Source organism: Streptomyces sp. NPDC020747, assembly GCF_044334695.1.
Taxonomy (GTDB): Bacteria; Actinomycetota; Actinomycetes; order Streptomycetales; family Streptomycetaceae; genus Streptomyces.
In genome coordinates, this window is record NZ_JBIRTJ010000007.1 from 1 (window position 1) to 230,686 (window position 230,686).

Annotated in this window: 192 protein-coding genes, 4 tRNA genes, 5 pseudogenes and 1 riboswitch (1 of these 202 cut by a window edge); of the genes and pseudogenes, 114 read left to right on the top strand and 87 right to left on the bottom strand. The window is 70.2% G+C overall.

The window, feature by feature from the left end:
* Positions 1–736: 736 nt before the first annotated feature.
* The 3 genes from iscB to ACH4YP_RS19510 all read left to right on the top strand — a co-directional run bounded on the left by iscB (position 737) and on the right by ACH4YP_RS19510 (position 4,324).
* Entirely contained in the window at positions 737–2,302 is a 1,566-nt protein-coding gene (iscB, locus tag ACH4YP_RS19500) for an RNA-guided endonuclease IscB (RefSeq protein ID WP_398491413.1), read from the top strand.
* A 36-nt stretch (positions 2,303–2,338) separates the two neighbouring features.
* Positions 2,339–3,181 carry a hypothetical protein gene (locus ACH4YP_RS19505; protein ID WP_361055980.1) on the top strand — a complete coding sequence of 281 codons (843 nt, stop codon included), beginning with the start codon at positions 2,339–2,341 and terminating at the stop codon, positions 3,179–3,181.
* A 132-nt stretch (positions 3,182–3,313) separates the two neighbouring features.
* Positions 3,314–4,324: an LLM class F420-dependent oxidoreductase gene (locus ACH4YP_RS19510; protein WP_361055983.1), complete on the top strand. Its 1,011-nt coding sequence runs from the start codon at positions 3,314–3,316 to the stop codon at positions 4,322–4,324.
* Positions 4,325–4,375: 51 nt separating this feature from the next.
* On the opposite strand, the gene ACH4YP_RS19515 is transcribed toward ACH4YP_RS19510, so the two are convergent.
* From ACH4YP_RS19515 to ACH4YP_RS19525, 3 genes are read right to left on the bottom strand one after another with little or no spacing between them, the layout of a single operon-like run.
* The gene (locus ACH4YP_RS19515) at positions 4,376–5,134 is read right to left on the bottom strand and encodes a hypothetical protein (protein ID WP_361055986.1); all 759 of its coding nucleotides are present in this window, start codon (positions 5,132–5,134) and stop codon (positions 4,376–4,378) included.
* On the bottom strand, positions 5,121–6,707 hold the full coding sequence (locus ACH4YP_RS19520) for a substrate-binding domain-containing protein (RefSeq protein WP_398491414.1): 1,587 nt from the start codon (positions 6,705–6,707) through the stop codon (positions 5,121–5,123). The genes ACH4YP_RS19515 and ACH4YP_RS19520 overlap by 14 nt, the downstream gene beginning before the upstream one ends.
* Entirely contained in the window at positions 6,704–7,888 is a 1,185-nt protein-coding gene (locus ACH4YP_RS19525; RefSeq protein ID WP_398491416.1) for a hypothetical protein, read from the bottom strand. Before ACH4YP_RS19525 ends, ACH4YP_RS19520 begins: the two co-directional genes overlap by 4 nt.
* A 251-nt stretch (positions 7,889–8,139) precedes the next feature.
* On the opposite strand from ACH4YP_RS19525, the gene ACH4YP_RS19530 reads away from it, so the two are divergent.
* Positions 8,140–8,436 carry a hypothetical protein gene (locus ACH4YP_RS19530; RefSeq protein ID WP_398491418.1) on the top strand — a complete coding sequence of 99 codons (297 nt, stop codon included), beginning with the start codon at positions 8,140–8,142 and terminating at the stop codon, positions 8,434–8,436.
* Between the two features lie 66 nt (positions 8,437–8,502).
* On the opposite strand, the gene ACH4YP_RS19535 is transcribed toward ACH4YP_RS19530, so the two are convergent.
* From ACH4YP_RS19535 to ACH4YP_RS19545, 3 genes are read right to left on the bottom strand one after another with little or no spacing between them, the layout of a single operon-like run.
* Positions 8,503–9,576: a prenyltransferase gene (locus tag ACH4YP_RS19535; protein WP_398491420.1), complete on the bottom strand. Its 1,074-nt coding sequence runs from the start codon at positions 9,574–9,576 to the stop codon at positions 8,503–8,505.
* A complete protein-coding gene (locus tag ACH4YP_RS19540) occupies positions 9,573–10,343 on the bottom strand; it encodes a methyltransferase domain-containing protein (protein WP_361056000.1) in 771 nt (256 codons plus the stop codon). The genes ACH4YP_RS19535 and ACH4YP_RS19540 overlap by 4 nt, the downstream gene beginning before the upstream one ends.
* Positions 10,337–11,977 carry a glycosyltransferase family 4 protein gene (locus ACH4YP_RS19545; protein WP_398491422.1) on the bottom strand — a complete coding sequence of 547 codons (1,641 nt, stop codon included), beginning with the start codon at positions 11,975–11,977 and terminating at the stop codon, positions 10,337–10,339. Before ACH4YP_RS19545 ends, ACH4YP_RS19540 begins: the two co-directional genes overlap by 7 nt.
* Before the next feature lie 234 nt (positions 11,978–12,211).
* Between ACH4YP_RS19545 and ACH4YP_RS19550 the strand changes: the two genes are divergently transcribed.
* Genes ACH4YP_RS19550 through ACH4YP_RS19560 form a run of 3 tightly spaced genes read left to right on the top strand, consistent with a single transcriptional unit; the run spans position 12,212 to position 13,481 of the window.
* Entirely contained in the window at positions 12,212–12,859 is a 648-nt protein-coding gene (locus ACH4YP_RS19550) for a TetR family transcriptional regulator (RefSeq protein WP_361056003.1), read from the top strand.
* Between the two features lie 44 nt (positions 12,860–12,903).
* Positions 12,904–13,107: a hypothetical protein gene (locus ACH4YP_RS19555; protein WP_269653440.1), complete on the top strand. Its 204-nt coding sequence runs from the start codon at positions 12,904–12,906 to the stop codon at positions 13,105–13,107.
* Positions 13,104–13,481, top strand: coding sequence for a hypothetical protein (locus ACH4YP_RS19560; RefSeq protein WP_361056007.1), 378 nt, complete (start codon positions 13,104–13,106; stop codon positions 13,479–13,481). Before ACH4YP_RS19555 ends, ACH4YP_RS19560 begins: the two co-directional genes overlap by 4 nt.
* Before the next feature lie 28 nt (positions 13,482–13,509).
* Here ACH4YP_RS19560 and ACH4YP_RS19565 read toward each other — a convergent pair whose 3' ends face one another.
* A complete protein-coding gene (locus tag ACH4YP_RS19565) occupies positions 13,510–13,743 on the bottom strand; it encodes a ferredoxin (RefSeq protein ID WP_361056010.1) in 234 nt (77 codons plus the stop codon).
* A gap of 3 nt (positions 13,744–13,746) precedes the next feature.
* On the bottom strand, positions 13,747–15,204 hold the full coding sequence (locus tag ACH4YP_RS19570) for an aldehyde dehydrogenase (RefSeq protein ID WP_361056013.1): 1,458 nt from the start codon (positions 15,202–15,204) through the stop codon (positions 13,747–13,749).
* 220 nt (positions 15,205–15,424) lie between these two features.
* Here ACH4YP_RS19570 and ACH4YP_RS19575 point away from each other — a divergent pair, with 220 nt between their 5' ends.
* The 8 genes from ACH4YP_RS19575 to ACH4YP_RS19610 all read left to right on the top strand — a co-directional run bounded on the left by ACH4YP_RS19575 (position 15,425) and on the right by ACH4YP_RS19610 (position 24,516).
* Positions 15,425–16,450, top strand: a complete 1,026-nt coding sequence (locus tag ACH4YP_RS19575) for an MBL fold metallo-hydrolase (protein ID WP_398491425.1) — start codon at positions 15,425–15,427, stop codon at positions 16,448–16,450.
* A 137-nt stretch (positions 16,451–16,587) separates the two neighbouring features.
* Positions 16,588–16,751: riboswitch (cobalamin riboswitch) on the top strand.
* Positions 16,752–16,858: 107 nt separating this feature from the next.
* Positions 16,859–18,109: a prenyltransferase/squalene oxidase repeat-containing protein gene (locus tag ACH4YP_RS19580; RefSeq protein ID WP_398491427.1), complete on the top strand. Its 1,251-nt coding sequence runs from the start codon at positions 16,859–16,861 to the stop codon at positions 18,107–18,109.
* Complete coding sequence (locus ACH4YP_RS19585) at positions 18,106–18,798, top strand: SCO2322 family protein (protein WP_398491429.1); 693 nt, start codon at positions 18,106–18,108, stop codon at positions 18,796–18,798. Before ACH4YP_RS19580 ends, ACH4YP_RS19585 begins: the two co-directional genes overlap by 4 nt.
* A gap of 12 nt (positions 18,799–18,810) precedes the next feature.
* Positions 18,811–20,004: an energy-coupling factor transporter transmembrane component T gene (locus ACH4YP_RS19590; protein ID WP_398491431.1), complete on the top strand. Its 1,194-nt coding sequence runs from the start codon at positions 18,811–18,813 to the stop codon at positions 20,002–20,004.
* Entirely contained in the window at positions 20,001–21,797 is a 1,797-nt protein-coding gene (locus tag ACH4YP_RS19595; RefSeq protein ID WP_398491432.1) for an ABC transporter ATP-binding protein, read from the top strand. The genes ACH4YP_RS19590 and ACH4YP_RS19595 overlap by 4 nt, the downstream gene beginning before the upstream one ends.
* A complete protein-coding gene (locus ACH4YP_RS19600) occupies positions 21,794–22,735 on the top strand; it encodes an ECF transporter S component (RefSeq protein WP_398491434.1) in 942 nt (313 codons plus the stop codon). Before ACH4YP_RS19595 ends, ACH4YP_RS19600 begins: the two co-directional genes overlap by 4 nt.
* A gap of 333 nt (positions 22,736–23,068) precedes the next feature.
* Positions 23,069–23,494, top strand: coding sequence for a transglycosylase SLT domain-containing protein (locus ACH4YP_RS19605; RefSeq protein WP_361056037.1), 426 nt, complete (start codon positions 23,069–23,071; stop codon positions 23,492–23,494).
* Between the two features lie 299 nt (positions 23,495–23,793).
* Positions 23,794–24,516, top strand: coding sequence for a YoaK family protein (locus ACH4YP_RS19610; RefSeq protein WP_361056040.1), 723 nt, complete (start codon positions 23,794–23,796; stop codon positions 24,514–24,516).
* A 138-nt stretch (positions 24,517–24,654) separates the two neighbouring features.
* Here ACH4YP_RS19610 and ACH4YP_RS19615 read toward each other — a convergent pair.
* Positions 24,655–24,747 (bottom strand): annotated as a pseudogene (locus ACH4YP_RS19615) (hypothetical protein); the annotation flags it as partial.
* 595 nt (positions 24,748–25,342) lie between these two features.
* On the opposite strand from ACH4YP_RS19615, the gene ACH4YP_RS19620 reads away from it, so the two are divergent.
* Positions 25,343–26,968: a right-handed parallel beta-helix repeat-containing protein gene (locus ACH4YP_RS19620; RefSeq protein ID WP_398491437.1), complete on the top strand. Its 1,626-nt coding sequence runs from the start codon at positions 25,343–25,345 to the stop codon at positions 26,966–26,968.
* 220 nt (positions 26,969–27,188) lie between these two features.
* Here ACH4YP_RS19620 and ACH4YP_RS19625 read toward each other — a convergent pair whose 3' ends face one another.
* The 5 genes from ACH4YP_RS19625 to ACH4YP_RS19645 all read right to left on the bottom strand — a co-directional run bounded on the left by ACH4YP_RS19625 (position 27,189) and on the right by ACH4YP_RS19645 (position 34,459).
* On the bottom strand, positions 27,189–28,610 hold the full coding sequence (locus ACH4YP_RS19625) for a UDP-glucose/GDP-mannose dehydrogenase family protein (RefSeq protein ID WP_361056046.1): 1,422 nt from the start codon (positions 28,608–28,610) through the stop codon (positions 27,189–27,191).
* Positions 28,601–29,686, bottom strand: a complete 1,086-nt coding sequence (galE, locus tag ACH4YP_RS19630; protein WP_361056049.1) for a UDP-glucose 4-epimerase GalE — start codon at positions 29,684–29,686, stop codon at positions 28,601–28,603. Before galE ends, ACH4YP_RS19625 begins: the two co-directional genes overlap by 10 nt.
* 34 nt (positions 29,687–29,720) lie before the next feature.
* Positions 29,721–31,610: a glycosyltransferase family 2 protein gene (locus tag ACH4YP_RS19635; RefSeq protein ID WP_361056052.1), complete on the bottom strand. Its 1,890-nt coding sequence runs from the start codon at positions 31,608–31,610 to the stop codon at positions 29,721–29,723.
* 94 nt (positions 31,611–31,704) lie between these two features.
* Positions 31,705–32,802: a UDP-glucuronic acid decarboxylase family protein gene (locus tag ACH4YP_RS19640; RefSeq protein WP_361056055.1), complete on the bottom strand. Its 1,098-nt coding sequence runs from the start codon at positions 32,800–32,802 to the stop codon at positions 31,705–31,707.
* A gap of 1,258 nt (positions 32,803–34,060) precedes the next feature.
* Positions 34,061–34,459 (bottom strand): ATP-binding protein, encoded by a 399-nt coding sequence (locus ACH4YP_RS19645; RefSeq protein ID WP_398491439.1) that lies wholly within the window; start codon positions 34,457–34,459, stop codon positions 34,061–34,063.
* Positions 34,460–34,611: 152 nt separating this feature from the next.
* Between ACH4YP_RS19645 and ACH4YP_RS19650 the strand changes: the two genes are divergently transcribed.
* Together ACH4YP_RS19650 and ACH4YP_RS19655 are read left to right on the top strand one after the other, a co-directional pair.
* The gene (locus ACH4YP_RS19650; protein WP_398491441.1) at positions 34,612–35,460 is read left to right on the top strand and encodes a helix-turn-helix transcriptional regulator; all 849 of its coding nucleotides are present in this window, start codon (positions 34,612–34,614) and stop codon (positions 35,458–35,460) included.
* Positions 35,420–35,704 carry a DUF397 domain-containing protein gene (locus ACH4YP_RS19655; protein ID WP_398491443.1) on the top strand — a complete coding sequence of 95 codons (285 nt, stop codon included), beginning with the start codon at positions 35,420–35,422 and terminating at the stop codon, positions 35,702–35,704. Before ACH4YP_RS19650 ends, ACH4YP_RS19655 begins: the two co-directional genes overlap by 41 nt.
* On the opposite strand, the gene ACH4YP_RS19660 is transcribed toward ACH4YP_RS19655, so the two are convergent.
* On the bottom strand, positions 35,692–36,861 hold the full coding sequence (locus ACH4YP_RS19660) for a steroid 3-ketoacyl-CoA thiolase (RefSeq protein ID WP_398491445.1): 1,170 nt from the start codon (positions 36,859–36,861) through the stop codon (positions 35,692–35,694). The two genes, ACH4YP_RS19655 and ACH4YP_RS19660, sit on opposite strands and share 13 nt — an antisense overlap.
* A gap of 301 nt (positions 36,862–37,162) precedes the next feature.
* Here ACH4YP_RS19660 and ACH4YP_RS19665 point away from each other — a divergent pair, with 301 nt between their 5' ends.
* The gene (locus tag ACH4YP_RS19665) at positions 37,163–38,407 is read left to right on the top strand and encodes a cytochrome P450 (RefSeq protein ID WP_361056069.1); all 1,245 of its coding nucleotides are present in this window, start codon (positions 37,163–37,165) and stop codon (positions 38,405–38,407) included.
* A 175-nt stretch (positions 38,408–38,582) separates the two neighbouring features.
* The gene (locus tag ACH4YP_RS19670; RefSeq protein WP_398491447.1) at positions 38,583–40,238 is read left to right on the top strand and encodes a hypothetical protein; all 1,656 of its coding nucleotides are present in this window, start codon (positions 38,583–38,585) and stop codon (positions 40,236–40,238) included.
* On the opposite strand, the gene ACH4YP_RS19675 is transcribed toward ACH4YP_RS19670, so the two are convergent.
* Complete coding sequence (locus tag ACH4YP_RS19675) at positions 40,192–42,261, bottom strand: bifunctional glycosyltransferase 87/phosphatase PAP2 family protein (protein WP_398491449.1); 2,070 nt, start codon at positions 42,259–42,261, stop codon at positions 40,192–40,194. The two genes, ACH4YP_RS19670 and ACH4YP_RS19675, sit on opposite strands and share 47 nt — an antisense overlap.
* 333 nt (positions 42,262–42,594) lie before the next feature.
* Here ACH4YP_RS19675 and ACH4YP_RS19680 point away from each other — a divergent pair, with 333 nt between their 5' ends.
* Positions 42,595–43,284 carry an O-methyltransferase gene (locus ACH4YP_RS19680; RefSeq protein ID WP_398491451.1) on the top strand — a complete coding sequence of 230 codons (690 nt, stop codon included), beginning with the start codon at positions 42,595–42,597 and terminating at the stop codon, positions 43,282–43,284.
* A gap of 34 nt (positions 43,285–43,318) precedes the next feature.
* Here the strand turns inward: ACH4YP_RS19680 and ACH4YP_RS19685 are convergent, their stop codons facing one another.
* The gene (locus tag ACH4YP_RS19685) at positions 43,319–43,717 is read right to left on the bottom strand and encodes a hypothetical protein (RefSeq protein ID WP_361056081.1); all 399 of its coding nucleotides are present in this window, start codon (positions 43,715–43,717) and stop codon (positions 43,319–43,321) included.
* A 213-nt stretch (positions 43,718–43,930) separates the two neighbouring features.
* Here ACH4YP_RS19685 and ACH4YP_RS19690 point away from each other — a divergent pair, with 213 nt between their 5' ends.
* Positions 43,931–44,335, top strand: coding sequence for a DUF1992 domain-containing protein (locus ACH4YP_RS19690; RefSeq protein ID WP_398491453.1), 405 nt, complete (start codon positions 43,931–43,933; stop codon positions 44,333–44,335).
* Positions 44,336–44,498: 163 nt separating this feature from the next.
* On the opposite strand, the gene ACH4YP_RS19695 is transcribed toward ACH4YP_RS19690, so the two are convergent.
* Both ACH4YP_RS19695 and ACH4YP_RS19700 read right to left on the bottom strand, forming a co-directional pair.
* Positions 44,499–44,762, bottom strand: coding sequence for a hypothetical protein (locus ACH4YP_RS19695; protein ID WP_398491454.1), 264 nt, complete (start codon positions 44,760–44,762; stop codon positions 44,499–44,501).
* A 674-nt stretch (positions 44,763–45,436) separates the two neighbouring features.
* A complete protein-coding gene (locus ACH4YP_RS19700) occupies positions 45,437–46,159 on the bottom strand; it encodes a hypothetical protein (protein ID WP_398491456.1) in 723 nt (240 codons plus the stop codon).
* 199 nt (positions 46,160–46,358) lie between these two features.
* Here ACH4YP_RS19700 and ACH4YP_RS19705 point away from each other — a divergent pair, with 199 nt between their 5' ends.
* Together ACH4YP_RS19705 and ACH4YP_RS19710 are read left to right on the top strand one after the other, a co-directional pair.
* Entirely contained in the window at positions 46,359–46,988 is a 630-nt protein-coding gene (locus ACH4YP_RS19705; RefSeq protein WP_361056089.1) for a dihydrofolate reductase family protein, read from the top strand.
* A gap of 54 nt (positions 46,989–47,042) precedes the next feature.
* Positions 47,043–47,564 carry a GNAT family N-acetyltransferase gene (locus ACH4YP_RS19710; RefSeq protein WP_398491458.1) on the top strand — a complete coding sequence of 174 codons (522 nt, stop codon included), beginning with the start codon at positions 47,043–47,045 and terminating at the stop codon, positions 47,562–47,564.
* A gap of 64 nt (positions 47,565–47,628) precedes the next feature.
* On the opposite strand, the gene ACH4YP_RS19715 is transcribed toward ACH4YP_RS19710, so the two are convergent.
* Entirely contained in the window at positions 47,629–49,746 is a 2,118-nt protein-coding gene (locus ACH4YP_RS19715; protein WP_398491460.1) for a DHA2 family efflux MFS transporter permease subunit, read from the bottom strand.
* A gap of 167 nt (positions 49,747–49,913) precedes the next feature.
* On the opposite strand from ACH4YP_RS19715, the gene ACH4YP_RS19720 reads away from it, so the two are divergent.
* Positions 49,914–51,137 (top strand): peptidoglycan-binding protein, encoded by a 1,224-nt coding sequence (locus ACH4YP_RS19720; protein WP_398491462.1) that lies wholly within the window; start codon positions 49,914–49,916, stop codon positions 51,135–51,137.
* 361 nt (positions 51,138–51,498) lie between these two features.
* On the opposite strand, the gene ACH4YP_RS19725 is transcribed toward ACH4YP_RS19720, so the two are convergent.
* Entirely contained in the window at positions 51,499–52,161 is a 663-nt protein-coding gene (locus tag ACH4YP_RS19725) for an HAD family hydrolase (protein ID WP_398491464.1), read from the bottom strand.
* Between the two features lie 357 nt (positions 52,162–52,518).
* Here ACH4YP_RS19725 and ACH4YP_RS19730 point away from each other — a divergent pair, with 357 nt between their 5' ends.
* From ACH4YP_RS19730 to ACH4YP_RS19745, 4 genes are all read left to right on the top strand, one after another.
* Positions 52,519–53,163: an HNH endonuclease family protein gene (locus tag ACH4YP_RS19730; protein ID WP_361056103.1), complete on the top strand. Its 645-nt coding sequence runs from the start codon at positions 52,519–52,521 to the stop codon at positions 53,161–53,163.
* A 189-nt stretch (positions 53,164–53,352) separates the two neighbouring features.
* Positions 53,353–54,996, top strand: coding sequence for an alkaline phosphatase D family protein (locus tag ACH4YP_RS19735; protein ID WP_398491466.1), 1,644 nt, complete (start codon positions 53,353–53,355; stop codon positions 54,994–54,996).
* 310 nt (positions 54,997–55,306) lie between these two features.
* Positions 55,307–57,325 (top strand): FAD/NAD(P)-binding protein, encoded by a 2,019-nt coding sequence (locus ACH4YP_RS19740; protein WP_398491468.1) that lies wholly within the window; start codon positions 55,307–55,309, stop codon positions 57,323–57,325.
* A gap of 88 nt (positions 57,326–57,413) precedes the next feature.
* The gene (locus ACH4YP_RS19745) at positions 57,414–57,866 is read left to right on the top strand and encodes a DoxX family protein (RefSeq protein WP_398491470.1); all 453 of its coding nucleotides are present in this window, start codon (positions 57,414–57,416) and stop codon (positions 57,864–57,866) included.
* Between the two features lie 90 nt (positions 57,867–57,956).
* Here ACH4YP_RS19745 and ACH4YP_RS19750 read toward each other — a convergent pair whose 3' ends face one another.
* Positions 57,957–58,622, bottom strand: a complete 666-nt coding sequence (locus tag ACH4YP_RS19750) for a superoxide dismutase family protein (protein WP_398491472.1) — start codon at positions 58,620–58,622, stop codon at positions 57,957–57,959.
* 248 nt (positions 58,623–58,870) lie between these two features.
* On the opposite strand from ACH4YP_RS19750, the gene ACH4YP_RS19755 reads away from it, so the two are divergent.
* Positions 58,871–59,611, top strand: a complete 741-nt coding sequence (locus ACH4YP_RS19755) for a DedA family protein (RefSeq protein WP_398491473.1) — start codon at positions 58,871–58,873, stop codon at positions 59,609–59,611.
* Between the two features lie 79 nt (positions 59,612–59,690).
* Here the strand turns inward: ACH4YP_RS19755 and ACH4YP_RS19760 are convergent, their stop codons facing one another.
* The 3 genes and pseudogenes from ACH4YP_RS19760 to ACH4YP_RS19770 all read right to left on the bottom strand — a co-directional run.
* A complete protein-coding gene (locus ACH4YP_RS19760; protein WP_398491475.1) occupies positions 59,691–59,942 on the bottom strand; it encodes a DUF2277 domain-containing protein in 252 nt (83 codons plus the stop codon).
* A 281-nt stretch (positions 59,943–60,223) separates the two neighbouring features.
* Complete coding sequence (locus ACH4YP_RS19765; RefSeq protein WP_398491477.1) at positions 60,224–60,736, bottom strand: GNAT family N-acetyltransferase; 513 nt, start codon at positions 60,734–60,736, stop codon at positions 60,224–60,226.
* Between the two features lie 142 nt (positions 60,737–60,878).
* A pseudogene (locus tag ACH4YP_RS19770) lies at positions 60,879–61,085 on the bottom strand (SAM-dependent methyltransferase); the annotation flags it as partial.
* Between the two features lie 133 nt (positions 61,086–61,218).
* Between ACH4YP_RS19770 and ACH4YP_RS19775 the strand changes: the two are divergent.
* Entirely contained in the window at positions 61,219–62,793 is a 1,575-nt protein-coding gene (locus ACH4YP_RS19775) for a TIGR03086 family metal-binding protein (protein ID WP_398491479.1), read from the top strand.
* A 63-nt stretch (positions 62,794–62,856) separates the two neighbouring features.
* Here ACH4YP_RS19775 and ACH4YP_RS19780 read toward each other — a convergent pair.
* From ACH4YP_RS19780 to ACH4YP_RS19800, 5 genes and pseudogenes are all read right to left on the bottom strand, one after another.
* A pseudogene (locus tag ACH4YP_RS19780) lies at positions 62,857–63,378 on the bottom strand (class I SAM-dependent methyltransferase); the annotation flags it as partial.
* A gap of 34 nt (positions 63,379–63,412) precedes the next feature.
* Positions 63,413–64,057, bottom strand: a complete 645-nt coding sequence (locus ACH4YP_RS19785) for a TniQ family protein (RefSeq protein ID WP_398491481.1) — start codon at positions 64,055–64,057, stop codon at positions 63,413–63,415.
* Positions 64,054–65,109, bottom strand: a complete 1,056-nt coding sequence (locus tag ACH4YP_RS19790) for an ATP-binding protein (RefSeq protein ID WP_361056132.1) — start codon at positions 65,107–65,109, stop codon at positions 64,054–64,056. Before ACH4YP_RS19790 ends, ACH4YP_RS19785 begins: the two co-directional genes overlap by 4 nt.
* Positions 65,094–67,154 carry a Mu transposase C-terminal domain-containing protein gene (locus tag ACH4YP_RS19795; protein ID WP_398491483.1) on the bottom strand — a complete coding sequence of 687 codons (2,061 nt, stop codon included), beginning with the start codon at positions 67,152–67,154 and terminating at the stop codon, positions 65,094–65,096. Before ACH4YP_RS19795 ends, ACH4YP_RS19790 begins: the two co-directional genes overlap by 16 nt.
* A complete protein-coding gene (locus tag ACH4YP_RS19800; RefSeq protein WP_398491484.1) occupies positions 67,142–67,795 on the bottom strand; it encodes a TnsA-like heteromeric transposase endonuclease subunit in 654 nt (217 codons plus the stop codon). Before ACH4YP_RS19800 ends, ACH4YP_RS19795 begins: the two co-directional genes overlap by 13 nt.
* 285 nt (positions 67,796–68,080) lie before the next feature.
* On the opposite strand from ACH4YP_RS19800, the gene ACH4YP_RS19805 reads away from it, so the two are divergent.
* Positions 68,081–68,452, top strand: a complete 372-nt coding sequence (locus tag ACH4YP_RS19805; RefSeq protein ID WP_398491486.1) for a hypothetical protein — start codon at positions 68,081–68,083, stop codon at positions 68,450–68,452.
* Positions 68,453–68,511: 59 nt separating this feature from the next.
* Here ACH4YP_RS19805 and ACH4YP_RS19810 read toward each other — a convergent pair whose 3' ends face one another.
* Entirely contained in the window at positions 68,512–69,936 is a 1,425-nt protein-coding gene (locus ACH4YP_RS19810; protein WP_398491488.1) for a Tat pathway signal sequence domain protein, read from the bottom strand.
* Positions 69,937–70,242: 306 nt separating this feature from the next.
* Between ACH4YP_RS19810 and ACH4YP_RS19815 the strand changes: the two genes are divergently transcribed.
* Positions 70,243–70,740, top strand: coding sequence for a hypothetical protein (locus ACH4YP_RS19815; protein ID WP_398491490.1), 498 nt, complete (start codon positions 70,243–70,245; stop codon positions 70,738–70,740).
* Positions 70,741–70,825: 85 nt separating this feature from the next.
* On the opposite strand, the gene ACH4YP_RS19820 is transcribed toward ACH4YP_RS19815, so the two are convergent.
* Entirely contained in the window at positions 70,826–71,371 is a 546-nt protein-coding gene (locus ACH4YP_RS19820) for a pyridoxamine 5'-phosphate oxidase family protein (protein WP_398491492.1), read from the bottom strand.
* A gap of 359 nt (positions 71,372–71,730) precedes the next feature.
* Between ACH4YP_RS19820 and ACH4YP_RS19825 the strand changes: the two genes are divergently transcribed.
* The gene (locus ACH4YP_RS19825) at positions 71,731–72,603 is read left to right on the top strand and encodes an alpha/beta fold hydrolase (protein ID WP_398491493.1); all 873 of its coding nucleotides are present in this window, start codon (positions 71,731–71,733) and stop codon (positions 72,601–72,603) included.
* A gap of 299 nt (positions 72,604–72,902) precedes the next feature.
* Here ACH4YP_RS19825 and ACH4YP_RS19830 read toward each other — a convergent pair whose 3' ends face one another.
* Positions 72,903–73,616, bottom strand: a complete 714-nt coding sequence (locus ACH4YP_RS19830; RefSeq protein ID WP_398491495.1) for an SDR family NAD(P)-dependent oxidoreductase — start codon at positions 73,614–73,616, stop codon at positions 72,903–72,905.
* 161 nt (positions 73,617–73,777) lie between these two features.
* Here ACH4YP_RS19830 and ACH4YP_RS19835 point away from each other — a divergent pair, with 161 nt between their 5' ends.
* Entirely contained in the window at positions 73,778–74,386 is a 609-nt protein-coding gene (locus ACH4YP_RS19835) for a TetR/AcrR family transcriptional regulator (protein ID WP_398491497.1), read from the top strand.
* Positions 74,387–74,656: 270 nt separating this feature from the next.
* Here ACH4YP_RS19835 and ACH4YP_RS19840 read toward each other — a convergent pair.
* A tRNA-Val gene (locus tag ACH4YP_RS19840) sits at positions 74,657–74,731 on the bottom strand.
* A gap of 358 nt (positions 74,732–75,089) precedes the next feature.
* On the opposite strand from ACH4YP_RS19840, the gene ACH4YP_RS19845 reads away from it, so the two are divergent.
* The 5 genes from ACH4YP_RS19845 (at position 75,090) to ACH4YP_RS19865 (ending at position 79,330) form a co-directional block, all read left to right on the top strand.
* Entirely contained in the window at positions 75,090–75,926 is an 837-nt protein-coding gene (locus ACH4YP_RS19845; protein ID WP_398491499.1) for a DUF4097 family beta strand repeat-containing protein, read from the top strand.
* Positions 75,927–76,000: 74 nt separating this feature from the next.
* On the top strand, positions 76,001–77,419 hold the full coding sequence (locus tag ACH4YP_RS19850; protein ID WP_361056155.1) for a hypothetical protein: 1,419 nt from the start codon (positions 76,001–76,003) through the stop codon (positions 77,417–77,419).
* Positions 77,420–77,596: 177 nt separating this feature from the next.
* Positions 77,597–78,232: a DUF4383 domain-containing protein gene (locus ACH4YP_RS19855; protein WP_361056158.1), complete on the top strand. Its 636-nt coding sequence runs from the start codon at positions 77,597–77,599 to the stop codon at positions 78,230–78,232.
* A 60-nt stretch (positions 78,233–78,292) separates the two neighbouring features.
* A complete protein-coding gene (locus ACH4YP_RS19860; protein ID WP_055616513.1) occupies positions 78,293–78,517 on the top strand; it encodes a zinc ribbon domain-containing protein in 225 nt (74 codons plus the stop codon).
* A 126-nt stretch (positions 78,518–78,643) separates the two neighbouring features.
* Entirely contained in the window at positions 78,644–79,330 is a 687-nt protein-coding gene (locus ACH4YP_RS19865) for a DedA family protein (RefSeq protein WP_398491502.1), read from the top strand.
* A gap of 99 nt (positions 79,331–79,429) precedes the next feature.
* On the opposite strand, the gene ACH4YP_RS19870 is transcribed toward ACH4YP_RS19865, so the two are convergent.
* The 3 genes from ACH4YP_RS19870 to ACH4YP_RS19880 all read right to left on the bottom strand — a co-directional run bounded on the left by ACH4YP_RS19870 (position 79,430) and on the right by ACH4YP_RS19880 (position 84,189).
* The gene (locus ACH4YP_RS19870; protein ID WP_398491504.1) at positions 79,430–80,314 is read right to left on the bottom strand and encodes an HAD family hydrolase; all 885 of its coding nucleotides are present in this window, start codon (positions 80,312–80,314) and stop codon (positions 79,430–79,432) included.
* A complete protein-coding gene (locus ACH4YP_RS19875; protein WP_398491506.1) occupies positions 80,314–82,956 on the bottom strand; it encodes a phosphoribosyltransferase in 2,643 nt (880 codons plus the stop codon). Before ACH4YP_RS19875 ends, ACH4YP_RS19870 begins: the two co-directional genes overlap by 1 nt.
* A gap of 66 nt (positions 82,957–83,022) precedes the next feature.
* Positions 83,023–84,189: an HpcH/HpaI aldolase/citrate lyase family protein gene (locus ACH4YP_RS19880; protein WP_361056167.1), complete on the bottom strand. Its 1,167-nt coding sequence runs from the start codon at positions 84,187–84,189 to the stop codon at positions 83,023–83,025.
* A gap of 199 nt (positions 84,190–84,388) precedes the next feature.
* Here ACH4YP_RS19880 and ACH4YP_RS19885 point away from each other — a divergent pair, with 199 nt between their 5' ends.
* Positions 84,389–85,294: a TerD family protein gene (locus ACH4YP_RS19885; RefSeq protein ID WP_361056170.1), complete on the top strand. Its 906-nt coding sequence runs from the start codon at positions 84,389–84,391 to the stop codon at positions 85,292–85,294.
* A 59-nt stretch (positions 85,295–85,353) separates the two neighbouring features.
* Here ACH4YP_RS19885 and ACH4YP_RS19890 read toward each other — a convergent pair whose 3' ends face one another.
* The 6 genes from ACH4YP_RS19890 to ACH4YP_RS19915 form a co-directional block, all read right to left on the bottom strand.
* Positions 85,354–86,091: a Tellurium resistance gene (locus ACH4YP_RS19890; protein ID WP_361056172.1), complete on the bottom strand. Its 738-nt coding sequence runs from the start codon at positions 86,089–86,091 to the stop codon at positions 85,354–85,356.
* Between the two features lie 105 nt (positions 86,092–86,196).
* A complete protein-coding gene (locus tag ACH4YP_RS19895) occupies positions 86,197–87,342 on the bottom strand; it encodes a DUF475 domain-containing protein (protein ID WP_361056175.1) in 1,146 nt (381 codons plus the stop codon).
* A gap of 278 nt (positions 87,343–87,620) precedes the next feature.
* Entirely contained in the window at positions 87,621–88,196 is a 576-nt protein-coding gene (locus tag ACH4YP_RS19900) for a TerD family protein (RefSeq protein ID WP_361056178.1), read from the bottom strand.
* 134 nt (positions 88,197–88,330) lie between these two features.
* The gene (locus tag ACH4YP_RS19905) at positions 88,331–88,906 is read right to left on the bottom strand and encodes a TerD family protein (RefSeq protein ID WP_217452480.1); all 576 of its coding nucleotides are present in this window, start codon (positions 88,904–88,906) and stop codon (positions 88,331–88,333) included.
* A gap of 129 nt (positions 88,907–89,035) precedes the next feature.
* The gene (locus ACH4YP_RS19910) at positions 89,036–89,494 is read right to left on the bottom strand and encodes a peroxiredoxin (RefSeq protein ID WP_055617905.1); all 459 of its coding nucleotides are present in this window, start codon (positions 89,492–89,494) and stop codon (positions 89,036–89,038) included.
* 291 nt (positions 89,495–89,785) lie between these two features.
* Positions 89,786–90,223: a DUF3052 domain-containing protein gene (locus ACH4YP_RS19915; protein WP_055611766.1), complete on the bottom strand. Its 438-nt coding sequence runs from the start codon at positions 90,221–90,223 to the stop codon at positions 89,786–89,788.
* 508 nt (positions 90,224–90,731) lie between these two features.
* On the opposite strand from ACH4YP_RS19915, the gene aceE reads away from it, so the two are divergent.
* Both aceE and ACH4YP_RS19925 read left to right on the top strand, forming a co-directional pair.
* On the top strand, positions 90,732–93,479 hold the full coding sequence (gene aceE, locus ACH4YP_RS19920; protein ID WP_398491510.1) for a pyruvate dehydrogenase (acetyl-transferring), homodimeric type: 2,748 nt from the start codon (positions 90,732–90,734) through the stop codon (positions 93,477–93,479).
* Positions 93,480–93,627: 148 nt separating this feature from the next.
* Entirely contained in the window at positions 93,628–94,422 is a 795-nt protein-coding gene (locus tag ACH4YP_RS19925) for an ion channel (RefSeq protein WP_361073081.1), read from the top strand.
* Between the two features lie 135 nt (positions 94,423–94,557).
* On the opposite strand, the gene ACH4YP_RS19930 is transcribed toward ACH4YP_RS19925, so the two are convergent.
* Positions 94,558–94,866, bottom strand: coding sequence for a small hydrophobic protein (locus tag ACH4YP_RS19930; protein ID WP_361073083.1), 309 nt, complete (start codon positions 94,864–94,866; stop codon positions 94,558–94,560).
* 316 nt (positions 94,867–95,182) lie between these two features.
* Positions 95,183–96,802, bottom strand: coding sequence for an MFS transporter (locus ACH4YP_RS19935; RefSeq protein WP_398491512.1), 1,620 nt, complete (start codon positions 96,800–96,802; stop codon positions 95,183–95,185).
* A 163-nt stretch (positions 96,803–96,965) separates the two neighbouring features.
* On the opposite strand from ACH4YP_RS19935, the gene ACH4YP_RS19940 reads away from it, so the two are divergent.
* The 3 genes from ACH4YP_RS19940 to ACH4YP_RS19950 all read left to right on the top strand — a co-directional run bounded on the left by ACH4YP_RS19940 (position 96,966) and on the right by ACH4YP_RS19950 (position 99,974).
* A complete protein-coding gene (locus tag ACH4YP_RS19940; RefSeq protein WP_398491514.1) occupies positions 96,966–97,634 on the top strand; it encodes a TetR/AcrR family transcriptional regulator in 669 nt (222 codons plus the stop codon).
* A gap of 173 nt (positions 97,635–97,807) precedes the next feature.
* Positions 97,808–99,031 (top strand): alpha/beta hydrolase, encoded by a 1,224-nt coding sequence (locus ACH4YP_RS19945; protein WP_398491516.1) that lies wholly within the window; start codon positions 97,808–97,810, stop codon positions 99,029–99,031.
* A 67-nt stretch (positions 99,032–99,098) separates the two neighbouring features.
* Positions 99,099–99,974, top strand: a complete 876-nt coding sequence (locus ACH4YP_RS19950) for a DUF4429 domain-containing protein (RefSeq protein ID WP_361063698.1) — start codon at positions 99,099–99,101, stop codon at positions 99,972–99,974.
* A 78-nt stretch (positions 99,975–100,052) separates the two neighbouring features.
* Here ACH4YP_RS19950 and ACH4YP_RS19955 read toward each other — a convergent pair whose 3' ends face one another.
* Positions 100,053–101,069: an aldo/keto reductase gene (locus tag ACH4YP_RS19955; RefSeq protein WP_361063701.1), complete on the bottom strand. Its 1,017-nt coding sequence runs from the start codon at positions 101,067–101,069 to the stop codon at positions 100,053–100,055.
* On the bottom strand, positions 101,066–101,536 hold the full coding sequence (locus ACH4YP_RS19960; RefSeq protein WP_361063703.1) for a MerR family transcriptional regulator: 471 nt from the start codon (positions 101,534–101,536) through the stop codon (positions 101,066–101,068). Before ACH4YP_RS19960 ends, ACH4YP_RS19955 begins: the two co-directional genes overlap by 4 nt.
* Positions 101,537–101,632: 96 nt before the next feature.
* Between ACH4YP_RS19960 and ACH4YP_RS19965 the strand changes: the two genes are divergently transcribed.
* Both ACH4YP_RS19965 and ACH4YP_RS19970 read left to right on the top strand, forming a co-directional pair.
* Positions 101,633–102,103, top strand: coding sequence for a GNAT family N-acetyltransferase (locus tag ACH4YP_RS19965; protein WP_361063706.1), 471 nt, complete (start codon positions 101,633–101,635; stop codon positions 102,101–102,103).
* A gap of 56 nt (positions 102,104–102,159) precedes the next feature.
* The gene (locus ACH4YP_RS19970; protein ID WP_361063709.1) at positions 102,160–102,987 is read left to right on the top strand and encodes a serine hydrolase domain-containing protein; all 828 of its coding nucleotides are present in this window, start codon (positions 102,160–102,162) and stop codon (positions 102,985–102,987) included.
* An 8-nt stretch (positions 102,988–102,995) separates the two neighbouring features.
* On the opposite strand, the gene ACH4YP_RS19975 is transcribed toward ACH4YP_RS19970, so the two are convergent.
* Entirely contained in the window at positions 102,996–103,649 is a 654-nt protein-coding gene (locus ACH4YP_RS19975) for a pirin family protein (RefSeq protein WP_361063712.1), read from the bottom strand.
* A gap of 81 nt (positions 103,650–103,730) precedes the next feature.
* Between ACH4YP_RS19975 and fasR the strand changes: the two genes are divergently transcribed.
* From fasR to ACH4YP_RS20000, 5 genes are all read left to right on the top strand, one after another.
* Positions 103,731–104,936: a fatty acid biosynthesis transcriptional regulator FasR gene (fasR, locus tag ACH4YP_RS19980; RefSeq protein WP_055611755.1), complete on the top strand. Its 1,206-nt coding sequence runs from the start codon at positions 103,731–103,733 to the stop codon at positions 104,934–104,936.
* Positions 104,937–105,025: 89 nt separating this feature from the next.
* The gene (locus tag ACH4YP_RS19985; protein WP_361063715.1) at positions 105,026–105,961 is read left to right on the top strand and encodes an ACP S-malonyltransferase; all 936 of its coding nucleotides are present in this window, start codon (positions 105,026–105,028) and stop codon (positions 105,959–105,961) included.
* Between the two features lie 22 nt (positions 105,962–105,983).
* Positions 105,984–107,015: a ketoacyl-ACP synthase III gene (locus ACH4YP_RS19990; protein WP_266740182.1), complete on the top strand. Its 1,032-nt coding sequence runs from the start codon at positions 105,984–105,986 to the stop codon at positions 107,013–107,015.
* Between the two features lie 71 nt (positions 107,016–107,086).
* On the top strand, positions 107,087–107,335 hold the full coding sequence (locus tag ACH4YP_RS19995; protein WP_398491522.1) for an acyl carrier protein: 249 nt from the start codon (positions 107,087–107,089) through the stop codon (positions 107,333–107,335).
* Positions 107,336–107,503: 168 nt separating this feature from the next.
* Positions 107,504–108,775 (top strand): beta-ketoacyl-[acyl-carrier-protein] synthase family protein, encoded by a 1,272-nt coding sequence (locus ACH4YP_RS20000; protein WP_398491524.1) that lies wholly within the window; start codon positions 107,504–107,506, stop codon positions 108,773–108,775.
* Positions 108,776–108,850: 75 nt separating this feature from the next.
* Here the strand turns inward: ACH4YP_RS20000 and ACH4YP_RS20005 are convergent, their stop codons facing one another.
* Positions 108,851–109,345 (bottom strand): DUF3145 domain-containing protein, encoded by a 495-nt coding sequence (locus tag ACH4YP_RS20005; protein ID WP_055611750.1) that lies wholly within the window; start codon positions 109,343–109,345, stop codon positions 108,851–108,853.
* Between the two features lie 197 nt (positions 109,346–109,542).
* Between ACH4YP_RS20005 and ACH4YP_RS20010 the strand changes: the two genes are divergently transcribed.
* Positions 109,543–110,457 (top strand): SGNH/GDSL hydrolase family protein, encoded by a 915-nt coding sequence (locus ACH4YP_RS20010; RefSeq protein WP_398491525.1) that lies wholly within the window; start codon positions 109,543–109,545, stop codon positions 110,455–110,457.
* Positions 110,458–110,472: 15 nt separating this feature from the next.
* Here the strand turns inward: ACH4YP_RS20010 and ACH4YP_RS20015 are convergent, their stop codons facing one another.
* Complete coding sequence (locus ACH4YP_RS20015) at positions 110,473–112,923, bottom strand: beta-glucosidase H (protein ID WP_398491527.1); 2,451 nt, start codon at positions 112,921–112,923, stop codon at positions 110,473–110,475.
* Positions 112,924–113,035: 112 nt separating this feature from the next.
* On the opposite strand from ACH4YP_RS20015, the gene ACH4YP_RS20020 reads away from it, so the two are divergent.
* Both ACH4YP_RS20020 and ACH4YP_RS20025 read left to right on the top strand, forming a co-directional pair.
* Positions 113,036–113,671, top strand: a complete 636-nt coding sequence (locus ACH4YP_RS20020; RefSeq protein ID WP_361063730.1) for a TetR/AcrR family transcriptional regulator — start codon at positions 113,036–113,038, stop codon at positions 113,669–113,671.
* A gap of 128 nt (positions 113,672–113,799) precedes the next feature.
* Positions 113,800–115,047, top strand: coding sequence for a pyroglutamyl peptidase (locus ACH4YP_RS20025; RefSeq protein ID WP_398491529.1), 1,248 nt, complete (start codon positions 113,800–113,802; stop codon positions 115,045–115,047).
* On the opposite strand, the gene ACH4YP_RS20030 is transcribed toward ACH4YP_RS20025, so the two are convergent.
* Together ACH4YP_RS20030 and ACH4YP_RS20035 are read right to left on the bottom strand one after the other, a co-directional pair.
* Positions 115,037–115,843, bottom strand: coding sequence for an EI24 domain-containing protein (locus ACH4YP_RS20030; protein WP_398491531.1), 807 nt, complete (start codon positions 115,841–115,843; stop codon positions 115,037–115,039). The genes ACH4YP_RS20025 and ACH4YP_RS20030 overlap by 11 nt on opposite strands.
* A 548-nt stretch (positions 115,844–116,391) precedes the next feature.
* Positions 116,392–117,255: a hypothetical protein gene (locus tag ACH4YP_RS20035; protein WP_361063738.1), complete on the bottom strand. Its 864-nt coding sequence runs from the start codon at positions 117,253–117,255 to the stop codon at positions 116,392–116,394.
* 200 nt (positions 117,256–117,455) lie between these two features.
* Between ACH4YP_RS20035 and ACH4YP_RS20040 the strand changes: the two genes are divergently transcribed.
* Both ACH4YP_RS20040 and ACH4YP_RS20045 read left to right on the top strand, forming a co-directional pair.
* Positions 117,456–120,071, top strand: a complete 2,616-nt coding sequence (locus ACH4YP_RS20040) for a M14 family zinc carboxypeptidase (protein WP_398491533.1) — start codon at positions 117,456–117,458, stop codon at positions 120,069–120,071.
* Positions 120,072–120,110: 39 nt separating this feature from the next.
* On the top strand, positions 120,111–121,259 hold the full coding sequence (locus tag ACH4YP_RS20045) for a serine hydrolase domain-containing protein (RefSeq protein WP_398491535.1): 1,149 nt from the start codon (positions 120,111–120,113) through the stop codon (positions 121,257–121,259).
* A gap of 45 nt (positions 121,260–121,304) precedes the next feature.
* On the opposite strand, the gene ACH4YP_RS20050 is transcribed toward ACH4YP_RS20045, so the two are convergent.
* Complete coding sequence (locus ACH4YP_RS20050; RefSeq protein WP_398491537.1) at positions 121,305–121,724, bottom strand: organic hydroperoxide resistance protein; 420 nt, start codon at positions 121,722–121,724, stop codon at positions 121,305–121,307.
* A 139-nt stretch (positions 121,725–121,863) separates the two neighbouring features.
* The gene (locus tag ACH4YP_RS20055) at positions 121,864–122,886 is read right to left on the bottom strand and encodes an NADP-dependent oxidoreductase (protein ID WP_361063748.1); all 1,023 of its coding nucleotides are present in this window, start codon (positions 122,884–122,886) and stop codon (positions 121,864–121,866) included.
* Positions 122,887–123,001: 115 nt separating this feature from the next.
* On the opposite strand from ACH4YP_RS20055, the gene ACH4YP_RS20060 reads away from it, so the two are divergent.
* Positions 123,002–123,466: a MarR family transcriptional regulator gene (locus ACH4YP_RS20060; protein WP_361063750.1), complete on the top strand. Its 465-nt coding sequence runs from the start codon at positions 123,002–123,004 to the stop codon at positions 123,464–123,466.
* A gap of 427 nt (positions 123,467–123,893) precedes the next feature.
* Here the strand turns inward: ACH4YP_RS20060 and ACH4YP_RS20065 are convergent, their stop codons facing one another.
* A complete protein-coding gene (locus ACH4YP_RS20065) occupies positions 123,894–124,607 on the bottom strand; it encodes a hypothetical protein (protein WP_398491539.1) in 714 nt (237 codons plus the stop codon).
* A 255-nt stretch (positions 124,608–124,862) separates the two neighbouring features.
* Between ACH4YP_RS20065 and ACH4YP_RS20070 the strand changes: the two genes are divergently transcribed.
* The 8 genes from ACH4YP_RS20070 (at position 124,863) to ACH4YP_RS20105 (ending at position 135,584) form a co-directional block, all read left to right on the top strand.
* The gene (locus ACH4YP_RS20070) at positions 124,863–126,023 is read left to right on the top strand and encodes a mandelate racemase/muconate lactonizing enzyme family protein (RefSeq protein ID WP_361063756.1); all 1,161 of its coding nucleotides are present in this window, start codon (positions 124,863–124,865) and stop codon (positions 126,021–126,023) included.
* 346 nt (positions 126,024–126,369) lie between these two features.
* Complete coding sequence (locus ACH4YP_RS20075) at positions 126,370–127,383, top strand: alcohol dehydrogenase catalytic domain-containing protein (RefSeq protein ID WP_361063759.1); 1,014 nt, start codon at positions 126,370–126,372, stop codon at positions 127,381–127,383.
* 176 nt (positions 127,384–127,559) lie between these two features.
* On the top strand, positions 127,560–128,528 hold the full coding sequence (locus tag ACH4YP_RS20080) for a hypothetical protein (protein WP_361063762.1): 969 nt from the start codon (positions 127,560–127,562) through the stop codon (positions 128,526–128,528).
* Between the two features lie 134 nt (positions 128,529–128,662).
* Positions 128,663–129,775 carry a multiple monosaccharide ABC transporter substrate-binding protein gene (gene chvE / locus ACH4YP_RS20085; RefSeq protein WP_361063764.1) on the top strand — a complete coding sequence of 371 codons (1,113 nt, stop codon included), beginning with the start codon at positions 128,663–128,665 and terminating at the stop codon, positions 129,773–129,775.
* Between the two features lie 32 nt (positions 129,776–129,807).
* The gene (gene mmsA / locus ACH4YP_RS20090) at positions 129,808–131,349 is read left to right on the top strand and encodes a multiple monosaccharide ABC transporter ATP-binding protein (RefSeq protein ID WP_398491542.1); all 1,542 of its coding nucleotides are present in this window, start codon (positions 129,808–129,810) and stop codon (positions 131,347–131,349) included.
* Between the two features lie 5 nt (positions 131,350–131,354).
* Positions 131,355–132,599 (top strand): multiple monosaccharide ABC transporter permease, encoded by a 1,245-nt coding sequence (mmsB, locus tag ACH4YP_RS20095; RefSeq protein WP_266740155.1) that lies wholly within the window; start codon positions 131,355–131,357, stop codon positions 132,597–132,599.
* A gap of 109 nt (positions 132,600–132,708) precedes the next feature.
* Positions 132,709–133,773 carry an aldose epimerase family protein gene (locus ACH4YP_RS20100; protein ID WP_398491544.1) on the top strand — a complete coding sequence of 355 codons (1,065 nt, stop codon included), beginning with the start codon at positions 132,709–132,711 and terminating at the stop codon, positions 133,771–133,773.
* A gap of 128 nt (positions 133,774–133,901) precedes the next feature.
* A complete protein-coding gene (locus ACH4YP_RS20105; protein WP_361063773.1) occupies positions 133,902–135,584 on the top strand; it encodes an aminotransferase class I/II-fold pyridoxal phosphate-dependent enzyme in 1,683 nt (560 codons plus the stop codon).
* A gap of 269 nt (positions 135,585–135,853) precedes the next feature.
* Here the strand turns inward: ACH4YP_RS20105 and ACH4YP_RS20110 are convergent, their stop codons facing one another.
* On the bottom strand, positions 135,854–136,846 hold the full coding sequence (locus ACH4YP_RS20110) for an arabinan endo-1,5-alpha-L-arabinosidase (RefSeq protein WP_361063777.1): 993 nt from the start codon (positions 136,844–136,846) through the stop codon (positions 135,854–135,856).
* A 270-nt stretch (positions 136,847–137,116) separates the two neighbouring features.
* Here ACH4YP_RS20110 and ACH4YP_RS20115 point away from each other — a divergent pair, with 270 nt between their 5' ends.
* Complete coding sequence (locus tag ACH4YP_RS20115) at positions 137,117–137,872, top strand: intradiol ring-cleavage dioxygenase (protein WP_398491547.1); 756 nt, start codon at positions 137,117–137,119, stop codon at positions 137,870–137,872.
* Between the two features lie 106 nt (positions 137,873–137,978).
* Here the strand turns inward: ACH4YP_RS20115 and ACH4YP_RS20120 are convergent, their stop codons facing one another.
* Complete coding sequence (locus ACH4YP_RS20120; RefSeq protein WP_361063782.1) at positions 137,979–138,221, bottom strand: hypothetical protein; 243 nt, start codon at positions 138,219–138,221, stop codon at positions 137,979–137,981.
* A gap of 120 nt (positions 138,222–138,341) precedes the next feature.
* On the opposite strand from ACH4YP_RS20120, the gene ACH4YP_RS20125 reads away from it, so the two are divergent.
* Together ACH4YP_RS20125 and ACH4YP_RS20130 are read left to right on the top strand one after the other, a co-directional pair.
* A complete protein-coding gene (locus ACH4YP_RS20125) occupies positions 138,342–139,247 on the top strand; it encodes a LysR family transcriptional regulator (protein WP_361063785.1) in 906 nt (301 codons plus the stop codon).
* A 77-nt stretch (positions 139,248–139,324) separates the two neighbouring features.
* Positions 139,325–140,845 (top strand): helix-turn-helix domain-containing protein, encoded by a 1,521-nt coding sequence (locus tag ACH4YP_RS20130; protein WP_398491549.1) that lies wholly within the window; start codon positions 139,325–139,327, stop codon positions 140,843–140,845.
* A 116-nt stretch (positions 140,846–140,961) separates the two neighbouring features.
* On the opposite strand, the gene ACH4YP_RS20135 is transcribed toward ACH4YP_RS20130, so the two are convergent.
* The 8 genes from ACH4YP_RS20135 to ACH4YP_RS20170 form a co-directional block, all read right to left on the bottom strand.
* Positions 140,962–142,476: an alpha-N-arabinofuranosidase gene (locus ACH4YP_RS20135; RefSeq protein ID WP_361062870.1), complete on the bottom strand. Its 1,515-nt coding sequence runs from the start codon at positions 142,474–142,476 to the stop codon at positions 140,962–140,964.
* A gap of 52 nt (positions 142,477–142,528) precedes the next feature.
* Positions 142,529–143,425 carry a carbohydrate ABC transporter permease gene (locus ACH4YP_RS20140; protein WP_398491551.1) on the bottom strand — a complete coding sequence of 299 codons (897 nt, stop codon included), beginning with the start codon at positions 143,423–143,425 and terminating at the stop codon, positions 142,529–142,531.
* Positions 143,422–144,363, bottom strand: coding sequence for a sugar ABC transporter permease (locus tag ACH4YP_RS20145; protein WP_361062876.1), 942 nt, complete (start codon positions 144,361–144,363; stop codon positions 143,422–143,424). The genes ACH4YP_RS20140 and ACH4YP_RS20145 overlap by 4 nt, the downstream gene beginning before the upstream one ends.
* Positions 144,360–145,718, bottom strand: coding sequence for an extracellular solute-binding protein (locus ACH4YP_RS20150; protein WP_398491555.1), 1,359 nt, complete (start codon positions 145,716–145,718; stop codon positions 144,360–144,362). Before ACH4YP_RS20150 ends, ACH4YP_RS20145 begins: the two co-directional genes overlap by 4 nt.
* A 182-nt stretch (positions 145,719–145,900) precedes the next feature.
* Positions 145,901–146,797: an SMP-30/gluconolactonase/LRE family protein gene (locus tag ACH4YP_RS20155; protein ID WP_398491557.1), complete on the bottom strand. Its 897-nt coding sequence runs from the start codon at positions 146,795–146,797 to the stop codon at positions 145,901–145,903.
* Positions 146,794–147,567, bottom strand: a complete 774-nt coding sequence (locus ACH4YP_RS20160) for an IclR family transcriptional regulator (RefSeq protein ID WP_361062884.1) — start codon at positions 147,565–147,567, stop codon at positions 146,794–146,796. The genes ACH4YP_RS20155 and ACH4YP_RS20160 overlap by 4 nt, the downstream gene beginning before the upstream one ends.
* Positions 147,568–147,788: 221 nt before the next feature.
* Positions 147,789–149,030 carry a helix-turn-helix domain-containing protein gene (locus ACH4YP_RS20165; RefSeq protein ID WP_361062886.1) on the bottom strand — a complete coding sequence of 414 codons (1,242 nt, stop codon included), beginning with the start codon at positions 149,028–149,030 and terminating at the stop codon, positions 147,789–147,791.
* Positions 149,031–149,032: 2 nt separating this feature from the next.
* Positions 149,033–149,185 carry a hypothetical protein gene (locus ACH4YP_RS20170; protein WP_186000974.1) on the bottom strand — a complete coding sequence of 51 codons (153 nt, stop codon included), beginning with the start codon at positions 149,183–149,185 and terminating at the stop codon, positions 149,033–149,035.
* Between the two features lie 232 nt (positions 149,186–149,417).
* On the opposite strand from ACH4YP_RS20170, the gene ACH4YP_RS20175 reads away from it, so the two are divergent.
* The 10 genes from ACH4YP_RS20175 (at position 149,418) to ACH4YP_RS20220 (ending at position 162,286) form a co-directional block, all read left to right on the top strand.
* The gene (locus ACH4YP_RS20175; protein WP_361062889.1) at positions 149,418–150,395 is read left to right on the top strand and encodes a DUF3068 domain-containing protein; all 978 of its coding nucleotides are present in this window, start codon (positions 149,418–149,420) and stop codon (positions 150,393–150,395) included.
* Between the two features lie 509 nt (positions 150,396–150,904).
* Positions 150,905–152,056 (top strand): glycosyltransferase family 4 protein, encoded by a 1,152-nt coding sequence (locus ACH4YP_RS20180; RefSeq protein ID WP_361062892.1) that lies wholly within the window; start codon positions 150,905–150,907, stop codon positions 152,054–152,056.
* Positions 152,053–152,910, top strand: coding sequence for a class I SAM-dependent methyltransferase (locus ACH4YP_RS20185; protein ID WP_398491561.1), 858 nt, complete (start codon positions 152,053–152,055; stop codon positions 152,908–152,910). The genes ACH4YP_RS20180 and ACH4YP_RS20185 overlap by 4 nt, the downstream gene beginning before the upstream one ends.
* Positions 152,907–157,550: an alpha-(1->3)-arabinofuranosyltransferase family protein gene (locus tag ACH4YP_RS20190; RefSeq protein ID WP_398491563.1), complete on the top strand. Its 4,644-nt coding sequence runs from the start codon at positions 152,907–152,909 to the stop codon at positions 157,548–157,550. Before ACH4YP_RS20185 ends, ACH4YP_RS20190 begins: the two co-directional genes overlap by 4 nt.
* The gene (locus ACH4YP_RS20195) at positions 157,547–158,869 is read left to right on the top strand and encodes a condensation protein (protein WP_361062901.1); all 1,323 of its coding nucleotides are present in this window, start codon (positions 157,547–157,549) and stop codon (positions 158,867–158,869) included. Before ACH4YP_RS20190 ends, ACH4YP_RS20195 begins: the two co-directional genes overlap by 4 nt.
* On the top strand, positions 158,866–159,621 hold the full coding sequence (locus ACH4YP_RS20200) for a class I SAM-dependent methyltransferase (protein ID WP_398491566.1): 756 nt from the start codon (positions 158,866–158,868) through the stop codon (positions 159,619–159,621). Before ACH4YP_RS20195 ends, ACH4YP_RS20200 begins: the two co-directional genes overlap by 4 nt.
* A 3-nt stretch (positions 159,622–159,624) precedes the next feature.
* Positions 159,625–160,662, top strand: coding sequence for a hypothetical protein (locus ACH4YP_RS20205; RefSeq protein WP_398491568.1), 1,038 nt, complete (start codon positions 159,625–159,627; stop codon positions 160,660–160,662).
* A complete protein-coding gene (locus ACH4YP_RS20210; RefSeq protein WP_398491570.1) occupies positions 160,562–160,870 on the top strand; it encodes a Trm112 family protein in 309 nt (102 codons plus the stop codon). Before ACH4YP_RS20205 ends, ACH4YP_RS20210 begins: the two co-directional genes overlap by 101 nt.
* A complete protein-coding gene (locus tag ACH4YP_RS20215) occupies positions 160,867–161,703 on the top strand; it encodes an FkbM family methyltransferase (RefSeq protein WP_361062910.1) in 837 nt (278 codons plus the stop codon). The genes ACH4YP_RS20210 and ACH4YP_RS20215 overlap by 4 nt, the downstream gene beginning before the upstream one ends.
* Positions 161,669–162,286, top strand: a complete 618-nt coding sequence (locus ACH4YP_RS20220) for a hypothetical protein (protein WP_361062912.1) — start codon at positions 161,669–161,671, stop codon at positions 162,284–162,286. Before ACH4YP_RS20215 ends, ACH4YP_RS20220 begins: the two co-directional genes overlap by 35 nt.
* Positions 162,287–162,443: 157 nt before the next feature.
* Here the strand turns inward: ACH4YP_RS20220 and ACH4YP_RS20225 are convergent, their stop codons facing one another.
* Positions 162,444–163,328, bottom strand: coding sequence for a RimK family alpha-L-glutamate ligase (locus ACH4YP_RS20225; RefSeq protein ID WP_398491573.1), 885 nt, complete (start codon positions 163,326–163,328; stop codon positions 162,444–162,446).
* Positions 163,329–163,506: 178 nt separating this feature from the next.
* On the opposite strand from ACH4YP_RS20225, the gene ACH4YP_RS20230 reads away from it, so the two are divergent.
* Both ACH4YP_RS20230 and ACH4YP_RS20235 read left to right on the top strand, forming a co-directional pair.
* Positions 163,507–164,613 carry a MerR family transcriptional regulator gene (locus tag ACH4YP_RS20230; RefSeq protein ID WP_398491575.1) on the top strand — a complete coding sequence of 369 codons (1,107 nt, stop codon included), beginning with the start codon at positions 163,507–163,509 and terminating at the stop codon, positions 164,611–164,613.
* 347 nt (positions 164,614–164,960) lie between these two features.
* Positions 164,961–168,413, top strand: coding sequence for a type ISP restriction/modification enzyme (locus tag ACH4YP_RS20235; RefSeq protein ID WP_361062917.1), 3,453 nt, complete (start codon positions 164,961–164,963; stop codon positions 168,411–168,413).
* A 79-nt stretch (positions 168,414–168,492) separates the two neighbouring features.
* Here ACH4YP_RS20235 and ACH4YP_RS20240 read toward each other — a convergent pair whose 3' ends face one another.
* The gene (locus ACH4YP_RS20240) at positions 168,493–169,272 is read right to left on the bottom strand and encodes a GntR family transcriptional regulator (protein ID WP_398491577.1); all 780 of its coding nucleotides are present in this window, start codon (positions 169,270–169,272) and stop codon (positions 168,493–168,495) included.
* Positions 169,269–169,814 (bottom strand): UTRA domain-containing protein, encoded by a 546-nt coding sequence (locus tag ACH4YP_RS20245; protein ID WP_361062923.1) that lies wholly within the window; start codon positions 169,812–169,814, stop codon positions 169,269–169,271. The genes ACH4YP_RS20240 and ACH4YP_RS20245 overlap by 4 nt, the downstream gene beginning before the upstream one ends.
* A gap of 156 nt (positions 169,815–169,970) precedes the next feature.
* Between ACH4YP_RS20245 and ACH4YP_RS20250 the strand changes: the two are divergent.
* Positions 169,971–170,360: pseudogene (locus ACH4YP_RS20250) on the top strand (ATP-binding protein); the annotation flags it as partial.
* Between the two features lie 109 nt (positions 170,361–170,469).
* On the opposite strand, the gene ACH4YP_RS20255 reads toward ACH4YP_RS20250, so the two are convergent.
* Positions 170,470–171,210 carry a peptidase E gene (locus tag ACH4YP_RS20255; protein ID WP_361062926.1) on the bottom strand — a complete coding sequence of 247 codons (741 nt, stop codon included), beginning with the start codon at positions 171,208–171,210 and terminating at the stop codon, positions 170,470–170,472.
* Positions 171,211–171,347: 137 nt separating this feature from the next.
* The gene (locus tag ACH4YP_RS20260; protein WP_361062928.1) at positions 171,348–172,070 is read right to left on the bottom strand and encodes a FadR/GntR family transcriptional regulator; all 723 of its coding nucleotides are present in this window, start codon (positions 172,068–172,070) and stop codon (positions 171,348–171,350) included.
* A 260-nt stretch (positions 172,071–172,330) separates the two neighbouring features.
* Here ACH4YP_RS20260 and ACH4YP_RS20265 point away from each other — a divergent pair, with 260 nt between their 5' ends.
* The 3 genes from ACH4YP_RS20265 (at position 172,331) to ACH4YP_RS20275 (ending at position 176,732) form a co-directional block, all read left to right on the top strand.
* Positions 172,331–173,644 (top strand): SLC13 family permease, encoded by a 1,314-nt coding sequence (locus ACH4YP_RS20265; protein WP_361062931.1) that lies wholly within the window; start codon positions 172,331–172,333, stop codon positions 173,642–173,644.
* A gap of 114 nt (positions 173,645–173,758) precedes the next feature.
* Positions 173,759–175,321, top strand: a complete 1,563-nt coding sequence (locus ACH4YP_RS20270) for an acyl-CoA synthetase (protein WP_398491580.1) — start codon at positions 173,759–173,761, stop codon at positions 175,319–175,321.
* Positions 175,314–176,732, top strand: a complete 1,419-nt coding sequence (locus ACH4YP_RS20275) for a carboxyl transferase domain-containing protein (RefSeq protein ID WP_398491582.1) — start codon at positions 175,314–175,316, stop codon at positions 176,730–176,732. Before ACH4YP_RS20270 ends, ACH4YP_RS20275 begins: the two co-directional genes overlap by 8 nt.
* A gap of 50 nt (positions 176,733–176,782) precedes the next feature.
* Here ACH4YP_RS20275 and ACH4YP_RS20280 read toward each other — a convergent pair.
* A pseudogene (locus ACH4YP_RS20280) lies at positions 176,783–176,979 on the bottom strand (S8 family serine peptidase); the annotation flags it as partial.
* A gap of 311 nt (positions 176,980–177,290) precedes the next feature.
* Between ACH4YP_RS20280 and ACH4YP_RS20285 the strand changes: the two are divergent.
* From ACH4YP_RS20285 to ACH4YP_RS20315, 7 genes are all read left to right on the top strand, one after another.
* Positions 177,291–177,788, top strand: a complete 498-nt coding sequence (locus ACH4YP_RS20285; RefSeq protein ID WP_398491584.1) for a CU044_2847 family protein — start codon at positions 177,291–177,293, stop codon at positions 177,786–177,788.
* Positions 177,785–179,629 carry a trypsin-like peptidase domain-containing protein gene (locus ACH4YP_RS20290; RefSeq protein ID WP_398491586.1) on the top strand — a complete coding sequence of 615 codons (1,845 nt, stop codon included), beginning with the start codon at positions 177,785–177,787 and terminating at the stop codon, positions 179,627–179,629. Before ACH4YP_RS20285 ends, ACH4YP_RS20290 begins: the two co-directional genes overlap by 4 nt.
* Positions 179,630–179,784: 155 nt before the next feature.
* Positions 179,785–180,819, top strand: a complete 1,035-nt coding sequence (locus ACH4YP_RS20295; protein WP_398491588.1) for an AAA family ATPase — start codon at positions 179,785–179,787, stop codon at positions 180,817–180,819.
* A complete protein-coding gene (locus ACH4YP_RS20300; protein WP_398491589.1) occupies positions 180,809–185,533 on the top strand; it encodes an SAV_2336 N-terminal domain-related protein in 4,725 nt (1,574 codons plus the stop codon). The genes ACH4YP_RS20295 and ACH4YP_RS20300 overlap by 11 nt, the downstream gene beginning before the upstream one ends.
* 181 nt (positions 185,534–185,714) lie before the next feature.
* On the top strand, positions 185,715–186,752 hold the full coding sequence (locus ACH4YP_RS20305) for a rod shape-determining protein (RefSeq protein WP_055618758.1): 1,038 nt from the start codon (positions 185,715–185,717) through the stop codon (positions 186,750–186,752).
* 86 nt (positions 186,753–186,838) lie between these two features.
* A complete protein-coding gene (locus ACH4YP_RS20310; RefSeq protein WP_398491592.1) occupies positions 186,839–188,371 on the top strand; it encodes a GAF domain-containing sensor histidine kinase in 1,533 nt (510 codons plus the stop codon).
* 618 nt (positions 188,372–188,989) lie between these two features.
* Positions 188,990–190,078 carry a glycoside hydrolase family 5 protein gene (locus ACH4YP_RS20315; protein ID WP_398491593.1) on the top strand — a complete coding sequence of 363 codons (1,089 nt, stop codon included), beginning with the start codon at positions 188,990–188,992 and terminating at the stop codon, positions 190,076–190,078.
* 151 nt (positions 190,079–190,229) lie between these two features.
* On the opposite strand, the gene ACH4YP_RS20320 is transcribed toward ACH4YP_RS20315, so the two are convergent.
* From ACH4YP_RS20320 to ACH4YP_RS20330, 3 genes are all read right to left on the bottom strand, one after another.
* Positions 190,230–190,306 (bottom strand) — tRNA-Ile (locus ACH4YP_RS20320).
* A 167-nt stretch (positions 190,307–190,473) separates the two neighbouring features.
* Positions 190,474–190,546 (bottom strand) — tRNA-Asn (locus tag ACH4YP_RS20325).
* Positions 190,547–190,552: 6 nt separating this feature from the next.
* Positions 190,553–190,625 (bottom strand) — tRNA-Asn (locus ACH4YP_RS20330).
* 165 nt (positions 190,626–190,790) lie between these two features.
* On the opposite strand from ACH4YP_RS20330, the gene ACH4YP_RS20335 reads away from it, so the two are divergent.
* The 4 genes from ACH4YP_RS20335 to ACH4YP_RS20350 all read left to right on the top strand — a co-directional run bounded on the left by ACH4YP_RS20335 (position 190,791) and on the right by ACH4YP_RS20350 (position 196,661).
* Positions 190,791–191,099 (top strand): YtxH domain-containing protein, encoded by a 309-nt coding sequence (locus ACH4YP_RS20335; protein ID WP_200398320.1) that lies wholly within the window; start codon positions 190,791–190,793, stop codon positions 191,097–191,099.
* A gap of 63 nt (positions 191,100–191,162) precedes the next feature.
* Positions 191,163–192,617 carry an FGGY family carbohydrate kinase gene (locus tag ACH4YP_RS20340; RefSeq protein WP_361072996.1) on the top strand — a complete coding sequence of 485 codons (1,455 nt, stop codon included), beginning with the start codon at positions 191,163–191,165 and terminating at the stop codon, positions 192,615–192,617.
* Positions 192,618–192,999: 382 nt separating this feature from the next.
* Positions 193,000–194,733 (top strand): ABC transporter ATP-binding protein, encoded by a 1,734-nt coding sequence (locus ACH4YP_RS20345; RefSeq protein ID WP_361072999.1) that lies wholly within the window; start codon positions 193,000–193,002, stop codon positions 194,731–194,733.
* Complete coding sequence (locus ACH4YP_RS20350) at positions 194,733–196,661, top strand: ABC transporter ATP-binding protein (RefSeq protein ID WP_398491596.1); 1,929 nt, start codon at positions 194,733–194,735, stop codon at positions 196,659–196,661. Before ACH4YP_RS20345 ends, ACH4YP_RS20350 begins: the two co-directional genes overlap by 1 nt.
* Before the next feature lie 241 nt (positions 196,662–196,902).
* Here ACH4YP_RS20350 and ACH4YP_RS20355 read toward each other — a convergent pair whose 3' ends face one another.
* The 5 genes from ACH4YP_RS20355 to ACH4YP_RS20375 form a co-directional block, all read right to left on the bottom strand.
* Positions 196,903–198,198, bottom strand: coding sequence for an RNA polymerase sigma factor (locus ACH4YP_RS20355; protein ID WP_361068733.1), 1,296 nt, complete (start codon positions 198,196–198,198; stop codon positions 196,903–196,905).
* 341 nt (positions 198,199–198,539) lie between these two features.
* Positions 198,540–200,447: a DNA primase gene (gene dnaG / locus ACH4YP_RS20360; RefSeq protein ID WP_361068730.1), complete on the bottom strand. Its 1,908-nt coding sequence runs from the start codon at positions 200,445–200,447 to the stop codon at positions 198,540–198,542.
* 46 nt (positions 200,448–200,493) lie between these two features.
* Positions 200,494–201,759 carry an FAD-dependent oxidoreductase gene (locus ACH4YP_RS20365; protein WP_361068728.1) on the bottom strand — a complete coding sequence of 422 codons (1,266 nt, stop codon included), beginning with the start codon at positions 201,757–201,759 and terminating at the stop codon, positions 200,494–200,496.
* 121 nt (positions 201,760–201,880) lie between these two features.
* Complete coding sequence (locus ACH4YP_RS20370; protein WP_398491598.1) at positions 201,881–203,203, bottom strand: deoxyguanosinetriphosphate triphosphohydrolase; 1,323 nt, start codon at positions 203,201–203,203, stop codon at positions 201,881–201,883.
* 78 nt (positions 203,204–203,281) lie between these two features.
* On the bottom strand, positions 203,282–204,181 hold the full coding sequence (locus tag ACH4YP_RS20375) for a sirohydrochlorin chelatase (RefSeq protein WP_361068721.1): 900 nt from the start codon (positions 204,179–204,181) through the stop codon (positions 203,282–203,284).
* Positions 204,182–204,391: 210 nt separating this feature from the next.
* Here ACH4YP_RS20375 and ACH4YP_RS20380 point away from each other — a divergent pair, with 210 nt between their 5' ends.
* The 3 genes from ACH4YP_RS20380 (at position 204,392) to ACH4YP_RS20390 (ending at position 207,889) form a co-directional block, all read left to right on the top strand.
* Positions 204,392–205,135: a vancomycin high temperature exclusion protein gene (locus ACH4YP_RS20380; RefSeq protein WP_398491600.1), complete on the top strand. Its 744-nt coding sequence runs from the start codon at positions 204,392–204,394 to the stop codon at positions 205,133–205,135.
* Between the two features lie 154 nt (positions 205,136–205,289).
* Complete coding sequence (locus ACH4YP_RS20385; RefSeq protein ID WP_398491602.1) at positions 205,290–205,589, top strand: hypothetical protein; 300 nt, start codon at positions 205,290–205,292, stop codon at positions 205,587–205,589.
* A gap of 155 nt (positions 205,590–205,744) precedes the next feature.
* A complete protein-coding gene (locus tag ACH4YP_RS20390; protein WP_398491604.1) occupies positions 205,745–207,889 on the top strand; it encodes a molybdopterin oxidoreductase family protein in 2,145 nt (714 codons plus the stop codon).
* 156 nt (positions 207,890–208,045) lie between these two features.
* On the opposite strand, the gene ACH4YP_RS20395 is transcribed toward ACH4YP_RS20390, so the two are convergent.
* Positions 208,046–208,459, bottom strand: a complete 414-nt coding sequence (locus ACH4YP_RS20395) for a gamma-glutamylcyclotransferase family protein (protein ID WP_361068710.1) — start codon at positions 208,457–208,459, stop codon at positions 208,046–208,048.
* Between the two features lie 254 nt (positions 208,460–208,713).
* On the opposite strand from ACH4YP_RS20395, the gene ACH4YP_RS20400 reads away from it, so the two are divergent.
* From ACH4YP_RS20400 to ACH4YP_RS20430, 7 genes are all read left to right on the top strand, one after another.
* Positions 208,714–210,357, top strand: coding sequence for a M4 family metallopeptidase (locus ACH4YP_RS20400; RefSeq protein WP_398491606.1), 1,644 nt, complete (start codon positions 208,714–208,716; stop codon positions 210,355–210,357).
* A gap of 332 nt (positions 210,358–210,689) precedes the next feature.
* Positions 210,690–211,124, top strand: a complete 435-nt coding sequence (locus tag ACH4YP_RS20405; protein WP_398491608.1) for a VOC family protein — start codon at positions 210,690–210,692, stop codon at positions 211,122–211,124.
* 209 nt (positions 211,125–211,333) lie between these two features.
* Entirely contained in the window at positions 211,334–212,170 is an 837-nt protein-coding gene (locus ACH4YP_RS20410; RefSeq protein WP_398491610.1) for a helix-turn-helix domain-containing protein, read from the top strand.
* 100 nt (positions 212,171–212,270) lie between these two features.
* Complete coding sequence (locus tag ACH4YP_RS20415; RefSeq protein ID WP_398491612.1) at positions 212,271–212,741, top strand: cupin domain-containing protein; 471 nt, start codon at positions 212,271–212,273, stop codon at positions 212,739–212,741.
* Complete coding sequence (locus ACH4YP_RS20420; RefSeq protein WP_361068696.1) at positions 212,738–213,457, top strand: GDSL-type esterase/lipase family protein; 720 nt, start codon at positions 212,738–212,740, stop codon at positions 213,455–213,457. The genes ACH4YP_RS20415 and ACH4YP_RS20420 overlap by 4 nt, the downstream gene beginning before the upstream one ends.
* Before the next feature lie 376 nt (positions 213,458–213,833).
* The gene (locus ACH4YP_RS20425; protein WP_361068693.1) at positions 213,834–214,985 is read left to right on the top strand and encodes a serine/threonine-protein kinase; all 1,152 of its coding nucleotides are present in this window, start codon (positions 213,834–213,836) and stop codon (positions 214,983–214,985) included.
* Positions 214,986–215,064: 79 nt separating this feature from the next.
* Positions 215,065–215,994 carry an aminoglycoside phosphotransferase family protein gene (locus ACH4YP_RS20430; RefSeq protein WP_398491614.1) on the top strand — a complete coding sequence of 310 codons (930 nt, stop codon included), beginning with the start codon at positions 215,065–215,067 and terminating at the stop codon, positions 215,992–215,994.
* A 93-nt stretch (positions 215,995–216,087) separates the two neighbouring features.
* Here ACH4YP_RS20430 and ACH4YP_RS20435 read toward each other — a convergent pair whose 3' ends face one another.
* Positions 216,088–217,422, bottom strand: coding sequence for a coproporphyrinogen-III oxidase family protein (locus tag ACH4YP_RS20435; RefSeq protein ID WP_398491616.1), 1,335 nt, complete (start codon positions 217,420–217,422; stop codon positions 216,088–216,090).
* A gap of 27 nt (positions 217,423–217,449) precedes the next feature.
* Positions 217,450–217,857 carry an NUDIX domain-containing protein gene (locus ACH4YP_RS20440; RefSeq protein WP_361068684.1) on the bottom strand — a complete coding sequence of 136 codons (408 nt, stop codon included), beginning with the start codon at positions 217,855–217,857 and terminating at the stop codon, positions 217,450–217,452.
* Between the two features lie 138 nt (positions 217,858–217,995).
* Between ACH4YP_RS20440 and ACH4YP_RS20445 the strand changes: the two genes are divergently transcribed.
* Together ACH4YP_RS20445 and ACH4YP_RS20450 are read left to right on the top strand one after the other, a co-directional pair.
* Positions 217,996–219,120 carry a hypothetical protein gene (locus tag ACH4YP_RS20445; RefSeq protein ID WP_361068682.1) on the top strand — a complete coding sequence of 375 codons (1,125 nt, stop codon included), beginning with the start codon at positions 217,996–217,998 and terminating at the stop codon, positions 219,118–219,120.
* A gap of 36 nt (positions 219,121–219,156) precedes the next feature.
* On the top strand, positions 219,157–219,807 hold the full coding sequence (locus ACH4YP_RS20450) for an AAA family ATPase (protein WP_398491619.1): 651 nt from the start codon (positions 219,157–219,159) through the stop codon (positions 219,805–219,807).
* A 21-nt stretch (positions 219,808–219,828) separates the two neighbouring features.
* Here the strand turns inward: ACH4YP_RS20450 and ACH4YP_RS20455 are convergent, their stop codons facing one another.
* Positions 219,829–220,998 (bottom strand): hypothetical protein, encoded by a 1,170-nt coding sequence (locus ACH4YP_RS20455; RefSeq protein WP_398491621.1) that lies wholly within the window; start codon positions 220,996–220,998, stop codon positions 219,829–219,831.
* Between the two features lie 491 nt (positions 220,999–221,489).
* Between ACH4YP_RS20455 and ACH4YP_RS20460 the strand changes: the two genes are divergently transcribed.
* On the top strand, positions 221,490–221,924 hold the full coding sequence (locus tag ACH4YP_RS20460; protein ID WP_398491623.1) for a hypothetical protein: 435 nt from the start codon (positions 221,490–221,492) through the stop codon (positions 221,922–221,924).
* Between the two features lie 337 nt (positions 221,925–222,261).
* On the opposite strand, the gene ACH4YP_RS20465 is transcribed toward ACH4YP_RS20460, so the two are convergent.
* Complete coding sequence (locus ACH4YP_RS20465) at positions 222,262–222,912, bottom strand: NADPH-dependent FMN reductase (RefSeq protein WP_398491625.1); 651 nt, start codon at positions 222,910–222,912, stop codon at positions 222,262–222,264.
* Positions 222,913–223,240: 328 nt separating this feature from the next.
* Here ACH4YP_RS20465 and ACH4YP_RS20470 point away from each other — a divergent pair, with 328 nt between their 5' ends.
* Together ACH4YP_RS20470 and ACH4YP_RS20475 are read left to right on the top strand one after the other, a co-directional pair.
* A complete protein-coding gene (locus tag ACH4YP_RS20470; RefSeq protein ID WP_361066115.1) occupies positions 223,241–223,765 on the top strand; it encodes a hypothetical protein in 525 nt (174 codons plus the stop codon).
* A gap of 201 nt (positions 223,766–223,966) precedes the next feature.
* Positions 223,967–224,563, top strand: a complete 597-nt coding sequence (locus tag ACH4YP_RS20475) for a class F sortase (RefSeq protein WP_398491815.1) — start codon at positions 223,967–223,969, stop codon at positions 224,561–224,563.
* 31 nt (positions 224,564–224,594) lie between these two features.
* On the opposite strand, the gene ACH4YP_RS20480 is transcribed toward ACH4YP_RS20475, so the two are convergent.
* The 3 genes from ACH4YP_RS20480 to ACH4YP_RS20490 form a co-directional block, all read right to left on the bottom strand.
* Entirely contained in the window at positions 224,595–225,380 is a 786-nt protein-coding gene (locus ACH4YP_RS20480) for a TSUP family transporter (protein ID WP_361066118.1), read from the bottom strand.
* Between the two features lie 119 nt (positions 225,381–225,499).
* Positions 225,500–226,150: a response regulator transcription factor gene (locus tag ACH4YP_RS20485; protein ID WP_361066121.1), complete on the bottom strand. Its 651-nt coding sequence runs from the start codon at positions 226,148–226,150 to the stop codon at positions 225,500–225,502.
* Between the two features lie 85 nt (positions 226,151–226,235).
* Positions 226,236–227,534, bottom strand: coding sequence for a sensor histidine kinase (locus ACH4YP_RS20490; protein ID WP_398491627.1), 1,299 nt, complete (start codon positions 227,532–227,534; stop codon positions 226,236–226,238).
* Positions 227,535–227,956: 422 nt separating this feature from the next.
* Between ACH4YP_RS20490 and ACH4YP_RS20495 the strand changes: the two genes are divergently transcribed.
* Entirely contained in the window at positions 227,957–229,225 is a 1,269-nt protein-coding gene (locus tag ACH4YP_RS20495; RefSeq protein WP_398491629.1) for an NAD(P)/FAD-dependent oxidoreductase, read from the top strand.
* Positions 229,222–230,686 carry the 5' portion of a nitrite reductase large subunit NirB gene (gene nirB / locus ACH4YP_RS20500; RefSeq protein ID WP_361066130.1) on the top strand. The gene runs 1,130 nt beyond the window's last position, so only the first 1,465 of its 2,595 coding nucleotides appear in the window; its start codon is at positions 229,222–229,224; the stop codon falls past the right edge of the window. The genes ACH4YP_RS20495 and nirB overlap by 4 nt, the downstream gene beginning before the upstream one ends.

The window sequence follows — 230,686 nt, forward strand, 5'->3', positions numbered from 1 at the left end:
CGACAAGTCGCCCGAGAGCTACCTCGCCGGCCTCCACCTCCGTGCCTCAATGATCTGGATCAACGACCTACTGAAGGCAACTGGCTGATCACAACCTCACACAGGCCCTAGGGCCCTTCTGATGGATCTCCGCGGCGTCGCGACGCCCGGCACGCACGCTCGCCGCACGGCGCGAAGGGCCAAGTGGCTCCGCCACATGACCCTCCACACCGCACGCCGATCGCACGCACCGACCGCCGCTCCTTCTCCCACGGAGATCCATCAGAAGGGCCCTAGCAGCAGCGGTTCATTACAGGAATGCTCGTGACCGCACGAAACCTTCACCATGAGCACCTCAGGTCCGCTTCAAGTCGTTTCCTGCGGCACACACCCCTCCAGCGGTACCCGAGGCGAGTGGCAAACCAACACCTGGGCTCACGCGAAGTGCCCTTGGGGATGCCCCGACGTGCACTTCGCTCTCGGAAGACAGGGTGCTGACGTCTCAGGTTGTGTGAAGGCGCGGGCAGAGGATCCTTATCCCGAGCGAACACCCCACTCATACAGGCGATAAGGTCGTCCCCGCAGTAGGACCGCTGCGTGTTCACGCTACAACGCACCGCACCAGCGACGCCCATCAATGACCGACGAAGGACCTGAAGTCAATCACTCCTCGGCCTCATGGCCGGGGCGTGTCCCTCAGTTGAGGTTACGCCCACGTTTGACCAGCCCCAGTCATCGCCGCAAGGAGGTGCATCCGATGACTACGTTCAGTTCATGTAAGAAGACCCACCACGCTGTGCTTCCTCAGCAGCGCGCTCTGGAATCCGCAGGAGCAGACACCCCCGGAAGTAGGGACGAAACGGCCTGCGGACTCCCGGCAACCGAGCCGGGTACAGGTTCTGAACATGGGCGAGGGGAGATCCTGCTGGAGGGCACCCATCCCGCAGGACGTCACCCCGACCCCGCTTCGGCGGGGGAGGGCGCGGCCCGTGAGGGCCACCCCACGGTGTTCGTCCTGGACAAACACCACCAACCACTCATGCCCTGCACACCTGTCCGCGCCCGCAAACTGTTGAGGCAGGGCCGGGCAGTCGTGCACCGGCACACCCCTTTCGTCATCCGCCTCAAGGACCGAACCGCCTCCGCCTCCGAAGTCGAGAGCGTGGAACTAGGTATCGACCCAGGCAGCAGATTTACCGGAATCGCGGTGTTTCGCACGGTCGAGGAGTCCGAAGGAACCGCCCGCCATGGTCTGTTCGCAGTCGAACTATCCCACCGAGGCGTAGCTATTCGAGACAAGCTCACGTCCCGAGCCGCGCTACGCCGGGGGCGGAGAGGGCGGAACCTGCGCTACCGGGCTCCGCGCTTCAACAACCGCACCCGGCCGGAAGGCTGGCTCGCGCCGTCCCTCCAGCACCGGGTGGACACCACTACAGCGTGGGTGGACAGACTCGCCCGCTGGGCCCCTATACGCACCGTGCACGTAGAGCGCGTCGCCTTCGACACCCATGCCATGAGTGCGGGCAAGCCTCTGTCCGGTGCGGAATATCAGCACGGGACTCTGCAGGGGATGGAGCTGCGCGAGTACCTGTTGGCGAAGTGGAACCGCACTTGCGCCTACTGCGGTGCGACAGGCGTCCCACTCAACATCGAACACGTCCATCCCAGATCTCGGGGCGGCTCCGACCGGCTCTCCAATCTCGTCCTCGCCTGCGTTCCCTGCAACGAGAGGAAGGGCAACAAGCTGGTGGAGGACTTCCTTGAAAAAAGGCCTGCCCTGCTAGCGAAGATCCTTCGGCAGATGAAGGCCCCGCTGCAGGACGCCGCGGCGATGAACGCAACTCGCTGTGCGCTCGTCCGCATGCTCGAGTCCACCCACCGAGACGTGCGGTCGGCCTCCGGTGGCCGCACCAGGTGGAACCGTCGGCGCACCACAACGCTCAAGTCCCACACCTTGGATGCTCTGTGCGTCGGGGTCCTCGAAAGCGTCGCACATCACCCGGCCAAGGTCCTCGTTGTGACCGCGACCGGACGCGGAACCTACCGCCGCACCGCCCCCGACCGGTACGGGTTCCCCCGCCTCACCATGCCCCGCACCAAACAGCACTTCGGCTACGCCACCGGCGACCTCGTGCGGGCGAGCGTCCCGACGGGCAAGAAACAGGGCATCCACACCGGCCGTGTCGCCGTCCGCGCCACCGGCGACTTCAATATCAAGACCTGCCACGGACTCGTGCAGGGCGTTCACCACCGGCATATCCGCCTGCTCCAACGAGCCGACGGCTACGCCTACACCAGCCGAATGGAGACCACACATGCTTGACCCGCACCGCACCGGGACTTCCTCGGGAGGCGTACGGTGAATATCCGCTCCCTCACTCGAGGCGACGGCGTGGTGATCGGAGCAGCGGTACTGCTGTTGATCGCGTCGTTCCTCGACATTTACTCGATCGACGGGGCCAGCGACAGCGCCGAAATTCCCAACGCCTGGGGAAGTGGCCCGCTCCTCCTGAGCGTCACCTTCGCCGGCCTCATCGGCGCCGCGCTGATCGTCGTCGCCCGTGGCCTGCCGCAGCTGCCGAAGGTCGCCGGTCTCGACCTCGGCCAGTTCGGCATCGCCTTCACGGTGTTCGCCGCCTGGAGCGCGCTCGGGAACATCTTCGACCCGGCCGGCGGCTTCGACAACAACGGCGGTCTCAGCAACTTCGGGGCGGGCACCGGTCTCATCCTCAGCCTGGTCGCCACCCTGGCCCTCGCCGGTGCCGCGGTCGCCACCCCCCTCGTCCCGGCTCTCAAGGGCCCCCTCCTCCCCGCCCCCAAGCCGGCCGCCCCGCAGCCGTACGGCGGTCAGCCGCCGGGTGGTTACGGCTACCCGGGCGCCGGTGCCCCGCAGCCCGGCCAGCCCTACGGCGGTCAGCCGCAGCCGGGTCAGCCCGGTCAGCCGTTCGGCACGCAGCCTCAGCCGCAGCAGGCGCAGGCCCCGCAGGGGCAGCCGCCCGCCGGGGAGTTCTCGCCGTTCTGGTTCGCCGTGCCGGTGGCGCGTCCGCTGTTCGCGGAGGACGGTTCGCCGACGCCGATCGCCGAACTGGCGCCGGGCACCTGGTACCTGGCCGTCGAGCAGCGCGGCCCCAGCCTGGTGGCGCAGACGCAGGACGGCCGCCGCGGTGTTCTGCAGGACACGTCCGGGATCCAGCGCGGCTGACGCACACCGCCGCCGGTCTCCGCCACGGCCCTCCACCCTCACGAGCTCTTCGGCGCTCTTCCGGGTGGGGGGCCGTTCGGCGTACAGTCGCCGGGGTATCCGGCATCTGACGACCCGTCAGGAGTGGTGTGCATGCGGCTAGGACTCGCTCTCGGCTACTGGGGACGCGGTCCCTCGGCGGACCATGTGCCTCTCGCCCAGGAGGCGGAGCGGCTCGGTTACGACTCCGTGTGGACCGCCGAGTCCTGGGGCTCCGACGTCTTCACGCCGCTCACCTGGATCGCCGCGCAGACCTCAAGGATCAAGCTGGGTACGGCGATCGCCCAGATGGCCGCCCGCTCCCCCACCACGACCGCGATGCACGCGCTCACGCTCGACCATCTCTCGGGCGGCCGCGTGATGCTCGGCCTCGGCCTGTCGGGTCCGCAGGTCGTCGAGGGCTGGTACGGGCGTCCGTTCCCCAGGTCACCGCTCACCGCGACCCGGGAGTACGTCGATGTCGTACGTCAGGTCCTCAGGCGCGAGGCGCCCGTGGAGCTGGACGGGCGGTTCCACTCGCATCCGTACCGGGGCGAGGACGGGACGGGCATCGGCAAGGCTCTCAAGCCGATCACGCATCCGCTGCGCGCCGAACTGCCCGTCCTGCTCGGCGCCGAGGGGCCGAAGAACATCGCGCAGACCACCCGGATCGCGGACGGCTGGCTGCCGCTGTACTGGTCGCCGATGCGGACGGACGTGTACGAGGCCTCCCTCGAAGCCGCTCCCGAGGGCTTCCTCGTCGCGCCCATGGCCCGGGCGAAGGTCTGTGACGACGTCGCCGAGGGGCTGCTGCCCGTGAAGGCGATGCTCGGCTTCTACATCGGGGGCATGGGGCACGCAGCACGCAACTTCCACGCCGACCTGATGGCGCGGATGGGCTTCGAGGAGGAGGCCCGCCGTATCCAGGAGCTGTTCCTGGCGGGCCGTCGCGAGGAGGCCGTACTCGCCGTGCCGGACGCCTTCGCCGACGAGATCTCGCTCGTCGGCCCGCGCGAACGGATCGCGGAGCGGCTGGAGTTGTGGCGCAAGGGCCCGGTGACGGACCTGCTGGTGCTGTCCCCGGACCGGCTCACCCTGCGCACCCTGGCCGAACTCAACTCCTAGCGCGTCCAACGCGACCGAAGGGACCGGCAACTCCCCACCCCACGGCGGCCGTCAGCGGAATATGGCGATCGCCTCCAGCGTGACCTCGCGACTGTCCGACCGCCAGCCGGTCATCTTGCCCAGGCAACGCGCCTGGAAGGAACCGTCGTTGAGACGCTCGCCGCGCAGACCGCCCGCGGCGCAGGTAACGCGGACGTACGAGGGCTGCCCTGGATCCCCGTACGGGGCGCGCAGCACGATCTCCTCGGCCGAGTCCGGCTCCACCAGGAAGCGGCCGCGGACCGAGACGAACTCCTCGATGTCGCTGAGCGCGAGGCCGCCGCGGCCGGCCTCGGGGCCGAGGGCTTCGGCGAGGGCGCGGTTCGGGGTGACGTCCCCGGAGCGCAGGTCGGCGTGGACGATGACGTCGGCGCGCTCGAAGGCGTCCATGAGCATCCCGATCACGGAGATGGGTTCGCTCTTCTGGACGTAACTGCTGAACTTCTCCTGGCTGATGTCCCGGTTGGCCTTGACCGTCCACGGCAGCAGCCTGCCCCAAAGACCCAGGCTGGTGTTGACGTTGGTCCGGTGCTCGACCGCCTGCTCCAGGGCCGCGCTGTAGTTGCCGATCCGGTAGAGGTCCATCACCGCCTTCTCGTCGAGGTAGAAGCAGATGCTGTACGCGGACCGCTGCCCGAGCGCCCGCCGTCTTCGCTCGCGGACGTGCCGTGCCAGCACGACACCGAGCACGACGAGACCGGCCGCGGTGACCAGCCACACCGTCATCCAGGGCCACCACACACCCCACCACTGCGCGTCAACGACAGCCACGGATCTCCTTGAACGCCTCGGAAAGGGATGAGCCCCGCGCCTCCACCATGCGTCCGCCCGTCTTCGTGGCCGCGCGCCGCAGTTCGCCTGCGTCGGCCTCCCCGAAGTGCACGGGGTAGGTGTGGACCGCGGCGCGGGTTCCGGCCGCCCGCGCCTGGTAGCGGCGTACGAACTCCTCGTACGGGATACCGGAGTTGTTCTCGCCGTCCGTCATCAGGACGATGGACACGGCCCGTTCGGGGTCGTCGGCGACCACGGCCGAGGCCGTGCGGTAGCCGTGGTCGAGGGCGGTCCAGACGGCGGTCGCGTCGCCGTAGCCGCCGCGCGCGACGACGTCGGCGAGTGTCCTCAGGTCCTGCTGCCCGGCGACGGTGACGGTCCTCTCCTCCAGCACCCGGCCGCCGAACCGCACGACGGTCAGCCGCTCGCCCTGGTAGAAGCGGGCGAACTTGCCCGTGGCCGAGGAGTCCGCGCCACTGAGGTCCGCGAAGGCCTCGCGCAGGGCCGCCATGCGCTCGCCGCGCATCGACCCGGAGAAGTCGAGCAGGAAGATCACCTGGTCGGGGACGCGTCGCCGGGGATCGCCGTAGTCGTCCAACAGCCGCTCCACGACACGCAGTTGGTCGGGGAAGTAGAGCGCGTTGCCGACCGGGGCGCGCAGTTGGCCGTCCCGCCGGACGGACGGGCTCACCGGGCGCCGCAGGGCCGTGCGCATGATCTTCTCCTGTACGGAGTCCCGCTGGAGCCACTCCACGACCTTGTCGTAGGCGGCCCGTCGGTCCTTGTCGTCCGGGTCGAGGAGCAGCAGGGGAAAGTCGGCGAGGACCATGCCGTCCTCGGGGCGGACGATCTCCAGCTTCTCCTTCAGCCGGCCACCGGAGTTGAGGGCGAGCAGGTCGGACTCGTAGGTGATGAGGGCGTTGGCGGTGCCGGGGTGGTCGACGAAGTCGTCGAGCAGATCGCGGGTGGAGTCGGCGGTGAGCTTCTGGCCGGAGCGGAAGCCGCGCAGCCGGTCGCAGGAGACGTCGTCCTCGCGCAGGGCGCCACCGGTGCCGGCCGCGGCGGTCGCGACGCCGACGAGCGCGGCGAGGCCGGTGCCCGTCTTACGGGGGTCCGCCATGCCGAAGCGTACGGATCCGGTGGCGGCGGCGTCGGCGATGTCGGCCCAACTGAGCGCTCCACCGGGCGACTTGGCCCGCAGCCCGCGCGCGACCTCCGGCCGCAGGCCGACGACGACCGGCGAGAGCATGGTCGGCGTACGCAGCAGCCGCTGGGCGGTGTCCTTGTGGCGCAGCCGGAAGGAGCGGTCGGTGGAGAGCCAGGCCAGGTCGTGCCCGCCGGTCTTTCCGGTGCCGGGGACCAGGGCGTCACCGGTGTCCGCGTCGGCCCGGTAGTCCATGTCGAGCTCGACTCCGGTCTCGTCCTTCAACTCGTCGAGGAGCGGCTCCAGTACGGCGAGGTCGGGGCCGGCGAGGACATGGAGAGTGGTCTTCTCGTCGTCGCTTCCGGAACAGGCGGTGGCGGTCAGGGTGAGTGTCAGACACAGCGTCAGGACCCCGAGCCCGCGTCTCACTTGGGGTCCTTGCGCAGGTCCGGGCAGTCTCCGACGATCTGGATCATCCGCTCCAGGACGGACAGGCTGGGGAGGACCGCTTTCGTGTCGTCGGCGGAGGTGACGGGCGCCTGGATCCGGCGGTCGGTCAGGAACTTCGCCAGCCGGTCGCTCATCTCGTCCGCGGTGGCGTCCCGCGGCCTGAAGCCCAACTCCACGGCCCGTGCCTGGAGTTCGGGGTTCCTCGTCACCAGTTCACCGAGCCGTTCGCCGTCCTTGGTGAGGGCGACCAGCTGGGGTTCGGTGACGAAGCGGGTGTCCGGGTAGAGGAGGACGCGGTCGGTGTCGGGCCTGCCCTTCGCCTTCTGGTAGCGGATCTGGTGGGCCAGGTACTGGTGCTCGTAGAAGACCGCGATGGGCGAGATGCTCTTGCCGTTCGGGGAGAGGTAGGTCTCGGCCATCTCGGAGGCGGGCAGGCCCTGTTCGACGAGCAGCGGCTTGATCTGCTGGGCGAGTTTCTCCGCCTCGTCCATGCCGTTCGGAGCGTCGTTGCCGTGCTTCACGAAGGCGACGAGACCGAGATACGTACCGCCGGAGTTGGCCTGGCAGATGTTCGAGGTCTGGGCGAGGATCTTGTTGCCGTTCTCCACGCCGTGGTCGTCGATGCCGATGTTCTTCCAGCGCTTGCCGTCCGCGGTCAGCTTCAGGAACTTCCACATGTTGAGCGTGTAGTAGAGCGGCTCACCGCCGCCACTCCCGTTCGGCTGGGGCTCTGCGACCTTCGCGTCCTTCAGCGTCTCGGCGTACGCCCGGTAGGTGCCCAGGACGATCGGGCTGACGAAGGGCCGGTAGGTGAGCACCGGGTTGCCGGCCGTCGCACGCTTGCTGGTGATCAGGTCCGCCGCGGGCTGTCCGGAAGGGAACACCACGTCGTAGCCCTCGACGTCCTGGTTGGCGATGTCGCGGGAGCCCATGTTCGTGATGTGGACGCGGAACCCGTGCTCCATCAGGATGCGCTGGACCTGGGGATCCTCGAAGAAGTCCCTTTTGGAGGCCATCTTGGCCTCGATCGTGACGACCCGGTCGAGCGGCATCAGCAGATGGCCGGAGGCGAGGAGCAGAACGAGGCCCACGACGGGGACCGGGAGTGTGAAAGCGAGTGTGCGGCGCAGGCGGCTGCGCTCGGGTCTGTTGACGACCAAGCGAGGTTCCTCGGAAACGGATCTGTTCGCGGACACCGGCGTCTCCCCCTAGCGTGGGGCAGGATCGTCGGTGACAGCGCTTACCGCCGAACCACCTCACGACGAACGGCAGTTGGAAGCAAGGTTAAGCGCTGACGAACCATCACCGGGAGAGCCTGGCACCGCCCTTCGGCAGCTCCTTGACCTCGACGGATTCCAAAGCGATCGACCGCAACGGGTTTCATCCAGGATTCAAGGGCAACCCGCAGAGCATGTCCTCTCGAACTCGCAGTAACGGTGCCAACCAGGCCGGCACGGTCATCGCGGTCGTCGCCGACATCATGGCCCTCATCCTTGGCCTCTGGATCCTGATGTACCTGCTGGACGCCAACCAGGGCAATGACTTCGTCCAGTTCATCCATGACGCGGCACGCTGGCTCGCCGGCTGGTCGCACGACCTGTTCACCTTCGACGAGCAGTGGGCACGGGTCGTCGCGGGGTACGGCCTCGCGGCCGTCGTGTACCTCTTCGTGGGGCACGCGATCGCCAACCGCGCCCACCGTCGCTGACGTAGGTACCGAGCAGGTGCGCGTACGTACCGAACAGGCGGCCCGGCCCCTACTGGCAGCGGTCCGCTACTGACAGCAGTCCGGGTCCAGGCCCGTCGGCAGGCGGTCGCCGCTGAAGACCGCGCACGTGGCCTCGTCGCCGCCGAGAGCGGCGACGGCGAGGAGCAGGGAACCGGCCGTCCAGGAGGTGAGTTCCTCCGGCCAGACCGCCTGGGCGTCGTCGAAGACGAAGCCCGTCCAGTACAGGCCGGTTCCCGGGTCCCGCAGATGCTGGATCGACTGGAGGATCTCCAGGGCCCGGTCGGACTCGCCCACGGCCCAGAGTGCCAGGGCGAGTTCGGCGGACTCGCCGCCCGTCACCCACGGGTTGGGGACGACGCACCGTACGCCGAGCCCCGGGACCACGAAGCGGTCCCAGTCCCCCTCTATGCGGTCCTTCGCCTCGGCGCCGGTCAGCGCGCCGCCGAGCACCGGGTAGTACCAGTCCATCGAGTAGCGGCCCTTGTCGAGGAACCGCTCCGGGTGCCGGCGTATCGCGTGGCGCAGCGCGCCCACCGCCAACTCCCAGTCGGGCTGCGGCTCCTCGCGTTCCTCGGCGATGGCCAGTGCACAGCGCAGCGCGTGGTGGACGGACGAACTCCCGGTCAGCAGCGCGTCGTTGACGGGCGTCCCGTCGTCCTCGCGCTTCCAGCCGATCTGCCCGCCGGACTGCTGCAGTTCGAGGACGAACTCGACCGCCGCGAACACGGTCGGCCACATCCGGTCAAGGAACGTGTCGTCGCCGGTGGCGAGGTAGTGGTGCCACACGCCGACGGCGACGTACGCGCAGAAGTTGGTCTCACGGCCGCGGTCGGTGACGTCGGCGGCGTCCCCGTCGGCGTAGGCCGCGTACCAGGAACCGTCCCGGTTCTGGTGCCGCGCCAGCCAGTCGTACGCCCGCCCGGCGGCCTCGTGCTCACCGGCCGCGTCCAGGGCCATGGCGGCCTCGGTGTGGTCCCAGGGGTCGAGGTGGTGTCCGCGGAACCACGGTACGGCGCCGTCCGCGCGCTGCACGGCCAGGATGCCCCGGACGGTCTGCGCGGCCTCTTCCGCGGTGAGCACTCCGGTCAGGACGAGGTGCTCCGTGCGCGGTGTCGTCACGAAGGGTCCACCGTGGCAGCGTCGGAAGCGTCCACCGTGGCGGCGACGACGGGCAGGTGGGGCTTGGTCGCGTACGCCACGAAGCTCTTGCCGATCAGCGGGTTCAGCGCCTGCTCGGCGACCCGGGTGGCGAGAGGTTTCTTCATGATGTCCCAGACGAGGAGCTTGTGGTACGCCCGCACCGGCAGCGCCTTGTCGTTGTCGACGCCGAACGCGCACTTCAGCCACCAGTAGGGGCTGTGCAGCGCGTGGGCGTGATGCGTGCCGTACGGCCGCAGGCCCGCCTCGCGGATCCTGCCGAGCAGTTCGTCCGCCCTGTAGATGCGGATGTGGCCGCCCTCGACCTCGTGGTACGCGTCCGAGAGCGTCCAGCAGACCTTCTCGGGCCCGTAGCGCGGGACGGTGATGGCTATCCGCCCGCCGGGCTTGAGCACGCGGACCATCTCGGCGAGCACGCCCTTGTCGTCCGGGATGTGCTCCATCACCTCGGAGATGATGACGACGTCGAACGACTCGTCGGGGAAGGGGAGTTGGAGCGCGTCGCCCTCCATGGCGGTGGCGGTCGCGCCCTCCGGTGCCTCGCCCGCCTCCTTCATCGCGGCGAACCACTTGGCGACCTCGCGGATCTCCTCACCGTTCTGGTCCAGCGCGACGACGTGCGCGCCGCGCCGGTAGCACTCGAACGCGTGGCGTCCCGCCCCGCACCCGAGATCCAGCACACGGTCCCCCGCGGCAAGCGGAAACCGGGAGAAGTCGACGGTCAGCACGTGGTCCTGCTTTCACGGTGAGGGGTGTCCACGGGGGCGGTGGCGGGCGCCACGTTCACGGGGGTGGCGGACGCCACGGGCGGCGGGGTGGCAGGCGCCGGGGCCGGAGCGGTGGCGGACGCCACGGGCGGCGGGGTGGCGGACGCCGGGTCCGCTGTTTGTGAGGCCGTGGGCAGGGTCCCGGTCGTGGAGGGGCTCCGGGGCCCAGCCGCAGCGTCGCTCCGGGCCGCCCCACCCGTAGCGGGGCTCCCCGACCCGGTCGCCGCGGAGCGGCCCCCGCCCGCGATCGCCTCGCGGTAGCGGGCGACCGTGCCCTCGGCGGCCTTGGCCCAGGTGAAGTGGCGGAGGACGCGCTCGCGTCCGGCGGTGCCGAGGCGGGCGCGCAGCGCGGGGTCGCCCAGCAGCTTGCTGAGCCCGGCGGCCAGCGCCCCCGCGTCGCCGGGCCTGACGGCCAGGCAGGTCTCGCCGTCGGGGCCGGTGACCTCGGGGATGGCCCCGCCGGTCGTGGCCACGAGCGGCGTACCGGTGGCCATCGCCTCGGCGGCGGGCAGCGAGAACCCCTCGTACAGAGAGGGCACACAGGCGACCTCGGCGGACCGCACGAGGTCGACGAGCTCCGCGTCCGAGATGCCCTTCACGAACTCGACGGAGCCTTCGAGGCCGTACCGCTCGATGAGCTGGGCGACCGGCCCGTCCTCGGCGCGCTTGCCGACGACGACGAGGTGGGCGGCGGGATGCTCCGCACGGACCTTGGCGAGCGCCTCGACGAGGAAGACGAGGCCCTTGAGAGGGACGTCCGCGCTGGACGTGGTGACGATCCGGCCCGGCACCTGCCGCACGGACGGATCCGGCGAGAAGAGGTCGGTGTCGGCGCCGATGTGGACGACGTGGATGCGGTCGTCGCGTACGCCGAGGTGGTCGACGATCTCCTGGCGGGACGTGCCGGAGACGGTGAGGACGGAGGGAAGGCGGCGTGCGACGCGCTTCTGCATGCGCGTGAACGCGTACCAGCGGCGCACCGACATCCGGCGGCGCGGGCCTTCCGCGGCGTCCAGCTCCAACTGCCGGTCCACGGTGATGGGATGGTGGATGGTGGTGACCAGCGGGGCGCCCACATCCCCCAACAGCCCATAGCCCAGGGTCTGGTTGTCGTGCACGACGTCGAAGTCGCCGCGGCGGGCGCGGAGATGGCGGCGGGCACGCAGGGAGAACGTCAGCGGCTCGGGAAAGCCGCCGGTCCACATCGTGCCGACTTCGAGCGCGTCGATCCAGTCGCGGTACTCGTCACGCCTCGGGGTCCGAAAGGGATCCGGGTGGCGGTACAGGTCGAGGCTGGGCAGTTCGGTGAGGGAGAGCCCACCCGGGGTCCCATCCGGGCCGCCGCCCGGGCCCCCATCCGCGCTCCCGTCCTCACCCCCGCCCACGACCTCGTCGAGCACGGGGTAGGGCTGGGAGCCGATGACCTCGACCTGGTGGCCGAGGCGGGCCAGCTCGCGCGAGAGGTGCCGTACGTAGACGCCCTGTCCGCCGCAGAACGGGTTCCCTTTATAGGTGAGGAGCGCGATGCGCAGCGGTCGGTCGGCGTCGGCGGCCGAGCCCGCGTGGAGGCCTGCCTCCATGGCCTCATGGGTCACTCTCGGCCCCCTTCTTCCAGCACGTTCCCGCGAGATTACTTCGGGACGGTAATCTAGAACAAGTTTCAGACTTGATCGTTCAGGGAGCACAGAATCTACCGGCAGGTAGCTCTCCTGTGAGCGGTGGATCAGGTGATTCACACCACGGCCGGGCTCTACTCTGCTGTCGCCCACTCGTCCCCATCGAGCCCTCTGTTGTACGAGTCTTGTACGAACGTCACGGAATCGGGATCCATGCCTGCGGAAGCCAAGACTGCGGCGAAGGCCGCGCAGCCGGCGGTACGGGCCGCGCAGCCGGTCACTCCCCCGCTCACCGAGCGCCAGGAGGCGCGGCGGCGGCGCATCCTGCACGCGAGCGCGCAGCTGGCGAGCCGGGGCGGGTTCGACGCGGTGCAGATGCGGGAGGTGGCGGAGCTGTCCCAGGTGGCCCTGGGCACGCTCTACCGCTACTTCCCGTCCAAGGTGCATCTGCTGGTCGCGACGATGCAGGATCAGCTCGCCCATATGCACGGGACGCTCCGCAAGAAGCCGCCGGCGGGCGACAAGGCGGCGGAGCGGGTGGCGGAGACGCTGATGCGGGCCTTCCGCGCCCTCCAGCGCGAGCCGCATCTCGCCGACGCGATGGTCCGCGCCCTGACGTTCGCCGACCGCAGCGTCAGCCCGGAGGTCGACCAGGTCTCCCGCCAGACCACGGTGATCATCCTCGACGCGATGGGCCTCGACGATCCCACCCCCGCCCAGCTCTCCGCCGTCCGCGTCATCGAACACACCTGGCACTCGGCCCTCATCACCTGGCTCTCGGGCCGCGCCTCCATCGCCCAGGTCAAGATCGACATCGAAACGGTGTGCAGGTTGATCGACCTGACGTCAACGGACGATTGACCGGTGCTACTGCCGTCGATTTCACCACTGCTACCATTTTCGGCATGCCGATGATCACAGTGGAATTCACCGAGGAAGAGCTCGCTTTCGCCAAGGCGCACGCGGCCTCGCTCGGCAAGTCCATGCGTTCCCACGCGCACGACATAATCCTCGCGGACGCACAGCGGACGGCGTTCCTTCAGGGCGTCGACGAGACCGTCGCGTGGGCCATGGACGTGTTCAAGGACATGCCGGAGGGTATGCGTTGAGCCCTGTCATCCGCGTCGACGCGGGGTGGATCCTGGAGGTCCAGACTCGCGTCTCGCCCGTCAACACCCCCGTCGCAGACTGGGGCGCGTTGAACGCCATGGCGGACCGACACCTCTTCGAGCAGCCGCACGGCCAGCTCTACTACGAGGAACCGGCCGCGCGTGCCGCCACGTTGTTCCACACCGCTCTGCTCCTGCGGCCCTTCGCCGACTTCAACGCCGTCATCGGCTGGGCCTGCGCCGCGCTCTACATGAACGCCTCCGAGCAGCCGGTCGACCCCAAACCCGACGACGTTCACCTGCTGGCCGGAGCCATCCGAGCCCAGGAAGCCGACCTCCGGGACGTAGCCCGCACCATCGCCTCCTGGCGGTAGGGCCCGCAGGCCCCGCCGCCCTCGGCCCTCACTCCTCCGGAGGAAACACCGCCTCGCCCGAGCCGAGGAGGGTGATCATGATCGCCTCCACCGGACACCCCTCCGCCGCCTCCAGGACCTTCTCGTTGGCGTCGGCCTCCGGGTCCGCGGGGTGGGACTGCATGGCGGAGTCGAGGTGGAAGGCGGTGGGGGCGAGGTGGGTGCACTGGGCCGAGCCGATGCAGAGGGAGCGGTCGACCTCGACGTGCCAGCGGTCGCCCATCGGTCAGGCCTCCCAGCCGGCGGGCAGGTGGATCATCTTGTGCTCCAGGTACTCACTGAAGCCCTCTGGACCGAACTCGCGCCCCAGGCCGGAGTTCTTGTAGCCGCCGAACGGGCCGAGCATGTCGAGGCTGAAGGTGTTGACGGAGTACGTGCCGGTACGGACCTGTCGGGCCACGTCGATGCCATGGCCCACGTCGGCCGTCCAGACGCTGCCGCTCAGCCCGTAGTCGGAGTCGTTGGCGATCTTCACCGCCTCGGCCTCGTCGCCGTACGGGAGCAGGCAGATCACCGGCCCGAAGATCTCCTCGCGAGCGATCCGCATGGAGTTGTCGACGTCGCCGAAGAGCGTCGGCTCGACGTACCAGCCGCGGTCGAGGCCCGGCGGACGCCCGCCGCCCGTGAGGATCTTGGCGCCCTCCTCCTGGCCGATGCGGATGTAGTCGAGGTTGCGCTGCTGCTGCCGTTGGGCGACCAGCGGACCCACCTGGGTCGCCGGGTCCAGCGGGTCGCCGACCACCAGCGCGCCCGCCGCCGCGGCGAACGCCTCCGCGAACTCGTCGTAGCGAGAACGCGGCAGCAGGATGCGGGTCTGCGCGACGCACGCCTGGCCGTTGTTCATCCAGGCCGCCGAGACGATGCCCGGCACGGAGGTCGCGATGTCCGCGTCCGGCAGGACCACCGCCGCCGACTTCCCGCCCAACTCCAGTGTCACGCGCGTGAGGTTGCGTGACGCTACCTCCATGACCCGCCGACCCGCGGCGACCGAACCCGTGAAGGAGACCTTGTCGATCCCGGGATGCCCGACCAGGTACTCGCTCACCTCGCGGTCCGCCGGCAGGATCGACAGCACGCCGTCCGGCAGCCCGGCCTCCTTCGTGATCTCGCCGAGTATGTACGCGTCGAGCGGCGACTCGGGCGACGGCTTGAGCACGACCGTGCAGCCGGTCAGCAGCGCGGGCGCGAGCTTGGCCGCCGCCACGAACTGCGGGACGTTCCAGGGGGCGACGGCCGCGACGACCCCGACCGGCTCGCGCCGCACGAGGATCTTCCCGAGCACTCCGTCGCGCGTCTCCTCGTACGTGAAGTCCCGCGCGACCGTGATCGCCGCGTCCCACACCATCATCGCGCCGAGGGCCTGCGCGAGGACGCTCCAGGAGTACGGGGAGCCGTTCTCGGAGGAGATGACGCGGGCGATCTCCTCGTGGCGTACGGCGATCGCGTCCTTGATGCGGGTGACGACCTCGATGCGCTCGTCGAGGGACATCCGCGGCCAGGGGCCCTCGTCGAACGCGGTCCGCGCGACCGCGACGGCCCGGTCGACGTCCGCCCGCGAGGCGTGCGGCACCCGGCCGATGACCTCCTCGGTGTGCGGGGAGATCACCTCGATCACGTCCTGGCCGAGGGGAGCGGCCAGCTCCCCGCCGATGAACAGCTGTCCGTGTTCCACGAGCTCGGTCATGGCCGACTGCCTCTCCGGAGGACATTTCTGACGGTGCATCAGACTGACGGTTCATCAGACATGACGACATGGAACTGATACCAGTTCTAGTTGGAGGAGTCCACGGACCTCACACCACTTCACCGCCCCGTGATCCATCACACCGACCTGATGAGTGACTTGGGCTCCCATTGGAACTGGTTCTAGTTATAGTGGCCGGGAGTCGGCGACAGGGGAACCCATGGCACAGGTGACCGATCACGGCGGGGGCGTACGGTCCCTCCAGGTTCCCATCCCGGACAATCCCCTCGGAACGACGCTCGTGTACGTCGTGGACACCGACCGCGGGCCGGTGCTGATCGACACGGGCTGGGACGATCCGGCGTCCTGGGACGCGCTCGTCGAGGGGCTCGTGGCGTGCGGGACGTCCGTCGCGGAGATCCACGGAGTGGTGATCACCCATCACCACCCGGACCACCACGGCCTGTCGGGCAAGGTGCGGGAGGCGTCCGGCGCCTGGCTCGCGATGCACGCCGCCGACATCTCGATCGTGCGGCGCACACGCGAGACGAAGCCCGGGCGCTGGTTCACGTACATGGCCGACAAGTTGACCGCCTCGGGTGCACCCGAGGAGCACGTGGCGCCGATGCGCACCGCCCGCTCCCGGATGTTCCCCGGCGCCTCCCCCGCGCTCCCCGACCGCGAGATCGTCCCCGGCGAACTCCTCGACCTCGCCGGCCGCCGCCTCCGCGCGATCTGGACGCCGGGCCACACCCCCGGCCATGTCTGCCTCCACCTGGAGGAGGCCCATCCGGCCCAACTCCCGGGCCACGGACGCCTGTTCTCGGGGGACCACCTCCTGCCGAGGATCACCCCGCACATCGGCCTGTACGAGGACCCGAACGACGAGACCGTCGCCGACCCGCTCGGCGACTACCTCGACTCCCTGGAGCGGATCGGCCGCCTCGAACCGGCCGAGGTCCTCCCGGCCCACCTGCACTCCTTCACCGACGCGCCGTCCCGCGTAAGGGAGTTGCTGGACCACCACGAGTCCCGCCTCACCGACCTCCGCTCCCTCCTCGTCACCCCGCTCACCTCGTGGCAGCTCGCCGTCCGCATGGAGTGGAACCGCCCGTGGGACGACATCCCCTACGGATCGAGGAACATCGCCGTCTCGGAGGCGGAGGCCCACCTGCGCCGCCTGGTGAAACTGGGCCACGCGGAGGCGGTACCGGGGAGCGATCCGGTGACGTACGTGGCCGTTTGAGCCCGCCCTCCCCGGACGCCGGGGCAGGTCCGGTGACTCGAAGCGGTCAGACCTGACGACTCGAAGTGGTCGGCCCGGTGAATCGAGGTGGTCGGCCCCGGCGCGGAGCCGGTCCAGCCGTCCGGCCCCACGGGCGGACCTCAGGGTCTTGCTACGGGTCGGTACAGTGAGCGGGTCGTCATCACACTCGTACAGGGGGAAGCCGGTGCAAATCCGGCGCTGACCCGCAACCGTGTGCCGCCCGGTCGATCATTCGGTCTGGGGCGGTGAGCCGGACTGCCCCGTACGGAAGTGACCGGCTCGCGTCACCGGGACCGCCGGTGACCGGCACCGTCGAGGCATACGGAGCCGAGCCGCCCGGGGTTCTGGGCTGCCCGTCTCCTTGACAGGGAAAGGCACCCGCCGATCATGTTTGTCCGCCGCAGCGCAGCGGTACTGGCCGCCACCGCCGTGATCGGTACGGCGTCCGCGCCCGCCGCCCTCGCCGACGAGTCGCCCGGCGCGACCCCGTCCCAGGCGTTCCCCTCCGCCCTGTACGGCAGCACCGACCCCACCTATGACGGCGTCTGGCGGCAGTCGCTCGCGCTGCTCGCCCAGGACAGCGTGGATGTGAAGCCCGCGAAGAAGTCCGTCGACTGGCTCGTCGGCCAGCAGTGCGAGAGCGGTGCCTTCGCGGCGTACCGCCCCGACCCGAGCGCGAAGTGCGACGCCAAGACCAAGGTCGACACGAACAGCACCGCCGCCGCGTTGCAGGCCCTGGAGGCCCTCGACGCGAGCGACGCCGTGACGGGCGCGGCCGTGAAGTGGCTGAAGTCCGTGCAGAACAAGGACGGCGGCTGGGGCTACTTCCCCGGCACACCCAGCGACAGCAACTCGACGTCCGTCGTCATCGGGGCCCTGGACGCCGGGGACACCGACCCGAAGGACGTGCCCTCCAAGGACGACCGGACGCCGTACGACGCCCTGCTCGGCCTCTCCGTCCCCTGCGACGAGACCGGCGGTGGCGCCTTCGCCTTCCAGCCGGACAAGAAGGGCGAGCTCGCGGCGAACCCGGACGCCACGGCGGCGGGCGTGCTGGGTGCCCTCGGTGAGGGGCTGTCCCCGGAGCCCGAGGACGACGGCGGTTCCTCGAAGAATGCCAAGTGCGTGGGCGGCCATCCCTTCACGGTCGAGGACGCGGCGGCCAACGGTGCCCTGTACCTCGCGGGCGCGGTCGCCAAGAACGGCTACCTGAAATCCTCCCTCCCCGGCGCCGAGGACCAGCCGGACCACGGCAACACCGCCGACGCGGTCGTCGCGCTCGCCGCCGCCGGTCGCACGGCCGACACCGAGAAGCCGCTGGCCTGGCTGGAGAAGAACTCCGGTACCTGGGCGGCGAAGAGCGGCCCGGCGGCGTACGCGCAGCTGATCTTCGCGGCGAACGCCACCGGTACGGACCCGCGCGCCTTCGGCGGCGCCGACCTCGTGAAGCAGCTCGGCGCGACCGGCCCCGCGGCGTCGTCCTCCGCCCCGGCCGAGGACAAGAGCGACAAGGACGACGCCTCGGACGAGGGGGACGACGGCGGGGTCAGCCTCTGGTGGATCATCGGGGTCGGCCTGGTCGGCGGCATCGGCATCGGTTTCCTCCTCAGCGGCCGTAACAAGAAGCAGCAGCCGTGACCTGCCGCCGCCTGGTTCTGCCGGTCCTTTGTCTCCTGCTCGCCGTCCTCGGCACGGCGGGGCAGGCCCAGGCGGTCGGCTACCGCTACTGGTCCTTCTGGGACCGGAATTCCACCGCCGATACGGCCGATACGTGGGTGTACGCGACCCAGGGACCGTCGACCGCGCACCCCTCCGACGGTGACGTCCAGGGCTTCCGTTTCTCGGTGAGCGAGGACTCGAAGGACTCGGCGAAGCCTCGCGGGACGGCCGACTTCGCGACGATCTGCGCGAAGACGCCCGCGCGGGAGGGCTCCAAGCGGGTCGGCCTCGTCCTCGACTTCGGCACGGCCACGGACGCCCCGTCCGGCTCGACACCGCCCCGCCCCCGCACGGCCTGCGCCCGCGTCGACGAGGACGCCACGACCGCGGACGCCCTCGCAGCCGTCGCCAAGCCCCTCCGCTACGGCACGAACGCCCTGCTGTGCGCCATCGCGGGCTACCCGAGCACGGGTTGCGGAGAGCCGGTATCGGGCGACCGCCCGAAGGCTTCGGCGTCGCCCGGCGAGCAGACGAAGAGCGAGTCCGACGACGGCAACGGGGACGGGAACGAGGACGGCGGCCCGTCGCTGGGCCTGCTGGCCGGGATCGCCGCGGTGGCGGCCCTGGGCGCGGCAGCCGTGTGGCAAGCACGCCGCCGCCGCGGCTGACGGGCCCTTGCAATGACCGCCACCAACGACGACAAGCCTCAGACCACCACTGTGCCCACGACACCGGGCGCCCTGGCCAGAAAAGTTCAACACCAACTCACCGCCCCCCAGGCAACCAGAACCAACGCAATCCACCCCGGCGCCTGGTGGCTCTGGGCCCTGGGCCTGGGAACAGCCGCATCCCGCACCACGAACCCCCTCCTCCTGGCCCTCCTGATCGGCGTAGCCGGCTACGTCGTGGCGGCCCGCCGAACAGAGGCCCCCTGGGCCCGCTCCTACGGCGCGTTCGTGAAGCTCGCCCTCGCCGTCCTGGTCATCCGCCTCGCCTTCGCAGTCGTCCTCGGCTCCCCCATCCCCGGCACCCACACCCTCCTCACCCTCCCCGAACTCCCCCTCCCAGACTGGGCGGAGGGCATCCGCATCGGCGGCCGAGTCACCGCGGAAGGCCTGGTCTTCGCTCTCTACGACGGCCTGAAACTCGCCACGCTCCTCATCTGCGTAGGCGCGGCGAACGCCCTCGCGAACCCGGCCCGCCTCCTCAAATCCCTCCCAGGAGCCTTGTACGAAGCGGGAGTTGCCGTAGTGGTGGCCCTCACCTTCGCGCCGAACCTGATCGCGGACGTCCAGCGCCTGCGCGCCGCCCGGCGCCTCCGCGGACGTCCGGACAAGGGTCTGCGCGGCCTGCTCCAGGTCGGACTCCCGGTCCTGGAGGGCGCGTTGGAGCGTTCCGTCTCCCTGGCGGCGGCGATGGACGCCCGCGGCTACGGCCGCACGGCGGACGTACCCCGAACCGTCCGCCGCACCACCGCCGTACTCACCCTCGGCGGCCTGGTCGGGGTCTGCGCCGGAACGTACGGCCTGCTCACGGCGGAAGGCGGCGGCTACGGCCTGCCCGTACTGCTCGCCGGACTCGCCGCGGCCCTCGCCGGCCTGTGGCTCGGCGGTCGCCGCTCGCTGCGCACCCGCTACCGGCCGGACGCGTGGGGCGTACGCGCGTGGCTGGTCGCCGCGTCCGGCGCGGCGGTCGCGACGCTGCTGATCCTCTACGCCTCCTGCACCCCCGCCAACTACGCGGCCCTGCACCCCGGTGTCGTCCCGCTGACGGCACCGGCACTCCCCCTGTGGCCCGCGGCAGCGATCCTGCTCGGCCTGCTCCCCGCCTTCGTCACCCCCGCCCCCGAGAACACCCGCAAGGAACCCTCATGATCCGCTTCGAGAATGTCTCCGTGACATACGACGGAGCGGCAGGGCCGACCGTCCAGGGCATCGAACTCACTGTCCCCGAAGGTGAGTTGATGCTGCTGGTCGGACCGTCCGGCGTCGGCAAGTCGACGCTGCTCGGCGCGGTGAACGGACTGGTCCCGCACTTCACGGGCGGCACCCTGCGCGGCCGAGTGACGGTGGCGGGCCGCGACACACGAACCCACAAACCGCGCGAACTCGCGGACGTGGTCGGCACGGTGGGCCAGGACCCGCTGTCGCACTTCGTGACGGACACGGTCGAGGACGAACTCGCCTACGGAATGGAGTCGTTGGGCCTCGCCCCCGACGTGATGCGCCGCCGCGTGGAGGAGACGCTCGACCTGCTCGGCCTCGCCGACCTGCGCGACCGTCCCATCTCCACGCTCTCCGGCGGCCAGCAGCAGCGCGTCGCGATCGGCTCGGTCCTCACCCCGCACCCCAGGGTCCTGGTCCTCGACGAACCGACCTCGGCCCTCGACCCGGCCGCCGCGGAGGAGGTACTCGCCGTCCTCCAGCGCCTCGTCCACGACCTCGGCACGACGGTCCTCATGGCCGAGCACCGCCTGGAACGCGTCATCCAGTACGCCGACCAGGTCGCCCTCCTCCCCACCCCCGGCGCCCCTCTCGTGCTGGGCACACCGTCCGAGGTCATGGCCGTCTCCCCGGTGTACCCGCCGGTGGTGGCACTGGGCAGGCTCGCCGGTTGGTCACCCCTGCCGCTGACGGTCCGGGACGCCCGCCGACGGGCGGGCGCACTCCGGGAACGGCTGGAGAACACCACGTACGAACCGGCGAACACGGCGGGCACGACGAGCACGACGAGCACGGCCACCCCGGACGCGAACACCACTGCACCCCAGCTCCCAACAGAAGCCACCCCGGCGCCCGCCCAACGCCCCCGCCCCCGCCTCTTCCGCAAGCGCACCCCCGAGCCCACGCCCTCAACCGAAGCTCCACCCTCAACCCCAACTCCCCATCCCACAACGCTGGTTGAGAACCTCTCCGTCCGCCGCGGCCGTACCGAGGTGCTCCACTCCGTCACGCTCAGCGTCGGCCCCGGCGAGACCGTCGCTCTCATGGGCCGCAACGGCGCCGGCAAGTCGACGCTGCTCTCCGCGCTCGTAGGCCTGGTCGCACCGGCGTCGGGATCTGTGCGGGTGGGCGGCGTCGAGCCGCATCGCACGGCGCCCCGTGAACTCATCCGCCACGTCGGCCTCGTACCGCAGGAGCCCCGCGACCTGCTGTACGCCGACACGGTGGCCGGGGAGTGCACGGCCGCGGACTCCGACGCGGGGGCGGAACCGGGCACCTGCCGGACCCTGGTGTCCGAGCTGCTCCCGGGCATCGCGGACGACACGCATCCGCGGGACCTCTCGGAGGGCCAGCGGCTCGCGCTCGCCCTGGCGGTCGTACTGACGGCCCGTCCGCCCCTGCTCCTGCTCGACGAGCCGACCCGCGGCCTCGACTACGCGGCGAAGTCCCGCCTGGTCACCGTCCTGCGGGGGCTGGCGGCCGAGGGCCACGCCATCGTGCTGGCCACCCACGACGTCGAGCTGGCCGCCGAGCTCTCCCACCGGGTCGTCATCCTCGCGGACGGCGAACCCGTCGCGGACGGCCCGACGGCCGAGGTCGTCGTGGCCTCCCCGTCCTTCGCTCCGCAGGTCACCAAGATCCTCGCCCCGCAGAAATGGCTGACGGTCCCGCAGGTACGGGAGGCGCTCCGCGCGACCGAAGGGGAGAGTGAGCCGGGCTCATGAACGAGAAGTCGCACCCCCGCCCCGAACCTCACCCTCGCCCCGAACCCCACCTCCGCCCCGAACCTCGCCCCCTCCCTCGCCCCCTCCCCCAACGCCAAGCCCGCCCCATCCGCCTGGGCCTCCGATCCCTCGCCGCCCTCCTCCTCGTCAGCCTCGTCGGTCTGGCCGCGCTCACCTGGCCGTTCTTCAGTGGGCCCACGTCACAGGTGAGTGCCCACTCCAAGGACGCGCCCTGGCTGTTCGCGGGGCTGCTGGTGCTGTTGGTCGGGGTCGTCGGGGCGGCGATCTCCGAGTCGGGGCTCGGCCCCAAGGCCGTGGCCATGCTCGGCGTGCTCGCCGCGACGGGGGCCGCGCTGCGGCCGATCGGAGCCGGAACCGCCGGTATCGAGCCGATGTTCTTCCTGATGGTGCTGAGCGGGAGGGTCCTAGGACCGGGCTTCGGGTTCGTGCTCGGGGCGGTCACGATGTTCGCGTCGGCGCTGCTCACGGGCGGGGTCGGGCCGTGGATGCCGTTCCAGATGCTGTCCATGGGCTGGTTCACGATGGGCGCGGGCCTGCTGCCGGGCCCGGACCGGCTGCGCGGCCGGGGTGAGCTGTCGATGCTCGCCCTGTACGGGTTCGTCGCGGCCTTCGCGTACGGCACGTTCATGAACCTGGCGGGCTGGCCCTTCATGGACGCGCTGTCGTCGAACGTGGCCTTCGACCCGCACGCCGACGTGGACGCCAACCTGGCCCGTTTCGTCGCGTACTGTCTGGCCACCTCGCTCGGCTGGGACCTGGGCCGGGCCGTCGTGACCGTCGTCCTGACCCTCACGCTCGGCGCGACCGTCCTCAAAGCGCTCCGACGGGCCACGCGGAGGGCGGCCTTCGAGACGTCGGTCACCTTCGAGGACCCGCTCGGTGCGGCGCGGGTCACACCGTCCGGCCGCACACCGTAGACGCTTCAACCACTGCCGGTCACACCCGCCGTGAGGCGGCCCACAGGACCTAGGTCACTTACTAAGCGCGGTCGTAGATCATTCTTCCTGTCATGCCCACGCCTTTATCGCCTCTGACCTGCGGATTGAGAGCCACGTCACAGAAGGGCCTTTTGCGGCGGATACGACCACAACTAGCAAAAAGGGTCATTGCGGACGGCCTCCGAGCCTGTTTCTCTGGAGGAGTCGCAAGGCGCCGACGAGCCCACCCGGGCCTCGGCGCCGACGCATGCCAGGGCCTTACGGGTCACGGCGTACGAGCGACCGCCATGTCCCCGAAGGAAAAGGTTCTCTGTGTTCATCTCCACCCGCATCCGCCGCATCGCCACTCCGAAGAAGGCCCTCACCGGTGTCGCCGTGGCCGCTGCCACCGCCGGCATGGTGTTCGCGGCGGGCCCCGCCCAGGCCGCGGCCCCCACCAAGGCCTCCTCGACCTCGGCCAAGGAGATCGCGCGGAAGATGATCCCGAACGACTCGCAGTACAAGGCGTTCAGCAAGATCGTCGAGCACGAGAGCGGCTGGAAGGTCACCGCCACCAACTCCTCCTCCGGCGCCTACGGCCTGGTCCAGGCCCTGCCGGCCTCGAAGATGGCCTCCGCCGGTTCCGACTGGAAGACGAACCCGAAGACCCAGATCAAGTGGGGCCTCGACTACATGAACGACCGCTACGGCAGCCCGACCGGCGCCTGGAACTTCTGGCAGGCCAACGGCTGGTACTGACCGGCCCGCAAGACACCCACGCGCGCCCAGGCACATCCAGTCCCACCCAGGCGCACCCCCGTACGCGAAGGCGGCGGCCCCCGATCCCCGGGGCCGCCGCCTTCGCCATGTTCCGGTGCGGCACATACGGACTCTCGACAGGCCTCCGTGGTGGACTTGACCGCGCTCCACCGCACCGAGCCCGCCCGCCGACCGGAGGCCCCATGAGTTCCGAAGAGACAGAGAAGACGGGGGACACAGGGGAGCCAGGAAAGACGGACGGGACGGCGGACGGGAAGACGGATGGAATGGCGGATGGAATGGCGGACAAGAGGACGGACACGCGAACGTCCGACCCCGCACCCGACCCCACCCCCGATCCCGATCGCGAGGCACGCGGACTGCGACTCGTGCCCGTGCTGCTGGCCCTGACCGTGGTCAGCGGGCTGATCGACGCGGTGAGCTACCTCGGCCTTGAGCACGTCTTCACGGCGAACATGACCGGCAACGTGGTCGTGCTGGGCTTCGCCGCCGCCGGTGCACCCGGCTTCTCGGTGTCGCACACGCTGACGTCGCTGGTCGCCTTCCTGGTGGGCGCGGTCGCGGGCGGGCGCATCGCGGTACGCCTGGGCAAAGGCTCGCGCCGGACCTGGGCCCGCCTCACGCTGGCCGCCGAGGCGGTACTGGTCGGCGCGGCCTCAGTGGTCGCCTTCGCCGCGCCCGACGCGACCGCCACGGTCTACACCCTCATCGCGGTGACGGCCTTCGCGATGGGCCTGCGCAACGCGACCGTACGCAAGCTGGGCGTGCCCGACCTGACGACCACCGTCCTGACGATGACCCTGACCGGCCTCGCGAGCGACTCCCGCGCCGCGGGCGGCACCGCCCACCACTCCCCACGCCGCACGGCATCGGTGATCGCGATGCTCGCGGGCGCACTGCTCGGCGCATGGCTGGTACTCCACCATGGCCTGGGCATTCCGTTGCTGGTCGCTGCGGGGGTGGTGGGGGTGCTGGCGGTTACGGCTTCGGGGCGGGAGTGAGGGGGCTCGACTGAAGACGGCTACGTCACTGCTGAGTGAGCAGGCCAGGAGGCCGCTGTCGTCGACCGCCAGAGCTTCGCAGGGCCGGGGCACCGGTATGACACAGACGGCACCGCGGCTTTCGAGGTCCCAGATCCGTACGGTCTTGTCTCCCGAGCCGGTGCCCACCACCGGGCGCCCGTCCAACTCGGCGCACACCATCGCCGACACCAATTCGGTGTGACCGGTCATCGGCTGCCCCACCGCCTGCCCCGTTCTCAGATCCCAGATCCGCACGGTCTCATCCTCTGAGCTGCTGACGACGACCGGACGACCGTCCAGGACGGTGCACCCCACCGCCGGTCCCGTCGTGAGGTCCCACACTCGCACCGTGGTGTCGCTGGAGGCGGTCGCGAAGACGGGCCGCCGTCGACCACGGCACGTTCCATGGCGTCGATCCTGTGGGTATACCCGATCACGGGCCGGCCGAAGGCCTGACGAATGGCCAGGTCCCAGCCCCCTGACCGTATCGAACGAACCAGTGACGGCGACGGGTTCGCCGGCCAGCAGGGCGCACGCCACCGACGTAACAGGATAGGTGTGGCCCCTGAGTGGGGTGCCCACCTGTCGCCGGGTCGCCGGGCGAGTGAAACACCGCCGCGGATGGAGGCGCACACGTGACTCGGATGCCGCGCTGCCATCGGCGTTTCGTATGCACCCTTTCTGGCAGTCTGTTGCGTTGTGCGCTTGATGTGACGCGCAACGTCCCCAGGGGGTGCGCTTGAACGCGGTGAAGCGGAACCGGACGACGAGGACCGCCGCCGGAATCTCGGCCGCAGTGCTTCTGATGCTGACAGGGTGCGACGTGCAGGGTGTCTACCGGCCGGCCCGCCCCGCCAATGGCGGTCCGTACAGCTTCTACGTGAGCGCCGACGGCGACGACGAGAACGACGGCATGTCGCCGGAGAAGCCCTGGCGGACCCTCGACCATGCGAACGGCGTGCACTTCCAGCCCGGTGACCGGCTCCGGCTCAAGGGCGGCGAGCGGTTCCGGGGCAGCGTCACCCTGGAGGAGGGCGAGGCGGGCAGCTCGACGGAGCCGGTCGTGGTCGAGTCGTACGGCACCGGCCGAGCCACGATCGCGCCGCGCGGCACGTCCGGCATCACCGTGCACGACACCGCCGGCGTGGAGATCAGGAACGTCTCGCTGGTCGGCGACCGCAAGGCGCTGCGAGAAGGGGTCGGGATCGCCTTCCGCAACAGGCTCCCTGGCGTCCGGCGACTCGATCACGTCAGGATCACGAACGTGGAGGCCACAGGCTTCCAGAACGGGATCAGCATCGGCGCGGAGAAGGACGCCGTCGAGGGCTACAGCGACGTGCGGATCACGGACGTGTCCGTGCATCACAACCTTGAGGGCGGACTCGTCTTCTACGGGCCCGAGTTCGAGGCCGACCACCCGGCCTACGCGCACGCCGGACTCCGGATCGATCGGGTCAAGGCGTACTCCAACGCCGGCGACCCGGACAGCGACAAGCGCAACACCGGCAGCGGCGTCGTGCTCGGCAGCGTCCGCGACGCGACGGTGATGCGCTCGGTGGCCCACGACAACGGCTCAAGGTCCGCGGCCCGCGCCGAGGAGGGTCCCGAGGGCATCTGGGTGTACGACTCCACTCGCGTGGTGCTGCAGAACAACAGGTCGTACCGCAACCGCACCGGCTCACGGGTCGACGGCGGCGGATTCGGCCTCGACAACAACGTTTCGTTCTCGGTCATGCAGTACAACCTCGCGTACGGCAACGACGGGCCGGGCTTCCTCGTCTACTCCGGCAAGCCCACCGGCGCCCACAAGAACAACGTCGTCCGCTTCAACATGAGCTGGGACGACGCGCGGAAGCTGCCCGAGTACGGCGGCATCGTCGCCTACGGCACCCGCATGAGGAACCTTGACATCTACCACAACACGGTCGTGATGCGGACGGGCGGCCTGGTCTCCGCGAAGGCCGCGGGGAACCGGCCTCCGGCGCTGCGGCTGCACGACGGCATGCGTGGCGTGCGGGTCCACAACAACATCTTCGCCACCGATGGCGGCCCCCTGGTCGCGGCCCAGTCGTCGTACGGCCCCCGCACGCTTCGGCTCCGGGGCAACGACTACTACAGCACGGGCCGTTGGTCGCTGAAGTGGGGCACCCAGCGCTTCACGAAGCTGGGCGCCTGGCGCACCGCTTCCCGCCAGGAAATGCTCGACGGCGAGCCGACCGGCTCCAGGGATGACCCGTGCCTGGCCGGTCTGGCCGCCCCGGTCACCGACGGGGCCGTCGCCCGGAACCTGGTGCCGCACTGCAAGGACCAGGTACCCGTCGGCCTGGACCCGCAGGCGTTGGGCGTCGATGTGGGCCCTGTCGACTACTTCGGCAACCGGGTCCCGCAGTCGCTGACGGCCGGGGCCGCGCAGACGCCCACCGTCGGCTGAGTCGAGCACCGCGACCGCCGAGAGCCGACCGGGTCGGGCGGCCCCCCTCCGCGTGTGGACCGCCGACGGCATCGGCGACATCTCCGTCTACCAGAGGTGTTCCGACACCCGTCGGAGAACCGGCTCACCGCGCCGACTGGAGCTGGTGCCGGGCATGGCATGGCTCTGCCCTGTACTCACGGTCGAGGACCATGAGTACAGGGCAATGCCAAAGGCGGGTCTATTCCTTGCCGGTCGGCAGTGCCGTGGCCATGGCCGCCGTGCGGTCCGGCTCGGCGGCCATGGACGCGATCGTGGCCCGCAGCGGCTCCCCGGCCCGAGCGGTCGACGCGGGGCGCCCCAGTGCCCTGACCATCCAGCCTGCGGCCCGCCACGTGTCGTGCGGGAGCGCGTTCCGCCCGTCGACGAGGACCGGCTTGCGAACCACGCGCGCCAGCTTGACCGGGTCCACATCGCGGTACTGGCCCCATTCGGTGAGGTGGAGGACGATCTCCGCGCCCTGGCAGGCCGTTACCAGGTCCGAGCTGTAGCGCAGCTCCGGGTGGGCGAGGCGCGCGTTCGCGGTGCCCTCCGGGTCGTGGACCCGGACGTCGGAGCCCTGGCGGTGCAGCGCCGTCGCGACCGCCAAAGCCGGCGAGTCGCGCACGTCGTCGCTGTTCGGCTTGAACGTGGCGCCCAGGACGGCCACCCGGCGGCCGGTCAGATCGCCGCCGACCATCTGGCGGGCGAGCGCGACGGTACGGGTCCGCTGGCGTTCGTTGATCTCGTCGACCTGGTCGAGGAACGCTACCGCCGAACCGACGCCCAGTTCCTGCGCGCGGGCGATGAACGCCCGGATGTCCTTGGGCAGGCAGCCGCCGCCGAAGCCCAGACCGGCGTTCAGGAATCGCCGGCCGATCCGGGCGTCGTGGCCGAGGGCGTCGGCGAGGGTGACCACGTCCGCGCCCGCGGCGTCGCAGACCTCGGCCATCGCGTTGATGAAGGAGATCTTCGTGGCGAGGAAGGAGTTGGCCGCGACCTTCACCAGCTCGGCCGTGTTCGGGTCGGTGCTGATGTACGGGACTCCCGCCTCCAGCATCGGGGCGTACACCCGGCACAGTGTCTCGTCGGCCTCCGGGCTGGTCACGCCCGCGACGAGCCGGTCCGGCCGCAGCGTGTCCTCGACCGCGAAGCCCTCGCGCAGGAACTCGGGGTTCCATGCCACTTCCGCCCGCACCCCGACCGGCGCGAGACCTGCGATGAGGGTGGCCAGTCGCTCGGTCGTGCCCACCGGGACGGTGGATTTGCCGACCACCAGACACGACGCGGGCAGGTGTGGGGCGAGCCCCTCGACGACGGCGTTCACGTAGCGTAGGTCGGCCGCCTGGGAGCCGGCCTGCTGGGGGGTGCCCACGCAGATGAAGTGGACCTCGCCGTGCAACGCCGCATCGCGCAGGCTGGTGCTGAAGCGAAGGCGTCCGGAGGCGAGCGCCTGGGTCAGAACATCGTCGAAACCCGGTTCATAGAAGGGGGGTCGGCCTTCGGCGAGGGCCGTGATCTTCTCGGCGTCGACGTCGACCCCGAGGACGTCGTGTCCGATGCCGGCCATACACGCGGCGTGCACAGCTCCGAGATATCCCGTACCGATGACGGTCAACCGCATGCGCTGATCTCCTGTCTGGGCGTGGTGGAGCTGGAAAATGGGGGGCGGGCCGTGTCAGGGGCGTAGCCGTACGGGTTCTGCTGCTGGAAGTTCCACGCGTCGCGGCACATCGCGGCCAGGTCGCGGCGCGCGCTCCAGCCCCAGGCCCCTGCCACCTTCGCCGGATCGGCGACGAGTTCCGCGACATCGCCGGGCCGCCGCTCGGTGATGCGGTGCGGGATCGGCTGCCCCGACACCTCCTCGAACGTGCGCAGGAGCTCCAGGACGGACGCGCCGCGCCCGGTGCCGAGGTTGAAGACCCGCATGCCGGGTTCGTCGTCGATGTGGTCGAGGGCCGCGCGGTGTCCCTCGGCGACGTCGACGACGTGGATGTAGTCGCGCACCCCGGTGCCGTCGGGCGTCGGGTAGTCGTCGCCGAAGACGCTCAGCTCGTCGCGGCGGCCCACGGCGATCTGGGTGAGGAACGGCATGATGTTGTTCGGCACACCGCGAGGGTCCTCGCCGAGCAGCCCGGTGGGGTGGGCGCCGGCCGGGTTGAAGTATCGCAGCGCCAACACCCGTAGTTCGGGCACGTGCCGGCACAAGTCCGTGAGGACCTGCTCGCATGTCCACTTGGTGGTGGCGTAGGGGTTGGTCGGCGCGGCCGGTGAGTCCTCGGTCAGCGGGACGGTCGTCGCGTCCCCGTAGATCGAGCAGGAGGACGAGAACACCAGCCGGTGCACCCCGTGGTCGTGCATGGCCGAGACCAGGGCCGTGGTGCCGCCGACGTTGATGTCGTAGTACGCGAGCGGGATCTGTACCGACTCGCCGACGGCCTTCTTCGCGGCGAAGTGGATCACCGCGTCGATGGGGTGGCTCGTGAAGACGGCGTCCAGGGACCGTCGGTCACGCACGTCCGCGATGTGGGTCGCGGCGATCGGGCGGCCCGCGATCTTCGCGACGCGTTCGAAGGCTTCGGGAGTGCTGTTGGAGTGGTCGTCGAGGACGACGACCTCGTGGCCGGAGCGGATGAGCTCGACACAGGTGTGGCTTCCGATGAAACCGGCGCCGCCGGTGACCAGGACCGTTTGGGGCACGGGAACCTCATTTCTCGATCGGCCGAGGTGGCCGTCACCAGGCGTAGAAGCCGGTGAGGTAGGTGGGGAAGACGGCGACGGCGAGCACCAGGGGAAGCAGGGACAGCAGGCCGCCGGCGAGCGGAAGCGTGGCCGTGCGCAGCGCGCTGAAGGCGGAGACACCGGTCGCGCGTGCCGTCTCCTTGATGTGCAGCCCGCCGATAGCGAGCGTCACGGCGGTGTACGAGGCGGAACCGAGGATGCAGAGGAAGACGTAGCCGACGGCCGGGCCGGTGAACTGGCCGACCAGAGCCGAGCTCGACAGGAACGTAGTGATCAGCAGGTACGGGGCGACGGCGCGCAGCGGAAGCGGCTCCAGGCTGTCGCGCTTCTTCGGCGTGACCTTGAAGGTGATCTGACGGGGTCGCAGCTTCTGCGTCACTGCGGCCAGCACGCCCCACGCCACGTAGGGCCAGCGGGAGAGAGCGAAGAGCCAGATCTCCCAACTGAAGATCGGGGAGTCCTTGGGACGCAGCAGACCGCGTCGGCGACAGAGCAGTGTCAGCAGGATCAGCCAGACGGACATGCTCCAGAAGTGCCCCAGGAACTCGAAGTAGTTGACCTTGATCCAGGGAGCGCCGGTGATCGCTGCGATCGGCGGCAGCAGGACGCCCATGATGGTGGCCATGGCGAGGAGCGGGTAGTACATCAGCGCCGCGGCGAAACGGATCCGAAGTACGAGGGGCATCCGGCTCAGGTGGCGCGGCAGCATTCCCAGGAGCATCACGGCCAGGCTGCGGGACCACTGGAACTCCTGGGTGATCATCGCGCCGAAGGTGAGAGGGCCCTCGCCGTGCGCCTCGGCGTCGATCGCGAACGCGCCCTGCCAGCCGGCCGAGCAGAGCAGGAAGCTGGTCGAGAAGTCCTCGGCGAGCTCCGGGCCGAGACCGCCGATGTCCTGCAGCGCCTGGGTGCGGACGGCGTAGTGCGAGCCGATGCACACGGGGGCGAGTCCGGCGGAGTGGCCCAGTTGTACGGGCCCGTGGAACATTGCCTCGCGCTGCAGTCGGCCGCGGGCCGCCCAGGACTCGTCGGCGTTGGAGTCGCAGACGCTGGGAGCCGCAACGTAGCCGATGGCCGGGTCGGCGAACGGGCGGACGACCTCGGCGAGGTACTGGGGGCCCGGGACGTGGTCGCAGTCGAGCTGGGCGACCACGTCGTACTGGGCGTAGCCCCAGTGGTCGTAGAAGAAGGCAAGGTTGCCCTCCTTGCACCGCGTGCGCCGAGGCCAGTCGGCCCGGTGGTAGTCGATACGGCCTCTCCGGCAGGAGACGCTGACACCGTGTGCCCGGCACCAGTCGACGATCTCCTCGGTGGGGTCCTCGTCGCACAGCCATACGTCGTAGGCGTGCGGGAAGTCCTGGTCGAGCATCGCCTCCAGGGTGGCGCGGGCGATGTCCCAGCCCTCGGACGGAGCACGGGTCACCACGAACGCGGTGCGGAGCGCAGGCACCTGGACGGCCGGGTCGAAGCGACGCATACGAATCAGCGCGACGAGGAAGTGCACCGGCAGGTAGGTGAGGTACAGCAGGAGAGCGCTGTTGATGACCATGCCCAGCCAGCCGATGCGGTGGGACGGCTGGAACCACCAGACCCAGAACCAGACCAGGCAGGCCGCCCAGCCGAGGGACAGCAGCACGACCAAGTAGCGGTCGAAGCGCGAGAACGCCCGCACGAAACTGGAGGGGAGGGCGGGGGGCCGGCGCGGCGGCATCGCGAGGACGGGTCCGTCCGGGCCGATGGAGGCCACCCCGCCGTTCGACAGGGCTCGGATCTCCTCTCCCAGCGCATGCCACTCCTCCGGTGATCCGGGAGCCGGGGAGAGGAGCGGTGGTTCCTTGACGGTGCCGGTCCCATGGGCGGGACCTTGCTCCAAGGACGTCATGGCAGCAGGTTCTCCAGGTGGTGCGACAGCGGGCCGTGGGGGGAGGGGGAGTGGCGCGGCGGGGCCGGGGCATCGTCCGGCCGCGGCGCGGGAGTCAGCCTCCCGACGCGGACGGTTCGGGTGCGCTGGTGGCCGCCACGCCGATGGGGGCGGCCGTCGGGGGAGGGATCGTCTGCGGCGCGTCCGCCGCAGTCGTCACTGCGGCCAACGGGACCGTCTCGTTCTGGCCGCCGCGGATCGCCGCGGCCGACACGTTGAGCCGGTCCGGGCGGGCGCCGAAGTACGCGACGGTCCGGTGCAGGCCCTCGGTGATGTCGACCACGGGCTCCCATCCCAGCACGTCGCGCGCGTGGGTGATCACTGGGCGGCGGCGGACCGGGTCGTCGACCGGCAGCGGGTGATACTTCACCTCGGAGGACGAGCCGGTCAGCGCCAGCACGATCTCGGCGAGCTCGGAGACGGTGCGCTCAACCGGGTTACCGAGGTTGAACGGACCCATCTCGGGCGAGTCGAGGAGGGCGACGAGACCACGGATCAGGTCGTCGACGAAGCAGAAGCTGCGGGTCTGCATGCCGTCGCCGTAGATGGTGAGGGGTTCACCGGTCAGAGCTTGGGTGATGAAGCTGGACACCACACGGCCGTCGTGTGGGCGCATCCGCGGGCCGTAGGTGTTGAAGATCCGTGCGATGCCGACGTTGAGGCAGTGCGTGCGGCGATACGCGGCTGAGACCGCCTCGGCGTATCGTTTCGCCTCGTCGTAGACGCTCCGCGGACCGATGGAGTTGACGTTGCCCCAGTACGTCTCCTCCTGTGGGTGGACCAGGGGATCGCCGTAGATCTCGCTCGTCGACGCGAGGATGAAGCGGGCGTCATGACGTAGCGCCAGGCGCAGAGCGTTCTCGGTGCCACGGCTGCCGACCGCGAGGGTCTCCAGCGGCTGTCGCAGGTAGTCGGGCGGGGAGGCGGGGGACGCCAGGTGGGCGACGGCGTCGACGCGGCCGGCGACCTCCACGGACACGCTCACGTCGGCGTGCTGGAAGTCGAAGGCCGGGTTGGACAGGAGGTGTGCGATGTTCGCGGGATCGCCCGTCGAGAAGTTGTCCAGGCACACCACCGAGTCGCCGCGCCGCAAGAGCGCCTCGCACAGGTGTGACCCAAGGAATCCACCGCCACCGGTCACGGCAACGCGCATGTGTTTCTCCATGAATGAGAAGCGAAATGGCCTCACGCCCCGCTCGTACGGACAGACGAATGGCAGATGACTGGACGAGCCGACAAACGGAGCGCTCTCGGAAAACGTAGGAGGAGAGTATGGGCATATGTAGTTATTTTTGCGGAGGAAATTCGGCGACTGGGCTGTTCGGCGGGGGTCACGCGGGGACGGGTACGGGGTCACCGGCCCGTGCGGGGCTAATCTCGCTTCCGAACGGCGTAATCCGGCAGGGTCACACGCAGGTGTGAGTCGGGCCGCGTATGCCCGGTCGGGGTTATTTGGAAGAGCGTTCTGGGTGCGTGAGTTCGATTTGCGCGGGGAGGTGGTGCGCTGACTTCTCGCACGGTGCGGCCATGTCTCGGGCTCCGCAGGGAAAATTCGCCCACCGCGGCGACGGAATCCGTCGTCCGATGTCCCCCGGGGGTTCGCCGCCTGTCTCCGTGGCAGCGTCGTGGCCCCACGGGGGCACGCCTACTCGGACCCGGACGTCATCGCCCGCCACGGCGAAGGGTCGGCCACGCCGTCCTCGCGGGCCGACCGGGGCCATGGCCGGGAGGACGAGGGACGTTCGGGCGTCACCGTGCCGACGGCCGGCTGACGGCATACGCCCGGGCACCGCCCCCTGGAACCTGGCCCGCGCCCAATGTCGGCCTCCCCTCGCCCCACGAGCCGCGGCACCGCCCCGCCGCCCCGGTCGTGGTCGAAGTACGACTGGTACGGACCCCGCCCCGGGAGAAGTGCTCGACCATCCGACCGACGTAGTACGGGTCGTCCCCGCCGCCCGCGCACACGTCCGCGCGGCGGTACAGGCCCCACTCGGAGCACACATTGCGCTTCCCTCGCGCGCGGCGAGAAGACCACGGATGTCGCGCGCGAACTCCGGGGCGGGGAGCGCCAGGCGAAGGGGCACACGTGGGCCCCGCGCGGACAGACGCCGGTCGTGCGGGTGCCTGGCTCGAACCGGGGACGAGTCTCCGTGGCGGGCGCGGTTTGCCACAAGAGCGGTGAACGCTCCCGCCTGTTCACACCTCATCGACGATCCCGGCCAGATCCAGCCGACGAGTGAACTCGGAAACGACAGGCCGAGCGCCCGGACGCTTCTCCACCGCGGACGTCACCGCCACTTCAAACGCTGACGCTCAGGCCGTGGCCGCGGGGACCGGGAAGCCTTCGACGCACCGCACCCAACGCCTAGCCCCCGGCCCGGGACACCCCCCGACCGGTCACACCATACGAATCAACGACCCGCGAGGTCCGGACCCAGAGGGAGGGGGTCGGCCCCGCATTCGAACCAGACGGTCTTGCCGACGCCGGGACCAGGCTCCACACCCCACTTGCCGACCATCGCCTCCAACAGGACGAGCCCGCGCCCGCTCTCCGACTCGGCCGAAAACTCGGCTGAGAGAAGCGGCAGTCGAGCCGACCCGTCCGCCACCTCCACCCGGACCCCCGCCACCTGCCTCAGCAGCAGGAACGCGCAACGCCGGTCCGGGACATGACGTACGACGTTGGCGAGCAGCTCGGTCACGCCCAGTTCCACGGCGTCGGTCAGCTCGGCCATCTCCCACTCGCGCAGGTACGAGCGGACGATGCGGCGGACGTACTGAGGCGAGTGCTCGCCCACGGTGAGGCGCATGCGGTACTGCGTGGTGCGGGGGCCCGCGAGGATGGGGGAATGTAGTAGTTCACGCCACAAGGCTGACCTCACTTGACTACCCTCGGCTACGGAACGGATACAACTGGTCCAGCGGTGGACCGAGTTGCACATCGTGCGAGAGAGGTCCGTACGTGACCCACATCAACGTTCTCGACCCGGGCGCATCACCGCTCGACTACTACGGGTTCGAGTTGCGACGGCACCGAGAGGCCGCCGAACTCACCCAGAAACAGCTCGGCGACATCGTCAACTACACGGGTTCGCTGGTCGGCCAGATCGAAACGGCCCGCAAGCTGCCCACGCAGGAGTTCAGCGAGCGGGTGGACGCGGCGCTGGGGACGGGCGGGTTGCTGTCGCGGCTCGTCGCACTGGTATTGCGTAGTCAACTTCCGGCCTGGTTCCAACAGGTGGCGGAGTTGGAAGCGCGGGCCGCAGAGATGTGCACCTTCCACACGCACTTGGTTCACGGTCTTCTCCAGACCGAGGCGTACGCGCGCGCCGTGCTCGGCACGCTGGACCAGACCGAACTCGACGACCGCACCTCCGTACGGCTCGCCCGCCAGCGCATCTTCGAGAAGAGCGAGCCGCCGGTCCTGTGGGCGGTCGTCAGCGAGGCCGCCCTCTACCAGAAGATCGGCGGTCCGGAGGCCATGGGAGGTCAACTGGCCCACCTGTTGAATTTCGAGCGCAACCCCCGAATCAACATCCAGGTGCTGCCGTTCACAGCCGGAGCACACGCGGGGCTGCAAGGCTCATTCGACCTCTTCCGCTTCGCGAGCGACCCGGACATCGTCTATACGGAGGGCTACGGCACCGGGCATCCGACCGCCAACCCGGACACCGTCAAGGACTGTTCGCTCCGTTACGATCATCTTCAGGCCGCCGCCCTCTCCCTCAGGGATTCGGCGGAGCTGATCCGGCGGGTGATGGAGGAACGCTATGGAGAGCAACGCGATGCCGACGGGGATCCAGTGGCGTAAGTCCAGCTACAGCGGCGACCAGGGCGGCTCCTGCGTGGAGTGCGCACCGCTGGGCCTCCTCACGTGGCGCAAGTCGACGTACAGCGGTGACCAGGGCGGCGACTGCGTCGAGGTCGCCGAAGCCCCCGCCACCATCGCCGTCCGCGACTCAAAGAACCCGGCGGGGCCGACCCTCACCCTCGACCCCGCCACCTTCACCACGTTCCTCAACTGGACGACAACGGCAGTGGCTCACAGCCGCTGAATGATCGTCCCGGTCGCCAGCGCACCGCCCGCGCACATCGTGATGAGCGCGAACTCCTTGTCCCGGCGCTCCAGTTCATGCAACGCCGTCGTGATCAGCCGTGCCCCCGTGGCGCCCACAGGGTGCCCGAGCGCGATCGCGCCCCCGTTCACGTTCACCTTCTCCATGTCCTGTTCGAAGACCTGCGCCCAGCTCAACACCACTGACGCGAAGGCCTCGTTGACCTCGATGACGTCGATGTCCTTGAGGGACATCCCGGCCTTACCGAGGACCGCCTTCGTCGCGTCGATCGGGCCGTCGAGGTGGAAGTGCGGGTCGGAGCCGACCAGCGCCTGGGCGACGATCCGTGCCCGCGGCCGGAGCTTCAGCGCCCGCGCCATCCGCTTGGACGCCCACATGAGGGCAGACGCCCCGTCGGAGATCTGCGACGAGTTGCCCGCCGTGTGGACCGCCGTCGGCATCACCGGCTTCAGCCGGGCCAACGCCTCCATGGACGTGTCGCGCAGCCCCTCGTCGCGGTCGACCAGGCGCCACATGCCCTGCCCGGCCCGCTGCTCGTCCTCGGTCGTGGGCACCTGAACGGAGAACGTCTCCCGCTTGAAGCGCTCCTCCGCCCATGCCGCCGCGGCCCGCTCCTGCGAGAGCAGCCCCAGCGAGTCGACGTTCTCCCTGGTCAGACCCCGATGACGAGCGATCCGCTCGGCCGCCTCGAACTGGTTGGGAAGGTCGACGTTCCACTCGTCCGGGGTCGGCTTCCCCGGGCCGTGCTTGGAGGCGGCCCCGAGCGGCACTCGGGACATGACCTCGACGCCACAGCTGATCCCGACGTCGATGACGCCCGCCGCGACCATGTTGGCGACCATGTGGGAGGCCTGCTGCGAGGATCCGCACTGCGCGTTCACGGTCGTGGCCGCCGTCTCGTACGGCAGCCCCATCGCGAGCCATGACGTACGGGCGGGGTTGCCCGACTGCTCGCCGGCGTGGGTGACCGCTCCACCGACGACCTGCTCGACGCAGTCCGCCTGGATCCCCGTACGGCCGAGGAGTTCTCGATAGGTTTCGCCCAGCAGGTAGGCGGGATGCAGATTGGCGAGCGCGCCGCCGCGCCTGCCGATGGGGGTGCGCACGGCTTCTACGATCACGGGTTCCGCGGCCATGGGGAGTTCCTCTCCTCGGGTCACCCGCGCGGCGCGGGCGTCCCGGCCCACCCGCCACGCTGAACTAGTACGCGTTCTAGTTCTGAGTGCAGTCTGCTGACCCTGCGTCCGTCACCGCAAGGGTCGTGCAGCTCCCGAAGTCGCGATCTGCACGACTCCCGCACGCAATTCGGTTCGTCGCACCTCTTGCCACTTGTAGAACCCGTTACTACCTTCACGGCAATTCCCGGCGCCTGATGGACCGTCAGAACACGACCGTCGCACGGCCAGAACCCGACCGTCGCACGACCTGGAGTTGCCGATGACCTGTCCAGCGATGCCCGACGGGTTCGATTTCACCGACCCCGACGTGCTGCACCAGCGCGTGCCCTTCCCGGAGTTCGCCGAGCTGCGTCGGACCGAACCGGTCCGTTGGATCCCACAGCCGCCCAATCTCGCCGGCTTCGGGGACGAGGGCTACTGGGCCGTCACCCGGCACGCCGACGTCAAGTACGTATCCACGCACCCGGAGTTGTACTCCTCCACCGTCAACACCGCGATCATCCGCTTCAACGAGCACATCGAACGCGACGCGATCGACGCCCAGCGGCTGATCCTGCTGAACATGGACCCGCCCGAGCACACCCGGGTCCGCCAGATCGTCCAGCGCGGCTTCACCCCGCGGGCCATCCGCGCGCTGGAGGACAACCTGCGCGGCCGCGCGGGCCGGATCATGGAGACGGCCCTCGCGAACGCGGGCCCCGGCGGTTCCTTCGACTTCGTGACCGAGGTCGCCTGCGAACTGCCCCTCCAGGCGATAGCCGAGCTGATCGGCATCCCGCAGGAGGACCGCGCCAAGATCTTCGACTGGTCCAACAAGATGATCGCCTACGACGACCCGGAGTACGCGATCACCGAGGAGGTCGGCCAGGAGGCGGCCACCGAGATCCTCGCCTACGCGATGAACATGTCCGCCGACCGCAAGCAGTGCCCGGCCAAGGACATCGTCAGCACCCTGGTCGCCGCCGAGGACGAGGGCAACCTCGGCTCGGACGAGTTCGGCTTCTTCGTACTGATGCTGGCCGTCGCGGGCAACGAGACGACCCGTAACGCCATCACCCACGGCATGCACGCCTTCCTCACCCACGCCGACCAGTGGGACCTCTACAAGCGGGAGCGCCCGGCGACCGCCGCCGAGGAGATCGTCCGCTGGGCGACACCCGTCGTCTCCTTCCAGCGCACGGCGACCCAGGACACCGAACTGGGCGGCAAGCAGATCAAGAAGGGCGACCGCGTCGGCATCTTCTACTCCTCCGCCAACAACGACCCGGAGGTCTTCGACTCACCGGAGGTCTTCGACATCACCCGCGACCCGAACCCGCACCTCGGCTTCGGGGGCGGCGGCCCGCACTTCTGCCTCGGCAAGTCGCTGGCCACCCTGGAGATCGACCTGATCTTCAACGCGATAGCCGACGCGATGCCCGGCCTCCGGCTGGTCGGCGACCCGCGCCGACTGCGCTCGGCCTGGATCAACGGCGTCAAGGAACTGCAGGTCAACGCCGGTTGAGCCGCCGGTGACCCGCTTCGAGGGAAGCAGGGGCATCCCCCCCTACGCTCCGCCCCTGCCTCCCCCGGGTCCCAGTACGCCCGAAATGCTGTAAACGTTTCCCCGCCGTTACGCGTCTTCACGGATGGCACAGCCAACTGACACCTTCGAAGACTTCGAACGGAAAAGCCGAGCCGTGGTCCCAGCCGAACTGTCCCTCGTCCGGCCGGAGGACGCGGCCACCTCCCGGAAGCGGGACCTCCGCCCGGTTTGGAGGCGGTACCGCGTCCCCCTCCTCGCCACCCTGCCGACCGTGCCGCTGTACGTGGTGTGGTGGCTGTTCCTCGCCACCGGCGGCGGTGATCTCGCGGCACAGGAGGCCTGGGCCGAGTTCGCGTCCCGGCACGGCGGTTCGGCGTACAGCCTGTTCTGGTACGGCGGGATGCACACCGCCAACTACAGCCTGATCTCGCCCTATCTGATGGCCGCCTTCGGCGTGCGCACGGTCACCGTCGCGGCCGGGCTCCTCGCCGCCTGGCTGGCCTCGGTCCTCATCGTCCGTACGGGGATCCGCCGGCCGCTCGGCCCGGCGCTGCTCGCGTCGCTCGCGCTGTGGTGCAACGTCGCGTCGGGGCGCACCACCTTCGCCCTCGGTGTCGCGTTCGGGCTCGCGGCCTGTGTGCTGCTGACCCGGGAGCGCCGCCTGCCGCTCGCGGTGGCGTACGCGGCGCTGGCGGCCATGGCGAGCCCGGTGGCCGGACTGTTCCTGGTCGTGGCGGGCACGGGTCACGCCCTCGTACGGGACCGGGTGCGGGCCGCCACGCTGATCGTCCCGCCGGTCGTGGTGGTGGGCGCGACCAGCCTGCTGTTCCCGTTCACCGGCGAGCAGTTGATGCCGGCGGCCCGGATCTGGCCGCCCGTCGTGATCGGCCTCGTCGTGCTGACCCTCGCGCCGCGCGGCTGGCGGGTACTGCGCTGGGGCGCCGTCGTGTACGCGGCCGGGACGGTCCTCACGTATCTGATCCCCTCACCGGTCGGCACGAACGTGGAGCGGCTGGCCGAACTGTTCGCACCGGCCGCCCTGTTGGCCGCGCTGCTGGCGGTGCCGGCCACCTCGACACCGGCCGGGGCGCCCCGCAGAGGCGGCAGGCACAGACGTGTCGCTCTCGCCATGGCGCTGGTCTTCTCCGTGGGGTGGGTGGGCAAGAAGACGGTCGACGATCTGCAGGTGTCGACGGTGGTACCGGCCTGGGCCCACGACACCACCAGCGTCGTGGAGGCCCTGGACCGGCTCGGCGCCGACCGTACGCGCGTCGAGGTGGTCCCGGCCCGCAACCACCGCGAGGCCACCGCGCTGGCCCCGCACGTGAACCTGGCGCGCGGCTGGAACCGGCAGTTGGACATGGAACGGGGCCGGCTCTTCTACGACGGGACCTTCTCGGAGACGACGTACCGCGGCTGGCTCGACCGGTGGGCGGTCGGCTTCGTCGTACTGCCCTCGGGGAAGCCGGACGGCTTCGCGGAGGACGAGGCACGTCTGGTCGCGCGGGGCACAGAATGGCTGGAGCCGGTGTGGCGGGACGTGAACTGGCGGGTCTACCGCGTGCGCGGGGCGGTGCCCCTGGTGTCGAGGCCCGCCACCGTCGTGCGGGCCGACAGCGCCGCGGTCCTCGTGCACGTCCCGCGGGCCGGCTCGGTGACCGTGCGGGTCGCCTTCTCGCCCTGGCTGTACGCCGAGGGCGGCTGCCTGGAGAAGGCGGGCGAGTTCACGCGTCTGACGGTGACCGAGCCGGGCGAGTACAGGATCAGCTCGGGGTACGGCCCTTCGCCGGGACCGGCTCCGCGATGCTGACGTCCGTCCCCTCCGCCGCCTCCGCCGATTTCGTGAGCGGTCGCGGGCGCGGTCCCTGGAGGAGGTAGGTCAGGGCGAAGCCCGCGCCGACGACGGCCGCGCCGCCCGCCGCGTCCAGGACCCAGTGGTTGGCGGTCGCCACGATCGCGGAGACCGTGAACAGCGGGTGCAGCAGGCCGAGTGCCTTCATCCACCACTTCGGGGCGAGGATCGCGATGACGAGCCCGCACCACAGCGACCAGCCGAAGTGCAGCGAGGGCATCGCCGCGTACTGGTTGGTGAGCGCGGTCAGCGTCCCGTAGTCCGGCTGGGAGAAGTCCTGCACACCGTGCACGGTGTCGATGAAACCGAGGCCCGGCATCAGCCGCGGCGGGGCCAGCGGGTAGAGCCAGAAGCCGACGAGCGCGAACAGCGTGGCGAAGCCGAGCGCCGCGCGGGCCCAGCGGTACTCGGCCGGGCGGCGGACGTAGAGGACACCGAGGACGCTCAGCGGCACCACGAAGTGGAACGACGTGTAGTAGAAGTCGAAGAAGCCCTGCAGCCACGGGACGTCCACCACCGCGTGGTTGACCCAGTGCTCGACGTCGATGTGCAGGAACTTCTCGATCGCGTGGATCTGCTCGCCGTTCTCCTCCGCGACGGCCCGGCCCCCCGCGTTGGTACCGCCGGTCGCCGCGAGCCTGACCTGCTGGTACGCGGAGTAGCCGACGCGGATCAGGAGCAGTTCGAGCAGCAGGTTCGGGCGGGTGAGGACCCGGCGCAGGAACGGCAGCAGGGGTACGTGCTTCCAGCGCGTGGGCACCGGCCGCGCGTACTCGGTCGGGATGGGCGAGCGGTAGTACTCCGACGTACGGGACAGAAACGGAACCACGGTGGCCGCGGCGAGGGCGGCCAGCAGGACGACGTTGTCACGCAGCGGGTAGAGGGACGCCATGTTCGGCAGCATCATCTTCGCCGGGAGCGTCATCACCAGGATGACGGCGACGGGCCATACGTACCGGTCGCCGGCCTTCTTGCCGACCCGGCCGACCAGCGCGAGCAGCACCCACAGCAGCTGGTGCTGCCAGGTGGTGGGCGACACGGCGACGGCGACACAGCCGGTGATCGCGACCGCGAGCAGCAACTGCCCGTCGCGGGCGTAGCGCACGGCGCGGCGCAGGCCGAGGACGGCGACGGCCGCGCCCAGCGCCAGGAACAGCCCGATCTCCAGCGGGCCTTCGAGGCCGAGCCGCAGCAACGCGCCGTGCAGCGACTGGTTGGCGAGATCGTCGGCGGGCCGCCCCAGCCCGACTCCGGCCAGGTGGTGCACCCAGTACGTGTACGAGTCGTGCGGCATCGCCGCCCACGCGAGCGCGGTGCCCGCGGCGAAGGCGATCCCGGTGGAGGCGGCGGCCCGGCGGCGGCCGGTGAACCACAGGAGCGGCGCGAAGAGGAGCACGGTCGGCTGGAGGGCCGCCGCGAGCCCGATCAGCACCCCGCTCGCCCGTTCCCCGCGCACCGCGAAACAGCCGAGGAGCACGAGCAGTACGGGAATGATGCTGGTCTGGCCGAGATACAGCGTGTTGCGCACGGGCAGCGACAGCATCAGCAGGCTGATCGCGACGGGCGCGGCCAGCAACGCCGTACGGCGGCTCACGGGTTGTGGCAGGGCGCGGGCGGCGACCAGGCCGAGGGCGACGACCAGCAGCAGCGTGCCGAAGGTCCAGCCCCAGCCCAGGGCCTGTTCGGCCGCACGGGTGAGTGGCTTGAGGACGAGCCCGGCGAACGGTGTGCCCGTGAACTGGGTGGAGTCGTACAGCGACCCCTTCACATGGAGCACGCCGTCGGGTCCGACCCAGGTCTCCAGGTCCGTCAGCCGTTCGCCTTTCGGCGTGCCCAGGACGACGGCGAGCTGCCGTACGGCCAGGACCGCGGCGATCAGCCAGAGGCCCGCGCGGACCAGTCCCAGCCGTGCCTTCGCCGTCCCGGGCGCCGCCGCCCCGAAGGCATCTCCTGGTCGTCCACCGTGCTCCGCATTCGCCACGCGCCGTCGGCCCTCCCGCCCCGTTCGTCCCCGGTGTCCCATGGGTCTGGGTGCGTCTGTTTCCTGTTCGGATCCTAAGAGGCTCGCACTCCCCCCGTCGTGAGACGCAGGCAACCCCCTCTTCACCTGACGTCCTTCGGACTTTGTCCGGATGGAGGTGTTGTACGGCCGGTCCGGCTCCCTCGCAAGTCGCCGCGAGACCTCCGCGAGTCGCCGTGCAGTCCCGCGAGTTGCCGTGAGGGGAATACAACCACCCAACCTGCCAGTAACCGGTTATATTCAGCGACGGAACTGATTAGCGCACCTAACTAGACAGGCGAAAGGTATGACGGCATGACCGAGCCGCAGCTCTGGCACGACGTGGACGACTACTTCACCGGCCTCCTCGCCCCGCCGGACGACGCCCTGACCGACGCGCTGAACGACAGCGACGCCGCCGGACTGCCCCACATCAACGTCGCCCCGCCGCAGGGCAAGCTGCTGCATCTCCTGGCCGTGATCCAGGGCGCGGCCCGCATCCTGGAGATCGGCACACTCGGCGGCTACAGCACCATCTGGCTGGCCCGTGCCCTTCCGCGGGACGGCCGGCTGATCACGCTGGAGTACAGCGAGCGGCACGCCGAGGTGGCCCGCCGCAACATCGCCCGGGCCGGCCTGGACAAGATCACCGAGGTCCGGGTGGGCCCGGCACTCGACTCCCTGGCGAAGCTGGCCGCCGAGAACGACAAGGGCGACGGGAACACGGCCCCCTTCGACCTGGTCTTCATCGACGCGGACAAGGTCAACAACCCCCGCTATGTGGAGTGGGCCGTGAAACTCACCCGCCCCGGCAGCCTGATCATCCTCGACAACGTCGTCCGCGGCGGCGCCGTCACCGACGCCACCAGCGACGACCCGAGCGTGCGGGGCACCCGCGAGGCCCTCGAACTGTTCGCCACACACCCGAAACTGACCGCCACGGCGATCCAGACGGTGGGCTCGAAGGGGTACGACGGCTTCGCGCTGGCGCGCGTACTGCCGTAGCCCCTCCGGTACTTCCGCGCGCCGGCCCAAGGGGTCAGGCCTCGTGGTAGAAGCCCACGTTGACGCTGCGGGGGCCCGTGCGGTCGTAGATGATCAGTTCGCCGGAGCCACCGAGGGGCAGCTTGGCCGTCCCGCCGTACGGCAGGACCTGCGGGGCTGCCCCGCCGACCAGGGTGAACCGCACCTCGGAGGAGGGCTCGTCCTGCGAGCCCCGCAGCCAGGTCACCTGCCAGCTCCCCTCGGGCCCGCACATGAACTCCACGTGCACCCGCGAGACGAACAGCCAGTCGTCGGGCGTGGCGAGGCGGCACACGCCCCGGTCCCGCCCCACCCGCAGCACGGCACCCGGCTCGCTCGGCGCGTCGGCCATCTGCATACCGGCCGTCGCGCCGGCTTCCGTCCCGGACACCGTGGCCATGGTGAGTTCGAGCACGTGTGCTCCTTCGTTCCCGCGCGTTCCCGCGTTCCGATTGTCCCGCGCCAGGACGCGGTTGACGCCCCGGCGAGGTGTCGCCGCCGAATGATAATTCGCCCGGCCCCACACCGTCCGACGCAGTCCCGCACCGTCCTGTGCGGTCCCACACCGCTCGGGCACGGTCGCACACCTTTCCGGCACGGTTCGGGCACCTTCCGGCACAATGGACGCATGACCGAGCGCAAGCCTCCTGGTGTCAGCTTCGAGTCCTGGATCGACAAGCAGATCCACGACGCGGAAGCCCGTGGGGAGTTCGCCGATCTCCCCGGCATGGGCAAGCCGCTGACGAGCGGTCCCGACACGTCGTACGACGAACTGTGGTGGATCAAGCAGAAGATGATCCGCGAGGGCCTGACCGTACTGCCCCCGACACTGGCCCTCCGCAAGGAGGCCGAGGACGCCCTTGAGGCGGTCGCCAAGGCCCCGTCGGAGCAGGCGGTACGGCGGATCGTCACGGAGATCAACAAGAAGATCCGCGAGATGATGTTCAGGCCGCCGCCCGGCCCGCCGCTGGGCCTCAAGCCGTACGACGTCGAGGAGATCGTCCGCGAGTGGCACGAGCGGCGTGCCGGCTGAGCCCGTCCGCGCCTCCGTCTCCGTCCTCGTCCTCGTCGAGACCGCGCCGCCCTCTCGGGGCACGGGTGAGGCCCTGCCCCGACACATGGCCCGGGGCAGGGCCTCGCTGCGCAAGATGCCTACGGCGGCGTAGGCGTACGGGAGTTCTGCGGGGGTGGGTGGTTCAGAGCCGCAGCAGCCGTTCCGCCAGTTCCCGGTAGTCCCGTAGGGCCAGCCGGAGTTGTTCGGTGTCGGCCTTGTCCTCGCCGGTGGTCTGCCAGGACGTACGGAGTGTGCGGCGGCGCTCGGTCACGGCGTCGGTGAACCGTGCCGCGACCTCCTGGAGGACCTTGTCGGCCTCCTCGACCGAGCCCCGGGGGCCGTCGATGAACCCGGCCACCGCGTGCTGGAGTTGGCTGGACCACTTGTCGCCCACGTCGGGGGACATCAGACGTCCGCCTGTGCCTGTGCCTCCGGCGGTTCCGGGGGTTCCCGAGGGCGACTTGGTCTGGGTGACGGGCGGGTTGCCTGCGGCAGGGGTGCCTTCAGGAGCCCTTGAATTTCCCGCCGTGGTCTTGTGCAGGTCGCCTTGGGCCGGTCGCGCGGTTCCCCGCGCCCCTGACGGGGCGGGTGTGGCTGAGCCGGTGTCGGAGGCGGGGGCACGCCCCGGAGCGGGGATCCGTTCGGGGGTGGCGGGCCTTCCGGGAGCCTCGGCCTGGTCGACAGCCTCCGTCCGGCCGACGGCATCGGTTCGATCAGGTGCCCCGGTCCGGCCGACAGCCTCGGTTCGGCCGGCACCCTCGGTTCGGTCGGGTGTCTCGGTCCGCCCGGCAGCCTTGATCCGGCCGAGTATCCCGGTTCGCCCGGCAGCCTCGGCCTGGTCGGATGCCTCGGTCCGGTCGGGAGATGCGTGCCGGTCGGCAGACATCGACCTGTCGGGAGACGTCGGCCGGTCGGGAGACATCCGCCGGTCGGGAGACATCCGCCGGTCGGCAGATGTCTGCCGGTCGGGAGGCGTCCCCTGGTCGGCAGGCGCCGACCTGTCGGCGGACGTCGGCCTGTCGTTGCGCCGTTCCGGCGGGGGCGGGGGTGCGGCCGTCGTGTTGTCGTCCGGCATGGCTGTCAACTCCCCTTCACGTGGCGCCTGTTGAGTGCCCACGGCGCGTGTACGCGGCCGCGGGAGCTGTCGGTGTCGGTTCGGGTGGCCGCGGTGGCTTCCTCGGTCTTCCCGGTCTGCTCCCGGGGGTCGCTCTTCCCCCGGGTCAGGGCCTTTTCGTCCCCGCGGGCCGGGGCCGTCAGGTCCTGGAAGAGGGCGCGGGCCTCGACCAGGGCCTCGCGCAGTTCCTCCGTACCGGCCGCCGGGCCCGCGCCGGAGCCGGCCGTGGGCGCGTGCGCGGCCCGGTGGACGCGCCGGTAACCATGGACGTGGTGCGCGTGGTGCACGGAGAGCGCGTCGAGCTGCTCGTCGTGACGGTCACCGTCCGGGAACCCGCGGGCGCCCGCCACCTCGGCGATCAGCCGGTCCGCCTCGACGACGGCATCGCGCGGCGAGTCGACGAACTGCTCCTGCACGGCGGTCCAGCGGACCAGATACCGCTCCCGTGCCCCGGGCTCCAGCGGCTGCTCGCGCAGCGATCCGTGCCGCTGCACCCGCTCTTCGAGTTCGTGCTCGGCGGCCTTGGAGTCGCCGTCGTGCCGGGCGACGGCCCGGTCGTACTCGGGCCCGAAGCGCCGCTTCAGACCTCGCCCGCCGCCCGCCCCGCGGGCCGCCACGGACCGGGCGACCACGGCGGCCACGAGAGCCACCGCGACCACGATCAGAAGGATGATCACGCCTGTGGACATGGAATGCCTTCCGGGTTCTGGGCCCAGTGGGCCGCTTCCCCTGCCGGGTTGCCCGGACGACGCTCCCCAAACTGCGCTCGCGACTTCCGTGCGGCAGCGTGTCGATTACGGCGTCCCTCGTTCGACGCATGGGTGAGAGCACGAGTGAGGGGCGGCACAGGGGCGGCCCCTGACAACGAGTGATACCGAGGAGAACGTCATGGGCAAGGTCGTCGCACGGATCGGAATGTCGCTCGACGGATACATCACGGGCCCGGACGCGGGGGCCGAGCACCCGCTCGGCATCGGCGGCGAACGTCTGCACAACTGGGTGTACGGACTGCGCGCGTTCCGCGAGATGCTGGGGAAGAAGGGCGGGACGGAGGGCCGGGACAACGACGTCGTCGCCGAGTGGGTCGCCCGGCCGGGCGCGGTGGTCATGGGCCACGGCATGTTCATCAGCGGCGAGGTGCCCTGGGGCGACGAGCCGCCGTACCACATGCCGGTCTACATCGTCACCCACCACCCCCGCGAGACCGTGGTGAAGGAGGGCGGCACGAGCTACCACTTCGTCACCGAGGGCCCCGAGCACGCCCTCGCCCTGGCCCGCGAGGCGGCGGGCGACAAGGACGTCTCCCTGGCGGGCGGCGCGAACCTGATCCAGCAGTTCATCCGCGCCGGCCTCCTCGACGAACTCCTTCTCCACGTCGTCCCCGTCCTCGCCTGCGCCGGCACCCGGCTCTTCGACGACCTGGGCGAGAACCAGATCGAGTGGGAGAAGGCCGCGGTCATCGACTCCCCCGAGGTCACCCACATCCACCTGCGGGCCCTGAAGCAGGCCGCCGGGTGAGCCGGCGGTAATTCGCTTGCGGGCGGCGTACGGGGCGTCGTGACAATGCCCGCCATGAAGACACGTACGCCCGGTGCGCCGGGGCCCTGGACCGTCACCCCCGAGCCCTTCGACTCGCCGACCGCGATCACCCTCTGGCGGGCGTACTACACGGAGGTCAGCGACCGCTGGTACCGGCTGCACCGCGGGCACGACACCGACCCCGCCGAGCTGGAACGCGAGATCGCCGCCGACACCGGAGCCGAATTCGCCCCGCCCGGCGGGGTGTTGCTGGTCGCGCGGCACGACGGCGTGGCCGCGGGCATGGCGGGCGTACGGCTCCGGGACGCGACGACGGGCGAGCTCAAGCGTGTCTTCGTACGCGACGGTCTGCGGGGCAAGGGTGGCGGTGCCGTTCTTCTCGGGGCGGCCGAGGCGGCGGCCCGGGCGCTCGGGGCCGGGCGGCTGATCCTCGACACCCGGGGCGACCTGGTGGAGGCGCGGGCGCTGTACGCCCGGCACGGCTACGCGGAGACCGAGGCGTACAACGACGACGTGTACGCCGAGCACTGGTTCGCCAAACGGCTCACCGCCTGAGCCGCTCGCGCGTCAGGTTTCGTGCGTCAGGTTTTCGTGCGTCAGGTGCCGGGCCGCGCCCGGGTCACTTGGTGAGCCACACCCGGCCGGTCGGCTTCGGGACGGTTCCGTTGTGGGGGCGTTCCTCGTTGGAGCCGCACATCTCGGCGTTCAGCTCCTTCACGAGCCGGACCAGGTCGGTGGGGCGGTCCGGGCCCCACCAGTCGCCCAGGAGTTCGGCGAGGGACTCCTCACGGGCCTCGGCCAGCTTCTCGGCGGCCTCGCGGCCCCGGTCGGTCAGGACCAGGTCGAGGCCCTCCCGTACGGCGAGCCGCCGCTCCTCGACCTGGCGGGCGGCCGCGATGACGACGTGCAGGGGCACCGCGCTGCGCTCGGCGAGGACGGCCGGCTCGGCCCAGCCGTAGCGCCTGATCCGCAGCAGGAGCCAGCTCGCGGCGGGCAGCAGGTCGTATCCGGCGCGGGCGGTGATCTTCTGGTAGATCTCGCGCCGCCCCTCCCTCGTGCCGAGCACGGACAGCGCGCGGCACACCTCGTCGTACGAGGAGCGCTCCACGGGGTTGCTGGCCAGTGTCTGGGTGGCGTCGGGTGCCGTCACCGAGGCGCGCAGCCTGTCCTCGCGCAGGAACCAGGCGAGCGCGAAGCCCACGAGGGCGACCGGGGCCGCGTACAGGAAGACGTCCGTGATGGACGTGGAGTACGCCTCCACGACGGGCGGCCGGAGTGTGGCCGGGAGGTCGGCGATGATCTTCGGGTCGGACTTCAGCGCGTCCACGCCGAGGCTCGGCGGGAGGTTCTGCCCCCGGAGCGCGGAGGTCAGTTCGCTGCCCAGCCGGCTCGCGAAGACCGTGCCGAAGATGGCGACGCCGAACGAGGCGCCGATGGAGCGGAAGAAGGTGGCGCCGGAGGTGGCGACGCCGAGATCCTCGTACGAGACGGCGTTCTGCACGATCAGTACGAGGACCTGCATGACCAGGCCGAGTCCGAGGCCGAACACGAGGAGGTACGAGCTCATCTCGGCCGCGGAGCTGTGCTCGTCGAGCTGGTGCAGGAGCAGCAGACCGAGCGCGGTGACGCCCGTACCGGCGATGGGGAACACCTTCCAGCGGCCCGTGCGGCTGACGATCTGTCCCGACACGGTCGAGGAGACGAGCAGTCCGGCCACCATCGGCAGCATGTGCACGCCCGACATGGTGGGCGAGATCCCGTGGACGACCTGGAGGAACGTCGGGAGGTACGTCATCGCCCCGAACATCGCGAAGCCGACGATGAAGCTGATCAGGGCGGCGAGGGTGAAGGTGCGGATCCGGAACAGTTTCAGCGGCAGCACGGGCTCGGCGGCCCGCCGTTCGACACCCACGAACGCCACGGCGAGTACGACGCCCAGCACCGCGAGGCCGATGATCTGCGCCGAGCCCCAGGCCCAGGTGCTGCCGCCGAGCGAGGCGACGAGAACCAGACAGGTGGCGACGGCCGCGATCAGGAACGTACCGAGGTAGTCGATCGTGTGCTTCTGCGCGCGGACCGGGATGCGCAGGACGGTCGCGATGACGGCGAGCGCGACGATCCCGATGGGGAGGTTGATGTAGAAGACCCAGCGCCAGCTCAGGTGCTGGGTGAACAGCCCGCCGAGCAGCGGGCCGAGCACGCTGCTCGCGCCGAAGACCGCGCCGAACAGGCCCTGGTACTTGCCCCGTTCGCGGGGCGAGACGATGTCGCCGACGATCGCCATCGACAGCACGATGAGCCCGCCGCCGCCGAGGCCCTGGAGGGCGCGGAAGGCGATCAGCTGGGGCATGTTCTGCGCCATACCGCACAGCGCGGAGCCGATCAGGAAGATCACGATGGCGGTCTGGAACAGTTTCTTGCGTCCGTACTGGTCACCGAGCTTGCCCCAGAGCGGGGTGGCGGCCGTGGAGGCGAGCAGATACGCGGTGACGACCCACGACAGGTGATCAAGACCACCCAGGTCGCTGACGATGGTCGGCAGCGCGGTCGACACGATCGTCTGGTCGAGCGCGGCGAGGAGCAGTCCGAGCAGCAGGGCCCCGATCGAGACGAGGACGCCGCCCTTGGGGTGCTCCTGACCGGCGGTGGCACCACGCGAATGGTCCCGGGTGCGGCGGGCCGTCTTCTCCTTTTTCATGCCGTTCGTGCCGTTCACACCGTGCGCATCCTCGGCCATGAAGACCTCCCGGCCGCGAGAGTCCCGTTTGCCCTTCCATCCTGGTCGGTGTGACCGGTTATGGCCTGTTGAATCCGCTACGGAGTCCGGGATTCCGGGGGTAACCCGGAGATTGTGTGGAGGGTGTCTGCATAATCGCTGGAGTTCGTACGGGGAGGAACCCACACGTGAACGACCGGAACGGTCACATATGCCCGGAATGCGGAGCACCCTGGGGGGCAGAGGGCTCCCCGACGTGCGACTGCGCCCGCCGGGCGGCCGACGCCCTGCTGGAGACCCGCTCCGCGGAGACCGCCGCGGCAGAGGACTTCGACCCCCTGCGCATCCGCCCTTACGTGGACCTGGACCCGGCGACATCGGAAACACCGGAGACATCGGAGGCACCGGGAGCGGCAGGAGGCGCGGCGGCCCCAGTGGGATCGGCGGGCTCCGGCACTCCGGAGCCCCCCGGCAGCACAACGGGCGCCCCCGCAACTGACGGCACCGATTACGGACACGGGTACGGATCCGGGGCCGGGGCCGGGTACGAGCGTGGGCACGATCATGAGTACGGGCATGAGTACGGGCACGGGCACGGGTATGAGCACAGCGCGCCCCCCGAGCCGCCCACGAGCGCGACGCCCGAAGCGCAGCCCGCCGGCCTGCCGACCGGCCTGCCCGCCGACCCGGGCGCCACCACCCGGCTGCCCCGAGCGACGGCGCCGCCCCGCTCCCCCGACACGGGCCTCTTCGAGGCGCATCAGCTGGACCCCGCCCCGGTGTTCCCCGAGGATCTGGTCGCGGACCCGGCGGAGAACACGAACCGCCGCCGCCGCTTCGCACTCGTCGGCGTCGGCGCCACCGCGGCGGTGGTCGCGGCGGCCGGGTTCGCGAGCGGACTGTTCTCGTACGACACGCCGTCGCGGGAGAGCGCGGCCCCGGACGACATACGGGCGAGCGTGCCGGACACGACCCTGGACGAGCCGTCGCCGTCGGTCTCCGAGTCACCCACGCGGTCGCCGTCGGCCTCACCGACCGAGTCGAGCAGCGCGAGCACGACACCGTCCCCGACGCGGTCGACCGCCTCGCCGACCCCTCCCGACCCGACCCCCACGACCCGCGCCCCGTCGACGGGCGCCCCCACCCCCACGACCAGCCGCTCCTCCACCCCACCGGAGAAGGCCGAGCCGGTGACACTGGGCCCCGGCGACGAGGGCCCCGAGGTCACCGAACTCCAGCAACGCCTCCAGCAGGTGGCCCTGTTCGCGGGCAACCCCAACGGCGACTACGACAACCGAACCGAAACCGCCGTCCGCAACTACCAACTCACCCGAAAAATCAACAACCAGGACGCAGGCACCTACGACAAGGAAACCCGAACCCGCCTGGAATCAGAAACAACAGAACCGTAAAAGGCAGGGCCGAGCCCCGAGCCATGAAGGCGCCGGACCTTGAACCTTGAGGGCACCGACCTTTTCCCTCGAAGCCAGACCCTGACCCTCGAAGGCTCCAACCTCTGGGCCCTGAACCTCAAAGGCCCTGGGCCATAGGTTCTCCGGGCTCCGGGCAGCGAAGGCGCCGGACGCCCCTTTCGAACGGCCGGACCCCAATGCTTTTAGGGGCGCGGGGAACTGCGCACCCAGCCCCCACTCAGCCGCACCGAACACCAACCCCCACCCCATCCCACCCAGGGACCCGGGGAACTACGCAACAAGCCCAACACACCCCACACCGATACCCACACCCACACCCACACAAAAGCCGACCCCCGGGTCACCCCACCCGCAGCCGAACCACCCCACCCCCCAAACCCTCAACAGCCACCCGCCGAAGATCCCGCACCACAACATCCGGCCGATGGAACCCGGCCCGGGGCCCAACCCCGACCACCCGCATCCCCGCGGAGCGCCCCGCCGAGATCCCCGCCCCCGAGTCCTCGAACACCACACACTCCTCAGGCGCGACCCCCAACTCGGCCGCCCCCTTCAAGAACCCCTCGGGATCCGGCTTGCTCGCCCCCACGGACTCGGCCGTGACCCGAACCTCGGGCAGCGAAAGCCCCGCCGCCGCCATCCGCGCGGTGGACAGCGCGACATCCGCGGACGTCACGAGCGCATGCGCCACCACGCCCCGCAACGAGGCAAGAAACTCCGCGGCCCCCGGAATCGCCACGACCCCGTCCATGTCCGCCGTCTCCTCGGCGAGCATCCGCGCGTTGTCGGCGTAGTTCTGCTCCATGGGCCGGCCGGGCAGCAGCACGGCCATCGACGCGTACCCCTGCCGCCCGTGGACGACCTTCATGACCTCGCCCCCGTCGAGCCCGTGCCGGTCGGCCCAGCGGCGCCACACGCGCTCGACGACGGCGTCCGAGTTGACGAGGGTGCCGTCCATGTCCAGCAGCAGGGCACGGGCGGTCAGCACGGTCGAGGCCGTCATCGGCAGGCTCCAAAGCGTGGAAGAGCGCGGAAGTGGGTCCCGCACGGGGCCGGTCCGTGACCCCCGGGAGACAAGGCGACCCCGCCCGCCGGTCAGGGAATGCGGGCGGAGCCACTTTGTTCCCCCACGGTACAAAACAAAGACCCGATCCCGCTACCACCCAAGACACCCCAAGGCGCCAAATCCACCCGAACCCACGACGCGGCGGCCGACGGAACCCCGAAAGTCCCGCCTCACCCCTTGTTGTGTCATGCCCACGTCATTAACTTCTCACCTGACGCACATCTCCCGGAAACCGGCCCCCGCGAGCATTCAGTCGCTCGCAGGTCAACTTCCCCCCACCCCAAGGGAGTTCGCATGCCGAAGATCTACGCGCGTCGACGGCTGAGTCTAGTGGCCGCCTTCGCCGGATTGATAGCCATGGTCGGGCTTTTCAACGGCCCGACCGCCTCCGCCGCACTGCCCACCCCGGTCAGCGCCGCCACCGCCCGCACCTACCTCGCCTCGCTCACCGTGGCGACCGAGGACCGCACCGGCTACGACCGCGACCTCTTCCCGCACTGGATCACCATCAGCGGCACGTGCAACACCCGTGAGACGGTCCTGAAGCGCGACGGCACGAACGTCGTCACCAGCTCCGCCTGCGCGGCCACCAGCGGCAGTTGGTACTCCGTCTACGACGGCGCGACCTGGACCGCCGCCTCCGACCTCGACATCGACCACCTCGTCCCGCTGGCCGAGGCCTGGGACTCCGGCGCCGACAGCTGGACCACCTCCCAGCGCCAGGCCTTCGCCAACGACCTCACCCGCCCGCAGCTCATCGCCGTCACGGACAACGTGAACCAGTCGAAGAGCGACCAGGACCCGGCCGAGTGGATGCCGTCCGTCACTTCCTACGCCTGCACCTACGTACGCGCCTGGGTCCAGGTGAAGTACTACTACGACCTCTCCGTCGACTCGGCGGAGAAGAGCAAGCTCAGCTCGGTCCTCAGCGGCTGCTGATCAACGGCCGACCCACAGCCGACCAGCAGCAGTAAGGCAGCCGATCGCCGACCGACCGGCAGTTGATCGACACCCAGTCGACACCCGATCGGCAGCCGGTCGACACCTGATCAACTGCACCATGCACGGAACCTCCCCGCTCACCTCCGTCGTTCCGTACCGTACGGGGCGACGGAGGAGAGTGATCGCGTGGCGGGACTGCGCCTGGGTCCACTGCTGAGGTACGTCGACGGCTCGTCCGCGACCATCTGGGTCGAGGCGAGCCGCCCGTGCACCGCCGAGGTGCGCTGCCCGGACGGCGCGGGCGGCGAGTCCCGTACCTTCCAGATCGCGGGTCATCACTACGCCCTGATCCCGGTCACCGGCCTGACCCCGGGCACGACGTCCTCGTACGAGGTACTGCTCGACGGGGCGCAGGTCTGGCCGCTCCCCGACTCCCGCTTCCCGCCCTCGGTCATCCACACCCCGGTGGACGACCACGAGACCGTACGGGTCGCCTTCGGCTCCTGCCGCTGGGCCACACCGGCCGCCGACGAGAAGGACCCCGGCGGCCCGGACGCCCTGGACACCCTCGCCGCCCGCATCGCCGCGAACCCGGACGGCGAACGCCCGGACGTCCTGCTGCTGTTGGGCGACCAGGTGTACGCGGACGAGGTCTCGGCCGCCACGCGCCGCTGGCTGGAGGCCCGCCGCGGGCTGAACGAACCGCCGGGCGCCGAGGTCGCGGACTACGAGGAGTACACGCACCTCTACTACGAATCGTGGCTCGACCCCGAGATCCGCTGGCTGCTCTCCACCGTGCCCAGCTGCATGATCTTCGACGACCACGACGTCATCGACGACTGGAACACCAGCGAGGCCTGGGTCGCCGACATGCGGGCCACACCCTGGTGGCGCGAGCGGATCCTGAGCGGCCTGATGTCGTACTGGGTCCACCAGCACCTCGGCAACCTCCCGCCCGAGCGCCTCGCCGAGGACCCCCTGTACGAAGCGGTCCGCGCCACCCCCGACGGCACGGACGCCCTGCGCACCTTCGCCGCCCGGGCCGACACCGACCCGGCCTCGGTCCGCTGGAGCTACCGCCGCGACTTCGGCCGCACCCGGCTCCTGATGGTCGACTCCCGCGCGGCCCGCGTCCTCGACGAGAAGAACCGCTCGATGCTCGGCCCCGCGGAGGAGGCGTGGCTGCGCGAACAGGTGCTGGAGGAGCCGGGTTCGTACGACCATCTCCTCATCGGCACCTCCCTGCCCTGGCTGCTCCCCAACCTCGTGCACGACGCGGAGGGCTGGAACGCCGCGCTGTGCCGGGGCGAACGGGGCGAGCGCTGGGCCCGGTTCGGGGAGGATCTGCGGCGGCGGGCCGATCTGGAGCACTGGGCGGCGTTCCCGTCGTCGTTCGACGCGCTGGCGGAGCTGATCGCCGAGGCCGGCTCGGGACAGCAGGCACCGGCGACGGTGTGCGTGCTGTCCGGGGACGTGCACCACGCGTACATCGCCGAGCCGGTCTGGCGGGAGGGCCTGGCGGGACCCGACGCCCGGGTGCTCCAGCTGACCTGCTCCCCCGTGCACAACTCCATCCCGCTCTCGATAAGACTCGGCTTCCGTTTCGGCTGGAGCGGGGTCGGCCGCGCGATCGGCCGCCGGTTCGCCCGGCACGGCAGACTCGGGCGTCCGCCCGTCGACTGGCGGAAAACCGGCGGTCCTTGGTTCGGCAACCAGCTCATGACACTGACCCTGCGCGGCCGTTCGGCACGTCTGCGCCTCGACCAGGCCCGGCAGGAACAGGGCGGAGCGGCCCGACTGCGGACGATCGTCGAATCCGAACTCAGCTGACACACGGACACGGAGAGTCACAACTCCCCCGCGCACAAGCACTCTTCACGTGCCCTGTACCCGGCGATCCGTAATTCCCCGATTGCATACGTTTGTTGCCCACGTCGCGTACGTTGCCCAAGTACCGCCGCGTTGCCCGTGATGCACACGCTTGTTGCCCGTGGTGCTCGTGACGCATCCCACAACCGGCCCGGTCGATCCGCTCCAGGGCTCGGCTCCCGTGGCGCGCGACGGCATGATGATGCGGACCGTTCGCTTCCGGCGGACGGTGTGCTCTGCCCAGCGCCCCACCTGTCCGGGAGTCACACCTTTGTCTGCAGCGACCGCGGAGCCGACGGACCCGGCACGGACCACGGAACCGACGGAGACGACGCAACCGACCAAGGCCACGGAGCCCGGGAGAGGTCGCGCCGCGTCCGTCGCGCTCGTCGGTGCCGGACCCCGCGGCACCAGCGTCCTGGAACGCCTCTGCGCCTCCGCGCCCGAGCTCCTCGCGCCCGGCACGCGTCTGACGGTCCATGTCGTCGACCCGTCGCCGCCGGGCCCCGGCCGGGTCTGGCGCACCGCCCAGCCCGCCGAGCTGCTGATGAACACCGTCGCCTCGCAGGTCACCCTCTTCACCGACGACAGCGTGGACTGCTCGGGCCCGATACGCCCCGGCCCGAGCCTGCACACCTGGGCCGACGGAGAACACGGAGAACACCGAGAACTGGGCCCGGACGACTATCCGACCCGCGCCCAGTACGGGCAGTACCTGGAGTGGGTCTTCGGCGAGGTGGTCCGCGGGGCACCGCCCGCACTGCGGGTCCTGACGCACCGGGCACGCGCGACCCGCCTCCACGAGACGGCCGACGGCCACCAGATCCTCGTACTCGACAACGGCCGCACCCTCCCGGACCTGTCCGCCGTGGTCCTGGCCCAGGGCCATCTGCCGGCCGTGGCGGACCGGGCACAGCAGCGCCTGGCCGCGTACGCCGACCGGCACGGCCTGTGTCATGTCCCGCCCGCCAACCCGGCGGACCTCGACCTCTCCCGCGTCGCCCCCGGCGAGACCGTCCTCCTGCGCGGTCTCGGTCTCAACTTCTTCGACCACATGGCGCTGTTGACGACGGCCCGCGGCGGCCGTTTCCGGCGCACCCCGGCCGGCCTGCGCTACCTCCCCTCGGGCCGGGAGCCGCACCTGCGGGCCGGCTCCCGCCGCGGTATCCCGTACCAGGCCCGCGGCGACAACGCGAAGGGCCCGTACGGGCGTCACGTGCCGCTCGTCCTCACGCCGGACGTCATCTCCCGCTTCCGCAAGCGCGCGGACTCGGGCGACGCGCCGGACTTCCTCACGGAGATATGGCCGTTGGTGGCGAAGGAGGTCGAAACCGTCTACTACGAGGGGCTGTTGGGGCCCGACGCCACCCTGATACGCGGCTTCCGTGAGCGCTTCCTCGCCGTCTCCCACCGCGATCCCCAAGAGGCCGCCGTCCTGGGCGAGTTCGGGATCGCGGAGGCCGACCGCTGGTCCTGGGACCGGATTTCACGGCCGTACGGCGGCCGGGTCTTCGCCGGTCCCGGCGACTTCCGGGAGTGGCTGCTGGGCCACCTCCGCGAGGACGCCGCGCAGGCCGCGCTCGGCAACGTCGACGGTCCCCTCAAGGCGGCCCTCGACGTACTGCGCGACCTGCGCAACGAGTTGCGGCAGATCGTCGACCACGGTGGGCTCGGGGGCGCCTCGCGCCGGGAGCACCTGGACCGCTGGTACACCCCGCTCAACGCGTTCCTGTCGATCGGCCCGCCCCGGCGCCGTATCGAGGAGATGACCGCGCTGATCGAGGCGGGCGTCCTGGAGGTGCTCGGCCCGCGCCTCGATGTGCGGGCCGAGGGCGGGGCCTGGGTGGCGCACTCCCCGGACGTGCCCGGCTCGACCGTGACGGCGACGACGCTCGTCGAGGCACGGCTGCCCGAGCCGGACCTCCGGCGGACGGCCGACGAACTCCTCGCCCGGCTGCTGAAGACGGGCCAGTGCCGCCCGCACACGGTGGACGGTTACGAAACCGGAGGGCTGGACGTAACACAGTGCCCCTACCGCCTGATCGACCGCCAGGGGCGCTCACATCCGAGGCGGTTCGCGATCGGAGTGCCTACGGAGGGTGTGCACTGGGTGACCGCCGCCGGGGCCAGGCCCGGTGTGGACTCGGTCACGCTGTCGGACGCCGACGCGGTGGCGCGGGCGGTTCTGCGGACGGCCGCGGGCCAAGCGGGACAAGGCCGCGAGGCGGATCCGGAACCCACAGCACGCGTACAAGCATGGCCAAAAGTTGAACTTGCAAGCATCGATTAGGCCGACCTAACGTGGAGCACTCACTCGGTTCCGTCCCCTGCACCGGTCTCCTTCCGGGACCGGATCCAGACCGAAGGAGTTCCCCCACATGACCGGACGCCTCAACAGCGCCCAGCCGTACGCCATCGGCCTGTTCCGCATAGTCATCGGCCTGCTCTTCACCTGCCACGGCGCCGTCTCGCTCCTCGGCGTACTCGGCGGCCTGGACGGCAAGGGCGCCACCGTCGAGACCGGCGCCTGGCCCAACTGGTACGCGGCCGTCATCGAGCTCGTCGGCGGCAGCCTGGTCCTGCTCGGCCTCGGCACCCGCGCCGCGGCGTTCATCGCGTCGGGCGCGATGGCCTACGCGTACTTCAAGGTCCACCAGCCCCAGGACCTGTGGCCGATCAACAACCAGGGCGAGGGCGCGGCCATGTACTCCTGGTCGATGCTCCTGCTGGTCTTCACCGGCTCGGGCGCGTTCGGCCTCGACAGGTTCTTCAAGGGCCGCTCCTCCTCGTCCTCGGACGAGAACCGCTCCTCGGAGCCGATCGCGGCCTGACACCCGCACCCGCGAGAAAGCCGTGCCCGCCCCTGCCGCATCAAGGGGCGGGCACACCCGCGGAAACCCGCCGGACGTCCGGCGGAAGACTCAGGCCGCCCACCCGAAGGGCACGCTGAAGCACGCCAGCCGCGCACCCGAACTGCCCGGCGCACTGTGCAGCACAACGGACGCGGCCTCCCCGAACCGGAAGTTCCAGTCGTGCCGCGCACTGGCCCCACCCGCACCGCGCGAGTCGGCCGTGAAGTCGAGCCACACCTCGTTGCCGGCGTTCACGTCGGCGGGGTCCGTGGAGGGCCGGTGCTGGTAGTGCCCGCCCGCGGCGGCCGGATCGGCCCCGCACGGCTTCCGGTGCACATGCGCGCCGTACTCGTGCCCCGCCTTCAGCCCGGTCACCCGCAGCTTCACCGTCGTGGCACCACGCTCGGCGCTGCGCTGCCCCACCTCGATCCGCGCCCCCGCGGGCACGAGCCTCATGTCGTACGTGACGGCCGCCGACGGGACGAAGGCACCGGGCGGGGCGAACCGGGCGTCCGTCCGCATCGAGTAACCGTGCTTGCCGTCGTTGCCGCCGCCAGGCTCGACAGTGCTGCCACCATCACCGGCCGCACCGTGGGCACCGCCCGCGCCGGCTGCGAGCACGGCCGACGTCAACACCACGACGACGACAGCCACCGCTCCCGTCCGGCCCGTCCGGCCTGCTCGCCCTGTTCGTAGTTTTCGTACTGCTCGCCCTGCCGCTATTCCTGACACCATCGCCGGTTCCGCTCCTCACACCGTTGGCCGCCCCTTTCCGTTGGTACGGGACGTGGCGCCGGCCCGCCCGCCGGGAAGCGGCAGCCGGGTGAACATGATGTGGCGAACTCACGTGCCCCCTGTGGATCTCCTGTCGGACCCGAGGCGTACGCTGTATGGCTGTCACAGGCCGCTCCTGCCGCTCCCCCGCGACATCGCGGAGATCACGGCACGGTTCGGGCCTACGGGGGAGACACAGGGGAGTTCGGGTGCTTGAGAGTGTGGGGTCGCTGTCCGGCAGCCCTTGGATCTACAGCCAATGGATCTATGCCGTGGTGGCTCTGTCGGTCCTGTTCGACGTCTTTCTGCCGGTACTGCCGAGCGGCGTCCTCGTCATCACCGCGGCGACGGCGGCCGCGGCCGGCACCGGCGCGGCTGCCGTGCACGTGCCGGACATCCCGACCGCGCATGTGCCCGACCTCCTCGCGCTGACCCTCTGCGCCGCGACCGCCTCGGTCCTCGGCGACCTGGTGGCGTACCGGCTGGCCTGGCGCGGCGGGGAGCGCCTGGACCGCGCCATCGCCCGCTCCCGCCGCCTGACAGGTGCGCAGGAACGTCTCGGCGCGGCGCTCGCACGCGGCGGCGGCGCCCTGGTCGTCCTGGCCCGCTTCGCGCCCGCCGGCCGCTCGGTCGTCTCGCTCGGCGCGGGCGCCGCGCACCGCCGCGTCCGCGAATTCCTGCCCTGGTCGATCCTCGCGGGCCTCGCCTGGGCCGCGTACAGCGTCGCCCTCGGCTACTTCGGCGGCCAGTGGCTGGGCGCGACCTGGCTCGCCACCGGCGTTTCGCTGGTGGCGCTGTTCGGAGCGGGCGCGGGGGCGGCGTTCCTGATGCGACGGCCTTCACCGGCAGCCGTACCGGTACCTGTGCCCGTACCCGTGTCGGTACCAGCCCAGGTCCATGCACAGGTGCGAGCGCAGGCGCAGGTGCCCGAGGCGGGCCCGGGCCTCTGAGGCGTACGCGGCCCGGGCGGACGGGCACGCCAGCGGTTGCGCGCCTCGGACGGGCCCCGTTCTGCGGGTGGGGCGCCGGTCAGCCCGCCTGGCGGCTGTCGGCCTCGTGGCTGGTGGCCGTCCGCCCCCGTATCTCCAGACCGTCCAGCAGCTCGGCCGTCGCCTCGGCGATCGCGTCGACCGCGCGCTCGAAGACCTCGCGGTTGTGCGCGGCCGGGGCTCTGAAGCCGGAGACCTTGCGGACGTACTGAAGCGCGGCGGCGCGGATGTCCTCCTCGGTGGCCTCTTCGGGCAGGACGGGCGGTCGGAGAGTCTTGATGCTGCGGCACATACGTCCAGTCTCGCGCGCGGCACTGACATCGCGCCCGGGAGCAGCGGCGCCTCCACGGATTGCTGACGCCTCCCCACGGATCACGGAGGAAACGACCATGGACGCCGGGCCCCCGGAGCCGAGCCCGCGCCGAACCTCCCCGCCCGCACCCCACACCGGACCCCACACTGGACGGACCTCCCCGCCGGGCCCCACGCCCAAGCCCCACGCCGGACGGACCTCCCCACCGGACCCCACGCCCAAGCCCCCACGCCGGACGGATCTCTCCACCCGGCCCCACGTCAGCCTTCGCCGAGGTCCACACGCCAGTCGTTCGACGTGACCCAGCAGCCCTTCGGATACTCGAACTCGACCGCACCGAGCAGTTCGAACCCGGCGCTGCGGCAGACCGCGTTCGACGCGAGGTGATCCACGCCGGGGAACGCGTGGAGGTACTGATGCTCTCCGGCCGCCCTCGCCTCCTCGACGACCGCGCGGGCCGCCGCCGCGGCGAACCCACGCCCCTGGAACTCGGGCAGGACCCCCCACCCGGTCTCCCACACCTTCCCGCCCCGCCACTCCCGCTCCCAGAAGCCGATCGAGCCCACGGTGTCGCCGGTGTCCGCCGACGTGACCCGGTACATGCACCCCGGCCCCAGGCCGACGTAACGCCGGTGCCGGTCGATGAGCTTCTCCTCGGTCTCCGGACCGCCCAAGTGCTCCGTCATCTCGGGGCTGTTGGTCCTCTGGAGAAGCCAGAAGTCGCCTTCCGCCCACGCGTGCAGTCTCACCTGCGATGTCTCTGCGCTGTCCATGGCGGCCACCTTAGGACGGGGGTCGGACAACGCCAGGGGCCCGACCAGGCGCCGGGCGGTGGGAGTCGGCCGACCGGCTGTCCTGTGCCATCGAACTTTGAGCGTGTGCCATCGAAGTTTAAGTGGCGTGGATCACTGCGAATCAGGGGCGTCGTGCGAGGAAGACGAACTCTCTGCCTGGCCGGTCAGGCGCATCGCGCACGTCTTCCACCACGTAGCCCTGGGCGGCCAGGTCGGTCTCAATCTCGTTGCGCTCCCGGAAGCGCAGGGTCGAGTCCGAGGTCATGACGTGTCCGTCCGCGGCGAAGATGCAGGTCCAGCGGAAGGTCACCAGGGGCCAGCTCACCTCGATTGTCGGCGTTCCACTGTTTGTGTCCAGCCGCGTACACCGAAACGTCCCCCGGTGGAATCCCACGGCGAAGGCCGGCAGAGGCCGGGTGCCTGTTGACTCTCCCTCCATGGGAGACCCAAGGGTGGAGCATATGCACGTCGGTGACAACACACTCTGGAGTATCGGGGAGGTCGCCCGGAAAACCGACCTGTCGGTGAAGCTGATCCGGCACTGGTCGGACGCCGGGGTCGTTCACCCGGCCTGTCGGTCTCCGGCCGGCTACCGGCTGTACGGCACCGAGGCACTGGGCCAGCTGCAGCTGGCGCAGACACTGCGAGGGCTGGGCCTGGGGCTGGCGACGATCCGGGACGTACTGGAGCGCGAGAGCACCCTGCCAGAGACGGCCGCGACGCACATCGACGCGCTGGAGAAGCAGATCCGCACGCTGCGAACGCAGCAGGCCGTGCTGCGCTCCGTCATCCGCCGCAACACCACTGCCGAGAGGCTCACCACCATGACCGAGCTGGCGCGCATGTCCGCCGCCGAACGCCGTGCCATCATCCAGGACTTCGTCAGCGACACCCTTGGAGAACTGGACGTACCCACCTACCGACGGGGCCTGCTGGCGGCCACCCCTGATCTGCCCGCCGATCCCACCGACGAGCAGGTCGACGCCTGGCTCGAACTGGGCGAACTCGTCGGGAATCCGGCTCTGCGCGCCAGTGTGCGCCGTATGGCCCACTACGCCGCCGAACACCACCCAGGCGAGCACGACGACAGCGCGTTGCGGGACGCGGAACGGGCGACAGACGACTGGCTGCGGCGGGTGGAGACAGCGACGGCGCAAGGAATTGCCCCGGACTCGCCGGCCGCCGATCCCGTCGTCACGGCCATCGTGGCGACCTGGCTCCCCACGCAGGCTGCGCCGGACGGAACGGAGCTTGTCGACAACGCGCAGGCCAGAGGTCTACTCCTTGAGCAGCTCGAAGTCGCCTCCGACACACACATGGAGCGGTACTGGCAGCTGCTGTGCATCATCAACGGCCGGCCCGTGCGGCCCAGCATGGCGGCAGCCGGCAGATGGCTGACGACGGCTCTGCGGGCGCATCCTGAACCCGGTGCACGAGCCGCGCAACTCGCCGAGTTGTACGACGTCGGGCAGGACGCGTGGGAACCGACCGGCGTGCTCCACGCCTGTGACGAAGTCCTGGACGCCGTCGGCGGGCTCGTCTCCGCGGTGGAGCCGGGCCAGTTCGACCGGCCAACGGCCTGCGCCGACTGGGATGTTCGCACCCTCCTCAATCACCTGGTCTGGGAGAACCTGCTGTGGGCCGGCCTGGCCGACGGAACTCCCCGTTCCGACTTCACCGCCGACCATCTCGGCGATGACCATGTCGCGGCATTCCGCACCGCATCCCAGGCCGCCCGGGCGGCCTTCAGACGCCCGGGCATGCTCGAACGGCGCTACGGGCCTGCTCCCGGGCGACGGCTCGTCGAGCAGTTGCTGATCGAGATGCTGGTCCACGGCTGGGACCTGGCCCAGGCCATCGGGCATCCCTACGACACCGTTCAACACGTCGCTGAGACCGCACTCCCCGTCGTACGCGAGATCTACGGCGATCTGCCCCGCACTGCCGCCGGTTCCTTCGCTCCGCCGCAGCCGGTCCCTGATGACGCCGACCCGCTCCACCGTCTCGCCGCCTATCTGGGCCGCACTGTCACGTGACGAGCGGCCGGCGCGACCGCATTCCCGTGTACTCGCTTGAGTACGTTCGCGTGTACGCCGACACTCGATCAGTTGGACCCAGCTCTCGACGGAGCCGATGCCCGGGATCTCCGTCACGCGGTAGGAGTTCCCGCGGGTCCACTCTTCCCAGGCTCGTCCGGCCGGATCACGGGTCTCGAAGACCAGGTGCCCGCCGGGCCGTAGTGCCTCGTAGGCTCCCCGCAGCGTCTTGTGCCAGGTGTCCGGATCAGCGATGGCCTGGGCGACGTTCGCTGTCATCGTCGCGAGGTCGACCTGCAGTGACGGGAGGGCTGTGGCGTCACCGCAGATCCAACGCACTCTGTCGCTGCCCAGTTTGGCCCGGGCAACGTCGACGGATGCCTGGGCGGGGTCGATGCCGACGACGTCGACCCCGCGGTCGGCCAGGAGAAGTGCGAACACCCCTGTGCCGCAGCCGATGTCCAGAACTTGGCGCGCCCCGAACTCTTCTGCCATCTGGAGGTAGGCGTCAAGATCGCTGCGGTCGGGGTCGAGCGGATCGTAGATCGCGGCGAGTCGTGGATGCCCGAAGCAGTCGTCAGCCATGCGGCCGAACGTATGCAGAGCCGACCCCGAAGAGCTACTGAGTTTCGCTGGACTCGGCTGGCTGGGGTTCTCGGGCGAGGGTGATGTAGAGCGCCGTGATGGTGGTCAGGGGTATCCAGGAGTCGTGGTTGTCGAGGAAGCAGCGCCATGTCTCCGTGGCGGTCAGGCCCTGTGAGTAGTGGGCCTTGATCCTGCGGTAGTTGTCCTCCGTCATGAAGGCTCGTGCTGCGGGGTTGGGATCGGGGAAGCGAGGGCTGAGGATCCTCTTGAGGCCCCAGAGCGGGATCTGCCGGCCATTGGCGATCTGTCGCAGGCTGGCCTTGTTCCAGCGGGCGTCCTGTTTGATCAGACCGGTCATGTCGAAGCCGTCGCTCCTCAAGGCGACGCGGCGCCGGAGTCGGAGGTCGTCCTTCGTCCAGACGGGGAGATGCGCCGGTGTGGCATCCGCGAGGGTGTTGGCCAGGACGTCGGTCGAGCGGCCGCAGACCTTCGCGAGGCGGACCAGGGCTGGCCTGTGGCCGGTCTTGTGTGGTGGCGGCGCCAGGTGTCGGACCAGCTCGCTGGGCTTGAGATGGTTGGCTCGCGCGAGGCGCTGAATGTAACTGACGGTCGTCTCACCGAGCCGGGGGCGGACATCAACGGGGAGAGGAGCGAGCGGGATCTGCAAGTACTCGTTCACCGACGGGCCCCGGCGGCGGTGCGGGAGAAGGACTGCGCGGAGTGGTCCAGTGGGACCGCGGCGAGCGACTTCTTGGTGATGGCCTCGGTGCCGGTGAGGATGGCGTCGATCGCCGCGCCGCGGATGGCGTGGGACAGGGCGCCGATCATGCCGCCGGTTCGGTCATGCAGGTAACGGTCCAGGCTGGTGAGTGTGCCGGGCTGGTGTCGGTGCAGGAGCAGGGTGCTCTCCAGCGTGGCGACCAGGCCCCTCCATTCCGTGTTGTAGGGGAACGGGCTGGTGGGGATGAGGGTGAAGCGGCCCGCGATCTGCTCACCGCGGGTTCCCGACAGCAGGGTGGAGTGCTCGATGTCGATGCCGGCGTAGATGAACGTCGCCGGGATCCGCTCAGAGAAGTACTTCAGGGTGTCGGCGACTTCCGCGCCCGTGCGGCTGGTGAGTGAAATGTTGTGAAGCTCGTCGACCAGGACCAGACCCGTGCGGGTGTCGGTGCAGACACCCACGACGGCCTCGATGAGGTCGGTGATGTTGGAGCTGCGCCGGACCGGCAGGCCGAGGAAGCGGGCGAACTCGGCGGCGACCATGCGGGCGGTCGCGGCGGGCGGGACCGTGATGTAGACGACCGGGATCCGGCCGATCACCGTCGGATGCCGGGCCTGGTCCAGGAGTTCGTGGGCCCGTCCGAGCTGGGTGATGGCGATGGTCTTGCCGGTGCCGGCGGGGCCGGAGACGATCAGCCCGCGGCGGGCGCTGATCGCGTGTTTGTTGAGCAGGACCAGGCGACGGCCGCAGGTGACGGTGTGCCGGACCGTGGACGTGGCGACCACACGCAGTCGGGCATGGTGGTCGAGCCGTTCGTCGTCGTAGAGCTCCCGCTGGAGCGGCTCAAGCCCTTCGTACTCGTCCTCGCTCAACAGCGCCGGCGGGCCAGGCGGCTCGGCGGTGAAGCGGCGCCATCCCTGCAGGGTGGTCAGCTGGTATCCGGCCTGATCGTCCGCTGTGTTCACGGCGGCGTCGGGTATGTGGCCGGGAGAGATCACGTGCGTCTCCATGGATCTTCGAGCGGATTGAACAGTCCCAGGGGGATCACCTCGGCAAGCGGTTCGGTGTCCTCGCCTGGTTCGTCTGGGCCGACGGCCGCGGGCGGGGCAGTGTGAGCTGGCGTGCTGGGGCCCGAGGCACGGGTGCGGGCAGTGACCCGCTTGTCCCGGGCGGCCCGTTTCGGTTTGGCCGGCCGGTCGGGGCCGGCGTGGGCCCTGGCCAGCAGGGCGGCGACCGCGTCAGCGATCTCCGCCTCGGTCGCCTCGGGCAGGCCCTGGGCGGCGTGGTCCCAGGCCAGATCACCGAAGGGGACCGGAACGCGGTGCAGGTGCTTCCAGGTGGCCTCGATCCAGCTGGTGCCCGCGAGGTGGTTGCATACCCAGATCCGGGCGACGTCGTAGGGGTCGTGGTGGACCTCCCACAACCCCTTCTTCTCCCTGACACCGGAGTGCTGGCGCCGCAGTCCGGCCAGGGCCGGGCTGTCGTAGGTACGGCGCTTGATCTTGATGCCGTAGTCGTTGACCGCCCGCCAGAGCGAGGGCAGCAGCTCGACGTAGTCGTCGCCGGACAGCGCGACCGGGACGTAGCCGCAGGCTTCGACGAGCGCGGCGTACTTCTCGTTGGGCGTGAACGACCGGCCGGGTGTGGCCGGGTCCCGCAGACCGTCGTGCTTGCGATTTTGCCACTGGGCGACGATCCACTCGTCCAGGAGTTCCTGCAGCTCCAGCAGGGACCACAGCGGCTCCTTGTCCAGGTTCCGGCCGCGGTGCTCGGTGCTGCGGCCGGTGAAGCCGGGAAGGAACTGGGTGAACAGGGTGCCCACGGAGCCGAGCGTCTTTTCGATGTGCCCCTTCTCGAAGGGCGAGCCCTTGTGCGCGGGCTGGAGATCGATCTGCAGGAAGCGGCAGGACGCGAGGAAGTTGCGCGACATGAACGCCTTGCCGTGGTCGCAGACGATCATCTCGGGGACGATCACCGGCCGGGCGGCAGCATGCTCCAGACGTTCGTCCAGGGACAGAAGCCGACGGTGCGGCAGCACCGAGCGGGACATGCGCAGGGCATCGACCCAGCCCGGCCGCATCAGCTCCGGGGTGACCGTGCGGGCCAGCAGCACGCTGGCGTCGACCGCCTTCGTCGTCGGCCGCAGCACGGCCGCGGTCACCGTCCTCGTCGCGACGTCGACCATGCCGGTCAGCTCGACCTTGCCCGCCACTCCGTCGTCCAGGCGCACCAGCACATCCAGCGGCGTGGAGTCGATCTGCATCACCTCACCCGGCGCGAACGCCGCCAGCTCACCGAACGGCGCGCTCGCCCCGTGCGCCCGTGATCTGCGCGTTGTTGCCGAGCCCGTGGTGTGGGTGCCGGTGGTGAGCTTGTCCAGCAGCCGGTAGAGCGTGCGACGTGAGGGCAGTTTCGTCTCCCCGCCGTCCTCACCTGCCTTGAGGATCTGCTCGGTCCGCCAGAGCAGGAACGTGCCGGTGCGGGTGGAGGCGTCGGTCGCCTCGCTGATCGCATGGCGCATCGCGGCAACCACAGCGTCCTCCACCGTGCCGTACTTCGGCGTCTTGCGGACCGGCCGGTGATCGGCCAGCCCCATCACCCCGTCCTTCTCGTAACGGCGCCGGTGGTTCGCGACCGTGCCCGCGGTCACCTTGTGCCCCGCAGCGGTGAGTTCGACCGCCTTCGCCCGTTCCCGCGCGGTCAGAGAACGAGACAAGGCGTACTGCGGATTCGGCTCCGTGCCCGCTGTGGCGTCCGGCGGCAGACCGTGCAGGACCTCCATGATGTGGCCCTCCCACCACAGGGCCTTCTCCAGCGCCGCCTGCGGCAATGTCTCCAGCAGTGACATCGGCGGCAGCGGCATCCGGCCCGAGCTGTCCACGACCTCGAAGTCGTCGTCGGCGAACAGCAAGGCCGGTGGGACCGCTCGCGGTGTGCCGCCCATGTCCGACAGGGTGACCGACCTGCCCGAGACGGCCAGGACCAGGCAGACCTGCCCGTCGAACCGGACCTGTTCCCCGACAGCCAGTCCCTCCGGCCGAGTCAGACGTCCCATCGCGGCCCCCTCGCCGCCGCGTGGACCACGGAGTCGGAGCCCAGCAGCCGCGTACTCACGTCCGTCACCAGGGCGCCGGACCACAGCAGATGGAACAGCACCGGCAGCACCATCAGCGGATCACCCGCCTTCGCGGCCCCCGGCCGCAACGGGCCTGGCTCGCTGAAGACCTCCAGCAGCTCAGTGGCGACGTGCCGACGCAGGCACCGCATCCTGCGGTAACGCGACAGCCACCGCATGTTCGCCATCAGCACCGGATCAGGGACCCCCGCCCGCTCGAACTCCCAGTCCACCGCCCGGCAGGCCCTCTCCGTCACCACGAACGCCTCAGCTGCCGCCTCATCAACACGATCCGCAGCCCGGACGTCCACCACCCGGCCCCGCCCGTCCGCAAGACGAACGAAGTAGTCGGGAGCATGCCGACGCCGACGCCGGCCGTCGTGCCAGTGCAGCCAGAACGGCTGCGACGCGATCCCCGCCACCTGCGGATCGGCGTCCAGGAGGATCAGCCGGTCCCGCTCCAGCCACGACTCGTAGCCGATGTGCCCGCCGGTCGTCGCGCAGAAGTACCAGCCCGCGAAGCTCTCCCCGCCCTTGGGCCACCGGAACGGACGCACCGGTACCGCACGCTCGAAACGCACGCCCCAACAGGCCCCAAGCGACCGCCGAACCTGTACGCCGTCCTCCCAGAACCCCAGCTCAAACGCACCAAGATTCGGATCCGCGTACGCCCCGCGAGCTGCCCCGCCGCCACCCCTGACCACCCGCACTCCGTACCGATCAAACTTCGATGGCACGAACTTACTAATGATCAACCTTCGATGGCAAAGATCGAACTTCAATGGCACAGGACACCGGCGACACATTCTCTTTCGAGTCCCCCAAGGAACTCGCATCCCAAAATCGAACAGGCGTAGCATTGTCGCGTGGCTACGACCTATGACTTCCCGAGTGACCTCCTGGCCGGTCAGGAGGAGCTGCATCAGGTCCGGGCCGAGCTTCTGGCCCTCCTGAAGCGGCTCCCCTGGTCGGTCGAGCCCCTGGACGGCTTCAGCGACGACCACGGCTGGCGCAAGGTGGAGCGCCCCGCCTCCCCCGGCTGGACGGCCGACGAACAGGCCGAGGTGGAGAAGCTCCGCGAACGCGAACGCGAACTCGCGGTCTTCGTGACCTGCCACCGCTTCTGGGCGGAGGTCGCGGCCGCCGAGAAGGTGGACGCCCGGATGACGCTCAAGCACGTACGGGAGACGGAGACACACGTAAGGGAGACGGGGACTGAGGGCCACTCCACCCCCTGAGGTAGGCCCTGAGGCATCCCCTCGTACGGCCCCGGAGGACCGGGTCTGCCGTTCATCGTTCAGGCCCGCAGCGGATTGGTGCGCGTGGCCGCCAGCAGGTACCACGCGGTGGCCCCCACGTGCCGGTACGGGTAGTAGCCGAAGCCGAACCCGGTGTCGAGCGGGCTGCTCGCCGAGACGACACCGGAACGTTCGGGAAGCGCACGACCCCCGACGGTCTGTCCGGCACCGAGCAGATCCTGGGCCCGCTCGATGGAGGCGACCAGCCGTCGGGCACTCGCCTCATCACCGCGCCCGTTCCGGTCCCGCAGAGCGAGCGCGAGGTGAGCGGTCCCCTCGAACCACACCCCATTGCGGTCGGGCTTGGGCTGGAACTCGGCGATGGGGGCGTCCTCGTTCGCCACGAGACTGGCGGAGCTGAAGGTGACCCCTTCGTACGTCTGCCCCACGGGCACCGTGCTGTTCCGCCGGTCGGCGTGGTCGAGCACGGCCAGCTCGGCCGCCGCCCAGTCCAACGCCCGGGAGTACGAGCGGGAGTAGGGACGGGAGTAGGGACGGGCCTCCGACCGGGAGCCGAGGGCGAGATGGGTCCAGGTCTGGGTGTCCTCGGGAATCGGGGACTTGTTGACCGTCACCCCGTCATCGGTGCCGGTGTAGAAGAAGCCCCCGGCCGGCTCCCACATCCTCTTGACGAAGGCCTCGGCTCGCGCACGCCGCTCCCGCCACACCCGGTCGCCGGTGAGCAGCGCGAGCCGACCGAACAGACAGACCAGATCGGTGTTGTGTTCGGTGGAGGTGAAGGGCAACTTCTCGTCGGCCCCGTCGACCCCGAACTTGTAGCCCCCGAGGGGTTCGTCGGTGCGCCCGACCCGCTCGATCCACGCGCCGATCCGCACGGCACCGTCGAGAAAACGGCGGGCCCCGGTCCGCCGGGCGAGGGCACTGAGCGCGATCCCCGCCCAGGCCATGTCCCCCACGGCCGTACCCGTGAACCCGAACTGCGTACCCACGTTGGCACTACCGTCGGCCCGCACGAAGCCGTCGGGCTGCAGCACCCCGTCGAAGAAGGTGTACGGCCCGACGTTGTAGGCCTGCCTCAACCTGCCGTCGTCGTACACCGGGTCATGCTCCTGGGCGTAGAGCAGCGCGTCCCCGAGCGCCACGGCCCTGGCCCGCCCATCGCCGGTCCCACCCGCCAGATGAGCCAGAACCGCCAGAGCGTTGTCATACGTGAACGCCGTGCTGAACAGCCCCGCCTGATCGCTGTAACTCTGCGCCAGCCGAACGCTCCCATGATCCGGATAGGCATCCATGGCAGCAGCCAGAAACGTGTGACCTCGCCGCTGAGCGGAACTCCCGGCACCCGCACCTCCGGCGGCATACGCCACCCCGGAGCCGGCTGCGGAGAACACCGCGGCACCGACACCGAGCCCGGTACCGATGAGCGCACGACGACTGAACGCCGGACCTTGCCTGCCGATCATGACTCTCCCTGAGAACGAAGTACGAGGAGCACCCGCCCTGAGAGCGCTCTCAAGAGTGCGCGCTCATTGTGCTGACACACGGGTACCAGGTCAACGCCCCTGACACACACGCCTGTTGAGACCTGACCGGTCGAGGGCAAGGCGCACAACTCCCCTGCTCCGGTCCGCCGTTGACCACATCGAACACGACGGGCGATGCTCCATGGCGTATGAACGTACGGCGCGTCGCGTACGGCACATGAAGCATGGCGCCCCGCAGCACCGAGAGCTCCGAGAAATCCGAGCTCCGACCGAGACTGGAAGAGAATGCTGTCGATCACCATTTCGACCATCGCAGTCATCCTTAGCCTCATCTCGCTCTTCGTCAGCAGACGCAAGGATCAACGAGACGTGTTCCTCAAACTCCACGAACTCCTGATCAGTCCCGATCTGCAGAACGGCAGACGAGTCCTGTTCGAACTGCACGCGCGAGCCGGTCGAATCGAGGATCTGAGCGAGCCCGACTACGCCAGCGCGAATCGGGCGCTGTCCGCGCTCGACGCCGCGGGCCTGTACTGCCACAAGAAGTATGTGAGCGAAAAGGAAATACTCGATCTCTGGGCACCGTCTCTGACCAGAATGAAGTACGCCTCCAGGTCATTCCTTGAGCACCGAGACGCCTTCTGGCCGGGCATCCCCACCTGGCCGTACTACCGACGCCTGGCCGACAACGCGGAGGACCACCTCAGGTCCCGGGGCATAGACATCGAACAGTTCATCGCCCCGGCGCCCTCCCGCCCGCCGAGCCCCTCGGACCCGGCGTAGTTTCCCGACAACGACCAAGGCCCAGCGGCCGGGAGGGTGGGCCCCTCCGACCGAGGCCGGGTGGCTCACTCCGCGCGTCGGCCGGTCATGACGTCGACGTTCCCGGCTCGTCGGGCTGCACCACGGTGTCGCCACTCTGCTGCTGACGTTCCGCACGCTGCTGGACGAGTTCCTCGACGGCACTGGGCAAGGTCGTCTCGAAGTCGATCAGCTTCGCCCACGTCGGCGTCATCACGATGCGGACCATGCCGTCGTAGAGCGAGCGGACCTCGGCCTCCCACTCGACCCGCTGCTCGGCCGTCATCCCGTAGGAGCCGTTCATCTCGAGGTACTCCTCGGGAATGCCGTCGACCTCGTCGAGTTCGACAGTGCCGCGGACGAGCAGGATCTTGGGCGGGTGCACCTCGGTGTCGATCGTGATGGCGACGGCCGGGTTCCGACGGAGCGAAGCCAGCTTCGGCGCGTTCTTCGACGTACACATCACGGCCTCCTTGCCGTTCCAGGCAAAGGCGATCGGGACGTTCCGCGGCGTCCCGTCCTTGGCCACGTAGGCCAGACGGCAGAGGTCACGGGCCAGCATCTCCTGGCTCAGCGGGCGGTTGAGGATCTCGGCGATCCGGTCGTTCGTCATGGCGAGCCTCCTGAGAGCCGTACGGCCACGGTGGCCGCTTCTGCTCCTGGGACGGAGCCGCCACACAGTTCTCGACATCCTCGCCGAACGTTCCCCCACGACCCTAGGGACACGTGTCCGCAGAGTCGCGCGGACATGAGCGACGCCGAAAAGTCGCCGAAAAAGATCAAGGCCCAGGCATCCGACTTCACACCGGTTGACCTGGGCCTTAGCCGTTTCCTGTGCCTGGCGGGTGCAGACGATTTCGAACCGCCGACATCCGCCTCGTACGTCGTGATTGGGGATGTCAGGCCACACCACCTCCCGCAAGCGATACGATACGTCTCGTATCGCTCGATGAGGAAGGACAGAGGAGCATCATGGAACGCTTGGTCGACGCAGCGCCCGGTATACGACTGTGGGTGGAGGATCGTGGCTCCGCCGATGCGCCTCCACTGCTGTTGATCATGGGTGCGCAAGCGTCCGGTCTGGGCTGGCCGGACGAACTGGTGGACATGCTCGCCTCTCGCCACCACGTGATCCGCTACGACCATCGCGACACCGGCCGCTCCACCTGGCCGTTCGACCAGCGGCCCTACCCTCTTAATCAACTCGCGGAAGACGCCGTCACCGTGCTGGACGGTCTCGGTGTCGAACGCGCCCACGTAGTGGGCATGTCGCTGGGCGGAATGCTCGCCCAGCTTCTTGTCGCCGACCATCCCGACCGCCTGCTCAGTGCCACCCTGATCGGCACGAGCGCACTCAGCACTGTCCCCTACGTGCACCCGGACGGAACACGGATCCCGCCCGAGGAACTCCCCGGCATCGCCCCCCGACTGCTGGAGATGTGGGCCCGACCCGTGAAGGACCGGGGCCTGGAAGCCGAGCTTGAGCGGCGGGTCGAGCACTGGCGGGTCCTGGGTGGCGACCAGCTTCCCTTCGACGCCGAGTACGCCCGCGCCCTGGAACGGAAGGTCGTCGAACACGCTGGGCACTACAACACGAGCACCGCGCATGCCCGTGCCGACGCCTCCGGAATGGACCGCACCGAGCAGCTGGCTCAGACCAGCGTGCCCACCCTCGTGATCTCCGCCCCGGCGGAACCAGTCGCCCCGCCACCGCACGCCCACCACCTCGCCCAGGCGATCCACGGCGCACGCATCGTGGACATACCCGGCATGGGTCACGCACTCCCCCGTGAGGTGCATGCTCCACTCGCCACCGCGATCCTGGACCACACCGACAACTGCTGATGGGCAGCGATGACCTGCGGTCGGCGAAGCGGCCTCGGGCATCCACTCCATGGGTCTTCTCGGACGTGAGCCAGGCAACCGCCGTCGGCTCACTCGACGTACGTTCACGGTCGTGAGAGCAAGAAGGGCGCGGCGGAGCTCACGGGCATGGGAGGAGGGCGGCTCATCTGTCCGTGGAGGAGAACGAAGTGGCGGGGCCGGCTTCCCGCACGGGCCGTCGGCTCGCCCGGGCCGCAGCCTGAGCATTGGACCCGGTGAACCTTCCAGGTCAGAGCCGAATTACTCGTCAGGCGTTCTCGTCAGGCGTTGGAGTGAACACCAATGCCGCCGGAGACGGTGAGGTTGTCGCCGGTGATGTAGCCGGCGGCGTCCGAGGCGAGGAAGGCCACGGCTTCGGCGATGTCGGCGGGAGTGCCGACGCGGCCGAGCGGGACGTCCCGGGCCCAGGAGTCGATCATTTCCTGGGAGACACCCATCTTGCTGTAGGCAGGGGTGTTGATCAGTCCTGGGCTGACGGCGTTGACGCGGATGCGGCGGGGCGCGAGTTCGAGTGCAAGGGACCGCATGAGGGGCAGCAGAGCGCCCTTGGCGGCTGTCATCGCGGCCCCGAGCCCTTCGGCGGCGCCCACGTTGAACACGACCGAGGCGCCCTCGTTGAGGAGCGGAAGCGCCTTTTGCAGGGTGAAGAAGTTTCCCTTGACGTTGATGTCGAACAGGGCGTCGAAGGCGTCTTCATCGGTTGATTCGATCGGGCCGGGGCGGGAGATGCCCGCGTTGAGGAAGAGCAGGTCGAGGGAGCCGAGTTGCCGGCGCGCCCGGTCGATCGCCTGGTCGATGTCCGGCAGGGACCGTGCGTCGGCCCGGACAGCCGTGACGTCTTCGGGAAGTCCGGTGTCGGCGACATTGCCGAGGCCGGTGACCATGACGCGGTAGCCGCGGGAGTGGAGCAGTTCGGCGGTCGCCTTGCCGATACCGCTGGTTCCACCGGTGATCAGAGCTGTGGGTGCAGGCATGGTGCGCTCCTTTGCGTACTTCTGGGCGGGGGGGGGTGAGCGGCTCTGTCCCTGGGGCAGTGGGTGGCCGCGCCACCACTCCTGGCAGCGTATGCCAGATTGACAGTGACTGCCACACGGGATGCGTATGCCGTCTTGGCAGCGCTGGGTAATCTGGTGGTATGCAGCAGGACGCCAAGGCGACGACGAGGACTCCGACCACGCTGTGGGACCGGACACGGCAGATGGCCTCCCGAGAGATCCTCGAGACGGCCCTGCGCCTGTTCATCGAGCAGGGCTACGACGAGACGACCATCGCCCAGATCGCCCGAGAGGCCGGCGTTTCCCAGCGCACGCTCTTCCGCTACTTCGGCACCAAGGAGGACCTTCTCGGCGGCGACCAGGACCGCTTCGGGCAGGTCCTGACAGACACGATCAGCGAACTGCCGGCCGACGTCGGCGTCTGGGAGGCCCTGCGCGCGGGGGTGGCTGCCGTACTGACCCTGCACGACAGCCGCGAGCAGGCCCTGGAGCGGTTCCGTCTCCTGCACAACACCGCCTCGCTGCGTGCCGGTTGGCTCGAAAAGCGACTGCGGTTCCAGGAGGACCTGCTGCCGCTCATCGAGACCCGCATGGACGCGGCCACCGGCAACGAGGGCGCGAAGGCCCGCGCGGTGATCGCGACGGCGTTCGCGTGCCTGGATGCCGCATCGATCACGTGGGTCGCCAACGACGGCAAGGGCGAAATCATCGACCTGTACGACGAGTGCCTGGCTGCGGTACGCGGCTGACCCGCGGCGGCCGACCAGCCCGGAAACCGTGGACGGAAACTGGGCACACCCGCTGCCGCGGACCGGGTCCAGATCCGGATCTCCCAACCGGCTGCAGCTGGGCCACGCCGACGTCATGCACAACGACACCAGTGGCACGTCCGGTCCGCTACCTGGACTCCACAAGGCGAGTGCTGCCAGTCACCCCCGAAGGACTTCCAGCGCCGACAACTAAGGCCCAGGTCCCCGGATTCACACCGGTCGACCTGGGCCTCGTTCACGTCCTAGGACTGGTGGGCGCGGACGGTTTCGAACCGCCGACATCCGCCTTGTAAGGGCGGCGCTCTACCACTGAGCTACGCGCCCGGGACGAGTCGACAGCCTACATTGCCCGGGGCGGTGCCCCGCAAACCCGTTACCGGGGCCCAGAAGCCGGTCAATGTGGCGAGGCAGACGCCGGTCACAGCGCCGGTGTCGATCCCGGTACGGACACCGGTCCAATGCCGGCCCCGACCCTGACACCGGGCCCCGACCCCACCCCTGACCCCGGTCCCTACCCGGCACCGGAGTCGGCGCCCGTCCCCCATCCCACCATGCGGGGGTTTACCCCACCCCCAACCCGGGAGTGGCCCGGATCCCCCGGTGAGCCCCCGATCCGTACGGTCGAAGTGTGTCCGGGTCACATCGTGGGGCCGAGGGCGTTCGAATCTGGGGGAGTCCTGCCATGAGTGGTTTTCAGCGGCCTTCGAGCAAGCGGTCTTCGGGCAGTGGTGTGGGGACTGCGGGCGGCCGGGCCGTGGGCGGTGGACGGCGGCGGTCCCTCGTCGTCCTCGGTGTGGGGGCCGTCGCCGTCGGCGTGTTCGCCACCGGGTGTGGGGCCAGCGCGGGGGACGACAAGGACCCGGAGAAGCGTTCCTTCGCGCTCAGCGGGCGGACGCTGACCGTCGACTCCGACGACTCGGCGCTCGAACTGGTCGCCGCGGACGTCGACAAGGTCCAGGTGACGCGCTGGTTCGAGGGACGGGTCACGATCGGTGGGGACCCCAGGGTGACCTGGGCGATGAAGGACGACACCCTCAAGCTCCGTATGCACTGCTCGGGTGTGGTCGCCGACTGCTCGGCCAAGCATCGCGTCGAGGTGCCGCGTGACGTGGCGGTCGTCGTGAGGGACGACGACGGCAGTGTGAAGGCCAGCGGTTTCAAGGACTCGCTGAACATCCACACGAAGGACGGCTCCGTACGGGTCGAGGACGTTGCCGGGGCGCTCACTCTGCGTACCGACGACGGCTCGGTCAGGGCGAGCGGCATCGACTCCAAGCGCGTGAACGTGAACACCAAGGACGGGTCGGTTCGGCTCGACCTCACCGCCGTACCGGACCGGGTCTCGGCGCGCGGGGACGACGGTTCCCTGACCATCGGGCTGCCGAAGGCGACGTACCGCGTCACCACAGGGACCGACGACGGTGCCGTGGATGTGTCCGTACCCCGTGACGAGGGCAGCTCGCATGTGGTGTCCGCCCACACCAAGGACGGGAAAGTCACCGTGCGTACCGCGAACTAACCGGCCCGTGTGTTCGTCCTTACCTGGTGGGAGAATGACACGAGGCAGGACGGATGACAGCACGGGAGAGGGAAGTGACGGCGACACCTTCGCAGCCGTACACACCGTTTGTGCCATGCGCACAGCAAGTTCCTCGCCCCCGTGCCCGGTTCGGGCCCACGGGGGCGCGCGGTGCTGGCCGTGACCTGCTGGCCCTGGTGCTTCTTCCGCTGCCGCTGCTCGCGCTCACGCTGCCCGCCGCGTTCGCCGGCGGCGGCACCCGGCGGTGGTTCGGCGGGCGCTCCGAGAGCCAGCGGGCCGAGGCCCAGGCGGCGAAGGACGCAGCGGCGGCCGCGTTCTACGAGCTCGACACCGCGCAGCGCGATCTGCGGATCTCGATCGAGACGATCACGGCCGTCGACGACTCCCCCGCCGCCCGGCGCGCGGTCTCCGACTTCGACGCGCTTGGCGGCCGTATCGACGAGGCCAGTCGTACGTACATCGGCGCGGTCGACGCCCACGATCTCGACCGTGACGATCTTGAGGCCTCCGTCGCCGCCCACGCGCGCACCGAGCTGACGAAGGCCAAGGACGAGCTGACCCGGGTCAAGCAGGAGCTGGACCGTTTCGAGCAGGGGCTCGGCCCGCTCCTCGGCAAGGCCGAGACGCAGCTGGCCCGCCTCGCCCCGGCCGTGGAGCGCGCCCGCCAGTCCCTGCTCGCCGCGTCGAACGCACTCGACGCCGTACGGGCAACAGAGCTCAAGGCCGACGATCTCGCCGCCCGGCTCGCCGCCCTCGCCCCGGAGCTGACCAAGCTGAACCAGGGCGCGGGGCAGCACGGGGTACCGGAGACGCTGGAGCGTGCCGACCGGGTCGCGCGGGACGCCGAGGCGGTGCGCGCGGAGGCCGAGCGGCTGCCGGAGCGGGCCGCCGAGATCGACCGGCGCCTCGTCTCGCTGCGGACGCGCGCGCAGGCGCTCACCACGCGGTCCGGGCAGGTGGAGCCCGTGCTGAGCGAGCTGCGGCGGCGGTTCTCCGCCTCCTGCTGGCAGGACCTGCAGCATGTGCCCGACCAGTCCGCGGAGACCGTCCGGCAGGCCGAGCGGAAGCTCGCGGAGGCGCGGACCGCGAGGGACGAGCAGCGGTGGGCCGACGCCACCTCGCTGCTGTCCACGGTCCGGGCGCTGCTGAACACGACCGACGAGGCCGTGTCCGCGGCCGGGGACCGGTTGCGGCGGCTGAACGAGGTGTCGAAGGACCCGCAGCGGGAGATCGACCGTACGCGCTTCGCGATCCGGGACGCTCAGCGGCTGGCCATGTCCGGGCGCAATACGCCCGACCCCCAGCACGCGCGGCCGCTCGACGAGTCGGTGGCTCGGCTGGAGCGGGCGATCGGGACGTTGGAGGGGCGGCACCCCGACTACTGGCATTTCCTGACCGAGCTGGAGGGTGTGCGGGGGACCGTGGCTCGGGTGGTTTCGCAGATTCGTGAGGAGCGTGGGGGCGGAGCGTGAGCGCTCCGCTGGGGGCGCCGAATCACACGTGCACGCCGGTGGGCGGCTGGGCGCGCAGTTCCTCGCGCCCCTGAAGGGGTGCTGCTGAAGGGACGCCGTCCAAGTGTTTGCGGTCCGGCCGCCCGGGGCGGATGCTGAAGGTACGTACGGCCTCCGCTCGCACCCGAGGAGGCGGACATGGCCACGCACGTGCTTCGTACGGCGCCGAGGCGGCGGATCAGGCTCGATGAGCATCTGCCGGTCGATCACCGTCTCAGCAAGTTCTACCGGGTCGGCGCGGGGCTGATGGGTCTCGTACTGCTCGCCTTCGGCATCCTGGGGCTGATCGACAAGGTCGGCTTCTTCGACACGGGCGGGGACACGGTCGCGGGGCTGAGCACCAACGGCGCGCTGAGCGTGCTGTCGATCTGCGTCGGACTGCTGCTCTTCGTCGGCATGGTGATCGGCGGGAACGTCGCCTCGACGCTCAACATGATCCTCGGCGTCCTCTTCATCCTCAGCGGCTTCGTGAACCTCGCCCTCCTCGACACGGGCCTCAACTTCCTCGCCTTCCGCATCCAGAACGTGCTGTTCAGCTTTGTGGTCGGAGTGATGTTGATGTTCTTCGGGATGTACGGACGCGTCGGCTCGGCCCTGCCGCACGACAACCCGTACTGGCGGTCCCGCCACCCCGAGCAGGCCGCCCGCGAGCAGCGGCTGAGGGCTGGACTCGGGGCCAGGGCCCTGCCGGGAGCCAAGAGCGAGGCCGCCCTCCCGGAAGGCGAAGCCCCTCCCCCCGGAAGCGAGCCCGCTTCCCCGGGGGCCGGAGCCTGAGCCTTGGGCGACGGAGCCGGGCCCGTGGGAGACGGGCGGGGCACCCGCTAACCTGTGCCCATGCCTCGCTACGAGTACCGCTGCCGGACCTGCGGCGACACCTTCGAGAAAAGCCGTCCGATGGCCGAGTCGTCCGCGCCCGCGGCCTGCCCCGCCGGCCACGACGACACGGTGAAGCTGCTGTCGACGGTCGCGGTCGGCGGCTCGGCCTCGGCCCCCGCACCCCGCCCCAGCGCCGGTGGTGGCGGCGGTGGCGGTTGCTGCGGCGGGGGCTGCTGCGGCTGACCCCGGCCGGCCCGGGATTCCTCCAGCGTCGGGAACTCTCAGAGGCGGGGCACCTTCGGGATCGGGGCTCCCCCGGGACCGGTCGTCCTCAGGCTGTCTTCAGCTTCGGTTTTCTAACCTGGGGGCATGACAGCCATCGCAGCCGCCGCGGCGGACAGCAGTGCACCGCAGTGGATCAACAGCCTGATGGACACGCTCGGGGCACCGGGCGCGGGCATCGCCGTCGCCTTGGAGAACCTGTTTCCGCCCCTGCCGAGCGAGGTCATCCTGCCGCTCGCGGGGTTCGCGGCGAGCACCGGGCAGATGAACCTGTTCGCGGCGCTGTTGTGGACGACGGTCGGCTCCGTCATAGGCGCGCTCGCGCTGTACGGCGTGGGGGCACTGCTGGGCCGCGACCGTACGGTGGCGATCGCGGCCCGGCTGCCGCTGGTGAAGGTCTCCGACATCGAGAAGACGGAGGCGTGGTTCATCCGCCACGGCACCAAGGCCGTGTTCTTCGGCCGGATGATCCCCGTCTTCCGCAGCCTGATCTCCGTGCCCGCGGGCGTCGAGCGCATGCGCCTGTCCGTGTTCCTCGGCCTGACCACGCTGGGCAGCGCGATCTGGAACACCACCTTCGTCCTCGCCGGCTATCTGCTCGGTGAGAACTGGTCGGAGGTCACCGGCTATGTGTCGACGTACTCGAAGGTCGTGCTGGTAGGGGCGGTGCTCGCGGTGCTGCTCTTCGCGGGCGTACGGATGTTCAGGCCGGGCCCGGGCGGCCGGCGCCGCGCGAAGGAGGAGACCGAGGAGCAGGAGCAGGTGGCCGCCTAGCCATCCAGCGCGGCCACCGCTCAAGCCGGTCACTCAAACCGGCCGCTCAAACCGGTCACTGAAAACCGGTCGCTCAAAACCGGTCGCTCAAAACCGGCCCTACCGAGCCTCCCGCAGGAACTCCCGCAGGATTCGCTCGCCCGCGGCGACACCCCGTTCGGGGAGGGCGGTGATACCGGGAGCCGTCCACCCGGCGTCGGCCAGTTCGCCGTGGCCCGGGCGCCAGCCGCGGTCCGCGGCCAGGAGGAGGTCGGCGTCGAGGAGGGAGTCCCCGGCCGCGAGGGTGAGGGTCGCTCCCGTGCGGCGGGCGACCTCCCGCATGGCGGCGCTCTTGGTGAGCGGCTTCGGTACGGCGTAGATCTTGCGGCCCTGGAGGGAGACCGTCCAGCCGCGGTTCTCCGCCCAGACGGCCAGTTCCTTCACCCAGTCCTCGGGGAGCAGTTCGCGCTCGACGACGAGGTATACGAAGAGGTCCTCGGCGAGGCGGTGCTTGCGTACCCAGGCCGGGTCGGAGGTGGCCTCCATGTACTCGCGCACCTCGTCGAGCGGGGCGCACTCACGGGCGAGGCGCTCGGTCACCGAGGCGTGCCACCCGGGGTCCGTCACACCGTCCACGAGCAGGTGGCCGCCGTTGGCGCAGATCGCGTACTTCGGGGCGGGGCCCGGGAGTTGGATGCGCTCGTACTGCTTGCGGGTGCGGGTGGTGGTCGGTACGAAGTCGGCCACGTCACCGAGTTCGGCGAGGAGTCCGGCCGCGGTCTCGGTCATGTAGGACAGCGGCTTGCTCTCGTGCACCTCGACGCTGAGCAGCCGGGGCGCCCGCGCGTCGGGCATGGTCAGCGCCAGCGCGGCCGAGGAGTAGATGAGTGTGCGGTCGAGATCGCTGGCGACCAGCACCTTGGGTGCAGCGGTGGACAGCGAAGAGGTGGGCAGTGAAGACGTAGACGGCGAGCCGGAGTTTGTCGTCGGGGCGGTGTTCGTCATCAGACCGTCACCGCCCTGCCGTCGGCACCGGTCGCCCCGCGGGTGTACTTGGGGTGGATCAACCCGACGCAGGTGTACGGGAGTTCGGCCACCTCCTCGACGGGTACGCCCCGCTGCTCGGCGAGCAGGCGTACGTGGTCGAGGTCGGCGCCCGCTCCGGCCCGGGCGAGGATCTTCCAGGGGACCCGGCGCAGCAGTACGCGGGTCGTCTCGCCGACACCGGGCTTGACGAGGTTGACGTCGTGGATGCCGTGCTCCTCGCTGATCCGCTCAACTGCCGCCCAGCCTTCCCAGGTTGGGCTGCGGTCGGTGGACAGGAGCTCCTTGACCAGGGCGTCGACCGCTTCGTCGACCGCGTCGAAGCGGTCGGAGACGGCGTCCAGGAAGGCGCCGGAGACGTCCGCGGCGGCGAGCTCGCGGTAGAACTTCGCACCGTGGTAGTCGTGCTCACCGACCAGGTCCGCGCGCAGGACCGTACGCGAAATGAGGCCGGAGACCGTCGAGTTGAGGCAGGCGGAGGGGATGAGGAAGTCCTCACGGGTGCCGTAGGTGCGGACGCAGGAGCCGGGGTCGGCGAGGACCGCTATCTCCGGGTCGAAGCCGGTGATGCCGTCGGATGCCTCGAACTCCTCGACGGCCTGGGCGAGTTCGCGGGTGATGGCGCCCTTGCCGGTCCAGCCGTCCACGAAGACGATGTCGGCCGGGTCGTGGTGGGCGGCCAGCCAGCGCAGCGCGTTGGCGTCGATGCCTCGGCCGCGCACGATGGAGACGGCGTAGTGCGGGAGGTCCACGCCGTGCCGGTGGCGGGCCCAGCGGCGCATCAGGACGCCGACGGGGGTGCCGGCGCGGGCCAGTGACACGAGGACCGGGCGCGGGGACCGCTCCGCGAGCACGGTCTCCGTGACGACGCCGACGGCCTGGGCGATACGGGTGGCCGAGACGGCGAGCGCGTTGTGGAACAGCTCCTGGTACGCGTCGCTCGGCTGGTACTCCACCGGGAGCGACTCCGCGTAGTGGGCGCCGCCGCTCTGGATGGCCTCCTCGCGCTCCTCGGTCGGCGCCTCCAGCTTGGTGTCCGAGAGATCCTGCAGCAGCCAGCCGACCTCGTCAGGTGCGTACGAGGAGAAGTCGGGGCCACGGAGGGGCTCGGGCAGCATGGATGGCCTTTCAGTGGACGACTCGTGGGGCGGCGCGGTGGACGGCCGCGCTGGCGCGTACGACGGGACGACGGCGAGCAGCACGCTCGGCGTGTGCGCGGAGAGCCGCGCCAACAGGCCGTCGGGAGCGTGCAGTTCGGGTGTGTCGGCGGTGGAGTCGACCACGGCGACGACGGCGTCGAAGCCGGCGCCCGCGACGTTGTAGGCGTAGCGCTCGCCGGGGCCGTCGGCGGGGTTGTCGTGGGCGGGGAAGACGAGCCGGGTGCGGATCGCGTAGCCGGGGTCGTCGACGGCGAGCACCGGGGAGCGGGTGGTCGTGGAGTAGCGGACCTCGGCGTCGGTCAGCTTCTCCAGGGCGACGCCGAGCCGCAGCGGCGCGTACATCAGTTCCTCGAAGCCGAGGACCAGAACGCGGCCGCGGCGGGCGTCGGACGGGAGCGCTTCGGCGATGCGGCCCGCCATGGCGGGCAGGGCGCCCTCCAGGCGTACGCGGTGCTCGGGCGTGAAGCCGTGCCGTCCGCCGTCGGGTGTCCCCGCGGGCCATCCCAGCTCGACCCGGAGGGCCGGCCGGCCGGGCGCCCCCTGGGCCTCCGCCGACTCGGTCGCGCCCGTCCCCTCCGTCGCGGTCTCGTACCGTGCGACCAGCTCCTGCCCCTTCTCCAGGACCCCCTCGGGGAGCCGTACGGTGCCGGAGGCGGCCGTCACGAGGTCCACTCGGGCGCCGATCTCGCGTGCGAAGTCGTCCAGGCGTCCGAGGTCCGCGGCCGATCGCATGTCGACCAGGGCGACTATGACGTACCGGTCGCGCGGATAGCGTTCGTGCAGGTCACGGATGGTGTTGAGGACCGTGTTGCCGGTGGAGAACTCGTCGTCGACGAGGACCAGCGGGCCGTCGCCGGCCAGCAGGCCGGGGTTCTCCGGGAGCAGCAGGTGCGAGGTGGCGTGCGAGTGGGACTCCTCGAAGCCGCCCGCCCGTGCGACGCCGTCGACCGGGCGCCGGGTCGAGTGGAGGCAGGGCGCGAGGCCCACGCCGTCCGCGACGGAGTGTCCGAGCCCGGTGGCCGTCTCGGCGTACCCGAGGACGACGGCCCGGCGTGCCTCGTCCTCGCCGAGCAGGTCGCGCACGCGGAGCCCGAGCGCAAATCCGTACCCGTACACGACGGCGGGCGACTGGGGTATGTGCTTGCCGAGCACGTGCGACACGAGCAGATGGGCCCGCTTGGGGTTGCGCCGCAGCGCGAGTCCGAGCAGCTCGCCGAGCCCCTCGTCCCCGACGAGTTCGACGCCGAGCCGCTCGGCGACCCAGCATCCGGACCAGATCTCACCGTCGCCGGTGTCACCGTCGGCTCCCCCCGGTGTCCCGGCCGGGCTCCCGCCGCCGGGGCCCGCGCCTGCCCCCGCCTTGGTGCCGGCCTTGGTGCCGGGGCGGAATCCGGTCGCCGACCAGACCCCTGCCCCGCCCCCGTCGTTCACAGCGTTGTTCATGGATTCCTTGGGTGTCGGCCGGTGTCGGTGAGCGTGAGTGGGTGTGATGAGGGCGTGATGGGGGCGTCAGCCCGGGATTCCCGCGGCGAGCAGTTCCACGAAGCCGATGTCCTCGTTCGCGACGCCGAAGACCTCGGCCCGCTGGAGGGTGCGCTCCGCCCAGGCGCGGTGCGGCTTCACCTCGTTCATCTTGTTCGTGTACGCCGACCGCAGCACGCCCCCGCCGCCCCGCTCGGGCCGCAGTATGTCCTGGGCGTCGCTGAACTCCTCGTGGCTGACGACGGACAGGGCGTGCACGGGCAGGACGTGCGAGGGGTGGATGCAGGTCTTGCCCTGCAGTCCGTTCGCCCGGTCGAGGGAGATCTCCCGCAGCAGCCCGTCCATGTCGTGCTCGATCAGCAGGGCGCGCAGGTCCTCGGCCTCCGGAGTGAAGGGGCTGCGCCGCAGCTGCGGCTTGAACATGCGCTCCTGGACCCGGAAGTACTCCCACACGGGCCCGGTCACCGTGAACCCGGTGCCGTCGGCCCGGCCCAGTACGTTCACCACGTCCGCGATCACGGACGCGACGATCTGCACGTCGTACGCGGTCATGTCGGGCGCCCTGCGCAGTCCGTACGCGGAGCAGAAGTCGGTGACGCCGAGCCGCAGCGCGAGCACCCGGTCGCGGTACTTGTCGACGGCCCGGAAGATCCCCGCGAGGGTCTCCGCCCGCGACTCGCGGTACAGCAGATCGGGCGATTCCAGGACCGGCATCGCGAACAGCCGCCGCCCGCCGGCGGCCTCGGCCGCGGTGAGCGCCTCCAGGAACGGGATCCCCCGCTCCTCGGTGAACTTCGGCAGTACGAATCCGGACAACAGGCGGACGGACGCGCCGAGCCGTCCGACCAGGTCGGGGATCTGTTCGGGCGCTCTGACCCGGACGAACAGCAGCGGAAGCTCGGTCTCCGGGCAGCGTTCGGCCAGGTCGGCGAATTGCCGGACCAGGTTCGCCTCGGCTTCCGGAACCTCCGCGTCGTCGATCGAGTCCTCCAGGCACAGCACCATCGAGACGACACCGCGGCCGGTCTGCTTCACGATGTCGTCGGCCAGCTTCGGCCTGGTGGCAGGGCTGTAGAGGGTGGCTCCGAGAGCCACGGCCAGCATTCTGGCCGGGGAGTCCGCGGTGAAGACGCACGGCTCCTGATGGAAGAGGCGCTCCCGCACCTCAGGGGCGATGTGCCCGAAATGACGCATGAGTCTCCCCCGGGGCGGCTAGGCGGCCTGACGATATGTGGCCGGTAATAGTACGTAGAGATCCATGTCAAGGGTTCCCACCGGGCATGAAATTCAGGTAACGCAGGCAAACACCATTGTGTCTTCCGTCCGCGGATCGGGCCGGTCGGGGAGGCACCCCGCGTTGTCGTGACCAGGACCGAGAAGGCAGGATGACCGCATGACGCACGCGATGCTGAAGGGGTCGAACGTCCCGCTGGACGCCACTGCGGTGCGCGCCGTGCTGCGCTGGACGCCGGGACGGGGTGTCCCGGACGTGGATGCCTCGGCGCTGCTCCTCGGCCTCGATGGTCGTGTGCGGTCCGACGAGGACTTCGTCTTCTACAACCAGCCCCGGCATCCTTCGGGGAAGGTCTGGCGACTCGGCAAGAAGCGCGTGAACGAGGGTCTCGCCGAGGGGCTCACCGACACGATTCAGTCGGATCTCGTCGGCGTTGACAATGGAGTGGGACGAATTCTCCTTGTCGCTTCCGCCGACGGCGTCACCTTCGACCGGGTCAGCTCCCTGCGCATCCTGCTGTACGACGCCGTGCTCGGGGACGCCGAGCCGGTGGCGTACTTCGACATCAAGCCGCAGACCGGCGAGGAGACCGCGCTGGTCTGCGGCGAGCTGTACCGGCGCGGCGAGGGCTGGAAGTTCCGGGCGCTCGGCGAGGGCTACACGAACGGCCTGCAAGGGCTGGCGTCGGACTACGGCATCTCGGTGGACGAGTCCGAGGGCGGGGACCAGTCGGCGTCCGCGCTGCCCGGCCCGCCCGCCGGTGCGCAGCCGCTGCCGCCGGAGCAGCACGCCCAGCTGCCCCCGATGCCCCAGCAGCCCGCCTACGGCTATCCACCGGCCGCCGCGGGCCCGGAGCCCACCCGGCAGCAGCCGCCCGCCGTGCAGCCCGCGTACGGCTACCCGCAGCCCACCAGCCAGCCCGCCTACGGCTACCCGCAGACAGCCCCGTCCCAGCCGGCCCCGGCAACCGTCCAGTCCGGCTACGGCTATCCCCAGCCGGTGGCGCCTCTCCCGGACCCGGACTTCCGGCTGCCCCCGCAGGGCCCCCAGTTCATCGGCCGGTAGAGAGGCGGGCCCCGAAGGGGCACGGCGAACGGCGTGACAGGCCCGGCGGCAGCGCGTGGTCAGCGGTCGGCTTTCGTCTTGTAGCCGCGGCCCCACTGGAGTCCCCAGCCGTAGAGCCGGTCGAGCTCGGCCTGGAACCCGTACACGAACTTCACCTCGCGCCGCACCACCAGTTCGTTCTTGACGTTCTCGATCATGACGACCGCGCAGGACCTGGCCTGGGAGTGCCGCTCGTCGAGGCCGATCTCGATCCGGGGGCCGTTGCTCGGGAAGAGCGTCACGATCGCGTGCGTACGGTCGAAGGCCGGGGTCTGGTCGTAGATGTAGACGAAGACCAGGAGCCGCTTTATCTGCTCGCGGTGGTCGAGGTTGACGAAGATCGTCTCGCCCGAGCCGGAGCCGAAGCGGTCGTCACCGCTGAGTTTCACGTACGGCGCTCCGTTGAGCTCGCCCAGGAAGCCGCCCAGTGGCTGGACGACTCCCTTGGTGCCGTCCGCGAGTTCGTACATGCAGCCCAGGTCGAGGTCGACGTTGACCATGCTCTGGGTGTGCGCCTGCACCACGTCCGGCTTGAACGCCTTGAAGGGGTGGCGCAGCAGGCTGTCCCGCTGGGGCCCGCCTATGTCGGAGGTGCGCATCCGCCAGGACAGGTTGATGCGGAGGTTGCCGGTGGCGGCGCCCTGTTTGGTGAGCGAGATCGTGTGGTTCCGTTTGGTCAGTTCGATGGCGTTGGTCGCCGCGCTGCCCGAGTCGAAGTCCGTCGACCGGCCGCGCCACAAGCCTTCCCAGAAGCTCATTCCCGCCCCCACGCTTCCCTGTTCACCTCGACGAATACGCCGGGGCGGCCGCGAGGAATCCCTCGACGGCCGCCCCTCACAGAGCGTTCCTCACTCGAAGCGGTGTCACACCCCGGACGAGATCTCAGCCTTGTCGTCCGAGGCCTCAGCTTTTCCCTCTGCGGCCGCGATTGCTCGGTTGCGGCGCACGGAGGACCAGAAGGACCAGGCGATCAGGACGACACCGATGAGGCCGGTGACGATCTCGTTGACCTCGAAGCGGATCGTGATGAGCAGGATGCCGGCCAGGGCGCCGATCGCGTAGTGGGCGCCGTGCTCCAGGTAGACGTAGTCGTCGAGGGTGCCCTGGCGGACCAGGTAGACCGTGAGCGACCGGACGTACATGGCGCCGATGCCGAGGCCGAGCGCCATCAGGATGATGTCGTTCGTGATGGCGAAGGCACCGATGACGCCGTCGAAGGAGAACGACGCGTCCAGGACCTCCAGGTACAGGAACATGAAGAAGGCGGCCTTGCCGACGAGTGCCCCCGCGGAGACCGACTTGCCGCTGCGCTTGGCCTCTTCCTCTTCCTCGTGCTCGCGCTCCTCGGCTTCCTCAAGCCGGTTCTCGAAGAAGCCGGAGAGCCCGCCGACCACGAGGTAGGTGATGAGGCCGGCGATGCCGGAGAGCAGGACCGTCTCCGCCTTGTCGGCGGACCCGGCGTGCAGGTGGGCCTTCGGGGCGAGGTACAGCGAGGTGATCAGCAGGATGATCAGGGCGATGCAGACCGACAGCATGTCGACCTTGCCGAGCTTGGCCAGCGGGCGCTCCAGCCAGCCGAGCCACTTGATGTCACGGTCCTCGAAGATGAAGTCGAGGAAGATCATCAACAGGAACATGCCACCGAAGGCGGCGATCGACGGGTGGGCGTCGGTGACCAGTTCCTGGTAGCGGTTCGCGTCGTTCAGCGCGAGGTCGACCGCCTCGATGGGGCCGAGCGAGGCGCTGATCGCGACGATCACGACCGGGAAGACGAGCCGCATTCCGAAGACGGCGATCAGGATGCCGATGGTGAGGAAGATCCGCTGCCAGAACGGGCTCATCTTCTTCAGGATCCCGGCGTTGACCACCGCGTTGTCGAAGGAGAGCGAGATCTCGAGGATCGACAGGATCAGTACGATCCCGAACGCGGTCCATCCGTCGATCAGCACCGCTGCGACCAAGCCGAGCGCGGTGACCGCGAACGACCAGCCGAAGGTTTTCAGAACCACTGGCTACCCAATCGTGAGTATGGGGGGCTACCCCCGGACGAAGTCCGGAGGGGGTTTCCCCCCGCCGTACCCGGCTTTACGAAACATTGACCACGAAGTCTAGAGGGACGACCCGTCGGACGAGGGGGCCGGGCCACCCCACCCGGAGAGTCGCAGGTCCAGAGGGTGCGGACGCCAGTGACGTGCCTTCGGCCCCGCCCGCCTCACTGCTTTCGGTGCTCGGCGGGCGGTGGCCTCTTCTCCGGTCACCGGGGGCACCTTCCCCGGACCCGGCGGCCCTACGAGACGTTGACCCCGAAGTCCAGGGCGATGCCCCGCAGCCCGGACGCGTACCCCTGTCCAACCGCGCGGAACTTCCATTCGACGCCGTAGCGGTAGACCTCACCGAAGATCATCGCGGTCTCCGTGGAGGCGTCCTCGGAGAGGTCGTAGCGGGCGAGCTCCTGGCCGTCGGCCTGGTTGACGACCCGGATGAAGGCGTTGCTGACCTGACCGAAGGTCTGGCCGCGGTTGTCGGCGTCGTGGATCGAGACCGGGAAGACGATCTTGTCGACGTTGGCCGGCACCTTGGAGAGGTCGATCAGAAGTGACTCGTCGTCGCCGTCGCCCTCACCCGTGAGGTTGTCCCCGGTGTGCTCGACCGAGCCGTCCGGGCTCTTGAGCTGGTTGTAGAAGATGAACCACTCGTCACCGAGGACCCGGCCCGAGTTGCACAGCAGCGCGCTGGCATCGAGGTCGAAGTCCGCTCCGGTGGTCGAGCGTGCGTCCCAGCCGAGCCCGATCATCACCTGTGTGAGGTTCGGTGCGGCCTTGGAGAGGGAGACATTGCCCCCCTTGGCGAGCGTGACGCCCATGATCCTTGTCCTCCCCGGTCAAGCCATTGGGTTGTCGAGCACGTCCGGCGCCGCACTAGGAGTGTGCGACGCCGGACGGAAAAAAGGTGAAGCGGTTGAAGCTGCCCGGGGTCGGACGACGACCCCGGGGTGGCTCAGACGTTGACGCCGAAGTCCTGCGCGATGCCGCGCAGACCTGAGGCATACCCCTGACCGATGGCACGGAACTTCCACTCCGCGCCGTGGCGGTACAGCTCGCCGAAGACCATCGCGGTCTCCGTGGAGGCGTCCTCGGAAAGGTCGTACCGGGCGAGCTCCGCCTCGCCCGCCTGGTTCACGACGCGGATGAACGCGTTGCGGACCTGGCCGAACGACTGCTGACGGTTCTCGGCGTCGTAGATCGAGACCGGGAAGACGATCTTCTCGATGTCGGCCGGGACGCCGGCGAGGTTGACCTTGATCTGCTCGTCGTCGCCCTCGCCCTCACCGGTGGTGTTGTCACCGGTGTGCTCGACCGAGCCGTCGGGGCTCTTCAGGTTGTTGAAGAACACGAAGTTGGCGTCACTGCTGACCTTGCCCTCCGCGTTCGTCAGGATGGCGCTGGCGTCCAGGTCGAAGTCGGTACCGGTGGTGGTGCGGATGTCCCACCCCAGACCGATGATGACCGCGGTCAGTCCCGGGGCCTCCTTCGACAGCGATACGTTGCCGCCCTTGCTGAGGCTGACTCCCACGAGTCCTCCCATTGGTGTCCAGGGGCGGTGCGCCCCGTAGTGCGTCGGTATCGGATCAACGTGTCGATCCTAGTGAGGGGTTCCCCACCGCCGCAGGCCCTGGGCGTGAAGAATCCCAGAGTGTCGGCATCACAGGCTGTCGAGTGCCGTCACGTACTCGTTCAGGTCGCGGGCGTCCGGCAGGGCGTTGACGACGGTCCAGCGGACGATGCCCTCCTTGTCGATGACGAAGGTGCCGCGCACCGCGCAGCCCTTGTCCTCGGCGAAGACCCCGTACGCGCGCGAGACCTCGCCGTGCGGCCAGAAGTCGGACAGCAGGGGGTAGTCCAGGCCCTCCTGCTCGGCGAAGACGCGCAGGGTGTGGATGGAGTCGTTGGAGACGGCGAGCAGCTGGGTGTCGCGGTCGGAGAACTGCGGCAGGTTGTCCCGCAGGGCGCACAGTTCGCCCGTGCAGACGCCGGTGAAGGCGAAGGGGTAGAAGAGCAGCACGACGTTCTTCGCTCCGCGAAAGTCGGAGAGCTTCACGGTGGCGCCGTGGTTGTCCTTCAGCTCGAAGTCCGGGGCCTTGTCGCCGACCTCGATCGTCATGTCCTGCGTCCCTTCCGTGGGGTCCGTGGGGCCGTTCGGGTCACCCACCCTACGCAAAACCCGTTTTCGCCCCCGCCGCCCCTACCCATTCCCATCACTTACTCAGGGGCTCCGCCCCCGAACCCCCGCTCCTCAAACGCCGGAGGGGCTGAATACTGCGCAGTTCCCCGCGCCCCTTTCAAGGGGCGCGGGGAACTGCGCAACCAGCCACGACGAACCCTCAGCCGATGACGAAAAGCGGGGGTCCCAGGGGTGCCAACCCCTGAAACCCCCGCTCACCTCAGCGGAGCGTCACCGCTTTGACTTGGCCGCCTTCGGCGTTGCCAGCCGGGTCCCGCTCCAGTCCTTCCCCACGCTGATGCTCTTGGTCTGGGACAGACCCGCGGTCGTCGCGGCTTCCGCGATGTCGCTGGGCTCCACATACCCGTCTCGGCCGGTCTTCGGCGTCAGCAGCAGGACGGCGCCGCCCTCTTCGACGTACGTGGTGGCATCCACCAGCGCGTCCGTCAGGTCGCCGTCGTCGTCACGGAACCAGAGCACTACTGCGTCGGCGACGTCGTCGTACTCCTCGTCCATGAGCTCGCTGCCGATGACTTCTTCAATGGCCTCGCGGAGCTCCTGGTCGACGTCGTCGTCGAAGCCGATCTCCTGGACCACCTGCTCGGGCTGGAATCCCAGCCTGGTGGCCAGGCTCGTCCGCTCCTCCGCGTGGTCCGCGGTCGCGCTCACGGGTTGCCTCCTGATCATGTTCGGTAATGGGGTCTCCCCCTGCTCGGGCGAAGCCTGGAGCTTGGGGAAGTTCAAGCCACGCGCGTGCGCGAAGCATTGGCCGTAGTCCACACGGGCGGGGCGGATCGCGCAAGTACCCGGCCGTCGGGACCGCCGAAACGGTGACGATCCCGACCGTGTCGCCGCAACTCCAGTCAGGGAATCCTGGCCATTGGTGACGCACACCACACCAATCTGCCCCATTTGTGGATTTACGAACCCTACGAGGGTACGGGACTCGAAAGGCTTTGCGGTACGCGTCACGGGTCGGGCGTATCGTTGCGATTTGCCGTGTCCACCCTTGCGGGGACGGGACGAACCTCTCGGTTACCTCTCGGTAGAGATGACGTTTCCGCCCCCGAGGTACACGATGGGGAACGGTGCAGAGACCCAGGTAACCAGAGAGACCCCCCAAGAAAAAACCGAGAAAAACCGAGAAAAAGCGGCCCCCTGAGAGCGAAGGAACAGCGTGGCTTCCGGACCCGATCGCAACCCGATCATCATTGGCGGCCTTCCGAGTCAGGTCCCTGACTTCGATCCAGAAGAGACCCAGGAGTGGCTCGACTCCCTCGACGCCGCCGTCGACCAGCGGGGCCGGGAGCGGGCCCGCTATCTCATGCTGCGGCTGATCGAACGGGCCCGCGAGAAGCGTGTGGCCGTGCCGGAGATGCGCAGCACGGACTACGTCAACACCATCGCCACCAAGGACGAGCCGTTCTTCCCCGGCAACGAGGAGATCGAGCGCAGGATCCTGAACGCGACCCGCTGGAACGCGGCCGTGATGGTGTCCAGGGCCCAGCGCCCCGGGATCGGCGTCGGCGGCCACATCGCCACGTTCGCGTCCTCCGCCTCGCTCTACGACGTGGGCTTCAACCACTTCTTCCGCGGCAAGGACGAGGGCGACGGCGGCGACCAGATCTTCTTCCAGGGGCACGCCTCCCCCGGCATCTACGCCCGCGCGTTCATGCTGGACCGGCTGAGCGAGCAGCAGCTCGACGCCTTCCGCCAGGAGAAGTCCAAGGCGCCGCACGGCCTGTCGTCGTACCCGCACCCGCGGTCGATGCCGGACTTCTGGGAGTTCCCGACGGTCTCGATGGGCCTCGGTCCGCTCGGCGCGATCTTCCAGGCGCGAATGAACCGCTACATGGAGGCGCGCGGGATCGCGGACACCTCCAAGTCCCACGTTTGGGCGTTTCTCGGTGACGGCGAGATGGACGAGCCGGAGTCGCTCGGCCAGCTGTCCATCGCCGCGCGCGAGGGCCTGGACAACCTCACGTTCGTCGTCAACTGCAATCTGCAGCGCCTCGACGGGCCCGTGCGCGGCAACGGCAAGATCATCCAGGAGCTGGAGTCGCAGTTCCGCGGCGCCGGCTGGAACGTCATCAAGCTGGTCTGGGACCGCAGTTGGGACCCGCTGCTCGCGCAGGACCGCGACGGCGTGCTCGTCAACCAGCTGAACACCACGCCCGACGGACAGTTCCAGACGTACGCCACCGAGACGGGCGCGTACATCCGCGACCACTTCTTCGGTCACGACCACCGGCTGCGGGCGATGGTCGAGAACATGACCGACGACCAGATCCTGCACCTGGGCCGCGGCGGTCACGACCACAAGAAGGTCTACGCGGCGTACGCGGCGGCCAAGGCGCACAGCGGCCAGCCGACCGTGATCCTCGCGCAGACGGTCAAGGGCTGGACGCTCGGCCCGAACTTCGAGGGCCGCAACGCCACGCACCAGATGAAGAAGCTGACGGTCGCCGACCTCAAGGGCTTCCGCGACCGGCTGCACCTGCCGATCTCCGACCAGGAGCTGGAGTCCGGCGTGCCGCCGTACTACCACCCGGGCCGGAACTCGGAGGAGATCCAGTACATGCACGACCGCCGCAAGGGGCTCGGCGGGTACGTCCCGACGCGTGTCGTGCGGTCGAAGCCGCTGGCGCTGCCCGAGGACAAGACGTACGCGAGTGTGAAGAAGGGCTCGGGTCAGCAGTCGATCGCCACCACCATGGCGTTCGTACGGCTGCTCAAGGACCTCATGCGGGACAAGGAGATCGGCAAGCGGTTCGTGCTGATCGCGCCCGACGAGTACCGCACGTTCGGCATGGACTCGTTCTTCCCGAGCGCGAAGATCTACAACCCGCTCGGCCAGCAGTACGAGGCCGTGGACCGCGACCTGCTCCTCGCGTACAAGGAGTCACCGACCGGGCAGATGCTGCACGACGGCATCTCCGAGGCGGGCTGCACGGCCTCGCTGATCGCGGCCGGCTCGGCGTACGCGACGCACGGCGAACCGCTCATCCCGGTGTACGTCTTCTACTCGATGTTCGGTTTCCAGCGCACCGGCGACCAGTTCTGGCAGATGGCCGACCAGTTGTCGCGCGGCTTCGTACTGGGCGCGACCGCCGGTCGTACGACTCTGACCGGTGAGGGTCTGCAACACGCGGACGGGCACTCGCAGTTGCTCGCCTCGACGAACCCGGGCTGTGTCGCGTACGACCCGGCCTACGGGTTCGAGATCGCGCACATCGTGCAGGACGGACTGCGGCGGATGTACGGCTCGTCCGCCGAGCACCCGCACGGCGAGGACGTCTTCTACTACCTCACCGTCTACAACGAGCCGATCCAGCACCCCGCCGAGCCGGAGGGCGTGGACGTCGACGGCATCCTGAAGGGCATCCACCGCTACGCGGAAGGGACTTCGGGCTCCATCCCGGCGCAGATCATGGCGTCCGGCGTCGCCGTGCCGTGGGCCGTCGAGGCCCAGCGGATCCTCGCCGAGGAGTGGAACGTACGGGCCGACGTCTGGTCGGCGACCTCCTGGAACGAGTTGCGGCGCGAGGCCGTCGAGGTGGAGCGGCACAATCTGCTGCACCCCGAGGAGGAGCAGCGGGTCCCCTATGTGACGCGGAAGCTGTCCGGGGCGCAGGGGCCGTTCGTGGCCGTCTCCGACTGGATGCGGTCGGTTCCGGACCAGATCGCCCGCTGGGTGCCGGGGACCTACCAGTCGCTGGGAGCCGACGGGTTCGGCTTCGCCGACACCCGGGGGGCCGCTCGGCGGTTCTTCCACATCGACGCGCAGTCGATCGTGGTGGGGGTGCTGACGGAACTCGCGCGCGAGGGCAAGGTCGACCGGTCCGTGCTCAAGCAGGCGATCGATCGGTATCAGTTGCTGGACGCGGCTGCCGCCGATCCCGGCGCTGCCGGGGGAGACGCGTAGCGCTCCGCGCGGGGCCGGACAGTTGTCTGCGGGTTGTGGGGGCTGCGCCCCTGAAGGGGCGCTCCTGACCAGGCGTGTCTAGCACAGTGCGGTAGGGGTGGTGTGGCCATGGGTCACGCCGCCCCTTCGCGTTTTCTACTATGCGCGCATGAAGCAGCAGTCGGCGCAGGACCGTTGGGAGCAGCGCACGCAGCGGCCCTTGTTGGGGCTCGCGGTGGCGTTTGCCGTCGCCTATGCCGTGCCGATCGTGTGGCCCGAGGCCGATCGGGAGGTGACCTCCTGGTGCACGAGGGTGGAGTGGGCGGTCTGGGGGTTGTTCGCCCTGGACTATCTCGTACGGCTCGTTCTCACCGACCGGCGGCGGGAGTTCGTCCGTACGCACTGGCTCGATCTGTGCGCGGTGCTGTTGCCGCTCATCCAGCCGATGCGGCTGCTGCGGCTCGTCTCCACGTTGCTGCTCGTCGGGCAGCGGGCCCGGATGGCGCCGCAGATACGGCTGACCACGTATGTGGTGGGCGCGGTGGTGGCGTTGCTGATGTTCGGCTCGCTCGCCGTGCTGTCCGTCGAACGGGAGTCGCCCGAGGGCAACATCAAAACACTGGGTGACGCGGTGTGGTGGTCGTTCACCACGATGACGACCGTGGGGTACGGCGATCACGCTCCGACCACCGGGCTCGGGCGGATGATAGCGGTCGGGCTGATGCTGTCCGGGATCGCTCTTCTCGGTGTGGTGACCGCCAATATCGCCGCGTGGTTCATATCGCGGTTCGAGTCGGACGACGTGGAGGAACGGCGGCAGACCGCGGCGATCGAGGGACTGGCGGAGGAGGTTCGCGCCCTGCGGGCGCAGGTTGCCGCGCTGTCCGAGTCGACGTCCGCCGTGTGCCCGTCCGTGGCCGGGAGGATTCCGCATCAGGCCGCCGCGGAGGAGCAGTTGAGCTGAGCGCTCCGCGGTTCGTTGAGGAGCCGCACATGTCGCAGCCCCGCGCCCCTGAAGAACAAGGGGCGCGGGGAACTGCGCGATCAGCCACGGACGACCCGCGGCCGACAACTCACCGCACGGTCCTTCACTGTCCGGCTAGAACATCCCGGTGCCCGGGCCCGCCGTTCCGGCGATCCATAGGATCGCCAGGATTGTGTCTATCGCACCCAATACCAGCGCGATCAGCGCCAACGGTGGGCGGGCGCCGTTCCAGCGGCGCCCCATGGCCAGCCATCCGCAGGCGATCGCCAGTGGGCCGAGGATGATCCCCAGCACGAAGAACCCGGCGACCGCGCAGATGACTCCGATGATTCCGAGCGTCGCGCGGTCCGGCCCGCTCCGTGACCCCGTACGGCGACGTGAGCGAGGGTGTTTGCGCGTGGTGTGACCGAAGCCCGCCATCATCAACTCCCTGGACCTCTGAGCCGACCGCATGCCGGCCGGTTCGGGCTCGGAAGTCGGGTACCCCGGTCCGTTGGGTTCAGACCCGTACTTTTTCTCCCCGGGTTCTCCCGCCGGCTTCCGGGGCGCGCTGCCCCCCTCCGGCAGCGCGCCCCGGCCTCACCGAACTGCCCGTTTCGTACAGGTCAGTTGAGAGCACTCTGGCCTGCGGCACGACCGATACGAAAGTCATACGGAACAGCGTCACCCGGATAGGCGAAAGCCCCGCCGAGTGAACTCGGCGGGGCCAGGCCCGAGATGACGGAGAAGGGCGGGCGGACTAGATGTGTCCGACCCCCACGCCCGCTTCCGCGTTGGCGCCCCGCTTGGTGAGGAAGGCGACGAAGACGGCCACCACGGCGACACCGGCCGCGACGAGGCTCGCCAGGCTCATACCTGAGATGAACGTGTCGTGCGCGACGCCCGTGATCTTCTCGGCGATCTCGGCCGGCGTGCCCGGTGCCACCGGCGCGGCGCCGACCTGGACCGCCTCCTTGGCCTGGTCGAGCTGGGCCGGGTCGAGCTGCGGAAGTCCCGCGGACGCCCAGTTGCCCGCGAGGTCGGCGTCGACCTTGGAGGCCATCACGGCGCCCAGGACCGCCGTACCGAGGCTGCCGCCGATCTGCATCGCGGCCTGCTGGAGACCGCCGGCGACACCGGAGAGCTCCATCGGCGCGTTGCCCACGATGACCTCCGTGGCGCCGACCATGACCGGCGCGAGGCCGAGACCGAGGAGCGCGAACCAGATCGACATGAGCCCGCTGCTCGTGTCCGTCTCCAGCGTCGACACACCGAACATGGCGATGGCCGTGAGCGCCATGCCGCCCGCGAGCGGGATGCGCGGTCCCGTCCTGGTGATCAGCGCGCCGGCCAGGGGCGAGCCGACGATCATCATGCCGGTGAGCGGCAGCAGGTGCAGACCCGCGTCGATCGGGCTCATCCCGTGCACGTTCTGCAGGTAGAAGGTGACGAAGAACAGGCCGCCCATGAAGGCGATCGCCATCAGCACCATCAGGACCACACCGGCCGACAGCGCCACGGAGCGGAACAGCGCGAGCGGGATGAGCGGCTCGCTCACCCGGTTCTCCCAGTACGCGAACAGTCCGAAGCCGAGTACGGAGACGGCCAGGAACGACCACGTCAGAGCGCCGCCCCAGCCCCACTCCGGAGCCTTGATGAGCGCCCAGACCAGGCAGAACATGGCGCCGGACAGCAGGCCGATACCGGGGAGGTCGAAGGAGCGCGGCGCGTTCTGCGCACGGTGGTCGGTGAGGATCACCACGCCGAGGACGACCGCGATGACGCCGACCGGCACGTTGATGAAGAAGACGGACTGCCAGTTGACGTGCTCGACGAGCACACCGCCGAGGATCGGGCCGCCCGCGGTGGAGGCGCCGATGACCATGCCCCAGATGCCGATCGCCATGTTCAGCTTCTCGGCCGGGAAGGTGGCACGCAGCAGACCGAGCGCGGCCGGCATCAGCAGTGCGCCGAACAGGCCCTGGAGCACTCGGAAGACGACCACGAAGGCGATGCTGTCGGAGAGGCCGATGGCCCCCGAGGCGGCCGCGAAGCCGACCACGCCTATCAGGAAGGTCTGCCGGTGGCCGAACCGGTCGCCGAGCTTGCCCGCCGTGATCAGCGAGACCGCGAGCGCGAGGAAGTAGCCGTTGGTGATCCACTGAACGTCCGTGAAGCTGGCGTTCAGGTCCTTCTGGATGACCGGGTTGGCGATGGCCACGATGGTGCCGTCCAGGGCCACCATCATCACGCCCACGGCCACGGTGAACAGGGTGTACCAGGGGTGGCCGCGCAGCCCCTTGCCCGGGGCCGGACCGGAGGCGGCCGGCGGGGCCTTGTCGGCCGGGCCGGTCGTGTCGACGGTGGTCTGACTAGTCATGCCTCCAGGCTAATGACAGCCACTGACAGTTGACAAACCAATTCACAAGTCGGTAACTGTCACGTCACTCACGCATAGGCTGAGCCGGGCGGAACGGACACCTGCGGCGTGCCGGGGGCGAAACAGACGCAGACCCCAGCCGCAGAAAACGAGAAGAGGTTCCATGGACACGGCGTCACGGCCGGGGCTGCGCGAGCTCAAGAAGCAGCGCACCCGGGACGCCCTGGTGCGGGCCGCCCTGGAACTGTTCACGACCCAGGGGTACGAGCGGACGACCGTCGACGAGATCGTCGAGGCGGTCGACGTCTCGCAGCGCACCTTCTTCCGCTACTTCGCGGGCAAGGAGGACGTCGCCTTCGCCGTCCAGGAGATGACCGAGTCGCATTTCGTCGAGGCGGTGCGCGGGCGCCCTTCCCACGAGGCCCCGTTGGAGGCACTGCGCCGGGCCGTCATGGCCAACTGGGACACCATCGGTGAGGCCATCGAGGCCGTCATCCCGCTCGAACTGCACATGCGCGCCTTCCAGTTGATCGAGTCGACACCCGCGCTGCTCGCCGTCCACCTGCGCCGCCAGGAGGGCCTGGAGGAGGAACTCGCGCGAGTGATCGCCGAGCGTGAGGGCCTCGACGTGGACACCGATCCGCGGCCTCGCGTGGCCATGGCCGTTTTCGGCGGGGTGATGCGGCTGTCGAGCCGGCTCTGGAGCGCGGGCGAGGACATCAGCGTGGCGGCCATGCGTGAGCTGACCGCCACGTATCTCGACCAGGTGGGGCCCGCGTTGACGGAGAACTGGCATACGGACGGCGGGAACGACCGTACGGACACTGAGTGACGAAAGCCGTACACAGGGTCGGGACCCGCTTGCCGCAGGGCTCGTCACGCACCTACACAGGGTGACCGAACGACTCAATATGCGCCCGGTTTTACCCAATTACCCCCCATGAAACGTGATCCGCCTCACTCAGTTAACGCGAGACACTCTCGTTCTCCTAGTGTGTCCTTTCAGTGACTTCCTTCGACTCCACCCCCCAACTCAACGTCTGGCGCATGCTGCTCGCGCTGGCCGTGGTGTTCGTGATGCTCGGGACCACCGGCTGGACAGCCGTGCGCAACCACCGGGGAGCGACCACCCCGCTCGCGGCGTCGCTGTCCGCCTGGGAGCGCGGTCACATAGGCGGACATCGACTGCCGGACCCGGACAGCACGACGCCCGCCCGGCTGGCCCACTTCTTCGCCTCGCTCGACGCGCGGCAGCGGGCCCGGCTCGCCGCCCGCTACCCGCTGGCGGTCGGCAACATGAACGGAGCGCCGGTACAGCTCCGCTACCGCGCCAACCACATCGCCCTCGGCCAGGCACGCAAGGTCGAGCTGAAACGCATGCACGACGACCGGCTCTCGCCGACCGGACAGCACGAGGCCGGCCGCCGGATGCACCGGTACGAGGACCTGATGAGCGGGGAGCGCCGCATCCTCGCCTTCGACCCGATGGGCTCCGGCCGCGTCGCCGAGGTCTTCGGCGACCTGGACAGGGCCGAGCGGGTCTCGGTCGTGGTGCCCGGCGTCGACACCAACCTGCTGACCTTCCAGCGCACCACCAAGCAGTTCACGGCCCCCGTCGGCATGGCGAAGTCGCTCCACAGCGCGGAGCGGGTCGCGAGCCCGGAGACCCGTACGGCCGTCATCGCCTGGGCCGACTACACGGCGCCCAGCGGGCTCGGCATGGACGCGGCCACCGGAATTCGCGCCGAGGAGGGCGCGGTCCGGCTCAACGCCCTGGTCCGTGCCCTGCCCGGACGCTCCGGCGTGGCCCTGTACTGCCACAGCTACGGCTCCGTGGTCTGCGGCGTCGCCGCGCACTCGCTGCCCTCCCGGGTCTCCGACATAGCGGTGGCGGGCAGCCCCGGCATGCGGGTCGAGAAGGCCGCGCAACTGCGCACCTCCGCCCGGGTGTGGGCCGTACGGGACTCCGACGACTGGATCGAGGACGTACCGCATCTGGAGGTCGGCGGGCTCGGTCACGGGGCCGATCCGATGTCCGCGGAGTTCGGCGCGCGGGTGCTGTCGGCCCGGGGCGCCCAGGGGCACACGGGGTATTTCGTGCCCGGCACCGACAGCCTGCGGAACTTCGCCGAGATCGGGATTGGCGCGTACCGCGCGGTGCGCTGCGCCCGCGAGGATGACGTGTGCCGGGAGGGTTTGTCCGACACGGCTGAAGTCGGACGCGCGTAGAGAACGAAGAAAGTGCGGTCTGCTCAGGGAGGGGACTACGAAGCGCATGCCGCATACGATGGCCCGCATGGGTGACGTACTGGCCGGATTTCATGCCGCCTGGGAGTTCGAGTCGGACTCCGTGCTCATCCGCTTCGAACGGGGGATCCGCACGCCGAAGCTGTTCCAGGCGCTCGGTGAGCGCCGCATCCCGCTCGACGCGATCGCGGCGGTGACGCTGACGCCCGGCAAGCGCGGGACGGTCGTCCTGCGCGCCGAGCCGAGACCGGGAGCGGACCCGCTCATGGAGGCGGCCGCGGGACAGCTCAAGGAGGCGTCCGACCCCTATCGCCTGGTGCTGCCCGCCGAGCGCGAGACGCTCGCCGAGTACTACGCGGACGAACTGCGGGCGATGCTCGCGACCAACGACCCCGGTCCCACCGAGCGGTATCTGGTGCGACCGCCCGAAACGCCGCTGCAGTTCAAGGCGTACGACGGCAAGGCGTCCTTCGACGGGAAGTCCGTGCACTTCCGGTGGTTCTGGACGGGGGCCTCCTCCGCCAAGTGGAAGGCCGGCGACCAGAGTTTCGCCGTGTCCGACCTGTGTGGTGTCGAGTGGCGCTCGCCCGAGGTCTTCGAGGGGCATCTGCGGCTGCTGCGCCGTGACGGGGTTCCGCAGCCGCCTCAGGCGGATCAGGATCCGGCCGCCGTCGTCTTCGGGCTGGGGTACGGGCCGGTGCATGAGTCGTTGCCGTTCGCGGCGTCGGTGCTCGCGGCGGTGCGGACCGGTGGGCCTTCGGCCCCCCTGTCCGAGAGTCCGGGTGGCGGGACCGCGGCCGGGGCCCGGCGGGATCCGGCCGACATCGCCGACCGGATCCGGCACCTCGGCGAGCTTCATGAGGCTGGGCTCGTCACGGATGAGGAGTTCTCCATGAAGAAGGCCGAGTTGCTGGCCGAGCTCTGAGGTGTGAGCGGGGATGTGTGAGCGGTGCCCCGTGCCCCTTACCGGGCACCGCCTCTCGCCCCGCCCCGAGACGCCGGGCTACTCCCGGCCCGCCGATGCGAACGTCATGTCCGGGTAGCGGTTGCCCGATACCTGGGAGGCGATCGCGTCCAGTACTCCCAGGTCGTCCTCGCTCAGCGTGATGCGGGTGGCCGCCGTGTTCTCCTCGATCCGGGTGCGCCTGCGGGTGCCCGGGATGGGGACGACCGGGAGGTCGTGCACGGACGCCTGCTGGTGGACCCAGGCCAGGGCGATCTGGCCCGCGGAGGCGTCGTGGGCCTTCGCCACCGCCCGGATCGGCTCCAGGAGGGCCGCGTTCGCCGCCGCGTTGTCGCCGGTGAAGCGGGGCTGCCGACGGCGGAAGTCGTCGGCGGTGAGCTCCGTGTCGGCGTTCGTGAAGGAGCCGGTGAGGAAGCCCCGGCCGAGCGGGGAGTACGGGACCAGGGTCACGCCCAGTTCGCGGGCCGCCGGAACCACGCCCGCCTCGATGTCCCTGCTGAACAGCGACCACTCGGACTGGACGGCCGCGATCGGGTGCACCGCCTGCGCGGCACGGAGTTCGCCGCCCGTGACCTCGCTGAGGCCGAGTTGCTTGACCTTGCCCTCGCGGACCAGCTCGGCCATGGCGCCGACGGTCTCCTCGATGGGGACGTTCACGTCACGGCGGTGCATGTAGTAGAGGTCGATCACATCGACGTCGAGCCGCTTGAGGCTCGCCTCCACGGCCTGCCTGATGTACGGCGGGTCGTTGCGGATGATCCGCTTCGCCGGCTCGTCCGGCGGGATCGTCAGGGCGAACTTGGTCGCGATGACGACCTCGTCGCGGTGCGCCCGGAAGAACGGCGACAGGAACTTCTCGTTCTCCCCATGGCCGTAGACGTCCGCCGTGTCGTACAGCGTCACGCCCAGTTCCAGCGCGCGCTCCAACGTGGCCCGTGCCTCCTCGGTGTCCGTCGGGCCGTACGCGAAGCTCATGCCCATGCAGCCCAGGCCCTGCACTCCGACCTCGGGGCCGCCCGTACCGAGCTGTGCCTTCGCGATCCTGCTGTCCGTCATCGGGACCTCTCCGACGCCAGGGCCCGCCCGGCGTCCGCATAGAAATTGATTTTCCGGTCGAGCACCGCGAGGGTGTCCTGGAGCTCGGCGATCCGCGCCCGTACGTCCCGGCGGGTGGCTTCGAGCAGCTCGAAGCGGTCGCCGTACGTGTGATCGCCCTCGCGCACCATCTCCGCGTACCGCACCATCCCGGCCACCGGCATCCCGGTCAGCCGCAGCTTGCCGACGAGGTCGAGCCAGTCGAGATCGCGGTTGCTGTAGCGGCGCTGGCCGGTGTGCGAGCGGTCGACGTGGGGCATCAGCCCGATCCGCTCGTACCAGCGGAGGGTGTGTGCCGTCAGGCCGGTGAAGGCGACGACCTCGCTGATCGTGTACTGGTCCTGGCCGTCCGGACGCCGGGCCGCGTGCGGCGGGCCGGCACAGGTGTCGTTCCTGCTGTCCGTGGTCTCGGTCTCCATCACCGTCATGGCCCCAACGCTAAAACCTTGGAGTGCACTCCAAGCAAGCGGATTCCGATGAAATTCCGACGACATCGGCCCGGGTCCGTGGCTACCGTGCCGATCATGAGTCTTGTACGTCGTGCCGTGCCCAAGGACGCCGAGGAACTCCTTCGACTGCGTCAGGTGATGATCGACTCCATGGCCGGGGCGGACACGTCCACCGCCTGGCACACCGAGTCCCTGACCACCGTACGGGGGCGGCTGGCCGATCCCGACGGGGGTTTCGCCGCGTTCGTCGTCGATCACCCCGAGCGGGTGGGGGCGCTGGGGGCGCTGGTCGCGGGGACCGTGGAGTACCGGATCGGGCGGGCCGGGAATCCGCACGGGCGGATCGGTTACGTGTTCAGCGTGGCGACCGATCCTGAGATGCGGCGGCGGGGGTACGCGCGGGCCTGTATGGAGGCGCTGGTGGCGTGGTTCCGGGAGCAGGGGGTTCGGCAGATCGATCTGACCGCGTCGGCGGAGGCCGCGCCGCTCTATGCGTCGATGGGGTTCGTGCGTACGCCTGATCCGTTGATGCGGCTTCGGTTCTGAGTGCGGGCCGGTGGGGGCCGGTCGCGCCGTATCACCGTGGTCGTAGGCTCTTGTTCATGTCTTTGGAGAGTCTTGCGCTGATCGAAGAGTGGCCCGTTCCTGCCGCTGCCGCCGCCGTCGTGCGGGCGGACGGCACCGTGCTCGGGGCTCACGGGCCCACCTCGCAACGGTTCGCGCTGGCCTCCGTGACGAAGCCCCTCGCCGCCTACGCCGCCCTGGTCGCGTACGAGGAGGGGGCCGTCGAACTCGACGAGCCCGCCGGGCCCGAGGGGTCCACCGTGCGGCATCTGCTCGCGCACACCAGCGGGCTCGCTTTCGACGAGCACCGGGTGACCGCGGCGCCGGGGCTGCGGCGGCTGTACTCCAACGCCGGGTTCGAGCAGTTGGGGGATCACATCGCGAAGGCGACGGAGATTCCCTTCGGCGAGTATCTGAAGCAGGCGGTGCTCGAACCGCTCGGGATGACGTCGACGACCCTCGACGGCTCGCCGGCGAAGGACGGTGTCTCGACCGTCGACGATCTGGTGCGGTTCGCCGCCGAGGTGCAGGCTCCGCGGTTGCTCGACCCGCGGACCGTCGCCGAGGCGATGACGGTGCAGTACCCGGGGACGAAGGGTGTCCTGCCGGGGTACGGGCACCAGAACCCCAACGACTGGGGCCTCGGCTTCGAGATCAGGGACTCCAAGTCACCCCACTGGACGGGCGGTTCGTCCTCGCCTCGGACCTTCGGGCACTTCGGGCAGTCGGGTACGTTCCTGTGGATCGACCCCGTCGCGGGGGCGGCCTGCGTGGCGCTGACGGACCGGGCGTTCGGGCCGTGGGCCGTCGAGGTGTGGCCCGCCTTCACGGACGCGGTGCTGGCCGAACTCTCCAGCACCCCGTAAGAGGCTCCCTACGCCATCTCCCAGAACAGCAGCTCCGCCCCGTCCCGGGCGACCGCCTCCAGGTCCTTCGCGTCCGTGATCCGGGCCGCGTCCCCGGGGCTCAACACCCAGCTGTCCAGCAGGACCTCGCCGCGTACGACATGCGCGTACACGAAGGGGGCGTCCGGGACGGCGGTGCGCTCCCCCGGCGCCAGGCGGCGTACGTGGAGCATCGCGGCCGCCTCCGGGACGGCGTACGGGGTGGAGTCGGCGATGCCGTGGACGACCTCGTACGCGGGGTCGCCGCCCGGCTCCAGCGGGGCGAGCCACATCTGGACGAAGAGCAACGGCGTGTCGCCGTCGTTGCGTTCGACGTGGCGGACACCGCCCGCCGAGCTGAGGCGCTGGACGTCCCCGGGGCGTACGACCGACTCGTGGCCGGCCGTGTCGCGGTGGGTCAGCTCACCCTCGACGACCCAGGTGACGATCTCGGTGTGGCTGTGCGGGTGCTCGTCGAAGCCCGCGCCGGGCGCGAGGCGCTCCTCGTTGCAGGCGATGACCGCGCCGAAGCGCAGGTTGTCCGGGTCGTAGTGCGGGCCGAAGGAGAAGGCGTGCAGGGAGTCGATCCCGGCCGTCGGGTCGCCTCCGCGGTAGCGCTCGTCGCCGCGCCGTACGTCCATCACGGACCCCACCGTAGACCCGTCGGACGGGCCGTCCGAGACCCTCCGCCGCATACTCCCGTCCTGATAAGGCAGTCTTGTCCCGTGCCCGAACCCGAATCCAGCAACACCGAACGCGCCGCCCGCGCCGCCCATGCGCACGCCGCGACCCTGAAGCGGCTGGAGAAGTCGTCCGGCAGTCTCGCCGCCCAGGCGATCGCGCGCATGGACGAGACGCTGCCGTGGTACCGGGCGATGTCCCCGGAGAACCGGTCGTGGATCGGCCTCGTCGCCCAGGCCGGTATCGCCGCGTTCAAGGAGTGGTTCCGGCATCCGGACGCTCCCCAGGCGATCTCCACGGACGTCTTCGGCACCGCGCCGCGCGAGCTGACCAGGGCGATCACGCTGCGCCAGACCGTCGAGATGGTGCGCACGACCATCGAGGTCATGGAGAGCGCCATCGACGAGGTGGCCGCTCCCGGCGACGAGTCTGTGCTCCGCGAGGCGCTGCTCGTGTACGCGCGCGAGATCGCCTTCGCGACCGCCCAGGTGTACGCGCAGGCCGCCGAGGCGCGCGGCGCCTGGGACGCCCGGCTGGAGTCCCTGGTCGTGAACGCGGTGCTGTCCGGTGAGGCCGACGAGGGCGCGGTCAGCCGTGCCGCGGCGCTCGGCTGGAACTCGCCCGAGCATGTGTGCGTGGTGCTGGGCACGGCGCCCGACGGTGACAGCGAGCTGACCGTCGAGGCCATCCGGCGGGCCGCCCGGCACGCCAAGCTCCAGGTGCTGACCGGGGTGCTCGGGGACCGGCTGGTCGTCATCGCGGGCGGCAGCGACAATCCGCTCGCTGTCGCCAAGTCCCTGATCGGGCCGTATGCCGCGGGACCCGTGGTGGCCGGGCCCGTCGTGCCCGACCTGCTCGCCGCGACCCGCTCCGCGCAGGCGGCGGCCGCCGGCCTCAAGGCGTGTTTCGCCTGGCAGGACGCCCCGCGGCCGGTCCTGGCGGACGATCTGCTGCCGGAGCGCGCGATCGCCTCGGATCCCTCTGCTCGTGAACAGTTGGTGGAGGAGATCTACAGACCACTGGAGGAGGCCGGGTCCGCTCTCCTGGAGACGCTGAGCGTCTATCTCGAACAGGCGAGCAGTCTCGAAGGGGCGGCCCGGATGCTCTTCGTACACCCCAACACCGTGCGCTACCGGCTTCGACGTGTGACTGACGTCACCGGCTGGTCGCCCTCGGATGTACGTTCGGCGTTCACGCTGCGGATCGCGCTGATCCTGGGACGTCTGGCCGATGGAGATCCCCAGCTCTAGGCTTTTGTCGGGGACCTACAATTCCCCCTCCTGTTCTTCGTCCCTGTCCCCACGGGCGGCCGTACCCGTCCACAAGAGAGAGTGTGAGAGTGCTCGTACTCGTCGCTCCCGGCCAGGGCGCCCAGACGCCCGGCTTCCTGACTCCCTGGCTCGACCTCCCCGGTGTCCGCGGTGCCCTTGAGGCGTGGTCCGACGCCGTGGAGCTCGACCTGATCCGTTACGGCACCGAGGGGGACGCGGAGGAGATCCGTGACACCGCGGTGGCGCAGCCGCTCCTGGTCGCGGCCGGGCTGACCTCGGCGTACACGCTCTTCGACGACCCGGCCGAGCTGCCCCGCAGGGTCGGCGCCGTCGCCGGACACAGCGTCGGCGAGCTGACCGCCGCCGCGCTCGCCGGGGTGCTCCCCGACGAGGAGGCCGTCCGCCTCGTCCGCGTCCGCGGGCTGGCCATGGCGGAGGCGACCGCCGCCACCGCCACCGGAATGTCGGCGCTGCTCGGCGGCGACCCGGAAGTGACGATCCCGCATCTGGAGAAGCTCGGTCTGACTCCGGCGAACGTGAACGGCGCGGGCCAGGTCGTGGCCGCCGGCACGCTGGAGGAGCTGGCCGTCCTGGAGGCCGACAAGCCCGAGGGCGTACGCCGCGTGGTGGCCCTCAAGGTCGCGGGCGCGTTCCACACGCACCACATGGCCCCGGCGGTCGACACCCTCGCCCGTGCCGCGGCCGAGCTGTCGCCCGCCGACCCGAAGCTCACGTACGTGTCGAACAGGGACGGACAGGCCGTCACCGCCGGCTCGGAGGTCCTGGCCCGGCTGGTCGGCCAGGTCGCCAACCCGGTCCGCTGGGACCTGTGCATGGAGACCTTCAAGGAACTGGGCGTGACCGCGCTCCTGGAGGTGTGCCCCGGCGGCACCCTGACCGGTCTCGCCAAGCGCGCGCTGCCCGGTGTGAAGACGCTGGCGCTGAAGACACCCGACGACCTGGACGCGGCTCGCGAGCTCATCGCCGAGCACGCCTCCGCCTGAGCGCGTAAGGAGCCGACAGAGCATGTCGAAGATCAAGCCCAGCAAGGGCGCCCCGTACGCGCGCATCCTCGGTGTCGGCGGCTACCGCCCGGTCCGTGTCGTGCCGAACGAGGTGATCCTCGAAACGATCGACTCGTCCGACGAGTGGATCCGCTCGCGCTCCGGCATCGAGACCCGGCACTGGGCGAACGACGAGGAGACCGTCGCCGCCATGTCGATCGAGGCGTCCGGCAAGGCGATCGCCGACGCCGGGATCAGCGCCGAGCAGATCGGCGCCGTGGTCGTCTCGACCGTCTCGCACTTCAGCCAGACCCCGGCCGTCGCCACCGAGATCGCCGACAAGCTCGGCACGGCGAAGGCCGCGGCCTTCGACATCTCGGCGGGCTGCGCCGGCTTCGGCTACGGACTGACCCTCGCCAAGGGCATGGTCGTCGAAGGCTCCGCCGAGTACGTGCTCGTCATCGGCGTCGAGCGGCTCTCCGACCTGACCGACCTGGAGGACCGCGCGACGGCCTTCCTGTTCGGTGACGGCGCGGGCGCGGTCGTCGTGGGCCCCTCCCAGGAGCCGCACATCGGCCCCACCGTCTGGGGTTCCGAGGGCGACAAGTCCAACACGATCAAGCAGACCATCCCCTGGGACCGTTTCCGGATCGGGGACGTGTCCGAGCTGCCCCTGGACTCCAAGGGCGAGGTCAAGTTTCCCGCGATCACGCAGGAAGGCCAGGCGGTGTTCCGCTGGGCCGTGTTCGAGATGGCGAAGGTCGCCAAGGAGGCGCTGGACGCCGCCGGACTCACTGCGGACGACTTGGACGTCTTCATTCCCCACCAGGCCAACGAGCGGATCATCGACTCGATGGTGAAGACTCTCAAGCTGCCGGAACACGTCACGGTCGCCCGTGACGTGCGCACCACCGGTAACACCTCGGCCGCCTCGATTCCGCTCGCGATGGAGCGGCTCCTGGCGACCGGCGAGGCGAAGAGCGGCGACACCGCGCTCGTCATCGGCTTCGGGGCGGGTCTCGTATACGCCGCGACGGTCGTTACCCTCCCCTAGGCACACCGCCCGGAACCTTCCGGGCGGGAGTACCGCCACACCCTCTGGACACACAAGAAGGAGCGCCTGACATGGCCGCCACTCAGGAAGAGATCGTCGCCGGTCTCGCCGACATCGTGAACGAGATCGCCGGCATCCCGGTCGAGGACGTCCAGCTGGAGAAGTCCTTCACCGACGACCTGGACGTCGACTCGCTGTCCATGGTCGAGGTCGTCGTCGCCGCCGAAGAGCGCTTCGACGTCAAGATCCCGGACGACGACGTCAAGAACCTCAAGACGGTCGGCGACGCGACCGATTACATCCTCAAGAACCAGGGCTGAGCCCACCCTCACCCCGGACGCTGCCAGGTCCTGTCGTCACATTCCCGTCTGCCGGGCGACGCCTGGCCCGCCCTCCGGGCGGACGACGCGAATGTGACGACAGGACCTAGCCCCGCCACCCGGCGGTGGCGCCGCTGAATCCTCGTATCCGTTGGAGAAAGAATTCCCGTGAGCCCGACCAATCGCACCGTGGTCGTCACCGGTATCGGCGCAACCACACCGCTGGGTGGCGACGCAGCCTCTACCTGGGAGGGCCTGGTCGCCGGACGTTCCGGTGTCCGCCCTCTGGAGCAGGACTGGGCCGCCGACCAGGCGGTCCGTATCGCGGCGCAGATCGCCGTGGAGCCGGGCGAGGTCATTCCGCGCCCGCAGGCCCGCCGCCTCGACCGCTCGGCGCAGTTCGCGCTGATCGCGGCCAAGGAGGCCTGGGCGGACGCCGGTTACACCGACAAGGCGGGCGAGGACGCTTCGGTCGACCCCGACCGTCTCGGCACGGTCATCGCCTCCGGCATCGGTGGCGTCACGACCCTGCTCGACCAGTACGACGTGCTCAAGGAGAAGGGCGTACGCCGCGTCTCCCCGCACACCGTCCCCATGCTCATGCCGAACGGCCCCTCGGCCAACGTGGGTCTGCTCGTCGGTGCCCGCGCCGGTGTGCACACCCCGGTCTCCGCCTGCGCGTCGGGCGCCGAGGCCATCGGCTACGCCATCGAGATGATCCGCACCGGCCGCGCCGACGTCGTCGTCGCCGGTGGTACGGAGGCGGCGATCCACCCGCTGCCCATCGCCGCCTTCGGCAACATGATGGCGATGTCCAAGAACAACGACGACCCGCAGGGCGCCTCGCGTCCCTACGACCTCGGCCGGGACGGCTTCGTCCTCGGCGAGGGCGCGGGCGTCATCGTCCTGGAGTCCGCCGAGCACGCCGCGGCACGCGGTGCCCGTGTGTACGCGGAGGCGGTCGGCCAGGGCATCTCGGCCGACGGCCACGACATCGTGCAGCCGGAGCCCGAGGGGCGGGGCATCGCCCACGCCCTGCAGAACCTGATGGACAACACCGACCTGAACCCGGCGGAGATCGTGCACGTCAACGCGCACGCGACCTCCACGCCGGCCGGTGACGTGGCCGAACTGAAGGCGCTGCGCAAGGTCTTCGGCGACGACGCCGACCACTTCGCGGTCTCCGGTACGAAGTCCATGACCGGGCATCTGCTGGGTGGCGCCGGTGGTGTCGAGTCCGTCGCCACGGTGCTGGCGCTCTACAACCGGATCGCGCCGCCGACCATCAACGTCGACAACCTCGACCCCGAGGCCGAGGCCACCGCCGACATCGTTCGTGGTGAGGCCCGGAAGCTGCCCGTCGAGGGACGGATCGCCGCGCTGAACGACTCGTTCGGGTTCGGCGGGCACAACGTGGTTCTGGCATTCCGTACGGTCTGATTTCGGCCGTTTTTGTCTTGACGGTGAGTGGCCCGGGTTCCTCGGTGAGGAACCCGGGCCACTTGTCGTTCTTCGTCAGACCACCTGGTGGAGCCAGCGGACGGGAGCGCCCTCGCCCGCGTAGCGGAAGGGCTCCAGTTCGTCGTCCCAGGGCTTGCCGAGGAGTTTGGTGAGTTCGGACTCCAGTTGCGTCTCGCCCTGCTGGGAGCGGACCAGGGCGGCGCGCAGGCGGTCCTCGGGGATCAGGATGTCGCCGTGGATGCCGGTCACGGCGTGGAAGATGCCCAGCTCAGGGGTGCAGCTGTAGCGCTCTCCCTCGGCGGTGGCGCACGGTTCGGCGGTGACCTCGAAGCGCAGCATCTGCCAGCCGCGCAGCGCCGAGGCGAGCTTGGAGGCCGTGCCGACCTCGCCCTTCCAGGAGAACTCGGATCTCCAGGTGCCGGGTGACGCGGGCTGTCTGATCCAGTCGAGGCTGACTCGCGTGCCGAGCACACCCGCGACTGCCCATTCGACGTGCGGGCACAGCGCACGCGGCGCGGAGTGCACGTAGAGAACTCCACGTGTCGTCACTGGGACCTCCGGACAGAGCGGGCATCTTGTACTTTGGCGGAACGTCAGTGGCTGGGCAGCCACGTGGCGAGGCTACCGTGCGGCGGCGCAAGGAGTGTGACGTACCGTCGGTCCCAGCGCCCGGAAACACGGAGGTTTCACCCAGGGGGACGCTCCTGGGCGGGCCGCCGTTGCGTGACGAACGAGGGGAACTGGGGATGCGGAAGCGTGGTCACGGTTCACGGGGTGTCGCCGCGGCCGCGGTGGCGGCTCTGCTGGGTGTCGTGGGGCTGGCCGGATGTGACGCGAGCGGCGGCAACTCTCCAGGGCCCACCGGCACCTCCGCGCGCGCCGCGAAGCCGTCCCCCAAGCCCACGCCCGCCTGGGACGACAGCCCGGGTTCGCTGGCCGCGGTCGGCGACTCCATCACCCGCGGCTTCGACGCCTGCTCGGTGCTGTCCGACTGCCCCGAGGCCTCGTGGGCGACGGGCACCGACACGAAGGTGAACAGCCTCGCGGTACGGCTCCTCGGGACGGCCGGTGCCGCCCGGCACAGTTGGAACTACGCGCAGACCGGCTCCCGCATGGCCGACCTGCCCGGCCAGATGGCCCAGGCCGCGGCGAAGAAGCCCGAGCTGGTCACGGTCATGGCCGGCGCGAACGACGCCTGCCGCTCGTCGGTGTCCGCGATGACCTCGGTGGCGGAGTTCCGCTCCCAGTTCCAGGACGCGCTGACCACCCTGCGGGAGGCGCTGCCGAAGACCCAGGTGTATGTGTCCAGCGTGCCCGATCTGAAGCGGCTGTGGTCTCAGGGGCGGACCAACCAGCTGAGCAAGCAGATCTGGAAGCTCGGCATCTGCCCGTCGATGCTCGCAGACGCCGACGCGCTGGACTCGGCCGCGACCTTGCGGCGGGACACGGTGCAGGACCGGGTGGAGTCGTACAACTCGGTGCTGCGGGCGGTGTGCGCGAAGGATCAGCGGTGCCGGTTCGACGGTGGGGCGGTGTTCGAGTACCGGTTCGGCACGAAGCAGTTGAGTCACTGGGACTGGTTCCATCCCAGCAAGAACGGGCAGGCCCGGCTCGCGGAGATGGCGTACGCGGCGGTGACTTCGCGTACGCCTCCGGCGTAAAGGTGGAGGCGCCCTTTACGGGGCGATGGTTGCCCTCAGCCTGCAGTCGGTGAGCGAGTGGGACGCCTCGATCTCGTACGGGCCCTTCACGGGTGTCCAGGCGTTGGTCCGCTCGTCCCAGGTCTCGAAGGCCCGGGTCGGGAGTTCGATGGTGACGGTGACTGTTTCGCCCGGGGTCGCCTCTGCCGTCGCGAAGCCCGCCAGCCGGCGGGTCGGGCGGTCGGGAGTGGGCTCCGACGGTGACACGTAGATCTGGACGGTCTCGCGGCCCTCGCGGGTGCCGGAGTTGGTGACGCGGACCGTGACCGTCGTGCCGGTCACGTCGATGGAGTCGTACGTCCAGTCGGTGTAGCCGAGGCCGTGGCCGAAGGGGTACGTCGGGGTGCGGCCCGCCTTCTCCCAGGCTCGGTAGCCGATGAACACGCCCTCGGTGTACGGGAGTTCGCCGTCGGCGGGGACCACCTGGGTGACCGGGGCGTCGGTGAGGGAGCCCCAGGTGGTGGGAAGCCGGCCGCCCGGCTCGTACGCGCCCGTGAGGACGTCCGCGAGGGCGGCGCCGCCCTCCTGGCCGGGGAACCAGCTCAGCAGGACCGCGGCGACCTCGTCCCGCCAGGGCAGCTCGACCGGGGAGCCGGAGTTGACGACCACGACGGTGTTGGGGTTGGCGGCGGCGACGGCGTGGACGAGGTCGTCCTGGCGGCCGGGCAGGCGCAGGTTCTTGCGGTCGAAGCCCTCGGACTCGACGCGCTCGGTGGTGGCGACCACGACGACGGCGGTGTCGGCGGCGCGGGCGGCGGCCACGGCCTCCGCGATCAGCTCGTCCTCGTCGCGCTGCGGCTCCTGGTGGGTGAGGGCGAAGACGACGGCCTTGAAGGGGATGTCCTCGGGGAGGGTGACGACGAAGGTGAGGGAGACCTCGACCGGCTGCCCGGCGGTGAGTTCGACCTCGGCGTGGGGCTGCGGGAGCCCGAAGAAGGCCTCGAAGGGGTCGGAGTCGTCGGCGGGGCGCTGGACGTCGTCGAAGTACGTCGTGCCGTCCACGGTGAGGGTGAAGGCGCCGGCGCCCTTGATGCCGATGGTGTGCGTGCCGCTCGTGCGCGGGGTGAAGGTGCCGGTCAGCTCCACGGTGTGGAGGGTGTCGTAGGTGACGCCGTCGGGGAGGTCGGAGCCCATCCAGTTGACCTCGCCGGTGGGGGTGGCGCCGGTCCCGATGAGGGTGCCCGCCTCGTCGCGGCAGCGGGCGCGCAGCTCGAACCCCTTGTCCGCGATGGCGAGTTCGGTGTTCGGGTCGGCGCCGACGGCGTAGCTGAGGCTGCCGTCGGGGAGGGCGTCGGTGAGGCCGTCGAGCGGGGAGACGATCCGGGCCGGGAAGACGACGGCGGAGCCGCCGCCGAGGACGCGGGCGTCGCGGGCGGCGGCGCCGATCAGGGCCACGCTGCCGCTCTTGAGGGGCAGTGCGTTGTTCTCGTTGCGTACGAGGACGAAGGCGCGGCGGGCGATCTCGCGGGCGAGTGCCTCGCCGTCGACGGTCTCGGGGATGTCGGTGACGGCCGGCTGCGCGCCCTCCAGGATGCCGACGCGGGCGGCGAGCCGCAGTACGTTGCGGACGGCCCCGTCGACGGTGGACTCCTCGACCCTGCCGTCCCGTACGGACTGGGCGAGGGCCTCGCCGTAGACGGTGCGGGGGCCGGGCATGGCTACGTCGAGGCCGCCCTCGATGTCGGCGACGGTGTCGCGGGCGGCCATCCAGTCGGAGACGTTGAAGCCGTCGAAGCCCCACTCGCCGCGCAGGATCTCGTTGACCAGGTGGCGGTGCTCGGTCATCGTCGTGCCGTTGACCGAGTTGTAGGCGGTCATGATGCCCCAGGGGTGGGCGTTCTCGACGATCGCCTCGAAGGGGGCCAGGTACAGCTCGCGCAGGGCGCGTTCGCCGACCACGTTGTTCACCGTGAAGCGGTCGGTCTCGGCGTCGTTGGCGACGAAGTGCTTGACAGTGGTGCCGACGCCGCCGGACTGGACGCCCCGCACATAACCGGTGCCGATGCGGCCGGTCAGGTACGGGTCCTCGCTGTAGGCCTCGAAGTGCCGGCCGCCGAGCGGGGAGCGCTGCAGGTTGACGGTCGGGGCGAGGAGTACGTGGACGCCCTTGCGGCGGGCCTCCTGGGCGAGCAACACGCCTGCCCTGCGGGCGAGTTCGGGGTCCCAGGTGGCGGCGAGGGCGGTCGGGGAGGGCAGCGCGACGGACGGGTCGCCCGAGGTCCAGCGCACTCCGCGCACCCCTATCGGACCGTCGGACATGACCAGCGACTTCAGGCCGATCTCCGGCAGGGCGGGCAGGGACCACATGTCCTGTCCGGCGAGCAGCCGCGCCTTCGCGTCCAGGTCGAGCTTCGCGAGCGCGGTCTCGACCACGGCCTCGCGTGCCTGGTCGGCCGGGGTGGACCGGGTTCCCTGGGTTCCCGCCATGGCGTGCCTCCTTGTTGAAGTCCGTGCCGTCGCCCCATCCTGCATCCACCACCTGTAGAGCGGTAGGTTTCGTTATCTTTATGTTACTTTTGATGGGCTGGAGATCGTGTCCATGTCGTACGGTGACGTCATGACGAGCAAGGCCCCCCGGTCGGCCAGAAGCGTGGAGCGGCGCGCGGAGATTCTCCGGGCGACGCTGGAGGTGATCGCCGAGCGCGGTTACCGGGGCGCGAGTCTGGCCGCCGTCGCCGAGCGGGTCGGGCTCACCCAGCAGGGGCTGCTGCACCACTTCCCCACCAAGGAGGCGCTGCTCGTCGCCCTGATGGCGGAGCGCGACCAGTGGGACGCGGTGCCCGGCACCAGGCTGCGGCTCGATCTGCTGAACCAGTTGGTCGAGTACAACGCGATGCGACCCGGCATCGTGCAGACCTTCTCGGCGCTGCTCGGCGAGAGCGTCACGGAGGGGCACCCGGCACGCGAGTTCTTCACCGAGCGTTACGAAGTGGTGCGGGCGGACATGGCGCAGCTGCTGCGGGCCGAGTACGGGGAACGGCTGCCGAGCGGGCTCACTCCGGAGCGGGCCGCTCCCCTGCTCGTGGCGGTGGTGGACGGGCTGCAGTACCAGTGGCTGCTCGCGCCGGAGTCGGTGGACATGCCGGCGGCGTTCCGGGACTTCCTCACGCTGCTGGGCGAGGGCCCCGGCGCCGACTCCGCTCCCGCTCCCGGCCCCGGGGCCGACGGAGGCTGATCGCCACACGCCCCGCACCCGACTCGCACACCCCTCGGATCACGCGCCATGGCGCACGTCCCGCCCGTCACGCATACTGCCGCCATCCGACGACGGCCCTCATTCGCGACGGAAGGACCTGAACTACCTTGACGCACATACGTGTTCAGCTCGGCGCCCTCGGCCTGGCCCTGCTGACCGGCCTCGCGGCCCCGCCCGCCCACGCGGCGGAGGACCCCGCCGCCGCGCCCACCGTGGAGGAGCGACGACTCGACAGGGCGGCGCCCCAGGAGATCCTGGCCCGCTCCGGATTCGCCACGGTGGCACCGGAGTTCGTACGAGCCCTGGGCAAGGCCCGTTCGTACGCGCAGGCCGAGCGTGTGGTCGAACGGCAGGGCGCGCGGCTGTGGAAGCGGGCGGTGGACCGCGCGCAGGGCCGGGGCCCGGCGGGCGGCGACCTGAGCCGGGACGACGACCGCCCGCTGTACTGGGCGCGGCTCGGCATGACCCGTGAAGTACGCCAGTGGGACCCGCGGTTCGACCTCACCGAGGCCCAACGGACCCGCCTTCTCACCTCACTTGAGCGCACCTCCCGCGGACAGGACACGATCCGCTACCCGCATTCCAAGGGCGTCAAGCGGATCCTGATGACCGGCTTCGACCCGTTCACACTGGACCGGGACGCGCGGACCTCCAACCCGTCCGGAGCCACGGCCCTCGCCCTCGACGGCACGGTGATCGAGACGGCGGACGGGCCGGCCCGCGTCGAGACCGCCGTCTTCCCGGTCCGCTGGCAGGACTTCGCCGACGGCACGGTGGAGCGGACCCTGCGCCGGCAACTCCCCCGCGTCGACCTGTTCACGACGGTCAGCCAGGGCCGGGTGGACCGGTTCGACGTCGAACGCACCAACGGGGCCTGGCGGGGCGGCTCCCCGGACAACGAGAACCTCTCCCGCACCGAGACGGTCCCGGTCACGGACCCGGCATCGCAGCCGCAGTGGACGTCGACAACGTTGCCGTACAAGGACATCGTGGCCGCGAGCACGGGCCGCTTCCCCGTGTACGACAACACGTCGGTGACCGAGATCCCGGCGGGCGGCACCACTCCCGTCGCACGCCCCGAAGGACCGACCGCCGGCTCGACCGCGCGCTCGGGCGGCGGCGGCAACTACCTCTCGAACGAGATCGCGTACCGCGCCACACTGCTGCGGGACCGACTCGGCCTCACCGGCTCACTCCCCGGCGGTCATGTCCACACGCCTGTCCTGCAGTTCGGGACGGGCAACACAGATCCGGTGAGCGGGACGGTCACCGACCCCCAGTTCATCCAGAACCGGCTCGACATCATCGCCCAGGTCCGGTCGATCCTGAAGGTGGCGGCGAACGTCACCGACTGACGCGGCCGGCCTGCTCGCCCTCTTCCTCTCCCTCGTCCTCTTCTTCGCGAGTCTCCTCGCCCATCAGATCGCGGGCCATCAAGGTGGCGCCCGCGACCGCGCCGGGCATCAGGAACACGGCGACGAGGGGGACGAGGAAGGCGAGGGCCAGCGGGGTGCCGAAGCCCCAGATCAGCGTCTTGCGGGAGCGGAGCATGGTGAGGCGGTCGCGGAGTACGACGCCGCGGCGCTGCAGGGCGACCGCCGTCAGTTCCTCGGTGAGGAAGAAGCCGGTGACGAGGAAGCCGATCACCGGGACGACGGTCTGTCCTACGAACGGGACGAACCCGAGCGCGAAGAGCAGTACGCCCCAGACCAGGGCCCTGGCCACGATCCGGAGGCTGTCCCGTGCCGAGATCAGGAGCTCGCGCCACAGGGGCAGGCCCGACTCGGGTGCCGTCCCGTCCGGGGAGACGTCCCGGTCCACCTTCTCCGAGAGGTTCTCGTAGAAGGGCTGGCCGAGGAGAAGGGTCACGGCGGTGAACGTGACCACGGAGAGCAGGAGGCCGAGGGCGAAGAGGACCGCCGTCAGGAATCCCCGGAAGAGACCGAGCCAGGGGCTCGACCAGTCGTCGGCGAAGGGGGTGGCCCAGGTGATGAAGTCGCTGCCCCAGAGGGCGAGCGAGACGAGGGCCGCCACGTAGAGGACGAAGGTGATGAGGCCCGGGATCAGTCCGAAGCCGAACTGCTTTCCGTGGCGGGTCACCCACCGCTGCCCCCGCACCAAGTAACCGAACCCCACGCCAAGATCATGCATACCTGCACCATACCGGGGGCTCCGCCGGTGGGTTGTGGACGGCTGCGGGCCCTCTGCGGCTTGTCGCGCAGTTCCCCGCGCCCCTGAAAACCGGTGGCCGAGGCCGGTTCACAACGTGCGGGTTGGTCTGTGTTGCTCGCGCAGTTCCCCGCGCCCCTGAAAGCCGAAGGCCGGTTCGCAGCGTGCGGGTCCGCCTCTGGTACCCGCGCCGTTCCCCGCGCCCCTGAAAGCCACAGGTCGGTTCGCAGCGTGCGGGTTCGCCGGTGTTGCCCGCGCAGTTCCCCGCGCCCCTAAAGGGGCACGGATGTCCAGTGGGCCGGCGGGGACGTGGCGGGATGTGTGTCCGCAGCGTACGAGGAGGCCGGTGGGCGGTCACCGTGCGGCAACCGCGCCTTACGTCACCGGCTGCGGACGCACGTCCCGTCGCGGCCCCGCACCCCACAGACGAACCGCAACCCCAACCACCCAGGGGCGCGGGGAACTGCGCAATCCTTCACCCGACCCAGCCACAACACCACCGCACCCGCAGACGCACCCCACGGACGACATCACACGGGATGGACCGCCACCACAACCCCCCGCTCCGCCGCAGGCGACACCGCCGCGGACACCCGTACCGCCGCGGCCCGAGCCAGCCTCCCCGCCCGGGAGACGGACGCGAGGAGCGCCGGCTGGAGTTGTTCGAGGCCGGAGACCACGAACTCCTCGCCTGCGATGAGCAGCGGGCGGCCCGCCTTCAGACCGGCGGCCGTCGCCTCCGTGAGGTCGGCGAGCGGCGGCAGCGCCGCGCGCACGACCCCCGCCCCCGCCGCGGCGGCCCGCTCGGCCAACGCCACCTGGAGCGGCAGCAGCGGAGCCAGCGCCGCCGTCAACGCGTCCGCGATCCGGCGCAGTTCGGGGGACGAGTCGCGCAATACGTCCGCCGCGGCCCGGATCAGCGGGGCGAGCGCGAGGAGAACACCCGCCATCACCCCCGCCGCCGCGGGCAGCAACGGCGAGGTGGCGTCCACCAGTTCGCCCAGCGCCTCCGCCGCCTCCTCCACCGCGGGCTCCACCGCGTCGAGGACGGGCAGCAGACTGTCCCCGAGTGCCGTGAGCAGCGCCTGCGCGGGCTCGCTGACCGGGTGAACGGCGAGCGGCGCCCCACTCGTCCCCAGCCGCGTCAAGGTGTCCACGATCCGGTAGAAGGCCTCCTGCGCCTCGGGCGAAGCACTGGCCTCGGCCAGCTCGGCGGTCGTCTGCCGCAGCACCCGCAGGACCTCCGCCCCCGAACCGTCCCTCGGATCAAAGGTGTTGATGGCGATACGCGTGATGTTCCCGGCCGTGTCGAGCAGTTGCCCGGTGATGTCGGTCGTGTTGCGCGCGATACGCGCCACGTCATCCCTGCTGGGGAGCGACGGAATCGTTGCCATGGCCTCTCCTCGCCTCACGCACACACACGCGCACACACGCCCGAACCGGCCCGCCGGGGTCGCACTCAGCATGCCCCTCCGCCCACCCCAGGACCCACGATCGGTGGCAACCCGTGGCATCGCGCCCGCAACCCGTGACGCCAACGCCCTCTTGTTGCACGTGAGTCGAACAGGTAGACCTCCGCGTACCGATGTCAGGCATGTCCACAGCAACTCCAGCGGAGGTACGCGTGCGCCCCCCGAGACCCGCCCTGATCGCCACGGCCACCGCCACCGCGGCGGCGGCGCTCCTGCTCACCCCGAACGGCGCCGTCGCCGACCCCACGCCCCGGCCCGCGTCCCAGCCGGCGCCCCCGGTCCGCGAGGGCTCAGGCCTCTCCGATCCCTCCGACCGGGCTGCCGCCAGAGCCCCGGAGAGCACCACCGACCGTGCCCTCACCACCCCGGTCACCGAGCTCACCGACGGCACCGGCACCGCCGGAGGCACCCGCGGCTACCCCCGCGAGCAGGTCCTCACCCCGGACCCGGAGAACCCGGCCGACAAGTCCATCAGGCTCGGCCTCACCCCGTACCACGCCATCGCCCCGAAGCTGAACGCCCTCCAGCGGCTCGGCGACCGGGTGAGCGTGGAGGTGGCGGGGCGCTCGGCGGGCGGCCACCGTCTCTACCTCGTCACCGTGACCGCGCCCGAGTCCGCCCGGCAGGCCCGCGCCCAGGAACGTATGCGCGAACTGATCGAGAACGCGCCCTCGGCCGCCGCCAAGGACCCGTCGGTCAAGCGCACTTACAAAACGCCCGTCTTCTTCAACAACAACATCCACGGCAACGAGTGGGAGGGCACGGACGCGGCCCTCAAGCTGATCGAGAAGCTCGCCACGGCCCAGGACCGGTCCACCACCGATCTCCTCGCCCGCAACCGCGTGTACTTCAACATCACCGCGAACCCTGACGGCCGTATCGCCGGCACCCGCGCCAACGCCAACGGCTTCGACCTGAACCGTGACTTCGTGACCGCCTCGCAGCCCGAGGTCCGCGCCATGCGCCGGATCGCGATCGACAAGCAGCCGGCCGTGATGGTGGACCTGCACGGGTACGTCAACGGCACGCTCATCGAGCCCACCACTCCCCCGCACGGCGAGAACTACGAGTACGACCTCTTCCTGAAGAACACCTACGCCAACGCCCTGGGCATGGAGGCCGCGGTCAACGGCCTCGGGTACACGCCCGGCAAGGACGGTGTGGAGCCCGCCCAGATCCCGTTCCGGGACCAGGAGGAGGGCTGGGACGACTGGCCGCCGATCTTCACCCCGCAGTACATGCCGTTCCACGGCGCGGTCGCGGCGCACACGGTCGAGTTCCCGATGGCGGTGAACAACGACGAGTACGACGACCTGCCCGTCGCCGAGCTGCGCCGCCGCTCGGCGATCAACGTGGCCATCGCGGGCGCGGCGATGCGTGCGAGCCTCAACTACACGCAGGCCAACCGCACTTCGCTCATCTCCGACCAGATCGAGGTCTTCCGGCGGAGCGTCACGGGCGCCGCGCAGGTCCCGGTGTCCCCGGAGACCGTTCCGGGCGTGCCGGGCATCGGCCCGGAGGACGTCTACACGACCGACTTCCCGCGCGCGTACGTGATCCCGGCAGGCACGAAGGCACAGCGCTCGGCCACCGCCGCGGCCCGGCTCGTCGACCACCTGCTCGCCAACGACGTCCAAGTCCGGCGCGCGACAAAGGAGTTCAGGCTCGGCGGGAAGACGTACGCGAAGGGGTCGTACGTCGTCGATCTGCGCCAGCCGAAGCGCGGCATGGCCAACGTGATGCTGGCGGACGGACGGGACATCAGCGACAAGGTGTCCGTGATGTACGACATCTCGGGCTGGAGTCTGGGCCGGCTGTGGGGCGCGACGGTCGACACCGTACGGACGTCCTCGTCGAAGCTCTCCGTGCCGGACCGTGCGGTCCACGAGGCCGCGCACGTCGGCTATGTGGCACCTCGCGGCGCGCTCCGGCTGCGGCTCGACGACGCGCGTGAGATCGCGGCCCTCAACTCCCTTCTCGCGGACGGGGTTTCGGTACGCCGGGCGGCCGACGGCAGTGCGATCGTGCCCGCCTCGGCCCGTGCGAAGGCCGTGGCCCTGGCGAAGAAGTACGACGTGGCCTTCGACGCGACGAAGGCGACCGGCACCACCCCGCTCCACCGGGTACGGGTCGCCGCGGCCGTCACGCCGGGCGAGCTGTTCGCACTGCGCGAGATGAACTTCGACGTGACGCCCGTCTCCACGGCGATCCTCAACGCGGGCTTCGACTGGTCGAGGGCGGACGTCCTGTTCGCCTCCGCAGGTCTGAACCACGCGGGCCTCGACGTGACCGCACGCGCCGCCCTGGACGCCTTCCTGGCCCGCGAGGGCCTCGTCGGCCGCGGAGCCACCGGAGCGGCCCTCAACGCCGCCGCCGGGCTTCTCGCGGTCGAACCCGTCGAGGGCAACGGTGACGCCAACGGCGTGGTGCGCGTGGTCAATTCGGCCGGCGGAGTGACCTCCGGCGCCCCGGACCACGGCTTCGTCTACGCGCCGCTGTGGTTCACGGACCTCGGCCCCGGGGTCCGCGTGGAGCAGTCGTACGCGTCCGGGAACCCGCTCGTGTCCGGCCACTGGCGTGCCCTGGAGGACGGCAGTGGCGGTCCGGCGCAGGCCGCGGGCCGGGCCTCGGTGGTCAGCGGTCCGCATGCCGTCCTGTTCGGCACGGAGCCGCTGTTCCGCGATCATCCGAAGGGACAGTTCCCACAGGTCGCGCGTGCTTTGCTGTCGGTGTCCTGAGTAACGTTCCCAGGAAACCGTGACACGAGGAGAGTACGGATGACACAGGAGATCCACGGCACCGTCGCCGAAGGCTTCGAGGCGGTGCGCGAGGAGTTCGCGTCCGTCGTCGCCGCCGAACGCCCGGACTACGCGGGCCAGTTGAGCGCGTATGTGGAGGGGCGGCGGGTCGTCGATCTCTGGACCGGCGCGGACACGGACGGCGACACGCTGTTCGGTGTCTTCTCGTCCACGAAGGGGGCGGCGCATCTGGTGGTCGCCCTGCTCGTGCAGGACGGCACGCTGGAGCTCGACCGGGAAGTGGCCCACTACTGGCCGGAGTTCGCCGCCGAGGGCAAGGGCGCGGTGACCCTGCGGGAGCTGCTCGCGCACCGGGCGGGCGTGATCGGGGCCGACGCGGGCTTCACGCTCGACGAGCTGGCCGACGACCGGGTGGTGGCCGAACGCCTCGCCACCCAGCGGCCGTTCTGGCGGCCGGGCTCGGCGTTCGGCTATCACGCGCTGGTGATCGGCGCGCTCACGGGCGAGGTCGTACGGCGTGCGACGGGCCGTACGCTCCAGGAGCTGTACGAGGAGCGGATCCGTGCGCCGTACGGGCTCGGTTTCTATCTGGAGCTGCCCGAGTCGGAGGAGCCCCGGTACCGGTCCGTCCTGCCGATGGCGCCCACCCCGCCGGAGCAGGCGCTGCTGGACGCCACGCCCCAGGGGCCGCACACGTTGGCGTCGATCGCGTTCAACGAGCACATGCCGGGGGCGGTGCCGCTGAGGGACTTCCCCAACTCCCGTACCGTGCGCGCCCTGGGCTCGGCCTCGGCGGGCGGGGTCGCCTCCGCGCGGGGGCTCGCCGGGATGTACGCGGCGGCCATCAGCCAGGTCGACGGCCGGGGGCCGCTGCTGAAGCCGGACGCGATCGGGGAGGTCGGGCAGATCCACTCGGTCGGCTACGACCTGATTCTGCGCGTCCACAAGTCGTACGGGCTCGGATTCCAGGCCACGGGGGACATGTGGCATCCGTTTCTGGGGGCCGGGGCGTTCGGGCACAGCGGGGCGGGGGGCTCGCAGGCCTTCGCGGATCCCCGGAGTGGGCTTGCGTACGGGTACACGCGGCGGCGAATGGCCTTCCCCGGGGGTTGCGCGCCGGAGAACCAGCGGCTGGTTCGGGTGGTTCATGAGGGGGCGCTTGCCTAGGCGCCCTCTCATGAACCGGTGGCCCGGCCCGCAGAAAAAGGCCGGTCAGATCAGGGTGACTGTGATGTTGCCGTTGGTCGCCTTTGAGTACGGGCATACCTGGTGGGCCTTCTCCAGGAGGGCCCGGGCCTCGGCGGGGTCCACGTTCGGGATCTCGGCGGAGATCTCGACCATCAGGCCGAAGCCGTCGGCGTTCTTGCCGATGCCCACCTTCGCGGTGACGGTCGAGCCGGAGATGTCGGCCTTCTCCTGGCGGGCGACGACACCGAGGGCGCCCTGGAAGCAGGCGCTGTACCCGGCGGCGAAGAGCTGCTCCGGGTTGGTGCCGGTGCCGCTGCCGCCCATTTCCTTGGGCGGGTTGACGACGACGTCGAGCCTGCCGTCATCGGTCGCGACGCGGCCGTCGCGGCCGTTCTCGGCGGTGGCGACGGCGGTGTAGAGGACGTCGGTCTGCTGGATGGACATGCGGTGGCTTCCTCCTTGGTCCGCCACGACTCGCGCCCACGATTCGCGACAGTTTCGGAAAGAAGTTACCGCATGTCGGAAGTCCAGCAGAAGCCCGTTGCCGCTGCCACCGCCGTCGGCCTCGGAGCCGGGGTCGGCTTCAGAGCTTGACGATCATCTTTCCGGTGTTCTCGCCGCGCAGGACGCCGAGGAACGCCTCCAGGTTGTTCTCGATGCCCTCGACGACCGTCTCGCGGTACTTGAGCTCGCCGGAGGCGACCCAGGGACCGACCTCCTGCACGAACTGCGGCTGCAGGTCGTAGTGGTCGCCGACGAGGAGGCCCTCGATACGGCCGCGGGTCGCGATGAGGCGGGCGAGGTTCTTCGGGCCGGGGGCGGGCTCCGTGTTGTTGTAGACGGAGATCATCCCGCAGATCGCGATACGGCCGTGGAGGTTCAGGGAGCCGATCGCGGCCTCCAGGTGGTCACCGCCGACGTTGTCGAAGTAGACGTCGATGCCGTCGGGGGCCGCCTCCCTCAGCTGCTCGCCCACGGAGCCGTTCTTGTAGTTGAAGGCGGCGTCGAAGCCGTACTCCTCCACCAGGAGCTTGACCTTCTCGTCGGAGCCGGCGGAGCCGATGACGCGCGAGGCGCCCTTGAGCTTGGCGATCTGCCCGACCTGGCCGCCCACGGCTCCCGCCGCGCCGGACACGAAGACCGTGTCGCCCTCCTTGAAGACGGCGGTGCGCAGCAGGCCCGCGTACGCGGTGAGGCCGGTCATGCCGAGGACACCGAGGTACGTGCTCAGGGGCGCGGCCTCGGGGTCGACCTTGACGGCGCTCTTGGCGTCGAACGTGGCGTGGTCGCGCCAGCCGAAGAAGTGCAGGACGCGGTCGCCGACCGCGAAGCCCTCGGCGTTCGAGGCGATGACCTCGCCGACGGCGCCGCCCTGCATGACCTTGCCGAGCTCGAAGGGGGCGGTGTACGACTTCGCGGCGCTCATACGGCCGCGCATGTACGGGTCCACGGACAGGTACTCGTTGCGCACCAGGATCTGGCCCGGGCCGGGCTGCTTCACCTCGGTCTCGACCAGGGCGAAGTCCTCGGGCTTCGGCCAGCCGACGGGGCGGCTGACGAGGTGCCATTCGCGGCTGGTGGCGGGGAGCTGAGGGGTGTCGGTCATGGGGGGCGCCTTTCCGTGGGGACAGCGGCTCTGATGTCGCAAATACTTCAGTACCTGAAACAACAATGCGCCTGAATGTTTCATGATGTCAAGTAACGGGGGTAGCCTGGAGTACATGTCCACGCAGAAGACTCCCCGGATCGACCCTCTGACAGTCGAGGTCGTCGACCTGATCGGCACGGTGGTGGCGCGCTACCACGAGGAGTACGAGGAGGCGGCGGCGGAGCATGCGCTGACCGGGGCGCAGGCTCGGCTGCTGAGTCTGCTCTCGCTGGAGCCGTTGCCCATGCGGCGGCTGGCCCAGAAGCTGAAGTGCGAGCCGTCCAATGTGACCGGGATCGTGGACCGGCTGGAGGTGCGGGGGCTGGTCGAGCGGCGGCCCGATCCGGCGGACCGGCGGGTGAAGCTGGCCGCGGTGACGGAGGAGGGGCGGGGGGTCGCGCGGAGTCTGCGGGACTCCCTGCGGTTTGCGCGGGAGCCGCTTGCGGGGCTTTCGCGGGAGGAGCGGGTGTCTTTGCGGGGGTTGCTTCTGCGGATGCTCGATGGCTCCGCCGGGGTGGGTGGAGCGGGCGGTTCGTAGGCCGCGGGTCGGTGGGGGCCGGTCGCGCCGTTCCCCGCGCCCCTGAGAAACCGGCGGCTCGACCTGTTCGCCGTGCGACGGGCCGGCCCGGGTTGCCCGCGCGGTGCGCCGCGTCCCTGGAGGCCGGGGCCGTTCGTCACGTGGCCGTTCAGTTCGAGTTGCTCTCGCGCAGTTCCCCGCGCCCCTGAAAGACCGGGGCCCTGGCCGTTCGTAACGTGACCGCCGGCCTCAGTTGCCCGCGCCGTTCCCCGCGCCCCTCAAAGACCGGGGCCCTGGCCGTTCGTAACGTGACCGCCGGCCTCAGTTGCCCGCGCCGTTCCCCCCGGCCCTGGCGGGGCGCCTCAGGTTGAGCCACGTGGCCGGCCGGCCCCCGTCAGCCCGCACCCGACGGGACCGACCTCGCGTCCCGTCCTCAGGGAGCCGCGGGCTACGAGCACCACCACAGGAAGCGGGTGCATGTTTCCGAGGGGGTGGGGGTCGGGGGTGGGTCCTCCGTCGTGGGGGTCGGGGCCGGGGTGCCCGGGTTCGCGGGGGTGGTGTCGCCCGGGGTGGTCCGGTCCGGGGGTGGGGTCGAGGTGCTGGGGGCGGTCGAGCGGGACGGGTCGGTCGATTCCTTCTTCTCGTCCCCCTCCTTGTCCTTCTTGGACTTCTTCGACTCCGAGGGCGAGGGGGAGGCCGAAGCGTCCGGGGACTCCCGGCCGGCTCCGCCCGATGAGCCGGCCTCGTCGCCGGACGACGACGAGCCGTCCGCTGAGGCCGAGGAACCGGACGACGCCTCGTCCGCCGCTGCCACCTTCGGCTCGGAGGAGGGGGCCTCCATACCCAGCTCCGCCAGACTGAGCCCGCCCGCCGCGAGCAACAGCCCCGCACCCACGAGCAGCACCCGCTTGCGCCGCCGCCGGTGCAGCGCGGCACGCCGGTCACGACGGGTCGCCCGGACCCCGCGGCCACCCCGGCGCCGGGACCGGCGTCCACCACCCGTCGGCTCGTCGCCCTCGGAGTCGTCGTCGAGTTCGTCGACGGCGTCCTCTCGGTCCTCCAGGGAAGCCGCGTACTCCCGGCACGCGTCGGCCGATGTACCGCACCCCGGACAGGCCAGGGCGCCATTGAGGTGCCTTTGGCACGGGTGGCAGTAGTCCATGACGCCGGAAGACTAAACTCCGCGCAGGTCACGTTCACAGTCACGGCTGTGAAAGTTCTGTGCTGAACTACCCGTTCCGGTTGGGCGAGTTGAGGACAGGCCGGACCATTCGCCGCCTTCCCGTGCCATCGCGTCGAAACCGTTGTGCGTTCGACCCATTGACACTACCGCCGCCGAATCCTTACTGTCTGGCCAGCATTTCGAACGTGTGACGAAATTTCGAACAGAGCCGTAGAGCCACAAGGGGCAATTTCCGTGCGCATCACCGGAATCAGCACACACGTGGTCGGGACGCCGTGGCGCAACCTGACCTATGTCCAGGTGCACACCGACGAGGGACTCACCGGAGTCGGCGAGACCCGCATGCTGGGCCACACCGACGCGCTGCTCGGCTATCTGCGGGAGGCGGAGGCCAACCACATTCTCGGTTCCGACCCCTTCGCTGTCGAGGACCTCGTGCGTCGCATGAAGTACGGCGACTACGGGCGGGCCGGAGAGATCGTGATGTCCGGTATCGCCGTGATCGAGATGGCGTGCTGGGACATCAAGGGCAAGGCCCTGGGCGTACCGGTGTGGCAGCTGCTGGGCGGCAAGGTCACCGACCGTGTGAAGGCGTACGCGAACGGCTGGTACACCACGGAGCGCACTCCGGAGGCGTACCACAAGGCCGCTCAGGAGGTCGTCGCGCGCGGGTACAAGGCGCTGAAGATCGACCCGTTCGGGACGGGTCACTTCGAGCTCGACCACGAGCAGTCGCTGTACGCGGTCTCGCTGATCGAGGCGGTCCGGGACGCGATCGGCCCCGAGGCCGAGCTGATGCTGGAGATGCACGGCCGTTTCTCGCCGGCCACCGCGATCCGTCTCGCGCGCGAGCTGGCGCCCTTCAAGCCGGCCTGGCTGGAGGAGCCGGTCCCGCCGGAGAACCTGAAGGCGCTGGAGAAGGTGGCTGCGAAGGTCGACATCCCGGTCGCGACCGGTGAGCGCATCCACGACCGCATCGAGTTCCGTGAGCTCTTCGAGAGCCAGGCCGTGGACATCATCCAGCCGGATGTCGGCCACATCGGCGGCATCTGGGAGACCCGGAAGCTGGCGGCGACCGCCGAGGCCCACTACGTACTCGTGGCGCCGCACAACGTGGGCGGCCCGGTCCTCACCGCCGCCTCGCTCCAGGTCGGCTTCACCTCCCCGAACTTCAAGATCCTGGAGCACTTCAACGACTTCGCGGACGCGGAGATCAAGAAGGTCGTGAAGGGTGCCCCGCAGGTCGTCGACGGCTACTTCGAGCTGTCGCACGAGCCGGGTCTCGGCGTCGAGCTGGACACGGACGCGGCGGCCGAGTTCCCGCAGCAGCAGGCCCGCTTCGACCTGTGGGCGGACGGCTGGGAGCAGCGCAAGCCGAAGGGCGGCGACAAGTGACGGCGCCCGGCACCGGGGCGGGCGGCGGGCCGCGGACGGCCGAGCGGACCGGCCGAGGTCCAGGGGGGCACCGCGCACCCCGGCAGGCTCGCGGCCGTGGCCCGCGCTGCTCCACCGCGGCGGCACCACCGGCCGCGGACGACCGCTCGCGGCTTCACGAGCCCGTCTCCCGCGGAGCGCTCAGGCACCGCCGCCACGCGCCACCGCGGTCGCGCGCCGTCGCGGCGGACCAAGGTGGCGGCCACCGCTCCCTCGATGCCGGCCACCGCCCCTTCGACGCCCTGACACGGCGAGCGGCCGCTCAGGCACAGCCCACCGCCGCGCAGGCCCGACCCACGGAGCAGTCATGAGCGCCGCAGCACAGGCCGTCGTGATCGAGGGCCCCGGCGAGCACCGGCTGGCCCCCCACGAGCCCGTGGCGCCCGCCGCCGGCGAGGCCCTCGTGCGGGTTCACGCGAGCGGTATCTGCGGCAGTGACCGCGAGGTGTACGAGGGCAACCGGCCCGAGGGGTACGTCCGTTACCCGCTGACGCCGGGCCACGAGTGGTCCGGCACGGTCGAGGCGGTCGGTCCCGGGGTCCCGGAGGAGCTCGTGGGCCGCAAGGTGGTCGGTGAGGGCTTCCGCAACTGCCAGGTCTGCGACCGCTGCCACGAGGGCGAGACAACGTTGTGCACGGCCGGCTACGAGGAGACGGGCTTCACCCGGCCCGGCGCCATGGCCACCACGCTGACGCTGCCCGCCCGGCTGCTGCACGTCCTGCCGGAGGACGCCGACCTGACGGCGGCGGCGCTCCTGGAGCCCGCGGCCTGCATCGCGGCGGCGGCGCTCAAGGCGAACGCGCGGCCCGGCGAACGGGTGGCCGTCGTCGGCACCGGGACGCTCGGTATGTTCGCCGTGCAGTTCCTGAAGGCGGGTTCGCCGTCGGAGCTGCTCGTGGTCGGCACCCGCCCGGACCGCGAGGAGCTCTCGAAGAAGTTCGGCGCGACCGAATTCCGTACCCGGGACCAGGAGTTGCCCGACGACTTCGACGTGGTGATCGAGACCGCCGGGTCGGCGACCGCCGCGACCACCGCCGCCGCGCTGCTGCGGCGCGGCGGGCGTCTCGTCCTCACCGGTATCCCGGCTCCGGGTGCCGAGGGCCTCGACCCCACCGATCTCGTCGTACGGCAGCTGGAGGTGCACACCGTGTTCGGGGCGCCGCCGGAGGCCTGGGCGCACACGGTGCGGGTCTTCGGTGCCGGTCTCCTCGATCCCCTTCCGCTGGTCACGCACGAGCTGCCGTTGGACGAGTTCGCTCACGCCATCGAGCTGGTGGGTTCCGGCGACCCGAAGGTCGGCAAGGTGCTGCTGCGGCCTTAGGGTGCGTCCCGGGTTTCCCGGGACAGCCCCTGGGCCCGCGGTGCCGGCCGCCCCCCGATCCGTACGCCGGTACGGAGACCTGACGCTCCGTACCGGCGTACATCCACCGCCACGAACCGCGTCCGACACATCGAACGCGAATCCCGCCAGAGCCAGCTCCAGCTAAGGACAGCTTGATGACCGACGCTTCTCCCAAGGCGGCCCGTCGACCCGGTGAGCAGGCGCTCGCCGCGCTCGGCCTGGGCGCGCCCGCCCTCTCCCCCGCCGACGCCTCACCGCACGCCTTCCCCGAGGGCGGCCGCTGGCGCACCGAGGTCCCCTCGTGCGAGGGGCCGGAGGCGCTCGCCGTGGTCCTCAAGGAGTCCTCGCGGCTCGACGTGCCGATCCACCGGATCAGCCAGGGCAGCGGCGTCTGGATGCTGACCGACGCCGAGATCACCGAGATGGTCGAGGCCACCGAGGAGCGCGACATCGAGCTCTGCCTCTTCACGGGCCCGCGCGGCACGTGGGACATCGGCGGCTCGACCCGGACCGACTCTCGGGGCGGCGGACTGCGCGCCCGTGGTCACGATGCGGTCGCAGGTTGTCTCGAAGACGCCATCCGTGCAACGGAGTTGGGCGTAAAGTGCCTCCTCGTGGCTGACGAAGGCGTGCTCTGGACCCTGCACCGGGCCCGGGTCGCCGGGATCATCCCGGCGGACACGACGCTGAAGGTCTCGGCACTGATAGGCCCGGTCAACCCGGCCGCGTACGCCGTGTACGAGCAACTCGGCGGCGACTCCATCAACGTGCCGAGCGATCTCACGCTCGACCACCTGACGGAGATCCGCAGGGTCAGCGCTGCCCCCATGGACATGTACATCGAGGCCCCCGACGATCTCGGCGGGTACGTGCGCATGTACGAGGTGGCCGAGCTGATCCGCCGCGGTGCCCCGCTGTACCTGAAGTTCGGCCTGTCCAAGGCTCCCGGGATCTACCCGTACGGCCACCACATGCGGGACGTGACGCTGTCGACGGCACGGGAAAGGGTGCGGCGTGGCCGGCTCGCCCTGGACCTGCTCGCGCGGCACGGGGCGGACGGCGACATGGCGCCGCTCGGCTCCCGACTTCCGGGCGCACTCCAACGGTTTGACATTCCCTCATAACGTTCCGAACACACCCCCTTCACAAAAGACGACGCGGCCGAACACAATCCGACACACCTCCTCTCGGTCGTTCCTCGCTCCACTTCCTGGTTCCGCCAGACCGAGCCCCGTCAGATACATCAAGGAAGATGATCATGCGCAATCGCAAAGCAGCGCTTTCCGCCATAGCCGCGGCCGCCTCCCTGGCCCTCACCCTCTCCGCCTGTGGGCAGGACAGCGACGGCGGCAGTGAGGACAAGAAGGGAGACGCCAAGGGCTCCACCGTCGGAATCGCGATGCCGACGAAGTCCTCCGAGCGGTGGATCGCCGACGGCGCCAACGTGGAGAAGAACCTGAAGGCGGCCGGCTACAAGACCAAGCTGGCCTACGGTGAGGACGACCCGGACACCCAGGTCTCGCAGATCGAGAACATGATCACGCAGGGCGTCTCCGCGCTGATCATCGCGGCGATCGACAACAAGTCGCTCGACAACGTTCTCCAGCAGGCCAAGGACGCCAAGATCCCGGTGATCTCCTACGACCGCCTGATCCTCAACTCCCCGAACGTCGACTACTACGCGTCGTTCGACAACGAGAGGGTCGGCGAGCTGCAGGGCGGCTACATCGTCGAGAAGCTCGGCCTCAAGGACGGCTCCAAGAAGGGCCCGTTCAACCTTGAGCTCTTCGCGGGTTCGAACGACGACAACAACACCCAGTACTTCTTCAAGGGCGCGATGAAGGCCCTGCAGCCGTACATCGACCAGAAGAAGCTGGTCATCAAGTCGGGCCAGACGAAGCTGAACCAGGTCACCACGCTGCGCTGGGACGGCGGCACCGCCCAGAAGCGCATGGAAGAGCTCCTTACCGCGGCGTACCGCAAGGACAAGGTCGACGCGGTGCTCTCGCCGTACGACGGCATCTCCATCGGCATCCTGTCGGCGCTGAAGTCGGACGACTACGGCTCCAAGAACAAGCCGCTGCCGGTCGTCACCGGACAGGACGCCGAGGTCGCCTCGCTGAAGTCGATCAAGGCGGGCGAGCAGACGGCGACCGTCTTCAAGGACACCCGTGACCTCGCGAAGGTCGCCGCGAACATGGTCGACTCGGTGCTCAACGACAAGAAGCCCGAGATCAACGACACCAAGTCGTACAACAACGGCTCGAAGGTCGTGCCCGCGTACCTGCTGACCCCGGTGAGTGTCGACAAGACCAACTACCAGAAGGTCGTCATCGACTCCGGCTACGTCAAGGCCGGCGCAGTCAACTGACCGCCACCCCCTAGGGATTGGAAGGCACGACCATGGCGGGACCCGTCCTGGAAATGCGCTCGATCGTCAAGACCTTTCCGGGCGTCAAAGCGCTCTCGGACGTTTCCCTGAGCGTCCGGCCGGGCGAGGTCCACGCCATCTGCGGTGAGAACGGCGCCGGAAAGTCGACCCTCATGAAGGTCCTCTCCGGCGTCCATCCGCACGGAACGTACGAAGGCGAGATCCTCTTCGAGGGAGAGGCCTGCTCCTTCAAGGACATCCGGGCGAGCGAGCAGCACGGCATTGTGATCATCCACCAGGAGCTCGCGCTGGTGCCGTATCTCTCCATAGCCGAGAACATCTTCCTCGGCAACGAACACGCCACGCGCGGGTTCATCAGCTGGACCGAGACGCTGAGGCACGCGACCGAACTGCTGCGCAGGGTGGGGCTCGACGAGCACCCGGACACCCGCGTCGCCGACATCGGTGTGGGCAAGCAGCAGCTCGTCGAGATCGCGAAGGCGCTGTCGAAGAAGGTGAAGCTGCTGATCCTCGACGAGCCGACGGCGGCTCTGAACGACGAGGACAGCGGCAAGCTCCTGGACCTGATCCTGGGTCTGCGGGAGCAGGGCATCACCTCGATCATCATCTCGCACAAGCTCAACGAGATCGAGCGGGTCGCGGACTCGGTGACGATCCTGCGCGACGGGCGGTCCATCGAGACCCTCGACGTGAAGGCCGCGGAGACCACCGAGGACCGGATCATCAACGGCATGGTCGGGCGCGACCTCGACCACCGCTTCCCGGAGCGCACCCCGCACGACACGGAGGTGGGCGCGGCTCCGGCCCTGGAGATCCGCAACTGGACCGTCCACCACCCGATCGACCAGCAGCGCAAGGTCGTCGACGACGTGTCGATCCAGGTGCGCCGCGGGGAGATCGTCGGCATCGCCGGGCTCATGGGCGCCGGGCGCACCGAGCTCGCGATGAGCGTGTTCGGGCGTACCTACGGCCGGTACGCGGGCGGCACCGTCCTCAAGGACGGCACGGAGATCCGGACGAAGACCGTTCCCGAGGCGGTCAGGCACGGCATCGCGTACGTGACGGAGGACCGCAAGCACTACGGCCTCAACCTCATCGACACGATCAACCGCAACATCTCCCTCAGTGCCCTGGGGAAGGTCGCCAAGCGCGGTGTCGTGGACGAGCACGAGGAGCGGCAGGTCGCCGAGCGCTACCGCAAGTCGATGAACATCAAGGCGCCGACGGTCTTCGAACCGGTGGGCAAGCTGTCGGGCGGCAACCAGCAGAAGGTCGTCCTCAGCAAGTGGATCTTCGCGGGTCCGGACGTGCTGATCCTGGACGAGCCGACCCGCGGGATCGACGTGGGCGCCAAGTTCGAGATCTACACGGTCATCGACAAACTGGCCGCCGAGGGCAAGGCGGTCGTCTTCATCTCCTCCGAGCTGCCGGAACTGCTCGGAATGTGCGACCGCATCTACACGATGGCCGCCGGACGGCTGACCGGTGAGGTCCCGCGGGCCGAGGCCACGCAGGAAGTGCTGATGCGCCAGATGACGAAGGACAAGAGGTAAGACCGATGAGCACGAACGTGACCGCCAAGTCCCCCGCGCCGGCGCCCGCCGGCAAGGGCGACTCGACCGGGGGCGACGGCCTGCTGCAGCTGATGATCGACGGTATGCGCCGCAACATGCGGCAGTACGGCATGCTGATCGCTCTCGGCCTGATCGTGGTGCTGTTCGCGGTGTGGACGGACGGCGACCTGCTGCTGCCGCGCAACGTCTCCAACCTGGTGCTGCAGAACAGCTACATCCTGATCCTCGCGATCGGCATGATGCTCGTCATCATCGCGGGCCACATCGACCTGTCGGTCGGTTCGCTCACGGCCTTCGTGGGCGCGGTGGGTGCCGTGCTGATGGTCAACCATGACGTCGCCTGGCCGCTGGCCGTGGTGCTGTGCCTGCTCATGGGCGCCGCCGCGGGAGCCATGCAGGGGTTCTTCATCGCGTACCTCGGCATACCCTCCTTCATCGTCACCCTCGCCGGCATGCTGACCTTCCGCGGTCTGACGGAGATCTTCCTGGAGGGCCAGACGGTCGGCCCGTTCCCCGAGGGTCTGCAGAAGGTCTCCAACGGCTTCCTTCCCGAGGTCGGCCCGGACACCAACTACCACAACCTCACGCTGCTGCTCGGCTTCGCCGTGATCGCGTTCGTGGTGCTGCAGGAGGTCCGTGACCGCAGGCGGCAGCAGGAGTTCGCTCTTGAGGTGCCGCCCACCAAGCTGTTCCTGCTGAAGATCGTGGCCCTGGTCGCCGCCGTCCTCACGGTCACGATGATGCTCGCCAGCTACAAGGGCGCCCCGGTCGTCCTGATCATCCTCGGCGTCCTCGTCGTCGGCTTCGGCTACGTGATGCGCAACGCCGTCATCGGCCGCCATGTGTACGCGATCGGCGGCAACCTGCCCGCGGCGAAGCTGTCCGGTGTGCGGGACAAGAAGGTCACCTTCCTGGTCTTCCTCAACATGGGCATGCTCGCGGCGCTGGCCGGTCTGGTCTTCGCGGCCCGCTTCAACGCGGCCTCGCCGAAGGCCGGTCTGAACTTCGAACTGGAGGCGATCGCCGCGTCGTTCATCGGCGGCGCGTCGATGAGCGGCGGCGTGGGCACGGTCCTCGGCGCGATCATCGGTGGTGTCGTCCTCGGTGTCCTGAACAACGGCATGAACCTCGTCGGCGTCGGCAGCGACTGGCAGCAGGTCATCAAGGGCCTGGTGCTCCTCGCGGCGGTCGGCTTCGACGTGTGGAACAAGCGCAAGGTCGGTTCGTAGCGTTCTCGGTGGGGCCCCGCGGGCGCACGCCCGTGGGGCCCCATTTTCCTGTGTACGGCCCTGTGCGGGGCTCTGTGCACGGCGGCAACAGCCAAGCTCCGGAAGACAGTTGGAAGACAGGACGACCGTGAAGGAACTTTTCGGAACACTCACCGACGGCACGAAGGTCCACCGCTGGTCGCTGGAGAACGGCGGCACCCGGCTGAAGGTCCTCTCGTACGGCGGAGTCGTCCAGTCCCTGGAACTCCCGGACCGCGGCGGCCGGTACGCGAACGTGTCGCTCGGTTTCGACACGATCGAGGAGTACGAGGCGTCCAGTCCGTACTTCGGCGCCGTCATCGGCCGGTACGGCAACCGCATCGCCGGCGGCAGGTTCACCCTCGACGGCGAGGACCACCGGCTCCCCGTCAACGACGGCGGGAACAACCTGCACGGCGGGCCCGACGGCTTCGACAAACACGTCTGGGCCGTGGAGGAGTTCGGCTCCGGCTCCGACGTGGGTCTGGTCCTGCGCCGCACCAGTCCCGACGGCGAGATGGGCTACCCCGGCACACTGACGGCGAAGGTCACATACACGCTCACCGGGACCGGCGACTGGCGCATCGACTACGAGGCCACCACCGACCGGGCCACGGTCGTCAACCTCACCAACCACGTGTACTGGAACCTGGCGGGCGAGAACGGCGGCCCGGTCCACGACCACGAGCTGACGGTCGCCGCGTCCCGCTTCACACCGGTCGACGCGGACCTCGTCCCCACCGGCGAGCTCGCCGAGGTCGCGGGCACCGCCTTCGACTTCCGTACGCCGAAGACGGTCGGCGAGGACATCGGCCGGGCGGACCAACAGCTCGCGCACACCAAGGGCTTCGACCACAACCTGGTCCTCGACAAGGGGCTCACGCAGCGGCCCGAGCACTTCGCGACCCTGCGCGAACCGGTCTCCGGCCGCACCCTGCGGATCGCGACGACCGAGCCCGGTGTGCAGTTCTACTCCGGCAACTTCCTGGACGGCACACTGGTGGGCCCCGGCGGCCACGCATACGGTCCTGGCAGCGCGCTGTGCCTGGAGACCCAGCACTTCCCGGACTCACCGAACCGCCCGGAGTTCCCGTCGACCGTGCTCAGGCCGGGCGGGACGTACCGCTCGACGACGGTCCACTCGTTCGGCCGGTGATCAACCTTCACAGGTGGTTCACAACTTCCACATCGATTCACAGTCGTTGAACAGAGACACACAGCCGCCCGTACTAAGGAGCGGCCCGCGTATCTCCGCTCGGGCCGCCCCTCAAGGACGGAGGGTCCATGGCCGACAATGTCACCTCGCTGTTCCGCACCGGCGCGCACAGCCCCTCGATGGCCGCGCTGGCACGCGAGAGCGGGGAGGCGGGTCCGGTGGACTTCTGCATCCCGTGCAATCCGTACTTTCCCTCGCCCCGGATGATGGACGAGCTGACCAACCGGCTGCGCGACATCATCACGTACTACCCGAGCAGCGCGGACACCATCACCGCCGAGCTGTGCAATCTGCTGCAACTTCCCCCGCAGTGCGTGGCAATGGGCAACGGATCCACCGAACTGATCACATGGATCGACCACTTGCTGGTCCGGGAGTCGCTCGCCATCCCCGTTCCCACCTTCGGCCGCTGGACCGACCAGCCGCTGGAGACCGGCAAACGCGTCGACATGTTCCCGCTCCAGGAGAGCGCGGGCTTCGCCCTCGACCCGGCCCAGTACATCCAGTTCATCCGCGCCCGGGGCACCCGCGCGGCCGTCATCTGCAACCCGAACAACCCTGACGGCGGCTTCCTGCCCAAGCAGACGATCCTGGCCTTCTGCGACGCGCTCGCCGACCTCGACCTGATCGTCATCGACGAGTCGTTCCTGGAGTTCGCCGACGCCGAGAACGAGCCGAGCATCGTCGAGGAGGCGGTGATGCGCCCCAACGTCATCGTGCTGCGCAGCCTCGGCAAGAACTTCGGTCTGCACGGCGTGCGGTTCGGCTACATGGTGGCCAACCCGGGCCTGGCGGGCAAGATCCGCTCGATGCTGCCGAAGTGGAACCTGAACGCCTTCGCGGAGACCGTGGTCTTCATGCTCAAGGACTACGGGGCCGAGTACATGGAGAGCCTGCACATGGTGCGCCGCGACCGGCTCGACATGGCCCGCCAGCTCTCCACGCTGCCCGGCCTCACGGTCTACCCCTCGCAGGGCAACTTCCTCTTCGTGCGCCTCCCCGTGGGCGCCGAGGGCACCGTGGTCCGGGACCGCCTGCTCACCGAGCACCGGATCCTGGTCCGCGAGTGCGGCAACAAGATCGGCTCGTCCAGTCGCTTCCTGCGGCTCGTGGTGCGCCCCCAGGTGGACGTGCGTCGCCTGGTGTCCGGCCTGGAGTCGGTGCTCTACGGGACCAGGAGGGGAGCCGCCGTGCCCGAGCTGAGCACAGGGACCAGCTACAGCTCGGGTACGGCGGCGGTCGACCGGCTCGTCAGTTCGACCAGCGGGCAGGGCTATCCGGGGATCGCCGCGGCGGCCAACGGAATGGCCGGGCAGCCCCAGCCGCTCACTGCTGCCGCGAACGGCATGATGGGACAACCCCAGCCGCTGACCGCCGCGGCCAACGGAATGGTGGGACAGCCTCAGCCACTGACCGCCGCGGTCAATGGAATGGGTGGTCAGTCACAGCAGTTCAACACCCCCGCCAACGGAATGATGGGACAGCCGCAGCAGTTCACCGCCGCGGCGAACGGGATCCCGGGGCAGCCGCAGCCGCTCACGGCCGCCCAGACCCGGGGGACGACGGGCATGCCGGGAGGGCTGACCGCCGTGAACGCGCAGGGTCAGCCGCAGGGGTTCCCGCAGCAACAGCAGCCCCAGGCCATGCCGCAGCCGGTGCCCCAACCCGTGCCGCAGCAGGCCACCGGCTGGCCCAACACGCCGCCGAACGGCGCCGGCTGGCCGGCCGCCGCTGTCGACCGGGTCGGCTGACCACCGGACCGGTTGCCCGGGGGCCCCGCATCCCGCAACGGGGCCCTCGCCGGCCGGGAGGTCCAGGACCCTCCCGGCCCCGGCACAGGGGGGAACAGCGGGCCCGCGCTCGGAGGGGAGACGCGGGCCCGCACCCCTTGCCTTTTTTGGGGGCGCGGGGAACTGCGCAGTCTTTTGGTCTTTCAGGGGCGCGGGGAACTGCGCGACCAGCCCCCACCCACCCGCACCCGACGAACCGCCTCCCGCGGAGCGCCACGCGGCCACCAGGATCAGTAGGCCACAGGCCACCCCCCACTCCAGTTCAGCAGGTTGATCCCGAGCTTGGGAGTGCCGTTGTCCTGGCCGTCGTAGTAGTGGTAGACGATCAGGTCCCCGTCCGAGTCGGCCAGGATCGACTGCCCACCGGGCCCGATGTACCGGCCGTGCGACTCCAGCACGGGCGTCCCACCGTTGTTCGTCATCGCGACGCCGTTCTTGTCGTAGTACGGCCCGGTGACACTGGTGGCCCGGCCCACCTTGACCTTGTACGTGGAGCCGGTGCCAGCACAGCAGGTGTCGTACGAGGCGAACAGGTAGTAGTAGCCGCCCCGTTTGACGATCGACGGGGCCTCGACCGCCTTCGTGCCGGTCGGGCGGGAGGCGATCGAGTACCGCGTGGTGTTCGACGAGAGCTGCTTGCCGGTCGACGGGTCGACCTGGATCATCTTGAGCCCGGTCCACCAACTGCCGAAGGACAGCCACCACTTGCCGTCGTCGTCCACGAAGAGGTTCGGGTCGATGGCGTTGTAGTCGCTGGACGTGGTGGAGGTGTAGACGGCCCCCTGGTCGCTCCACGAGCCCGGCCGTCCGGTCGGCGAAGTGGCCAGCCCGATGGCCGACTTGTTCGAGCCGAAGGTCGAAACCGCGTAGTACATCAGGTACTTGCCGCCGCGGTACGAGATGTCGGGCGCCCAGGCCTCGGTGGCGTACGCCGACCACCAGCCGGGCCTGGCCGCGAAGGCGTCCCCGCCCGCGCTGAAGGCGATCCGGTTGGCCGAGGTCTTGTGGGCGAGGCCGCCGCCGGTGGCGTACAGCAGGTACTGGCCCGACGGAGTTCGGATCATCGTCGGGTCGTGGACGACGGTCGAGCCGGTGACGGTGCCCGGGTTCGGGTACGCGGACGCGGTGCCCGGGACGAGGGCGATCAGGATCGCCGCGGGGACGGCGAGCAGGGTCGTTCCGCGGGTCCTGCGGCGGCGGGTGCTGTGGGGGGTGCGGCTCACGGGGTCCTCCTGCGCGTGGGGAGAGGCAGGGTTCGTTCGGGAGATCGAACGACGGTCATCACTTCGAACGGGAAAGTAGAATCGAACCCCTTGCGCGTCAACGGTTCACGCAGCCCCTCGGGCCACGGGAAGAGTCGAAAGTGTTTCGACGTCCCAGGTGTCCCCAGTCGTCCCCAGGTGTTTCCAGGTGTCTCACAAGCGACTTGACGCCTCGTCACTTTGCCGAACGCACAGCACCTGAACAGATTCTGTTCCTACGGTGCCATGCTCATGACAGACACATCGATCCGACGTCGAACCGTACTCATCGCCGGTGGCGCCACCGCGGCCACCCTGACCGTGGGCGCCACGGCCCCCGAAGCCCCCTCGGCCGCCGATCCGGCCTCCGCGGTCCCCGTGGCCGCCGCGGCCGTCTGCACCCTCACCAAGGAGATGACCGAAGGCCCCTACTACCTCGACGGACAGCTCGTCCGCGCCGACATCAGCGAGGACAAGACCGGTGTCCCGCTGAAACTCACGCTCACCGTCGTCGACGACGACACGTGTGCCCCGCTCGCCAACGCGCTCGTGGAGATCTGGCACTGCGACGCGCTCGGCGAGTACTCCGGGTTCGTCGGGGGCAACGGGCACGATGAGCCGGACAACGGCACGTTCCTGCGGGGCGGGGTACTGACCGGCTCCGACGGGGTCGCCCGGATCACCAGCGTCTATCCCGGCTGGTACCGGGGGCGGTGCATCCACATCCACGCGAAGGTGCACACCGACGTCACGCTGACCTCCGACGGCTCCTTCGAGGGCGGTCAGGAGCTGCACACCGGGCAGCTGTTCTTCAACGAGGGGATCACCGAGGACGTGGCGGAGGTGGCCGCGTACGCCGCCAACACCGTGCCCCGGACGACCCTCGCGCAGGACTCCATCTACGACGAGGGAGGCGCCGCCTCGGGCCTGCTGACCCTCACCGCGCTGGGCGGCTCGGCGACGTCCGGCTACGCGGGCACGCTGACGCTGGGCGTCGAGACCGGCTGAGCGTCGGAGGCCGCCTGCGGGCCGGTGGGGGCGTGCCGCACGGGGAACCGCGCCCTTCAGGGGCGCGAGGAACCGCGCGATCAGCCCCACCGGCCCGCACCGCGGCTCACACCCCGACCCCACCGGAGGTGACCCGCTCGGCGGGCCGGCTGCGCGAGACGACGTTCATGCCGCGGGCGTCCACGACACGCATCTGGAGCGAGCCGCACCCGCAGCGGGTCCACACGGTCTGGCCGGCAGCGGTGCCGTGCCGGGACACCACCTGGAAGGGCTCGGCACGGTCGGGCCAACCGCAGTACGGGCACGCGTCGCCGGCGGGCCGGTCGTGGGTGTGGGCTGTGCTGGTCATCTGTCTGCACTCCTTGTGCGGGGGTGGTCGGGTGGACCGTCGCGACACCTCCAGCGTGTAACGGAAGCTCTGTGTACGTCCAGGTTGACTTTCTGGACCTCACCTTGAAGCGTGGGCTTCATGATTGATCTGCGCCGGCTACACGTACTGCGGGCCGTCGAGCACTACGGCACGGTGACCGCCGCCGCCCGCGCCCTGCACCTCACGACGTCCGCCGCCTCGCAGCAGGTCCGCCAGCTCGCACGTGAGCTGGGCGTCGATCTGCTGGAGCCCCAGGGCCGCGGCGTACGGCTCACCCAGGCCGGACGGAGTCTGATCACGCACGCCGACGCGATCCAGGCCCGCTGGGACCGGGCCGAACTGGATCTGCGGGCCGACCACGGCGATCCGGCCGGGCTGCTGCGGGTGAGCGGTATCCCGGTGGCGATCTCGGTGCTGCTCGCCCCGATGGCGGCCCGGCTGCGGGAGCGCCACCCCCAGCTCTCCGTACGGATCCAGGAGGCGGAGGTCCCGTCGAGCTTCGACCTGCTCTTCGAGGGCGAGACCGATCTCGCGGTCGTCGAGGCGACTCCGCGCAACCCGCCGCTCGGCGACGCCCGCTTCGACCAGCAGCCGCTCCTGGACGACCCGTTCGACCTGGTCGTGCCCGACCGCCACCGGCTGGCGGGGCTGCGCCGGGTCGACCTCGCGGAGGCGGCGCGCGAGGACTGGATCGCGCCGGTCCAGGACAACCCCTGCCGGGTGCACATGCTCTCGGCGTGCGGCGCGGCCGGCTTCACCCCCGACGTCGTCCACCACTCGCGGGACTGGAACGCGATGGCCCACCTCGTCGCCCACGGCCTGGGGGTCGCCCTCATCCCCCGGCTCGCGCATCTGACCCCGCACCTGCCGATCACCCGCGTCCGGTGCGTCGGCGACCCGCACCGCAAACTCCTCACCTGCACCCGCGCCGGCGGCCACGAACGTCCGGCGGTCGCGGCTGCATTGGGCGAACTGCGCGCCCTCGCGCCGACGGCGGTGGCCTGACGGAGGCGGGAGACAGGAACAGCCTTTATGGTTCCGAATTGGAGGTTCGTCGCGGTGGCGGGAAGGTGAGCTGAGCTGTGGAGGCGCTGGGGCAGGCGGAGAGTCTCGACGAGCTGCTGCGGCTGGTACGGCGGCACGGGAGCCTCGCGGAGACGCTGAGGTGGCTCGGGCGGCGGATCGGGGCGGACGTCGCGTGGATCGGGCGCCGTGGCACGGTCGAGGCGGCGACGGCGGGATTCCCCAGGCAGGTCGCCGACGAGCTGCGTGACCAGGTGGCACGCCTGACCCACGGACGGCTGGCAGCGGCGACTACGCAGGCCGGCGAGCTGGAGGTGCACCTGGAGGCCTTCGGCGCGGGCGAGCCGCGTCCGGTGCTGGTGACGGTCAGCGCCTCGGCGCTGCCCCGGGAGGCCATGCTGCTGGCGTCACAGGCCGGTGGCCTCGTCGAACTGCTGGGCCGGGCGTCCGAGGGCGACAACAGCGCACGCGGGTACGACGCGAAGGCCGCGCAGCTGCGGTTCGCGGTCCTGACCGCCCTGCTGGCCGGGGACGTCACCCTGGCGCGGCGGATGACCACGGGCGACGTACCGCCGCTGCTGAACGCGGAGCGCGTACGGGTCCATCTCCTGCACTGCCCGCCCACCGACCGGGACCGGCTGGCCAGGGCCTACCAGGACTCGTCGGGCTACCACGGCCCCGGTCTGATGGTGAACTGCCCGGTGTTCAAGGAGCAGCTGATCTGCCCCGTCGCCGAGGACCCGGAACTCGGCGGCCGTTTCCAGCAGGGCGAGGTGCTGCGCCGGCTGGTCAGCGAGAACCCCGGGTACGCGCTGGGCGTCAGCAGGCCGCACCCGCTGGCCGCCACCGGGGAGGCCTACGGCGAGGCCGTGCACGCCCTGGCCGTCGCCCGTAACTCCCCCGACCGGCTGGCCGCGTACCGGGGACGGCCCTCGCTGGTGCACGTACTGCCCCGCCGGGCGGCCCTCGCCTGGGCGCGCGCCTACCTGGAGCCGCTGCACGGCGCCCCCAAGCCCACGGTGGACGTCGTCCGCCTGGCCGTGACGTTCACCCGGTCCGGCGTGGCCCGTCTGCTGCACCTCAGCCGCACCACCGTCACGGCCCACTGCCGCCGGGCGGAGGAGGCCCTGGGCATCGACCTGGGCGAGGTGCGCAACCGCGCCACGCTCGATCTGGCCCTGTCCCTCAGCCCGCTCCAGCCCGATCCCACGGACGCCGTCCAGCCGGTCGCGCCACCGCTCGGCGAACTCCTGCGTACGGCCCCCGCCACCGCCTGGGCGGAGCCCTTCCTCCGGCCCCTCCAGGACACCCGGCACCGCGATCTCTACCGCACGGTGGAGGCCTGGATCGACGCCAACACCGACGCCCAGCGCACGGCGGCGCGGGTGGGTCTGAGCCGCAACACGGTCCGCACCCATCTGCGCGCCGCCGAACGCCTCCTCAACCGCGACCTGCTGACCACGGGTTCCGGCATCCACGACCTCGTCCACGCCCTGCGGGTCACGACTGCGCACCGTGCACACCCCACGGACGAATCTGGCCACCGTGCACGGTGGTCCCCGAAGCACGCCGCCTCCTAACGTGCTCACTGGAGGGGCAGTCGGCACCGACGCCCCAGCCATCCGGTGCGGCGGCGAATGGTCCACGGGGGAGACCATTCGCCGCGCCCCGTGAGGGGCCGGAGCTGTGCCCGCCGTCAGGCCAGCCGGATCACGTTCCAGGACAGGGGCTCCAGAACCGAGCCCAGGGTGCCGTCCCGGAGTGTGGTCCCCGGCACGACCCGCGGAGCGACCCGGTCCGGCTCGGCGAGTGTGTTGCGGGCGTCCGGATCCGCGTCCGCGAGCACGCTGTGCTCGACGACCGAGGTCAACTCAAGCCCGTTCAGGGCGACTTCGAGCGGCAGCGCCTCCGTCCGGCTGCGGTTGACCGCGAAGACGGTGACCGAGCCGTCCTCCGCGCGGACGGCGGTGGCGTGCAGCAGGTCGGCCTCGCCGTACTTCGCCGTCTCGTACGTCGGCGAGTCGACCCGTACGTCGAGGACCTCCCCGCGCCCGTACCGCGAGGCCTGTGCGAACGGGAAGAACGTCGTCTGCCGCCAGGCCGGGCCGCCCGGCTCGGTCATGATCGGCGCGATGACGTTGACGAGCTGGGCGAGGCAGGCGACGGTCACCCGGTCGGCGTGCCGCAGCAGCGCGACGAGGAGCGAGCCGAAGACGACCGCGTCCATCACGCTGTAGTTGTCCTCAAGGAGGCGGGGCGCCTCCGCCCAGTCCCGCTCGGCGGAGTTCTCGATCGCGTGCCAGCCCGAGATGTACCAGACGTTCCACTCGTCGAAGGAGAGGTTGATCTTCTTCTTCGACTTGAGCTTCGCGCCGATGTGGTCGCAGGTGGCGACGACGTTCTCGATGAACGACTCCATGTCCACGGCGGAGGCCAGGAAGGAGTCGACGTCGCCGTCCTGCGGCTCGTAGTAGGCGTGCAGGGAGACGTAGTCGACGAGGTCGTACGTCTCCGTCAGGACCGTCGCCTCCCACTCGGCGAAGGTCGGCATGGACTGGCTGGAGGAGCCGCAGGCGACCAGTTCGACGGAGGGGTCGATCTGCCGCATCGCGCGGGCGGTCTCGGCCGCGACCCGTCCGTACTCCTCGGCCGTCTTGTGGCCGGTCTGCCAGGGGCCGTCCATCTCGTTGCCGAGGCACCACATCCTGATGCCGAACGGGTCCTTGTCGCCGTGCGCGATCCGCTGGTCGGACAGGGCGGTGCCGGCCGGGTGGTTGGCGTACTCCTGGAGCTCCAGGGCCTCCGCCACTCCCCTGGTCCCGAGGTTGACCGCCATCATCGGCTCGGCCTGCGGGCCCACCTTCTTCAGGAAGGCGATGTACTCGGAGAGCCCGAAGCGGTTGGACTCCGTCGACCGCCAGGCGAGGTCGAGCCGGCGGGGCCGCTCCTCGGCCGGGCCGACCGAGTCCTCCCACTTGTAGCCGGAGACGAAGTTGCCGCCGGGGTAGCGGACGGCGGTGACACCGAGCTCACGGACGAGCTCCAGTACGTCCGTCCGCAGGCCCGCCTCGTCGGCCGCGGGGTGGCCCGGCTCGAAGATGCCGGTGTAGACGCAGCGGCCCAGGTGTTCCACGAACGAGCCGAAGAGACGGGGGTTGACCTCGCCGACGGTGAAGGCCGGGTCGAGGGTGAAGCGGGCGGTGTCGTGCATGGTTCCTTGTTCGCCTTTCGGGGTGGGTGGAGAGTTCAGTCGGGTGGGGAGTTCACTGGCCCGCGAGGCCCGTGTGGGCGACGCCGGCGACTATCTGGCGCTGGAAGAAGACGAAGACCACGATCAGGGGCAGGCCGGCCATCAGGCCGCCGGCCATGAGCTGGGCCCACTGGATGCCGTAGGAGTTCATGACGGTCGCGATGCCGTTCGGCATGGTCATCAGGTCGGGGTTGTTGGTCACCATGTACGGCCACAGGAAGTTGTTCCAGGACGCGATGAAGGTGAAGATGCCGACCGCCGCGAGGGAGGGGCGGGACAGCGGGAGCACGATGGTGAAGAAGACCCGCCAGCGGCCCGCGCCGTCGATGAAGGCGGCCTCCTCCAACTCGCGCGGGATGCCCTGGAAGAACTTGTAGAGGATGTAGACCATCGCGGCGGGCGCGCACTGCGGCAGGATCATGCCCCAGTAGGTGTCGACCATCCCCATCTGCTGGACCGTGGTGAAGAGAGGGACACCGAGGACGGCGGGCGAGACCATCAGGCCGGTCATGACCAGGCCCAGCAGGAAGCCCTTGCCGCGGAACTCCGTGCGGGCGAAGCCGTATCCGGCGAGTGCGCCGACGCTCAGCACCACGGCCGTCACACACACCGAGACGACGAACGAGTTCACGAACCAGTTCGTGATGTTGCCCGTCTCGAAGATCGCGCGCCAGGCCTGGGTCGTCCACTCCTTCGGCAGCCAGTGCGTCGGTACCTCGACGGCCTCGGTCTCCGACTTGAGCGAGGTGAACAGGGCCCAGGCGAGCGGCGCGAGGAACACCGCGGAGACGGCGGTGGCGAGGAGGGTGAGCACGATCTGGCTGGGCGTCCAGGGCTTGCGAGCGTTGGGCCTGCGGGCCTTGACGCGTACCCGCGTCTCGTCGCTGGTCTGTGCTGCGGCGGTGCTCATCGGCCGCCCTCCTCACGGTTGCGCAGCAGCCACATCCGGGCGAGGGCGACGGCCGCGATGATCACGAAGAAGATGACGGAGATCGCCGAGGCGTAGCCGACGCGGTAGCTGGTGAAGCCCTCTTCGAGGGTGTACTGCACGAACGTCCTGGTGGATCCCTCGGGTCCGGGCAGGAAGTCCATCATCACCACGGCCTGGTCGAAGACCTGGAGCGAGGCGAGGATCTGCAGGGCGATGACGAGCCCGGTGATGTTCCGCAGCAGCGGCAGGGTGATGTGGACCATGCGGTGCCAGGCGTTCGCGCCGTCCAGCCTGGCGGCCTCGTAGAGGTGCGCGGGAATGCCCTGGAGGGCGGCGAGGTAGAGCAGGAAGCTGAAGCCGACCGTCCACCACAGGGTGCAGACGACGACGGCGAGCATGGCGTACGACTTGTCGGTCAGCCATGCCGTCTCGATGCCGAAGACGTGGTTGATCATTCCGGTGCCGGGGTTGAACAGCCACTGCCACAGGTTGGCGGCGACGGTGGACGGCAGCAGGAACGGGGCGAAGAAGCACAGCCGCCACAGCCATTTTCCGCGTTCGATGTGATGGGCGAGCATCGCGAGGAGGAAGGCGAGGACCGTGATGCAGGGCACGACCAGAAGCGTGAAGTACGCGCTGTGGCCGAGCGATTCCCACACCAGCGGGTCGTCGAGCGCTTCGCGGTAGTTGTCGAGGCCGACGAAGCTCGTGGCGTCGCCTGAGATGTTGGCGTCCGTGAAACTGAGGTAGAGGCCGCGCAGCAGCGGCCAGATCACGAACAGCGCGAACAGCACGAGGAACGGGGCGACGAACCAGCCGCCGTGCTGGAAGCCCTGTCTGCGGCGGACGGTGGCGCCGGCCGCAGCGGTCCTCGCGCGCGGCGGAGCGATGACGGTCCCTGCGCCGGCCGTCGTCATGCGGCGGCACCTCCCTGTGCGGCTGTCCTGCCGTCCATGGGGTTCTTCATGGCGAGCAGTTCGGTGAGCGTGCTCCTCATCCGGCGGGCGGCGGTGTCCGGCTTGGCGGAACCCAGCGTCGAGGAGACGACGATCGGGCCGACGCGCTGGGCCAGGATGCCGGTGGACCCGGCGAACCACACCTTCGGCTCGGTGGCCTGGTGGTCCATCGCCGAGACGTACTCGCTCTGCGGGTTCAGCTTCTTGTAGGCGCCCGTGGACAGGGTGGGCGTGTAGGCCGGGATGTGGCCACCGCCCGCCCACTGCCGGGCGTGCCGGACGATGTACGCGGCCAGTTGGTGCGCGGCCTCGTCGGCGGCTCCGCCGCGGTCGGACTGGTGCGGCAGCACGAAGGCGTGCGACTCGGCGTGGGTGGCCCGCCTGCCGAAGACCGGTGGCAGCGGGGTCGCGCCGTAGTCGAGCTTCGCGCCGTCGAAGACCGGCACCGACCAGTTGCCCTCCCAGACGAACGGGCCGCCGTTGACGAACTGTTCGGCGCCCGCGCCGCCCGCGAAGCCCGAGTCGACGTATCCGTCGGTGATGTGCCGGCGCAGGAACTCCAGTACCTGGGTGGCCTTGTCGGTGTCGAAGGTGACCTCGGTGTCGGCGTCGTCGAACCAGGTGCCGCCGAGCTGGGTGTAGAAGGCGACGAAGAACCACCACTGGAAGTTCTGGTCGGCGGACCACATGCCGATGGTCTGCAGCCCCTTCTTGGTGGCCTGCTTGGCCTCCTTGAGCACGTCGAACCACTCGTCGGCGGAGGTGACCGGCACCATGCGGCCGTCGTCGCCGAGCAGACCCGCCTTCTTCAGCACGTCCTTGCGGTAGAAGCAGAGCTGTACGTGGATGTCGAGCGGAAGGGCGTAGAGCGTGCCGTCGATGACCGCGCGCTTCCACAGCTCGGGGTTGAAGTCGGCTTCCCGCACGCCGTACTTGGCGAGCAGGCCGGCGTCCCAGGGGTCCAGGAGCCGGCCCGGCGAGAAGCCGGTGACCCGGCCCAGGTGCATGACGCCGAGGTCGGGTGCGCGGTTGCCCGCCGCCGCCATGGCCAGCTTGGTGTAGAAGGGGCTGCCCCACTGGAGGGTGGAGTCCTTCACGTCGATGCCGGGGTTCGCCTCCCGGAAGGCGTCCAGCATCGCGATCATGTTGTACCCGTCGCCGCCGCTGAAGAGGTTCCAGTAGCGGACGCGGGTGTCGGCGCCGGAGGCGAGCGCGTCCGCCCCGGTGCCGAGCGCGGCGAATCCGAGGCTGCCCGCGACCGTCAGCCCGCTCAGTCCCGCCAGGATCTGCCTGCGATTCAGGCCAGGTCGTCCCATACCTTGCCTAACTGTTCGAGATTTCGATGGACGCTCGCAACTTCGAACGGGACCGTAGATAGGAAGCGCTTACTAGTCAATGGTTCGCGCAAAAACAGCGGCCCCCGTCCGGCGATCGGACGGGGGCTGCAGACGCCTTCTCGGGTGCTCCACGGGACGTCCGGCCGTGTCCGGCCGCGCTGTCAGCCCGCGAACGGGGGCTGGGGCAGGCCCTTGCCCGCGCCGGGGACGACGAGCACCGAGCCGGCGAGCGGATGCGGCGCCTCCAGACCCGTACGGGCTGTCGTGATGTACAGATCGGTCAGGTCGGCGCCGCCGAACGCGCAGGCGGTGGGGCGCGGTACGGGCAGCTCCACCACCCGGTCCAGCTTGCCGTCCGGGGTGTAGCGGCGGACCGCGCCGCCGTCCCACAGGGCGACCCAGACACAGCCCTCGGCATCGACGGTGAGCCCGTCGGGGAAGCCGTCGCCCTCCCCAATGGTCGCCAACTCGCGCCTTCCGGTGGCCCGTCGGCCGTCGAAGTCGAAGACGTCGACCCGGCGGGTCGGCGAGTCGATGTAGTACATGAGGCGGCCGTCGGGGCTCCAGCCCGTGCCGTTGCTCACCGCCACGTCGTCGAGGACGGTCTCGACCGTGCCGTCCGGGGCGATACGGGAGAGTGAGCCGCCGCCCGGCGCCTCGTCGTAGCGCATGGTGCCCGCCCACAGGGCGCCGTCGGGCGCGACCGCCGCGTCGTTGGCGCGGCGGCCGGGGACGACCTCCCGGTGCAGCCACCGAAAGCCGCCCGAGTCACCCGAGTCACCCGAACCGTCCGAGTCACCCGAAGGCTTCCCGCCGGGGCCGTAAAGGCCCACGCCGTCACGGAGGTTGACGACCAGGCCGCCCCCCGCGCGCGGCTTCGCGGCGCCCACGTGCTGCTCGGTCGCCATGACCGTACGACGGCCGGAGACCGGGTCGTACGTGTGGACCCGGGAGCCGAGGATGTCGATCCAGATCAGCCGCCGGCCCTCGACGTCCCAGGTGGGGCCTTCGCCGAGGGCCGCCTCCGCGCGGACGGCGACTTCGTACGCGTACGTCATCCCACACTCCGGTGTCCGAGTCGCTCCGACAGTTCGGCGGCGCCCTTCGCGGAGAGCTGCTCCAGCTCGGCGCGGCGCTCGTCGCTCCAGCGGATCATCGGTACGGAGATGGAGAGCGCGGCCACGACCTGGCCCGTGCGGTCGCGCACCGGCGCGGCGACACAGCTGACGTCGGGGTTCGACTCGCGGCTCTCCACGGCGATGCCGCGGGCGCGGATCTCGGTGAGTGCCTCGCGCAGGGCGGCCGGCTCGGTGATGCTGTTCGGCGTCATCCGGACCAGGTCGGCGTCGTCGGGGATCCGCGAGGTCAGCTCGGGCTCGGAGAGCGAGGCGAGCAGCATCTTGCCCACGGAGGTGCAGTGGGCGGGCAGTCGGCGGCCCGCGGCGGACACCATGCGCACGGCGTGCGTGGAGTCGACCTTGGCGATGTAGATGACGTCCGTGCCCTCCAGGATCGCCACGTGCACGGTCTCGTCGCAGGTCTCCGCGACGGACCGGGCGACCTGCTGGCCCTCGGCGGCGAGGTCGAGCTGCTCGGAATAGCGGCTGCCGAGCTGGTACGGGCGCACCCCGAGCCGGTAACGTCCCGGCTGACCCGGTACGGGCGTGATGTACGAGCGGGCGGCAAGTGTCGTCACCAGCTCGTGCACGGTGGTGCGTGGCAACTGGAGCTTGCGCACGATGTCGGGGGCGGAGAGCGTGCCGTCTCCGTCGAGGAATAGCTCGAGTATGTCGAGAGCCCTGGTTACGGCAGGTACGAGGCGTCCCACAACTGGCCCCCTCCCTTGTGTTCGAAATTTCAACAGCCGATCGGCATAGCGAACACAGGCTACTCATACCGATTACGGCCGGGCAATGGCCTTGCGACAACGGGTGGGCGAGCGGTTACGGGTGGGTGGGGCGGTCACGGGTGAGGTGAACGGTCACCGGCGGGTTTGGACGGCGCCCGGAAGGCACGCAGTAAACGGGTGGGTGGGCGGGAAAAAATCGGTTAACGCCGGGCGCGGGGATCGCCCAGCTCGCCCCGAAGCCGCTGCGCGCGAAGCACCAGTTCCAGCTCGAAGCGACGGTCGGGGTCGTCGACCTCGTCCCCCCACAGCTCCCGGATCTGCCGAAGGCGATACCGCACGGTCTGCGGATGGACCCCGAGACGCGCGGCCACCTCGGGAGCCCCGCCCCGCGTCTCCAGCCACGCCAGCAGGGTCTCCGCGAGCCGCCGCCCGTGCGTGGGCCCGCAGTGGGCGAGCGGCTCCAGACACCGCAGCGCCAGGTCGTCGATCAGTTCCTCGGGCTGCAGCAGGACCAGCGCCTCGGTGTGCTGCGTGCAGTACAGCACCTCGCCCGGCGGCAGCAGCCCCCGCTCCATGAGCCGTACCGCCGCCTCGGCCCAGCGCAGCGACTTCGCCGCGTCGGCCAGCGGAACGGGCGGGCCGATCGCGCCGGCCCACCCCGTGAGCGCCCGGTGCAGCAGCTCCGGGCGCCCGGCGGCGTCCGGCTCGGGCACGACCATCCGGGGCTGCTCGTACTCCATGTCGAGCAGCACTCCCTGTCCGACAGCAGGGGCGACGGCCTCCCGGGCGGGCCGCAGCAGCACCCCCACCGCGACCTTGTCCGGCAGCGGCCAGCCGATGCGCGCGGCCCGCTCCGAGAGCGCCTCGGCCGGATCGCCCCGGTGGTGCTCGGCGAGCAGCAGTTCCATCAACCGCCGTTGCAGACGCAGGCGTTCACCGGCCTGCCGGGCGGCGGCCTCGGCGTATCCGCGTACGGACTGGTCGACCAGCCCGTCCAGATACTCGTAACCGGCGTCGACCAGCTCGTACATCGCGGGCGGCGGGATCTCCACCCGCGTCCCGATCTCGGCGAAACGGCGCCAGGCGAGGCGTACACCGAGCCGGTAGATCGCCTGGAGCGAGTCGAGGCTGCGGCCGTTCAGGCCCTCGCCGCGGCCGAACTCCTGGAAGACCTCGGGATGGACCCGCGGGCGGCCCTCGGCGGTCTCCAGGTGCTGGACGAACACCTCGATGGCCCGCCGGATACCGATCAACGCCATCGGCTCGCCGGAGTCGTCGAGCACGACGGGCAGATGGGGATACTCGTGACGTATCTCCTGGAGGATCTCCTCGGCGAGTATGGGCGCCTCGGCCATGGCGAGCTCCGCGAACTGGCGCACCTGGAGGCGCGGCACGTCGTGCCAGGCCGAGCGCACGATGACAGGTCCCCGGCGTAGGGCCATGGTCAGCGCTCCTGGCCGGCCGTCTCATAGGTGATCAGAGGCGTGTTCGGCTGGTCGGGGGTCGCGTCGAGCAGCGCGACGATACCGAGGGCGGCGCCCACGGCGAGTGCGGCGGCGGCCGCCACGGTCAGCAGGGCGGCGAGCAGTCTGGGCATCGCGGGTCAGCCTCTCTGTCGGAGGTCCACCCACCCTGGTGCGCCCGCGATTACGGCTCGCGAGCCCCAGCCCCGTTCGCCGGTCCCATCCGGCGAGCCCCCAGTCTCGACAACGCATTGACACTTCGTCAAGGGTGCGCCTACGGTTCCCGGCCCATACCGCACGTGCACCCTCCCCCACCGTGCCGGCACAGCCCGTGCCGCGTCACCACGAGCCCCCTGGAGTGCCCGGATGCGCCGTACTGCCACTCCCTTTTCACTGGTCATACTGGGTCTGGGCGTGTTCCTGCTCGTCCTCTCCCCCCTGCTCGCCTGGTACGTCGAACCACGTGCTCAACGCACGCCCGTGGACATCGACTCGAAGACCGTCTTCACCGGTACGGGCAGTTATTTCGACACGGACGAGATCGAGACCGTCCGCGACAAGAAGATCACCATCACCCGCCAGGTCCGCGGCGATGTCGCCGACAGCGAGAAGAGCGGCCGGGCCGTCTGGGACGTGTCCACCTCCGTGGACACCGCCAAGTCGCTGCCCGCCGCCGACCCCCACGACTCGCTGCAGTGGACCACGGAGCGCTGGGTCACCGACCGCAGGACCAACAAGCCCGTCCACTGCTGCGACGAGGAGCCGTACTACGAGGGCGAGGCGTATCTGAAGTTCCCCTTCGACGTGCAGAAACGCTCCTACATCTGGTGGGACAGCACGCTCGGCTCGACCGTCACGCTGAAGTACGAGGGCAAGAAGAAGATCCAGGGGTACGAGGGTCTCCGCTTCACCGGAACCGTGCCCGCCACCAAGACCGGAACCCGGCTGGTGCCGGGCACGATCGTCGGCGAGAAGGATGCCGGTCAGGTGCTCGCCGAGGAGTGGTACGCCAACCACGGCATCGAGCTCGTGGCCGACCAGCGCACGGGCCGGATCATCTACGCGGCGATCGGCCCCCGTAAGACGCTCAGGGCCCCCGGCGGCGAGAAGGACGCCGTGGTGCTGCTCGACAGCGAGCGGATCGCCTTCACCACCGAGACCCAGAAGGAACAGGTCGATCTCGCCGACACGGACAGCGGACTGCTGCGCATGGTGGGGCAGACGTTGCCGGTCGGGACGGGTGTGGCGGGCTTCCTGCTCGCACTTGTGGGGGTCGTTTTGGTGGTACGCGGGCGTCCGCATCCCGAAACGTCCGAGAGCTCCCAGCAGCCGCTCACAATGTGATGAGACGTCAGCTGTACAAAGCCCCGAAATTGTCACTTCGGTGAGTAGCCGCATCGAACCAGCGGGCGAAAACTATCCACCCCACCCGAACACAGCCCGACCACATCCCCATCACAGCCGGACCGCATCACCCACACCGATCAGCCCCACAGGTTCCGTCCCACAGATCCGTACGGATTCGATCCGCGGGAGATTCAGGACTTCCGCGACGGACCACATCGAAGCCGTGGGGATCGGCTCCACAGGAACGGGGAACTCGCGGCACATCCCACGCCGCGAGGACCGGCAGAACCGCACCGCCCCCCACCCCGACCACGACCCATCCGCACCGCGAGACCTGACCGACCCGCACCGCGAACGAGACCGACCCGCACCGCGAACAGGACCGACCCGCACCGCGAGACACAACCGACCCACACCGGGAGACCGCCACCACCACACCGAGCCCCACCTCACCCCCCACCCCACCCTCCCGTTGGTTCCGCACCCCGAGACGAGTTGGAGCACACATGCCCCAGCACGTGCCTTCGTCGTTGCGCGCCGCCTTCCCACGCTCCGCGCAGCGACCCCCGGCGCTCCCCCCACAGCCGCGCCGAATCGTTTTCCTCGCCCGTCGTGACTTCGGCAACGAAGCCGCGGGCGGTTCCGAACTCCTCGTCGACAGACTCGCCGAGGGCCTGACCCACCTCGGCCACCAGGTCACCCTGCTGTGCGGCGGCCCCGCCGCGTACCGCGACTACCGTGTCGTGTCGGCGGGCGGCGACCTCGGCCACTATCTGCGCGCCAGATCGGCGTTCCAGCGCCAGATCGGCGACTGCGACCTGCTCGTCGAGGTCTGCAACGGCATGCCGTACCTGGCCCCGCTGTGGCACCGCGGGCCGACCCTCTGCCTGGTCAACCACGTGCACACCGACCTGTGGCGGATGCGGTTCAACGGGCCGCTGGCGCCCGCCGCCCGGCTCGGCCGAAGACTCGAACACTGGGCACTGGCCGGCGCACAGCGCCACAACCTGCTGGTCGCCGTCTCCCCGTCGACGGCGCACGCGCTGCGTGCCATCGGGGTCGAGCGCGAGCGCATCCGAGTCGTCCACAACGGCGTCGAGGAGCCCGGCCCGCCCGCCGAGCGATCACCGGAACCACTGTTCCTCGCGATGGGGCGGCTCGTCGAGTACAAGCGGATCGATCTGCTGCTGCGGCTGTGGGAGCGGGTCCGCCCGGTCACCGGCGGGCGGCTGGTGATCGTCGGTGACGGTCCCGAACGGGAGCGGCTCGAACAACTCGCGGGCCCCGGCGTCGAGTTCAGGGGTCATGTCTCCGAGGCCGAGAAGCACCAACTGCTCTGCGCCGCCTGGCTGCTGCTGCACCCCTCGGCCGTCGAGGGGTGGGGCCTGGTGGTGACGGAGGCGGCGGCCCGCGAGACCCCGGCCATCGCCTTCGACGTACCCGGTCTGCGCGACTCGATCGTGGACGGCGAGACGGGCCTGCTGGCCCGCGGCGAGTCCTCGTTCGCGGCGGCCTGGTGCACCCTCGCCCTGTCCACCCACCGTCGCACGCTCATGGGCAAGGCGGCAGGCGACCGCGCCACCCAGTTCCGCTGGCACCGCACGGTCCGCCGGTTCAGAGCGGTGGCGACGGAGGCGGTGAGGAGCTGGACGCCATGACGCCCGCCCGGGGGAACCGGCCGGAACAATGGGGTACGGGCCCGGGTACTGGTACTGGTACTGGTACTGGTACTGGTACGGGCCCAGGCACGGACCCGAGTACAGGTACGGGCCCGGGCACAGGTACCCGCTTCAAGGACCCCTCCTTCCGCCGTTCCCTCGCCCTCTTCCGCGCCTTCCGCAATGAACAGGACGACCCCGAGGGCTGCTACTCGCTGCTCGCTCGCGACGCGGCCGACCAGGTGGAGGCGTACGACGGTCCGGTGAAGGGCCGGACCGTCGTGGACATCGGCGGCGGGGGCGGCTACTTCACGGACGAGTTCCGGCGGCGCGGCGCGCACGGCTATCTCTTCGAGCCGGACATGCGCGAGCTCGGGCCGAGGCCGCCGGAGGGCGCGGTCGTCGCCGACGGCTATCTGCTGCCGCTCGCCGACGCGGCCGCCGACGTCTGCTTCTCCTCCAACGTCCTTGAGCACGTGGCCGATCCGCAGACCTTCCTCAGCGAGATGGTGCGGGTCACGAAACCCGGCGGGCTGATCTACGTGTCGTTCACCAACTGGCTGTCCCCGTGGGGCGGTCACGAGTGGGCGCCCTGGCACTACCTCGGCGCCGAGCGGGCCCGCGCCCGCTACAGCCGTCGTACCGGCGGGCCCGCCAAGCACACCCTCGGCGAGAACCTCTTCGCCGTACACATCGGACCCACCCTGCGGCAGGTGCGCGCCCGGGACGACGTCACGGTCGTCTCGGCGCGCTCCCGCTACTGGCCGTTCCTCGCCCAGGCCGTCGTGAGAGCGCCGGGGCTGCGCGAGTTCGCCACCTGGAACCTCCTCCTCATTCTCCGGCGGTATCCATGACCAGCACGGTCCAGGCCCCTCCCCCGGCGGCCACGCGCCCCCTCGCCCCCGACCCCGGCCCACCGCAGGGGCCGCGGTCGCGGCGGTGGCTGCTGGGGTTCTGGGCCGTGGTGTTCGTGCTGTTCCTGGCCGTGGACCCGGGCCGGCAGACGTTCGACACCAAGCTCGGCGTCGCGCTCGACCCGTGGCAGTTCCTGTCCGACCTGGGCCAGCTCTGGCACGACCGGGGCGGCTTCGGCGGCATCGCGGACCAGTACGTCGGCTACGCCTTCCCGATGCTGCCGTACTACGGGCTGTGCGAGCTGATCAACCTCCCGGTGTGGCTGGCCGAGCGGCTATGGATGTCGCTCATCGTGGCGGTCGCCTTCTGGGGCGCGCTGCGGCTCGCCGAGCGGCTGGACATCGGCAGTCACGCGTCCCGGCTGCTCGGCGCGGTCGCGTACGCGCTGTGGCCGGTGTTCACGATCGTCGTCGGCTCGACCTCCGCCGCCGCGCTCCCCGGCGCCTTCCTGCCGTGGGTGCTGCTGCCGCTGACGAACGAGCGCCACAGCGCCCGGGTCGCCGCTCTGCGCTCGGCGCTGGTCATCCCCTTCATGGGCGGTGTCAACGCGGCCTCGACTCTGGCCTCCCTGCTGCCGGTTGGCCTCTATCTACTCTCCCGCCCGCGCGGCCCCCGGCAGCGCAAGCTGATCACCTGGTGGATCCCGGGCGTGATCCTGGCGACCGCCTGGTGGGTGGTCCCGCTGCTGATGCTGGGCATCTACGGCGAGAACTTCCTTCCGTACGTGGAGAGTTCGCAGACCACGACGGACACCATGGCGGCGACGGAGGCTCTGCGCGGCGCCGGGAACTGGGTCGCGTATCTGCACTTCGGCGAGGCCTGGCTGCCGGCCGGCTGGACGGTCGCGGCCTCGGTGGTCGTGATCGTCTCGTCGGCGCTCGCGGCCGGGCTCGGTCTCGCCGGACTGGCCCGCCGCGACCTGCCCGAGCGGCGCTGGCTCGTCCTGACCGTGCTGTCGGTCGCGCTCATCACCCTTGCCGGGTACGGCGGTTCGTTCGGCGCTCCCTTCCACGGGGTCGTCCAGGACTGGCTGGACGGCGGGCTCGTGCCCTTCCGGAACATCTACAAGTTCCAGACGGGGCTGGCCCTCGCACTCGTCTTCGGGCTGATGCACCTGGTCGGCGTCGCCTCGCAGTCGCGCGGGGCCCGTCCCGTGCCCGGCCGCCGGTACGTGGCCCTGGTCGCGGCGGTCCTCGTACTCCCCGGTCTCGCCTGGCCCTACCTCAACGGGTCGATCCTGCAACCGGGTTCGTTCCAGCAGCTTCCCAAGTACTGGCAGTCCACGGCGAACTGGCTGGAGAAGTACTCGCCGGACTCCCGCGCCCTCGTCGTGCCCGCCACCGCGCACGGCATCTACACCTGGGGCTCGCCCATCGACCAGCCCCTCGACGTGCTCGCAGACTCCCGCTGGGCCCAGCGGGATTACGTGCCGTTCGGCACCGCGGGCAACCGGCGCGCGATGGACGCGGTCGAGCAGTCCCTGCTGACGGGCGGCGAAGTCCCGGGCCTGGCCGACTACTTGAGCCGGGCCGGCCTCTACTACGTCGTCGTACGCAACGATCTCGACCCCGACCAGCTCGGCTACGTACCGACCACGACCGTCAAGCGCACCCTGGAGGAGTCGGGCTACCGGCGGGTGACCGGCCTCGGTCCGGTGATGACGGGCGGGCGCATCGCGGAGAACACCCCCATACAGATAGAGGGGTTGTACCCGCGGCAGCGGGCCGTCGAGATCTACGAGCCGGCGAGCGCGGACGTGCCGCGGCCCGGCCAGGCCGGGCTGAAGGCGGTCGCCGACACGGCCGTCGTCTCCGGCGGGCCCGAGGCGCTGCTGCCGCTGTCCGCCGACCCGGCCATGCGGGACCGGGCCGCCGTGCTGACCGGCGACAACCATCCCGGGCTCGGCACCCCCGAGTTGCAGGTGCTGGGCGACGGACTGCGGCGTGCCGACACCCGGTTCGGCCTGGTCAACGCCAACACCTCGTACACGTACACCCGTGACGAGCGCAATCACTCCGGCAGCTTCCAGGACGCAGGCGAGAAACCGCACCAGATCCTGCCGACCGACGGCATCGGGCACCAGACGGTGGCCGAACTGCGCGGCGCGCGCTCGGTTTCGGCGTCGTCGAGCGGCAACTGGATGTTCTATCTGCCGCAGTACGACCCGGTGAACGCCTTCGACGGCAATCCGAACACCGCGTGGGCCGAGGGCGCGGCGGGTTCGGCGGACGGGCAGTGGCTGCGGATCGGCTTCACGGACGAGACGGAGATCCCCGACTCGATCCGGGTCACCCCGCTGCCGCAGGACAGTGTGCGGTCGGCGCCGACCCGGGTGCGCGTGGAGACGGAACGCGGTTCCGAGACGAGCACCCTCCAGGCCAACGGCATGCGCCAGCGCATCAAGGCCCCTGAGGGGGCGACGAGTTGGCTGAAGGTCACCATCGTCGACTCGGCGGCCCGGCAGTCCGACCTGTCCGGCGCGGGCTTCTCCGAGATCACCATCCCCGACGTCCAGGTGACCCGCATGCTGCGGCTCCCGACGGACGCCGAGCGTACCGACGCCGCCGCCGAGGTCGTCTCGCTGCACCGCGCCACCGACCCGGGCGGCTTCTCGCCGACGGGCACGGAGGCGGGGCTGCACCGCCGCTGGACCTCGGAGTCGGCGGGCACGTACGAGGTGAAGGCGAGCGCGATCCCCGTGCCGAGCGACGAGCTCGACGCGCTGCTCTACAGGGTCGCGCCCGAGCAGCGGAACCGGATCACCGCGACCGCCGACTCGACGGCCCTGCTCGGCACCGGGCTCTCGCCGCGCAACCTCACCGACGGGAGCCTGACCACCGCGTGGATCGCCGGGGACGACCCGACCATCCATCTGCGCTGGCCGGGCAAGCAGGCCGTGGGCGAGATCGTGCTGGCTCCGGCGGGCGGCCTCTCCGCCCGGCCCACCGAGGTCGACATCAGCTCGCCGGACGGCTCGACGATCGCCGGGGTCGACGAGAACGGTGTCGTCCGCTTCGATCCGATCACCACGGACCGGTTCGACATCACCATCACCGAGACGGCCCCGATGACCGTCCACAACCCGCTCGCCGACGAGGACCTGCAACTGCCGGTCGGCCTCACCGAGGCGTACGTCCCGGCCCTGGACCAGTACCGCACCCCGCAGCCCCGGGCCAACCGCACGTTCGACGTCCCCTGCGGCGAGGGCCCGACGCTCGCCGTCGACGACGAGCTGTACGAGACCAGTGCGAAGGGCACGGTACGGGACCTCGTCGAGCGGCGGCCCATCGAGCTGACACTCTGTCAGGATGGGCGCTCCGACGCCGAGTTGTCCCTCGGCTCGGGCTCGCACCGGGTCGAGGCCGGTGACGCGGGACCCCTCGCCGTCACCGACGTCACGCTGACCCGCGGCACGCTCACCACACCCACCGCGCTCGACCGTGAACTCGGCATACGGGACTGGCTCGGCGACCGCCGCGAGGTGAGCGTCGGCTCTGGCGCGGCCTCGTACCTGACGACGTACGAGAACTTCAACGACGGCTGGAAGGCCACGCTCAACGGCAAGAAGCTCGACCCGGTGCGGCTCGACGGCTGGCAGCAGGGCTGGCGGGTCCCGGCGGGCGCGGGTGGCACGGTCAAGCTCTCGTACGAGCCGTCCACGCTGTACGAGGCCGGGCTGATCGGCGGCGGTGTCGCGGTGCTCCTGCTCGCGGGGCTCGTGCTGTACCGGCGGAACTCGCCCAACACGGACGAGCCCTCGCCGGTGCCACCGCCGCCCGGTCTGATCCTGGGCACGGTCGTGCTGACCCTGGTCGGGATCGTGATCGCCGGGTTCTTCGCGCTGCTGGTGCCGCTGCTGGCGCTGCTCGCGTGGCGGCGGCACGCCCTCCTTGTACCCATCGCGTTCCTCGCGCTCGCGGGCGCCGGGATCGCCGCCGCGACCGGGGCCGGGGAGCCGGTCTCCGAGGGCGCGGGGGCGTTCGGCCCCACGGCCCAACTGCTCGCGCTGATCGGGCTGTTCGCCGGGTTGGTGTCGATCGGGGAGGCCTCGTACGGGGCTCGGGGTCCCGGCGGACCCGGCGGACCCGGCGGTCCCGGCGGTCCCGGCGGGGGTCAGGGCTTCGGGGCTTCGGGCGCTCACGCGTATCCCGGTGCGCCCGCTGCTCCCGGGTATTCCGGTACTCCCGCCGCCTCGGGATATCCAGGTGCTCCCAGTGCCGGCGCGCTGCCGCCACCGGCGCCGGGGACCGAGGCGCCCACCGAGCCGCTGCCACAGCGGCGGCGGGGTGAGCGCGCGGGGCCGGGCGCGTCCGAATCGTCGCCGGCGCCCGAGGCACACCACGGGATGCCTGGCGTGTCCGAGGCAACCGGACCGGCCTCCGGAGAGGCCGAGGCCCCACCCGCCCCCAGGGTGGCGTCCGGTCCGACGGTCTCCGCCCGCGGGCCGGGGTCCGCGCAACCGGAGCCCGACCCGCCCACCACCCGGTTCGGCTTCCGGAAGCCGAAGTTCAGGGCGGCACCGCCCGAGGACACCAGGCCGGCACGGCCCGAGGAGACGGGGGAAGGCGGACCCACATGACCACGCTGGACCACCCGGCACGAGACGGCACGGACGGCCCCGTGAAGCCGCCCGCCCGCATCCCGTTCCCCGTCGTGGACGAGGTCGCCCGGCACTGCCTCCAGGAGGAGGAGCCGGAGACCGTCCACATCGAGGTGCATCTGCCGGGCCGTCTCGACCCGGACCGGCTGCGGAGGGCGTTCACCGGGGCCCTGCACCGCCATCCCCGCATCCTGATGCGCGAGGCGCGGCGGCCCTGGTACGGGCGGCGGTACGAGTGGGAGCTCACCCCGGACGCGGACGTGGAGGTCGTCCTGTTCCCGCCGCCGGACCGGGACGCCCTGAAGCACGCCCGCGACCGGGCCCTCCAGGACGCCCCGCCGCTGTCGGCCTCGCCGCCGATCCGCCTTGAGGTCGTCCTCGATCCGGAGGCCGACGACACCGTCCTCTTCGTCACCATCAACCACACCGCCCTCGACGGCCCGGCCTGCCTGCGGGTCCTCGCCACCGCCGCCGAGCTGTACGGCGGCCAGGACAACTCCCCCGCGGCGCCCCCGACCCGTACGACGTCCGAGGCGCCGAGCCCGATCGACGCGCCCTCCACCTGGGCACCGCCCGCGCGGGTGGCGCACGGCGCTCCCGAGCCCTCGCCCGGCAACGGCATGCTCGTCGCCGAGTTCGGCGTCCCGCGCCGGCCCAAGGGCTCCCCGTACACCGTGAACGACCAGCTCATGGTGACCACGGCGCTGATGATCACCCACTGGAACCGCGAACACGGCGCCCGTCAGCGCCCGTTGCGCATCACGATGCCGGTGGACGACCGCACCCGTGACACCGACATGCCGATCGGCAACGGCACGCGGCTCGTCGAAGTCCCCTTCGCGCCCGAGGAGTTGGACGCCTCGGACATGGCGGGCCTGCTGCGCCGCACGGCGGATCGCACCCGTGCGCTCAAGGCGCTGCCCCGGCCCCAACTCGGGCACGGGGCCGCCCTGTTGACGGCACCGGTGGTACCGGTGGCGTGGCGGGCCGCGTTCACCCGGGGGCTGCGGCGAGCCGCCGGACCCTGGACGTCGACCACGCTGCTGAGCAACATCGGCCGCATTCCGTACGCCCTCGACTTCGGTGAGGGGGCGGGGCGGGCGCACGCGGTGTGGTTCTCGGCGCCGGCCCGGATGCCGCGCGGCCTCACGGTCACGACGGCGTCCACGGCGGGCCGGCTGCACGTGGCGTTGCGCTGGTCCCGCACGCTCCTCGGCCACGGCGACGGCTCCCACCTCCGCGACCTCTTCGAGCACTACCTGCACGCCACGGAACACGTCACGGAGAGTGCCCCATGACCACGGCTCCGCCCCGCCGGCCGTCCGGCGGCCAACCACCGCACGGGCTGCGGGACTTCTACGAGGACCCGGCCGTGCCGGTCGCCTCCGGCACGCCCCGTAGTCTGCGCCAGGCCCGGATGCTGGCCGACGCGCTCGGCCCTGCCACGTCCGGTGCGCGGACGGTCCTCGACATCGGCTGCGGCGACGGCTCCGCGGCCGCCACGGCGGCGCCGCTGCTGGCCGGCCACCGCATCGTCGGCGTCGACTGGTCCCAGGACGCCCTCAGACGCGCCCACGCCCACCTTCCGTACGCGGTGCGCGGCGAACTCACCGACGGCGGGCTGCCGTTCAGGTCCGCCTCCGCCGACGCCGTCCTGTTCAGCGAGGTCGTCGAACACCTCGTGGACCCGGACGCGGCGCTCGACGAGATCCGCCGGATCCTCCGCCCGGGAGGTCATCTCATGCTCTCCACACCGAACTTGGCCGCCTGGTACAACCGCGCCCTGCTGCTCGCCGGTGTCCAGCCCGTCTTCTCCGAGGTGAGCCTGCGCGGCATCCACGGCCGCCCCGGCAAGGAGGTCGTGGGCCATCTGCGGCTCTACACGGCCCGCGCGCTGCGGGAGTTCGTGACCGCGTCGGGCTTCGAGGTCGTACGGCTGAAGGGTGCGCCCTTCCACGGCGTGCCCCGGCCCATGCGCCCCCTGGACCGGCTGGCGTGTGCCGTGCCGTCGGTGTCCTCGATCCTGCTCCTGCACGCGCGAAGGACGTAGACCATGTGGTGGGGGGTGGCCTCGGCACTGCTCGCGAACGTGCTGTACAGCACCGGATTCGTGCTGGAGAAGCGGGCGTTGGCGGGGATGCCCCAGGTGACCGTCCGGCAGCCCGCCCGGCTGCTGCGGCTGGTCCTCGGCAGTCCGCTGTGGATCGGCGGCTCCGTCGCCCTGGCGTCCGGCTTCGGCGCGCAGCTCGTCGTCTACCGCACGCTGCCGATCGCCGCCGCGCAGGGCATCTTCGTCTCCGGCCTGGTGATCCTCGTCCTGCTCTCCTCGGTGCTGCTCGGCGAGGAGACCTCGGGCCGCGAGCGTTACGCGATCGGGGCGATCCTCGTCGCGCTGCTCATGGTGGTCCTGTCCCTCAAGGAGGGCTCCGACACGGTCAGCCGCAGCGCCCCCGCCCCGCTGATCCTGCTCGTCTGCGTACCGTCGCTCGCGCTGGGCGTCTGGCTGTACGCGTCCGCCGAGCGCCGCGCCCGCCACCGGCACCGCATGCCGACCACGGGCGTCGAATACGGCGTGGCGGTGGGCCTGTTGTACGGGGTCAGCTCGCTGGCCATCAAGGGGGTGTCGAGCTACCTCACCTCAAGTGGCCTCGGCGGTGCGGTGGTCGGCCTGCTCCGCTCCCCGTACCCCTATCTCCTGCTGTTCACCGGCGTGTTCGGCCTGGTGATGTCGCAGGCGGCGCTGCAGCGCTGCCGGGCCTCGCTGATCGTGCCCGTCTGCACGACGGTGACCTGCCTGTTCACCGCGGTGCTCGGCACGCTCGCGTTCGGCGAGGCGCTGCCCGAGGATCCGCTGCGGCTGGCACTGCGCATCGGCGGTACGGCGCTGGCGGTCTCCGTACTCCTTGCGATGCCCAAGCACGACCCACCGGCGCAGCACGACCCACCGGAAGAGCCACAACCCCCGCCCCCCACAAGGGAGTTGACCACTGATGAACCCCGACGACCCGTTGCTGAAGATACTGGCGTGCCCGCTGGACAAGGGGCCGCTGCATCTCCTCGAAAGGGAGACGGAGGGCCCGGAGAGTACTGAAGGCCTGGAGAGTACTGAAGGCCTGGAGAGTACTGAAGGCCTGGAGAGTACTGAGGGTCCGGAAAGTACTGAGGACGCTCTCTACAACCCGCGTCTGCGCCGCCGCTATCCGATCGTGGACGGCATCCCGCAGCTCCTCCCGTCCTCCGGCGAACAGGTGACGGACGACGAACACGAGAACCTCCTGAAACGGATGTTGACCTCATGACCCTGGCAGCCCGTCTGGCCCCCTTCGTGCCGGTGCGGCTGGTCGCCGCCGCCGCCCGGTTCGTCTATCCGCGCTTCGAGCCCGAGCTGGCCCGGCTCGGCGATCTCTGCCCGCCCGGCTGCGGCACGGCGGTGGACGTCGGCGGCTGGTACGGCCCCTGGACGCGCCGTCTGTCGCAGCGGGCGCACCGCGTGGTGACGGTCGAGCCCGTCCCGCACCTGGCCCGGCTGCTGACCGCCGCGACGCCCGGGAACGTCCGGGTGGTCCGGGCCGCCGCGAGCGACCGCCGGGGCACGGCCCGCCTCTGGCTGCCGTCCGGCGACCAGGGCGACCGGGGCGTCTCCTCACTCGTCCGCCGGGACATCCACGCCCGCGCCCTGGACGTACCCTGCCTGACCCTCGACAGCCTGAACCTCCACGACGTCGGCTTCGTCAAGATCGACGTGGACGGCAACGAGCTGGCGGTACTGCGCGGCGCGACCACCCTCCTCACGCGTGACCGCCCGGCCCTGTTCATCGAACTGGAGGCCCGTATCCAGCCGATCAGGCCGGTCGTGTCGTTCCTCACCGAGCGCGGCTACAAGGGCTGGGTCCTGCCCGACGACACCTGGCTCCCCCTGTCGTCCTTCGACCTGGAGTCCCACCAGGCCCACGCCTCGCACGTGGTCTCCCAGGGTCTGCTGCGGCGGGTGCTGGCCTTCCGGAGCCCGGGATACGTCCGGTACGTGAACTCGGTGCTGTTCCTCCCGACGGGCCGCACCCCGGGCGACGCGCACCGCGCCGGACGCGTACGCCACGATGGGACGCATGCCTCCCGCCAAGCGACCCGATAGGCCCGCCGGCCCGTTCACCCCGCTCGACTTCCAACTGGTCCTGCTGCGCCGCATGGCCGACCACAACGCGGACCTCGTGGAGGACGCCCGCCACGCGCTGGGCGCCTCGATCGCGGACATGCGCGAGGCCAACCGCCGTTGGCAGGCGATGCGGCATGTGCCGCGGGGCCGGGGAGCGGTCACCCGCTACCGCTCGATCCTGGGCGAACCGGAGTCGGTGACACCTCGGCAGCTCGGCGACCTGTCCTGCGAGGCCCTCCTGTGGCCGGTCCCGCTCTGGCCCGGCCTCCGCTTCGAGGTCCTGGTCGCCCCGAACGGCGCGGCCTGGAACGAGTGGCTGGTCCGCGCACCGGGCGCCCCCTCCCCCGACCTGCACACCCTGGAGGACCTGACCCCCTGGTCCTGCACGGTCGACGAGGCGGCCCGCGCCTTCGCCCCCGCCCGGCCTCTGGAGGGGTCGGCGCCGACGCGGTGGGGGCTGGCGTTCACGGCACCGGACGCGTCGGGCGTACCGCACGACTGCGTGGCGGAGTTCACGTACGGGCTGCTGCAGCGGATGGCTGTCACGGGGGCGCGGGGCTGACGTACGGGGCTTGCCTACAGTCGTGGGCCAACGGCTGTGGGTCCACAGTGGTAGACCCACAACGCTTGCCTACAGTCGTAGGCCAACGGCCGTAGACCCACAGCGGTGGGCCTACAGGTGTGGGCCCACAGCCGTTGGCCTACAGCGGTGGGCCCTGTCAGCGGGTGGCGGCCTTGACGATCGCCTCCGCGACGACCGGCACCGAAGCCTCGTGCAGGAAGAGGAAGAGGTTGGGCTCGACGAGTTCCAGTTCCATGACGCGGGGCGCCCCGTCGTCGCCGTCGACCAGGTCCACGCGGGCGTAGAGCAGTTCGGGGGCGTCCGGCACGGCGGCCAACGCCTGTTCGGCGACGGCGAGTTCGGCGGGGGTCGGCTCCCACGGCCGGAGGTTCGGGTGCGGGACCTTCTCCGCGTCGTAGGCGGTGCCGGGTTCCAGGACGGCGCCCTTGCGGATGGCGTGGAGGAAGCGTCCGCCGTAGAACAGCAGCGCCCGTTCGCCCGCCGTGTCGATGCTCCGCATGTACGGCTGCACCATCGCGGTCAGCCCTACCGAGTGCATCCACTCCAGGTGCCGTACGGCCCTCTCGTGGTCCTCGGGCGTGTAGCGGGCGGCGTTCCGGGCGCCCGCCCCCGAGGTGGGCTTGACGACGTACTCGCGGTCGGCGGGCAGGTCGGCCGGGTCGCCGGGGGCGAGGTACCGGGTGTCGACGACGGGCACCCCGGCGGCTGCGAGGTCGCCGAGATACCGCTTGTCGGTGTTCCAGCGGACGACGGCCGCGGGGTTCGCCAGTGCCGTCAGCGCCCCGCACCGCTCGGCCCACGCCATGAACTCGGCGGCACGCCAGCTGTAGTCCCAGGTGGAGCGGATGACGGCGAGGTCGAAGCCGTCCCACCCGACGTCGGGGTCGTCCCAGCTCACGACGACGGCTTCCGCCCCGGCCCGCTGCACCGCCTCCGTGAGAACGGGCAGATCACGGTCGTACCCGGACTTCGCGACCTCCCGGCAGGTGACGAGTGCGATGCGGGCGGCGGTGCGTGCCACGGCGGGCTCCTCATGGGTACGTCGGCTCCGGTGATCCCGCTCGCAGACTAACAACCGGCCCGGGAACCGGATCGGGCCGCTTGACCTTCACCTTTGGGGAGGCCACAGCATCGGTGGCGAGACGAGGAACGGCCGGCCCACGAACGGATCGGCCGGCCGGCTGCTCATGGGGGTGCGCATGGAGATGCTGACGATCGGGGCGTTCGCGAAGGCGTCCCGGCTGTCGCCGAAGGCACTTCGGCTGTACGACGAGCTGGAGCTGCTGCGCCCCGCGCGGGTGGACCCGGAGACCGGGTACCGCTACTACGCGCCCGAGCAGTTGGAGCAGGCACGCCTGGTGGCGTGGCTGCGGCGGCTGGGCATGCCGCTGGCCGGGATCCGCGAGGTCCGCGCGTTGGACCCGGCGGCAGCGGCACGGGAGATCCGCGCGTTCTGGGCGCGGGTCGAGTCGGAGACGGCGACCCGCCGCGACCTGGCCGCCTTCCTCGTAGACCACCTGTCACGAACCGTCCCGGGAAACCCAGGCAAGCCGGGTGACCCGGGCGATCCGAGTAAGGACACCACGATGCTGGAACTCCGCTACTCCGCCCTGTCCGACACCGGTCTCGTACGCCCCGCCAACCAGGACACCGCGTACGCGGGCACCCGCGTCCTGGCCGTCGCCGACGGTTTCGGGTCCGGGGGCGCGCCCGCGAGCAGCGCGGCCGTCGAGGCCCTGAAGTTCCTGGACCGCGAGCCGCTCCCCGCCGGTAGCGTCCTCAACCTCCTGGAGGACGCGGTCCAGGGCGCCACCCAGGCCGTCCAGGAGGTGGCGGGCCCGACGGCCGAGATCGGCACCACCCTCACCGCGATGGTGTGGACCGGCTCCCAACTGGCCCTGGTCCACATCGGCGACTCCCGCGCGTATCTCCTCCGTGACGGCGGCCTCTTCCGGATCACCCACGACCACACGATGGTCCAGTCGATGCTCGACGAGGGCCGTCTGACCCCGGAGGAGGCCACCGCCCATCCCCAGCGCGCCCTGCTCCTGAAGGCCCTGACCGGCGGCGGGCCCGCCCCGGACCTCGACGTACGGCTGCACGACGCCCTCGCCGGCGACCGCTATCTGCTGTGCTCGGACGGACTGTCGGCCGTCGTACCCGAAGCCACCATCAGGGACACACTCACGGCGGCCCCCTCACCGGCCGAGGCCGCCCAGGCCCTCGTCAGGGCGGCGAACGACTCCGGCGGCCCGGACAACGTGAGTTGCGTGGTGGCGGACCTCGTGAACGCCGGATCCCAGTAGGGGCCTCTTTCGAGTTGGGGCAGCTGAGCTGGCATTGACATTGGCAGTGTGTCGGCAGGTGTGCGTGGCTGGAGTCCTGGACAGGCCTCATCCCCTTGCCCAGAGGCACTCTCGCGCTGCGCTCCTAGCTCCGAACGCCCCGGTAGGTGAAAGACGCGGGCTAGGGACAGAATCCACTGTGCGGCTGAGCAGCTGAGCGGTTGGCCTCTGTCCACCTTGGGCAGGATTTGAGACGCCGCAGTTCATACGGTGTCGGCGGGATCGGCGCTCTACAGCGGATGCGCTTCCGAGGGAGCCCGCCGCAAGCCCCTTCCGAAGGCACTCTGCCTGACGAGTGGGGGGCGGGTATGGAGGCCGACGCTTGGATCAAGCGGGTTGTCGCCGATTTTGGGGCTGAATGCAAGCAGGTCCTCGGAGTGGGCGAAAATGAAGCCGGGATCCGTAGTGCGGTTGAGAGGCTCCTCGATGCGGCAGCCAGGGAGTTAGGGCTGCGCTTGCGTCTCCATCCCGAGGCTCGGCTGACCGACCTCGGCATCCGTCCGGACTTCGCCGCCAGCATCGGCGAAGACAAGCAACGCATCTTCGGCTACGTGGAATTGAAGAGCCCGAAGAAGAGAGACATCAGTCCGGGCGGACTGCGCGGACGGGACAGGAAACAGTGGGAAGCCATGTCCCGGCTACCAAATGTCATGTACACCAATGGGCAGACTTGGTTTCTACACCAGAACGGACAGCAACGGGGAAGCGTCGTCCACCTGGAGGGCGACGTTTACCGAGTTGGGCGCAGGCTGCGGGCCCCGGGCGCAGTGGGGGTCGCATTTGAGCGGATGCTCCGGGAATTTCTTTTCTGGCAGCCGAACCCACTGGCCACCGTCGGTCAACTGGTCACCGCCATAGCCCCGTTATGTCGGCTGCTACGGGCCGAGGTCCATGACCAGCTTCGAGGGGAAGAGCGAGCTCGCGGCAGAAGTGGCGGTCGGCGCGGGCTCGGGAGTCCGTTTACCGAGCTCGCGCAGACCTGGGAGCATTTCCTTTTCCCCCACACAGACGAGCGGGACCACCAAACCGCATTCTCTGACCGATACGCGCAAACCGTCACCTTTGCATTACTCCTTGCACGCGCCGAGGGGATCCCTCTCGGCGACCGTAGCATGCACGAGGTCGGCGAGTTACTCGGCGCCGATCACACGGTGATGGGAAAGGCCCTCCAGATTCTCACCGATCACGTCGGGCAACAGTTCAAAAACAGCCTCGATGTATTGGTTCGAGTAGTCGACGCTGTGGACTGGGATGCCATTCTCGAGCGAGAGCCAGATGCCCACGTCCTACTCTATGAACACTTTCTGCAAGAGTATGACCCTGAATTACGGAAAGCCTCAGGAACCTACTACACACCTGTCGCCTTGGTGAAAGAGATGATACGACTCGTCGATGAAGTGCTGCGCTTGAACCTGGACTGCGCCGAAGGATTCGCTGATCCTCGCGTGGCCATCATCGATCCAGCGATGGGCACAGGCACATTCCTCAGCGCAATCATCGATCTCGTCGCCGAGCGCCGCACTGCGGGTGGAAATGAAGGATTCCGGGCCGAGGCCGTCGAGGAGCTCGCACAGCGACTCATCGGGTTCGAAAAGCAGATGGCCGCCTACGCGGTGGCGCAGATGCGCATCGCCCAGACTTTACGGACTCACGATTCTCACATTCAGTTGAATGATTTGCGGCTCCACCTCAATGACACTCTCGCCGATCCCTGGAATCGACCCACACTTTTCGGTGGCGCCGGAGCCGACGTTCTTCGCAGAGAGACCGAGGCAGCGAACCATATCAAGCGGGAGGAACAGGTAACGGTCGTCATCGGGAACCCGCCCGACCGCGAGGACGCGCAAGGCGAGGGAGGCTGGATCGAGAGCGGTTCTGCGGGACATGGTCCGCCGCTGCTGGACCGTTTCAGACTCCGAGGTGCCAACGGAATCTACGAGAAGAAGCTCAAGAACCTGTACGTCTATTTCTGGCGCTGGGCCGCGTACAAGGTCTTCGAGCAGCACCACCCCACGCATCACCAGGGTGTCGTCTGCTTTGTCACCACTGCCGGATTCCTTCGAGGACCGGGCTTCAAGGGTATGCGTGAATATTTGCGCACCACCTGCTCAGAGGGCTGGATCATCGACCTGACTCCGGAGGGTAAGCAACCCTCAGCGCGGACCAGATTCTTCCCCGGCGTCCAACAAGAACTCGCAATCGCCCTATTCGTGCGCAAGCACGACTCAGATCCGCAGGCCCCTGCCCCGGTGTACTACGCAGCCGTGACGGGAAGCCGGGAAGAGAAGCAAGCACAGCTGGCACGCCTACACATCGGCGGCGAAGGTTGGCGCCCCTCCCACACCGAATCACATGCGCCTTTCACTCCGGCCCCATTGACAAAATGGGCGGGTTTCCCAGCCTTGGGCGATATTCTTCCATGGTCGCGGCAAGGTATACAGACGAAGCGCACCTGGGTTTACGCAGTTGACGAAGAATCACTACACCTCCGCTGGAACAGGTTGATTCACGAACCCGATCAAGACGAAAAACGGAAACTCTTCAGCGAGTCTCGCGACCGAAAAATTGAAAGCAGCCCTTCGACTCGACTACCAGGCCAACCAGGACGGCGACTCACAGACGAAAGAGGAGCCTGTCTGAATCCGAAGCGAATTCTTCACCGGAGCTTCGACCGTCAGTGGATTATCCCTGACACTCGGGTAGTCGACTACCCTCGACCAGGCCTATGGGACGCAGATCGTGAAGACCAAATATTCCTTATCGAACAGCACAGTCGTCCCATAAAGTCGGGGCCAGCGGTAGTTTTCTCCAGCTTAATCCCAGACATGCACTGTTTCAACAACGATGGAGGCAGAGTACTCCCGTTGAGGCACCCAGACGGATCGCCCAATATTGCCCCCGGGTTGTTGGAGCATTTAGCCAACGCGTACGGAAAGACCGTCATCTCCGCAGATGACCTGGCCGCCTACATCGCCGGAGTCACCGCCCACCCTGCCTTCACTCGGCGGTTCAGCGAAGAACTAAACTCGCTCGGCGTCAGGGTCCCGGTCACCGCTGATCGTGAGCTGTGGCACGAAGCCGTTCGGCTCGGTTATCACAGTATCCGGGCCTCGACCTTTGACGAGCGGTTCAACAGCGAACAAGACGACGACATTTGGAACAGCACAGCGGACCCTGTCACATACTCCGCACGTGTCGACCCATCGGTCCTGCCGGAATCCTTGATCTACGATGCCGAACGTCAGGCGCTCCTCGTCGGCACGGGAGTATTTCTGGGCGTCAACGAGCGCATGCGTCACTACGACGTCGGAGGCCGAAAGGTCCTAGACAGCTGGCTTGCTGCCCGCGGCAGCAAACCTAACGGTCGTATCAGTAGCGAACTGGACCGGATTCGCAGTGAGCGCTGGAAGCCTCAATGGAGTGTAGAACTTGTTGAGGTTCTCAAGGCGCTTCAGCATCTGACGAAACTGGAGACCGCGCAGGCTTCCCTGCTGGAGCGTGTCCTGGATGGACCTCTGATCGACGTGTTCGAGCTGGCCCGGCGCGGTGTGCTTCAACCGCCCGCCTACGCGAAGGGACCAAAGCCAGCGAAGAGCGAAGAGGATATGTTGCCCGGCCTAGAAGGTCTCGACGGGCAACCGCCTCCGCCTGTACAGCCACTGAGCCCTGCGCCGCCAGATCCGGTCCGCAATCCACCACTGCGGCTACACAAGCGGCACACCTCGGAGGTACAGCCAGAACGACGCCACCCTTCCAACTGACCACTGCGGATATCGAGAGCCTCTGCCTTCCGTGTCTCATCACCGTAGCCCCCGTTGAATCCGGCGCACCTCAAGCCGTTCACTCAGCCACGAACTCGTACTGCAGCTCATAGAGATGCCCGGCCTTGACCATGACGGTCGCTTCGATGGGCCGTTTGTCATCGCTGTAGACCACGCGGAGGGTGCGCAGCACGGGAAGGTCGCTGGGTAGGCGCAAGGCCCGGTACTGCTCCTGAGTGGGAACGCGGGCCGAGACCTTGTCCACGCTGAGCCGGGGTGGGTGGCCGAGGTCTGCGAGCAGCGCGGGCGTACCACCCGTGATCCGGCGGCGTTCCGTGATTGCGGTGCCGCGAGCGATCTCCAACGGGTAATAGGACTTGACCAGTTCGACCGGCTCGTCGTCGATCAGAAGGAGCTGGTGGCGCAGGGCTGCCTCACCGCCTGCTGGGAGGTTCAGCGCTGCGGCAACGTCCGCGGGAGGTGTCACCTCCGCGACGTCGAGAAGCTTGCTCCGGGCTCGCGCTCCCTGCTTCTCCGCCTCCGCGAGCCAGCGGTACGGCTCGCCCGGTCCTGCCGGTGCCATGTACGAGGCCGGGTGGACAGTCCGCTGCCGATGTTCGCGCACAGTCACGGAGGCGCCGGCACGCCCGACGACAAGCCGCTCGTCCTTGAGGAGCTGCAACGCCTTCTGCACAGTGGCGTTCGACGCGTCGAACCGTGCCTTGAGCTGCACGGTCGACGGCATTTTGGCCCCTGCCGCCAGTTGCCCGCTCATGATGTCGTCCCGCAGATCGGCTGCAATCCGCTCGTGCAACGAACGCCGGTCGACACCTACCTCCTCGGCCCTGGGCACGGTCATCCCCCGATCCGCATCTCGTATCGCAATTGCTGCCGGTGGGCGGGCATGGCCATGCGGTCAACCTGAATCGGACGGTCGTCGCGATCGAGGGTGAGCCGGGTCAACTCCAGGACGGGCTCATCGGATGCGGTGCGCAGTACGTCCCACTCCTCGGCGGTCGGCATCCGAGCGACCACATCCTCACGAACACAGACACCCACGTACCCCAACTCGGCGAGCAGTGTCACGGCCCCGCCTCGGATCTTCGCGGTCCCGGCCAGACGAGTACCGCGCGCGATTTCGACTGGGTAGTACGTGTCCGTCAGCTCGCTCGGCTCGTCACCGAGATACATGACACGACGGCGTACAACCACCGCCTCCCCCTCGGACAGTCCGAGCAACTCCGCGACGGCGCCGGGCGCAGCAACCTCACCAGCATGGATGACCAACTGGCCACCCCGCCGCCCGCGCCTTTCGAGTTCGGCGCTCCAGGCGTCCGACTGCCCCTTTGCGCGGGGAGCCAGATACGGCATCGAGACGCTGACCCACTTACTACTACTCACGAGGCCCTCCCGCCGACCGCCTACCGACCTTGCCGCCTTACACAGTAAGCGACTTGGTCTCGGCGATCACCTTGCGCCAACCTTGCCGCTTTTCGTGAATAGCGATAGCTTTCTCTGGATCGTACAGCCAGCCGAGGTTCAAGGCGGTGGTCCACCGTGCCCCTGTTACGGCAACAACGCTTCTCCCGAACGCGCGCTTCAGTAAGCGCCGCCCGCGAGTTCGCCCTCACCACCCTCGTCGAGTGGAACATCGACGACCGCCAGGACGACATACGGCTGTGCGTCTCAGAACTCGCCACCAATGCCCTGCTCCACTGAGTGCCGCCAGGACGGGAGTTCTGCGTCCGGCTGCTCCTGGAGGGTGCCGTACTCAGACTGGAGGTCCGCGACAGCGGTGACGGTCGTCCAGAGGTCCGGCACCCCGACACGGAAAGATGCACCGGGCGGGGGCTCTTTCTGGTCGGCGAGTTGGCTGATGACTTCGGCGTCGTTCAGCACGTCCCTGGCAAGACCGTGTGGGCGGTCTTCAAGGTCACGACCCGGCCGGGCGGAGACTCAGGCGAATCCGGCTATCGACAGGCCGATTCCAGTGACGGAGATGGCGGCGGCTCTGGCAGCACTCCCGTACCCATTGGACGCGGATGTGATGCGGGAACTAGGAAACTGCGGGCAGCCTGCGCGTCTCGACCCGTTCCTCGACCGCCGTGTCGCCGTCGCGGGTCACGATGTACGCGCCCTTGCCGGGGACTTCGGTGACCGCTTCGACCAGTTCGGTGCCGCGGTAGACCAGGCCCACTCCGTCGTCGGTGCAGTGGGTGGTGGGGAGGGTGCCGTCCGCGACGAGGTCGTGGACCAGGGGGCGGCGGCCGGCGTCGGTGTCGTAGTGGACGCCGTTGCCGTAGGGGAGGAAGCCCAACGCGTCGGTGATCGGGCGGAGTTCGGGGCCGAAGGAGTCCGTGGTGCCGCCCCGGAACCAGCAGATGGAGCCCGCGCTGACCCCGCTGAGGACCACGCCCGAGCGCCAGGCCCTGCGGAGGATGTCGTCGAGGCCGTGCACCCGCCAGACCGCGAGGAGGTTCGCCACCGAGCCGCCCATGACCCAGACGACGTCCTGTTCGAGGACCGTGCCCTCGACGTCATCGAGGTTCGGCATCGGGAAGAGGTGGAGGGGCGTGAGGTCGAAGCCCGCCACGCGTGCCGCCTCGGTCATACGGGCCGTGAAGTGTTCCGCGTCGCCTATCGCCGTACCGACGTACAGGACGCGGGGGCGGCGGCCGTGGGCGCCCGACAGTTCGACCGCGTGATGCACCAGGGAGTTGAACGCCACCATGGTCCGGCCGGCCCCGGCACGGTGACCGCCGGAGGTGGCGAGGATCGTGGGCTCTCGCCCGTTCACAGAGGATGCAGGGGATGCAGCAGGGGAAGCAGGGGGCGTGGCACTGGACGCGGTCATGACACCGGATCCTAACCACGGCCGTCAGAGCGTCTGTTCGTGTCAACGGCCCTCAGAGCGCCTGCTCGTCACTGCGGGCGTCACAGCCCCTGTTCGTCGTTGTCCTCCGGGTCCCAGTCCAACAGCCGTACCCGCGCCACCGTCTGTACGTGCCGCCGCATCGCGGCGGCCGCCCGGCCCGGCTGCCGGGCGACGATCGCGTCGAAGATCGCGCGGTGCTGGGTGAGGGAACGGGTGGGGCGGCTCGGCTGGCGCAACGACTCGTGGCGGCTCTCGGTGATCTGGTCGGCGATGGAACGCATGAACTCGGCGAGGATGCCGCTGTGCGCGGCGGCCGTGACCGCCGCGTGGAAGAGCCGGTCGCCCTCGATTCCGTGTCCGCCCGCCTGGATCTCGTCCCGCATGTGGACGAGGGCTGCGTCCATGGCGGAGACGTCCTCGTCGGTGCGGCGCTCGGCGGCCAGTTCGGCGAGCTTGGTCTCCAGGGCCTCGCGGGCGTCGAGCACGTCGGGCAACCGGCGGCGCCGCTCCACGAGTTGCTCGACCGGTTCCGCGTCGAGGGTGTCGCGGACCAGGTAGGTCCCGCCGCCGTGGCGGACCTCGACCAGGCCCTGCACCTCCAGGACCACGATGGCCTGCTTCACCGAGGCGCGGCTGACGCCGAGGCGGGCCGCCAGGTCACGCTCGGGTGGGAGGCGGTCGCCGGCGCCAAGACCGCCCTCGGCCGCGTAACTGCGCAACCGGTCGAGGACCTGCTCGTACAGGCGCGGCTTGGCCGTCATCGGGCGCAGTGCGTCGGTCATGCCCGTCCCCCTTGTCCCCTCTTGCGGGTGGTTCGTCCCCCTGCGGGCGCAGCGTAACACCGGGGATGACCCGCTCAGTCACTGTGTGGACAAGTGGCCCAGTGGACGAGTGGCTGAGCCAATTTACGTCACTTCTCTTGACGCTCTCCAGGAGCACCACCCAATGTGGTTCAGCCACTTGGCCAATCAGCCACCCAGCCCCGCCCCCTCATCACCCGCTCGCCACCCGCTCGACAAGGGACCCAAAGACGGGAGCCCGTATGTCCGCCGAACTGATCTCGATCCTTGTGCTCGTCGTGGTGTTCGTGATCGCCACCACCCGCTCCATCAACATGGGCGCCCTCGCCTTCGCCGCGGCCTACGGAGTCGGCGAACTGGTCGCGGACTTCGACGCCGACAAGATCTTCGCCGGTTTCCCCGGCGACCTCTTCGTCGTACTCGTCGGCGTCACCTATCTGTTCGCGATCGCCCGCGCCAACGGCACCACCGACTGGCTGGTGCACGCCTCGATCCGGCTCGTGCGCGGGCGGGTCGTACTGATCCCGTGGGTGATGTTCGTGCTGACGGGCGCCCTCACCGCGATCGGCGCGGTCAGCCCGGCCGCCGTCGCCATCGTGGCGCCGATCGCGCTGAGCTTCGCCGCGCGCTACCACATCAGCCCGCTGCTGATGGGCGCGATGGTGGTGCACGGCGCGCAGGGCGGCGGCTTCTCCCCGATCAGCATCTACGGGACGATCGTCAACGGCATCGTCGAGCGCGAGAAGCTGCCCGGCAACGAGATCGCCCTGTTCCTCGCCTCGCTCATCGTCAACCTCGTGATCGCGGCGGTGGTGTTCGTGCTGTTCGGCGGGCTGAAACTGCGGAACGACGACGCGGTCGCCGACGAGAAGAGCGAGCCCGAGGGCCCCGAAGCCGACCGTAAAAAGGACCCTTCAAAAGAGGAGCCTTCAGAAGAACCCGAGGACGACACCACCCGGCTCAACCCCGCCCGTACGGCCACCCTCGCCGCGCTCGTCGCCCTGGTCGTCGCCGTGCTCGCGTTCGACCTGGACGCCGGTCTCACCTCCATCACCCTCGCCGTCCTGCTCAGCACCTGCTGGCCGGAGGACAGCCGCAACGCCGTCTCCCAGATCGCCTGGCCGACGGTCCTGCTGATCTGCGGTGTGCTGACGTACGTCGGTGTCCTGGACGAGATGGGCACGATCGACTGGGCAGGCGAGGGCGTCAGCGACATCGGCGTCCCGCTGCTGTCCGCCGTGCTCCTCTGCTACATCGGCGCGCTGGTCTCCGCGTTCGCCTCGTCCGTCGGCATCATGGGGGCGCTGATCCCGCTGGCGGTGCCGTTCCTGGCGCAGGGCGAGATCGGGGCGGTCGGCATGGTGGCGGCGCTCGCGGTGTCGGCGACGGTGGTGGACGTGAGCCCGTTCTCGACGAACGGCGCGCTGGTGCTCGCGGCGGCACCCGGCGTCGACCGGGAGCGTTTCTTCCGGCAGTTGATGATGTACGGAGGGATCGTGGTGGCCGTCGTCCCCGCCGTGGTGTGGCTCGCGCTGGTGGTCCCCGACTGGGGGTGACACAGGCCGCGCCACCGTACCGACGGGCGGCTTTCGGCGGGCCGCTCTCGACGGGCGGCCTTCGACGAAGAACCGATGAAGTGAAGAACTAAGAAGAACTAAGGAGTACGACGCGTGTCCCCTCTCTCCCCGGCCCTCTTCCCGGCCCTGACCGAGGCCCAGGCGGACCCGGACGGCCCCGGCGCGCGTCGGCCCGCCCTGCGCTTCGGCGACCGCTCCCTGACCTACGGCGAACTCGCGGCCACCGCCTCCCCCCTCGCCGCCCGCGTCGCGGAGGCGGGCCGGATTGCCGTCTGGGCCACCCCCACCCTGGAGACCGCCGTCGCCGTGGTCGCCGCGCTGCTGGCCGGCGTCCCCGCCGTACCGCTCAATCCGAAGTCGGGCGAGAGCGAGCTGGGGCACATCGTGTCGGACAGCGCCCCGACGCTGGTGCTCGCGGCACCGGGCACCCAACTCCCGCCCGCACTCGACGCGTTGGAGCGCGTCGACATCACCGTGGCCGCAGACATCGACACGGACGCGGACATCGACGTACGCGGCACGGGGTCGGCGACTCCTGCCACCGGCACCCCCAGCACCGGCACCCCCGCCACCACCGAAACCCCCTGCCTCACCCCCGAAACCCCCGCCCTCATCGTCTACACCTCCGGCACCACCGGCCCCCCGAAGGGCGCCGTCATCCCCCGCCGGGCCATCGCCACCACCCTCGACGCCCTCGCGGACGCCTGGCAGTGGACCGGTGACGACGTCCTCGTGCACGGTCTCCCCCTCTTCCACGTGCACGGCCTGATCCTGGGCATCCTCGGCCCGCTGCGCCGCGGCGGATCCGTACGGCATCTGGGTCGCTTCGAAACGGCGGGCGTGACAAGGGAGTTGAGCGAGGGCGCCACCATGCTGTTCGGGGTGCCGACGATGTACCACCGGATCGCGGAGACCCTGCCCGACGACCCCGCGCTCGCGAAGGCCCTGGCCAGGGCACGGCTGCTCGTGTCGGGGTCGGCGGCCCTGCCCGTGCACGACCACGAGCGGATCGCGCAGGCGACCGGGCGCCGGGTCATCGAGCGGTACGGGATGACCGAGACCCTCATGAACACCAGCGTCCGCGCCGACGGCGAGCCGCGCGCGGGCACGGTCGGCGTCCCGCTGCCGGGCGTCGAACTGCGGCTGACGGAGGAGGACGGGACGACCGTCGTCGAGGCGTACGACGGGGAGACCGTCGGCGAGATCCAGGTCCGCGGGCCGAACCTCTTCACCGAGTACCTGAACCGGCCCGAGGCGACCGCGACGGCCTTCACCGAGGACGGCTGGTTCCGCACCGGTGACATGGCGGTGCGCGACCCCGACGGCTACGTGCGCATCGTCGGCCGGAAGGCCACCGACCTGATCAAGAGCGGCGGTTACAAGATCGGGGCGGGCGAGATCGAGAACGCGCTGCTGGAACACCCGGGCGTACGAGAGGCCGCGGTCACCGGTGAGCCGGACGCCGACCTGGGTGAGCGGATCGTGGCGTGGATCGTGCCCGCGGATCCCCAATCACCGCCCTCCGTCGACGAGTTGGCGGACCATGTGGCCCGCCGCCTCGCGCCCCACAAGCGGCCCCGCGTCGTCCACCACATCAACGCCCTGCCCCGCAACGACATGGGCAAGATCATGAAGCGTGCGCTGAGCCATGACTGAGGGCGTCCCGCGTTACACGGCCCGCGAAGCGATCGACCTGGTCACGTCCGGGTTCACCGAACTGACCGGCCTCGTAAGCCCCGTCCACGCATACCCCGCAGAGTCCGCAGACCTCGCAGCCCCCGCAAGGGAGTTCGGGCCGGACGGGCCCTTGTCCTGGCAGGGTTACGACGCCTCGCGCGCCCGCGCCGCCGCCCGCACGGGTGAGGAGGAGTCGGTCGTCTGCGGTACGGCGACCGTCGGCGGGACGGCGACCGTGCTGATCTCCTTCGAGTTCGGCTTCCTGGGCGGATCGCTGGGCGAGCGTACGGGTGACCGGCTGGAGGCGGCCCACGCGTACGCGCGCGAGCACCGGCTCCCGGTCGTCTCCCTCGTCGCCACGGGCGGCAGCCGCATGCAGGAGGGCATGCGCGCGCTGGTCCAACTCCAGCGCGTGGCAAGGCAGTCGACGCTCACCCGCGCGGCCGGGCTGCCGCAGATCGCGGTCCTGCGCGACCCCACGACCGGCGGCGGCTGGGCCACCCTGGGCGCGGGCGCCGATGTCGTCCTCGCACTCCCGGGCGCCCAGGTGGGCTTCGCGGGCTCACGCGTACGTCCGCCCGAGGCCGACCCGGCGGCCTACACGGCGGAGGCGCAGCTGGCGGCGGGAGCGGTCGACGCGGTGGTGCCACCGGCGGAGGTGCCCGGGCTGCTGGGGCTGTGGCTGCACCTGTTGAGCCACCCGTCGGCCGAGCCGGTCCCGCCCCCGCCCGCCCTGGCCGACACCGACCTGCCGACCACCGGCTGGGAGGCGGTGGACAACACCCGTTCCCCGCAACGCCCGCGTGCCACCGCCTACTTGGACGCCTGCCTCGCCCGCCGTGCGGCGATCAGCGGCGACCGCTGCGGCGGCACGGACGACGGGATGCTCTGCGGGTTCGGTGTACTGAAGGACGGGAAGGACGGCGGCCGTACCGTGGCCTACGCGGCCCAGACCGGCACCGCCACCCGTCCCGCCGGCTACCGCACCGCCGCCCGGCTGATCCGGCTCGCCGACCGACTCCGTATCCCCGTACTTACGTTGGTGGACACCCCGGGTGCCGCCAACGACGCCGAGGCGGAGCGGCAGGGCGCGGGCGCGGCGATCGCGGACGTGTTCGGAGCCGTGGCCGCCGCCCGAACACCCGTCACCACGCTGCTGATCGGTGAGGGCGGCTCGGGCGGCGCGCTGGCCCTCGCCGCACCGGACAACACCTGGGCCACGCCGGACAGTTACTTCTCCGTCATCGCCCCCGAGCTCGCGGCGGCCATCCTCAAGCGGCCACCGGAGGAGGTACGCGCCACGGCCGACCAACTCCGCATCCGACCGCAGGACTTGGTGGACCTCGGTGTCGTACGCGGCATCGTGGAACCAGTGAAGTCCCCGTCCTAGCAGGCCCGTTCCAAGGACGAAGGCGCCGCCTCCCGGGCCCAGGGGGAGGCGGCGACGCCCGGCGAGCCGATGGAGGAAGGGGCGCCGGTGTTGCCCGCGGCGACGACGAAGAGGGCGCCGGTCTCCTTCGAGAGGGGGTCTCGACGGTCTGCGCCATGGGGTCGGTGCCGTCGCTGGGCCCGGTCGACCCGAGGCTCATCGAGACGACCTCGGCGCCGACGTCCCGCGCGCCCCACTCCATGCCCGCGTCGAACAGCCGTTGGTCGACGGTGCCCGCCCGCAGATAGGGCAGCGACTCGTCCGGTACGACGGTGACGGCGCCGTTCGCCGTCTGCGTACGGACGGCTCCGGTGGCACCGGATTGGCGCCCGGGCGCTGCGACGAGTCTCGGGGGGGGGCCGGTGTTGCGGCGGTGCCGACCGGACTTGGCGGAAAGCTACCCTGGCGGTTTTCCGCCAGAGAGCCGGTGAACGACCTGTGGAAACCGCGACAGCGCCAAGCACCGTCCGTGACAATGGGTGGGTCAGCAGTCACGGACGACGGGGGTTCTGTCACAACATGGACGGTTTAGTGGAGTTCAAGACCGACGACGGTGCCGTGATCGTCGTCGAAGGGGTCGAGGACGAGTCCGGCTCCCGGCTGGTCGCGCGCGCGGACGGCACGGTCCAGGCCGCCCGTACGTTCGAGGGCTCACTCGAAGGGGTGAGAGCGGCCGCCGAGTCGGCACTTCGCGTCTTCCGGGACGGCTCGCTGAAGCCGGACACCGTGGAGATCGAGTTCGGGGTCAAACTGACCGCGGAGGCGGGAGCGTTGATCGCCAGGAGCGCGGTCGAGGGCCACCTCGTCGTCAAGCTCGCTTGGTCGCCCGACGGACCCGGTGGGTCCGGTGGGCCCGATGGTTCCGGTGGGTCCGGTGGGCCCGATGGTTCCGGTGGGTCCGGTGGGCCCGATGGTTCCGGTGGGTCCGGTGGGTCCGGTGGGCCCGATGGTTCCGGTGGGTCCGACGGTTCGTCCGAGCCCGCCCCGGGCTCCCCGGAGGCCACCCCGGTCTCATGAGCAGCGCTTCCTGGCACGCGAGAATCAGCTGCGGACGCGACACCGGTGCCGGCTTCCTCGTCACCGAGCGGCACGTGCTGACCTGCGCCCATGTCGTCGCGCACAGCGACAAGGACCCGGTCGCCGTGTCCTTCGCACACGGCGGCGAGGGAGAGGTGCCCGCCCGGGTGATCGCGCACGGCGGCTGGGACGGCCGTGACACCGACCCGGGCGACCTGGCCGTACTCGAACTGGACCGCCCGGTGTCGTTGAAGCCGGCGGAGTTCGCGACACCCTCCGACGCGTACGGGGATCCCCCGCGCAGGCTCCTCGCGTACGGCTTCCCGAAGCGGTACGACGAGGGCACGCTCGCCGAATACCGGGCCACCGCCGACCAGTTGATCGCCGGCGAGTGGGTCCAGCTGGAGGCGTGGGCCGCGCACGGCCAGCCGCTGGCCCCCGGCTTCAGCGGCGCCGCGGTGACCCTCGCGGACACCGGTCGCGTCGTGGGCATGGTCTCCGCCGCCGCCCGCAGCCCCGAGATCCGCAACGGCCGCATGCTCCCCGCCCAGATCATGGCCCGCTACTGGCCCCGCCTCGGCGACCTGATCCCCACACCCGAGTACGACCAGCCCCAGAAGGAACGGCTGCGCCGCCTGGTGGAGGCAGCGGAAAGGGGCGCCCCGTCAGGAGCCCCCTCAGGGGTGCGGGGAACCGCGCACCCAGCCCCACCCCACCCGCGACCGAGCCACAACAAGATCCCCCGCACTCCGGAGTGCAGCCCCGAACGGCTGTACCTGGACGCGGTGGGCCCACTCGGGCCCCCGCTCCCCCCGCACGGCTTCAACTCCCTCTGGTCCGCGGCCTGGTACCTCCTCTCAGAGGTCCCGGACCCCGCCGCCACCCCCCGCTTCGCAACCCGCCTCGCCGACTTCGTGGACGACACCCGACTCCGCGCCGCACTACGAAGCTGGCCGCACCCACAGGCCCACCGCACCCCGGCCCCCGCACACGCACCCACGACCCCCCGCCCGAGTTCCACGGCGCACACCTGGTCGCCGATCCTGGTGGAGATCGCCCCGAGCGGCTCCGGCAACCGGGACTTCCTCGTCGAGGTGTCCGCGTACAACGACCGGCACCGCCGAGTGGTCGGCTCCCGCCGCCTCCCGGTGGACCGCGTACGCCCGTACGCGCTGCAGCGCATCGACGAGGCGTTCCACGAACTGGAGCCAGGGGCACGGGAGTTGATCGCCTTCGTGCTGCCGCGCCGCTGGCTCAACGCGGACGTGGCGCGCTGGAAGCGCAGTGCCGACGACGACAGCCCGCTCGGCTCCTTCGCACCGCTCGTCGTGATGGACCTGGAGCGGCGGCGCAGCGGCGGCCTGCAGCACAAGCTGAGGCAGAAGTGGCGGTCCCTGGACGCACGGCCCACGGCCCGGCTGCACCGCATCGACTGCTGGGCCGTAGGCCAGGACCAGGTGAAACTGACCATCGACCTGCGCCGCGACGCCGACATGGTGGGCTTCGGAACGCCGCCCCGCGCCGACGGGGTCAGACGACTGTTCCAGGCGAGCCTGAACGCGGCCGTGCCGGTGATGCTGTGGCCACGCTCGGGATGCCGGGGCGAGCACCGGTGCGGGCGGCCCGCTGACTGCCCGGGCTCGGAGTTCCTGGACCGCCTCGCCGAACACCTCGCGGACCTGCCGCCTCATGAACTCCCGCAGTACGTCCATGAGTTGCGCGAGACGGCGTACGCGTCCGGCACCGCGGAACCGCACTGGGCACACGACCTGGCCCTGCTCTGGGAGGACCCCGAATGCCTCCCGGATCCCGTCGGCTACGCACACAACCCCGTTGGCTGAGAGGCCCGTTGAGAGATCCGTTGAGAGGCCCATTGAGGTGGCCGTCGAGGGGGCCGCTGAGGAGGCCGATGGAAATCGGTTGATAAACGGCGGCCCGAAGCCGTCGACTGAAGCACGGAACGCACAACGGAACACGGAACACGTTCGGAGAGACCATGTCCCTGTGGCCCGTCTACACGGGTACGAGCGAGCCTCACGACGGCATCGCCGAGCTGCCCGCGCCACCACCCTGGCGTGCCTTCGACGGCGGCCCGGAGCTGGAGACCCCCGCCGAGGGCGACGACACCTCGGCGACCTCGCCGGACCGTCGGCACCGCGCCCGTACCTATCGCGCCACGGACCGGGCGGTCCAACTCGTCAACGCTGCCCTGTACTTGCGCCGCCCGCTCCTCGTCACGGGCCCGCCGGGCAGCGGCAAGTCGAGCCTCACGTACGCGGTGGCAAGGGAGTTGCGGCTCGGCCCCGTCCTGCGCTGGAACATCACCAGCCGCGCCACGCTCCACGACGGCCTCTACCAGTACGATCCGCTCTCCCGCCTGTACGCGGCAGGACGCGCCGCCGCACGCGAGGTACCGAAGGACGACGAACTCCCTCCCGACGGCGGGCTCCAGGACCATCTGCGCCTCGGCCCGCTGGGCACGGCGCTCCTTCCGTACGGCCGGCCGCGTGCCCTGCTGATCGACGAGATCGACAAGTGCGACCTGGACCTGCCGAACGACCTCCTCAACATTCTGGAGGAGGGCCAGTACGAGATCCCGGAGCTGGTCCGCGCCGCCCGGCACACCCCCTCCGCCGAGGTCATGGTCGACGGCACGGACGAACGGGTCGAGGTCTCGCGCGGCCGTGTCCGCTGCCGTGCCTTCCCCTTCGTGGTCCTCACCAGCAACGGCGAACGCGAGTTCCCGCCCGCGTTCCTCCGCCGCTGTGTCCGCCTCGAACTCCACCAGCCCCGCGCCGCCCACCTGGAGAGCATCGTCCGCGCCCACCTCGGCGAACCCGACGCGCACGCACGGGATTTGATCGACCGCTTCCTGTCCCGGGGAACGGACGGCGAGCTGGCCACCGACCAACTCCTCAACGCCATCTACCTCACGGGCACGGCAGGCATCGACGCGTCGTCACGCGACGACCTGGCGGAGCAACTGATGCCGTACCTGAGCCGTACGGGGGACGACTCGGATGCCTTCTGAGGCCGACGCCGGTTCCGGCACCGGTTCCGGCACCGGTTCCGGCGCCCACACCGGCGCCGCCCGCCTGGCCGACGTCCTGGCGGAGGCTGGCGCCGGCCCGGCCCCGACCTCGGTAGAACTGGCTGAACTGCTGTGGCTGGCAGGGCACATGAGGACTCCCGAGGACCCCGCCTCGACCTCAAAGGACTCACCCACCCCGTCCCAGGGCTCCGCCGACTCGGACGCAGGTTCTGGCTCGGCACCCCCTGCTTTTAGGGGCGCGGGGAACCGCGCACCCAGCCCCCACCCACCCGCACCCAAAACACAACCGCAACCGCAACCCGACCACCCCGAAATCCCCGAGCCCCCCAACGGCAGGGTCCCGCTGCACCTGCCCGCCACGCCCACCCCCGCAGACGCGTCCCCGGCGGACAACCCGAACACCAACACCTCACACACCTCGCTCCTGGCCCCCGCGCCCCCAATGCTCCCCCACCCCCTCAAACTCCAACGCGCCCTCCGCCCGCTCAAGCGGCGCGTCCCCGCCCCGTTCGGACGGGTACTGGATGAGGCGGCCACCGCGCACCGGATCGCCCGGCTCGGAGCCGCCCCGCAGTGGTGGCTGCCGGTCCTGCGCCCCGCGACCGAGCGCTGGCTGACGCTCCACCTCGTGCACGACACCGGCCCGACGATGCCCATCTGGCGCCCGCTGGTGCGCGAACTGCACGCGGCCCTCGCCCAGTCGGGCATCTTCCGCACGGTGGAGCTGCACCGGCTGGAGACCGACGGCACGGTACGCCGTCCCGGCTCGCAGGAGGCGTACGCGGACGGGCGTACGGTCACTCTGCTGATCAGCGACTGCATGGGCCCGCAGTGGCGGGACGGCCCGGCGGGCAGCCGCTGGTACGCCACACTGCGCCGCTGGTCCGCCAGGATGCCGGTCGCCGTGGTCCAGCCGCTCCCGGAACGCCTGTGGCGCACCACCGCACTGCCCGCCACGACCGCCCGGATCGCCGCGCCTGGGCCCGCGGCGCCCAACTCCGCGTACGACGTGGACTCGTACGCCATGGAGGACCTCCCCCGGGACGTGCTGCCCCTCCCCGTCCTGGAGGCCTCGGCGTCCTGGCTGGCGAACTGGTCGGCGCTGGTGGCGGGCGGGGGCCGACTGCCGGGCGCGGTCGGCCTGTTGGGCGCCGCACCGCCTCCGGCGCCGGTCGACGAATGGGGCCGCGGCGACGTCGAGCAGCTCTCCCCGGAGGAGCTGTTGCTCCGCTTCCGATCTCTCGCCTCCCCCGAGGCGTTCCGGCTGGCCGGTCATCTCGCCGTCGGGCGCCCCGAGTTGCCCGTCATGCGCCTGGTCCACGCGGCGATCGAGCGGAACCCCCAGCCGCAGCACCTCGCCGAGGTGATCCTCAGCGGCGCCCTGATCGCGGTCCCGGGCACGGCCGGTTCGTACGCCTTCCGCCCCGGCGTAAGCGAACTGCTGCGGTGCACGCTCCCCCGCACGGCACTCGGGCGCACCTCCGAACTCGTCGCACGGGTGGGCGCGTTGATCGACGCGCGGGCGGGAGTGGCGGCCGGCGAGTTCCACGTCGCCGTGCCGGGCCCCGGAGACATCACGGCCGGCGGCGATCCGTTCGCGTCGGTACGGGAGGAGAGCGTACGGAGGCTGGGCGGGGGCCGTAGGGACGGAACGCGGCTGGTACTGGGGAGGTATCAGCTGCTACGGGAGGTGTCACAAGGCTCACAGGTGTGGCAGGCGGAGGACACACGGCTCAGCAGGACGGTGGCGGTCTACCGGTACGACATCGATCCGGAGCACCACGAGCGATTCCTGGAGACGGCAGGCGCGCTCACCCAGGTCGAGAACCCTCACGTCGTCGCCGTCCATGACTACGGCATCGACAACGGCGTCCCGTACCTGGTCACGGAGTTCGTGGACGGGGTCACCCTGACCGAGCTCATCGCCGAAGGGGGCTCGCAGCTGCCGTACTGGATGCTCGCCCAGCTGACGCACCAGGTCGCACAGGGCCTGGCCGCGCTGCATGCTCGCGACCTGGTGCACGGCCAACTCACAGCGAACGGCATTTTAGCGCGCCAGGACGGCTCCTTCGCGATCACCCGCTTCGCGCTGGGGGACATGCGGGAACGCACGGAGTCGAAGGATCTGGACGACTTCGGGCACGGGCTGACAGAGCTGGCCGGGGACAAGCCAAGCCGTCTTTTCCGGACGCGTTTCGCGAGATCTGTCACCGACCTCATCTCCTCGGACCTGGCCCGACAGCGCCATGGCAGAGACGCATTGCTGTCCCCGGTCCTCCTGGCGGACGCACGGCACGCCGCCGCGAGCGACCGGCACGTCTACCATCTCCTCGGTCCGGTCCTGGTGGCGCAGGAAAGCCGAACTCAGTTGCCCCTCATTTCCCCTCAGGAGCAGGCGCTCCTGTGCATGCTGCTCCTCAGGCACGGCCGATCAGTACCGTACGCCGAACTGGCCACAGGCCTGTGGGGGCAGCAGCTCCCCCAGCAGGCCACCCAGCTCCTGTCCCTGTACGCCGCCCGCCTGCGCGGCGTTCTGGGCAACGGAATCCTGGCGAGCACCCCCGGCGGCTACGCCGTGTACGCGCCGCCCGGCACGATCGACGTGCACCGCTTCGAGGAGTTCGCGGCCCGCGCGAGGTCCTGCCGGGACGAAGACGCCCCGGCGGAAGCCCGCCGCGCCGTCCGGCAGGCACTCGATCTCTGGCACGGCGACCCGCTCGAAGGCGTCCCCGGGCCCGCCGCCGAGTCGGCCCGCGTCCGCCTCAAGTCCCTGCACCAGAGCCTTCTGACGGACCTCGCCGAACTCGACCTGGAACTGGGCCACTTCGAGCGGAACGTGAGTGACTTCGGCGAGTACCCGCGGGTACGTGCCGAGCGGGAGGCCGTCCAGAGCCCGCGTACCTTGGTGCGGGAGGACCAGGACAGCGGTGGAGCCACCGTCCTCCTTGAGTTCGCTCCGTTCGCCGAACCCGGCGAGCACCGCCAGGCGCACAGCATCCTCGGCCGTGCCCTGACCTGGCTGCTCTCCCTGACGGACCTGGCGCCGAACCAGTACGAGGTGCTGGCCCGTGACAGCGGATACCTCGTGATCACCGAGCCCGAGGCGTCCGTACTGCCCCTACTCAGCGCAGTGCTGCACGAACTTCCGGGCGCGTTGACGGAGTTGGAGGACCCGCCCACGATCCGGGTGACGTTCTGGCACACCACCCGGTTCGCGCGTACCGATGTCGTCTCGGCGAACGACCTGCGGGCCTCGCTGGAGGATTCCGCCGCGGCCATCACGGTCGTCCTCTCCCCCGCCCTGCACCAGGAACTGACTGCCGACGGCCTGCCCGTCGACCCGGCGCCCTTCCAGCCCCTGTACCCGAAGTGGGCGGACGACGGGCCGCCCCTCGCTTGGTACTGCCTCCTGAACGTCCCCGAACGCGCGCCGGACCCCGCCCCTGAACAGCGCGACCTCGCCCGCGGCCCCTTCACCACCCACGACCTCCGGTCGATCCGCCTTCCCGAGCCCGGCCGCACGGCTGTCGTCATCCAGCCCGGCGACGACGACGCGCCAACGCTCCTCGACCCCGACCGGCTCGGCGACACACCGGCCTCGGAGAGCCTCATCACGTACTACGAGGTCGATCTGACCACTCACCAGGCCAGCCACGAGCTGTCGTTTCCCAGTTCCGGCGACGGAACCTTCGCGGCATCCGTCGAGCTGTCCTGGCACGTCGACGACCCGGTGTCCTTCGTACGCGGCGAAACCGTCAACGTGTCCGAACGCCTTCTCCACCACGTGATCAAAGAGACAGACCGCGTCACGCGTCGGCACCCGCTCCGTCGTGCGGGGGCGGCACAGCACGCTGCGCGCGGCGGGCTACGCGGCTGGCCGGTGCCGGGGCTGTCGGTGGCGTGTTCGATCACTCTGATGCCGGAGGGCGAGGCGCGGTCCGCACTCCGGGCGCCGAGGAAGCCGGTCGCGCCCCCGGACGCCGCCGCCCCCTTCCTGCTCGACACCCCCAACGTACTCGTCGGCTTCGACGGCCCCCTCGTGCGCCTCTACACCCGGGCCAAGGAGGAACAGGCCACCCAGGAACTCGCCGCGCTCTTCGCCGAACTGCGCCATCCCGACGCCGCGCTGAGCGGCGGGCCGCTGTCGCCGGGGGGCGTGCCCACGTCCCCCCTGGAGGGGCGTTCGAACCCGCTCGATCTGTTGCGGGCGTTCGCCGAGCACCCCCTGGGAGCCGATCTGCGCCGCCGGCTCAACCGCATCGAGGAGCGGGCGGTGCCGACCGCCACGGCGACCCCGTTCTCCGACTCGCTGATCACCACGCTCAACGCCCTCGGCCGGCGCGTCGCCGTCGTCGCCGACAACGCGCCGAGCGCCGTCTGGATGTATCTGCAGGCCCACGGTCGGCTGACCGGCCTGGTGGGCGGCGGAGTCCACGGCCGCGCGGAGGAGCTGACCCGGCTGATGCCGAACCCCGACTGCCTCCTGCGGGCCCTGGACCAGCTCGGCGCGACGCCGTCGGACGCCGTGCTGGTCGGCTCGTCGGTCGCCGAGCTGACCGCCGCGAACGCCATCGGCCTCCGCTTCCTCGGCTACACCCGCTCCGAGCCGCACAAGCAGCGGCTGCTCCGCGCGGGCTGCGAGCTGACCACGGCCTCGTGGGCACCCCTGATCCAGGCACTCCCCAACACCTGAGCCCCACCCCACAAGACCGCCCCACAAGACCGCCCCGGAAGACCGCCGCAGAAGACCACCCGTCCAGCGGCACCCCACCCGGCCCACCACAGAAGGCGACACCCCGTCAGGTCCCCCACGATGCGAAGGAGGACCGCCGCCCGGCCGAGTCCCACTGTCCGTGCTCTCGGGAGGACCCGCGATGACCGCCAGCCTGGAGCAGTTGCGCCGCTGCCATTTCGCCGTCGACATGGGGGCGGCGAGGACACGTGTCTTCGTGAAGGGCGCCGGGCTCGTCGTGGACCAGCCGAGCGTCGCCGCCGTGAACACGAAGACCGGCGCCCTGATCGCCGTCGGCGAGTTCGCGGAGAAGATGACGGGCCGTACGCCCGACTACATCCGCGTCGTGCGGCCCGTCTCCGGCGGCACGGTCGTCGACATCGAGATGGCCCAGCGCATGCTGCGCCAGCTCCTCGGCGACAAGGTCCGCCGCGCCCTGCGCCGCAAGCCCCGGCTGCGGGCCGCCATCTGCACCCCGCACGACGCCGACCCGCTCGCGGAGCGCGCCGCCGTCGAGACGCTCGTCGGACTCGGTGCGCGGCGCGTCGAGCTCGTCGACACGCTCATCGCCGCCGGCGTCGGCTGCGGGCTGCCCGTGGAACGGCCCGAGGCCACCATGATCATGGTGTGCGGGGCCGCCGCCACCCAGGTCGCGGTGCTGTCCCTCGGCTCGATCGTGACCGCCGCACGCATCCCCGTCGGCGGCGAGGCCATCGACCACGCCATCGTCCAACACCTGCGCCACCAGCACGAGTTGATGCTCCCGTCGCAGTCCGTGCGACCCCTGCAGCTCGCCCTCTCCGGGAACGGGCTCACCCCGCACGGCCCCGCCTCCACCGAGATCCACGGCCGGGACGTGGCCACCGGCCTCGCCCGTTCCGTACAGGTCGACACGGCCGCCGTGCGCGACGCGATCCAGACCCCGCTGACCGCCGTACTCGACGGCATCGGCAAGGTGCTCCGCGTCTGCCCGCCGGACCTGGTGGCCGACCTCGCCGACCGCGGGATCATGATGGTCGGCGGCAGCGCCCTGCTGCCGGGCCTCGACCAGATGCTGCGGCACGCGACGGGCATGCCGGTGCACATCGCCGAACGCCCCGACGTGTGCGCGGTCCTCGGCCTGGGCGCGATGCTGGAGGGCCGGATCGAGCCCCTGGCCCTCGACCCCCTGGCCACCTGAGCGCCCATACGTATGCACTCCGCACCCACCCTGTACGCGACCCGCACGCAACTCGTACGCATCGAGCCGGACCCTCCGCCGCCCGCATGAGCGAAGCCTCCGAACCCCCCGAGCCCGTCCAACCCACCGAGCCGTCCACTCCCCGTGGCCCGCTCCCCCGCCTGCTCGAAGCCGTCCTGGGCGTCGGCGTCGACCCGGAATTGCGCGCCGCACTCCAGCACATCGTGGACACCGCGGCCGAACTGACCGACGCCCGGCACGCGACGCTGGAGCCCACCGACCCCGGGCACGGCGGTGGCGATACCGTCGGCCCGGCAGAGTTCCACACGGCCGAACCACCGGCTGCCGGGCAGGACGCGTACAGCCGCCTCGACGTGCCGGTGCGCGTACGGGACGACGCGTACGGAAGCCTCCGCCTCACCGGGAAGCGTGACGGCGGCGACTTCACGGGCGAGGACGAGCAGCTGGCGCGGGTGCTGGCCACCCAGGCGGGCATCGCGATCGGCAACGCCCGCCTGTACGAGACGGCCCGTCAGCGGGAGCGCTGGATCGAGGGCGCGGCGGCCGTGACCACGGCGCTGCTCACCGGCGAGACGGCGGCCGACGCGCTGATGACGGTCGCCGAGCGGGCCCGGATGCTCGCCGACGCCTCGGCCGGGGTGATCCTCCAGCCCACCGACGAGGGCGGCATGGAGATCGTGACGGCGTCGACACTCGACGACCCGGGTGGTCTCGTCGGTACGACCATCGCGCCGGGCAGTGCCGTCCTCGACCAACTCCTCGGCGGGGAACCGGTGTTCGTCGACGACTCGGCGACCGACCCGCGTATGACGACGGAGGTGCGGCACCGGTTCGGGCCGAGCATGCTGCTGCCGCTCCAGGCCGGCGGCCGGCTCATCGGCACGCTCGCGCTCCCGCGTCGGCGCGGCGGCCGTCCGTACACGTCCGTGGAGCAGTTGCTGGCCACGCAGTTCGCCTCGCAGGCCGCGCTCGCGCTCGTCCTCGCGGACGCCCAGCAGCGCCGGGAGCGGCTCGCGGTCTTCGAGGACCGTGACCGGATCGCCCGTGACCTGCACGATCTGGTCGTACAGCGGCTCTTCGCGACCGGCATGATGCTGGAGTCCACCCAGCGCCGCACCGCCGACGAGGAGCGGGACACCGAGGTCCACGCGATGCTGGGCCGGGCAGTCGAGGAACTCCGGTCGACCGTCCAGGAGGTCCGTACGGCGATCTTCGCGCTGCAACAGCCGCCCGCCGACGCTCCGACCACGTTCCGGGGCAAGGTCCTCCGCGAGACGGCGGCCGTCGCGGCGGCCCTCGGCTTCCAGCCCTCCGTACAGTTCACGGGGCCCGTCGACGCCCGGCTCCCGGACCCGGTGGCCACCCGCCTCCTCACCGCCCTCCGCGGCGCCCTCACGGCCGCGTCCCACCGCACCGGCACCACTCGCGTCACCGTCTCGGTCGACGCGACGACGACCCTCCCGGACGGCCGCCCCGGCGTACGGCTGACGGTGTTCGACGACGGCGACGACGACGGGACCACGGGTGCCGACGGTGACTCCACCCCCGGAACAACGGTGACGTGGCAGTCCCCTCTGCGCACGCACCCGCACCCGTGAGCCGTGAGCCGTGAGCCCAACAGCCCAACAGCCCAACAGCTGTTACACGTGGGAAACCTTGACGATCGCTCCGCCGGGTGCCACGATTCCGGCGCCGTGATGTTTACGTAAACATCACCCCAAGTCGAGCCCCCGGCCGCGAGGCCGGGCTCAACGCCTCGTTCCGATGTTTACGTAAACACCAATCCGCGGCCGGTGGAGCGAGGAGGAGCGGAACGATGGTTTCAGCGCCACGGGCGAGGCCGCACGGCACCGACAAGTACCCGTGCCCATACGGCCGGAAGACCGACCACCGGAACTCCGACAACCGGAACGCCGACTCCCGGAATGCCAACCGGCCGCACCCCCGGCCGACGGGCGAGACCGCAGCCGACCGACCCCGCCTCCCCTCCCCATAACGCCACCACCCAACGCCACCACGTCTCCGAAGGCGACAACCCCTCCGCCACCACTCGGGCGACAGAGCCTCACCCACCACGGCCATCACCACCCACCACCGGGCCCCGACGGCGAGCCGACACCACCCGTCCTCCGGCCCGGCACACCTCCGACGGCCGCTCAGTCACGCGCAGGGCTCCGGCCATGCGCCGAGCCGCCATCTCCTGAAAGGGCAAGCTGATGCGCAGAACCCCCGCAGGCACCCGCTTCACCCCCCGGCTGCGGGCCGCCTTCGTGGCGCTCCTGATCGCCGGGACCAGCGGCACCACCATCGCGGCCAGCCCGGCCGGCGCCGCGCCGAGCGGGCCCAAGGGCGGCCACACGAGCGGGCTCGCCAAGGACACGACCCAGTTCAAGGGCGTGAACTGGGCCGACCCGCGCGACAACTTCGCCGACGACCCGGTCGTGCTGTCCGGCCTGTCGACCTCCGACACGTACGCCCAGACGTACACCAAGGCCAGCCGGGTGATCTCGGCCTTCCGCGCGAACCTCGGCGCCAACACGGTCCGGCTGCCGATCAACCCGTACACGGTCAACGGCCGTTACTGGAAGTCCTATCGCGGAGTCATCGACGCGGCCTCGGACAAGGGCTTCAAGGTGATCCTCTCCTACTGGGAGGGAACGGGCCCGCGCAAGGACGGCTTCATCGACGACACGGCCACCTACTGGCCCATGTGGAACACCGTGGTCAAGGCCTACAAGAGCGACAAGCGGGTCTACTTCGAGCCGATGAACGAGCCGCACGGCTACACCGACACGGAGTGGGCGGACATAGCCGCGAAGTGGCTGGACACGTACCGGCAGGTCCCCCGCAACCGGGTCTTCGTCAGTGGCGCCGGCTACAACGACCACGTCACGTCGGTCTGCGCCGACCCGCGTCTGAAGGGCACGTATCTGTCGCTCCACCACTACGGCTTCTGGAAGGACTACGCCACGTACGACCAGTGGGTGGCCGACCTCAAGGTCCGCATCGGTGACTGCGCGAACCGGACCGTCGCGGACGAGTTCGGCTCCCCGATGACCACCGGCTTCGACTACAACAAGCCGACCCCGGACAACAACTTCGTCAACTACCTTCAGGCCGTCACCGACACGTTCCGCGAGCTCAAGATGGGCTCCGTGTACTGGCCCGGTCTGCGTACGGACGACACCTACTCGCTGCAGACCCTGACCGGCAGCACGGCCCGCCCCTGGCTGGCCACCACCAACCAGTCCGGCGCCGACCGCCTCGCCTGGTCCTGGGGCCGCGGCAAGCCCGTAAAGCCCTAGCCAGAGTCCTCGGTCCGCATACAACTCAGGGGCTCCGCCACCCGGCACCGGGAGGCGGGGCCTCGTGGTCCGGTGCGGCGCCTCGGCCCCTTCAAGGGACCCGACCCTCCAGCGAAGTTGCTGGTCGGATCGATTCTTCACGCGTAGCGCCTGGTGGGGCGGGTGGGACTCGAACCCACGGCCGACGGATTATGAGTCCGCTGCTCTAACCGGCTGAGCTACCGCCCCATTACGGCGCGTCGCGCACATTTGTGCGCGCCGTCTGCCGCAGCATAGCCGCTCATACGATCTCCTGCTTCGGATGGTCGACTTCGCCTGCCCTGGAGGACCCCACCTGGGGCGGAGCGGTTCCCGAGGGCATGAAAAAGGACCCCAACGGGGTCCTCGTTCGCCTGCTCTCCCGACTGGACTCGAACCAGTAACCTGCCGGTTAACAGCCGGCTGCTCTGCCAATTGAGCTACGGAAGACCGAAGCTCCCCCGACTGGACTCGAACCAGTAACCTGCCGGTTAACAGCCGGCTGCTCTGCCAATTGAGCTACAGGGGATTGCCTCGTTGCATCGAACGTACCTCCCTGGGTATTCGCCAGGGGGCGTGCGCTCGCTGCGACACATACATTAGCGCAAGCAGGGGGGTGCTCCGCCAATCGGTAATCCCCGCCTGCGACCGACGCCGCCGCAAGGGACCGACTCACAAGAGAAGGGTGGCCGCCATGCGCTACCGGCTCACGTTCGTCGCCGGACTGGCCCTGGGATACGTGCTGGGCACGCGTGCCGGGCGCGAGCGCTACGAGCAGCTGAGGAAGACCGCCCAGCAGGTCGCGCAGAACCCGGCGGTGCGCAACACCGCCGAGTCCGCGGCCCAGCAGGGGCGCGAGTTCGCCGGGAAGGCGTACCACGTGGTGAGCGAGAAGGTCGGTGACCGGGTCCCCGACTCGGTGGCCGACAGGGTCCGCCACCTGCGAGAGCGCAACACGAACGGAACGCGTACCGATGACGACTGGGGCACCAGCAACACGTAACCGGTACGGCCGCCTCCGCCGGACCGGTACGGCCAGCGCCGGTCGTACGGCAGAATTTCCGCCATGGGGATAGTCGCCGGGCTGGACAGTTCGCCCGATTTCACTCGCATCGTCGTCTGCGACGCGGACAGCGGAGCCGTGCTCAGGCAGGGGTATGCCCCGCATCCGATCGACGGCATGTCCGAGGGCGGCCGGCCGTCGGACGTCGACCCGCAGGCCTGGCTGCTGTCCCTGGGCGAGGCCGCAGGCGGTGGGCTCCTCGAAGGCGTTCAGGCCATCGGAGTGTCCGCCCAGCAGAACGGGCTCGTGCCGGTGGACACCCAGGGCAACACGGTGCGTCCGGCGATGGTCGGCGGTGACAAGCGGGCGCAGGTCGCGGCCGCCGACCTGGTCGACGCCCTCGGCGGACGCGAGGCCTGGGCACAGGCCGTGGGCTGCGTGCCGCAGGCCGCTCAGCCGGTGACGAAGCTGCGCTGGCTCGCGAAGAACGAACCCGAGGCCGCGCTGCGCACCAGCGTGCTGCTCCAGGCGCACGACTGGCTGGTGTGGCAGCTGCTCGGCCGCCCGGCCCGCCGGACCACCGACCGGGGCGGGGCCTCCGGGACCGGGTACTGGTCGGCGGCGACCGGTGCGTACCGTCCCGATCTCGTGGAGCTGGCGCTCGGGCACCAGGCGCTGCTGCCCGATGTGCTCGGGCCCTGGGAGGCCGCTGGGACGACGCCCGAGGGGCTGCTGATCTCGGCGGGGACGGGCGAGACGATGGCCGCGGCGTTCGGTCTGGGCATCGGGCTCGGGGACGCGGTGGTGTCGCTCGGCGCCTCCGGTTCCGTGATGGCCGTGCACCACGAGGCGCTCGTCGACTCCTCCGGAATGATCACCTCCCTCGCGGACGCGACCGGGCTGCACCTGCCGGTCGTCACGACGCTCAATGCCGTACGGGCCCTGCGCGGGGCCGCCGAACTGCTCGGCGTGCCGGACCTGGAGGCCCTGTCGGACCTGGCGATGAAGTCCACCCCGGGCTCCCACGGGCTCGTGATGCTGCCCTATCTGGAGGGCGAGCGGACGCCCAACCTGCCGCACACGGCGGGGACGCTGGCCGGGCTGCGGCGGGAGTCGATGAAGCCCGAGCACCTGGCGCGGGCCGCCTTCGAGGGCATGCTGTGCGGGCTCGCGGACGCGCTGGACGTGCTGCGCAAGCGGGGCGTGGAGGTGCGGCGGATCTTCCTGCTGGGCCAGGCCGCCGAGCTGAGCGCGGTGCAGGCCTGCGCTCCCGCGCTGCTCGGTACGCAGATCGTGGTGCCGCAGCCCGCGGACTACGGGGCGATCGGCGCGGCCCGGCAGGCGGCCTGGGCGCTCGGTACCTCGCAGGGCACGATCCAGCCGGGGCTGCCGCCCGTCTGGCAGGGCGCGGCCGCGCAGATCCTGGAGCCGGGCGAGGAGCTGGCGGTGGGCCAGGCCGTGCGGCAGCAGTACGTGTCGGTACGGGACCAGACCCACCCGGGCGCCTTCCGGCCCTGAAGCTCCTGAGGCACTCCTGGGGCACTCCTGGGGCACTCCTGGGGCACTCCTGAGCTCCTGATGAACTCCCGAGGCATCTCCAAGGCACTCCTGAAGCGCCCTTGAGGCGCTTCGCCCGCACGGCGAGGCGCTTCGAGGCGCTCGCGCGGCGCTTCAAAGGCACGTCAAAAGCACTTCAAGAGCACTCCGAGAGCGCTTCGGGAGCACTTCGGGGGGCACTTCAGGAGCCCGGGTGGCTCGAACGGCCTACGGCTTCGGGCCGAGGTCCGGTCGGCTCTTGGACCTCTCTTGGCTTAATCAGTTGAGGTAACACGGGTGGAGTGTTCGACGATAGGGGCCAGGGGCAACCAACCGCCCCGCCGCCGACTCCGAGAGACCCAGCGTGCTCATAAGACTCCTTCGTACCTATCTCACGCCCTACAAGAAACCCATCGCCCTGCTCGTGCTGCTGCAGTTCCTGCAGACCTGCGCGACGCTCTACCTGCCCACGCTGAACGCCGACATCATCGACAAGGGTGTCGTGCAGGGCGACACGGGCTACATCCTGTCCTTCGGGGCCCTGATGATCGGCATGTCGCTGGCGCAGGTCGTCTGCAACATCGGGGCCGTCTACTACGGCGCCCGTACGGCCTCCGCGGTCGGCCGGGACATCCGGGCCGCCGTCTTCGACCGGGTGCAGTCGTTCTCCGCGCGTGAGGTCGGTCACTTCGGGGCGCCGTCGCTGATCACCCGCACGACGAACGACGTGCAGCAGGTGCAGATGCTCGCCCTGATGACGTTCACCCTGCTGGTGTCGGCGCCGATCATGTGCGTGGGCGGCATCGTCCTCGCGCTCGGTCTCGACGTACCGCTGTCCGGGGTGCTGCTGGCCGTCGTGCCGGTGCTCGGGATCTCGGTGAGCCTCATCGTGCGCCGGCTGCGGCCGCTGTTCCGCACGATGCAGGTGCGGCTCGACACGGTGAACCGGGTGCTGCGCGAGCAGATCACCGGCAACCGCGTCATCCGGGCCTTCGTGCGCGACTCGTACGAGGAGGAGCGTTTCCGCAAGGCGAACGCCGACCTCACCGAGGTGTCGCTGGGCACCGGGCGGATACTGGCGCTGATGTTCCCCATCGTCATGACGGTGGTGAACGTGTCGTCGATCGCGGTGGTGTGGTTCGGCGCCCACCGGATCGACAGCGGCGGGATGCAGATCGGCGCGCTGACCGCGTTCCTCGCCTACCTGATGCAGATCGTCATGTCCGTGATGATGGCCACCTTCATGTTCATGATGGTGCCGCGCGCGGAGGTGTGCGCCGAGCGCATCCAGGAGGTCATGGACACCTCCAGCAGTGTGGTCCCGCCGAAGGCGCCGGTCCTGGAGCTGCGGCGGCACGGCCATCTGGAGATCCGGGGCGCCGGGTTCCGCTACCCGGGTGCCGAGGAGCCGGTGCTCAGGACCATCGACCTGGTGGCCCTGCCGGGTCGGACCACCGCCGTGATCGGCTCGACCGGCAGCGGCAAGTCCACACTCCTGGGCCTGGTCCCCCGGCTGTTCGACGTCACCGACGGCCAGGTGCTGGTGGACGGCGTCGACGTACGCACGGTCGAGCCGCGGCTGCTCGCGCGCACCGTGGGCCTCGTACCGCAGAAGCCGTACCTCTTCGCGGGCACGGTGGCGACCAATCTGCGGTACGGGAATCCGGACGCGACCGACGAGGAGCTGTGGCACGCGCTGGAGGTGGCGCAGGCCAAGGGCTTCGTGGAGGAGCTCGAGAGCGGTCTCGACTCGCCGATCGCGCAGGGCGGGACGAACGTGTCGGGCGGTCAGCGGCAGCGGCTCGCCATCGCCAGGACCCTTGTGCAGCGCCCCGAGATCTACCTCTTCGACGACTCCTTCTCGGCGCTCGACTACGCGACGGACGCGGCGCTGCGCAGGGCGCTCGCGCAGGAGACGGCCGAGGCGACCGTCGTGATCGTCGCCCAGCGGGTGTCGACCATTCGGGACGCCGACCGGATCGTGGTCCTCGACGAGGGCCGGGTCGTCGGCGCGGGCGGCCATCACGAGCTGATGGCGGAGAACGAGACATACCGGGAGATCGTGCTCTCCCAGCTGACGGAAGCGGAGGCAGCCTGATGGCCGGGCCCATGGGGCGGATGATGGCCGGGGGCGGTCCCGACCAGCACTCGATGGACTTCAAGGGGTCCGGGAAGCGGCTGCTTTCCCACTTCAAGCCGGAACGCGCCACCCTGTACGTGATGCTCGTCGCCGTCGTGTTCAGCGTCGGCCTCTCGGTCCTCGGGCCGAAGATCCTGGGCCGGGCCACCGACCTCGTCTTCGCCGGGGTCGTCGGGCGGGAGATGCCCGCGGGGCAGACCAAGGCCGAGGCCCTCGCGGCGATGCGGGAGCGCGGCGACGGCGGCATGGCCGACATGCTCTCCGGGACGGACTTCACCCCGGGCAAGGGCATCGACTTCGACGCGGTCGGCGAGGTGCTGCTGCTCGCGCTCGTGGCGTTCCTGGTGGCCGGTCTGCTGATGACCGTGGCGACGCGGCTGGTCAACCGGGCCGTCAACAGGACGATGTACAACATGCGCGAGGACGTGCAGACGAAGCTGTCGCGGCTGCCGCTGTCGTACTTCGACAAGCGGCAGCGCGGTGAGGTGCTCAGCCGCGCCACGAACGACATCGACAACATCGGGCAGACGCTTCAGCAGTCGATGGGCCAGCTGGTCAACTCGCTGCTGACGATCGTCGGCGTGCTGGCGATGATGTTCTGGGTGTCGTGGCTGCTCGCGCTCGTCGCGCTGGTCACCGTGCCGTTGTCGTTCGTCGTCGCCACCCGGGTGGGCAAGCGGTCGCAGCCGCACTTCGTGCAGCAGTGGCGGACCACCGGCAAGCTCAACGCGCACATCGAGGAGATGTACACCGGCCACAACCTCGTCAAGGTCTTCGGGCGGCAGGACGAGTCGGCGGCGCAGTTCGCCGAGGAGAACGAGAAGCTGTACGAGGCCGGGTTCCGGGCGCAGTTCAACAGCGGGGTCATGCAGCCGCTGATGATGTTCGTGTCGAACCTGAACTATGTGCTGGTGGCCGTGGTCGGCGGTCTGCGGGTCGCGTCGGGCTCCCTGTCGATCGGTGACGTGCAGGCCTTCATCCAGTACTCCCGGCAGTTCTCCATGCCGCTCACCCAGGTCGCCTCGATGGCGAACCTCGTGCAGTCCGGGGTCGCTTCGGCGGAACGGATCTTCGAACTGCTGGACGCGGAGGAGCAGGAGGCGGACCCGGTGACGGGGGCGCGTCCCGAGGAGCTGCTGGGGCGGGTGGCGCTGGAGGGAGTCTCCTTCCGGTACGACCCGGAGAAGCCGCTCATCGAGGATCTGTCGCTGAAGGTGGAGCCGGGGCACACGGTCGCGATCGTCGGGCCCACGGGCGCCGGCAAGACCACGCTCGTGAACCTGCTGATGCGGTTCTACGAGGTCACGGGCGGGCGCATCACCCTCGACGGGGTCGACGTCGCCACGATGTCCCGGGACGAACTGCGGGCCGGGATCGGCATGGTGCTGCAGGACACCTGGCTGTTCGGCGGGACGATCGCGGAGAACATCGCGTACGGGGCTTCGCGTGAGGTCACGCGTGGGGAGATCGAGGAGGCCGCCCGGGCCGCCCATGCCGACCGGTTCGTCCGTACGTTGCCCGACGGGTACGACACCGTCATCGACGACGAGGGGTCCGGGGTGAGCGCGGGTGAGAAGCAGCTCATCACGATCGCTCGGGCGTTCCTGTCCGATCCGGTGATCCTCGTGCTGGACGAGGCGACCAGTTCGGTGGACACGCGTACCGAGGTGCTCATCCAGAAGGCGATGGCGAAGCTCGCGCACGGGCGGACGTCGTTCGTCATCGCGCATCGTCTGTCGACGATCCGCGATGCCGACACCATCCTCGTGATGGAGAACGGGTCGATCGTGGAGCAGGGCGCGCATGCGGACCTGCTGGCGGCGGACGGCGCGTACGCGCGCCTGTACAAGGCCCAGTTCGCGGAGGCCGTGGTGGAGGTGGACTGAGCCACTCGGGGGTCGGCGGATTCATTTCGCCCCCGCCGCCCCTACCTGTCCCGTCTCGGGGGCCAGCCCCCGAACCCCCGCTCCTCAAACGCCGGAGGGGCTGAAGACTTCGCAGCCCGGGCCGACACCTTCAGCCCGTCCGGCGTTTGAGGACGAGCGCGCCAGCGCGATACGGGGGTCTGGGGGCAGAGCCCCCAGGGACGGGACGGGTAGGGGCGGCGGGGGCGAGAAAAACCCCCGGTCAGTCCAAGTAGCCCCGCAATTGGTCTGCGAAGGCGTGGTCGCGGAGTTTGTTCAGGGTCTTGGACTCGATCTGGCGGATGCGTTCGCGGGTGACGCCGAAGATGCGGCCTATCTCCTCCAGCGTGCGGGGGCGGCCGTCGGCCAGCCCGTACCGGAGTTGGACGACCTTGCGCTCGCGCTCGCCGAGGGTCGAGAGGACCGCCTCCAGGTGCTCACGGAGGAGCAGGAAGGCCGCCGACTCCACAGGACTCGTCGCGTCCCCGTCCTCGATCAGGTCCCCGAGGGCGACGTCGTCCTCCTCGCCCACGGGAGCGTGGAGGGACACCGGCTCCTGGGCCAGCCGCAGGACTTCACTCACCCGCTCGCTGGGCAGGTCGAGGTGCGCCGCGACCTCCTCGGGCGTCGGCTCGTAACCCCGTTCCTGCAGCATCCGCCGCTGCACCCGCACCACCCGGTTGATCAACTCGACCACGTGGACGGGCACTCGGATGGTCCGGGCCTGGTCGGCGAGGGCCCGCGACATGGCCTGGCGGATCCACCAGGTCGCGTACGTCGAGAACTTGTACCCACGGGCGTAGTCGAACTTCTCAACGGCCCTGATCAGCCCCAGGTTTCCCTCCTGGACCAGATCGAGCATGGTCAGCCCGCGCCCCACGTACCGCTTGGCGACGGAGACGACCAGCCGGAGGTTCGCCTCGATGAGCCGGCGTTTGGCCATCCGGCCCATGACCACCAACTTGTCGAGGTCCAGGGCGAGTTGGCTGTCCAGGTCGGGAGCCACCCGCAGCCTCTCCTCCGCGAAGAGGCCTGCCTCGACCCGGCGTGCCAATTCCACCTCCTCCGCCGCGGTGAGCAGCGGGATCCTGCCGATCTCCCGCAGGTACTGGCGGAACAGGTCGGACGAGGGCCCACCGGTGTCCGTACGCCCGCGGGGCACTTCGACCGGCTCCGGCGCCTCGGTCTCCACGAGGGTGGCGGGCGGCTCGTCGGGCGCGGCCGGTGAACTCTCCGGCTCCGCCGCCGTCTCGGGGTGGTGCGCGGCACGGCTCTGCGGCGGTACGGCCGCGATGACGTCGGAATCCGCGTCCGTGTCGCTGGTGTTGTCGGTCTGGGTGAGGGTCTGGGTCTGCACGGGGGCGACCTCCAGGAATGTCGCTGCTGGGGCGTGCGGCAGCGGTACGTCAGGGATGGGGCCGACGGCCTTGCCGCTGTCCCTCCCGAAGTCATTGAGCGGAACCGCGGGGACAATGGACCCGTCGCGTTCGGGTCGGCCGCGCTCCGAGGACTCAGGCACCGGAACCCAGTGTGGAGTACGACACATCGTCGCCACGAGGGGCGTGCGGTGACTTTTTGAGTCCGGTCCGTGACCGCGTGGTTACCCTCGCGGAAAGCTCGTGTGCCCGTGCGTGCCCTGATCTGGCACGATCCCCGAGTCTCCGGTTCCGATTGCGGGTCACACGTGACGGTCCACCGTGACAGTGCTGCCGGGAATGAACGGCTGCGCCACGGGGTGGCCGGCGCCGGTCCCGGGCCGACGCGCGTCGCGCCCGCCCACGGCCGGCTGCCTTCGCAGCCGGCGGCCACAGCGACGGGTGCCCCGCCGTACGCCGCCGAACCGGCCCGCGCACGCCTGTCTCAGAGCGCGCTCGCGCCCTTCTCGCGCAGGGCCTGGTCGTACTGCTGGAGCACCCACAACTCGTTCTGTACGGCAGCCAGCTGGGCCGGGTCGCCCTGGGCGCTGGCGCGGGCGAGGGTGCCCTGGACGTCCCGGACGCGGCGCTCGACGGCTCGACGGCGGACGGCGACCAGCTGATCGCCCGCGTAGTGCTCGTCGACGGTCTTGCGCATGATGGCCTCGACGGCCAGCTCGGTGACCATGGCGCGGACGGCGTCGTCGGAAGCCGCCTCGCGGACGCGGACCAGGTACTCCTGCGGGTCCTGGACGCCGTACTCCGCGCCGCCCGCCTCGATGATCGTCTCGCGGACGGCCGCGTACGGCGGGGCGGTGAACTCGTCCACGCCGTACGCGTCGAAGGCCGGGGAGACCAGTTCGGGGCGCTGGAGGGCGAGCTTGAGGAGCTCGCGCTCGGTGGCGAACACGGGGTTGCGGAGGGTCAGGGCGGGGCCGGAGGACGGCCTGGGTCCGCTGTTCTCGTAACTCTGCGGGGGGCGGCCGGTGCTCGTGGGCGCGGGGCCCTTGCCGCCGCGGTCGCGGGCCCAGCGGGCCAGCTGGGAGACGCGCTTGACGACGAACTGTGTGTCGAGGATGCCGAGCATGCCCGCGAGCTGGACGGCGACCTCGTGCTGGGCGCCGGTGTTCTTGATGCGGGCGACGATCGGGGCCGCCTCGTCGAGCGCGGCGGCGCGGCCCGCGGGGGTCTCCAGGTCGTAGCGCAGGATGATCTGGCGCAGGGCGAACTCGAAGAGCGGGGTGCGCGGTTCGACCAGGTCGGCGACCGCCGCGTCGCCCTTCGCGAGGCGCAGCTCGCAGGGGTCCATGCCGTCCGGGGCGATGGCGATGTACGTCTCGGCGGCGAACTTCTGGTCGTCCTCGAAGGCGCGCAGGGCGGCCTTCTGGCCGGCCGAGTCGCCGTCGAAGGTGAAGATCACGCGCGCCGAGCCGTTGTCCATCAGGAGCCGTCGGAGGATCTTGATGTGGTCGCCGCCGAAGGCCGTGCCGCAGGTCGCGATGGCGGTGGTGATGCCGGCGAGGTGGCAGGCCATCACGTCCGTGTAGCCCTCGACCACGACGGCCCGGCTGCTCTTGGCGATGTCCTTCTTGGCGAGGTCGATGCCGTAGAGGACCTGGGACTTGCGGTAGATCGGCGTGTCGGGTGTGTTCAGGTACTTCGGGCCGTTGTCCGACTCGTACAGCTTTCGGGCGCCGAAGCCGACGACCTCGCCGCCGATGTCGCGGATCGGCCACATGAGGCGGCCGCGGAAGCGGTCGATGGGACCGCGGCGGCCCTCCTGGGAGAGGCCGGAGAGGAGGATCTCCTTGTCGGAGAAACCCTTGCCGCGGAGGTGGCGCGTGAGGTGGTCCCAGCCCTGGGGGCTGTAGCCGACGCCGAAGTGGGTGGCCGCGGCCTGGTCGAAACCGCGCTCGGCGAGGAACTTGCGGCCGGTGTCGGCCTCGGAGCTGGTGTCGAGCTGCTCGATGTAGAACTGGGCGGCGACCTTGTGGGCCTCGACCAGGCGGATGCGCTCGCCGCGCTGGTGGGAGGGGTTGTAGCCGCCCTCCTCGTAGCGCAGCGTGATGCCTGCCTGGGCGGCGAGGCGCTCGACCGACTCCGAGAAGGTGAGGTGGTCGACCTTCATCACGAACGTGATGGTGTCGCCGCCCTCCTGGCAGCCGAAGCAGTGGAAGAGCCCCTTGCTCGGGCTGACCTGGAAGGAGGGCGACTTCTCGTCGTGGAAGGGGCAGAGACCCTTGAGGTTTCCGCCGCCCGCGTTGCGCAGCTGGAGGTACTCCGAGACCACGGCGTCGATCGGGACCGCGTCCCGAACAGCCTTCACGTCCTCGTCGTTGATCCTTCCAGCCACGCATGGATTCTACGGGGACGGTGTGACAGTCGAGCGCCGCCGTCGGTCATGGGACCAGACTGTCCAGCGGAACGTGCGGGTCCGCGAGTGCCTCGGAGTCCACCTGGGTCCGGGTCCGGATCAGCTGCTGGATCGGGTCCGTGACGTCCCACACATTCACGTTCATCCCGGCCAGCACCCGTCCTTCCTTCACCCAGAAGGCGATGAACTCGCGCTTGGCCGCGTCTCCCCGGATCACCACTTGGTCGTACGTGCCCGGGGGCGCCCAGCCCGAGTACTCAAGCCCTACGTCGTACTGGTCGGAGAAGAAATAGGGCACCCTGTCGTACGTCAGTTCGCGGCCCAGCATCGCGCGGGCCGCCGCCGGGCCGCCGTTCAGGGCGTTCGCCCAGTGCTCGACGCGCAGGCGGGTGTCGAACAGCGCGTGGTGGAAGGCGGCCACGTCACCGGCCGCGTAGATGTCGGGGTCCGAGGTGCGCAGCCGCTCGTCGACCGCGATGCCGCCGCCCTGCGCGCGGTCGACCATCGTGAGGCCCGCGGCCTCGGCGAGGCCGGTGCGCGGGGCGGCGCCGATGGCGGCCAGGACGTCGTGCGCGGGGTGCTCCTCGCCGTCGTCCGTGCGGGCCGCCAGGACCATGCCGTCCTGGCCGATGATCTCGGTGAGCCGGGCGCCGAAGTGGAAGCGGACGCCGTGCTCGCGGTGCAGCTCGGCGAAGAGCTGGCCGAGCTCGGGGCCGAGGACCGAGTGCAGCGGGGTCGGCCCGTGCTCGACGACGGTGACCTCGGCCCCGTACTCACGGGCTGCCGCGGCGATTTCCAGGCCGATCCAGCCGGCGCCCGCGATGACGAGGTGGCCGTTGTCCCGGCCGAGGGCGGTCAGTACGTGCTTGAGGCGCTCCGCGTGGGCCAGGCGCCGCAGGTGGTGGACGCCCGCGAGGTCCGTGCCCGGGATGTCGAGGCGGCGCGGTTCGGAGCCGGTCACCAGCAGCAGCTTGTCGTAGTGGACGAGCGTGCCGTCGTCGCCGAAGCGGACGGTTTTCGCGGTCCGGTCGATGGCGTCGACGGTCTGGCCGAGGTGCAGCTCGACGTCGTTGCGCGCGTACCAGGCGGGCTCGTGGACGAAGACGCTGTCGCGCTCCTCCTTGCCGAGCAGATAGCCCTTGGACAGCGGCGGGCGTTCGTACGGGTGGTCGCGCTCGTCGCAGATCAGTATCACGCGGCCCGTGAAGCCCTCCGCCCGGAGCGTCTCGGCCGCCTTCGCGCCGGCCAGCCCGCCTCCGACGATGACGAATGTCTGATCTGCGTCGACCACTTGATGCCTCCTCGTAAGGATGTCGCCACATGCGAGCGTCCCGCACGGAGCGTGATGGGGGAAGAGGGAGTGGCCCGATCAGGCCACGCAGGGTCACACCCTCCTCGTCCGGACGCCACAGCTACCCCGTGAGCCTCGCATGCAGTGATCGCGCGGAGGCGTCCGTCAGGGACGCGATCTGGTCGACGATCACCCGCTTGCGGGCACGGTCGTCCGGCGCCTGGTCGAACAGGGCTCGAAACTGCGGGTCCAGGCCGTCCGGCGCACGGGCGGTGAGCGCCTGCGCCAGCTCGGCGACCACGATCCGCTGGTCGGCGCGGAGCCGCTCCTGCTCGGCGCGCTGCATGACGTACCGGTCGGCGACGGCCTTGAGGACCGCGCACTCCAGGCGGGCCGCGTGCGGAACGACCAGCTCGGCCGCGTACCGGGTGAGCCGGCCCGTCCCGTACGCCGCGCGCGTGGCGCCCTCCGCGGCGAGGCAGAACCGGCCGATGAGCTGGCTGGTGGCGTCCTTCAGCCGGGCCTGCGCGACCGCCGAGCCGTCGTAGCCGTGCGGCCACCACTCCTGGTCCAGGAGGCGGTCGAGGGCTTCGGCGAGCTCGGCGGGGTCGGTGTCCACCGGGACGTACCGCCCGACGGCTACCGCGAAGATCTCCTGCCGCTCGGGCTCCGCGTGCAGGCAGTTGGGGTCGATGTGGCCCGCGTGGAGGCCGTCCTCCACGTCGTGCACGGAGTACGCCACGTCGTCGGCCCAGTCCATGACCTGGGCCTCGAAGGTGGTGCGGGTGCCGGGGGCGCCCTCGCGGACCCAGTCGAAGACGGGGCGGTCGTCGTCGTAGACCCCGAACTTCGGGGACTTCGGGTCGGTCGGGTGGGCGCCGCGCGGCCAGGGGTACTTGGTGGCGGCGTCCAGGGCGGCGCGGGTGAGGTTGAGGCCGACGCTGACGAGGTCGCCGCTCGATTCGCTTCTCACGAAGCGCTTGGGCTCGATGCGGGTGAGCAGTCTGAGCGACTGTGCGTTGCCCTCGAAGCCGCCGCAGTCCTCCGCGAACTCGTTCAGTGCCTGCTCTCCGTTGTGCCCGAAGGGCGGGTGGCCCAGGTCGTGGGAGAGACAGGCCGCCTCGACGAGGTCGGGGTCGCAGCCTAGGGCGGCGCCCAGCTCGCGGCCGACCTGGGCGCACTCCAGGGAGTGGGTCAGGCGGGTGCGGGGGCTCGCGTCCCAGACCTGGCTCCGGGTGCCGGGCGTGACGACCTGCGTCTTGCCGGCGAGGCGGCGCAGGGCCGAGGAGTGCAGTACGCGGGCGCGGTCGCGCTGGAAGGCGGTGCGACCGGGGCGTTTGTCCGGCTCTGTTGCCCAGCGGGCCACCGACGTGGGGTCGTAACCGGGGGGTGCGATATGGGGCTCGTACGGGGGTTGGGCGGTGTCGGTGCTGGTGCCTTCCATGTCCTGAACAGTAAGCGGAGCCGCCGACAATCGGGGCGCGGGCGTTGTGCGCCTGCGCGTCCGCCGGGGGCTGAGCGGCTACGCCGAGGCCAGTGCCCGTTCCGGTGTCGCCGGGGTCGCCAGGGTCTGGTCGTAGCGGTGCAGGACCAGGCGGGCCATTGACGGGTGGGCGCCCAGGGGAGCCGAGGCGATCCAGGGGGCCGCCGCCGCGCACTCGGTGGAGAAGCGGCCGGGGGCCGTGAAGTAGGAGGCGACCGCGACGCGGTGGCGACCCCGGGCCGAGAGGGCCCGTACGGCTTCGGGGACGGTGGGGGACGCGGCGGAGGCGTACGCCGGGACGACGGGGACGCCGAGTCGCTCGGCCAGGAGGCCCGCGGTGCGGCGGGTGTCGACGGCCGCGTCGGGGTCGCGGGATCCGGCGGCGGCGAGCACGACCCCGCTGGACCGGCGCTCCGCGTCGTCCCGGGGCGCCCGCCAGCCGGCCTCCGTCAGGCGCTCGTACAGCGTCTCCACGAGCAGCGGGTGCGGGCCGAGCGGCCCGGCGACGCGGGTGTTCGCCCGTGCGGCGGCCGCGGCCTCGGGGATGTCCTGCTTGACGTGGTAGCCGCGGCTGAGCAGCAGCGGTACGAGGACGGCGTCGCCGGTGCCGAGGCCCGCGAGCGTGTCGGGCAGCAGGGGCTCGTTCAGCTCGATGTGCCCCAGGTGCACGGGCAGGCCGGGGCGCAGGTCGCGGATCCGGTCCAGGAGGGTCCGGACGGTGCTCAGGGCGCGCGGGTCGCGGCTGCCGTGGCCCACGAGGACGAGCGCGGGCGGGGCGGGGCGCCGGGTGCCGTCGAGGGACACGAGGCTGAGCTGGCTGCCGAGCTGGCTGGTGATCCGGTTCATGAGTTGCGCCGTACTGTCGAGGTGGGCGCCACGCAGCGGCTGGCCGCCGGGGCGGGGCTTGGACTCGTCGCGAGCGGAGTTCGACGCCGTCATGCACCAATGGTGCGGGTCGGAGGTTGCCGCCCCGTTGCGCGGGAATGACGGGTGTTTTCCGGGGGTTCACGGTGGGGTGTACGGGGCCTGTGAGGCGCCGTGACCTGCGAATACGGCTCTCCGAGTGAAGCTGGTCACTGTACGCCGGGCGAACCGGATCACCGTAATGGGCGTCCTCAGGGTCGAGGCCACCTGGGGAGGGACCGTCCGATGCGACGTCCGAAGCTGCCGAAGCTGCCGAGACCGCGCCTGCTGCGACCTCGCCTTCCGAGGCCGCATCTGCCGAGACCGCGTCTGCCGCGCACCCGGACCGGGCAGCGGCGGGCCGTGCAGGCCGTGATGGCCGGGTGTGTCCTCGCGCTGCTTCCGTCGACGTGGATGTACGTGGTCACGGGCGACCGGCTGCGGACGACGGCGGACGTGCCGCGCACCGAGGTGGCGGTCGTCTTCGGGGCGGGGCTGTGGCGCGGCGAGCCGTCGCCGTACCTCGCGCACCGGCTGGACGCGGCGGCCGAGCTGTACCGGGACGGACGCGTGAAGGTGGTTCTGGTCACCGGCGACAACAGCCGCGAGGACTACGACGAACCGGACGCCATGCGTACCTACCTCACGGAGCGTGGCGTGCCCGACGCGCGGATCGTCAGCGACTACGCGGGCTTCGACACCTGGGACTCCTGTGTTCGCGCCAAGAAGATCTTCGGTGTCGACAGGGCCGTGCTGATCAGCCAGGGCTTCCACATCCGGCGGGCGGTCGCGCTCTGCCAGGAGGCGGGCGTGACGTCGTACGGGGTCGGGGTGGACGCCGTGCACGACGTGACCTGGTACTACGGGGGCGCCCGGGAGGTCTTCGCGGCGGGGAAGGCGCTCCTGGACGCGGTCTTCGAGCCGGATCCCCACTTCCTCGGGCCCCAAGAGCCGGGCGTGGAACGGGCGTTGGCGGCGAGTGGCCGATAGTCGACGAGACGCAGATCACGCGGGCCGCCGGGTTTGACGCGGACCGCTCACCCTGCCGCGTGAAACCGATTACGCAGCGCTCTGTAGTCAACTGATTACGGATAGTGTCTTTTTCGGGGGTTCGGATCCGAACCGGGCCCAAGGGAAAGGACACATGATGACTGGTCTGCGTACCGCCTTCGTCGCCGCGATGGCTGCGGCGTTGTTCTCGGCTCCGGCCGCCATGACGACCGCCGTGGCGGACGACGACGCGGCGGCGAAGGAGCCGGGATGCGCCAAGCTCGGTGCCTACGGCGAGGATTGGGCAGACATCCACAACGTGTGCAACTACACGATCAAGGCCAGTGTCGAAGTCGACGGCTTCGACCCGAGCTGTATCCAGATCGGCCCCGGCGGGGTCGGACGCATCGGCCTGGACCCGGGCGACGTCCCGTACTACGCGTACGTGTGCTGAGCCGGCGACCGAACCGGCGGCTGAGTGGCCGCTGGTTCTGAGAGGGGCCGGCGGGACGTCCTCACGTCCCGCCGGTTCCGGCGGGGAGGTCCCCGTGCCTGCCGTGTAACGGGGAGCGTCCCGCCGCGTAACACGGCCGCCGCACGCTGACCGGTATGCAGACCACCGCCACGCCCACCCACTGCCCGTACTGCGCCCTGCAGTGCGGCATGAATCTGACGCCGGCGCCGGGCGGCGCCGGCAGTCCGGTCGAGGTGACGGAGCGCCCGGACTTCCCGGTGAACCGGGGCGCCCTGTGCGGCAAGGGCCGTACCGCGCCCGCGCTGCTCTCCCCCGGGGTGCGGCTGACCTCGCCCCTGATCCGCAGGGCGGGAGTGCTGGAGCCGGCCGGCTGGGACGAGGCGCTCGACCGGATCGCCGAGGAGCTGTCCCGCACGCGTACGGAGCATGGCCCGGACGCGTGCGGGGTGTTCGGCGGGGGCGGGCTGACCAACGAGAAGGCGTACGCGCTCGGGAAGTTCGCCCGGGTCGTGCTCGGCACCTCGCAGATCGACTACAACGGCCGCTTCTGCATGTCGTCCGCGGCGGCCGGCGGTATCAAGGCCTTCGGCCTGGACCGGGGACTGCCCTTCCCCCTGGAGGACATCCCGAAGACGGGGTGCGTCATCCTGGTCGGTTCCAACCTCGCCGAGACCATGCCGCCGGCGCTCCGCTATCTCACCGAACTCAGGGAGAACGGCGGCACGTTGGTCGTCATCGACCCGCGCCGCACCCGGACCGCCGAGCAGGCCGACCTGCACCTCGCGCCCCGCCCGGGCACTGATCTCGCCCTGGCCCTCGGGCTGTTGCACCTGGTGGTGGCGGAGGGGCGTACGGACGAGGCGTACATCCAGGAGCGTACGAGCGGCTGGGAGGAGGCGCGGGCCGCCGCGATGGCGCACTGGCCGGAGTACGTGGAGCGGATCACGGGCGTGTCCGTGCCCCAACTCCGGGAGACCGTACGGATGTTCTGCGAGCCGGAGTCCGCGATGGTGCTCACCGCGCGCGGGCCCGAGCAGCACTCCAAGGGTACGGACACCGTCGGCGCGTGGATCAACCTCTGTCTGGCGACCGGGCGTCCGGGGCGGCCCTTCTCCGGATACGGCTGCCTCACCGGGCAGGGCAACGGGCAGGGCGGGCGTGAACACGGCCAGAAGGCCGACCAGTTGCCCGGCTACCGCAAGCTCGACGATCCCGCGGCCCGCCGCCATGTGGCCGAGGTCTGGGGTGTCGATCCCGACTCGCTGCCGGGCCCGGGCCGCAGCGCGTACGAGCTGCTCGACGCCATGGGTACGGACATCCGCGCGCTGCTGCTGATGGCGTCGAACCCGGTGGTGTCCGCGCCCCGGGCCGCCCACATCGAGGAGCGGCTGAAGTCCCTCGACTTCCTGGCGGTCGCCGACGTGGTGCTGTCCGAGACGGCCGAGCTCGCGGACGTCGTCCTGCCCGTCACCCAGTGGGCCGAGGAGAGCGGCACGACGACCAACCTGGAGGGGCGGGTCCTGCTGCGCAGGCAGGCGATCACTCCTCCTCAGGGCGTCCACAGCGATCTGCACGTGATGCACGAACTGGCCGGCCGGCTGGGCGTGTCGAAGGGCTTCCCCACCGACCCGGAGGAGGTCTTCGAGGAACTGCGCCGGGCCAGCGCGGGCGGGCCCGCCGACTACTCGGGCATCACGTATCGCCGCCTGGTGGAGGAGAACGGGGTGTTCTGGCCGTGTCCGGCGAGTGGCTCCGCCCGTGACCAGGAAGGTGGCGCTGAGGAGGGTGGTGCTGAGGAGACCGGCGTCCATCCCGGCACCCCTCGTCTTTTCCTCGACCGGTTCGCCACCCCTGACGGGCGTGCGCGGTTCGTCGCCGTGAACCATCGGCCGCTGGCCGAGGAGCCGGACGAGGAGTATCCGGTGCTGCTGACCACCGGGCGGGTGGTGTCGCAGTACCAGTCCGGTGCGCAGACCCGGCGGGTGGACGAGCTGAACGCCGCCGCGCCCGGTTCGTTCGTGGAGTTGCATCCTCGGCTGGCCGAGCGGGTCGGGGCCGTGGAGGGGGAGCCGCTGGCCGTGGTGTCGCGGCGCGGGCGCGCGGTCGCGCCCGCGCGGATCACCACCTCCATTCGGCCCGACACGGTGTTCATGCCGTTCCACTGGCCGGGCGAGGGGCGGGCCAACACGTTGACCAATCCGGCCCTCGACCCGACCTCGCGCATGCCGGAGTTCAAGGCGTGTGCGGTGCGGGTGGAGAGGGTTGAGCGGGTGGGCTGATCTTGTGGGTCGGTCTTGTGGGTCGAGCGTGGGCCCGTTGCGGCTTGTCGCGCCCACGCTGGGGGTCCCCCGCTTGAGCGAAGCCGAGAGTGGGGGAGGGGCCGCATCTGACACAGCCCCGCGCCCCTAAAAAGGGGCGTCACGTGATCCCCCGCCTCAGCGCGTCCGCCAGTCGCCCCCGTCGATGCGTCTCCCCCGGGCCCGCAGCGCCGCCGCGACCGAGGGGGCCGCCACGTACACCCAGGCCCGTACGTCCGTGCCGTCCTCGCGGGTCACCTCTCGGGCCACGCGCTCGTAGAGGTTGCCGGGGTCGCCCGGGGCGTACTCCTCCAACCGGTCGAGGGCGCCGAGGAGTTGGCCGTACCGGTCGGGGTCGGCCGTGACCAGTTCGCCGCACACCACGCCGCCGGGTTCCTCGACGGCGTACGGATAGCCCGGACCGTCGTAGAGCACCGCGCCGGTGAGTCGTCCCGGCACCTCCGAGCGCGTACGGCCGCGCAGGAAGAGGTCGTGGTTGTGCTCGCCGGGGCGCAGGGTCCCGTAGACGAAGAAGGGCAGTCGGCCGCTCACCCGATGGTCTCCTCTCCCCGGTCTCCCCGGCGTCTCCGGGGCTTGCTCTCCCCAGCGTCTCCGGGGTTGCTCCCACCGGTCTCTCCCGGCGTGCCCGGACCTTTGCAGAAACGATTCTCACCCCTCACACATCCCCCGGCAGTCCGCTATGGACATGCCAGGTCCGGGCCACCTAGAACTGGGCGGACACCCCCACCAGTCACTCCCCACTCCCCCCACCACCACGCGTTTCGCGTGCCTTCCCGAGGAGTTCGATGAGTCGGACACGGCACATCCGAGGCTCGCGCCTCGCCACCGTCGGTATATCGGCGGCGGCCACCACTCTGCTGGCGGGGGCGCTGGCCCCGAGCGCCGTGACGGCCGACGGTCCGACCCGGGACACCGTCCTCGGCAACGCGGCGGCGGTGCTCGCCGACCAGGCCGCCCGGCTGGGTCTCACCTCCGCGCAGGACACCAGGGCCCGTGACGTGGTCGTCGACGCGGACGGCACCCAGCATGTGCGCTACGACCGGACGTACCGCCAACTCCCCGTGCTGGGCGGCGACTTCGTGGTCCACATGACGGCGGCCGGCGCCTACCGGTCCACCGACCGGGCCACCACGCGCCCGCTCTCCCTCACGGGCATCACGCCGTCGGTGTCCGCCCCGAAGGCCGCCGATCTGGCCGCCGCGGCGCTGCGCCTCGCGAACGTCGGCGAGACGCTCCGCAAGGTAACCGCCAAGCCCCGGCTGGTCGTTGACGCCCTGCACGGTGCTCCCAGGCTGGCCTGGCGTACCGAGGCCGGGGGCAAGGACTCGCTCGGCAACCCGGTCGCCCGCGTGGTCCTCACCGACGCGGTCACGGGCAAGCAGATCGACGCCTGGGACAGCATCGAGACGGCGACCGGGGACGGCCGTTCCCTCTACAGCGGCAAGGTCCCGCTGGAGACGACGCGGTCCGGTTCGACGTACCAACTCTCCGACGCCACACGGGGAAACACGTACACGGGCGACACGAAGAACAAGACGGACTCCTGCATTCTCATCATCTGCTACCAGCGTGCCCCCGCGCCCGTCCTCACCGACGCCGACAACCACTGGGGAACCGGGGCGACTTCGAGCAGGGCCTCGGCGGCGGTGGACGCGCAGTACGGCACCGACACCACCTGGGACTACTACAAGAACGTCCACAAGCGCACCGGCATAGCGGGCGACGGCAAGGGCTCGTTCAACCGGGTGCACTACGGCAGCGCGTACAACAACGCGTTCTGGGACGACAGTTGCTTCTGCATGACGTACGGGGACGGGGACGGGAAGACCTTCGGACCGCTGGTGTCCCTGGACGTGGCCGGGCACGAGATGTCGCACGGCGTGACGTCCAAGACGGCGGCGCTGACGTACTCGGGCGAGCCAGGCGGCCTGAACGAGGCGACGTCGGACATCTTCGGGACGCTGGTGGAGTTCTACGCCAAGAACCCCGCCGACCCGGGAGACTGGCGGATCGGCGAGAAGATCGTGAAGTCCGGCTTCGGCCGCTCCGCGCTGCGCTACATGGACCAGCCCTCCAAGGACGGCGACTCCGCGGACTGCTGGACCTCCACGGTCGGTGACCTGGACGTCCACTACTCCTCGGGCGTCGCCAACCACTTCGCGTACCTGCTCGCGGAGGGCAGCGGCCCGAAGACCATCGGCGGCGTCGCCCACAACGGCACGACCTGCAACGGCGCGAAGGTGACCGGCATCGGCAAGGCCAAGCTCGGCGCGATCTGGTACCGGGCGCTGACGGTCTACATGACGTCGTCCACGAAGTACGCGGGCGCGCGGGTCGCCACGCTGAGCGCGGCGAAGGATCTGTACGGGGCGAGCAGTGCGGAGTACCGGGCGGTGGGTGCGGCCTGGTCGGCGGTGTCCGTGAACTGACACCGGGCGGGCTCGTGCAGCGGGGCAGGGGCGGCGCGGTAGGAAGTAGGAGGTAGGAGGCGGGAGCCCTCTGGGGCTCGGCCGGGAAACCGCGTTGCCCCGGCCCCGGCCCGGCACTAAGGTCGTTCGGGTGACTGCCGGGTCGGCCTTGGGCCATGCACGAGTGGGGTTCCCGGCCTCGGCGTGAGCGCGAGGCGGGCCAGGGCCCCGCCGTTTCTCCGTGTCTTTGCAGCAGGCGCAGCCGCCCGAGCGGTGTGCCCTGGCCCAGAACGCGCATGCGCGTACACGCGCCCATCGACGCGCGCACCCAAAGACCCGGAGACACCTCACTCATGTCACACGACCAGCAGCAGCCGAACCTGAACTCCTCCGAACTGCCCACGGCCACCGTCCAGTTGAACCACACCGTCGTCTACGCGACGGACCGACAGCTGTCGGCCGAGTTCCTCGCCGCGGTCCTGGAGCTGAAGGTCGGCGCCCCCTTCGGGCCCTTCCTGCCCATCGACCTCGGCAACGGCGTGACCCTCGACTACTACGAGTTCAGGGACGGGCCGATCCAGTCCCAGCACTACGCCTTCCTCGTCCCCGACACCCGGTTCGACGCCATGATCGCCCGCCTGGAGGTGCTCGGCGTCACGTACTACGCGGACCCCAGCCACACCGAACCCGGCCGGACCAACGACCTGTTCGGCGGCCACGGCGCCTACTTCGCCGACCCGGACGGCCACAACATGGAGATCATGACCCGGCCGTACGCCCGTCCCTGACGGACCGCGTGCCGACGTTCGGGCGAGGGCTTCCCGGCCCCGCCCGGCCAGGTCCTCACGGAGGCTCGGCCGTGGCTCCCCCTTCGGATCTGACACGGAGATCCGCAAGACGCGCTCGGCGAGGGCGAGTAGCTGTTCGGCTGTGGACAAGGCTTCGCGGTCCGGATGGTGATCTTGCCGGGCTCGGCGGCGCTCGTACACTGGCGAAGATGGAGGACCACACGGCCACCGGGATCGGTGCACGTCCGGCGCCCGCCCTGCGACGGTATGTCGACTCGTATGTCGGTTTCGACCTCCGCGGGCTCCCGGCGGGGGTGCACTGCGGCCCGCCGAGCCGCGTACTCACCGCGGTGATCAGCCTGTCAGACCCTATGGAGATGGCGGCGGGCGTTGACGACGGGTCGCCGGTCACCCGATTCAGCAGCGTGGCCGGCGGTCTGATGTGCCGGTCCGTCGCGATCCACCACGACGGACGCCAGCAAGGTGTGAAGGTATCGCTGACACCGCTCGGGGCTCGGACCATCTACGGCATGCCCGCCGCCGAGCTCGCCCACCGACTGGTTCCACTTGACGAGCTTCTCGGAGCGCTCGGCGTCGAGTTGGTCGACCGGCTCCGAGCGGCGACAACATGCGCGGCGCGGTTCACCGCGCTGGACGAATTGCTCCTCCGAGCTGTCGGCCGTGGCGCCGGCGGCGACCGCGTGCGCCGGGTGCACCCCGAGGTGGCCGAGGCCTGGCGCCGCCTCGTCGCCGCGCGGGGCCGCGTCCAGGTCGGTGCGGTCGCCGCGGATCTCGGCTGGAGCCGTCGGCACCTCGCCGAGCGGTTTCGCGGTGAGGTGGGCCTGTCGCCGAAGACCTTCGCCCGAGTCTTGCGCTTCGAGCACGCGCACGAACTGGCGGCGGCGCAGGACCCGCTCCCCTGGGCCGATGTGGCGACCGTCTCCGGTTACGCCGACCAGGCCCATCTCGTGCGGGACTGGCGCGAGTTCACGGGCCGATCGCCGACGGCCTGGCGCCGTGGCGAAGTCCTCCTCGGGGCCGGGTAGCCGCCGACCGTCCGCCCGTCGCGTCAGCTTCTGTTCCCTTTCCTTTTCTGTTCCCTTTCCTTCAAGACCGCCCGATCGCTGTCCTGTGACGATCGTCGGCATGAGACTCGTCAACAACGAACGCGACGCCATCGACCTGCGGACCACCCCCGTGCACCTCGGGCTGGGATCGAGAGCGAAACCCGTCGAGGGCTTCGCCTGGGACCCGGAGGTGCTCCGGGCCTACAGCGCCGCGGTCGCGCCGGACGGCGCCGAGGGCCGGATGGTGATGATCTTCGACGGCGACGGCCCCGGCGACCATTGGGAGAGCCACTCCGCGGGCGACGAACTGGTCGTCTGCCTCAGCGGTTCGGTGACGGTCACCCGCGAGGTGGACGGGGTGCCCGACCGCGTGCTGCTCGGGCCGGGCGAGGCCACCGTCAACCCGGCCGGGGTATGGCACGCGGTCGACATGGAGGGGCCGGCGTCCATCCTGTCCATCACCGCGAGTCTCGGCACCGACCACCGTCCTCGGACCGACACCCGCCCGACCGAACGCGTCGGCACACCCGGCCTGGAGGAAACGCCGTGACGACACGCATCGCGTGCCTCGGCGACAGCCTCACCCGCGCGCAGTTCAGCGTCGACTACCTGGACCTTCTCGGGCGACGCCACCCGCCCGGCGACGTGCGGCTCGCCCGCTTCGGCGCCAACGGCGACTTCGCGTACAACCTCTTGCAGCGCCTCGATGCCGTCGTCGCGAACCCGCCCGATGTGATCACCGTGTTGATCGGGAGCAACGACGCCCGAGCGAGCATTGCCGGCTACCGCGTCGAGCAGGCCATGAAGCGCAAACAGCTCCCCGAGCGCCCGTCGGCCGGCTGGTTCCGACAGTGCCTGGGAGCCGTCGTCGCACGGCTGCGAGCGGAGACCGACGCGACGGTCGGTCTGCTGTCGCTCCCGGTACTCGGCCAACAACTCGACGGAGCGGCGGCACAGGCATCGCAGGCGTACAGCCGGATGATCGCCGAGGTCGCCGCCACCAACGAGGTGACCTACCTTCCGCTCCACGAACGCCAGATCGAGGAACTGCGCCGAGCGGACCCGCCGCCGATTCCATACCGGGAGGTGACGCCCGCAGCGGCTGTCGGCGTCCTCGTCCAGCACGCGGTGCTGCGCCGCAGCCTCGACACGATCTCGCGGCGCCGAGGTCTCGTGCTCACGACCGACCACATCCACCAGAACAGCCGCGGCGCCACCCTTGTCGCTGAGGTCATCGACGCCGGTCTGCTGACCCGGAGCGCGTAACTGGTCCGGCGCCGCGGCCAGTCGGACGCCATCTAGCGCGCGGAGGCGGCGTGCGGTCCAGGCGGCCAACACCTACCGCGTCAAGATCAACCAACGGTTCGACGGCGGGGAGGGCCTGGTGGCCGTGTCTTGCGCGTCCTGCACGTTAGGCGCGTCCGGTGCGTCCGCCTCGCCCGGCTCATCCGGTACGCCCGGTGCGTCCGGCCCGTCCTGCGCGCCCATGTCCAACTCCCTACCTGTGCAGCCCTGTTGGGGATGACGGGACCCGGCCCCCCTCCGCCCTTTGCCCGAGCAAGATAGAGCCGTCCGGGTCCCGAGATCAGCCCGTGGAGAATTCCCGGTGTCTCCGGACGTGCCCCTGTGGAACTCTGAACCAATGCCCGCTTCCCGGTACCACAGTGACCCCAGCGACCGCAGTGACACCTCCAGCAGGCGGCACGGCGCGCGCCTGGCCACGTACAGCACCGTCTCCGCCGCTTTGGCCAAGTACGACGACGACGAACTGGACGCCCTCGTGCGCGGGGCGGCGCCGCTCGGTTCCGGCATCGGCGGGCGGTCGGCGCTCCTGGATGTCGACGGCACCCAGGTCTTCGTCAAACGCGTGCCCCTGACCGTGGTGGACACGCGGCCGGGGAACGTCCGGTCGACCGCGAACGTCTACGGCCTGCCTCCCATCTGCCACTACGGCATCGGCGGGCCCGGCTTCGGCGCCTGGCAGGAACTGGCCGTACACGAGATGACCACCGACTGGGTGCTCGCGAACGACTTCCAGGGCTTTCCGCTGACGTACCACTGGCGCGTACTGCCGGACTACGCGGACCACACGAGCGACGCTGACGACTTGAGCGACTCGCGGGCTCTCCCCGAAGAGTTGGCCGACGTCGACCAGGTCGTCGCGTTCTGGGACGGCAGCCCGGAGGTGCGCCGGCGGCTCGAAGGGCTCCGGGAGCCATCGGCGAGCCTCACCCTCTTCCTGGAGTACGTCCCGCAGACCCTCCACCAGTGGCTCGGGGAACGGATCGGGGAGGGCGGGGAGTCGGCGGACCTGGCGTGCTCCTGGGTGGACGAGGCCCTGCACGCGGGCACGTCCTTCATGAACTCGCGCGGGCTCGTCCACTTCGACGCCCACTTCGAGAACATCCTGACCGACGGCCGACGCCTGTACTTCGCCGACTACGGCCTGGCCCTGTCCTCCGGTTTCGACCTCTCCCCGGAACACACCCGTTTCTTCGAGCGGCACCGGACGTACGACCGCTGTTACACGATCACCTACCTGGTGAAATGGCTGATCACCGCCGTCTACGAGTACGGGAGGGACGAGCGCGAGGAAATGATCCGCGCCTGCGCCCACGGCGCGCACCCCGCCGAACTCCCCGACGCCGCCGCGGCGATCGTGACGCGATACGCGCCGCTGGCCACGGTGTTCGCGGACTTCAGCCGCACACTCCAGAACGAGAGCAGGCGAACCCCGTATCCGTGGGAGGAGCTTCACCGGATCGGCGTCGGCCACGGCCTGTTCGTCTCCTGACGGCTCCGTCTCCCAACGACGGCCGTCTTCTGACCGCACCATCTCCCGACGACTGCCCACGACCGACCTACGGAGACCCATGCCCTCCGGCCCGAAGATGCACGCCGACGAACTCGACATCGACGCCGCGCTCGTCGGCCGACTGGTGGCGGGGCAGTTCCCCGAGTGGGCGGACCTGCCCGTCCGGGAGGTCCGTTCCGCCGGGACCGACAACGCCATGTACCGGCTGGGCGACGACATGGTCGTACGGCTGCCGCGGCTGCCCGGTGGGGCACGGCAGGTGGACAAGGAGCAGCGGTGGCTGCCGCGCCTGGCGCCGCACCTTCCGCTGGCCGTGCCGGTGCCGCTCGCCAAGGGGGCGCCCGGCGAGGGGTACGCGCTGCCGTGGGGTGTGTTCCGCTGGCTGGACGGCGAGAACGTCTACGACGCGCCTCTCACCGGTCACGCCGAACTCGCCTATGCCGCCGTCGAGTTGGGTCAGTTCGTCGCTGCGCTGCGGAAGGTCGACGCCACCGGCGGGCCGCCGTCCTGGCGCGGCGGGCCCCTCACCGACGACGGTGAGGACGACGTCCGTGCCGCGATCCGCGACCTGGGTACGGCCGGCACGCTGGACGCGGACCTCGCGACCACCGCCTGGGAAGAGGCCCTGCGGCTCCCCCAATGGGACGGCGACCCGGTCTGGCTCCACGGCGACCTCCTGCCGGGCAACCTGCTCGCCCACGGAGGCCGCCTCAGCGCGGTCATCGACTTCGGCGGCCTCGGCGTCGGCGACCCGGCGGCCGACGTACTCGCCGCCTGGGCCGTCTTCACTCCGGAGACCCGCCGCCTGTTCCGCGAGGCGGCCGACGTCGACGACGTGACCTGGGCCCGGGGACGGGGCTGGGCCCTGTGCTTCGGCCTGGCCGCGGAACACCACTACCGGGTCACCAACCCCGTACTCGCCGCCGTGGCACACCGAGCGGTGACGGAGGCGCTGACCGAGTACGGGGGCGCGAACGGGGCCCCGTAATACCTCGCCACGAAGTACTACGTGGCGAGGTATTACGTGGACTGGCACCGCCGTTCGGCGATGGCACGGCCACCGAGGCGACGGGTTATGCCTTCACTCGTCGTAGTCGAATTGCGCGAGGCGTTGTTTCACAGGTTGGCTGAAGAAAAGCTGCACCAGCACGTCTCTGTGCCGGATTCCCTGCTGAGTCAGCCGTAGCCGACCGGAGGTTTCTTCCAGCAGCTCAAGGTCTTTGAGGAGCGTGATCTCCGTGCTGAAACGGTCTCCTGGCTGTTCCCCGAGTGTTTTGTAGTACCAGTCGAGATCAAGGTCGATCAGACCGAGCGCCATGGCTTTACGGCATCGTTCGTCATGCGTCATCAGGAAACCGCCGGTCCGGCCATGGCCTGTGCGGGCCACCGCGTCGAAGTACTCCCGCAAGGCACGCATTCGATGACGCACGCTGTAGCCGTTGCGGTAGTCGCACTCCCACAGATAGCCGCGAGCACCCGCACCGATCCCGATCACCGGTTGCAATGCCCAGTGATTCTCCTTCTGCCGGTAGCCGCCACTGGGGCCACGAGCCCATCGGACATGCGTCTGCTGCTGGTATCCGGCTTTGCGCAGCTGCTCATCGACATAGTCGTACTTCGCGTACTGCTCGGGTCCGTCGAGTTCGGTGTAGCCCCGGGCGGCGAACCCCGTACTCGGGCGCAGCGTCAGCGCGTAGGCGCAGACGGTCTCCGGGCCTCTGCGCACGACCTCGTCGACGCTTCTCCGCCAGGCCTGACGGTCCTGGCCGGGCAGGCCGTAGATCAGATCGACACAGACGTTCTCGAAGCCCACGTCCTGGACGGTCTGCAGTGCGTCGAGAGGGACGTGCGCGGTGTAGGCACGCCCGATGCCCTTCAGTTCGGTGTCCTGCAGCGACTGGAATCCGAGGTTGACGCGGTTGATGCCAAGCGTGCGGTAGGCACGGAACTTGTCGTGCTCCACCGTGGAGGGGCTGACCTCCATGGCCACTTCCGGGACGGTACTGGCGTCCAGGCCGAGCACGTCCTGCAGCCCGTTCAGGACACGCTCCAGCTGAGCGGGGGTGAGCAGAGAGGGCGTGCCGCCGCCGAAGTACAGGGTCGCGACGGGCCGACGGCTCAACAGCGGTGCCCAGTGGGCCAGTTCACGCAGGAGTGTCGTGATGTAGGTGTCCACCAGCTCGCCGTCGCGTGCGGCGACCGCGTACAGGTTGCAGAAGCCGCAGATCTGTTCACAGAACGGGAAGTGGAGGTAGAGGTTGACGGGGCTGCCGGGCTGCCGGTTCAGGGAGGCGTTCACGGCACGGGTCATGTCGTCGTCCGTCAACGGACTGTATGCCTGGCGCGGAGGGTACATGTAGGCGTAGTCGGCCCTGACCTCGCGGTCGAGCATGGAGCGCAGTTCGTGTGCGCTCACGGTGTCGATAAGGACGTGCACGTTCGGTTAGTCCCCCGCTTTGAAGGCGCTGCCGCAGTGCGACAACAGCGCGCGTACGTTAGGCGAAAGCTGATCCCACAGTTCGTTCACTTCGGCCCGGGAGAGGTAGCGAAGATCGTCAAAGATGGCTTCCTGGGGTGTGGGAACGCCATCGGCGAAGGTCACGGAGAACCACTCGTAGTGCATCAACTGCCCGTGCTGTTCGAAGTCGTGGCTGCCAAGGTGCTGTCCGACCGTCACCTCGATGCCGAGTTCCTCGCGCAGTTCTCGCCGGACGGTCTGCTCCGGTGGCTCCCCGGCCTCGGTTTTTCCGCCCGGAAGCTCCCACTGGGGCGACGGGGCGGTGCGGTGCAGGAGCAGGAGGCGGGCTTGGGCGTCAAAGCAGACTCCGCCTGCCAATTGGAGCGCTGTCACGGCGGAACAGTACAGCAGACGGGCATCCGCTTCTGAGCCGGCGGCACGGGAGTTCATCTCATTGCCGCTGTCTGTTCGGTGCGGCATTCTGTGGACGACTGTCGGTGGCCACGTGGTTACACGGCTGGGGGAGGTCGCGTGCCGGAACTGAGTCTGATCGCTCTCGTCTGCGATGCGGACCATTTGGCTCTTGAGCAGGCCGGGCTCATTGACGCAGCGACGGCGACCCAGCCGTTCGGCATACGTAGATGGACTCTCTGCAGCATCGTGCGGCAGTTCCCACCCCTGAGAAGTACGACCTGTCAGGTCTCACATTTTCTTTTCGGTGCCGACGAGTTGGAGATCACCGGCGTCGGCGGAAGTGACGCTTCCATGGAGCTGGACACGCTGCTGCGCAGGCACTGTGACGCCGTCGTACTGTTCGCCGGGCCCAATGCGGCCGGCCGAAACGGCATCAGCGAGGTCATCCGGCGCGTCGCGGACGAGCAGCCCCAGACGGCTTTTGTCGTGGTCGCCCTGTGCGAGGACAGCCTGGAGGTCATCCGGCAGCTCGCGCATCTGCGGCACTTTCGGATACCGGGTGAGGGTGAGGTGCTCTCGGTGACCAGTACCCGCCAGGGACACCTGGCCCCGTATCAGTGGCAATTCGCCGAAGTCCTCAAGGACTTGCAACAGGAACGGATCGACCAGCCCACGATCGGCGTCGGAGCTCTGCTGGTCAGCCGTCGCGACGGGCGGTTCTTCCTGTCGCGGCGTACCTGGCAGAACGGTCTCGACACGCTGGGAACGTTCGGCGGGCCTCTGCAGCGAAACGGCTCGGTTGCCGACACCATCCTGGCCTACGGCCAGCAGCGCTTTCACCTGCCCTCACGGCTCATCACTCCCGGGCCCCTGCTCGCCTGTACCAATATGCGCGAAGCAACCGGACACTACGTCGACATGACGTTTCTCTTCACCACGTCGGAGTCCATTCCCTCTCCGGTGCACGGCACTTCGTGGGCGTCGATCGAAGAGATGCAGTCCCATCTGGAACACGACCGTCTCTACCCGCCCGTCGCCAACGCCTTCCTGCGCTACTGCGCGCTCGAAGCCTTCGGACGGCTGAGCCGCGCGGTACTGGCGCCTCCGACACTGTCCTGGATCCAGCCGAACTTCACCGAACCGGCGTCGCTGCCCACCGACCGGCTGCTGGAGATCGCGGCCCTCCTGGGAAGCCAGAGCCCGCCACGAGAAATGTGGCCGCTGTTCTTCGAGCACGGCTAGCCTTCGACGCGCGGCCATGGCTAGCGTGATCGCACCATGGACCCTGTCTCCCCGTCCGACGGACAACACCGGCGCGAGCGCCCTCAGCCGGGTTCCGCCGTCCTGATCATCGGCCCCCCGGCCGCCGGCAAGTCGACCCTCGCGAAGGCCTTGGTCTCTCTGACGGGCCCGGCCGCGGACCTGTTGCTTCTGGACACGGTCCACAGGCAGCAGTGCCCACCTCCCGGAGGGCCCGGCTACCACTACGAGGGCGAGCAGCTCGTACTCGACGACCGGCCTCGTCTGATGCGGCTGGCTCTCAAGGGGTTCAACGACCTCATTCACCGCTATCAGGACGGCACGGAGACAGCCGTACCCATCGTCGAATTCGCGTCGGCCGACTACGCCCAGGCACTCGCCCAACTGCCCGCGCTGCGCGCGATGAGGGTCTGCACCTTGGAGATCACCGCCCCCCTTGACGTCCTGCGCATCCGCAACGCCGCGCGCGCCGTGGTCGATCAGGTACCCGACGTGTTCCTCAGCGCCTCGCAGGCCGCCGACACGGGGGCCGCTGTCGCACTCGCCGACGGCCGGTACCGGCTCGTGGACACCTCTGTCCCGCCACAGGGTTCGACACTGGACATGGTGTGCCGGCAACTGCGGGACTGGCAGCTGTACTTGACCGCTGATGGCTTGCCCACGTCGTGAGTGCCGCCGTCGGCACAGCGGTCACAGGTAGACGATGCGCCTGCGTGCCGCCAGCGCGGCGGCGGGAAAGAACAAGAACCCGGTGAGCAGTGCCGCCAGCCAGACCGCGGTGTCCCAGACACCGGGCAGCTGGCCCGGGTTGAGCGCATCCACGTTCCCGGTCAGTCCCAGCGGCGCGAAATACAGTCGGGGGATCATGACCAGGAATCCCCGGCCCGAGGAGTCCGGGATCATCCCGATCGCATGCAGGAGCAGTGCCCCGACTGTCGCGACCACCAGCTGCGCCACCAAGGGGGCGGCGACACTCTGCCCGTACCGGATGGGGCGCAGGAACTCGAGCATCCAACGGTCCGTGCTGCGCCAGGACTGGGCACGCCGGCGGTAGTCCATCTCCGCGTGCCGTGCGGTCATCCGCACTCCGCCGGAGGCACCACGCTCCTCCAGTGTGCGCAGCAGCGCAGCCCAGTAGGCCGCGAGGTAGCGGTCGTCCGCGGAGGCACGCATGGCTCGTGCCCGGACCGCTCCGTCCCGTCCGTTCGCTCCGGCCCAGAACGCGACATGTGCGGCCTCCCCCAGCCGCGTCAGTGCCAGCTGGTCGAGGGTGAAAGCAGAGACTTCCGCGAGTTCGGCCCCCGCGACCTCCCTGACCCGGCGGACCTCGACACCGGTGGACGGATCTCCGTGCAGCAGGCACCCGGGACGCATCGCCAAGGACGCCAGCGTTCCTTGCGCCGCCAGCACCCGTGCCCGGCTGCCCAGTACCAGGCCGGCGGGATCGCCGAAATGCGGCCGGTCGAGCCCTCCACCGCGCAGCTCCAGGAAGCCCGGACCCGCGATGCGCACCCCGGACGGCATGTGGGCGTCCGCCTCGCCGGGATCGGGCTCGACAACGATCCGTGCTCCTGCGCCGATGCTCAGGAGCACGTCATCATGCAACTGGTCGGTATGCAGACAGGCCGATTCGCCGTGTCCGCCCACCACCACGCTCTCCCCGGCGATCCTCCGGGTGCGAAGGACCCCCGCCAGGTCGAGCGAGTGGCCTTCTTCCAGACACAGGCTGTCGACGCGCGCGTCTCCCTCCAGGCACGCGGGCCCGGTGACGCGAAGCCGGCCCAGCGTGCCGGCCGGCACCGTGACCAGTTTCGATTCGCTCTCCAGGACCAATTCGTCGGGCCAGCCCTGCAGATCCACGTGGAGTCCCCGAAAAGCGAGGCTGGGCAGCCGCCCATTGCCTTGATCCGGCAGCAGGACCGTCACACGGGGTGGAATCCCCACCCCTGCCACCGCCGCAACATGGATCCGGGGGCGGGAGTCAAAGATGCGCAGGCGCCGCACGGAGCCGTCGACGACGACACACACAAGCGCCCCCGCGGGCGCGTCGCTCGCCACCTCGAGATCGAGAACGCCTACCCGGTAGGGGTACGGGCGCAACTCCGCCGGCCCCTCCACGACACGAGCATCAGCCCCGGCGACCATGCCCCTCATGATGAAGCCACCCGCTGCGGCCCGGTAGAGCGTCCCCGGACCCCAGCGGCCATCCGCTGCCCCAACGACCCGACAAGCAAGGTCAGTTGACCGTTCCCCCCGCGTGCAGCCGCTGAATATACAGTGTCCGCCGGCGATGTCATGGCCGTGGGAAGAAGTTCTCAAACAATCGAGCGGTACGGACAGGAGACAGAACTATGGCAGTCATGGCGGAATCAACGTCGTCCGCCGGCGATGTCATGTCGGCGATCGCGACGATCTGCCTGCTGCTCACCACCGTGGTGACCGTTTACGGCTTCATCTGCAGGGAGCTGCTGACAAGCCCTCGGAGTTCCAGAGGGGGTGCCGGCCACAGCGGCACGGAGACCGGAACGGCCCGACCGTTCGTCATGGGGTGCGCCGCGGTGGTGGTCGGCCATATCGCGGGATCGGCTGTACGAGACACCTGGGAGTTCGAGTACTTCTTCGCGATAGAAGTGCTCGTCTACGCTACGGCACTCCACTTCCTCAACCCTGTCTTCACCCAGCACAATTGGACGCTTTCGGCCCGTCGGGCAACGACTGCGGGGGTAGTTCTCATCGCGTTCCTCGGCAGCGCCGCATCGGCCTCTTCCGGCGGAATCCTCTCGTAGGGATCGACACAGGGCTCAGGCATCCGCCGCCCCGGCCGACGGCTGGGGCGACTTGGCGAGGGGCGGCTTGGCGAGGGGCGTCGCCGCGTACGGGTTCGTCGAGCACCCCGTCAGTCACCGCCCGCAAAGGCACCTGACCGCTTCGCGCCCGCGCGCCCGGCCTCCGTACCGGCTAGGGCCCTTCTGATGGATCTCCGCGGCGTCGCGACGCCCGGCACGCACGCTCGCCGCACGGCGCGAAGGGCCAGGTGGCTCCGCCACATGACCCTCCACACCGCACGCCGATCGCACGCACCGACCGCCGCTCCTTCTCCCACGGAGATCCATCAGAAGGGCCCTAACCCCCGTACGGCCGGACCGACTTCGCCTCCCGCAACGCCAGACCCCACCACGCCAGCTGGTCCAGCATCACCTTTACCGCCGCGTCCGGCGCCGACGGGTCCTTGTGGCGGCCCTGGTCGTCGAAGGACGCGCCCGCGTTGTGGAAGGACACGGTGTCACGGACGGTGACGGCGTGGAGCTCGGCGAAGACCTGGCGGAGCTGTTCGACGGCTCGGAGGCCGCCCGAGAGGCCGCCGTAGGAGACGAAGGCGACGGGCTTGGCCCGCCACTCGTGGAAGTGCCAGTCGATGAGGGTCTTGAGGGACGCGGGGAAGGAGTGGTTGTACTCGGGGGTGAGGACGACGAAGGCGTCGGCGCCGGCCAGGCGGGGCGTGACCTTGCCCAGCTCGGCGGCAACCTCGGCGGACGGGGAGTGGGAGAGGGCCGTCGGCAGGTGTGCGTCGGCGGTGTCGACGACGTCAACCGCGAGGTCGGCCCGGTCCCGGATCCGGCTCAGCAGCCACTCCGCGACGACCGGCCCGAACCGGCCCTCCCGGTTGCTGCCGACGATCACGGCGATCTTCAGGGGCGCGGGGAGGGGAACGGGCTCGGGGATGGAGGCGGAGACGGGGACCGGAACCTCTGTGGTGGAGGTGGTGGAGTTCATGGGCCCCAGCCTCATACCTCAACCAAACTTCAGGTCAAGTCGGCCGGTCGGGTGGCCACCCGGAGTGACCGGTCACCCGTTCACACGCGTCGGCCGTTCCGTTCGGGTTCTTTTCGCGGATGTGGTGGCGACACGCCGATGACCTGCCGAAACATCCCCGGACGGCCCGCCCGGAGCCTCCACCTGACAGCCGTTCACATCGATTCTGACGCCTCATCAGGAGGCGTGTGTCCCCGACTGCCACTTTCCTCGGTAGGGCAGGGGCGTGACCGACGCAGCGGCACATGGGGGTGCCGCGGGTCGTGCCCTCTCGGAGGAGCAGGCAACGATGCGCACAGCCCGTCCGCTGACCGGTACCGCGCTCGCCGTCGCTGCGGTGGCCCTCGTCGCCGCCCCCGCGTACGGCGTCGGAACGGGGTCCATCGAGCTGTACCCGGCCACGGTCGCGCCCGGCGCCGAGGTCACGGTGAACACGGCGGCGTGCGGTGCGGCGGACGCGGTGTCGGGTGACGCCGGTGCCGTCGGCGCGGGTGCCTTCACGCTGCCGACCAGCGCGCACGAGGGCGACGCGGTCGGGCAGTTCCGGGTGCCGCCGTCCGCCCAGCCCGGTACGTACGAGATCGTCGTGCGCTGTTCGAGCGGCAGGCGGATGACGGGCGACCTGGTGGTCACGCTCACCTCCACCGAGGAGGGCGGGCAGCAGGTCCACCCGAGAGGAAGCGTGAAGACGGGGGTCGGCGGCGCACTGGGCCCCGACCCCGTGCAGACCGCGGCGGGAGTGGCGGCCCTGGCCGTCGCCGCCGCGGGCGGTACCTGGCTCCTGCATCGCCGGGCGAGAGGCGACGGGATCTGACGGACACCCTCCGCTGTCCGTCCGCCGGTACCGCCGTCCCCTCCCCCTCCGGGCCCGACGCCCCTCGCGTCCCGGAGGGGGACGCGGGACCGGACGACCGGGTGACCAGGGGATTCGAGAACCCCGGGAACCCCAGCCCCCAGCCCTCAGCCCTCAGCCCCCGGAGAGGAGACGTACGTGCATCGGTTCGCCACCATTTCAATGGTCGCCGTCACCCTCGTCGCCCTCCTCTCCGGTGCCTGGCTGCTGCGCAGTGGGGCACAGACGCATGCCCCGCCGCAGCCCTCGGCCGCACAGGGGCGTGCCGGTGCTCATGTGGACCGGCCCGCGGCCGCCGCGTTGCCGCCCGCCGCGCCCGCCCGTGTCCGTATCCCCTCGATCCGGGTGGACGCCCCCCTCCTGGGCCTCGGCCTCACCCCGCAGGGCAGCCTCGACGTGCCACCGGCCGACCGGGCGAACCTCGCCGGCTGGTACGAGGCCGGTACCGCGCCGGGCGAGACGGGCACCGCGATCGTCGCCGGCCATGTCGACAACTCCGAGGGGCCCGCCGTCTTCTACCGTCTCGGCGCCCTGGAGAAGGACAGCACCATCGAGGTCGAGCGCCGCGACGGCAGGGTCGCCCTCTTCTCGGTCGACGCGGTCGAGGCGTACGACGCCCGGGACTTCCCGGACGAGAAGGTGTACGGCGCCGCGCGGCGCCCGGAGCTGCGGGTCATCACCTGCGGCGGCGGCTACTCGGAGGCGACGGGCTACCAGGGGAACGTGGTCGTCTTCGCCCACCTGACGGGCAGCCGCTAAAAGCCGGTCATGGCGGCCTCCACGTCGGCCGCTATGCCAGCCACTGCTGGTACGCCAGGTTCGCCACCAGCGCGAAGACCACCGTCAGCAGTACGACCCGGACGAACCCGCTGCCCTTCTTGAGCGCGGTGTGCGCCCCGGCCATTCCGCCGACGAGGTTGAAGACGGCCATCAGTGCGGCCAGCTGCCAGTAGACCGTGCCCTGCCAGCCGAACATCGCGAGCGCTCCCGCGTTGGTGCAGCAGTTGACGATCTTCGCGGTGGCGGAGGCGGTCACCAGGTCGAGGTGGAGCAGCGCGGTCAGGGCGAGCACGAGGAACGTGCCCGTGCCGGGGCCGACGAGCCCGTCGTAGAAGCCGATGCCGAGGCCCGCGAGGCCGATCGCGGCGAGGACGCGGCGCGGGGTGACGGGCGCGGTCGAGGGCGCGGTGCCGAAGGCGGGCCGCAGGATCACGAAGGCGCCGACGCCGAGCAGGACGACCATCACCACCGGCTTCAGCACGTCGGTGCTCATCCCGGCGGCGACGAGCGCGCCGGCCGAGGAGCCCGCGAGCGCCGCGAGACCGATCCGTACGGCCGTGCCGACGTCCACGGGCGCCTTGCGCGCGTACGTCACCGCCGCGCCCGTGGTGCCGACGATCGCCACGGCCTTGTTGGTGCCGAGCGCGTACTGGGCGGCCGAGCCCGAGTTCGGCAGCCCGAGGAGGAGAACAGGGAGCAGCAGGAGGCCCCCGCCGCCCACCACCGCGTCGATCCAGCCCGCCGCGAGAGCGGTCAGGCACAGGACAACGACCATGGTCAGCGATATGTCGGGCATGATCGCGACCCTATGGACGAGGTAGATGCGCCGTCCACGAATCCTGTGAACCTTGAGGTTCTCCAGAGGTTCGGGGAGACGGTGGACGAAGGCGCTCAGCCCACCGTCTCCAAGTAACGTCAGCCCACCGTCTCCAAGTAGCGCAGGACCGCCAGCACCCGCCGATTCCCCGTGTCGGAGGGCAGCAGGCCGAGCTTGGTGAAGATGTTGGCGATGTGCTTCTCGACGGCCCGTTCCGAGACGCCGAAGGAGGTGGCGACGGCGTGGTTCGTACGGCCCTCGGCCATCAGCGCGAGCACCTCGCGTTCGCGGGGCGTGAGGGCGTCCAGGACGTTGGCGCGGCGGCTCGCGCCGAAGAGCTGGGCGACGACCTCCGGGTCGAGGGCGGTGCCGCCGGCGGCGACCCGTTCCAGCGCGTCCACGAACTCCCCGATGTCGACGACCCGCTCCTTGAGCAGATAGCCGACACCGCCCGGGTTGGTGCCCAGGAGCTGTGCGGCGTACTTCGTCTCGACGTACTGGGAGAAGATCAGCACCCCGGTGCCGGGGTGGTCCGCGCGCAGGCGTACGGCGGCCCGCAGACCCTCGTCGGTCTGGGTCGGCGGCAGCCGGATGTCGACGACCGCGGCGTCCGGGCGGTGCTCGGCCACGGCGGCGAGCAGCGCGTCGGCGTCCCCGACGGCCGCGGCGACGTCCACGCCCCGCAGCTGGAGGAGCTGGGCCAGCCCGTCGCGCAGCAGGGCGGAGTCCTCGGCGATGACAACGCGCATTTGGCCCCCGTGATCACTAAGGCAGTCAGCAAGACGGTCGGTAAGGCAGTCAGTAGGGCAGTCGGCAAGGCGGTCGGTAGGACCGTCAGTAGGGCAGCTCGACCGTGACCACCGTAGGGCCTCCCGGTGGGCTGTCGCAGGTGAGCGTGCCGTCGACGGTCCGTACCCGGGTCAGCAGGCCGGTGAGCCCGGAGCCCGCGCCGATCGCCGCGCCGCCGCGTCCGCCGTCCTGGACGGTGAGCCGCAGCAGCCCGGCGCGGGCGGTCACCGTCACGGTGGCGCCGGCCGCCCCGCTGTGTTTCGCCGCGTTGGCGAGGAGTTCCGCGGCGCAGAAGTAGGCGATGGACTCGACGGCGGGCGCGGGGCGGGCCTCGATGTCCGTGACGACCTCGACGGGCAGCGCGCTGTCGGCCGCGAGGGTGGCCAGGGCCGTGTCCAGGCCCTGGTCCAGTACGGGAGGGTGGATGCCCTTGACGAGGTGGCGCAGGTCGACGATGGCCTGCTTGGCGTTGCCCTGTGCGGTGTCGACGACGGCGAGCAGCCGTTCGCGGTCGGCGTCCGCTCCGACCAGTTCCCTGATCATCGTCAGATGCATCGCGAGTCCGACGAGCCGGGCCTGTGTGCCGTCGTGCAGGTCGCGCTCGATGCGGCGCAGGGTCGCCGCCGCGTCGTCCACGGCCTGGGCGCGCGTCTCCTCCAGCGTGCGGATACGGCGCTCCGCGTCGCTCGGGCCGAGCGTGGCGGCGAGCAGGGCGCGGTGCGGGGCGAGGGCGTGCCGCAGCAGCCAGGGGGCGACGGCAAGCAGGACGAGCCCGACAGCCATCGGGATCAACCACCTTGGCCAGGAGTCGAGTTGGACGCCGAAGACCTCCAGCGACACATGCTGTACGGAGTCGCCGTCGCGCACGGTGTGATGGTTCCAGCGCTTGAGCAGCGGGTGCAGGGCCAGCTGAACCCCGTAGGCGTACGCGCCCAGGACCGCCGCGAACCCCAGGGCGGCCGTGACGGGGGTGCCCAGCGCGCAGCCGACGGCCCGCCAGCCGGCCCGGCCGAGGAGCAGGGCCCGCCGTCTGCCGAGCACGCCCCGCGCGGGAGGTGTCGGCGGCTCCTCGATCTGCAGGCCCAACAGCCGCCGCGCCAGGGCCCGTTGGGCCGAACCGAGCGCGAGGGCGCCCCGCACGGTCAGTGCCAGCACCCACAGGCCCAGCGTGGTGACGGACAGGGCCCCGCCGACGACCAGCCCCACGAGCGTGAGCACGAGGCCGACGAGGGCGAGCGGGAGCGCGATCAGGGCGTAGAGGAGTACGCCGAGGGCCTTCGGGGTGAAGGCGGCGATCGGACGCCTCAGGACGTCGAGCGCGAACGCGGCGGTCAGTCGGCGCATGCCGTCAACCTACGGCCGCGCCGGGAGCGCCGTCGCGAGGCAGTCAAGTGGGTCGCGAGGCAGTCAAATGGGTTCTGCGTCCCAGCGACACGCCGTGCATGCGGCGTGTCACTGGGACGCAGAACCCACTTCCCTTCGTCCGGACGGTGTCCATGGCTTGCTCCCTTTGTGTACGCGTGCGGGGCGCGGGTGACCCGGCGTCTCAAGGCTGCCGCAGGCGGAGGCGGAGGTCGATGGTGCTCGCACGGAACCCGGTGGTGGGGATAACCGCACCCCGCCCCCGTTCCGGGCGGCCTCACCGCGCCCCCGCCCCGCCCGCCGAGAACCCTCACATCCGCGTCCCGGCTCCGCTGAGGGCAGCGTTCCCCGCGGGAAACAGTGGTGATGCGACCGGGTAACACCGGCACCGCACGCTGCGATACATGACCTCGAATACGCGTGTGGTGGTGATCGGCGCCGGCCTCGCGGGCGTACGGCTCGCCCGCAGGCTCGGAGAGCTCGGCGTGTCCGCCGAGCTCGTCGGCGACGAGGAGCACACCCCGTACAACCGGGTCCTGCTCGCGGAGGTCCTGGCCGGGCGGTACGCCCCCGAGGTCATCGCGCTGCCGACGCCCGAGCGGCTGACCCGCGGCCGGGCGGTGCACATCGACCGCGCGGAGCGGCTGGTGCACTTCGCCGACGGCTCGGTGATCGCATACGACACGCTGGTCCTGGCCACCGGTTCGAACCCGGTACTTCCGCCCCTGCGCGGCCTGTTCGGCCCGGACCGGCACGAACTGCCCGAAGGAGTCCACGCGTTCCGCACGATGGACGACTGCCTGGGCCTGTCCAAGGCCGTACGGCCGGACACCCGGGCCGTCGTCATCGGCGGCGGGCTGCTCGGTGTCTCGGCGGCCCGCGCGCTCGCCGAGCGCGGCGCGCAGGTGGTGCTGGCCCAGCAGTCCGAGCGGCTGATGGAACGTCAACTCGACCCGTCCGCGTCCAAGTTGGTGCTGCGGCACCTCAAGGACCTCGGCGTCGAGGTGCACACCGAGTGCCGGGTGCGCGATGTGCGCTGCGTCGGCGGCGCGGTCCGCTCGGTCGAGCTGGCCGACGGGTACGCGCTCGACGCCGACCTGGTGGTACTGGCCTGCGGGGTGCACCCTCGGGTGGGCCTCGCCCAGGACGCGGGGCTCGCCGTGCACAAGGGCGTCATCGTCGACGACGAGCTGCGCACCTCCGACCCGCACATCAGGGCGATCGGCGACTGCGCCCAGCACGACGGAAACGTCTACGGTCTCGCCGCGCCCGCCCTCGAACAGGCCGATGTCCTGGCCGAGTTGCTGGCCACGGCGGACCCGGGTACGGACTCGGCCGAGGCCACCTCTGGCTGCACCGGCTACACCGGCACCCGCGCCCTCACCCGGCTCACCCTCGCCCTCCCCGCCCTCGCCTCCGGCACCCCTCTCGACCTCGCCGCCTTCGGGGAGCACACCCCGCTTCCCGGCGACGACGTCATCCAGCTCACCGACGCCACCCGCGGCACGTACCGCAAGGTCGTCGTCCGCGACGACCGCCTGGTCGGCGGGGTCCTTGTCGGCGAGCTCGGCACCGTCGGCGCGCTCGCCCGCGCCTGGGAGGGAGCAGAGCCGCTGCCCTCCGACGGCGGCCCCCTGCTCCACCTGCTCACCAACGATGGAGGCCCTGAATGACCGCCACCCTGGGGGGCACCCCCACGATCGTGCTCGTCGGCCACGGCATGGTCGGCCAGCGCTTCCTCGAAGCGCTGGCCGAGCGCGGCCTGACCGCCACGCACCGCGTGGTCGTGCTGTGCGAGGAGCCACGCCCCGCGTACGACCGCGTGCAGTTGACCTCGTACTTCTCGGGGACCACGCCCGAGGAACTGTCCATGACGGACATGGAGTTCATCAAGGACCACGGGATCGAGCTGCACATCGGCGACCCGGCCGAGACGGTCGACCGGGCCGCGAAGCGGGTAACGGCCCGCTCCGGCCTGACGGTCGACTACGACACGCTCGTCCTCGCCACCGGCTCGTACCCCTTCGTGCCGCCGGTGCCGAACAAGGACGCCGAGGGCTGCTTCGTCTACCGGACGATCGAGGACCTCCTCGCGATCGAGGAGTACGCGAAGACCCGCACGACCGGCGCGGTGGTCGGCGGCGGACTGCTCGGTCTGGAGGCGGCGGGCGCCCTGAAGGGGCTCGGACTCACCTCCCACATCGTGGAGTTCGCGCCGCGCCTGATGCCGGTGCAGGTCGACGACGGCGGTGGCGCGGCCCTGCTGCGCACCATCGAGGACATGGGCCTGAGCGTCCACACCGGTGTGGGCACGCAGGAGATCGTCACGGACGCCTCGGGCGCCGTGACCGGCATGAAGCTGTCCGACGGCTCCGAACTCGCCACCGACCTGGTGGTCTTCTCGGCCGGTGTCCGCCCCCGCGACCAGCTCGCCCGCGACTGCGGTCTGACGGTCGGCGAGCGCGGCGGCATCTCCGTCGACGAGCAGTGCCGGACCGTGAACGACCCGCAGGTGTTCGCGATCGGCGAGTGCGCGCTGGCCGCCGACGGCCGGGTGTACGGCCTGGTCGCGCCCGGGTACGAGCAGGCCGAGACGGCCGCCGCGACCATCGCCACCGACGAGGCGTCCTTCACCGGCGCCGACCTGTCCACCAAGCTCAAGCTGCTCGGCGTGGACGTGGCGTCCTTCGGCGACGCGCACGGCACCGCCGAGGACTGCCTCGACGTCGTCTACTCCGACTCCCGCTCCGGCACGTACAAGAAGCTGGTCATCGGCCGGAACGGTGAACTGCTCGGCGGCATCCTGGTCGGCGACGCCGAGGCGTACGGCACGCTGCGCGCGTTCACCGGGTCGGTCCCGCCGATCTCCCCGGAGCAGCTCGTCCTCCCGGCCGGCGCCGGCGCGCCCGTCCAGCTCGGCCCGTCCTCGCTGCCGGACGAGGCGATCATCTGCTCCTGCCACAACGTCACCAAGGGCGCGATCCGCGGCGCGGTCACCGACCACGAGTGCACGACCGTGCCCGAGGTGAAGAAGTGCACCAAGGCCGGTACGGGCTGCGGCAGTTGCGTCAAAGTTCTCGGCCAGCTGGTCACCTCCGAGCTGGAGGCGAGCGGCGTCGAGGTCGACAAGGGCC

Bases quoted from the DNA above. Each gene is read 5' to 3' on its own strand.
- iscB (WP_398491413.1), top strand. From the start codon at position 737: ATGACTACGTTCAGTTCATGTAAGAAGACCCACCACGCTGTGCTTCCT.
- ACH4YP_RS19510 (WP_361055983.1), top strand. From the start codon at position 3,314: ATGCGGCTAGGACTCGCTCTCGGCTACTGGGGACGCGGTCCCTCGGCG.
- ACH4YP_RS19530 (WP_398491418.1), top strand. From the start codon at position 8,140: ATGTCCTCTCGAACTCGCAGTAACGGTGCCAACCAGGCCGGCACGGTC.
- ACH4YP_RS19550 (WP_361056003.1), top strand. From the start codon at position 12,212: ATGCCTGCGGAAGCCAAGACTGCGGCGAAGGCCGCGCAGCCGGCGGTA.
- ACH4YP_RS19555 (WP_269653440.1), top strand. From the start codon at position 12,904: ATGCCGATGATCACAGTGGAATTCACCGAGGAAGAGCTCGCTTTCGCC.
- ACH4YP_RS19565 (WP_361056010.1), bottom strand. From the start codon at position 13,743: ATGGGCGACCGCTGGCACGTCGAGGTCGACCGCTCCCTCTGCATCGGC.
- ACH4YP_RS19570 (WP_361056013.1), bottom strand. From the start codon at position 15,204: ATGACCGAGCTCGTGGAACACGGACAGCTGTTCATCGGCGGGGAGCTG.
- ACH4YP_RS19575 (WP_398491425.1), top strand. From the start codon at position 15,425: ATGGCACAGGTGACCGATCACGGCGGGGGCGTACGGTCCCTCCAGGTT.
- ACH4YP_RS19580 (WP_398491427.1), top strand. From the start codon at position 16,859: ATGTTTGTCCGCCGCAGCGCAGCGGTACTGGCCGCCACCGCCGTGATC.
- ACH4YP_RS19590 (WP_398491431.1), top strand. From the start codon at position 18,811: ATGACCGCCACCAACGACGACAAGCCTCAGACCACCACTGTGCCCACG.
- ACH4YP_RS19595 (WP_398491432.1), top strand. From the start codon at position 20,001: ATGATCCGCTTCGAGAATGTCTCCGTGACATACGACGGAGCGGCAGGG.
- ACH4YP_RS19600 (WP_398491434.1), top strand. From the start codon at position 21,794: ATGAACGAGAAGTCGCACCCCCGCCCCGAACCTCACCCTCGCCCCGAA.
- ACH4YP_RS19610 (WP_361056040.1), top strand. From the start codon at position 23,794: ATGGCGGACAAGAGGACGGACACGCGAACGTCCGACCCCGCACCCGAC.
- ACH4YP_RS19620 (WP_398491437.1), top strand. From the start codon at position 25,343: ATGCTGACAGGGTGCGACGTGCAGGGTGTCTACCGGCCGGCCCGCCCC.
- ACH4YP_RS19625 (WP_361056046.1), bottom strand. From the start codon at position 28,610: ATGCGGTTGACCGTCATCGGTACGGGATATCTCGGAGCTGTGCACGCC.
- ACH4YP_RS19635 (WP_361056052.1), bottom strand. From the start codon at position 31,610: ATGACGTCCTTGGAGCAAGGTCCCGCCCATGGGACCGGCACCGTCAAG.
- ACH4YP_RS19640 (WP_361056055.1), bottom strand. From the start codon at position 32,802: ATGCGCGTTGCCGTGACCGGTGGCGGTGGATTCCTTGGGTCACACCTG.
- ACH4YP_RS19645 (WP_398491439.1), bottom strand. From the start codon at position 34,459: ATGCGCCTCACCGTGGGCGAGCACTCGCCTCAGTACGTCCGCCGCATC.
- ACH4YP_RS19655 (WP_398491443.1), top strand. From the start codon at position 35,420: ATGGAGAGCAACGCGATGCCGACGGGGATCCAGTGGCGTAAGTCCAGC.
- ACH4YP_RS19660 (WP_398491445.1), bottom strand. From the start codon at position 36,861: ATGGCCGCGGAACCCGTGATCGTAGAAGCCGTGCGCACCCCCATCGGC.
- ACH4YP_RS19665 (WP_361056069.1), top strand. From the start codon at position 37,163: ATGACCTGTCCAGCGATGCCCGACGGGTTCGATTTCACCGACCCCGAC.
- ACH4YP_RS19680 (WP_398491451.1), top strand. From the start codon at position 42,595: ATGACCGAGCCGCAGCTCTGGCACGACGTGGACGACTACTTCACCGGC.
- ACH4YP_RS19690 (WP_398491453.1), top strand. From the start codon at position 43,931: ATGACCGAGCGCAAGCCTCCTGGTGTCAGCTTCGAGTCCTGGATCGAC.
- ACH4YP_RS19695 (WP_398491454.1), bottom strand. From the start codon at position 44,762: ATGTCCCCCGACGTGGGCGACAAGTGGTCCAGCCAACTCCAGCACGCG.
- ACH4YP_RS19700 (WP_398491456.1), bottom strand. From the start codon at position 46,159: ATGTCCACAGGCGTGATCATCCTTCTGATCGTGGTCGCGGTGGCTCTC.
- ACH4YP_RS19705 (WP_361056089.1), top strand. From the start codon at position 46,359: ATGGGCAAGGTCGTCGCACGGATCGGAATGTCGCTCGACGGATACATC.
- ACH4YP_RS19710 (WP_398491458.1), top strand. From the start codon at position 47,043: ATGAAGACACGTACGCCCGGTGCGCCGGGGCCCTGGACCGTCACCCCC.
- ACH4YP_RS19715 (WP_398491460.1), bottom strand. From the start codon at position 49,746: ATGGCCGAGGATGCGCACGGTGTGAACGGCACGAACGGCATGAAAAAG.
- ACH4YP_RS19725 (WP_398491464.1), bottom strand. From the start codon at position 52,161: ATGACGGCCTCGACCGTGCTGACCGCCCGTGCCCTGCTGCTGGACATG.
- ACH4YP_RS19730 (WP_361056103.1), top strand. From the start codon at position 52,519: ATGCCGAAGATCTACGCGCGTCGACGGCTGAGTCTAGTGGCCGCCTTC.
- ACH4YP_RS19745 (WP_398491470.1), top strand. From the start codon at position 57,414: ATGACCGGACGCCTCAACAGCGCCCAGCCGTACGCCATCGGCCTGTTC.
- ACH4YP_RS19750 (WP_398491472.1), bottom strand. From the start codon at position 58,622: ATGGTGTCAGGAATAGCGGCAGGGCGAGCAGTACGAAAACTACGAACA.
- ACH4YP_RS19760 (WP_398491475.1), bottom strand. From the start codon at position 59,942: ATGTGCCGCAGCATCAAGACTCTCCGACCGCCCGTCCTGCCCGAAGAG.
- ACH4YP_RS19765 (WP_398491477.1), bottom strand. From the start codon at position 60,736: ATGGACAGCGCAGAGACATCGCAGGTGAGACTGCACGCGTGGGCGGAA.
- ACH4YP_RS19775 (WP_398491479.1), top strand. From the start codon at position 61,219: ATGCACGTCGGTGACAACACACTCTGGAGTATCGGGGAGGTCGCCCGG.
- ACH4YP_RS19790 (WP_361056132.1), bottom strand. From the start codon at position 65,109: ATGGAGACGCACGTGATCTCTCCCGGCCACATACCCGACGCCGCCGTG.
- ACH4YP_RS19795 (WP_398491483.1), bottom strand. From the start codon at position 67,154: ATGGGACGTCTGACTCGGCCGGAGGGACTGGCTGTCGGGGAACAGGTC.
- ACH4YP_RS19810 (WP_398491488.1), bottom strand. From the start codon at position 69,936: ATGATCGGCAGGCAAGGTCCGGCGTTCAGTCGTCGTGCGCTCATCGGT.
- ACH4YP_RS19815 (WP_398491490.1), top strand. From the start codon at position 70,243: ATGCTGTCGATCACCATTTCGACCATCGCAGTCATCCTTAGCCTCATC.
- ACH4YP_RS19820 (WP_398491492.1), bottom strand. From the start codon at position 71,371: ATGACGAACGACCGGATCGCCGAGATCCTCAACCGCCCGCTGAGCCAG.
- ACH4YP_RS19825 (WP_398491493.1), top strand. From the start codon at position 71,731: ATGGAACGCTTGGTCGACGCAGCGCCCGGTATACGACTGTGGGTGGAG.
- ACH4YP_RS19830 (WP_398491495.1), bottom strand. From the start codon at position 73,616: ATGCCTGCACCCACAGCTCTGATCACCGGTGGAACCAGCGGTATCGGC.
- ACH4YP_RS19835 (WP_398491497.1), top strand. From the start codon at position 73,778: ATGCAGCAGGACGCCAAGGCGACGACGAGGACTCCGACCACGCTGTGG.
- ACH4YP_RS19845 (WP_398491499.1), top strand. From the start codon at position 75,090: ATGAGTGGTTTTCAGCGGCCTTCGAGCAAGCGGTCTTCGGGCAGTGGT.
- ACH4YP_RS19855 (WP_361056158.1), top strand. From the start codon at position 77,597: ATGGCCACGCACGTGCTTCGTACGGCGCCGAGGCGGCGGATCAGGCTC.
- ACH4YP_RS19860 (WP_055616513.1), top strand. From the start codon at position 78,293: ATGCCTCGCTACGAGTACCGCTGCCGGACCTGCGGCGACACCTTCGAG.
- ACH4YP_RS19865 (WP_398491502.1), top strand. From the start codon at position 78,644: ATGACAGCCATCGCAGCCGCCGCGGCGGACAGCAGTGCACCGCAGTGG.
- ACH4YP_RS19870 (WP_398491504.1), bottom strand. From the start codon at position 80,314: ATGACGAACACCGCCCCGACGACAAACTCCGGCTCGCCGTCTACGTCT.
- ACH4YP_RS19875 (WP_398491506.1), bottom strand. From the start codon at position 82,956: ATGAACAACGCTGTGAACGACGGGGGCGGGGCAGGGGTCTGGTCGGCG.
- ACH4YP_RS19880 (WP_361056167.1), bottom strand. From the start codon at position 84,189: ATGCGTCATTTCGGGCACATCGCCCCTGAGGTGCGGGAGCGCCTCTTC.
- ACH4YP_RS19885 (WP_361056170.1), top strand. From the start codon at position 84,389: ATGACGCACGCGATGCTGAAGGGGTCGAACGTCCCGCTGGACGCCACT.
- ACH4YP_RS19890 (WP_361056172.1), bottom strand. From the start codon at position 86,091: ATGAGCTTCTGGGAAGGCTTGTGGCGCGGCCGGTCGACGGACTTCGAC.
- ACH4YP_RS19900 (WP_361056178.1), bottom strand. From the start codon at position 88,196: ATGGGCGTCACGCTCGCCAAGGGGGGCAATGTCTCCCTCTCCAAGGCC.
- ACH4YP_RS19910 (WP_055617905.1), bottom strand. From the start codon at position 89,494: ATGACGATCGAGGTCGGCGACAAGGCCCCGGACTTCGAGCTGAAGGAC.
- ACH4YP_RS19925 (WP_361073081.1), top strand. From the start codon at position 93,628: ATGAAGCAGCAGTCGGCGCAGGACCGTTGGGAGCAGCGCACGCAGCGG.
- ACH4YP_RS19930 (WP_361073083.1), bottom strand. From the start codon at position 94,866: ATGATGGCGGGCTTCGGTCACACCACGCGCAAACACCCTCGCTCACGT.
- ACH4YP_RS19935 (WP_398491512.1), bottom strand. From the start codon at position 96,802: ATGACTAGTCAGACCACCGTCGACACGACCGGCCCGGCCGACAAGGCC.
- ACH4YP_RS19940 (WP_398491514.1), top strand. From the start codon at position 96,966: ATGGACACGGCGTCACGGCCGGGGCTGCGCGAGCTCAAGAAGCAGCGC.
- ACH4YP_RS19950 (WP_361063698.1), top strand. From the start codon at position 99,099: ATGGGTGACGTACTGGCCGGATTTCATGCCGCCTGGGAGTTCGAGTCG.
- ACH4YP_RS19955 (WP_361063701.1), bottom strand. From the start codon at position 101,069: ATGACGGACAGCAGGATCGCGAAGGCACAGCTCGGTACGGGCGGCCCC.
- ACH4YP_RS19960 (WP_361063703.1), bottom strand. From the start codon at position 101,536: ATGACGGTGATGGAGACCGAGACCACGGACAGCAGGAACGACACCTGT.
- ACH4YP_RS19965 (WP_361063706.1), top strand. From the start codon at position 101,633: ATGAGTCTTGTACGTCGTGCCGTGCCCAAGGACGCCGAGGAACTCCTT.
- ACH4YP_RS19970 (WP_361063709.1), top strand. From the start codon at position 102,160: ATGTCTTTGGAGAGTCTTGCGCTGATCGAAGAGTGGCCCGTTCCTGCC.
- ACH4YP_RS19990 (WP_266740182.1), top strand. From the start codon at position 105,984: ATGTCGAAGATCAAGCCCAGCAAGGGCGCCCCGTACGCGCGCATCCTC.
- ACH4YP_RS19995 (WP_398491522.1), top strand. From the start codon at position 107,087: ATGGCCGCCACTCAGGAAGAGATCGTCGCCGGTCTCGCCGACATCGTG.
- ACH4YP_RS20010 (WP_398491525.1), top strand. From the start codon at position 109,543: ATGCGGAAGCGTGGTCACGGTTCACGGGGTGTCGCCGCGGCCGCGGTG.
- ACH4YP_RS20015 (WP_398491527.1), bottom strand. From the start codon at position 112,923: ATGGCGGGAACCCAGGGAACCCGGTCCACCCCGGCCGACCAGGCACGC.
- ACH4YP_RS20020 (WP_361063730.1), top strand. From the start codon at position 113,036: ATGTCGTACGGTGACGTCATGACGAGCAAGGCCCCCCGGTCGGCCAGA.
- ACH4YP_RS20030 (WP_398491531.1), bottom strand. From the start codon at position 115,843: ATGCATGATCTTGGCGTGGGGTTCGGTTACTTGGTGCGGGGGCAGCGG.
- ACH4YP_RS20035 (WP_361063738.1), bottom strand. From the start codon at position 117,255: ATGGCAACGATTCCGTCGCTCCCCAGCAGGGATGACGTGGCGCGTATC.
- ACH4YP_RS20040 (WP_398491533.1), top strand. From the start codon at position 117,456: ATGTCCACAGCAACTCCAGCGGAGGTACGCGTGCGCCCCCCGAGACCC.
- ACH4YP_RS20045 (WP_398491535.1), top strand. From the start codon at position 120,111: ATGACACAGGAGATCCACGGCACCGTCGCCGAAGGCTTCGAGGCGGTG.
- ACH4YP_RS20050 (WP_398491537.1), bottom strand. From the start codon at position 121,724: ATGTCCATCCAGCAGACCGACGTCCTCTACACCGCCGTCGCCACCGCC.
- ACH4YP_RS20055 (WP_361063748.1), bottom strand. From the start codon at position 122,886: ATGACCGACACCCCTCAGCTCCCCGCCACCAGCCGCGAATGGCACCTC.
- ACH4YP_RS20060 (WP_361063750.1), top strand. From the start codon at position 123,002: ATGTCCACGCAGAAGACTCCCCGGATCGACCCTCTGACAGTCGAGGTC.
- ACH4YP_RS20065 (WP_398491539.1), bottom strand. From the start codon at position 124,607: ATGGACTACTGCCACCCGTGCCAAAGGCACCTCAATGGCGCCCTGGCC.
- ACH4YP_RS20075 (WP_361063759.1), top strand. From the start codon at position 126,370: ATGAGCGCCGCAGCACAGGCCGTCGTGATCGAGGGCCCCGGCGAGCAC.
- ACH4YP_RS20080 (WP_361063762.1), top strand. From the start codon at position 127,560: ATGACCGACGCTTCTCCCAAGGCGGCCCGTCGACCCGGTGAGCAGGCG.
- chvE (WP_361063764.1), top strand. From the start codon at position 128,663: ATGCGCAATCGCAAAGCAGCGCTTTCCGCCATAGCCGCGGCCGCCTCC.
- mmsA (WP_398491542.1), top strand. From the start codon at position 129,808: ATGGCGGGACCCGTCCTGGAAATGCGCTCGATCGTCAAGACCTTTCCG.
- mmsB (WP_266740155.1), top strand. From the start codon at position 131,355: ATGAGCACGAACGTGACCGCCAAGTCCCCCGCGCCGGCGCCCGCCGGC.
- ACH4YP_RS20105 (WP_361063773.1), top strand. From the start codon at position 133,902: ATGGCCGACAATGTCACCTCGCTGTTCCGCACCGGCGCGCACAGCCCC.
- ACH4YP_RS20115 (WP_398491547.1), top strand. From the start codon at position 137,117: ATGACAGACACATCGATCCGACGTCGAACCGTACTCATCGCCGGTGGC.
- ACH4YP_RS20120 (WP_361063782.1), bottom strand. From the start codon at position 138,221: ATGACCAGCACAGCCCACACCCACGACCGGCCCGCCGGCGACGCGTGC.
- ACH4YP_RS20125 (WP_361063785.1), top strand. From the start codon at position 138,342: ATGATTGATCTGCGCCGGCTACACGTACTGCGGGCCGTCGAGCACTAC.
- ACH4YP_RS20135 (WP_361062870.1), bottom strand. From the start codon at position 142,476: ATGCACGACACCGCCCGCTTCACCCTCGACCCGGCCTTCACCGTCGGC.
- ACH4YP_RS20140 (WP_398491551.1), bottom strand. From the start codon at position 143,425: ATGAGCACCGCCGCAGCACAGACCAGCGACGAGACGCGGGTACGCGTC.
- ACH4YP_RS20145 (WP_361062876.1), bottom strand. From the start codon at position 144,363: ATGACGACGGCCGGCGCAGGGACCGTCATCGCTCCGCCGCGCGCGAGG.
- ACH4YP_RS20150 (WP_398491555.1), bottom strand. From the start codon at position 145,718: ATGGGACGACCTGGCCTGAATCGCAGGCAGATCCTGGCGGGACTGAGC.
- ACH4YP_RS20155 (WP_398491557.1), bottom strand. From the start codon at position 146,797: ATGACGTACGCGTACGAAGTCGCCGTCCGCGCGGAGGCGGCCCTCGGC.
- ACH4YP_RS20165 (WP_361062886.1), bottom strand. From the start codon at position 149,030: ATGGCCCTACGCCGGGGACCTGTCATCGTGCGCTCGGCCTGGCACGAC.
- ACH4YP_RS20170 (WP_186000974.1), bottom strand. From the start codon at position 149,185: ATGCCCAGACTGCTCGCCGCCCTGCTGACCGTGGCGGCCGCCGCCGCA.
- ACH4YP_RS20175 (WP_361062889.1), top strand. From the start codon at position 149,418: ATGCGCCGTACTGCCACTCCCTTTTCACTGGTCATACTGGGTCTGGGC.
- ACH4YP_RS20180 (WP_361062892.1), top strand. From the start codon at position 150,905: ATGCCCCAGCACGTGCCTTCGTCGTTGCGCGCCGCCTTCCCACGCTCC.
- ACH4YP_RS20185 (WP_398491561.1), top strand. From the start codon at position 152,053: ATGACGCCCGCCCGGGGGAACCGGCCGGAACAATGGGGTACGGGCCCG.
- ACH4YP_RS20190 (WP_398491563.1), top strand. From the start codon at position 152,907: ATGACCAGCACGGTCCAGGCCCCTCCCCCGGCGGCCACGCGCCCCCTC.
- ACH4YP_RS20195 (WP_361062901.1), top strand. From the start codon at position 157,547: ATGACCACGCTGGACCACCCGGCACGAGACGGCACGGACGGCCCCGTG.
- ACH4YP_RS20200 (WP_398491566.1), top strand. From the start codon at position 158,866: ATGACCACGGCTCCGCCCCGCCGGCCGTCCGGCGGCCAACCACCGCAC.
- ACH4YP_RS20205 (WP_398491568.1), top strand. From the start codon at position 159,625: ATGTGGTGGGGGGTGGCCTCGGCACTGCTCGCGAACGTGCTGTACAGC.
- ACH4YP_RS20210 (WP_398491570.1), top strand. From the start codon at position 160,562: ATGAACCCCGACGACCCGTTGCTGAAGATACTGGCGTGCCCGCTGGAC.
- ACH4YP_RS20215 (WP_361062910.1), top strand. From the start codon at position 160,867: ATGACCCTGGCAGCCCGTCTGGCCCCCTTCGTGCCGGTGCGGCTGGTC.
- ACH4YP_RS20220 (WP_361062912.1), top strand. From the start codon at position 161,669: ATGGGACGCATGCCTCCCGCCAAGCGACCCGATAGGCCCGCCGGCCCG.
- ACH4YP_RS20230 (WP_398491575.1), top strand. From the start codon at position 163,507: ATGGAGATGCTGACGATCGGGGCGTTCGCGAAGGCGTCCCGGCTGTCG.
- ACH4YP_RS20235 (WP_361062917.1), top strand. From the start codon at position 164,961: ATGGAGGCCGACGCTTGGATCAAGCGGGTTGTCGCCGATTTTGGGGCT.
- ACH4YP_RS20240 (WP_398491577.1), bottom strand. From the start codon at position 169,272: ATGACCGTGCCCAGGGCCGAGGAGGTAGGTGTCGACCGGCGTTCGTTG.
- ACH4YP_RS20260 (WP_361062928.1), bottom strand. From the start codon at position 172,070: ATGACCGACGCACTGCGCCCGATGACGGCCAAGCCGCGCCTGTACGAG.
- ACH4YP_RS20265 (WP_361062931.1), top strand. From the start codon at position 172,331: ATGTCCGCCGAACTGATCTCGATCCTTGTGCTCGTCGTGGTGTTCGTG.
- ACH4YP_RS20275 (WP_398491582.1), top strand. From the start codon at position 175,314: ATGACTGAGGGCGTCCCGCGTTACACGGCCCGCGAAGCGATCGACCTG.
- ACH4YP_RS20285 (WP_398491584.1), top strand. From the start codon at position 177,291: ATGGACGGTTTAGTGGAGTTCAAGACCGACGACGGTGCCGTGATCGTC.
- ACH4YP_RS20290 (WP_398491586.1), top strand. From the start codon at position 177,785: ATGAGCAGCGCTTCCTGGCACGCGAGAATCAGCTGCGGACGCGACACC.
- ACH4YP_RS20295 (WP_398491588.1), top strand. From the start codon at position 179,785: ATGTCCCTGTGGCCCGTCTACACGGGTACGAGCGAGCCTCACGACGGC.
- ACH4YP_RS20300 (WP_398491589.1), top strand. From the start codon at position 180,809: ATGCCTTCTGAGGCCGACGCCGGTTCCGGCACCGGTTCCGGCACCGGT.
- ACH4YP_RS20305 (WP_055618758.1), top strand. From the start codon at position 185,715: ATGACCGCCAGCCTGGAGCAGTTGCGCCGCTGCCATTTCGCCGTCGAC.
- ACH4YP_RS20310 (WP_398491592.1), top strand. From the start codon at position 186,839: ATGAGCGAAGCCTCCGAACCCCCCGAGCCCGTCCAACCCACCGAGCCG.
- ACH4YP_RS20315 (WP_398491593.1), top strand. From the start codon at position 188,990: ATGCGCAGAACCCCCGCAGGCACCCGCTTCACCCCCCGGCTGCGGGCC.
- ACH4YP_RS20335 (WP_200398320.1), top strand. From the start codon at position 190,791: ATGCGCTACCGGCTCACGTTCGTCGCCGGACTGGCCCTGGGATACGTG.
- ACH4YP_RS20340 (WP_361072996.1), top strand. From the start codon at position 191,163: ATGGGGATAGTCGCCGGGCTGGACAGTTCGCCCGATTTCACTCGCATC.
- ACH4YP_RS20350 (WP_398491596.1), top strand. From the start codon at position 194,733: ATGGCCGGGCCCATGGGGCGGATGATGGCCGGGGGCGGTCCCGACCAG.
- ACH4YP_RS20370 (WP_398491598.1), bottom strand. From the start codon at position 203,203: ATGGAAGGCACCAGCACCGACACCGCCCAACCCCCGTACGAGCCCCAT.
- ACH4YP_RS20375 (WP_361068721.1), bottom strand. From the start codon at position 204,181: ATGACGGCGTCGAACTCCGCTCGCGACGAGTCCAAGCCCCGCCCCGGC.
- ACH4YP_RS20380 (WP_398491600.1), top strand. From the start codon at position 204,392: ATGCGACGTCCGAAGCTGCCGAAGCTGCCGAGACCGCGCCTGCTGCGA.
- ACH4YP_RS20385 (WP_398491602.1), top strand. From the start codon at position 205,290: ATGATGACTGGTCTGCGTACCGCCTTCGTCGCCGCGATGGCTGCGGCG.
- ACH4YP_RS20390 (WP_398491604.1), top strand. From the start codon at position 205,745: ATGCAGACCACCGCCACGCCCACCCACTGCCCGTACTGCGCCCTGCAG.
- ACH4YP_RS20400 (WP_398491606.1), top strand. From the start codon at position 208,714: ATGAGTCGGACACGGCACATCCGAGGCTCGCGCCTCGCCACCGTCGGT.
- ACH4YP_RS20405 (WP_398491608.1), top strand. From the start codon at position 210,690: ATGTCACACGACCAGCAGCAGCCGAACCTGAACTCCTCCGAACTGCCC.
- ACH4YP_RS20410 (WP_398491610.1), top strand. From the start codon at position 211,334: ATGGAGGACCACACGGCCACCGGGATCGGTGCACGTCCGGCGCCCGCC.
- ACH4YP_RS20415 (WP_398491612.1), top strand. From the start codon at position 212,271: ATGAGACTCGTCAACAACGAACGCGACGCCATCGACCTGCGGACCACC.
- ACH4YP_RS20425 (WP_361068693.1), top strand. From the start codon at position 213,834: ATGCCCGCTTCCCGGTACCACAGTGACCCCAGCGACCGCAGTGACACC.
- ACH4YP_RS20430 (WP_398491614.1), top strand. From the start codon at position 215,065: ATGCCCTCCGGCCCGAAGATGCACGCCGACGAACTCGACATCGACGCC.
- ACH4YP_RS20450 (WP_398491619.1), top strand. From the start codon at position 219,157: ATGGACCCTGTCTCCCCGTCCGACGGACAACACCGGCGCGAGCGCCCT.
- ACH4YP_RS20460 (WP_398491623.1), top strand. From the start codon at position 221,490: ATGGCAGTCATGGCGGAATCAACGTCGTCCGCCGGCGATGTCATGTCG.
- ACH4YP_RS20465 (WP_398491625.1), bottom strand. From the start codon at position 222,912: ATGAACTCCACCACCTCCACCACAGAGGTTCCGGTCCCCGTCTCCGCC.
- ACH4YP_RS20470 (WP_361066115.1), top strand. From the start codon at position 223,241: ATGCGCACAGCCCGTCCGCTGACCGGTACCGCGCTCGCCGTCGCTGCG.
- ACH4YP_RS20475 (WP_398491815.1), top strand. From the start codon at position 223,967: ATGGTCGCCGTCACCCTCGTCGCCCTCCTCTCCGGTGCCTGGCTGCTG.
- ACH4YP_RS20480 (WP_361066118.1), bottom strand. From the start codon at position 225,380: ATGCCCGACATATCGCTGACCATGGTCGTTGTCCTGTGCCTGACCGCT.
- ACH4YP_RS20485 (WP_361066121.1), bottom strand. From the start codon at position 226,150: ATGCGCGTTGTCATCGCCGAGGACTCCGCCCTGCTGCGCGACGGGCTG.
- ACH4YP_RS20490 (WP_398491627.1), bottom strand. From the start codon at position 227,534: ATGCGCCGACTGACCGCCGCGTTCGCGCTCGACGTCCTGAGGCGTCCG.
- ACH4YP_RS20495 (WP_398491629.1), top strand. From the start codon at position 227,957: ATGACCTCGAATACGCGTGTGGTGGTGATCGGCGCCGGCCTCGCGGGC.